Here is a 210,532-nt window from a genome sequence, read left to right on the forward strand (position 1 = left end):
ACCATCGAGCCGGACTGGTCCACCACGACGACGAGCCGTTGCGGTGTCGTCCTGCGGGCGGTGTGCCGGTAGTAGAGGCGGTCGACGTAGAGCCGCTCCTCCTCGGGGCTGTAGTTGGTGAGGTTCTTCCAGATGGTGCGGTCGAGGTCGAGGTTGCGGAACACCCGCTTCGGCGGGACGGACCGGTCGAGGGCGCCGGCCGTGGTCTTCTCGACCTGGGTGCGCAGCACTTCGGCGACCTCGTCGACGAACCGGCGGATCAGCGCCTTGGCGTTGGCGAGGGCGACCCCGGAGAGGTTGTTCTTGTCCCGCAGCAGTTGCTCGATCAGCGACATGCTCGGGGTGAGCCGGGCGGCGAGCGCGGGATCGGCGAGCACCTCGCGCAGGTGCATCCGCTTGACCAGGTCGCCTTCGAGGGCGCCGAGTTCGGGTCCGATCTGCGGGATCAGCCGGCTGAGGTCGGGGGTCCGGCCGTTGCCGCCCGAGCCGGTCGGGCCGACTCCGCGGCCGCCGCCGGCCCGTCCGCCGCGCAGGTCGCCGGGCGAGCAGCCGAGCGCGCGCTCCAGCCAGCCGGCGTCGGACTGCCAGCGCGCGAGCTGACCCGCGCTGACGGCTCCGGTGCCGGTGGCGAAGACGTTGAGCAGCACCTTGGAGACGAGGGCCGCGCGCCGCACCTCGGCCGGACGGTCACGCGTGTCGTCGGCGTCGGGATCGGGATCGGCCGTAGGGTCGGCGGCGGGTTCGGGTTCGGGAACCATCAGGCCGTCGAACTCGGCGGCCAGCTCCGGGTGGCGCTGCACGATGGAGTCGACGGAGGCTCCCGGGTCCAGCAGCGCGGGCGGCAGGCCGATGTCCTCGACGACGGCAAGGCTCGCGGACTCCAGCGCGGCCTGCTCCTCCGGGTCGAAGAGGCGGGCCAGGAGCCGCCAGTAGAGGACCTGCCGACGGTTGTCGTGGTTGTCGTGGGGGGCGGCCTCGGTCTCGGCCGGGTGCTGGACGCCGGTCTCGGGCTCGGTCATTTCCGCAGCAGCCTTCCCGCCCGCTCCCGCAGGACGGTCACGGCGTCCGTGGCGGCCTTCTCGGCCTTGGCGCCGGTCTTGTCGGTGGTACCGCCCGCCCAGGCGCCCGCCTGGAGGGCGGTGGTCTTCCTGCGCACCGTGGTCTCGACGGCGAGCGGCTGGAGGTGGAACGCGCCGTCGTCCCAGCGCAGCAGGGCGATGCAGGCGCTGGAGGCGGCCACCGCCGCGGGGGTGAGGGGGCCGGCGGCGGGGATGCGGTCGGTGTCCACGGCGAGGGAGTGTCCGGCGAAGCCGAAGGCGATCGTGGAGTCGCCGTCCTGCCGGGTTGCGTAGCCCTCCAGGAACACCGGTTCGGCCAGGCGCGCGGGGTGGCGGTCCAGCGGTGCGGTGGGCGGTGCCGTGGCGACCGGGAGGGCGACGCGGGCGGTGGCGAAGGCGTCGGCGGGGTCGCCCGTGCGGGCCCGGTCGTCGTCCCAGACCAGGTCGCCCTCCTCGGTGAGGGGCATGTCGGTGAGCTGCATGGACCGGCCTTCGCCGAGGGCGGTGAGCAGCGCCAGGTGGGGCCGCAGGAGCTGCCAGACGCCGGCCGCGACGACGGTGTCCGGCTTGGGCACGGAGACGCTCGCGCGCACCAGGCGGGCCGGGCCGCCGTCCGCGGGCTCGAACACCGCGTGGACCTGCGCCTGGGCGGCCGTCGCGTGTTCGTGCAGGTCGACGCCGAGAGGAAGCAGCCGGCCGGTGGCGGGGGCGCTCGGTGCCGGCTCTGCGGCGCCGGGCCGGGTCAGCAGCAGGGCGCGCGCCCACAGGTCGCCCCAGCGGCGGGCGGGGAAGCGGTCCAGGGCGGCGCCGGGGCAGGAGGCGGCGAGTTCGGCGGCGAAGCCGTCGAGCAGGGTGGCCAGTCGGCGCAGTGCGGGGTCGGGCAGCATCGCGGAGACGATCTGCGCGGCCGAGCCGACGAGTTCGTGGTCGATGCCCTGCCAGCCTGCGCGGGCGAGGTCGGCGAGCCAGGTCCGTGCGGCCAGCAGCAGGTTGACGGTCTGTGACGGTACCGGCGCGGGTGCCGCGGCCTCGCCGCGGGTGCGGCCGGTGCTCTCGTCGGCGCGGGCCGTCAGGGCGTCGTGGGTGGCGCCCAGGAGGGCGGTGCGGGCGGCGGCGAGGGCGACGAGGTGGTCCTCGCCCGCGGCGCCCGCCGCCGCCTTCTCGACGGCTTCCGCGACCCGGGCGGCCAGCGGCGAGCCGGCCACGGCGTGGGCGAGTTCCGTCAGGTCGGCGACGCGGGCGGGCTGCGGGCGGAGCAGGCCCGCGACGAGGGCCCGGTCGAAGGCGTCGACCGCCGCCAGCGCCTCGTCGAGTCCGTCGACGGGGGCGGTCAGCGGGTGCGCGAGCCCCGCTTCCGTGACGGGCTCGGCCGCGCGCGCGGGCGGTCCGGGGGCGTCCGCCGTCCTGGTCGGCGGGAACCACTGCATCTCGGGCAGCGGGGCCGTGGTGGGGGCGAGTTCGAGGTAGGCGAGGTGCCGCAGGAAGCGGCTGAAGACGGAGGCCGCCGCGGTCTTGCCGTCGGCCGGGGCGGGCCGGGCGGCGGTCATGGCGCCGGTGATGCCGGGCGCCGTCGCCTCCCCGCCGGCCGGCTCGACGCGCAGGTAGCGGGCGACGCGCTCGGCGCCGTACTGCAGGACGGCCTCGGTGATCAGGGCGCGGATGTGGTTGCAGTACGAGCCGCGCGCACCGCCGCAGGGGCGGTTGTTGTTGGTGCTGCACGCGAACGCGTACGTCCCGGCGGCCACCGACGAGACGTACACGCGCTCGATGTCCGAGCCGCTGGAGACGACGCCCTGGAGGCGTCCGTCGGCCAGTTCGACGAAGGGGACCTTGGCGAGTTTGCGGGGCCGCGCGGGCGGTACCACGCGGGCCGTGCTCGACTTCTCCCAGTCCGACAACGCACCATCTCCTTTGCAGCACAAAACCCGGTCGCGCCGAGTCGGCGCAGCACAGGGGGGCTGTCGCACCGGAGTCGGTGCGACAAGAACGAAGCTATCGGTGACCACTGACAACGCCCCTCGGTCACCTGTGCGGAGCGGCTCCGGCGCCCTTCACCCGCCGCCGGACCGGCGGGTGGCCGGGGCCCGGCGCGGCGTCGGGCGCCTCGGCCGAAGCGGAGTCGGGTGCGGGGTCGGGTGCGGGGCCAGTCGCGGTAGGGGATGCGAGCGAGTTCGCCGACCTCGCCGACGGTGCTCCACTCGTCGCCGCCGAGCCGGGCCGGTGGCCGCAGCCTGCGGATGTCGGGCCGGCCGTCGACGACGGCGTCCTCGTGCACGGCGGCGTGCACGACCTGCCCGAGGACCAGGGTGGAGTTGCCGATGCCCAGGGTGGAGTGGAGCCGGCATTCGAGCGCCACCGGAGAGGCGGCCACGCGGGGCGGCGCCACGAGCAGCGAGGGCTCCCGTTCGATGCCGACGGCGTCGAACTCGTCCACCTCTGCGGGGAAGTCGACCGCGCTGGCGTTGATCTGCTCGAGAAGCGGCTCGGGGGCGAGGTTGACGACGAACTCGCCGGTGGCCTCGATGTTGCGCAGCGAGTCCTTGCGGCCCACGGAGGTGAACTGGACGATCGGCGGGTCGGTGCAGGCCACGGTGAAGAAGGAGTGCGGTGCGAGGTTCGCGATGGTGCCGTCGGCCGCCAGGGTCGACACCCAGGCGATGGGCCGGGGTACGACGACGGCGGTGAGGAGCCGGTAGAAGGCTCCGGCGCCCATGCTGTCGGGGGAGTGGTCGATGCGCATGGCGCCCGTTCCACCGGACCGGCCGGGTCCCGGCGCCTGCCGCCCCGGCCTCAGCCGACGTCCCAGAGGAAACGGTGGGTGTGGATGGCGAAATAGGGGAACGACTGGACGGCGGCGACGCCTTCGAGCTGCCGGACGGTGTCGTTGACGAAGTCCAGCAGCTCCTTGGCGGTGGGGCTGACGACCTCGGCGAAGAGGTCGAACCCGCCCGAGGTGAGCACGGAGTAGACGACCTCGGGGTGGCCGGCGAGCGCGTCGGCGACGGGCCGCGGGTCGCCGTCGGCGGTGATGCCGAGGAGGGCCATGGCCTGCCCGCCCATGGCCATCGGATCGGTGACGCCGACGACCTGGACGGCGCGGGAGTCCAGCAGGCGTTGCAGTCGCTGCCGGGCGGCGGACGCGGAGAGTCCGACTCTCGGACCGAGGTCGGCGTACGCGATGCGTCCGTCGGTCTGCAGTTCGCGCAGGATGGCCCGGTCGATCTCGTCCATGGGGTGCGTCCTCTTCCTGTCCTGCCGTCAGCGGCGAGGTTCAGCCGGCCAGTTCGGCCAGGGCCGACGCGAACAGCTCGGTGTGCGTGTCCACGTCCTGTTCCGTCGTGTCGGGGCACATGAGGGCCATGTTGTGGAACGGGGTGAGCAGGATGCCCCGGTTGGCGAGGTAGAGGTGGAGGAAGTCCTCCAGCTCGGTGTCGCCGGCCGCCGCGGCCTCGGTGCCGGTGCGGGGCGCCGGGGCGGTGAAGCGGTACTCGGTGCGGGCGCCGAGGCGGCTGACGGACCAGGGCAGGCCGTGGGCCTCGATGCCGGCCCGGACTCCGGCCTCGAAGCGCTCGGACAGCTTGTGCATGTGGGCGAACGCCTCGTCGGTGAGGACGTGTTCGAGGGTGGCGCGGGTCGCGGCGACCGACAGGGCGTTGCCCGCGAGGGTGCCGCCGACGCCGCCCATGTCGACGAGGTCGAGGTCGTCGCGGCCGAGGAGCCGGTCGGCGAGGTCGGCGGACAATCCGTAGGCGCCCGCCGGGATGCCGCCGCCGATGGCCTTGCCGATGGTCAGGACGTCGGGCTCCAGGTCCCAGGCGGCGGTGCAGCCGCCGGGTCCGGCGGAGAAGGTGTGCGTCTCGTCGTTGACGAGGAGCGCGCCGTGCCGGCGGGTCAGTTCGCGTACGCCCGCGAGATAGCCGGGCTCGGGCAGGACGATGCCGATGTTGGTGAGCGCGGGCTCCATGAGGACGGCGGCCACGTCGCCGTGGGCGAGTTCGCGCTCCAGGTGCTCCAGGTCGTTGAACTCGGCGACCCGGCTGGTGAGGGTGACGTCGCAGGGCGCTCCGACGTTGCCGGGGCGGGCCTGGCCGTTGCCGTCGGGGCCCGTCACGATCAGGGACTCGTCGACGCTGCCGTGGTAGCAGTAGCTGTTCACCAGGATCTTCGGGCGACCGGTGACGGCGCGGGCGAGGCGGACGGCCCAGCGGTTGGCGTCGGTCGCGGTGAGCGAGAAGCTCCAGCGGGTGAGCCCGAAGCGGCGGGACAGCTCCGCGCCCACCCATTCCGCGTCCTCCGTGGGCAGCATCGCGGTCGCGCCGCCGAGCGCGGTGAGGCGCCGGTGCACGGCGTCGCCGACGGCGGCGGGAGAGTGGCCCGCCATGGCTCCGGTGTCCCCGAGGCAGAAGTCGATGTACTCGTGCCCGTCGAGGTCGCGGACGCGGGCGCCGCGCGCGGAGTCCAGATAGCGGGGGAAGGCGCCGGCCGTCTTGTTCATCCAGGTCATCGGCACGCGTCCGAAGAGGTGGTCGGCGCGGTCGTAGGCGGCCCGGGAACGCGGGTTGTGCCGCTCGGCGTCCGCGCTCTCGCGGGCCAGCAGGTGACGCAGTCGGGCACGGTCCATGGCACACCCCGGATCGACGGAACGAGTGAACACCCGGAACCTACGACCGAAAACGAGAGAAAGGCAAGGCTCGACGATCGATTCGACGGTTGTGACACTCGAATCCGTTGCCGACGCGACCGCCCCGCGCGAGCCGGGCTTCGGCGTGATCGCCACGCCCCTCGGACCCGACACCGACGCGACGGTCGTGGCGTTCGGACCCGACGCCCACGCGGCCGCCCCGCCCGGCTCAGCCGTCGACGCGGTCGGCCCCCTCCCCCGCCGGGGACGCGGAGCGGACCCGGGCGACGGCCGCCGCCACCTGTTCGCGGACGGCCTCCGGCGGCGGGTCCCCCTCCACCGCGTCGACGAGGTCGCGGGCGAGGTGGTGCAGCTTGGTGTTGGTGCGCTGGGAGGCGTCGACCAGCACCCGCCAGGCGTCCTGCGCGCTCAGGCCGAACGAGGCCATGAGGATGCCGCGGGCGAGGTCGATCACCGGGCGGGTCCGCATGGCCCGTCGCAGCTGGACGACCTCGGCGCGCAGGTCCTGCTCGCCGTCGGGGCCCTGCGGCGGGCCGGGGTCGGGCGCGGCGTCCGCGGGGTGGGGGTCGGCGTCGGCGAACAGCTGCGCCGTGCCGGTCAGTTCGAGGAGCCGTTCCACCGCGGGGGCGGCCGAGCGGACGACGACCTTCTTGCCCTGCCGCAGGCCCCGCTCGCGCAGTTCGAGCAGCACGTTCAGGGCGGCGCAGTCGCAGAACACGACAGCGCCGAGATCCAGTTCCACGGCGCCGGCCGCGGCGGCCAGCGCCGCCCGCAGGGCGTGCCCGAGCTGCTCGGCGGCGTCCAGGTCCAGCTCGCCGCGGATCTCCACGGCCACCCGGTCACCCCGCGCGTGCAGGGAGACCCAGGGCACCGGCCGGATGTGCGGCGTGCCGCTCGCCCCGGCCCTCGGGCCGCCCTCTCCCGCGCCGCGCTCCGTGTCGTACGCAGGCTCTGCCATGACCGCCTCCCCGGTCACCGTCCTCACCCTCCCAGATTCACTCCGATACCCGTGACAGGTCAACTGATACACGAAATTCAGTTCCGGTTTTTGTGTACGTGAATCCCCGGTCGTACTATTGCGCCATGGAAGGAGTGCCCGCATCGCACCCCGGATGGACGTTCCTGACGAACCACGCCCGCGTGCTGGCGGTCATCGCGGACAACCGGACGGCCCGGATCCGCGACATCGCCGCGCGCTGCCGACTGACCGAACGCGCCGTCCAGAAGATCATCGCCGACCTGGAGCAGGACGGGTACCTGTCCCACACCCGGGAGGGCCGCGGCAACACCTACCGGATCCAACCGGGCAAGGTGCTGCGCCACCCGGCCGAGGCGGGACTGACGGTGGCCGCCCTGCTCTCCCTGCTCGTCCAGGACGAGACGCACCGCACCCGCGATCCCGAACCGGGTACCGGCGGGGCGTGACCGGACCGGATCACCACGGCCGCGCGCACCACCCCCGGACGGTCAACTCGGGAGGAGCCAAACGCCGTTGCGGCGAAGAGAGACCAAGGTCACGAATACGTATCGGACATTTGACCCCTGAATCTTCACACCAGCCACACAAGTTGGCTAGGTTGACGCAAGGCCGCACGACCGACTCCGGCGAACCCCGCCGGCCGCGTGGCCTCCGCCGAGTCCGGGGCACCACGTGCCGCGGCCGGAGCCGGGACCGTTCACCCCCGGGGTGAGACGCTCGACCGCCCGACGGGAGGGCGGGCACGGGAGCACCTTGCCCCAAGGGCCGTTCCCGGACCCACCGCCCACTCGGCCGGCGGAGCACGGAAGGAGTACGTCTTCCATGGCGACGGATCGCACCGCGCTCCCGACGGGCACCGGTTCCGCACGCATCGAGGACGCCGGCGCGCCGAGCCGTGCGGAGGTCCAGCAGCGGGTCAGCGCCCTGTACGACCGGGCCGAGGCCGACACCGGGACCTTCAACGCCACCCGTGCCCGGTCGGGCGGAGGCGGCCGCCGGACCGTCACCTCCGTCGCCAACAGCGGGCGGCCGGCGTCCGACCCCTCGCTGGAGGCCGTGACCCGCCAGTGGTTCGACATGGCGCGCAGCCGGCTCGGACCGACCATCCCCGCCACCCTGCCCACCGACCGCCTGCCGGCGCCCGTCCCGCGCCCGCGGAGCGCACCGGAACTGCCGCCCGGCGGCGGTGCCGCGCGGGAGCTGGAGGCGGGCGGCCGGCTCGAACTGGAGCCGGGCGGCCGACACGCACCGGAGCTGACCGGACGGACCCCGGCCGCACTGCCGGCGGCACCCGCCGCCCCGTCGCGGGCGCCCGGGGCGCTGCCGCCCGTCCCGGCGGCTTCCGCGTCCTCCCCCGCACCGGCCGCTCCGCAGGCGTCCCTGCGCAGCGGCAAGGAGACCATCCGGCGGAAGCTCACCGTCGCCCGCGAGGTGCTGGCCCGCGCCGTCCCGCAGCCGGTGCAGCCGCTCCCCGCGATCGAGTCGCGGCCGGTCGAGCAGCCCTGGGACACCGGGCAGCGGCAGGCCTACCGCCCCGGGACGGACACCTGGGCGGGACAGCGGACCGACACCGGGGACGACGCCCTCACGGCGACCGGCCGCAACGCCGTCGTCCTCCCCGCCGCCGAGACCGGCTCCCCCGTGCTCGCCACGGAGTGGGGGACGCCCGCGTACGACTTCCCCGCGCCCGCCGCGCAGTCGGGGTCACCCGCCTACGACTTCCCCGTCCCCACCTCGGACTTCGCCGTGCCCCAGCCTCCGCTGGCGGCACCCCCGAACGCCTTCCCGGAGCCCGAGACGGGCCTCCTGGCGGCCAGTTACGGCGATCTCCTGGCTCCCGCGCCCGGACCCACCGCACCGGTCGTCCCGCCCCAGCCGGCCCAGGCCACGCTTCCGGCACCGGAACCGGCCTTCGCCGGCGCCGGGTTCCCCCTCCCCGTCCCCGAAATCGGCCTCCCGCTGCCCGAGTTCACCCTTCCGACCGCACCGGCGGCCGCCCCCGCCCCGCCCGCCCTCGGCGTCACCACCCATGCGACCGGGACCGGGTACCTCGGCAAGGCGGACAAGGCCCTCGCCTTCGCCCGCGCCCAGATCGGCAGGCCGTGCGTGACAGGTGCCACGGGGCCGGAGTCGTACGACTGCTCCAGCCTCACCCGGGCCGCCTGGCGGGCCGCGGGGGTGACGCTGCCGCGCACGGCGCTCGACCAGGCGCGGGCCTTCACCCGGGTCGCCCTGGACGACCTGCGCCCCGGCGACCTGGTCTTCTTCCACGACGACCTGAGTCACACCGGTCTGTGCACGGGCGACGGCATGATGATCCACGCCCCGGGCCCCGGCGCGGCCATCCGCGAGGACTCGGTCCACGCTCTCGGTGAAGGCGCCCTGCGCGGAGCGGTGCGACCTGCCTGATTCCGCCCCGCCCGGTCACCCGGTGTGACGAGAATCGCTCACCGCACACCCGAGTTCGCCCGCATCTGCTGCCGGCGAGCGTTGTTGTAGACGCGCAGCAGGTGCTTCGAGACCGCACACGGCACGGCGTCGTAGTGACACTGCCGACAGGTGCGGGCGTGCTCCTCGTAGGTGGCAAGGGCTTGCTGCAGGGCGTCCTCGGGCGAGGTCATCGGGGTCCTCCGAAGGAAATGATGGTCGCGGGGCCCCACCTACCGGCCAGTAAGCCCCTCTCGGAAAGAAGAGTGGATCATGTTACTGACGGTAGTGGAAATTCGGATTCCGCCTGCTCGCGGAAACCGGCCACGGCACATCCGGCCCGCCCCTACACTGAGGCGCCGTCAGGGCCGCGCGGGCGCGGGGCCCGCCCACCACGACGGGAGGCCGGCGTGACCGGCGAGGACGGGAAGCGGCGCGCGGCGGCGGTGTTCGACGCGCTCGGATCCGGGTACGAGAAGGCCTTCGCCCACTCCGAGGGGCATCATCGATCGCTGCGGTGGCTGCTCGGACGGCTCGCGCCGGGCAGCCGGGTGCTGGACGTGGGCAGCGGGACGGGCCGGCCGACGGCCGAGACCCTGGCGGACGCCGGGCACGACGTGCTGGGCGTCGACGTCTCCCCCGTCATGGTCGGCCTCGCCGCCCGGCAGGTCCCCGGAGCGACGTTCCGGTGCGTCGACGCACGGGGACTGCCGCTGGAAGATGGCTCGTTCCACGCGGTCTGCGTCTACTTCTCCCTGCTCCAGATGGACCGCGCCCAGCAGAGCGCTCTGGTCGGCCGGCTGGCACGGGCCCTGGTGCCGGGGGGCAGCCTCGTCCTCGCCACGGTGCCGTTGGACGTGGAGGGCGTGGAGGCGGTGTTCATGGGGCAGCCGGTGCGGGTCACCAGCTTCGCCCGCGACGACCTCGTCGAGATGGTGAGGGGCGCGGGGCTGACGGTGCTGGCCGAGGAGAACATGCTGTTCACCCCCGACCACCCCGAGGCCGTACCCGAGCCGCACGTCTTCCTGCACTGCGGACGGCAGTAGCCGCCTCCCTTTCCTCCCTCAGCCGTCCAGCCGGGCCGCCGCGCCCAGCACCACGGCCGCCGCCCCCGTCCCGAGGAGCGCGCCGGCCACGACGTCGCCCGGGTAGTGCACCCCGGTGTGGACGCGCGAGTAACCCACCGCGCAGGCGAGCAGGCCCAGCGGGACGGCGGCGACCGGGAACGCCTGGCCGACGGCGGCCGCGAAGGCGACGGCCGACGCCGTGTGCCCGGACGGGAACGAGGCGGAGTCCGGCATCGGCACGTGCCGCCCCGGGAACGGCGAGTCGACGGCGCGGTGCGGGCGCGGACGGCGGACGAGTCGCTTGCCGAGCAGGTTGGCGCTCGCCGAGGCGACCCCGATGGCCGCGACGCCCAGGGCGGCGGCGCGCCGGGCCCGGCCGCCGCTCAGGGCGAGCCCGCCGGCGATCACGAAGGACAGTTTCGAGTGGTCCGACGCGGCGGACAGCCTGCGCAACGCCGTGTCCAGGGTGGGCGTCCTGGTCACGGTGACGGTCTCGTAGAGGGCCTGGTCGAGGGTGGCGAGGTCGCGCACCAGGTGCGGTGTGCGGCTGCGCGGCTCGGTTCGGCGGTCAGACATCGTGCGTCTCCTGGATCGTGCGGGTGTCGGTGCGGCCGAGGGCGAGGGCGACGATGCGCCGCCAGTCGACGGCGGGCGGCGCGTAGGGGGCGCCCGGACGGTGGCGGGGCACCCGCACCCGGAGCGCGCCGGGCCGCAGCGTGCACACGACCGGGGCGGGCAGGTCGAGCGCCTCGCCGTCGACGGCCACCGGGATGTGCCCCCCGGGCGCCTCCACGGTGACCCGGCGGGACGTCACGGACGTGATGCCGCTGGCGCGTTCGCCGAGCAGGACCAGTTCGGCGGCCTGCCCCGCTCCCTCCACGCGGATGCCGATGACGCCGAGCTGTCCGGTGTCCAGGCGGGGGCGGCGGCCCCCGCCGAGCGGGTCGGCGCGGGCATAGGGGTTGTTGCTGACCAGGAGTGCCTGCGGGGCGTGCAACCGGATGTGGTCGGTGTGCACGTCGAGGGTGGCGCCGGCCTCACCCGCGAGCAGGTCCGGCAGGTGCTCCAGGAAGGTGGCGGCCTTGGCGTCGCGGTACTCCGGGCTCTGCACCACCTCCGCGTACGCCCCGAACGACACGGTGTTGACGAACGGCCGGCCGTCGATGTCGCCGAGGTCGACGCGGAGTTCCACGCCGTCGGTCAGCGCGTCGAGGCTGCGCACCGGGTCGGTGCGGTCCAGGCCCAGGTCCATGGCGAAGTGGTTGCGGGTGCCGGCGGCGATGACCAGGAAGGGCAGTCCGTGGTCGGCGGCCACGGCCGCCACGAGCGCCTGGGTGCCGTCGCCGCCCGCGACCCCGAGCAGGTCGGCGCCGTCGGCCACGGCCTGCCGGGCCACCTGCACGGGGTCGGGGTAGATGTCCGGGCCGAGCACGATCACCCGGGCGCCCAGTGCCTCGGCCCGCTTGACCAGGTCGAACCGCTCGACCTTGCCGCCGCCCGAGCGCACGTTCATCAACAGCACCGGACGCTTCGGGGGCGGGGTCCTGAGGGTGTGCATGCCGCGCGGGCGGCGCAGGCCGCGCAGCGCGGAGCGGGCCGAGGCGAGGGCCGCCGTCCACAGGGCGAGCGCGCCGACGGCCACGATCCACAGCCCGGACGCGGCGTACAGCACCAGCACGGCCACGGGCGCGGCCACCGCCAGCGATGCGCCCACCAGCCGGGCCCCGCCGCGGTGTGCCAGCATCCACCAGATGCCGGCGCCGGCGAGCGCGAGCCCGGCGAACCCGGTGAGCAGGATCAGCCAGCCGCCGGAGTCGAAGCCCGAGAGGACGACGGCGACGCAGCCGGCGAGCAGGACCAGGGCCAGTCGCGCCCAGCCGCGGGCGCGGCCGATCCCCCCGGAGGGCCGGCCGGTGTCCGTCGTCCTCTTCGCGCTCGTCTCGTTCACCCTGCGCCCGCCATGCTCCGAGGTCCCCCTGTCCCACGTGGCCCGCGCCATCGTGCCGCCGTCCGCTCCGGATGTCCGCACCCGGGTCTCGGACCCGCCTCCTGCGTCCATCGTGGGGACGGCGGGGCGGCTCGGCATCCCGGGCGGGCGCCAGGTCAATTGTCCATGCCGCAGCAGCCGCTCGTGCCGGGGGCCCCGGACGCGGTGTCGAGACGGCAGAAGCAGGACGCCTCGACGGGTACGTCCGTCAGCGCGTCCGCGAACTTCAGCTGCTGGGCCACGATCCGCGCCTCGCCGCCCTTGCCCAGCCGGACGAGGCATTCGTGCAGTCCGTGCAGGGACCAGATGTTGCCCGGGTGCTGGGAGGGCCGGGGCAGCGAGTCGTCGAGGCCCAGGTCGGCCCGGTAGACCGCCTCCGCCTCGGCGACCCGGCCCTGTTCGAGCAGCAGGGCGCCGTACGCGTGCCGGGTGGGCTGCATCCAGCCCCAGGGCTCGTCGTAGGGGAGGCCGTCGTCGAGTTCGATCGAGCGTTCCAGGGCGGCGAAGGCGGCCTCGTACCGGCCCCTGCGGTACTCGAGTTCGCCGTCGAGCATGGCGTCGGCGATGGCGAGGATGTCGGCGCAGGTGTTGTTGAACAGCATGCGCGTCTCCGGGACCCGGGCGGCGGCCTCCCGGAACCGGGTGCGCTCGGCCTCGGCCTCCGGGACCCGGCCGGTCGCGGAGAGGGCGACGCCGCGGGCGTAGTGCCGCATCGCGGTCGTCATGCTGTACAGCCGTGGGTCGGCGGGCTCCGGCAGCGCCAGGACGTCGGCCCAGCGGCCGAAGCGGATCAGCACGTGGACCCGCATCGCGAGGAACGCCTCCAGCCAGTCCGCCATGGGCGGGCTCTCCACCCGCAGCAGTTCCTCCGGCAGGCACTCCTCCAGCCGGGCGGCGGCCTCCAGGGCGGTCCCCGACCGGCCGAGGAACATCGCGCCGTAGATCCGGAAGTGGTGGTTGTGGGCGCGGTAGAGGGTGTAGAAGTTCATCGCCCCGGCCCGGGCCGCGTACTTCTCGTCGGCGGCGATCGCCCGGGTGTTGTCCGCCACCACCGCGCGGTAGTTCCCGCACAGCACCTCCAGGTGCGAGGGCATGTGCTGGAGGTGGCCGGCGTCGGGCACGAGGTCGCGCAGCCGGTCGGCGGCGGGCAGCGCCCGCTCGGGAGCCGGGGACATCTCCATCAGGTGGAGGTAGAAGTGCAGGACGCCGGGATGGCGGGCGCCGGCCTCCGTGGCGAGCGCGGCGTCGAGCACGGCCCGCGCCTCACGGGTGCGCGCGCCCCGTGCGGGTTCGCCCGTGCGCAGGTCCCACAGCTGCCAGGGGGTGAGGTTCATCAGGGCGTCGGCGTACAGCGCGGCCACGTCGAGGTCGTCGGGCGCGAGGGCGTGGACGGCGGCCATGGCGTCGGCGTAGGGCGCGTTCCAGACCGAGCAGTCCGCGGCGGGCCGGTCGCGGGGGTAGCGGACGCGGAGGGCGCCGATCAGGGCGCGTTCGACGGGGGTGGCGCGCCCGGCCTTGTCGTGGGCGAGTTCCACGGCGGCGTGGGTGCGCGCCACGGTCCGAGCCAGGTCCTGGTCGTCGAAGAACTCCCAGGGTTTGTTGTAGTTGGGGCCGAGCGCGTAGGCGATCCCCCAGTGGGCCATCGGGCAGTCGGGGTCGGCGCGGGCCGCGGTCTCGAAGCAGGCGACGGCCTCCTCGTGGTGGAAGGCGTACGACCAGACCAGGCCGCGGTCGAACCAGCGCTGGGCCTCGGCGGAGGAGGTGGTGACCGTGCGGCGGTGGTCGCCGAGGTCGTAGTACTCCGACTCGGTGCCGGTGGTCCTGTTTCCGTCCCGCACGGTGCTCCCCTCGTCGCACGGCCGTCCCGCCGGTCCGGGGCCGGCGCCGCTCGGAGCGACCTGTGCGGTCGACTCCGAGCGACATATACCGTGCGGCCCGGTGGCGGGGCGGTCTCTTGCGTCGGGGAGCACCCGTTCGTGCCCGTGCGCGGCGGTTGTCCGGCGGAACCTCAGTACGGGCGCTTCGCGGAACGGCGCAGGAGCACGAACCCGCCGATCAGCAGCAGCGCGCCCGCGGCGGCCGGCCACAGGCTGGCACCGGTCTCGGCCAGGCCGCCCTGGGCCTGCGGTGCGGGGACGGGGGGCGGGGTGTCGCCCGTGTCCGCCGCGACCGGGCTCTCCTCGGGAGCCGTCGCGGGGGCACCGATCTCGTCCTCGGCGCCGGCCTCCTGGGCGGGGATCTCCGCCTCCGGCTGGGTCGACTTCGCAGTCGGCTTCGTGTCGACGCGGGGCTCCGCGGTGCGGGGGGTGTCGACGGAGCCGGCGCCGCCCGCGGCGGGCTCGGTCCCGGGCTCCTGCGTGTTCTGGGCGGGGGGCTGCTGACCTGCGCCCTGGTCCTGGCCGCCCTGGTCCTGGCCGCCCTGATCGGCGCCACCGGCGTTGTCGCCGCCGCCGTTGCCACCACCGGCGTTGTCGCCGCCGCCGTTGTCGGCTCCGCCGTTGTCACCACCGGCGTTGTCGCCGCCGCCGTTGCCACCGCCGTTGTCGCCGCCCGCGCCGGCGCCGCAGGTGCGGCCCTCGTTGATGCAGGCGACCATCTCGTTCATCAGGTCCTCGTCGAAGACGTTGATGAAGTCACCGTGGTCCGTGACCGGCTTGTGCAGCTGCTCGGGGAAGGAGTCCACCGCGAACAGCGGGGTCGTACGGCCGCCGTCCTGGAGGCTCGGCGCGTCGACGTCGTAGACGATGCGCTGCACCAGCTGCGGGATGGCCTTGAAGCCCGCCGGGCAGCTTCCGTCCGCCGCCGCGAACGCCACGTGGGTGCGGTGGTTGGCGCTGTCGATGTTGTTGCCGTCCCAGCAGCTCTGGAAGCGGAAGGTGCGCACGACGTCGCTGCCGTCCGGGCAGACCGGGTACTTGTCCTTCAGCTGCCGGTCCTCGAAGCCGGTGCAGCTCCACGAGGCGTTGGCGTTGGCCGTGCCGTTGACGAAGGCCTTGGCGTCGCCGGTGATGATGCGCAGCAGCCGGGGCATGGCCGTGACGGTGGAGCGCGGGTTGCCCACGAAGGTCATGGTGGCCTCCTTGGGCGTGACGATCTCGCCCGCGTTGCCCTCCACGCCGCCGCCGGGAGACTGGGCGTCCTTCTCCTGGGCGCCGTTCTGCAGTCGCAGCACGGGCCAGAAGTACGACGACCTGTCGCCCTGGTCGACGCAGCTGGTCTCGCCGTTCGCGAGGTCGTCGTCCGAGGCGAAGGCGTCGTTGGCCTGGTTGCCCACGTAGTCGTGGAAGTGGTGGGCGCCGTTGGTGACTCCGGGCGCGACGATCACGTTGTCGGAGTTGAACAGGCCGTTCGCGTTGACGCCGCAACTGGTGGCGAAGGTGCCCTTGGAGGGGCCGGCGCCGGGGTCGGCGGCCTGCCGGGAGGGCTGTACGGACGTGATGTCCGCGAAGTCGGCGGCCACGGGGCCGTTGCCCGCCTGCCCGCCGTTGCCTCCGCCGCCTTGGCCGCCGTTGTCCTGCTGCCCGTCGCCGCCCTGCTGCCCGTCTCCCTGGTTCTGGCCGTCTCCCTGGTCCTGGCCGTTCCCTTGGTCCTGGCCGTCCCCGCCGTTGCCCCCGGCTTCCTCACCCGCCTTGTCGTCGGCGGTGCGCAGCGTGCAGGCGGCGAGGTCGGCGAGGCCCTCCGGGCGGTCGCCGACGCGGTCGATGGCGATCCCGATGCGGTCGATCGTCGCGGCGCGCTTCTCCTTCAACGGGTTCATCACCGCGTTGTCGGCGAAGCCCGCGTCGTCGCGCACGGCCTGGGCGGAGTCCTGGAGTTGCCGGTAGGCCGCGGCTGTCTGCTGGTCCAGCAGGGCGAGTTCGCGGTCGACCTCCTCGCCCGCGCCGTCCGGCACCGAGGTCAGCCGACTGCCCACGTCCGGACAGTCGATGGTGACGGAACCGGAGGTCCAGGGCCCTTGGCCGCCCTCGGTGGCGGAGGCGTAGACGTTCGCGGCCATCAGCCCTCCGCCGCCGAGCATCAGCGCGACCGCGGCGAACGTCGCCCGTCGTCCGCCCGTCGGGCGCCTGCGCCTGTTGTGTCCCACGAAGTGCTCCAAAAAAACGTCGTCGGCGGCCAGGACATGAAATCCCCGCGGCCCTATACGCGGCCGGGCCCAGGAGTGTTCAACCGCCCCAGAGATTCATGGGAGTTTCTCAGATATCCACACTCATCCGATCGTCAGCCCTGGACGAGGACGTCTTCGCGGCGGTCGGGGCGACGCCCTCCCGGGCGGCCGACTCGCCCGTGGCGGCCGGGCCGGCCGTTCCCCGGGCGGGCAGACCGCCCGTGCCCGTCGGCCGGGCCGGCGTGGTTCCGCCCGGGGGACGCCGCCCTTCGGGGAACCGGGCGGGAAACCAGGCGCGGAACCAGGCGGGGTGCCGTCGGCCGTGGAGCAGACCGAGGACGATCGCGGCGGCCACCGCTATCAGGTGCTCGCGTCCCGCGAGGTTGGGCCTGGCCACCGACTCCCACACCATCGAGCCGCCGGTGAGCGTGAAGACGACGGGGGCCCGCCGCACGACGGAGATGTAGGTGAACAGGCCCACGACCGCGGCCGACGGGCCCGTGTCGAGCACCTGCCCGGCCTCCGGTGGCAGACCGAACCCCCACCGGTCCGGACCCGCCATGATCATCGCCCGTGCGGTGAGGGTGCCGGCCAGCGTGGTCGCGTAGGCGACGGCCAGGGTGCGGGCCCGGCCGATGCTGTTCTCCGCCAGCGCGAAGGCGAGGAACAGCTGGGTGATGCCGGCCCAGACCGGCAGGTCGAGCGCGGGGACGTACAGCGAGACCGGGGTGCGCAGGAGGGTCAGCCACAGCGGGAGGTCGCCCTGCACGCCGCCGACGGCCCGCACGACGGCCGCCCCGGCGGGCCGCTGGGCGAGCGCGTGGAAGAAGATGACGCCCCCGACGGCCACACCGGCGAGCAGCAGCCCGGCAGGTCCGCGTCGGAGCAGTCGCCGTACCGGGTCGACGACGATGCTGTGCGCCTCGGCGCACAGCGTGCGCAGGACGAACGCGCCCGCGCCGGTGACGCGGGCCGCCGCGCCGAGCCGCTCGCCCGTCGCGTCGCCGCGCACGGCACGGCCCTCATCGGCGCCGTGCCGCCGTTCCTGTGCTGGACGCACGATCCCCAAGGTCTCCCCCACCACTCGCCGCGCGCGGGGAGCGCACGGCCGGATCCGGTACCCGCGCGCGGTGCCGGCTCGGGAGCCGGACCCGCGCGCCGGGTCATACGCCCATGTAGACGTCGAGAAGGCCTTCGGGGATCACTCCGGGGCTGTGATCAGGCAGAACGCCGGGCCGGATCCGACCGGGCGCCGTCCGCCGGGGTGGTCGTGCCGCCGGGCGTCGGTCAGCTCCACAGTTCCCCGCTGTCGCACAGTCGTGCCCCCATGTTCCGTTCCATCATCCGCAGCGCCGCGTCCGCGAGGTCGGCGTGGATGTGGGCGACCGCGTCCCGCGGGACGGTCACCCGGAGGTGGCGGATGTGGGCGTCGAGCGCGGAGTAGAGGACGCACTGCTCGGTGACCTGGCCGCACAGGACGAGGTGGTCGATGTCCTGCTGGTCGAGCAGGTAGGCCAGCGGGGTGTCGAAGAAGATCGAGTGCCGGGCCTTGACCACGAAGAGGGAGTCGTCGTCGGGGACCAGCGGCTCGACGAGGTCGGCGTGCGGACCGGAGAGGGCCGTGCCGAGGAGTTCGCCGTGGTGGGACCGCCACTCGCCGAAGTTGTCGTTGACGTAGACGACCGGGACGTCCGCCCCGCGCCCCCGCTCCAGCAGCCCGGCCACCGCCGGGACCACCTCGCGCGCCGACGGCAGCAGCAGGTCGGCGTCGGCGTGGTCGTATGTGTTGATCATGTCGATGACGATCAGCGCGGTGTTGCTCATGCCCGCACGGGTTCCCCTTCGGGAGCGAAGACCACGGACTGTCCTCCGACCGGGCGGCCTGGCTCGGCGTTGCCGGTGGGAAGGGGTTCCCGTGGGAAGGGGTTCCCGGCCGGATCGGACACGGGGGAAGTCGGCGCCGGCCGGGAACGGCCGGGGTTCCCTGGGGAGCCGGCCGCTCCCCCACCGTAGGACGGCCGCGCGGTGTCCGCGCGGCGGGTGGGCGGAGCGGGTGACCGGCGGCGGACAGGCCGGTGGCCCGGATTCCGGTATCGACCGGAACCCGGGCCACCGGGCCGCTGCGGGGCCCTCAGCCCTGGCGGGCCTTGAAGCGGGGCTCCTTCTTGTTGATGACGAAGGTGACCCCCTTCCGGCGCACGACCTGCGCTCCGGGCCTGGACTTCAGGGAGCGCAGGGAATTGCGCACCTTCATGACTGCCTCCTCCTGTGTCGCACCTTCGGGCCGACGCCCTGGAACACCCCGGCCGACGCCTTACGGCAGCGCGCCCCGGTCGGCGGGGCTGCGCCGTGACGGCCCGGTCGACCGGCCTCCGCCGTCGCCGTCCGGCCGGCGGGCCTCCGCCGATGCGGTTCGGCGCGCTTCCCGGCCGGTGCTCCTCAGCCGGCTCTTCCTGGTCGGCGCTCCTCGGTCAGCGCTCCTCGCGGAACGTGACGTGCCGTCCGGCGACGGAGTCGTACTTGCGCAGGACCAGCCGGTCGGCGTCGTTGCGACGGTTCTTGCGGGTGACGTAGGTCGCGCCGGTACCGGCCGTGGACCTCAGGGTGACGACGGGGCGCGCCGTGCTGCGTGCCATGGGGGCCTCCTTTCACCGGCATCGCTCTCATTGAGCGGTGCATGCCAGTCGCGCGGTACAACAGCGGCGGCGGCCGGGTCATTCCCGCGCCGAGCGGGGCGCGGCCCACCGGTCAGCGGCGCGGACGGCGTCCCCCGGTGACACCCGCCGCGACGACCTGGAGCGCCGCCGCCACCAGCAGGGCACCGGGCGGCGACCAGGTACCCAGCGGGCCCGCCGCGGCCGCACCGGCCGCGAAGGCGGTGATCTTCGCGCTGGCGCCGGTGGCGAAGACCTGCCCGCGGAACCGCTCCGGCGCCTCCCGGTGCCGTACGGCGAACAGGGCCGCGAGCTGCGGCCCCTCCCCCGCGCCGGTCACGACGGCCGCGGCGACCAGCGCGGCGGGATTTCCTCCCGCCGCCGCCAGGACCAGCGCGGCTGCCTGGAGCAGGGCCCCGCCGCACATGACCTTCACGGGGTCCGGCGCGGGCGTCCGGCGCGCGAGGACGGCGTTGGCGGCGAGGGCGGCCGCCGCCGAGCAGGAGAGGAGCAGGGTGCCGTGCGCGGCCGCGCCCAGGGCCCGTTCACCGAGAAGCGGCAGGCAGGCGGTCAGGATGCCCTGGCCGGCGCAGGAGACGACCGATCCGAGGGTGACCGCGGCGAGCCGGGGGTTCGCCAGGACCTGGCGCGTCCCGGTCCGCAGCTCGGCGGCGAAGGGGCCGGCGAGCCGCGCCGGGAACCGCGGGGCCCGTACGCGCCGCGGGGCGGTGGTGGCCCGGCGCCGCGGAACAGCGATCGCCCCGCGCCGAGAGACCGCGGCGGCCCCGCGCTCCGGGGCGGGTGCCCGCGCCCCCGGCAGCGGCGGGGTGGCGGTCTCCGCCGTGACCGGGGCCGGCGTCATCGGCGTCGCCGCGCACATCAGGGCCGCCGAGGCCGCCACCGCCACGGGCGCCCCGAGCAGGCGGGCGGTGAGGCTCGCGAGAGCGGGGCCCGTCAGGCTCGCGGCGCTGAAGGTCATCGCGTCGAGGGCCGTGGCCCGTTCCGGTCCGGTCGCGGTGGGCAGCAGGGCCGTCCAGCCGCCGGAGAGGGCGGGACCGGGCAGTCCGGTCAGGACGGCGACGAGGAGGGTGACGGGGAAGGGGGCACGGCCGAGGCACAGCACGACGGCCGTCAGGCCCAGGGCGTGCAGGGCGAGGGCCGCCGCCAGCAGGCGGCCGGGGCGCTCGGCGCGGTCGAGCAGCGCACCCAGCACGGGGCCGCCGGCCGCGGCGGCGACCGTGACCGCGGCGAGCAGCGCCGACGCCTCGGCTGCCGATCCGGTGCGCGCGAACGCCACGAGCAGCAGGGCCGGACCGGACATCTCGTCGCCCGTGCGGGCGAGCAGGGCGCCGGTCAGATGACGACGCAAGGGGTAACGCTTCTTCATCGGCAAGACGTTACGGAGGTAACTCAAACCTGATCAACATGCGTTACATTGGCCATGTGCTCCCACCCACCGGCGACTGGTCGACACGGCATTCGGTCCTGGCCACCGCCCGCCGCACCGCCGCCCTCCTGAACGTGCTCGGGACCGACGGACCACCGCCCCCTCCCGAAGCCGTCGCGGAGGTCCTGCGCGCCCACGGCGAACCGGAACCCGTCACCCTCACGCCCGAGGACGTCGCCGGGATGCGGGCGGCCGGGCACCTCCTGCGGGAGGTCTTCGCCGCCGGGGACGCCGACGCCGCGGCGGCGGCCCTCAACCGGCTGCTGCGTGAGCACACCGGCCCGCTCCGCCTCAGCTCGCACGCCGGCCGGACCCCCTGGCACCCGCACCTCGACCGGGCGGACGACGGCCCGTGGGACGCGTGGCTGCTCGCCTCCTCGGGCATGTCGCTGACGGTCCTCCTCTGGGACCGTCAGCGCCCGCCCGGCCGCGTCTGCGCGTCCCCGTCCTGCGACCACGTCTTCATCGCGCGGGGCAGCGGCCCCGAACGGCGTTACTGCTCGCGCCGCTGCGCCACGCGCGAGCGGGTGGCCGCCCACCGCCGCTCCCGTACCGGCGGGACCACGGACCCGCCGGGCTGACCGCGGCAGGTCCCCGGCGGGCCGTCGCCCGTGACGGTGCCGGCCTGCCCATTCGGCGTCGTCCCCGCCTCGGTTACAGTGCTCCGCCGGTATCGAACAAGGAACCGGTTTCGAGCGGAGGAGAGACAGCGGTGCGCTTCGGGGTGGGGAACGGATGGCGGGGCCTGGCGGCGGCGGCCCTGCTGACGGGGCTGGCGGCGGGATGCGGGGGGTCGGGCGACGACCCGGACGCGTCCGGTACGAAGGAGAAGGCGTCGGCCACCGCCGAGGTCGCGGCGCTCGGGGAGAGCATCGGTGCCGCGGGCTCGGCCTGCGAGCTGCCCGTCACGTTCGACATCGCCGAGTTCTGGGAGGCCGAGGCCATCGACGCGGCTTCCCAGCAGGGCGAGACCGGCAACGAGATCACCGACGATCTCGCCGACGCGTTCCTGCACCAGGGCCGGGTCACCATGGCCTGCGAGGTCGACGCCAAGCCGGCCGGCAAGCTCGGCTTCCTCCGGGTGTGGACGGGCAGGCCCGGCGACGCCGACGCCCGCGCCGTGCTGGAGGGCTTCGTGACCGCCGAGGAGGGGGCGAGCGGGGCGGAGTACCGCTCGTTCAAGACCGGTTCCCTCTCCGGCACGGAGGTGGAGTACACCACGACGAGCGAGCTGCTGGAGGAGACGAAGAAGGAGCGCGCCCTGGCCGTGAGCACGCCCGACGGCCCGGTCGTCGTCCACCTCGGGGGCATGGACACCGAGGAGCACGAGGCGATGCTGCCGGCGTACGAACTGGCCAAGAGGACGCTCGAGGTGACCGCCTGACGGGACCGGCACCGGCCCCGCCCGCCGCGTCCGGCCTCCCGCGTCCCGTCAGCCCTGCCGGTCGGCGACCAGTTCGCTCATCCGGGCGGCGGCCCGCACGGCCGCGTCGGCGCAGCAGTTGTTGAACAGCACGTGCACCCGCTCGGCCCGGTCGGCGAGCGCGCGCACCCTGGGCAGCCATTCGCGCAGTTCGTCGTCGGTGTACTCGTGCCGGAAGCGGTCCTCCTTGCTGCCGGTCCCCCAGGCGCGGCTGCGGCCGTGGAACCGTACGACGGCCAGCCGTTCGCAGGTCACGGGCGTGACCGGCGGGATCGCGGACGGCAGCGACGGTTCCATGTCGACGGCGACGGCGGAGAAGCCGTACGACCGCAGCAGTTCCTCGGTCGTACGCCGCTCTCCCCCGCGCCACCAGTCGGGGTGCCGGAACTCCACGCAGACCGGCCACCCCGCGGTGCGCTCGCGGCAGGCGGCGAGGACGGCACGCGCACGTGGGCCGGGCCGCAGCCACGGCGGGAACTGGAACAGGACGGCACCCAGCCGCCCCGCCTCACGCAGCGGCCGGATGCCGTCCGAGAAGCGCCGCCACACCTCGTCGAGCGCCTTCGGCGAGCGGACGTCGTCGGGCAGCCCCGGCGGCAGCACCGCGGACCGGGTGGGGTGGCCGGTCAGCAGGGAGAAGGCCTTCACGTCGAACACGAACCCGTCCGGCGTGCGTTCCGCCCACAGCAGGCTGGTGCGTTCCGAGGGCAGGGCGTAGTACGTGGAGTCGGCCTCGACCACGGGGAAGTGTTCGGCGTAGTGCCGCAACCGGCCCTCCGCGTCCCGCCGCCCGGACGGGTACCAGCCACTGCCGAGGAGCGCCCGGTCCGTCCACGAACAGGAGCCGATCAGTATCTCGCCCATGACGGCCGGTTACCCCGGACGGACGGGATCAGCCCCGGTCCCTCCGCGGGAGCCGCGTCCCGGCGCCCCGCGCGGATGCACACCCGCCCCCGCAAGGCGCATTCTTGCTGTGTCGCCCTCCGGGCGACGCACGGACGAGGTGGGTCGATGACTGGGAGCGCCGGGGACCGGCGGGAGCCGCCCGCTCCGCCAGCCGCGCTGCTGGCCGAGGCCGTGGCGGACGGACTGCGGACCGGGGGCGGCCGGGCCGGGGGCCTGTACCTGTGCTCCGGCACGCCCGGACTCCTGCGGCTCGCCGTCCTCTCCGGTCTGCCGGGCCCCCTGTTCCGTCCCTGGGACCGGGTGAGCGTGGACCGCCCGTTCCCGGTGGCCGACGCCTACCGGCTGGGCGTCCCGGTGGTCCTCGCCAACGCCACGGAGGCCATGCGCCGCTATCCGCAGTTCGCGGCCGGGCTGCCGTTCCAGTTCGGAACGCTCAACGTGCCCGTCCGCGCGGCGGGCCGGACCTTCGGGGTGATGACCGTGCTGCGGCCGGCCGCCGACGACGCCGCGGCGGTACTGGCCGAGAGCGACCGCCTGCAGCGCGTCGCCGAGTACCTGGGCGTCGCCCTGCTGCAGAGGGAGGCGGCGGGCGACGGCGTCACCTGGGACGCCGAGCCGCTGTGCGTGCGCCCGCCCGCCCTGGACCGGGCCCCCGGCCGCTTCGGCCACCTGACCTGGGACCCGGCGACGGACGCCGTCACCGCCGACGGTCCCGCCCGCACCCTGCTGGGCCTGCCCCCGGACCGGGAACCGGGCACGCTGGCCGCCCTGACCCGGTCCGTCGACCCGGCCGACGCCCACCGGCTGCCCGCCCTGCTGCGGGAGACCGCCCACGGCCGGCCCCAGCACCGGCCCGTCCAGGTCCGCCTCGCCGACGGCGGCCTGCGTCTGCTGGAACTGTGGCCCTCCGGCACGGTGGCAGCCGCCTTCGGCCCGCGTCCCGTCGCCGGGGTCCTCTTCGACCCGGGTCCGGGTGCTCTGGCCGACGGCGCCGCCGACCTGCTGCCCCAGGGCGTCTTCTGCCTCGACCGGCTCGGGCTGGTGGTCTACGCCAACCCCCGCGCGGCGCACCTCCTGGGCGTCCCCCGGGACCGGCTGCTCGGCCGGTCCCTCTGGGACGCCGTGCCGTGGCTGAACCAGCCCGCGTGCGAGGAACACCTGCGCGGCGCCCTGCTGTGCCCGGAGCCGGTGCACTTCCACGTCCGCCGGCCCGACTCCGGGGAGCCCCTGCCGTACGACGCCGGCAGCCGGGACAGCCTGCCGGGGCGCGACCGGCCCACGGCCCCGCGGCCGTACGAGGGCGACTGGCTGAGTCTGGCGGTGTACCCCGGCCTCGACACCCTCACCTGCACCGCCGTCCCGGCGAGCCGGGTGCCCCACGCCCCGGCGGCCGCCGACGTGGAGGTCGACACCCCCGCTCCTGACCTCGCCGCCTCGACCGCCCCGCCGTACCGGCCCGTCGCGCTGGCCATCGCGCTGACGGAGGCGGTGACCGCCCGCCAGGTGTCGGCGGTGGTCATGCAGGAGCTGCTGCCCGCGTTCGGCGGCCGCCGGATCGCCATCTACCTGCTGCACGAGAGGCACCTGTACCTGGCGTGGGAGAGCGGTTTCCCCGAAGGCTTCCTGTCGCCGTTCGAGGGCGTCGGGCTGGACGCCCGGCTGCCGGGCGTGGAGACGCTCACCACCGGCCGCCCCCTCTTCTTCGACTCGATGGAGCAGATCGCCGAGGCCTACCCCGGCATCCCGATGGACGCGGCGGAGGGCGCCCGTGCCTTCCTCCCCCTGATCGCCTCCGGCCGCGCGGTCGGCTCGTGCATCCTCGGCTTCGACCGCCCGCGCAGTTTCAGTTCCGAGGAGCGCACGGTCCTGACCGCACTCGCCGGACTGATCGCCCACGCGATGGAGAAGGCCCAGCGCTACGACACCGAGGCGGCCCTGGCCCGTGGGCTCCAGCAGGCCCTGCTCCCCCGGCGGCTGTCGCAGCACGCGGGCGTGGAGACCGCCGGACGCTATCTGGCGGGCACCGAGGGCATGGAGGTGGGCGGCGACTGGTACGACGTCGTGGAGGCCGGGGACGGTCTGGCCCTGGTCATCGGAGACGTCCAGGGGCACGGGGTGCAGGCTGCCGCGACCATGGGGCAACTGCGCAGCGCGGTGCGGGCCTTCGCGCTGAGCGACCGGCCGCCCGAAGAGGTCATGAGCGGCACGAACCGTCTGCTGATCGACCTCGACCCCGGCCAGTTCGCCAGTTGCTGCTACGTCCGTCTGGACCCGGCCACCGGTCTGGCCCGGGTGGCCAACGCCGGGCACCTTCCGCCGCTGCTGCGTCACCCGGACGGACGGACGCACGTCGCGGACCTGCCGGAGGGGATGGTGCTCGGCGTCGACGCGCGCGCCCACTACGCGGTGGCGGAGCTGCGTCTGGAGCCGGGCGCCGTGCTGGCGCTGTACACGGACGGGCTGGTCGAGCGGCCGGGGCACGACATCGACGACGGCATCGGCGCCCTGCGGGCGGCGCTGGCCGAAGCGGGCGCCCTGCGGGGGCGCTCCCTCGCGGACATGGCCGACCGGCTCACCGCGACCGCCCGCCAGGCGTCCGACCGGCCCGACGACATAGCCCTGCTGCTCGCCACCCGCCGCGCCCCGCCGCCGTAGGGCGGCCCGAGCCGCGGACGCCGCGGCGCCACCGGGATCGACCGGGCCGCCGGCGTCACCGGCGTCACCGGGGGCACCGGGGACCCCGGTGGCGAACCGCCTCGCGGCGGCCGTCAAGGCCGTCGGGACCGGCTCGCGGCACCGGCGCCGCGAGCCGCCGCAAGGGTTGCCGCGATCTGTCACATCGCGTAACGCCCCTCGCCTGACGGAGCCGGGCAGTGTAGACATGGCACATGGTCCGACTCCTGGGGCGATCGGGTGCCCGGCCGGCCCGTCGTCCCCGGGCCCCGCTGGTGCGGCGCACACCCGAGACCTCGCTCGGCGGGCGCAGTCTCGCCGCACAGGTGTTCGTCCTGCAGGTGGTCGTCGTCCTGTTGCTGGTCGTCGCCGCGGTCGTCGCCCTGGTGCTCCAGGCGCGGCGCGACACCACCGAGGAGGCCCGCAACCGCTCGCTCGCCGTCGCCCAGACCTTCGCGAACTCGCCCGGCATCCTGGCGGCGCTGCGGAGCCCCGACCCGACGGCCGTGCTCCAGCCGCGGGCGGAGGCCGCGCGTGAGGCGTCGGAGGTCGACTTCATCGTCGTCATGAACCCGGACGGCATCCGCTACACCCACCCCAAACCGGACCGCATCGGCAAGAGGTTCGTCGGCACGCTGGCCCCGGCGCAGGCCGGCGGGACGGTGGTCGAGGAGGTCGACGGGACGATCGGGCGGCTGGTGCAGGCCGTGGTGCCGGTGAAGGCGGCCGACGGCCGGGTCGCGGGGCTGGTGTCGGCCGGCATCACCACCGCCCGCGTCGGCGGGAACGCGAACCGTCAGCTGCCGCTGGTGCTGTCGACGGCCGCGGTGGCGCTGGCCCTGGCCACCGGAGGCACGGCCCTGGTCAGCCGCCGCCTGCTGCGGCAGACGCACGGTCTGGGCCCGCGCGAGATGACCCGCATGTACGAGCACCACGACGCGGTCCTGCACGCCGTACGCGAAGGGGTGATCATCGTCGACGGTGAGGGCGACCTGCTCCTCGCCAACGACGAGGCGCACCGGTTGCTGGATCTGCCGCCGGACGCCGAACTGCGCAAGGTGTTCGACCTGGGCCTGGACGCCGACACCGCCGAGCTGCTCGCCTCCGGCCGGATGGCGACCGACGAGGTGCACCTGGTCGGGGAGCGGCTGCTGGCGATCAACCAGCGGCCCACCGACCTCGCGGGCGGCCCGGCCGGCAGCGTCGCCACGCTGCGCGACTCGACGGAGCTGCGTGCCCTGTCCGGGCGGGCGGAGGCGGCGCGCGAGCGCCTGGACATGCTGTACGCGGCCGGGGTGGGCATCGGGACGAGCCTGGACGTGACGCGGACCGCGGAGGAGCTGGCGGAGCTGGCCGTGCCCCGGTTCGCGGACTTCGCGTGCGTCGACCTCTTCGACGCCGTGCTGGAGGGCGGGGAGCCGGAGCCGCAGGGCGCCCTGCGGCGCACGGCGCTGAGCGCGACCCGCGCGGGCGCGCCGCTGTACCCGGTGGGCGGGCGGATCCGGTTCGTGGCCTCGTCCCCCCAGGCCCGCAGCCTGGCGGAGGGCCGGCCCGTGCTGGAGGCCCGGCTCGCCGAGTCGCCGGGCTGGCGGGCGCAGGACCTGGAACGGACCGAGCAGGTGGTGGGGTTCGGCATCCACTCGCTGATCACCGTGCCCGTGCGGGCCGGGGCCCTGATGCTGGGCGTGGTCAGCTTCTGGCGTTCGGAGCGGCCGCAGCCCTTCGACCCGGAGGAGGTCGCCCTCGCGGAGGAGCTGGTGGCGCGGGCCGCGGTCTCGATCGACAACGCGCGCCGTTTCACCCGCGAGCACAGCATGGCCGTCACCCTCCAGCGCAGTCTGCTGCCGCGCACGCTGCCCGAGCAGGGCGCCCTGGACATCGCCTACCGCTACCTGCCCGCGCAGGCGGGAGTCGGCGGCGACTGGTTCGACGTGCTGCCGTTGTCGGGGGCCCGCGTCGCGCTGGTCGTCGGGGACGTCGTCGGGCACGGACTGCACGCGGCGGCCACCATGGGGCGGCTGCGCACCGCCGTGCACAACTTCTCCGCCCTGGACCTGGCGCCGGAGGAGCTTCTCGCGCTGCTCGACGAGCTGGTCGCGCGCATCGACCAGGACGAGACCGCCGACGGCACCACCGCGCCCGTGGCCGGGGCGACCTGCCTGTACGCGATCTACGACCCGGTGTCCCGGTGCTGCGCCGTCGCCCGCGCCGGCCATCCGCCGCCCGCGCTGGTCCGCCCCGACGGCCGGGTGGAGTTCCTCGACGTCCCGGCGGGTCCGCCACTGGGACTGGGCGGGCTGCCCTTCGAGACGGCCGAGGTGGAGCTGGCGGAGGGCAGCCGGCTGGTGCTGTACACCGACGGGCTGGTGGAGGACCGCAAGCAGGACATCGACACCGGCCTGGAGCGGCTGCGCGCCGCGCTCGGGGACGGCGACGGCTCGCCCGAGGGCACCTGCCGGGTCGTCCTGGAGTCGCTGCTGCCGGCCCGCCCGAACGACGACATCGCGCTGATCGTGGCCCGTACCCGGGCGCTCGGCGCGGACCGGGTCGCCGAGTGGGCGGTGCCGGTGGATCCGGCGGCCGTCGGCGAGGTGCGGGCGGCGGTGGCCCGGCAGCTGGCGCGCTGGGAGCTGGAGGAGCTGTCGTTCACGACGGAGCTGATCCTCAGCGAGCTGGTCACCAACGCGATCCGGTACGGCAGCCCGCCCGTCCGGGTGCGTCTGCTGCGCGACCGCACGCTGATCTGCGAGGTCTCCGACAGCAGCAACACCTCGCCGCACCTGAGGTACGCGGCCATGACGGACGAGGGCGGGCGCGGGCTGTTCCTGGTCGCCCAGCTCACGGACCGCTGGGGGACCCGCTACACGCCGACGGGGAAGGTGATCTGGGCGGAGCAGCCGCTGCCCTGAGCCGGCCGGCGGGGATCGGTTCGGGGCGTTCGGCGGGGGTTCGGCGAGGTCGTCCGGGGCGCCGTCCGCATCTCATAAATGGCGCTTATGGGTCCATAGACCGGACCCGCGTACCGGGTTAGGTTTGCCTCAGTTTAGGCTTCCCCCGAGTCGATCTGTCACCGCTCGAAGGGAACCTGATCATGCCCCGCCCCCTGCGGGTAGCCATCGTCGGAGCCGGCCCCGCCGGGATCTACGCCGCCGACGCGCTGCTCAAGTCGGATGTGGCCACCGACCCCGGTGTCTCCATCGACCTCTTCGAGCGCATGCCGGCCCCGTTCGGTCTGATCCGGTACGGCGTGGCCCCCGACCACCCCCGGATCAAGGGCATCATCACCGCCCTGCACCAGGTCCTCGACAAGCCGCAGATACGTCTCTTCGGCAACGTCGACTACCCGGCCGACCTGAACCTGGACGACCTGCGCGCCTTCTACGACGCCGTGATCTTCTCGACCGGCGCCATGGCCGACCGCGAGATGTCGATCCCGGGCATCGGTCTCGACGGCTCCTACGGCGCCGCCGACTTCGTGTCCTGGTACGACGGTCACCCGGACGTGCCGCGCACCTGGCCGCTGGAGGCGGAGAAGGTCGCCGTCCTCGGCGTCGGCAACGTCGCCCTGGACGTGGCCCGCATCCTCGCCAAGACGGCGGACGAACTGCTGCCCACCGAGATCCCGCCGAACGTCCACGAGGGCCTGAAGGCCAACAAGGCGCTCGAGGTCCACGTCTTCGGCCGCCGCGGCCCGGCGCAGGCGAAGTTCTCCCCGATGGAGCTGCGGGAGCTGGACCACTCCCCCACCATCGAGGTCGTCGTGGACCCCGAGGACATCGACTACGACGAGGGCTCGATCGCCACCCGGCGCGGCAACAAGCAGGCCGACATGGTCGCCAAGACGCTGGAGAACTGGGCGATCCGCGACGCCGGCGACCGTCCGCACAAGCTGTTCCTGCACTTCTTCGAGTCGCCCGCGGAGATCCTCGGCGAGGACGGCAGGGTCGTGGGTCTGCGCACCGAGCGCACCGCCCTCGACGGCACCGGCAACGTCAAGGGCACCGGCGAGTTCAAGGACTGGGACGTCACGGCGGTCTACCGCGCCGTCGGCTACCTCTCGGAGAAGCTGCCGAAGCTGCCCTGGGACATCGACTCGGGCACGGTCCCGGACGAGGGCGGCCGGGTCATCGAGGAGAGCGGCGCGCACCTGCAGTCGACGTACGTCACCGGCTGGATCAGGCGCGGCCCGGTCGGTCTGATCGGCCACACCAAGGGCGACGCCAACGAGACGGTGTCGAACCTGCTGGACGACTTCGCCCACGGCCGTCTGCACACGCCGTCCTCCCCCGCTCCCGAGGCGGTGGACGCGTTCCTCGCCGAGCGGGGCGTCCGCTACATCACCTGGGAGGGCTGGTACAAGCTGGACGCGGCGGAGAAGGCGCTGGGCGAGCCGGAGGGCCGCGAACGCGTCAAGATCGTCGAGCGTGAGGACATGCTCCGCGAGAGCGGCGCCTGACCGGCCGCGGAAGCGGTGCGCGAGCTCTGGTGAGAAGGGCCCCGGACTGCCGTCCGCGGGCCCTTTCCGCCGTCGGGGCGGGCCGCGGGGGCCAGGAGAGGGCCCGGCCCCCGCGGGCCCGCGCCGTGCGCTCAGTCCTCCCTCGTCCGCCGGGTGGCGGTGGCCCCCGGGATCATCCCGTTGTCCACCGCGTGATCGACCGCTTCGTGCACCTCCCGGTACACGAGGTCGGGGTTCTCCGCGGGCCCCTCCGGCAGGCCCGCCTCCTGTCGGTCCAGGGTGGTGCGCCGCGCGAGTTCCTCCTCGTCGGGCCGCCGGGGCAGCCCTCCGCCGTGGCCGGAGTACGGATCGCCCTCGACGGCGCGGTTGGATTTGTGGTGCGTCATACCGTCTCGCCCTCCTTCTCCTCCGCCGCGTCCGCGCGGCCGCTGCGCACGGTGCGCCGGGGGGAGTCGTCCCGCACATCGGCGACGCGCGGGTCGCCGGACGGACCACCACCCGGCGACGGCGTCGACAGGAGCGGTTCCCGGTGCGGCGACGGCTCCCTTCAACCGAAGCGCGGCGCCGGATGCGCCGCAAGTGGAGGCGGTCGCGGACCGGCGCGCGGACGCCGCCGGGGCTATCCGTCGTCCCGCGGGTGGGTCTCGACGACCCGGCCGCGGAGGTCGGCCTTCAGATAGGCGCTGCCGTACTCGTCGGAGAGGTAGACGCTCAGGCTCGGGTCGCTGTCGAAGACGGTGGAGGCCGGGTTGACGATCAGGTAACGGCTGGTGGGGTCGGACACGCCGAGGGTGCGGTCGGCCCTGGCGAGCAGCGCGGGCACGGCGTCCCAGGAGACGTCGTCGAGATCGACGGGGACCGAGCCGTCGGTGACGGTGCCGCCGGGGCCGAACTTCACCGCCACGTCCGCGCCCCGGTACATGTAGCGGTCGTACAGCTTGGGGCGGCCCGGCACGGGGGCGGTGGCGATGGCGTACTCCTCGTACACGACCAGGCTGGTGACCTTCGAGCCGCCCGTCGCCTCCGTCAGCTTCGCCACGGCCCTGCGCAGGCCGTCGGCGCCGAGGAGGTCGGTGCGGTCACCGGTGCCGTCCACGGGCGCGGCGCTCGGGGACGTGGTCGTGGACCCGGTGGTCCGGGACGCGGTGCCGCGGGGTGCGGCCGGGTCGTCGGTGTCCCCGCCCGCGTGCGGGAGCAGCGCCCACACGAGTACGCCGGTGAGCACCGTGCTCACCGCGGCCGCGGCGATCGCCGCCCCGCGGGCGCGGCGCGGCCGGCGTGGTCCGGTGGCCGCGGTGCCGTGGGGGCCGGCGGTGACCTGGTCCGGGACGGGTCCCGTCGCCGGGTTCGCCGGAGCGGGGGGCGCGAGCGGATAGGAGGTCCGCAAGGGGGCGGGGGCGTCCGCCGGCGGCCGGGGACCCGGTCCGTCGGTGACGGCGGCCAGCATCCGGTCGACCTGCTCCGCGTCGGGACGTCCCTGCGGCTCCCGGACGAGCAGGGCGGTGAGGACGGGGGTCAGCGGCCCGGCCCGCCGGGGTGCGGGCACGTCCTCGCCGAGTACGGCGGCCAGCGTGGCGAGCGTGCTGCCGCGGCGCAGCGGGTGGTGGCCCTCGACGGCGACGTACAGCAGCATCGCCAGGGACCACAGGTCGGCGGCGGGGCCGCCCTCCTTGCCCCTGACGCGTTCGGGGGCCATGAAGTCGGGTGAGCCGATGACGGCCCCGGTGGCGGTGAGGCCGACGGACTCGCGGACGGCGGCGATGCCGAAGTCGGTGAGCACGGGCCGGCCGTCGGGGCGCAGCAGGACGTTGGCCGGCTTCACGTCGCGGTGCTCGATGCCGACGGCGTGCGCGGCGCGCAGCGCGGACAGCACCTCGCGGCCCAGACCCGCGGCCTCGACGGGCGTCAGCGTGCCGCGTTCCAGGCGGTCCTGGAGCGAACCGCCCTCCACCAGCTCCATCACGATCCACGGGTAGGTGTCGTCCCCGCCGTCGACGATGTGGTGGATGGTGACGACGTTGGGGTGGTGGACGCGGGCCAGCGCACGGGCCTCCCGCAGGACGCGCTCGCGCAGCGTGCGGGCGCCCTCCGGGTCGTACTCGGCCAGGTCCGGATCGGGGGGCCGCACCTCCTTCACGGCGACGTCGCGGTGCAGCGCGAGGTCGTGCGCCCGCCACACCCAGCCCATTCCCCCGCCGCCGAGCCGTTCGACCAGTTCGAACCGGCCGTCCACGACCCGTCTGTCGGATCCCCCTGTGCTCATGGAAGGGCAGCTTAGGGCCTGTGCGGCGGGTCACGTCGGACAGGCCCCAAGGCTTCGGCGCGCCCGCCCGTGCCCCGGTGTGAACTCCCCGTGCACCTGCCGTGCGGGCTCGGCGGGAATGGCGTCGTGGGGTCACGGGCATGCTCTGGACGGGGTCACCTCCGGTGGGCCGTGCCGGAACCGGAACGCAGTGCCCTTCCCCTTTCCCCGTCCGCGTCGCACGAAGGACATCCGGTCTTGGCTCAAACGTTCCCTGAGGCGCCGTCAGCCCGCCGTCCCGGCCGCTCCTGGACCATTCGTGTGGTCGGACACCGGGACCGCACCGCGTCGGTCACCTGTTCCTCCGCGTGCGCGATGCCGTCGCGCTCGCGCGATCTCGCGGCCCTGCGCCGCTTCGCCGAAGCCCATGCCGCCGCGCACGCCCGAGCGGCGTCGGTGCGCCACGACGCCGCCTGCGGGTGCCGGCGCGAGCGGTGCGCTCTGCACGAGGGCACGCGGGTAGCCTGCGCGGGCGCGGTCCTGCTGGTGCTGCGGCACGACCCGGCCGTGGGCCAGGTGTGGACGCTCAGCGAAGTCTGCTCCGCCTGCGCCGCCCTGATGCCGCACACCCGGGTCATCGGCCGTGCGACGCCGCCACCGGCCCACGTCGGCGGTGCGGGCCCGCCCGGCACCCGCGCGGCGGAGGTCGGCCCGCCGCCGGCCGCGGCCGTGGCACCGCCGCGGCTGGTGCCGGGCGGCTTCAGCGCGCCCGGCGCGAGCCCGGGCGGCACGGAACGGGTCGTGGGCCGGCGGCGCGGCGCCGACCGCCGCCGGGGACGGGCGGGAGACGGCGCGTAGACCTGCTCCGTGGTGCGGGGGGGGCCGAGGGTGAGGGGCGCAGGCCCGTCTCGTGGTGCGGCAGGCGGCCGGTTCAGCCGCCGTGCTCCGAACCCCGCTGGGGCCTGAACTGCCGGGGGATGCGCATCGGCAGGGCGCCCAGGGCACGGTTCTCGAACGGGGGCGGGACGGTGGGAACGGCCGGGTGTGCCGGTTCCGGTGCGGGCCCGGCCGCCATCAGGCCGGCGATGTGGGCGCCGCTGCGCCGGCCTTCGAGGTGCAGGCGGCCGACGTTGGCGCGGTCGTCGGCGAGCAGGGTGAGGACGGCGGTGGGGCCGGCCGCGTACGTGGCGACGTAACCCCCGGCCCCACGCACGAGGAGTTCGCAGAACTCGCCCCGCGCCGTGAGGTCCACCAGGCGGTGGCTGACGCCGAGGGCGGCCGCGGTGAGGGCCGCGAGGCCCTCCGGCTGCACGCCGGGCATGTCCTGGGCGAGGACGAATCCGTCGACGCTGGCCGCCAGGGCCCCCGTCAGCTGGGGCATGCGGGTGCGCAACCGGTGCAGTTCGTTGAGGACCTCGGCCTCGACGGGCATGACCAGTCTCCTTTCGGCGCGAGTCGACGGCGCGGCGGTCACCGGCCCGGCGGGGCCCGGCAGCGGGCGGCCACCGAGGGCGTGATCCCGAGGTTACGGAAAGTGGCGGTCCCGGGTGGACGCTTTGGCATTTTCCTCTGGAACGTGCGGCCCGGCCCGGGGAGACGGTCCGCGGGCTCCGCGGGAGGGCTGTTCCGGGCACGGGAACAGGGCCCGCCCCGACGCGGATGGTGGGCGAGCCCTGTCCGCCGGGTCGATTGTCGGCGGCCGCCGCGGCGGGGACCACGGGTGCGCGCCCGCGTCCGGTGGTGAACGCCGCACACCCCGTGTGCGGGCCGGGCACGGATCACGGCGGCACCGAGTCGATGTGCCGGCCGTACCGGCCGCGCCGGCCGTCCACGCGCAGCGCGCAGCCCGTCGTAGCGGAGGCGAGCGGCGAACGGCGAGCCGAGGTGGGCGACACGGCCGGCGGTCTCCTCCGGTTCGAGGGACCGGTGCGGCAGCGACCGGGGGCGGCGCTCGCGCACGAAGACGCGCCGGGCCGGCGGTGATCGCCGCGCCGATACCCCGGGAGAGGCCCGGTGTCGGCGCGGTCCGTCCTGTGAGACCGGGTTCCATCGGCGCGTTCCTCCTGCGTACGGTCGGCCGGGGGCCGCTGCCCGCCCCCGCCGGGCCGGCGCGTGCGCGCGGCGCGCGGGTCGCCCGGGTGGCCCGCTCCACGCGTGACGCGGGGCTCAGGCGGGAATGCGCACCACGACCTGTTTTGCACCGACCCCCGCTCGATCACCCGCCCGCCGCGACGGCGATACTGGCACTCCCCCCGTCGCCCCCGCTCCTCACGAAGGGACTCATGCTCACCTCCCCGACCGTCCCGGCCCCGACGCCCTCCACGGTGTGGCTGACCCGCGGCCGCCACACCGGGCCGACCGCGCCGGACGTCCTGCGCAAGAACCTCCGGTCGCTCAAGGAGGCCGGCACCCTCCAGGACTTCCTGGAGGTCCCCGCCGTCGACACCGCCGAAGGCGAACTGGTCTTCGAGGCCCGCTGGCGGGTGCCCGAGGACATCACCGTGCGGGCCCGGCTGACGCTCGGCGAGTGGTCCGGGCGCGGGCAGGAATGGACGCTGGTCGCGGAGGCGGAACGGCCGTGGGACCTGCGCTGGCCGTCGCCGGCCGCCATGTTCTGGCCCTGGGACGAGGATGCCCCGTGGGGTCAGGAGACGGTCACCGGCGGCCGCTACCTCGACGTCAGCGCGCTCCCGGCGGACGACAAGGAACTGCGGCGGGTGCTGCGCGGCGCCCAGCGGGACACCTGGACCATCGACCTGCTGGTGCACGAGGCCATGACCCCCGACGAGCGGGGCCGCCGCTCCCTGATCCCGCTGCTGCCGCCCGGACTGCACCACCGGGTCGTGGAGCACCGTGCGGCACCGCACCAGCTGCGGACCGCGAACTGGGCGCTGCGCGAGTTCGGCGTGGAGCTGCCCCGCGGCGGCGCGCTGGTGCTGCCGGGGTCGCCGGCCCCGGCCGGGTACGAGGCCGCCGACTTCACGGTGCGCAGCGTCTTCCTGGACGGCACGCACCCCACCGAGCTGCTGGACGCGGTGACCCGGTTCGCCGCCCTGCCCGAGCCGCTGCCGGACGGCGGCGAGGCCGCGCTGACCGCGCTGCGGGACGAGTGGCAGCTGCTGACGCTGGAGGAGGAGCTGGCCCGCGAGCGCAGCCTCGTGGCCAGGTACCGGGAGGCGCTGGAGGCCATGACGCAGTCCCGTGACCTGTACCGGGAGGCCGCCGAGCAGGCGCACGAGGCGCTGAAGGCCTACCGGGAGGCGGCCGGGCCGGGCGAGCCCGCACAGCCGGCCGCCAGGCCCGCCGGCTCGCCGTTCCAGCAGCTGGGCCGGACCCTGGAACGCCTCCGCGAGACGGCGAAGGGCCTGCGCCCGGCCACCGCCGAGAGCCCACGGGCGCGGGAGCCGGCCGGCGACGAGGCCGGGTAGCCCGAGCCGGCCGGCCCGTCCCCGTCGGCCCCGCGGCCGTTTCCCGCCCTCCGGGACGTGTCGGGCGCCGTCCGCTGGATACGCGGTCCCCACGGCACGACGGCTCTTTTGAAGGGGTCCACGACATGGGCAGCGAGCAGCAACCCGCGCACGGCGCCGGCGCACCGCCCCCGCACCGCTCCGAGACGACCCTGCGGGTCAACGGCAAGCCGCACACCCTGACGGTGGACCACCGGCGCGTCCTGCTGGACCTCCTGCGGGAGGACCTGGACCTCACCGGCGCCAAGAAGGGCTGCGACCACGGCCAGTGCGGCGCCTGCACGGTCCTGGTCGACGGCCGGCGGGTGAACAGCTGCCTGCTGCTCGCGGTGGCCGCCGACGGCTGCGACGTCACGACCGTCGAGGGACTGTCGGGTGACGGCGAGGAGCCGCACCCGCTCCAGCGGGCCTTCCTGGCACGCGACGCCTTCCAGTGCGGCTACTGCACACCGGGGCAGATCTGCTCCGCGGTCGGCGCCCTCGCCGAGGCGGAGGCCGGCCACCCCTCGCACGTCACCGGCGCGGGAGCGGTCCGCGGTCCGGTGCCGCTCGACCGGGAGGAGATCCGCGAGCGGCTCAGCGGAAACCTGTGCCGGTGCGGCGCGTATCCCCGCATCGTCGACGCGGTCGAGGACGTGATCCGGTGAAGCCCTTCGCCTACGTACGGGCCGGCAGTCTCGCCGAGGCCGCCGACGCCTACGCCTCCCACCCCGGCGCCCGCTATCTGGGCGGCGGCACCAACCTCGTCGACCTGATGAAACTCGGCGTCGAGCGGCCCACCGCCCTCATCGACGTCACCCGTCTGCCCATGGGCGGGGTGACGGAGCTGCCGGACGGTTCGCTGCGGGTCGGCGCGCTGGTGCGCAACAGCGACCTGGCGGCGCATCCGCTGGTCCGCGAGCGCTACCCCGTCCTGTCGCAGGCGCTGCTCGCCGGTGCCTCCGGTCAGCTGCGCAACGCCGCGACGACCGGTGGGAACCTGCTCCAGCGCACCCGCTGCCCGTACTTCCAGGACGTGTCCAAGCCCTGCAACAAGCGGGAGCCGGGCAGTGGCTGCGGCGCCCTGGCCGGCGTGCACCGCGATCACGCGGTGCTCGGCCACTCCGAGCACTGCGTCGCCACCCACCCCTCGGACATGGCGGTCGCCCTGGCCGCGCTGGACGCGCAGGTCGAGCTGTACGGGCTCGCGGGCGTACGGCGGGTGTCCGCGGCGGAGTTCCACCGGCTGCCCGGGGACCACCCGGAGCGGGACTCCGTGGTGGAGCCGGGCGAGCTGGTGACCGCGGTCCTGCTGCCGGCCGCCACGGCCGGGGTGCCGTCCGCGTACCGCAAGGCGCGCGACCGGGCGTCGTACGCCTTCGCGCTGGCGTCCGTCGCGGTGGTCCTCGCGGTGTCGGACGGCGTGGTCGCGCACGCGGGGATCGCGTTCGGGGGGCTGGCGCACCGGCCCTGGCGGGCCCGGCGGGCCGAGGAGGCGCTCGTGGGGGCGGCGCCGACCGGGGCGGCGTGCGAACGTGCCGTCGGCCTCGAACTGGAGCAGGCCCGGCCGCTGCCCGGCAACGCCTACAAGGTGCCCCTCGCCCGCAACCTCGCCGTCGACGTCCTCGAGCGGCTCGCGCACGGCGGCCCGGCGCCGCACGGGGAGGACGCATGAGGTCACCCGCCACGGGCGCTCCGGCCGAGCGCCGGGAAGGCCGCGAGAAGGTCACCGGCACCGCCCGCTACGCCGCCGAGTTCCCCGCCCCGGGGCGGCTGTTCGCCCGTCCGGTGCCCGCCGGGGTGGCCCGCGGCCGGGTGACGGGGGTGGACGCCTCGGCCGCGCTCGGCCTGCCCGGCGTCGTGTCCGTGCTCACCCACGAGAACGCGCCGCGGCTCGCCGAGCCGGACGATCCGATCCTCGCCGTGCTCCAGGACGACCGGGTGCCGCATCGGGGCTGGTTCGTCGCCCTGGTGGTGGCGGACAGCCCGGAGGCCGCGCGGGCCGCCGCCGCCGCCGTGCGCGTCGACTGCTCGGCGGAGCCGCACGACGTCACGCTGTCCGAGACGCACCCGGACGCCTACGAGCCCGAGGAGGCCAACGGCGGCCATCCGGCGGTCCGCGAACGCGGCGACTCCCGGCGGGCGTTCGCGTCCGCGGCCGCCCGGGTCGACGTCGGCTACCGGGTGCCGCCCCTGCACAACCACCCCATGGAGCCGCACGCCAGCACCGCGCACTGGGACGGGGAGCACCTCACGGTGCACACCTCCAGCCAGGGCACCACGACCGTACGGGACGTGCTCGCCGCTCTGTTCGGGCTGGCCGGGGAGCGGATCACCGTCGTCGCCGAGCACGTCGGCGGCGGCTTCGGCTCCAAGGGCACGCCCCGGCCGGACGTGGTGCTCGCCGTGATGGCCGCGCTGCGGCACACCGGGCGGCAGGTCACGATCGTCCTGCCGCGGCGCTTCCTGCCCTCGGTGGTCGGGCACCGGGCGCCGACCCTGCACCGGTTGCGCCTGGGCGCGGACGCCGACGGCCGGCTGACCTGCCTGGACCACGAGGTCACCACGCACACCTCCCGCGTGAAGGAGTTCGTGGAGCAGGCGGCGGTACCGGCCCGCGTCATGTACGCCGCCCCGCACAGCCGTACGGCGCACCGCGTGGTCCCCCTCGACGTGCCGAGCCCCTCGTGGATGCGGGCGCCCGGGGAGGCGCCGGGCATGTACGCGCTGGAGTCGGCCGTGGACGAACTCGCCGTGGAACTGGGCATGGACCCCGTCGAGCTGCGGGTGCGCAACGAGCCGGAGACGGAACCGGACAGTGGCCGGCCGTTCAGCAGCCGTCATCTCGTGGAGTGCCTGCGCGAGGGGGCGCGCAGGTTCGGGTGGGAGCGGCGCGATCCGCGTCCGCGCTCCGGCCGGCAGGGCCCGCTGCTGGTCGGGACGGGCGTGGCCGCCGCCACCTACCCGGTGCTGGTGTCGCCGTCGACCGCGGCGGCCCGTGCCCTGCCGGACGGGAGTTTCCTTGTCGAGGTCAACGCCACGGACATCGGCACCGGGGCCCGTACCGTCCTCGCGCAGATCGCGGCGGACGCCCTCGACGTGCCCCTGGAGCGGGTCCGGGTCCGGCTCGGCAGCAGCGACCTGCCGTCCGCCCCGCTGGCCGGCGGTTCCTCCGGTACGGCGTCCTGGGGCGGACCGGTCCATGAGGCGTGCGTCCGGCTCGCGCACCGGCTGGCCGCCTTCCCGGGGCCCGTGTCCGAGCACGGCCTGGTCGAACACGCCGACACCGCAGGTACCGCCGACGCGGACCCCGGGTACGCCCGGCACGCGTTCGGGGCGCACTTCGCGGAGGTCGCCGTGGACACGGTGACCGGCGAGGTGCGGGCGCGCCGGCTGCTCGGGGTGTACGCGGCGGGGCGCATCCTCAACGCCCGCACCGCCCGCTCCCAGTTCGTCGGCGGCATGACCATGGGTCTGGGCATGGCGCTGACCGAGGGCAGCACGATGGACGCCGCGTTCGGCGACTTCGCGGAGTCCGACCTGGCGTCCTACCACGTGCCCGCGCACGCGGACGTGCCGGACGTCGAGGCGCACTGGGTCGAGGAGGACGACCCGCACCTCAACCCCATGGGCAGCAAGGGCATCGGGGAGATCGGCATCGTCGGCACGGCCGCCGCGGTGGGCAACGCGGTCCACCACGCGACCGGCGTCCGTTTCCGCGAACTCCCCCTCACCCCGGACCGGGTGCTCACCGCGCTGCCGGAGTCCGGCCGCTGAACCGCCCCGCCCCGCCCGCGCGGGCGGGGCGGGCGTGTCGAACGACACCCGGTCGGCGCGATTTCCCTCCCCCGGACGGGGCATTCGGCAGACGAGAACGGGGGATCGACAGTCGGGGAACCACCGGACACCGCGCGACGGACCGCGCACAGGGAGGGCCCGTGGATGCGACCACCACGCTCGTCACCGCCGCCGCGGTAGTGGCGGTGGCGCTGTTCGCCGTGGCCGCCACCGTCATGGTGCGGCTGGTCCGGGCCCGGCGCGGCCTCCGGCAGGCGGGCCTGCCGACCGGACCGCGCTGGGTGTTCTGGGGCGCGGTCGCGTACTTCGTGCTCCCGGCCGACCTGCTGCCCGACCCGGTCTACCTCGACGACATCGGCGTCCTGCTCCTCGCCCTGCGCTCGCTGCGCCGCGCCCCCGGCCACGCGGACACCGCCAACTGACCGCTCGGGAAGACGTTTTCACCCTGCACGAGGCTCATCGCCCCTGCTCAGCTCCCTGTGCCCGGCCCACCCCGGCGGTGATCACGGAGAGTAAGGAAACCAACCACCCGTTCGATTCGTATAAGTGACTGAAGGTCGCACCACAGCAGCGGGCCCGAGTGACGTCGCACGGTGGCACCGCTTGATCGACGCAGTACCGACGAGGGAGAGACGATGCAACCGTTCGCGCTCAACTACGCACGCCCGGCGGCGGAGTTGGAGTTCACCACTCCGTACGCCTATGACGCAGGAATGCAGTTGAACGTGCTCCTCGACGGCCGGATCGCCGCCCGCGACCACGCCCTGCTGAGAGAGCTCGGGACGACGACCTCCACAGCGGGCTCCAAGACGCACTTCGACGACTGAGCGCGGCGGCCGAGATGACCGTGCTCATCCTCACCAGTGAAGAGGACGTCACGGCGGACATGGTGGTCGTGCACCTGAACGCCGCCGGCGTTCCCGTCGTGCGACTCGATCCCGCCGACCTGACCGGTTCCGTCGCGCTCTCCGGGGAGTACGTGCACGGCGCCTTCCGGGGCCATCTGTCGTCCGCGGGGCGGCTGGTGGGCATCGACTCGCTGCGCTCTGTGTGGGTCCGCCGGCCCGGCGCGGCGGCGGCCCGCGCCCCCGACCCGTCCGCGTGGCTCACGGAGGAGGCCTCGCAGGCGCTGTACGGGATGCTGCGCGGCGGTGAGGCGCGCTGGATGAACCATCCGGACGCGTCCCGGCGGGCCCGGCACAAGCCGTGGCAGCTGCGGCTGGCCCAGCGCAGCGGGCTGCCCGTGCCGGCCACGCTCATCACGACGTTCCCACAGGCGGCGCGGGACTTCGCCGAGCGGTACCCCGACCTGGTGGTCAAGCCGGTGTCCGGGGCGCATCCGCAGGACCCGCCCCGGGCGGTGCCCACCACCCGGGTCCCGCCCGGCACCGACTTCGCCGCCGTCGCCTACGGCCCGACCCTGTTGCAACGGCGGGTCGCCAAGCGGGCCGACATCCGGCTGACCGCGGTGGGCGAGCACCTGCTGGCCGCCCGCAAGGAGGCCTGCGGCGACGGCGACCCGGAGGTGGTGGACGTGCGCTTCGCGCCGTCCACCGCGCCGTGGCGCCCGGTCGACGTCCCGCCGCGCCTGGCCGAGGCCGTGCTGACGTATCTGCGCGAGGCGGAACTGGCCTACGGCGCCTTCGACTTCGCGGAGGACGCCGACGGCACGTGGTGGTTCCTGGAGTGCAACCAGTCGGGCCAGTTCGGCTTCGTCGAGGTGGACACCGGCCAGCCGATCGCCCGCACCATCGCGCGGTGGCTGGCCGGAACTCCCCCGCGAGGATCGGCCCGGCACGCGGACCGCTGTGGTACGGCGGTGCCGTGAGCCGGGCCGGGGACGACCTCAGACCGCCAGGAACAGGCCGCTCTCCTCGTCCCGCTCGCCGTCCCTCGTCATGACGTCCTGCGCCGCGTCCGTCTCCTGCTTCGGCAGCCGGGCCGCCGGCGGCCGCACCTCGGCGGCGAGCAGGGCGTCCGCGGCGGCGACCGCCTCACGGACGTCGGACGTGGCCATGAGGACGCACAGCGTGTAGGTGACGTCCTCCAACTCGCGAGCCGTCTGCGGTGTCTCCCGCTCCGCCTGAGCAATCCTCAGCGTCGCGTAGCGGGTGAGCAGCGTCCTGACGGTCTTCGGGTCCGGAACGATCACGAGCGCCCCTTTCTCCAGGTGTGGTGGGCGTCGTGTGCCCGGCCCCGGGTGATTCATGCACGGATGGGGCGCGTGTCACCCTCCGGGGGTATGTTTTTCGCCATTTGGCCCCGTGGTCCCCGAGCCCCGGTCCTGTCGTGCCGATCCCGTGCCGCCCCGGAGGGCGGCCCGTGGCGTCAGGCCGCCTGCCCGCTGTGCAGGGCCGCGTAGGCGCCGTCCCGGCGCAGGAGTTCCTCGTGCGTGCCGGTCTCCAGGATCCGCCCCTCCCCCATGACCACGATCCGGTCGGCGCCGCGCACCGTGGACAGGCGGTGCGCCACCACGAAGGTGGTGCGTCCGTGCAGCAGCCGGGCGAGTGCCTGTTGGACCAGGGCCTCCGAGCGGGTGTCGAGCGCGGACGTGGCCTCGTCCAGGATGAGCACCTTGGGGTCCCGGATCAGCGCGCGGGCGATCGCCAGCCGCTGCTTCTGTCCCCCCGACAGGCGTGCCCCCCGCTCGCCGACCAGGGTGTCGAGTCCCTGGGGCAACCGGTCGACGAACTCGAGGGCGTTGGCGTCGCGCAGGGCCGCGCGGACCGCTTCCTCGTCGGCCTCGTCCTCCATGCCGTAGGCGACGTTCTCGCGGACGGTGCCGTCGAAGAGGATCGACTCCTGCGGGACCACCGAGACGAACCGCCGGTAGGTGCGCAGGTCGAGGGTGTTCATGTCGGTGCCGTCCAGCAGCAGCCGGCCCGAGGTCGGCCGGATGAAGCCGATGACGAGGTTGAGCACGGTCGACTTGCCCGCGCCGGAGGCGCCGACCAGCGCGACGGTCTCGCCCGGCGCCACGGACAGGGTGAAGTCGCGCACCGAGGGCCGGCCGCCCTCGTAGGCGTGTACGACGGCCTCGAAGTCCACCGCCCCGTGCAGCGCCGTCAGTTCGGCCTTGCCCTCGTTGTCCTCCAGTTCGGGCGCCTGGAGGACCTCGCCGACCGAGCGGACCGACTCCAGGCCCTTGGTGATGACCGGCGCCAGGCCGGTCAGCGTGGTCGTGGAGTTGGTCAGGGTGGTGAGGAAGGCGCTGAGCATGACGACGTCACCGGGGGTGACGCCCCAGACCTCGTAGTACGACACGAGGGCCGCGCCCGCCAGGACCAGCACGCCGACCACGTTGAGCACGACCCAGGAGATCGAGCCGAAGCGGCCGTTGACCAGGTCGAGGCGCATCCCTGAGGTCAGCAGGCGGCGCAGGGTGCCGTCCATGCGGGTGATGGCCTTGCCCTCCAGGCCGTGGGCGCGGGTGACGGGGATCAGCCGGGTCATCTCCGTGACGCGCGAGGAGAGGGTCTCCACCTCGTGGCGGAAGTGCTCGTTGTGGGCGCGCAGCCGGGAGCGCAGGCGGGCCACGACGAACGCGGCGACGGGCACCACGATCAGGAAGACGGGCACGAACTCGGGGGTGCGGACGGCGATGATGACGAGTCCGCCGATGAGCACGGTGATCGCGCCGAGCCCGTTCTCCGCGGTCTGCTGCACCATCTGCTCGACGGCCTCGACGTCGCGGACGACCTTGGCCTGGAGCACTCCGGCGCTGACCCGTGAGTGGTAGCCGATGGACAGTTGCTGCATGCGCGTGCACAGGGCGGAGCGCAGAGTGGTGCCCATGCGGCGGACGCTGCCGTACAGCAGGCGGACGTAGAGCAGGTGGAGCGGGTAGTTGACGATCAGGATGAAGAGGATGACGCCGGTGCTGGTCCACAGGCGGCCGATGGGCTGGTGCTCGACGACGGTGTCGATGATGGACGCGGTGATGAGCGGCAGCAGCCAGATGGGGCTGTGCTTGACGGTGAAGACGACGACCGCGCCGGCCAGCCGGTGCCGGTCGGCGCGGAAGAGGTAGGCGAGCGTGCGGATCGGGTGCTCGTCGCGGTAGCGGTGGTCGAGGGGTCTGTCGAGCGACGACGCCATCGGCGGTGGTCCTTCCCCGGGTGCGGGATGCGGGAATCAGGTGGGGTGTGCGGCTCCCGAGCCTAGAGCAAGCGCTTTCTATCCCTGGTCGACGGGCCCGTGCCGCCAGCGGGACCACGCCCCGGCGGCACGGCCCGTTTCCGCGTCCCGTCGGCGCGCCCGGTCAGACCGCGTCCAGCTCCGCCAGTTCCTCCGCCGTGAGGACCAGCTCGGCCGCCGCGGCCGAGTCGCGGATCGTCTCCGGGCGGCTGGCGCCCGGAATGGGCACCACCACCGGCGACTTGGCCAGCATCCAGGCCAGGCACACCCGCTGCGGGCTCACCCCGTGCCGCTCGGCGATCCGGGCGAACGGCGCGTGGACGGAACCGAGTCCACCGGCGCGGGAGATGCCGCCGAGCGGGCTCCAGGGCAGGAAGGCGATGCCCAGCTCGTCGCACAGGCGCAGTTCGGGCTCGCTGGAGCGGAAGGCGGGCGAGAACTGGTTCTGCACGGAGACCAGCCGGCCGCCCAGGATCTCGTTCGCCAGCCTGATCCGGCCGGGGTCGGCGTTGGAGATGCCGGCCGCGAGGATCTTTCCCTCGTCGAGCAGTTCGCGCACCGCGCCGACCGAGTCGGCGTAGGGGACGCGCGGGTCGGGGCGGTGGAACTGGTAGAGGCCGATCGCCTCCACGCCGAGCCGGCGCAGCGAGGCCTCGCAGGCCTCCTTGAGGTGTCGGGGGCTGCCGTCGAGGGTCCAGCTGCCGTCGCCGGGGCGCAGATGGCCGCCCTTGGTGGCGACCAGCACGTCGGCGCCCCGCCCGTGGGAGGCGAGGGCCTTGGCGACGAGGGTCTCGTTGTGGCCGACCTCGTCGGCGTGGAGGTGGTAGGCGTCCGCGGTGTCGATCAGGGTGACGCCGGCGTCCAGCGCGGCGTGCACGGTGGCGAGGGAGCGCGCCTCGTCGGGGCGGCCCTCGATCGACATGGGCATGGCTCCCAGCCCGATCGCGCTGACCTCGACGTCACCGATGCGGCGGGTGTGCATGGCTCGTGACCTCTCTCGGCGGTGGGGCGTGACGAAGTCCGGTGCACCGGAAGGTGATCGCGGTGCACCGGACGCGTTCCAGCCTGGCCCCGGCGGGCCTCGGAGGTCCAATGGAAGAAAGCGAACGCATTCAGCAGCGGGGCCGCTGAATGCGGGCCCGCCTCAGGACTTCGACGTCAGGTACTCCTCCACTCCCGGCGCCTGGTGCGCGTCCTCGACGCCCACCACGCCGCCGGCCGCCTTCGCGTCCGGCTTCAGCACGTACGTCGACAGCGCGGCGGGCCGGCCGGCGTCGGAGAAGTCCTGCGGGCTGCCGAGGCCGGTGTCGACGTTCTTCTGCGAGCGGTGCGCCTTCACCACGTCCTCGCGGGCGAGGCTGCCGCCCTCGCAGGCCTTCTTCAGGTCGGCGCCCAGGAGCTGGGCCGCGTTGTAGCCGGACAGGGCCCCGGAGTCGACCGGGGAGGCCGGGTACTTCTTGGTGTAGGCGGTGGCCATCGTCTTGACTCCGGGGATGTCGGAGCTGACGGCCGGGGCGCCGCTGACGATGCTCAACATGGCCGTCAGGGCCGGCGCGGCGGGGGTCTTCATCAGCTGCGGGGCGAAGCCCGGCGCGCTGCTGACGACGGGGACGCGCAGGCCGCGGGAGGCGGCGACGCCGACCAGGGAGGCCGTCTGGGCGGGCCCGGCGCTGATCAGGATCGCCTTCACACCGTCCTTCTTCAGCGCCGTCACCTGGGCGGAGAGGTCGGTGTCCGTCGCCTTGATCTTCTGGCCCGCGATCTTCAGCCCGGCCTTCTTCGCCGCCCAGGTGGAACCCTGGAGCGCGTTGGCGCCGTAGTCGCCCTCGAAGTAGACGTGCCCGACGGTGTCGCCCTCGGCCAGGCCCTTGGTGCGGGTGAGGAAGTCGACCGCGGCGATCATGTCGAGGTCGTACGTGGTGGCCATGACCTGGACGGGGTCCTTGCCGAGCAGGGAGGCGGCCCAGGCCTGGGGGTAGGTGAGCAGGTGGTCGCGTTCGATGTCGTCGAGCAGGGCCGCGACGACCGGGGAGCCGATGACCTGGGGCAGGGCGACGACGTCCGGGGAGATGTCGGCGTAGGCGGTGACGGCCTTCTGGACGTCGTAGCCGTGGTCCTTGACGACGATCTCGACCTTGCGGCCGCAGATGCCGCCCTTGGCGTTGGTCTCGTCGGCCCACATCTGCTGGGCCTGCACGATGCTCTTGCCGAGCGTGGCGTAGGGGCCGGTCAGGTCGGTGAGGGCGCCCAGCCTGATGGTCTCGTCGGTCACTCCGGGGCCGGACGTGACGCCGTCGGCGCCGTCGGAGGTGGTGCCGCCGTCCGCTTTGGAGCTGCAGCCGGTGGCCGCGATCAGCAGGGCAGCCAGTGCCGCGGTGAGGGCGGTGCCGCGGGTGCGGTGCTTGGGGTTCACGGGGTGTGCTCCTTGGCTCGTGCGGGTGAGTCCGGTGAGGCGGATGAGGCGTCGATGGTGGTCGGTGGGGGCGCGGACGGCGTCCGGTCGGGTGAGCGGGCGGGCCGCAGGCGGGCGCGCACGCGACGGGTCAGGCCGTGCAGTCCGTCGGGGGCGTACAGGAGGATGACGACGATCGCGGCGCCGTAGAGGTAGCGGGCGGCCTCGGTCGGGCCGATGGCGCCCTCGCCACCGGTGCCGGGGGCGGCGACCAGCGGGAGCTGGTCGGCGTACCGGGTCATCAGCAGGGGCAGCGCGGTGACGAAGAAGGCTCCCGCGGTGGCTCCGGCGACGGAACCGAGGCCGCCGATGACGATCATGGCGAGGTAGTCGACGGAGAGGGCCAGGCCGAAGTAGTCGGGCACCACCCGGCGGAAGGAGAGGGCCAGGAGGACCCCGGCCAGGCCGGCGTACATCGACGACACGACGAAGGCGGCCGAGCGGTAGCGGGCGACGTTCACGCCCATGACGGCCGCCGCGGTCTCGCTGTCGCGGACGGCCGCGAGGGCCCGGCCGGGGCGGCCGCGCAGCAGTCCGCGCGCGGTGAACCAGGTGAGGGCGAACAGGGCGAGACCGAGGTACCAGAGACGTTCCTCGGCGCCGAACGGCACGCCCAGCACGGTGAGTTCGGGGTCGTCGGCGGTGAACCCGAAGCCGCCGAGGGTGAGCGGCGGCACCGAGCGGCCGTTGAAGCCTCCGGTGACGGAGTCGGCGGTGAGCAGCAGGTGGTGGCCGAGGAAGACCAGCGCGAGGGTGGCGATGCCCAGGTAGATGCCGCGCACCCGTCCGGCGACGGGGCTGAACAGGCCGCCCGCCGCACCGGCCAGCAGCACGGCGAGGACCGCGGCGAGCGCCGGGGGCAGGGCCGGGCCGGGGTCGCCGGCCAGCCAGGTGTAGCCGTACGCCCCCACGGCGAGGAAGAAGGCGTGGCCGAGGGAGAGTTGGCCGGCGGTGCCGCTGAGCAGGCCGAGGCCGACGGCGCCGATGGCGGCGGCCAGCGAGAACAGGCCGATGCGCAGCCAGAAGGCGTCGAGGTAGAAGGGCAGGGCGCACAGCACGAGGGCGGGCAGCAGCAGCCTGGCCCACTTCGGGACGAGTTCAGACACGGACCGCTCCCTTCGCGCCGAACAGACCGGTGGGCCGCACCAGCAGGACGACCACCATCACGGCGTAGGGCGCGACGTCGCCGAACCCCTCGCCGAGGACGTGCAGTTCGGACTGGTAGCCCGCAACGAGGGCCTCGGTCAGGCCGATCAGCAGACTGCCCGCGAGGGCGCCGGGCGGTGAGGCCATGCCGCCGAGGATGGCCGCGGGGAAGGCCTTGAGGGCGATCTGGCCGGTGGTGCGCTCCAGGCCGGGCGCCGGGAAGGCGGCGAGGAACACGGCGGCGAGCGCGGCGAGCGCACCGGCCAGGCACCAGGCGAGCATGCGGACCCGGCTCAGCCGTACGCCCATCAGGGCGGCGGCCTCCACGTCCTCGGCCGCCGCGCGCAGGGACAGGCCCCAGGGCGTGAACCGGAAGAGGGCGAAGACGGCGGCGATGACGACGGCGGAGACGGCGATCGCGGCGAGCCGGCTGTCGGCGACGGTCACCGGGCCGAGGCCGGTCACCGCGTCGCCCCACGGGTCGCCGAGGGTGAGGAGGTCGCCGCCGATGCGCCGGGACAGGTCGGTCACCAGCACGATGTCCACGCCGATGGTGACGATGGTCTGCACGTGGGCGGCCTTGGGGTCCGGATCACCGCGTTGCAGCAGCAGCCGGTCGAGGGCGCCGGCCACGGCCCCGGTCGCCAGGACGGCCACCGCGAGGGCGCCGGCGAAGCCGAGGTCGTCGTGGAGGACGGCGACGAGGTAGCCGCCGAGCAGGAGCAGCGAGCCGTGGGCGAAATTGAGGACGCCGGAGGCCTTGAAGATGACCACGAAGCCGAGGGCGACGAGGGCGTAGACGGCTCCGAGGGCGAGGCCGTTGAGGAGGGTGTCGAGGAGGGTGGTCACTGAGCGTTCTCCCCGGGGGGTTCGGTCACGTCGGTCTTTTCGTGGGTCTCGGCCGCGTCGGTGGCCCTGGGGGTCGTCCCGTCGGCCTCGTCGGGGGCGCCGGCCTCGTCGGGGGCGCCGGTGCCCAGGTAGGCGCGCAGCACCTCGGGGTGGCGGCGGATCTCCTCGGGTGTGCCGTGGGCGAGCCGGCGGCCGAAGTCGAGGACGGTGACCTCGTCGGCGAGGCGCATGACGAGGCCCATGTCGTGCTCCACGAGGACGACGGACAGGCCGAGTCGTTCCCGGACCGTGCGGACGACGTCGGCGGTGGCGGCGCGTTCGGCGCCGTTCATGCCGGCCACCGGCTCGTCGAGCAGCAGCACGCGCGGTTCCAGGCAGAGCGCGCGGGCGAGTTCGACGCGTTTGCGGTCGCCGTAGGACAGCAGGGCCACCGGGGTGTCGACGTGGGCGGCGAGGCCGGTGAGTTCGGCGATCTCCCGGACCCGGTCCAGGTGGGCGCGCTGTTCGCGTACGGCGCTCGGCAGGCGCAGGGCGCTGGCGGCGAAGCCGGCGCGGGACAGGGCGTGCCGGCCGAGCATGAGGTTGTCGGCGACCGTGCCCTCGGTCGTGACGATGTTCTGGAAAGTGCGGGCCACGCCGAGCGCGGCGATCCGGTGCGGGGCGAGTCCCGTCAGGTCGGTGTCGCCGAGCAGGACCTGGCCGGCGGCCGGGCGGCACAGGCCCGACAGGACGTTGAAGCAGGTGGACTTGCCCGCGCCGTTGGGTCCGATCAGGGCGTGCACCGAGCCCGGGGCCACGGTGAAGGAGACCGTGTCGAGGGCGGTGAGACCGGCGAAGCGGACGGTGACGTCGCGGACGTGGAGCGCGGGGGGTGCGGCCGGGGAACCGGCGGTGGCGCGGGCGGCCGTGCGGCCGGTGGTGCGGATGTTCACGCGGCCCCCCGGTCGCCGGCCGGTTCGTCGGCGCTCTCGCCGAGGTAGAGGCGGCGTACGGCGTCCGTGCGGGCGAGTTCGTCGGCGGGACCGGAGAGCCGGATCTCGCCCACCTCGAGGACGTGTGCGTGGTCGGCGAGGGACAGGGCCATGCCGGCGTTCTGCTCGACCAGCAGCACGGCGGTGCCCTGCTCGTTGATCTCGCGGACGACCTCGGCGATGCGGAACACCATGCGCGGGGCGAGGCCGAGGGACGGCTCGTCGAGCAGGAGCAGGCGGGGGGCGGCCATCAGGGCGCGGCCGATGGCGAGCATCTGCTGCTCGCCCCCGGACAGCAGGCCGGCCGCCTGCCGGCTGCGTTCGGCGAGCACGGGGAACAGGCCGTACACGCGGTCGCGGGACTCCCGCACCAGCGCGGGGGCGCGCCGGCCGAGCCCGAGGCCGCCGGCGCGCAGGTTCTCCTCGACGGTGAGGCCGGCGAAGACCCGTCTGCCCTCGGGGACCTGGACGACTCCGGCCCGCACCGCGGCGACCGGGTCGCGTCCGTCGAGTTCCGTGTCGCCGTAGCGGACGCGGCCCGCGGTGACGGTGCCGCGGTACAGGCGCAGGGTGCCCGAGACGGCCCTCAGCAGCGTGGTCTTGCCGGCGCCGTTCGCGCCGAGCAGTGCGACGACCGCGCCGTGCGGAACGGTCAGGGACACGGAACGCAGGGCTGACAGGGCCCGCCCGTACATGACGTCGAGCCCTTCGACGTGCAGCGCGGGCGGATCCTGCGGTGGTGCTTCGGGCATCGCGGCTCCTCGGGTCCGTGCCGGCCGGTCACGGCACTTCGGGGGGACGGGGGCGCTCACCACAACACGGGGCCGAGGGGCCGGTACAGGCGCGGGGACGGGGTCGCTGCGCGGGCCCAGTGCGGGGGGCGGGGGCTTGTGCGGGTGCCCAGGCGGGGAACACGTGCCGCCGCGGCGGCGGGACGAGGGGGTGCGCGGGTCAGCGGGTCACGGGCACGGGTGAGTGGCGGTACGGCCCGCATCACCGCACCTCACCGCCTCGCCTCGGCGCTTCGCCCCGGTCAAGGGCAGGGCGCGCACGCGGGGACGCGGGTCCATGACGGGGCGCGGGTCCATGACCGGGCGCGGGTCCATGACGGGGCGGTGCCCGCCTCGCCGCCTCGCCGTGGCGCCCGTCAGCGGGCGGGCCGGGCCGCCAGGGCGAGGGTGATCTCGACGACGTCCATCGGGCGGGAGAGGCTGCGGCCGGTGAGCTGTTCGTAGCGGCGGAGGCGGTTGAGGACGGTGTTGCGGTGGCAGTAGAGGCGTTCGCCCGCCCGCTGGGCGGAGCCGTCGCAGGCCAGCCAGGTGGCGAGGGTGTCCAGGAGGACGGCCGCGTCGGCGGGTTCCAGGGTCCTCAAGGGACCGAACACCCGGTCGGCGAGGGCGGTGGCGAGGTCGGGTGCGGAGATCACCAGGGCCGCGGGGAGGTGTTCGGTCAGGCGTATCGTGCCGCCGGTCCCCGGGCACATGCGCAGCGCGGTGTCCGCGAGGCGGCGGGCGTCGCCGACGGCGGCCAGGCCCGACACGGCCGTACCGACGCCGACGCGCGCGCCCGAGGGCGGGCCGCCGTCGATCGCCGTCCCGTCCTGGCCGTCGCCGAGCAGGACGATGCCGTAGTCCACCTCGACCCCGGTGTGCCAGTGCACACGCGCGCCGCGTCCCACCGCGGCACGTGCACCGGCCGCCTCGGACGGGGAGCCGCCGGACACCGCGACGACGACGTAGCGGCCCTGCTCGGGCAGGTCCAGGGCCTGTGCGGCCTCGGGCAGGTCGGCGATGCGGCTGGTGCCCTCCAGGAGGGCGGCGGCGAGCAGCCGCAGCCGGTTCTCGCGCCGCCAGGCGAGCTGTCGTTCGACCTGCCGGTAGGCGTCCGCGACGAGCGTGCAGTGTTCGTCGACGAAGTTCCACACGTCGGCGGCCACGTGCACGAGGAGGCGGACGTCCTCGGGGGCGGAGCGGGAGGTCTCCTCGACCAGGCCCTGCCAGACCAGGGAGCCGCCGAGCCGGAAGGCGTGCAGCAGGGCGTCCAGGGGCAGGCCCTGTTCGGCCCGGGTGGCGCCGATCTTCCAGGAGCAGCGGCGGGCCGCGTCCCGGTTGCCGCGCGGGTCGAGGAGCGAGTTCACGCTGTGCCGCAGTGAGCGGTGGACCTCCTGCCAGGTGGCGGCGGGGTCGCTCTCCACGGCGGTGCGGTAGGCGGGCTCCTGGTCCTGGAGGGCGGCGACGAGCCGGTCGGTGAGGTCGGGCAGGTCGTCGAGCAGCACCCGCGCGGCGCGGTGCAGCACGCGCAGGGCGTCGGCGTCGATCAGCGACCGGACGCGCGGGCGCGGCCGCGGGCCCGGTCCGGTGGGCCCCGCCGGTGCCGGGCGCACCGCAATCCGTGGCCGAAGGGCGTGGTGCATCGCGATCCTCCCCCAGGGGTCGGTGACCCGGCGGCTCCCGCACGATGGCGCTCCGTCCGGCCCGGGTCGGCCGTGGAGGTCCGCGCGGGTCCCGCCGGCTGGCGGGTCCTGCCCCGAAGGATGACATACCGTCCGGTCGGTCCCTAGGGGTGTGCACCGGTCTTTTCCGCCTGCTCGACCAGCCGGGCCAGTTCCAGCCGGGACCGCACACCGAGTGTGGCGAACACCCTCCGCAGGTGGTAGTCGACGGTGCGGGTGCTCACGGACAGCGTCAGCGCGACCTCCCGGTTGGTCGCGCCCTCGGCGACCCGGCGGGCGATGCGCAGCTGTTGCGGGGTCAGTCCCGCCAGGTCGGCGGGCCCGTTCGGGCGCGCTCCGCCGGCCGCGGCGCCGCCCGCGCGCAGCTCGTCACGGGTCTGTTCGGCCCAGGCGCGGGCCCCGCACCGTTCGAAACCGACGAGGGCGGCGCCGAGCCGGTCGCGGGCCTCGCGCAGGCGGCGCCGGCGGCGCAGCCACTTGCCGTGGAGGAGTTCGGTGCGAGCCCGCTCGAAGTCACCGCCGGCCGATTCGTGCAGGTCGAGGGCGCGCCGGTAGAGGGCGTCCGCCCGGTCCGGCGGGGCCAGCAGGGCGCGGCAGCGCAGGAGTTGGGCGGGGGCCTGGGGGTCGGCGCCGAAGTCCGCCCACCCGGCGAAGTCCTCGACGACGGAGCGGACGCCCTCGGGCTGCCCGGCGGAGACGGCGGCCTCCACGTAGCAGGGGACGGCGAGCATCCACAGTGCGAAGTGCCCGCGCCGGGCGCCCGGCCGCACGAGGGGGCCGAGCCGGTCCGCGGCCTCCTGGGGCCGGCCGCGCCCCAGGTCGGCGCGGGCCGCCGCCCACTCCGCCAGCGTCGCCGCCTGCGCGAGGCCGTGCCGGCGGGCGGTGCCGAGCGCGGCCGCCACATGCCCGGCGACCCGTTCGGTCTCCCCCTCGATCGAGGCGGCCAGCGCCAGTACGGCGTGCTGGTGGGCGGCCGTGTTGCGCTGCCCGGCCCGGTGCGCGGCGCGCAGTCCCTCCTCGGCGTGGGTGCGGGCGAGCGCGTGCCGTCCGGCGCGCAGTTCGGCGTAGGCGAGGTACTCCCGCGCCCGGGGCACGGCCGCGACGACGTCCAGGGTGCGGGCGGCGGCCAGGGCCCGCGCGCCCGCCCGGCGGGCGCCGACGAGGTCACCGAGCATGAGTGCCGCCGCGGCGGCCCGCAGGCTGTCCTCCGGGTCGCCGGAGCCGTCCGGGTCCGGCACCACCCGCCGCAGCCGGACCGCGGCCTCCTCGAACCGAGCCTCCAGCAGGGCCCGCACCCCCAGCCGGTAGTCGGCGCGGGGATCGCCCGGGGCGGGGACTCCCGTGACCTGTCCGCAGTGTTCGAGTGCGGCGAGGCATCCCGCCGGGTCGCCCGCCGCCCACGCCGCGTCGCAGGCGGCCAGTGCGGCGGCCGCGGCGTCGGCCGGGGAGTGGGCGGCGAGCAGGGAGGTGGCGAGCAGGAGGGAGGCCTGGGCCTCGTCGACGGATCCGTCACGCAGCGCCGTCGTGCCGCGCAGCAGGGCGGCACGGCCGCGCACGCCGGCGGGCGCGCTGCCGGTCCGGGCCGCGTCGAGGAGCCGCAGCGCCTGGTGGGAACGTCCGTCGAGCAGGGCCTGGCCGGCGGCGGCCGTGTACCGCTCGGCACGCCGCGGCCCGTCGTCGCACAGTTCGGCGGCGCGGGTGTACGCGGCACAGCGCAGCCGCCGGGACGGCAGGTCACCGGCGACCGCCTCCACGTCGTCCCCGCGCACGGCCCCGGCCCAGGCCCGGTGCAGCAGGGCCCGCGGGTCCCCTTTCCCCAGGTCCTCGAGGTCCTCCAGCTCGCGGGCCAGCGCGAGGTGCACGGCCCGCCGCCGTTCGTCCGGCGCCGCCGCGTACACCGTCCTGCGCAGCAGCTCGCTGTGGAAGCGGACCTCGTCGTCGGCGGCCGCGAGCAGATCGGGCAGCGGTACGGCGCCGTCGTGCCCGAGGTGCCGGACCGCCCGCAGGACGAGGCCGAGGCCGACGCCCGTGTCCTCGTCGTCGCGGGCGGCGGCCGCCGCGGTCAGCAGCAGGTCGCGGCGGTCGGAGGTGAGTCCGTCCAGGTACCCGCCGGCCAGGCCCGTCAGCACCTCGGCGCCGGGCAGCGGGTGGGGCGGGGGGCGGTCCCCGCGCAGCTGGGCGGGCGAGAGCCGCCGGACGAGGGCCAGCAGGAGGGCCGGGCTGCCCTGGGCGGCGTCCACGATCGCGTCCCGGACTCCCCCGTCGAGGGCTCCGCCGGTGACCTCGTCGAGGAGCGCCACCGCCTCGGGCGGGGTGAGCGGGTCCATCCTCACCACCGGCAGTCCGGCGAACTCCGGGGCGGGCGGGCGGTGTCCGGGGACCGTGAGCAGCAGGCGCGCCGCCGCCGTCGTACGGCACAGCTGCCGGGCGGCGTCGCCCAGCACGGCGCGGGAGACCGGGTCCCACAGGTGGGCGTCGTCGACGCACACGAGCAGCGGGGCCGGACCGGCGGCCAGCGTGTCGAGCAGGGCCGGTCCGGAGCCGCCGGCCGGCGCGCGGCCGGTGGCGTCGCCGAGCGCGCGCAGCAGGGTGCGCAGGCCGCCGCCGGGAACGGCCGACCGGGCGGGGTCCGCCCGTACCCGCACGACGGGCCCGGTGAAGGCGCGGGCGGCGTGTTCGAGGAACCGGGTGCGGCCGCAGCCCGGTTCGCCCGTGACGACGTGCGCGCCGCCGTCGAGCCGGTCCGCGGGGGCGCTCGCCCGGTACGGCGTCGGGCCGGGGGTCGCGGTCGTCTGTCCGGTCATTCCCGTGACGTTACGCACGCGTAACGTGAGACGGAAGTCACTCGTCCGGGTGGGCGCGGGCCCGATTCCGGCCCGCCACCTGGGCGTTCGCGGGTGGAGCCCGGTGTGCGGGCTTGTGCCGGTGCCCAACCGCCGCCCGTCAGCGCCGTGATCGTGCACAACGACGGCGGCGGTCGCGCCAGGGTGGGCGCGACCGCCGCCGCCGTGCGGCTTCGGGGAGGGTCAGGAGGTGTGCGGGCAGTTGCCCCGGTACTCCTCGATGGTCGAGCTCGGGCTGGGCAGCGGGCACAGGAACTGCTCGTAGCGGGTGTCGTTGTCGATGAACCGCTTCAGCCAGGAGACGCTGTACTTCGCGATCGTGGTGTTCGAGGTGGTCGGGGCGGAGTGGGTGGCGCCGTTGAGCTCCAGGTAGGCGCGGTCCAGGGACGACGGCAGCGAGGTGTAGAAGGGCTCGGCGTGGCTGGCGACGGGGGCGACGGTGTCGCCGTCGGCACCGACGATCAGGGTGGGCGTGCCGACCTCCGGCCACGTCTTGTCGGTGTTCCACGGCGTCAGCGGGATGGCCGCCTGGAGGGAGGGACGGGACTTGGCGGCCTCTAGGCTGCCGCCGCCGCCCATCGAGTGGCCCATCACGCCGAGCCGGGTGCCGTCGACGCGGCCGCGGACCGAGCTGCGCCCGGTGAGGTAGTCCAGGGCCGCGAGCAACTGCTTCCCGCGCGAGGCGGGTTGGTCGAGCGTCGAGGTCGTGTCGATGGTGAAGACGACGAAGCCCTGGGAGGCGAGCCGCGGGCCCAGCCAGGAGACGGAGGACTGGGTGCCGGTGAAGCCGGGCGAGACGGCGACCGCGCCGAAGGTGCCGTCGGCGGTGCTGGTCGGGTAGTAGATCGTGCCCCCGCCGAAGCCGGTGACGGCGGTGGAGGAGACGGTGGTCTGCGAGACGGCGTACGGACCCCGTGCCGCCTCGATGCTCGACGTGGTCGGCGCCGGGCCGCGCTCGTAGGGGTTGTCGGCGGCCTGCGCCGCGGGCTGGCCGAGGGTGGTGAGGCCGACGACCGCGGTGATCGCCGTCACCAGGCCGGCGAACCGGCCTCGTCCGCGGTGGGGGGAACCGGTGGGCACCCGGTGGGCGGCACCGGTACGCGCTTGCTGCTGCACGACGAGTCGTCCTCTCTGCCGTGGCGGTCCGCCCTGCCGGGCCGGACCCTCGTGGGGGATGGCCGTGCCACTCTGGGGCACGGTCGCCGCCGGGGGACCGGCAATGTCGCCGGTCTCGTGCGGCCCGCCCCGCCGCCCACGGCGTCGCCCGCGGTCGCCGTACTCCCCCGCGCGGGACGAAGCTGGAGGTGACCGCCCGTACCCGGCGCCGCACGTACCCGGCGCCGCCCGCCGCCCGGCACCGAAGGAGGCCCTCACGTGGTGCTCCCCGACGACGACACCCGCGCCACCGGCGCCGACCGCTCCGCCCGCGTCCCGGCCGTCCTGCGCCGGGCCGTCGCCGACGGGCTGATCGGCGAGGACCGGCCACTGGCCGCCTTCGTCGACGTGCAGGGGGTGCGCGACGGCGTCGCCGCCCTGCACGGGGCGTTCGCGCACGTCCCCGAGGTGCTGCACACGTTCGCGGCGAAGGCGTGCGCGCTGGTGCCCGTGCTGCGGCTGCTCGCCGACGCGGGGACGGGCTGCGAGGCGGCGAGCCCGGGCGAGCTGCGGCTGGCGCTGGACGCCGGTTTCGCACCGGCCCGCATCGTGCTGGACTCGCCCGCGAAGACCCGCGCGGAGATCCGCGAGGCCCTCGCCCTGGGCGTGGCGCTGAACGCCGACAACCTGGCCGAGCTGGAGCGCGTGGACGCCCTGCGCCCGCCCGGCTGCGCCTCCGTCCTCGGGCTGCGGGTGAACCCGCAGGTCGGCGGCGGCACCATCGGCCCGATGAGCACGGCGACGGCGCACTCCAAGTTCGGTGTCGCCCTGCGGGACCCGGGGGCCCGTGAGCGCGTCGTCGAGGCCTTCGCCCGCCGCCCGTGGCTGACCCGGCTGCACGCGCACGTGGGGTCGCAGGGCTGCCCCCTCCCGCTGATCGCCGAGGGGGTCGCGGCCCTGCACGACCTCGCCGAGGAGATCGACGCCCGGTCCGGCCGCAGGCAGGTCACCAGCCTCGATCTGGGCGGCGGCCTGCCGGTGAACTTCGACGGCGACACCGTCACCCCCACCTACGCCGACTACGTGTCCGCGCTCACCGCCGTCCGGCCGGCCGTGCTGGACGGCCGCTACCGGCTGGTCACCGAGTTCGGCCGTTCCCTGCTCGCCAAGAACGGCTTCCTCGCGGCCCGCGTCGAGTACGTCAAGGACGCCGGCGGCCGCCGGGTCGCGCTCACCCACGCCGGCGCCCAGGTCGCCACGCGCACGGTGTTCATGCCCGGGGCCTGGCCGCTGCGGGTGTCCGCGTACGGCCCGGACGGCACGCCGAAGGACGCGCCGCAGCTGCGCCAGGACGTGACCGGGCCGCTCTGCTTCGCCGGGGACGTCGTGGCGCACGACCGCCCGCTGCCCGAACTCGCCGAGGGCGACCTGGTCGTCCTGCACGACGCGGGCGCCTACTGCTTCTCCGCGCCCTGGGCGTACAACAGCCTGCCCCGGCCGGGGGTGTACGGCTTCGCCTTCCGGGCCGACGGCGTCGGGTTCGTCACGGTGCGGCCGGCCCAGACCCTGCGGGAGGTGTCGCAGGAGAGCGGGCTGGCCCAGGCGGACGCGCTGCTGGACGGTTTCACGGATCCTTCACGTCCCTGACGGCGTTTCCCGGGCGTCCGCACGCATCAACGGCGTGCATCGGTGCACCCGGAGCGGGTCGCCGGACGAGGAGGGACGCCGTGTTCTGGGTCGCCGCACTGCTGCTGCCGACGTTGTCCGTCCTTCTGGTGGTCATGGACCGCGTGGAGGACCGGGTGCTCTCACCCGCCCGGCCCAGGCGGCGGCACGCCGGGCGCAGGAGGCATCTGCACCTGGTCCGGGGCACGTCGCGGAGCACGGGGACGGCCGCCCGCAAGGGCGCCCACAAGGCCGCCGCGGGCACCCGCGCCGCCTGACGGCCGGGTCGCCGCCGCCGTGATCTCCCCGAGGGGTGCGTTCCGGCACCGTTCGTGTGCGAGGCTCGGTGTGGACGGCGTCCGGCGCGGCGTCCGGCGTCACCCCGGCCGGCAGCAGGGAGAGTCAGCGGCATGCGTATCGGTCTGCTCGGCACCGGCCCCTGGGCGCGGATGGTCCACGCGCCCGCTCTGAGCGCGCACGAGGGTCTCGACCTCGTAGGGGTGTGGGGCAGGCGTCCCGCCGCGGCGAAGGAGCTGGCGGACCGTCACGGCACCCGGGCCTTCGACGACGTGGACGAGTTGTTCGCGGAGGTCGACGCGGTGGCGGTGGCGCTGCCGCCGGACGTGCAGGCGGGCCTCGCGGTCCGGGCCGCCGGGGCCGGTCGTCATCTCCTGCTGGACAAGCCCCTCGCCGCGACGGTGGCGGGGGCGCGCGACGTGGTGCGCGCCGTGCGGGAGGCGCGGGTCGCCTCGGTGGTCTTCTTCACCACCCGTTTCCTCCCCGAGCCCGAGGCGTGGATCGCCGAACAGGCGGAGGCGGGCGGCTGGTTCACTGGGCACGCGCAGTGGCTGGGTTCGGTGTTCACCGGCGGGGACCATCCGTTCGCCACCCCGTGGCGGCGGGAGAAGGGCGCCCTGTGGGACGTCGGCCCGCACGCGTTGTCCGTGCTGCTGCCGGTCCTCGGCGACGTCCGCCGGGTGGCTGCCGCGGCTCCGGGGCCCGGTGACACCGTCCACCTGGTCCTGGACCATTCCGGAGGTGCCTCCAGCACGCTGACGCTGAGTCTGACCGCCCCGTCGGCGGCGGCCGGTTCGGGCGTGGAGATCCGCGGGGAGACCGGGGTGGCGCGTCTCCCGGAGAGTGCCGCGGACGCCGCCACAGCACTCCGCCGGGCCGCGGACGCGCTGTGCGCCGCGGCCCGTGACGGGCGTCCGCATCCGTGCGATGCGGGGTTCGGCCTGCGGGTCACCGAGGTCCTCGCCGAGGCCGAGGGCCTGCTGGCCTCCGACTCGGGCTGAGACCACGACCCCGAAGGGCCGGTCAGGCGTGCCGGTGCGTCCGCTTGTTGCCGGTGACGGCCCGGTAGAGGACCAGCAGGATGAGCGAGCCGACGATGGCGGCGATCCAGGTGGACAGGTCGAAGAAACCGTCGATCGAGTCCACGCCGAAGATCACCTTGCCGAGCCAGCCGCCGAGCAGACCGCCGACGACGCCGATCAGCATGGTGACGATGATGCCGCCGGGGTCCTTCCCGGGCAGGAGCATCTTGGCAATGGCACCGGCGAGCAGGCCTATCAGAATCCAGGCGATGATGCCCACGGTTACTCCCATCTCCGTTGGAAAGCGTCTACATCTTCCGAATGCACGGCGAGGGGGATCGCAAACCTGCCAGTGCGCGCCAACCGTTCCGAAGGGCTCCCCGCTCCCCCGGAACCGGGTCCGGTCACCCCGCAGGCGCGGCGGGAACCCGGCCCCGTCGCCCAGGGGTCACGGACGTACGGGGGCGGTGAAGTTCACCCGCTCCCGTACGACCGGGCGGCCGGCCCTCGTGAAGTGCGCGGCCATGGGGAAGTCGTCCCGGTCGGCCGCGACGGCGAGGAACTCCGCGCCGTGGGCGACGAGATGACGGGTGCATTCGGCGAGCAGGTGGTAGGCACAGCGGTGGCCCCGGTGTTCGGGCACGACGCCGATGAAGCCGATGCACGGTCCGGAGGGGTTGCGGGCCGGGACGTGGAGGCCGGCCCGGTCACCGTCCGGGGCTCGGGCGATGCGCCATCACGCGCGCGGGAACGGGCACCGGCGGAAGCCGCCGGGTTCCTCCCGGGCGGCCGGGTCGAGGCCGACCTGCCGGGGCGCGCTGCGCAGGAGTTCGGCGGCGGCCTCCTCCTCGCCGTCGGCGAAGTCGAACCACTCGACGGTGCGGGGTCCGGTGTCCTCGGGGCCGCCCACCGGGCGGCGCGGGCGACGACCCGGCCGTCGCGCAGGGCGACGCGCTTCCGGTCGGGCCGGTGGCGGGCCTTGCCGAGCGCCTCGTGGACGCGGAGCGGGTCGGGCAGGGTGTGGAACGGGTGGGCGTCGCTCGCGTCGAGCGCGCGGATGACCGGACCGGTCGTGGATTCCTCCGGGATGCGTCACGGTGGTGCGCTCCCGGGCGGTCCGACGAGGGTCTGACGCGGCACGCCGGGGCCACGGGGCGGGAGCGCGGGGATCGTGGGGATGCGGACTGCACGGCGCTCGCCTCCTTCCGTGGCCGTCGGGCGTGCGGTCACACCGTAGGGGCTCCCCCGCCGGGCCGTCCCTCGCTTTTCCCGACGGCCGCCGCGGGCCGCTCCGGCGCCGTCCCCTCCGCCGTCCCCTCGCCCTCGGCGTCGATGTGCGGCAGGATCCGGTCCAGCCACCGCGGGGTCCACCAGGCGTGCCGGCCCAGCAGGGTCATCACCGCCGGGACCATGAGCAGCCGGACGACGGTGGCGTCGACGAGCACGCTGACCGCGAGGCCCAGGCCGAGCATCTTCACGACGATGTTGTCGCTGACGATGAACGCGGCGAAGACGCTCACCATGATCAGGGCGGCGCAGGTGATGACCCGGGCGGTGATCTCCAGGGCGTGGGCGACGGAGGCCTTGGCGTCCCCGGTGCGCAGCCAGGCCTCGTGCACGCGGGAGAGCAGGAAGATCTCGTAGTCCATGCTCAGGCCGAAGATGATCGCGAACATCATCATCGGCACGTAGCTCTCGATGGGCACCGTGCCGGAGACGCCCAGGGCGGGCCCGCCCCAGCCCCACTGGAAGACGGCGACGACGACGCCGTAGGAGGCCGTGATCGACAGGACGTTGAGGACGGCGGCCTTGACGGCGACCAGGAGGCCGCGGAAGACGGCGAGGATGATCAGGAAGGCCAGCGCGACGACCACGCCGATGATGAGCGGCAGCCGGCTCGCCACGATGTCGCGGAAGTCGACCTGGGCGGCCGTGGTGCCGGTGACGTAGGTCTCGGCGGCGGTGCCGGAGACGGCGTCGGGGAGGGTGTCGTCGACGAGACGGTTCGTCAGGTCGGTGGTGGCGGCGCTCTGCGGCGAGTTCTCGGAGTAGACGGTGGCGAGCAGGACGTCGCCGTCCTGGGTCGGGGTGAGCGGGGTGACGGTGGCCGCGCCCGGTACGGCGCCGAGGGTCTTCTGCGCCTGTGCGGAGAGGGCGGAGCGCTGGTCGGAGGGGACGGCGCTCTGGTCGATGACGACGGTGAGGGGCCCGTTGGAGCCGGGTCCGAAGGCGTCGGTCATCAGGTCGTAGGCGCGCCGGTCGGTGAAGGAGGTCGGGTCGGCGCCGTCGCCGATGTGGCCGAACTGGAGGGAGAACGCCGGGACGGCCAGGACGGCGATGGTGACGAGGCCCGCGGCGAGGTAGTGCCAGGGCCGGTGTTCCACGCGCAGCGCGTAGCGGTGCCAGGTGCCCTGGGCCGGGGCGCCGGGCGCGTCGACGGCGCCGCCGGTCTCCGTCTCCGCGACGGGGGTGCGCACCCGGTAGCGGTCGATGCGCCGGCCGACGAGGCCGAGCAGGGCGGGCACCAGGGTGAGGGCGCCGACGACGGCGGAGACGACGGTGACGGCGGCGGCGAGGCCCAGTTTGCCGATGAAGCTCACCCCGGACGCGTACAGGCCGGCCAGCGCGATGATCACCGTGCAGCCGGAGACCAGGACGGCCCGTCCGCTGGTGGCGGTCGCCTGTCCGGCGGCCCGCGCCGGGTCCGCGCCGTCCATGAGGTTCTGCCGGTGCCGGGTGACCAGGAAGAGGGCGTAGTCGATGCCGACGCCGAGTCCGATCATGGTGGCGAGGGTGGGCGAGACGGTGGCGAAGGTGAAGGCGGCGGCGAGCAGGCCGAGGCAGGCGAGACCGCCGACGACGCCGATCAGGGCGGTCAGCAGGGGCAGTCCCGCGGCGATGACACTGCCGAAGCCGACGAGCAGCACGACGACGGCGACGGCGAAGCCGATCAGTTCGCTGATCCGGTCGTCGGGGGCGGGGCGGGCCAGTTCGCCGAGGGGGCCGCCGTACTCGACGTCGGCGCCGGCCGCCCGCAGGGGCTGGACGGCCTGGTCGACGCCGTCGAGGTAGTCGTCGCCGAGGGTGGCGGGCTGGACGTCGAAGCGGACGGTGAGGTAAGCGGTCCTCCCGTCGCCCGAGACCGGTCCGACCTTCGAGGAGGTCTGGGTGAGCGGGTTCTGCACCGACAGGACGTGCGGGAGTTTCTGCAGGTCGGCGACGGTGGTGGACATCTGCGAGTCGAGCGCCGTCAGGGGCTGCCCGCTGTCGTGCAGGACGATCTGGCTGCCGTACCCGCCGGCCTGGGGATCGTGCTTCTCCAGCACGTCCAGGCCCTGCTGGGACTGGACGCCCGGCAGGGAGAAGTCGTCGGAGTAGGTTCCGCCGTAGGTGCGGCTGAGTACCTGGAGGGCGACGAGGGCGACCAGCCAGCCGACGATGACGACGAGGAAGTGGCGGGCACACCAGGTGCCGAGCCGCCGGAGTGCGCCGCCTCGCGGCGTCGCGCTGGAGTCCATGGGCCGCGCCTTCGCTGCCGGAGGTGGTTCGCCGTGCCCCGATACGACCCATTAGACGCCGGTCGGTCGGGGTGGGCATCCGGGGTGGGCATTCGGGGTGACCGGGCCCTCGCCCGCTCCCGCCCCCTTCCGGTCCCGACTCGGCGCTCCGCCCCGGACCCCGCTCCCCGAACGCCGCAGGGGCTCGCTTCCGGCCCGTCCGGTGGGGCCCGGGCCCCCGGGATGCACACTTCGCTCTCGCGATGAATGGTGTTAGTGGACCCCATGACCGCACCGGGGCCGCAGCAGCCCTCCGGACCGAGGAGCCGTGACCATGCCGACCACCGAGCCCGATCCCTCCCGGCCGCCCGCCGAGCGCGCCACCCCGGACAACCTGCTCCACACCCGCACCGGCACCGAGGTGTCGCCCGAGGACATGGTCCTGGCCACCGGCCGGGATCTCACCCCGAGCAACCTCGAGTGGGCCCGGCGCAAGCTGGAGGCGGAGGGGCCGGACTGCATCGAGAAGATGCTTCCCTGACCCGACCTCGTGGTGAACCGGTTCCCGCCCGGTGCCGGACGCCGCCGGTTCACCCTCTTTCGACGGGCCCTCCGGACTGCCGGACACCGGAGGCGCCCGTCGTCGGCATGCCCGTTCTCGGCCCCGGCACCGGTCCCGACGACCGGAAGGCCACCGCCCCCGACGCCGCCGACCGGCGGCGGGAGCCGGACCGCGTCGGGGGTCGCACCGCATCGGGGGGCGGACCGCGTCCGGGGGGCGGACCGCATCGGGGACCGGGAGACCCTAGGGGAGGTCGTGGTCGTCCACGATGTGCACGGCGGCCTCCTCCGCGCCCGCGGCGCCGCCGTCGATGCCGACGTCCTCGGCGATCTCCTCCTTGGTGGCGTCCGGATGCGCGCCCTGGTCCGGCGCGACCAGGCGGCCGGCCCGCGCCTCGCCCGCCTCCGGGTCGACCGGTTCGCCCTCGCCCCGCGGCAGGTCGCCGACGCCGTCCCCGGCGGGCTCGGACACGTCCGGAACCTCCTGCGCCAGGCGCTGGTCGAGGCTCTCCCCCTCGTGCTGCTCGGCCGCGGTGGTGCCGTACTTGGTGACGCCGAGCGGCTTCTCCGGCGGGGAGTAGCCCTCGTCCAGCATGTCGTCGTAGGTCCGTTCGTCGAGCGCGTCCTGGAGGTCGAGCGGCGCCGCGTCCTCCTGCTCCTCGTTGGTGCCGGTGGGCTGGTAGGCGTCGTCGGCGGTCGTCTCGGGCTCCGTGCCCATGAATGCCTCCCGGGGCTGTTGCGGCTGCTCTGTCCCCGTCCGCGTATCCCGTCGCACGCGCCCCAACCGTGGCACATGCCCACCGCACGGGCGGACGCGGACGTCATCCGTCCGCCCCTCCTGAAAGACCGGCCGGCGGGGCGGTCACCCCTCGCGGCCCCGGGGTGGCAGTCCCCGGCGCAGGGGCGGGACGGTGTCCCCGCGCCCTCCCCACCCGCGTCGCGAGGACCGTCCCGGCGAGCCGTACGGCCCCGGTGTGCGGCACGAACCGGTGCCGGTGGGCCGGCCGGACGGCGGCGACCCGCTCGGAGGTCATCGCGTCCGGTCGCCGGGCGGCGACGGCGCGAGGTGCAGGTCGAGTCCGGCGGACGGACGGGTCCGCCAGCCGCGGGCGTACGGCGGCGGTGGGCCGCCGGGCGGGGAGAGGGCGGCGGTGGGAACCCGGTCGGCGGTGCGCGCGATGCCCGCCTCGGTGGTGTTGGCGTTGTGGCCGCGCGGGTTGGCCGAGGCGCAGCCGGCGTAGTAGGCGACCGGAATGGCCTCCGTGCCGGTGACCAGACAGGGCGGGCGTACGCCGAACCGGTGCAGGTCGGCGGCGGTGCGGGCCCAGTCGCGGCGGTCGGCGGCGATCCGGTCCACGGCCCGGTCCAGGACGACGTACTGCACCGCCAGATGTCCGGCGAGGCCGAGCGCGAGGAGCCCGGCGGCGACCGGGCGCACTCGGCCGCCCGGCGCGGTGACCAGGTGGGACAGCGCGTCGGCGACCGGGACGGCGAGCAGCGCGTAGACGGGCAGCAGGAAGCGCGGGGCGGCGTAGCCGATCAGGAAGAGGTACGGCACGGCGGCGGTCGCGGCGCAGGCCAGCGGGAGCAGCGTCGGCGTGGTGCGGCGGGCCCTGGCCGCGACGGCGAGACCGGCGGCGGCCGCCAGGGGCAGCAGGCACCACCAGGCGACGATCACCGGGTCGGGCAGGGGGCCGGTGCAGGGGCGGCACAGGGTCCGGCCGACGAGGCTGCGCAACTGGTCGTCGACGGCGAAGTGCCGGCCGAGGCCGCCCTGGATGCGGGAGGCCTCGGAGAGCCGTCGGCCGAGACCGCCGTGGCTGAGGTACGCCTCGGCGATCCACTGGCCGCCGCCGGTGGCGAGGCCCGCGAGCAGGGCGAGGGCCAGGCGGCCGCTCCGGGCCGGGATCAGCAGGACGAGCAGCGGGAGGGTGGTCCAGACGGCGTCGGTGGGACGCATCCAGGCCATGAGGGCGGCGCCCGCCGCGACGCCCCACAGGGCCGTCCGGTCGGCGCGGTCGGCACGGGCCCGCAGGAAGCAGCCGACGCAGGCGAGGGCGCCGATCGCGACCCAGTGGTTGGGCATGGCCGCCGGGCCGTAGAACAGCGTCACCCACAGGGAGGCGAACAGGGCGGCCGCGGCGGCCAGGACGCGGGGCGGGAAGAAGGGGCGCCAGACCCGCAGGGCGAGGTAGAGCCCGAGCCCGGACAGCACGGCGAGGTGGACGCGCAGCAGTTCGGTCGAGGTCGACCAGGACGTCACCGGCGCGACCAGCAGGGAGACGCCACGGGCGCGCGGCGCGCTGAAGAAGGCGGGCGGGGCCTGGGCGGAGATCTGGCTGACGTACACCGTCTCGTCCCACCCGAGGCCCAGGCCCGGCCCGACGAGGACCAGTTGGGCGACGGTGAAGGCCGCGGCGACGGCCGCGAGCGGCCGGGAGCCGTGGGCCCGCCAGGGCGCGCCGGGCACGCTCGTCGGCGCGCCCCGTCGCGCGCCGACGAGCGTGACGTTCCTGCCGTCGGCCATGTGCGCCCCTTGCCCGTCGCTTGCCCGCCGCTTGCCGGTGACCGGAAAAACGTGGCCAAACTAACGCGCGAGGAGCGGGCACGCAGGGTGTTGTACGGCCAGGTGCGCGCACGGCCGCCGGGCCGGGCCCGGTCGTCGCCCTCCCGCCGTCGCCGCGGGGCGGGCGGGAGGGCGACGACCGGAGCTAGCGGACGTGCGGGCGGCGGTGCCGCGGCTGCTCGGGGGCCGGCCGTGCGGGGGCGGGCGGGACGGGCCGCACCGCGGGTCCGTCGCCGTTGAGGTGGACCGGCGTGCCGTGGTGGTCGATCGTCAGCGGCGGCCCGGACAGCAGGGTGTACGTGGCCTTCTCGTGGCCTATCTCGACGTGCAGACGGCGGCCGAGGAACTGGAGGGAGAAGGCCAGGCGGCTGAACGCCTGTGGCAGCCGGGGCGAGAAGTACAGGGTCCGGTCGCCGTCCCGGCGCAGCCCGCCGAACCCGGCGACCAGCGCCATCCAGGTGCCGGCCAGTGAGGCGATGTGCAGCCCGTCGCTCGTGTTCTGCTCCAGGTCGGCCAGGTCCATGAGGGCGGCCTCGGCCGTGTAGGCGTAGGCCAGGTCCAGATGGCCCGCCTGGGCGGCGACGACGGCCTGGCAGCAGGCCGAGAGGGAGGAGTCGCGGACGGTGAGCGGCTCGTAGTAGGCGAAGTTGCGGGCGATCTGCTCCGCGTCGAAGAAGTCGCCGCAGGTGTACATCGCCAGCACCAGGTCGGCCTGCTTGACGACCTGTTTGCGGTAGAGGTCGAAGTAGGGGAAGTGCAGCAGCAGGGGGTACTGGTCGGGGCGCGTGCCGTCGAAGTCCCAGCGCTGGTAGCGGGTGAACCCGGCGTGCTGTTCGTGGACGCCGAGTTCGTCGTTGTAGGGGATGTGCACGGCCGCAGCGGCGTCCCGCCAGGCCGCGGACTCCTCCTCGTCGACGCCGAGCCGGGCCGCCTCCTCCGGGTGGCGCTCGACGGCGTCGGCGGCGGCCAGGAGGTTCGCCCGCGCCATGAGGTTGGTGTAGGTGTTGTCGTCGGCGACCGCGCTGTACTCGTCGGGGCCGGTGACGCCGTCGATGTGGAAGACGCCGTGCGCGTCGTGGTGGCCGAGGGAGCGCCACAGGCGGGCGGTCTCCACCAGCAGCTCGACGCCGGTGTCCCGCTCGAACGCGGTGTCCCCGGTCGCCGCGACGTACCGGACGACGGCGTCGGCGATGTCGGCGTTGACGTGGAAGGCGGCGGTGCCGGCCGGCCAGTACGCCGACCCCTCCGAACCCTCGATGGTGCGCCAGGGGAACGCGGCGCCGCCCAGTCCGAGCTGGGCGGCCCGCTCGCGGGCCGCGTCCAGGGTGCCCTGCCGCCAGCGCAGGGCCTCGGCGACGGCGTCGGGCGCGGTGTAGGTGAGGACGGGCAGGACGAAGGTCTCGGTGTCCCAGAAGGCGTGGCCGTCGTAGCCGGAGCCGGTGAGCCCCTTGGCGGGGATGGCGCGCCGTTCGGCACGGGCGCCGGCCTGCAGGACGTGGAAGAGGGCGAAGCGGACGGCCTGCTGGATCTCCTCGTCGCCGTCGACCTCCACGTCCGCGCGGGCCCAGAAGTCGTCGAGGTAGTCCCGCTGTTCGTCGAGGAGGCCCTGCCAGCCGCTGTGTCCGGCCGCCGCGAGCGCCGCCTCCACCTGGTCGCTCATCGCGGGCCGGGAGCGGGTGCCGGACCAGCCGTGCGCGACCAGTTTCTCCACCCGGAGCGTCTCGCCGGGCTCCAGCACGGAGGTGACGGTGAGGCGGGAGACGTCCACGTTGCTCTCGCTGTCGGTGGTGGTGCTCCCGGGGCCGGTGACGGTGTGGTCGGCGGCGACGGCCACCCGCAGTCCGCTGCGCCGCGTGCGGTGCACCAGCCGCAGCCGACGGCCGACGGCCACGTCCTCCTCCGGTTCCAGCGGCGACTTCAGCGCCCGCGCGGCCCGCGGGTCGGCGGCGGGCTCGGGCAGGCTCTCGTTGGCGACGAGTTCGGACTGGACGACGACGCGGCAACGGCTGCCGACGGCCTCCACCTCGTAGGCGACGGCGGCGATGGCGCGCTGGCTGAGGGAGACCAGCCGGGTGGAGCGCACCCGGACCGTCGAGCCGGCCGGCGAGGTCCATTCGCAGGTGCGTTCCAGGACGCCCCGGCGCAGATCGAGGACGCGTTCGTGCGAGACGAGCCGGCCGTAGCGCAGGTCGAACGGCTCGTCGTCGACCAGCAGCCGCAGGATCTTGCCGTTGGTGACGTTGATGACGGTCTGACCGGACTCCGGATAGCCGTACCCCGCCTCGGCGTAGGGCAGGGGGTGCAGTTCGTGCACGCCGTTGAGGTAGGTGCCGGGCAGACCGTGGGGTTCGCCCTCGTCGAGGTTGCCGCGCCAGCCGACGTGCCCGTTGGACAGGGCGAACACCGACTCGCTCTGGGCGAGGACGTCGAGGTCGAGGTGCGTCTCGCGCACCCGCCAGGGCTCGACGGCGTAGGACCGGTCGGCGATCACTCGTGTTCCCCCAGTTCCCCCGGCCCGGCCAGGTCGGCCAGGTCCTTCACGACGACGTCCGCGCCGTGGGCGTACAGGGCGTCGCTCTGCCCCACCCGGTCAACGCCCACCACGTACCCGAAGTGCCCGGCGCGGCCCGCGTCCATGCCGGCCAGCGCGTCCTCGAAGACGGCGGCCCGGTCCGGTGCGACGCCGAGTTCGCGGGCGGCGGCGAGGAAGGTGTCGGGGTGCGGCTTGCCCGGCAGTCCCCGCTCGGCGGCGACCACGCCGTCGACGCGCACCTCGAAGAGGTCCTCGGCGCCGATCGAGCGCAGCACGTCACGGGTGTTGGCACTGGAGGAGACGACCGCCGTGCGCAGGCCCCGCGCGCGGGCGGCCCGCAGATAGCCGAGGGTGCTCTCGTAGGCCTCGACGCCGTCGGTGCGGATCTTCGCCAGGAGCAGCTCGTTCTTGCGGTTGCCGAGCCCGTGGACCGTCGCCGCGTCCGGCGGGTCGTCCGGGGAGCCCTCGGGCAGGTGGATGCCGCGGGAGGCGAGGAAGGTGCGGACGCCGTCCGCGCGCGGGCGGCCGTCGACGAACTCGTCGTAGTCGTGGGAGGAGTCGAAGGGCCGGTGGTCCGCGCCGTCGCGTTCGCGGAGGAACCCGTCGAACATCTCCTTCCAGGCCGCCGCGTGCACCACGGCCGTCCGTGTGACGACCCCGTCGAGGTCGAAGAGGCAGGCCTGGATCGTGTCCGGAAGACCGAGCGTCGTCGTCATACAGGTCCCGTTCCCCTTCCGCGGGCTCCCCACCGGGTGGCGCGCGCCACATGGTGCCGCGCGGTCAGTCGTGCGGGAACGAGTGGTGCTCGTGGGCGATCACCCAGCGGCCGCGCCGCTTGCGCAGACCGAACGTCAGCCGCAGCCGCAGGGTGGGCCGTTCGGCCAGTTCCTCGGGGGTGCCGCAGCGCAGCAGGGCGTGCGCGAAGGCGACCTCCGGGCCGGCGGTGACGTCGAGGACGTCGATCTCGAACAGCGCGCCCCGGGACTGCCAGGCGAAGAACGGCGGCCACAGCGCCCGGTAGGCGGCGAGGCCGCGGATGCCGTCGTCGGGCGGGGTCACGTGGTACAGCCGGAGGTCCTCGGCGTGGTCGGCGAGCACGCCCTCCAGGTCGCCGTGGTGGACCGCGTCGGCCCAGCGCGTGATCAGCGCGCGGATCCGCCTCTCGTCCTCCGACATGTTCCGTCCCGCTCCTTTCCTCCGGCCCCTCCGGCCCCTCCAGTTCCCCTTCCGGACTGCGAGACTCTGCCGTGTGCTCACCTATGACGACCTGCTGTCCCGCGCACGTTCCCTCACCCGGCCGGGGCGGCGCGCGATCCTCGGCATCGCCGGCGCTCCCGGCTCGGGCAAGACCACGCTCGCGGAGCGCCTGGTGCGGGACCTGAACGGCACCGGGGAGCCCTGGGTGGCGCACGTGCCGATGGACGGCTTCCACCTCGCCGACGCCGAACTGGACCGGCTGGGCCGCCGCGACCGCAAGGGGGCGCCCGACACGTTCGACGCGGCCGGGTACGCGGCCCTGCTGCGCCGGCTGCGGGAGGAGGCGGACGGCGACGACGTCGTGTACGCGCCCGGCTTCGAGCGGGTCCTGGAGCAGCCGGTCGCGGGCGCCGTCCCGGTGCCGCCGGGCGCCCGCCTCGTGGTGACGGAGGGCAACTACCTGCTGCTGGACACGGGCGCGTGGGCGCGCGTGCGCCCCGAGCTGGACGCGGTGTGGTTCTGCGAGACCGACGAGGCGGAACGCGTGCGCCGACTGGTCGCCCGCCACGAGGAGTTCGGCAAGTCCCACGAGGAGGCGGTCGCCTGGGTCGAGGGCCCGGACCGGCGCAACGCCGGCCTGGTGGCGGCCACGCGCGACCGCGCGGATCTGGTCGTGCGGGGGCTGCCGGGCGGCGCTGGGCCGGGCCGGGCCGGAGCGCGATCCGTCGGCTGAGCGCCATGCGCTGCCGCGGCAGGCGGTCTGCCCCACGACACGGCGGGGCGGGGTCGGTCGGGCCCACCCGTCCGTCGGCACCATCGAGTCCGGCGGTCCCGCTGTCGGTGCCTCCGGTGAGGGTCCCCGCCATGAGTGACGGAATCGTGTGGTTGGTCGACCGTGAGGGCTGGATGTCCAGTGTCGTGTTCGCCCGCGGGTTGTCCCCCGAGGAGCTGGCCGTGCGCATGGGTGGCGCCCCGGACGGCGCGACCGGGCCGTTCACGGACCTGGAGGTGGAGCACCTCGGGGTGTGCTGGTACCGGCCCGGTGATCACGGGGACGGGGTGGTGCGGGTCGGTGAGTGCGGCGGCTGGTCCTTCGCCGTGGAGTACGGCGACTCGACCGGTGGTGACCTGCTCGCGGAGATCTCGCGGGACGGCGCCGAGGTCGTGCGGTACGTGCCCGTGCAGGAGCATCCGCCCGCCTCGGTGGACTACGCCCACGACGGCGTCTTCCTGTGCGGCTTCGGACTGCGCGAGGAGGTGTGGCGCTGGGGGCGGGAACCCGATCTGTTCCTGCCCGACCTCGTCGCGGCCGGAGTCCTCTCCTCCGACGGGAAGACGTACCTCCCGTCGGAGGACGAGGACCACCGGACCGGTCACCGTCGCGGTCTGGGCGTCGTGGAGCGGCGGTTCGGGCTGTCGCTCCCCCGGAAGTACCTCGAGGACGCGCGGCTGCCGGCCTACGCGGTGCGCGGCACACCACGGATGACGCTCGACACCTGACCGCACCCGCGGTCAGGCCGCGCGCAGGGTCAGCTCCGGTTCCCCGTGGGCGTCGTCGCCGCCGAGGACGGCCGTGAAGGCGGTGGTGCGGACGAGCAGGTCCGACCCGTCCCGGGTGACGGACACCGTCAGCGGGTCGGACGAGCCGTACCGCACGGCGAAGACGTGCAGGTCCTCGGGGGTGTCCGGGACGGGGCCGGCCTCCAGGGCCGTCGAGTCGACCAGGTGCCGCCACCCCTCGTCCGGGTTGCCGTAGCCACGCGGATCGGCGGCGAGGGCGAACGCGGCCTGTTCCTGGGTGAGTTCGGCCCGGGCGTCGAAGTGCTCCGGGCCCTCGGCCCGCGGGTGCGTCAGCCGCAGGGGGCCGGCCGAGGCGGCCTCGCCGCGTGCCGTGCGCCGCACCCGGTCGCCGTCGTCCTCGGCGTACGGCAGGCCGGCCAACAGGTACGGCGTGCCGCCGAGGCGTTCGACGGCCACCGTCGCCCACAGCAGGGTGCCGTCGGTGACGTACAGGGAGCGGACGTACCGCAGGACGTGGTCGCGGCCGACGACCGGCTTGGTGACCAGCTTGGCCGTCAGGCCGCCGGCGCGGACGTCGCGGACCCGCACCTCGCCCATCGGGCGGCACAGCAGGAAGCCGTCGGTGACCGGGCCGAAGCCGTGCTGCCGGGCGACGGCGGCAGGCAGCCAGTAGGTGCCGCCCGCCTCGATCAGGGAGGGGGTCATCCGGTCGTCGAAGGCCACCGAGACGGTGCCGGCGCGCAGTTGGTGGCGTGCAGTGCCCTCCGCGGGCCGGCGGTGCCAGCGGGTGGTGTCCTGGATCTGCCAGACCAGCATCCACGCGAAGTGACCGTCGACGCCGCCGTCGGCCTTCACGGCGTGCCGGCCCCAGCGGGTGTCGCCCCGGTAGCGGCCGAGGTCGGAGCCGATCCGGTGGCCGAAGTAGCGCAGGCCGAGGACCGATTCGAAACCGGAGTGCTGCTCGCTGTAGCGGGGGCCGCCGTGGTCGAAGCCGCCGTTGGTCAGCCGGGCATCGAGGTAGCGGGCGAGCGCGTCGCCGTCGCGGGCGAACACCTCCTCGCCGCTGACCCGGTGGGCCTGGGCGAGGAAGGACAGGGAGATCGGGCCGTAGTTGTTGTCGTAGGCGCCGCCGTGCTCGGGGGGCAGCAGGGCGCCGCGGTCGCGCACGCGGTGGGCGCGGATCTCCCGCTCGTACAGCTCCATGGCCCGGGCGCGCACCGGCTCGCCGTCGAGGCCGGGGAGCTGCCGGGCCAGCATGAGGCCGCCGACGACGCAGCCGATGGCCTGGTTGGCGGCCTCCTGCGGGTTGAAGAAGGTCGCCTCGGTCAGCCAGCGCCAGTAGCCGTGCGCGACCCGGAGCAGTTCGTGCCGCGGTCCGTCGTCGAGCAGGCCGGCCGCCGCCTCGGTCACGTTCACCGCCTGGAGCAGCGCCCAGACCGTGCTCGGCCAGTCCCCGACGGGGTGCGCGCCCGGCGCGAGGGCGTAACGGGCGTAGGGCAGACCGGAGTCGCGGATCCTCAGGTTCGGGTAGCCGGGGTTGTCCTCGCGGTAGACCCGCTCGCGCAGATGGAAGCCGACGCTGCGGCGCACGGCCTCCGGCAGGCGCGGATCCCCGGAGCGCTGCCAGGCCAGTGCCAGCAGGGAGGTGATGCCGAGGGAGGTGTCGCCGATGTCGTCGGCGCAGTCGGGGTGTTCGAGGCCGCCCTCGGGCGTCAGCCGGGCCAGGGCCTGCTCGGTGACGTCGGCGAGGACGGCGTCGTAGGCCTCGGGGGTGTCCGGGAGGTCGTGCAGCGGGCCGCGCTGGTGCGGGAGGTGCATGTCCGTTCAGCCCTTCATGCCGGAGGTCGCCAGGCCTTCGACCAGCCGCTTCTGGAAGATGAGGAAGCAGATGAGCGTCGGCAGGAGGGCGAGTGTCGACATGGCGAACATGGCGCCGTAGGAGGAGCCGCTGGTCTGGTCCAGGAACAGGGTCAGGCCGAGGGGGACGGTGAACTTGTCGTTCTGCTGGAGGTAGACGAGCTGGTGCAGGAAGTCGTCGTAGGTCCAGATGAAGGTGAAGATGGTGGTGGTGACCAGGGCCGGCTTCATCAGCGGCAGGATGATCTTCCAGTAGATCTGCCAGGGGTTGGCGCCGTCCATCATCGCCGCGTGGTCGAGTTCACGGGGGATGGAGCGGATGAACTGGACCATCAGGAAGATGAAGAAGGCGTCCACCGCGAGGAACTTCGGGACGATCAGCGGCAGGTAGGTGTTGATCCAGGTCAGGTTGTAGAAGATCGTGTACTGCGGGATGAGGACGGCCTGGGTGGGCAGCATCAGCGTGCCGAGCATCAGGCCGAACCAGATCTTCTTGCCGCGGAACTCGAAGCGCGCGAAGGCGTAGGCGGCCAGCGAGCAGGAGATCACGTTGCCGATCACCGCGCCGATCGTGACGATCAGCGAGTTGGTGATGTAGAGGGAGAAGGAGTTGCCGGACCCGCTCCAGCCGTCGGCGTAGTTCTGCGGGTTCAGCTCGTTCGGGATCAGCCCGGGGTGGGTGAAGATCTCGGTGTCGGGCTTGATCGAGCTGCTGAGCATCCACAGCAGCGGGTACAGCATGACGACCGCGACGCCGATGAGCAGGGTGTGGAGGAAGATCCGGCGGGTGCCGGTGGCCGAGCGCAGCTTCTGGAGCGGCGAGGCGGCGGGGGTGGTGACGGACATGGTGGGAAGGACTCCTCGCTCGGACGCCGGGCGTCAGTCGTCGTAGTGGACCCAGTAACGGCCGGCGATGAAGTTGACCGCCGTGAAGCCTGCGATGACCAGGAACAGCACCCAGGCCAGGGCCGAGGCGTATCCCATCTGGAGGTCCGTGAAGCCCTTCTTGTACAGGTAGAGGGAGTACAGCATCGTCGAGTTGAGGGGTCCGCCGCTGCCGTTGCTGATGACGAAGGCGGGGGTGAACGTCTTGAACGCGTCGATGATCTGGAGGACCACGTTGAAGAAGACGATCGGGGTCAGCAACGGCAGGGTGATCCTGAAGAAGCGGGTGGCGGGTCCGACGCCGTCGATCGCGGCCGCCTCGTAGACGTCCTTCGGCAACTGCTTGAGGCCGGCGAGGAAGATGACCATCGGGGTGCCGAACTGCCAGACGGCGAGCAGGATCAGCGTGTAGATGGCGGTGTCGGGGCTGGAGATCCAGTCCTGGCCCTCGATGCCGAACCAGCCGAGGAAGTCGTTGAACAGGCCGTCGCCGCCGAAGACCTGGCGCCACACGATGGCCACGGCCACCGCCCCGCCGAGCAGCGAGGGCAGGTAGAAGGCGGCCCGGTAGAGGCCGATGCCCTTCAGGTCCCGGTTGAGGAGCATCGCCACCCCGAGCGCCAGCGCGAGCTTCAGCGGGACCGACACGACGACGTAGAGGAGGGTGGCGTGCACCGTGTCCCAGAAGACCGGGTCGTCGGTGAACATCCGCTCGTAGTTGCCGGTGCCGGCCCACTGCGGCGGTGTCAGCAGGTCGAAGTCGGTGAAGGACAGGTACAGCGAGTCGAGCATCGGGTAGATCGTCAGGCCGAACAGGCCGACGAACCAGGGGGCCAGGAAGACGTAGGGCCACCAGCCCCCGCCCCGCTTCCTGGCGAGGCGGCGTCGCATCCGTTCGCGCTCCCGCTGGTCGGAAGGGGTCGCCGGGGCCGGCGTCTCCTTCACGACCTCGTCGGACTTCGCGGTGGTCATACTCATCTCCCTGACCCTCTCCCGGTCTTCCTGCGTGCGGTGCGGGTTACGCGGACAGGACGCCCGCCGCCTGGTCGAAGAACTCGCCGGACTGCGCCTTGATCGACTTCTTGCCGAAGGCGACGGCGAGGTTGGACTGGAACAGCAGGTCCCAGACCTGGTCGGCGCCCTGCGGCGGCGGCACCGGGTTGGGCAGCGCGTCGGTGGCCTTGGCCACCCGCTGGGAGATGTAGTCGGCGTTCGCCATGTTCAGCTTGTCCGTCTCGGACAGGCCGGCGGAGATCAGGTTGCGGGCCTTGTCGGTCGGCGGGATGCCGCGCAGCAGCTGGAAGTCCTTGATCGCGGCGTCGTCCTGCGCGATGAACGAGATGATCTTGACGGAGTCGGCCACCCGCTTGCTCTTCTTCGTGGCGCTCAGCAGCACACCGCCGTTGACGAAGTTGCCCTCGCGCGCGCCCGACCAGTCACCCTGCGGAGTGGGCAGGAAGTCCAGCTGCGCGTCGGTGATCGAGCCGCCCGCGCCGTAGACGCCGGAGTCGAAGGTGAACAGGGCCTTGCCGATGACGACCGCGTTCTTGGTGAGGTCGTTGTGCGCGGCGGAGGTGACGGCTGGCGGCGGGCAGGCGTTCAGCTTGCGCATCTCGGCCCAGTACTCCCACCACTCCTGCAGGGTGTCGGCGGTGAAGCCGATCTTCTTGCCGTCCTCGGAGAAGAAGGTCTGGCCCTTCTCCCGGGCGAAGATCTCGAAGCACTGCAGGGTGCCGCCGCCGCCGTCGTCGACGCCGTAGGTCTTGCCGCCGCTCTTCTTGTAGACCTGCCGGGCGACCTCCCTGAGGTCGGCCCAGGTCCACTCGCGGTCGGGCAGTTTCAGGCCGAGCGCCTCCAGGCCGCTGCGGTTGACGGTGAGCTGGTTGACGCCGATGCCGGACGGGACGCCGTAGAGCTTGCCGTCGACGGTGCCGTTGGCCAGGAGCGTCTTGGAGAAGCCGGTGAGGTCCAGCTCCTTGCCGACGTACTCGTCGAGCGGGGCGAGGACCCCCTTGCGGGCGTACTGGGCGACCAGCGCGGTGTCCATCTGCATGAGGTCGGGCGCGCTGCCGCCGGCGACGTTGGTGTTGAACTTGTCGAAGTACCCGTCGTACCCGGAGTAGGTCTCCTGGATCTCGATCTTCGGGTTGTCCTTCTGGAATGCGGCAAGCGCTTTCTTGTAGGCTGCGTGCCGCTCGTCGCTGCCCCACCAGGTCATGGTCAGCCTGCTGCTGGTGCTGCCGGCCCCGGTGCCGCCGGAACAGGCCGCGAGCGAGCTGCCGAGCGCGCCGGCGACGGCGAGACCGCTCGCGGTGCGGAAGAGGGTTCTGCGCGAGATCTGGTGACCCACCGGGTCCTCCCTGAGGTGCGTGATGGACGTCCCGGCCGGTCGATGCGGCACGGGCATACTGCTCGGAATGACGCCTTCCGGAAGTGCGGCCTCGCCCGGCCGCGCCATCCTGACGGGTGGGGATCCCCGGCTGCCATGGCCGTCGTCACACGAGCACGCCCTCGTGCGGCTGCCGTACCTCGGGTACGGGCGGGACGCCTCCCCCAAGTCGGCGTCCCGGCCGACTTAGAAAGCGCTTGTCCGGACATTGGCAGACCGAGTCGGAGGCCGTCAATCCTTCGTCCGCGCCGCCTCGGTCACGGTTTGGACTCCCCGGGCCACCGCGAGCCGGGCCGCGCCGACGACGGTGCCCAGGTCACCGACGGTGCTGCTGACCACCTCGGTGGGCCAGCTCAGCCTCTCCACCTCGGCCCGCACACCGGGCAGCAGCCGCGGGTCGGCGCCGGTGCTGCCGCCGAGCACGACCAGCCCCGGGTCCAGTACGGCGATCACGGCGGCGGCGAGCCGCCCCACGTCCACGGCGTGCCGGTCCAGGACGGCGCGGGCCGGGGCGCTGCCCTTCCCGGCCAGGGCGAGCAGCCGGTCCGTGGTGCGCGGACACGGCCCGTCGTCCTCGCCCCAGACCTCCGCGGCGCGCCGCAGCAGGGCGCGGGCGCCCATGTAATCCTCCAGGGCCTCGTGCCGCGGCTCGCGGCCGTCGGTCCAGGGGTAGGGCAGCCGGGCCAGCTCTCCGGCGGCCCCGTTCGCCCCGCGCAGCACCCGTCCGCCCACCACGATGCCGAGGCCGATGCCGACCCCGATCCGCAGGTAGCCGAAGGTGTGCCGGCCCCGCGCCGCACCCTCGTGCAGCTCCGCCAGCGCGGCGCAGTTCACGTTGTTCTCCAGGTGGACCGGCACCCCCGGCGGCAGCGCCACGGCCACGGCGTCGAAGAGCGGACCGGCCTTGGCGGTCGCCGGGCGCATGCCGCCGCCCCGCTCCCCGGGCGCGGTGACATCGCCCACGGCGACGACGATCGTGCGCAGCGGGGCGTCCGCCGGCAGCGCGTCGAGCGCCTCCCGTACGACGTCGGCGGCGCCCGCCCGCGGGCCGGTGGCCTCGGCGAGCAGCGTGCCGTCCAGGGCGCAGCCGCGCACCCGGGTCAGGGCCGGGCCGAGGTCGACGGCGAGCACGGCCCCGGCGGCGGGACCGAGCCGGTACACGGCCGCGGACCGGCCCGTACCTCCGGAGGAGGTGCCGGAGTGGGCCGCGAGGCGGACGCCCTCCAGCTCCGCGACGGCGGAGGACACCGTCGGCTTGGACAGACCCGCCAGGGTCGCGAGCTGCGGCCGGGTGGCGCTGCCCGCCTCGGCCAGCACGGCGAACACCGCACCCGCGCTCTCGGTCAGGCGGGGGGCTCTTGCCACGACGTGTTCCACGGTTCCCCCAGTCAAGGTCACGGGCCACTCAGGTCACGGGCCGCGCTCACGGAGGCGATCATCCCTGCGATCGGCCCCGCGGAACACGGCCGGGGAAGGGCCGGCGTCCCGCGTTCCCGGCCCGGCCGGAACGCGCCCGGACCCGAGCGCGCGACGACTCTTGACGCACTGTACTTCGTTAGTTAACTTCCTAACGAACATCACGGTACTCGCCTGCCGTGCTCCGCCAGAGGCCCGTCCCGGGGCTTCGCCACCTTCCCCTCTCCTGCTTTTGTCCTGTCCCCAGGACACGGTTCGCCCGCCGTCGCAGCTCAGCGCAACGACGAAAGAGGATCCGTGCAGGAATCCCCTCCCGCGTGCCCCCTGCTGGTCGGCATCGACGTGGGCGGCACCAAGACGCATCTCCGCGCGCTCGCGGGCGGCGACCTCGTCGCCGACCACGTCCGCGCCAGCGGCGGCTGGCGGCCGCACGACCCGGCCGCCGCCGCGGGCTGGCTGGCCGCGCTGGTGCGCGACGCACTGCCCGCCGGCGCCCGCCCGTCCGCCCTCGCCGTCGGCGCCCACGCGTGCGAGACCCCCCGTCAGGGCGCCGCGATCGGTGCCGCCGTCGGCACCCTCCTCGGCGTGCCCGCACGGATCGTCGGCGACGCCGAACTCCTCGTCCCCGCCGCCGGACTCGACAAGGGCGTCGGCCTGGTCGCCGGCACCGGCTCGGTGGCCGTGGGCCGGCTGCCCGACGGCAGCGCCGTCCAGGTGGGCGGCTGGGGCGCGGTCCTCGGCGACGAGGGCGGCGCCGCCGGTCTGGTGCGGGAGGCGGCCCGCGCCGTGTGGGCCGCCCACGACCGCGGGGAGCGCCCCGAACGCCTCACGCGCGGGCTGCTCGACTCGCTCGGGGTGTCCGAGGTGCCGGCGCTCGGCGCGGCGCTGGAGGCCGCCGCCGACCTCTCGGCCGAGTGGGGCGGGCACGCCCCCGCCGTCTTCGCGGCCGCCGCCGACGGCTCCCCGCTCGCCCGCACCGTGATCACCGGGGCCGGCGGGGCGCTCGCCGCACTGGTCGCCCGGCTCGCCGCCCGCGGGGTCGTCGTGGACGACGTCGTGGTCGCGGGCGGGACCGTGCTCGCGCAACCGGCGCTGTTCGAGGCGTTCACCACGGCACTGGCGAAGGCCGTGCCGGGGGCCCGGGCGAGAGCACTGCGGGTACCGCCCGTGCAGGGGGCGATCGCGCTGGCCCGGGGGCTGTCGTGACGGGGCGTCCGCGCTCAGGCGGTGGCCGCCGTCCTCGCCGCGACCCCGTCTCCCCGGTCTCCCGGTGCGCCCCCCGCTCACCCCACCCGCACGCTCGCGGCCCGGGGCACCGGCACCGCGTCGCCCCACAGGCACACGCCCCGGGGCACCGGCGCCGCGTTCACCCGCGGGACATGCCGCGGTCGCCGGAACCTCGCCGACGGGACACGACACGGCCGTAGATCTTCGCACGTACGCACCGATCGGCTCACGGACCGACACGACCGCTCAGAGTCGCACCCGATCGTCCGACCTCCCCGGCCGCACGGCCGAACCATCCGAGAGAGGCACCTCCATGCCGTCAACCGCCGGGCCCCGCACGCCGTCCGCCGTCAACCGACGCGGCTTCCTCAAGGCCTCGCTGGGCGGCTCCGCCGCGCTGCTCGCCGCCCCCACCCTGGTCTCCTGGCTCGCCGCCGCCGACGCCAAGGCCGCCACGGCCGCACCGGCGTTCGTCGACGACTACCGGAGCAACGTCATGGCGAACCTCACGCCCGGGACCAACGCCGTGGTGCGCGCCCTCGGCGGCATGGCGCAGGTCTGGAAGACGGGTGCGGCCTGGGACACCGGCACGGCGCTGCGGCCGGACGTGCTGCGCGCCAACATGCGCTACTGCGCCCGCGTCACCGCCGCCCGCACGGAGGCGCAGGCCAGAGAGGCGTTCGTCCACGACCGCCAGCACCAGAGCTACGCGATGATCGGCGCCCTGGGCCCGCTCGCCGACCTCTACCGCGCGGGCGCCAGGGCGGTCACCTCGATCACCACCGCCCCCGACACCACTCCCCCGACCACGGTCAGCGACGCCGTTCCCGCCGACGCCCCGGCCGGTTCCGCGCTCGGCGCCGGGTCGTACACCTCCGACCTCGGGCAGGTGGCCAAGCTCGTCGACACCGTGCGCGGCCCGTTCGCGTCCGGCAACCCCGGCAAGTACGCCTTCCAGTACCCGCGCCCCTGGCGCATGAACGAGGACAGCGAGGTCGTCGACACCGGCCGCACCGACGCCCTCGGCTACCCGGTCTACGACTCGGAGGTGGTCGTCGTCACCCAGCTGCTGCGACAGCGCAGCACCTCCCCCGTCGACGACGGCGGCTTCCCCAGCGGGCACACCAACGCCTTCCACCTGGCCGCGCTGGCCTTCGCGTACGCGGTGCCCGAGCGGTTCCAGGAGCTGGTCACGCGCGCCTTCGAGCTGAGCCACACCCGGATCGTCTCCGGCATGCACTCCACCGTCGACGTCATGGGCGGGCGCATCATGGCCACCGCCCTCGCCGCCGCCGCGCTGGCCGACCCCGCCAACGCCGAGCTGAAGAAGGCCGCGCGGGCACAGGCCCTGGCCTACTTCACGCAGCGGACCGGCACCACGGCCGACACCCTGTACGCCCACGCGCACTCCGACGCCGGCGACCGCTACGCCGACCGGAGCGCCAACCACCGTGCCGTGCGGGACCGGTTGACGTACGTGCTCACCCGCGAGGGCCGCGACGAGCCGCTCACCGTGCCCAAGGGTGCGGAGGTGCTGCTGGAGACACGGCTGCCGTACCTGACCGCGGCCCAGCGCCGCGAGGTGCTGCGCACCACGGCGCTGCCCGCCGGGTACGTCCTGCTGGACGGCTTCGAACAGTGGGGCCGCCTGGACCTGTTCACCGCCGCGGACGGCTACGGCTCCTTCGACACGGACGTGACGGTCGCGCCGGACGCGTCGGCGGGCGGCTTCCAGGCGGCCGACGCCTGGCGCAACGACATCGGCGGCCGGGGCGGTCTGACCAAGGGGGGCACCGGCACGCTCACCCTGACCGGCCGCAACCGGTACACCGGCGGGACGGTCGTGCGGGACGGCGTGCTGGTGTCGGCGTCGGCGCACGCACTGGGCCACGGTGACGTCCGGGTGCTGGGCGGGACCCTCCGCGTCGACGAACCGGTCCAGGTGCACGGCCTGTTCGCCCAGGAGTCCGGCACGCTGGAGCCGACCCTGCGCGCGGGCCGGCGCAAGGCGGTCCTGACCGTGACGCGCCGGGTCGTGCTGGGCGCGGACAGCGTGCTGTCGCTGCGTCTGGACGCGGAACGCCCGCCGGCCGCGGGCAGCACCGTCCGCGTGATCGACGCCCCGGCGCTGCGCGGCCGCTTCGACCGGGTCGAGCTGAGCGCGGGCTCCGACCGCCTGCGGGCCGTGCCGGTGTACACGGCGGACGGTCTGTCCGTGCGCATCGAGCGGCGCTGACGCCCTGACGGACGGGAGCGGTCCGACGGTCGACCAGCTCTTGCACGCGCACCTGCACCCGCATCTGCACCTGCAGTCCGCTCCCGCCCGTACGCCGTCGCTCCCCTCCCCCGTACCTGCCCGCTCCCCTCCCCCGGCCTCCTCCCGCCCGCGCGCCCCGCCTCGTGTCGCGGCCCGCCTCCCTCCGCTCCGCCACCCTCTCCCCGGGCCCGGTCCCGCTCTCTCGCGCACCCGGCCGGGCAGGGTCCGTGGGCTATGTTGAGCCTCGTGGGAGAACACGGAGGAGGACCGGTGCCATCGCCTCAGCAGGCACGCGCACAGGCGACCACGATCACCTCGGGCAAGACCGATCCGGAGGCGGAGGTGTCCGCGACCTCCCGGCTCAGGACGCTTTTCGACGGACCCCATCTGTCCCCGGGGCAACGGCGCATCGCCCAGTACCTGATCGAGCACCTCACCGAGGCGGCGTTCCTGTCGATCACCGACCTGGCCGAGCGGGTCGGGGTCAGCCAGCCCTCGGTGACCCGGTTCGCGGCGGCGGTCGGCTTCAGCGGTTACCCGGCGCTGCGGGAGAGGCTCCAGGCGATCGCGCTCGGCACGCTCTCGGGCGGTCCGGCGGCGGCCGAGGAGAACCGGAGCAACGAACTCCAGGCGGCGGTCGACGCGGAGTTGGAGAACCTGGAGAACCTGCGCCGTGACTTCGCCGACCCGGACCGGGTCATCGACGTGGGCCGGCAGCTGTCGGCGTCCACCCCGCTGACCGTCCTGGGCCTGCGCATCTCGGCCTCGCTCGCGGAGTACTTCGCCTACGCGGCCCGCCGCATCCACCCGGACGTACGGCTGGTGACCCGGGGCGGCAGCGTGGCGTACGACGCCCTGCTGCAGTCGCGGGAGGCGGGCGGGACGTGGGTGCTGGCGTTCTCGATGCCCCGGCACGCGCAGGAGACGCTGACCGCGGTGCGGGTCGCGCGCAGCGCCGGCCTCAAGGTCGCGCTGGTCACCGACCTGGCGCTGGGTCCGATGGCCGACGAGGCGGACGTCGCGTTCGCCACCGGGACCGGCTCACGGTTGGTGTTCGACTCCTACGCCGCCCCCGGCGTGATGGCCGCGGCGCTGCTCCAGGCCATGACGGACGCCGGTCCGGAACGGACCCAGGCGCGGCTCGAGGAGTACGAGCAGATCGCCGAGCAGCACCAGTTCTTCCTGCGGGAGTGACCCGGCGCCGACCGCCGGCTCCCCCACCCCCGCCCCTCGGAATCGCCGGCGGATCATTGCGAACAAATCGAGCATGAATGTTTTCATACGTCTTGCAAAGCAGACGGCATATATAAATACTGCTCACGGCCGCACCCGCCCGCCAAGGGCACCAGAACGAGCACCCGAAGCCGCCGTCACCCACCCGCGTCGGCGCCGAGGGCGCTCGGGGCCTCGCCGGAACGAGCGCCCGCGGCGGCCCCGGTCATCCCCTGGGCCGGGGCCGCCCAGAACCGTCGGACCACCCGTCACGACGACAGACACCCGGAAGCGATCACCATGCCTCTGACGACGACGCGCATCAGCCCGGACTGGCCGTGCCAGGTCAAGACCCCCGGCAGCTACGACTGGGAGCGCTCCGCTGCCAAGTGGCTGCGCGAGCTGGTACCCGCGCGCTATGCGAGCTACCCCGCGCTGTTGCGCCACCCGGTGCTGCTCGCCCGCCATGCGCAGATCCAGGTCCAGCACGAGATCCGGGTGGCCCGCACCGCGCTCCAGACCGCCCGCGCGGACCTGCCGCGCCTCGGTCTGCCCGAGTCCGTCATCGAGCACACGATCAAGCTGTACGCCGCCGAGGTGATGCAGCTCCAGCACATCGCCCGCAGTGTCCGCGCGGTCTCCGAGGCGCTCGTGGAGAGCGGTCCCGGACGCTGAACGACACCTTCCGTTTCCCCGCTCCGCCCGGCATCACCGCTGGCGGGAGCGATGCCGGAAGACCATGCCCGGAGCCTGGCCGGTATGCGATCCTCAAGACGTGACGAGCGAAGCCGCCCGGCCCTCCGAGGCCGGTGCCGTACCCGATCTGGCCGCCCTGGCCAAGGTCGTCGCGCGCCAGCGCGCCGAGCTCGACCGGCTCCAGGAGACGGCCGCGACCTCGGTGGTGCTGGAACGCGCCAAGGGCGCCCTCATGGCCCGCACCGGCTGCTCCCTGGACGCCGCCCACGAGGAGCTCCAGCAGCGGGCCAAGGACGCCCGGCGGACCCTGCTCGAGGAGTGCTGGATCACGCTCGGGGGCCTGGCCCCGTCCGGCCGCACGGCCGTGTGGCCGCCCCGGGCCGACGACGTCACCGACCGCCCGCCGTCGCCCGCGCCGCCCGGCGCGGAACCCGACGGCGAGGCCCTGGCCCGTTTCGCCCGGGCGCTGGTCCGGGTCGGCGGACCGCAGGACCTCGCCCGCTGTCTGCTCGACCACCTCCCCCCGGACATCGGGGCCGAGGCCGTGATGATCTTCACCCGGCCGCCGGTCGGCGGACTCGAACTCGTCGGGCACGCGGGCGTGGACGACGTGCTCGTCGAGCAGTGGCGCCGGGTGCCGCCGCTGAGCGGGATCGCCGCACTGGACGTCCTCGACTGCGGTGAGGCGCTCTGGCTGGAGAACACACAGGCGGACCGGTGGCGCTACCAGCTGATCGGGGAACCCGCCGAGCGGTGGCCGACCCGCGCCTGGCTGCCCGTGACCACCGGAGGACGGTCCGCCGACGTCGCCATCGGCGTCTTCCGGCGCCGCGCGGAGCCGTTCGCCCCCGACGTCCGCCGGCACCTGCTCGCCGCCGCCCGGCTGTGCGCGGGGCCGCTGCGGATGTTCGGCATCCGGCAGAACCCCGCGATCGGCGCGGACGCGGACGCGGTGCGGACCGTGTTCGACCGGCTCCCGGGCACCTCGGTCCTGCTCGCCCCGCTGCGCTCCCCGTCCGGGGACGTCGAGGACTTCCGCATCGACGCCGCCACCGCGGACACCTCCGACACCGTCGGCCGCCGCGGCCGGGAACTGCTCGGTCTGCGCTTCCGGGAGTGCTGGCCGGGGACGGCCGGGGAACCCCTGTGGCAGGGCTGCCTGGACACCCTGACCTCCGGACAGCCGTACGAGAGCGAGCCGTTCGCCCAGCAGCAGGTCGTGGCCGGGATCGGCGAGCTGGCCACCTACTCGGCGCGGGTGGCGCGGCTGGGCGACGGGCTGGTCCTCAACTGGATCCGGCACGCCCCCTCGGACCGGCAGGAACAGCGCCTCGCGGACGTGCAGCGGCTCGGCAACCTCGGCTGGGCCAACTGGCACCTGGTCACCGACGAGGTGAACTGGTCCTCCCAGGTCTTCGCCATCCTCGACCGCGACCCCGCGCAGGGCGCCGTGCCGCTGGCCCAGCTGCCGACCCTGGCGCTGCCCTCGGACATGCCCGCGGTGGCCCGCGCCGTCACGGACCTGGTGCTGGAGGGCCGGCCCTGCGACGTGCCGTTCCGGATCGCCACCCGCGACGGGGCCCGGCACCTGCGGCTCGTCGCCGAGGCCGTGCCGGACGACCGGGGCACCCCGGTCGAGGTCCACGGCTTCGTCCAGGACGTCACCGCGCAACGCAGCGCCGAACTCGCCCTCGTCGCCAGCGAACGGGCCATCCTCACCCAGCACGGCGTGCTGCAGGCCGAACGCACGATGGCGGCCCGGCTCCAGGACGCGCTGCTGCCGCTGCCGAAGCAGCCCGTACGGCTCTCGGGACTGCGGGTCGACATCGCGTACCTGCCCGCACAGTCGGGCCTCAACGTCGGCGGCGACTGGTTCAGCGCCATCGAACTGCCCGACGGCGACGCCCTGTTCGTGGTGGGCGACGTGGCCGGGCACGGCGTCGACGCGGTCGCCGCGATGGCCCTGCTGCGCTTCACCGCCAAGGGCATGGTCATCACCGGCTCGTCGCTGACCGGCGCGCTCGCCCGGCTCAACGCCCTGCTGCTGCACTCCCGCGATCCGCAGGGCACGGCGACCATGGTCCTGGCCCGCTACAACCCCCGCGAACGGCGGCTGGTCTGGGCACAGGCGGGCCATCCGCCACCCCTGCTGGTGCGGGACGGCAAGGCCCGCTACCTCGACCGGCCCTTCGGGATGCTGCTCGGCGCGGCCGACACCGCGCGCTACGAGGAGTCCGAGTGCCGCCTCGCGCCCGGCGACCGCCTGGTGCTGTACACCGACGGCCTCGTCGAGCGGCCCTCGGAGTGCATCGACCGCGGCCTGGAGCGGCTGGCCCGCGCCGCCGTGCTGCCGGGCAGGGACGGCTCGGCCCCGCTGGACCGGCTGCTCGGGGCGCTGCTGGAGCCGGAACGGCGGGACGACGTGTGCGTGCTGGACATCGGGGTCCCCGGCGAGAACGGACAGCCCGCCTAGCATTCCCCCCGGATCAGGGCCTGCCGGGAATGAACCCGTGAGTTGTGCACCCTGAACTCTCAGGTCGGCGCATCGGCTGTTTCATTTGCCGGAGGGGTCCGGGAAGCGGCGAGGTGTCTGCGACCGGCCGCGGAGGCGGGCCGCCGACGGCACACCTGGGAGTCGGGTCCCGGCGAAGGACCCGGGGTCCGTCCCGTCAGCCGGTGCGTGATTCCAGGTCACGGCGGGTGTCGTCGCCGTAGACGCCGCTCTCGTCGCCGCGGATGCCGTACCAGAGCTGGAAGCGGGCCACGGCCTCGGTGAGGACGGTGTCGTAGCGGCCGTCGGTGGCACCGTCGTCGTAGACGTTCGGGATGCGCCGCAGGCGCTGCTGGAGGTCGGTGACCTCGGGGCCGGTGGCGCCCTCGCGGAGGGTGCCGGGGCCGTCGGGGTCGGCCGGGGGCGCGGTGGTGACGGGCACGGTGGTGACGGGTGTGGTGGCGCCCGGGAGGGTCCGGGCGGCGGTCTCCCGGCCGCCGTCCGGCAGCAGGAGGGCGCAGCCGAACCCGACGAGCGCCGCCGCGAACACGGTGGCCGCGGCGACGGCGACCCGGCGGGGTCCGGGGCCGCGGGCGGCGGCCGGCTTCGCGGCCGGCACCGGCGGGAGTTGCTGGGTCTGTTCCTCTGCCGGCAGGGGGACGCTGTCGTAATCCTCGGTGTCCTCGGTGTCCTCGGTGAGCTCGCGGAACAGGTCCGCGAGGGCGTCGGTGTTGCGCGGTCTGAGGACCCGGACGGGTTCCAGGACCGGGCGTTCGTGCGGCCTTCCGGGCTCGTCCGCTGTCGGCACGCTGCTCTCCCTCCGTACCGGGTTCCGTACCGGTCTCCCCGCGTTCCCGGGGAGAGATACGGGCGCGGGGGCGGCGGGGTTCAGTCGGCGAGGAAGCCGTGCAGGGAACGGGTCACGGCGGCGACGAAGGCGTCCCGCGTCCTGTCGTCCAGGACGTCCAGGGAGAGATACGGGTTGAGGTCCTCCAGCTCGACCAGCAGCAGCTCGCCGTCCAGGGCGCGGCAGGCGTCGACGCGCTGGATGCCGTGCGGAAGTCCGTTCCAGTCGACGAAGCGGCGGGCGAACTCCAGGTCCCGCGCGGTGGCGTCGTACGGCTCCAGCTGCCAGCGCCGGTCGGGCTGCGGGGCGTACAGGGCGTACTGGAAGTCGTCGTCGACGAAGTAGAAGGAGATCTCGTGGGCGAAGTCGACGCACGGCTGGACGAGGGTGGCGCCGTCGGCGAGGGCCGGCAGGGCGTCGGGGGCGACGATCCGCAGGCCCAGGGAGTCGGCGCCCAGCTTGGGCTTGACCACATAGCGGTCGGACGCGGGCAGCCGGTGCAGGTCCTCGGGGCGGTCGACGGTGGGGATCACCGGGAGACCGGCGGCGCTCAGGTCGAGGAGGTACTGCTTGCCCGCCATGTCGGCGCGGCCCGTGAGCGGGTTGTAGACGCGGGTGCCGGCGCTCAGCGCCCGCTCGCGGAAGGCGTCGTACTCCTCGCGGTAGCCGAGGACGGGGCCGCTGTTGCGGACGACGACGGCGTCGAAGGCGTCCATCAGCGCGGCCGCCTCCAGGGGGTGGCACAGGGCGAGGTCGAAGTGGGCGCGCAGCCGGGAGGTGAGGAAGACGTCCTCGTCGCCGTAGCGGCGCCCGCGGGCCTCGTAGGCGAGGTCGGTGACGTAGAGGAGACGGCGACGGACGGCGGACATGCGGGACTCCTCGGCGGTGCGGGCGGTGCGGGCGGTGCGGGCGGTGCGGGCAGCGTACGTCGGGGGCCGGGGGAGGTTCCGCCCGGGGCCCGGCGGGCGTCCTCGCCGGGGCGGTCCCGGGGCGGGCGGGACGTACGATGAAAGGGTCGGGTATCGGATCGTCCGACCGGTCCGGGACAGCGTCGTCTCCCCCGTCGTCTCCGCTGTACGTCTTCGGTACTCCTGAAGGGCTCGCGACTTTCGTGACCACCGCAACACTCCTGGACGGCAAGGCCGCCGCGGCCGACATCAAGAACGAACTCGCCCTGCGCGTGGAGGCGTTGAAGGAGCGCGGCATCACCCCGGGGCTCGGCACGATCCTCGTCGGCGACGATCCGGGCAGCCGCTCCTACGTCGGCGGCAAGCACCGCGACTGCGCCCAGGTCGGCATCGCGTCGATCCGCGTGGAGCTGCCCGCCGGCGCCTCGCAGGCCGACGTGGAGGCGGCGGTGCTGCGGCTGAACGCCGACCCGGCGTGCACCGGGTTCATCGTGCAGCTCCCGCTGCCCGCGCACATCGACACGCACGCCGTACTGGAGCTGATCGACCCGGTGAAGGACGCCGACGGTCTGCACCCGGCCAACCTGGGCCGGCTGGTGCTCGGCATACCGGCGCCGCTGCCCTGCACCCCGCGCGGCATCATCGACCTGCTGCGCCGCAACCACGTGCCCATCACCGGCCAGCAGTTCTGCGTCATCGGCTGCGGGGTGACGGTGGGCCGGCCGCTGGGCCTGATGCTGACCCGCAGTTCCGAGCACGCCACCGTGACCCTGTGCCACGAGGCCACCCAGGACGTCGCCGCGCACGCGCGCGTGGCGGACGTGGTCGTCGCGGCGGCCGGTGTCGCGCACATGGTGACGCCGGACTGGATCAAGCCGGGCGCGACCGTGCTGTCCGTCGGTCTCACCCGCACCGTCGAGGGCATCCTCGGTGATGTCCACCCGGACGTGAGCGGTGTCGCGGGGTCGTTCGCGCCGCCGGTCGGCGGGGTCGGCCCGATGACGCGGGCGATGCTGCTGACCAACGTGGTCGAGGCGGCCGAACGGTTCTGACGGCGTCACCCCGGCGACTGCACTCGGTTCCCCGCAGGAGGGAACTGAGTGCCATCGCCGCCGGTCGGGTGTTACGTTCCCTGCCATGAGCTCCAGTGACAGCGCCGAGGCGGCCGGCGCCAAGCCACCCATGCGGGACGCCCTGGTCGCGGCGGCGTTCCGGCTTTTCCTGGAGCGGGGCTACGAACAGACCACCGTCGACGACATCGTGGCCCTCGCGGGGGTGGGACGGCGGTCGTTCTTCCGCTACTTCCCCTCCAAGGAGGACGTGGTCTTCCCCGACCACGAGCGCTGCCTGGCCGACATGACCGCCTTCCTCGCCGCGAGCGACGAGGGGCACGAGCCGGTGCGCCGGGTGTGCGACGCCGCCCGGCTCGTGCTGCGGATGTACGCCGAGAACCCCTCCTTCTCCGTGCAGCGCTACCGGCTCACCAAACAGGTGCCGGGACTGCGCGCGTACGAGCTGTCGGTGGTGTGGCGCTACGAGCGCGCCCTCGCCGACTACCTCCGGGGCCGCTTCACCGGCCGGCCCGACGGAAACCTGCGGGCCGACGTGATCGCGGCCGCCGTGGTCGCCGCCCACAACAACGCGCTGCGCTCCTGGCTGCGTTCGGACGGCACGGGCGACGCGAGCACGACGGTGGACCACGCCCTCGGCTACGTGCAGTCCGCGTTCGGCACTCCCGACACCCCGGCGCCTGAGCGGCCGGAGCGCCCCGGGGGCGGCGAGGCCCCCGATCGTCCGGAGGACGTGGTCGTCGTCGTGTCGCGGCGCGGAGCGCCCCTGTGGCGGGTGGTGCAGGAGATCGAGACGACCCTCGGGCGCGGGTAGGGCGGCAGCGGGACCCCGCCAGATTGAGGGTACGCAGTGCCTTTACGAGTGGCACTGAGTGCCATACCCTGTGGGCGTGCACGGTGGCACGGCGAACCGCGCACGCCCGTGCCGGGTGAGCCGCGCACGGCGCATTCCGGCCGAAGTGCAGGGAGTTGACCAGCGTGTACCACCACTCAGGAAGCGCCGTTCAGCAGGCGGCGGGCACCTCGGCGAGCCTTCTCGACCGCAAGGCCGCCACGGACACGGACGCGATCCTCTTCCAGCGCTGCACCTGGTGCGGCACCGCCATGTACCACCGGCTGCTGTGCCCGGTGTGCCAGGGCAGCGATCTGCGCACGGAGCGCAGCGAGGGCACGGGTACGGTCCGCCACGCGACGGTGGTGCACCGCAACACCCCGTCCGCGCGCAACGTGTCCCTGGTCGAGATGGCCGAGGGCTTCGTGGTGCGCGGCCGGGTGACGGGCCCGCTCATCGGCATCCACAGCGGCGACCGGGTCCGGCTGTCCACGGCCAAGGACCCGGTGCGGGGCGAGCCGGTCTTCCAACTGCTCGACGAGCCGTACCGGGCCTGGCACTGACCCTTCGCTCCGCCGCTCGCGGACGGCCCGGTCAAGTACGGTCACGACACGGGCGGTTGCGGGTGTCCGGATTCTTGTCCCGCGCGGGCGGAATCCGACACGCAACCGTGGGCACAGGCAACCCACAGGTCCCCTTTCCCTTCCTTCGTGACGTGAGGGGCTCCGGATACGGACGGGGCTCCCGCGCTCCGAACGTTGAGGAGTGGACCCTTGATCCGTGCCCGGCGAATAGGTGTCACCGCCGTGGCCGCGCTCGCGGCCCTGGCGGGAACACCGGGACTGGCACAAGCCCAGCAACCGTCCGAGACAAGAACGTCGACCACGTCCTCCGACAGCGGTCTGCCGCCCGGCTGGCGGATCGGCGGCGAGGGAGCCGCGCGCGAGCTGGTGTGGCGTTCCCCCACCCCCGTGCCCATGGGCGACGCCCGTGTGGAGTTCCGCGCCGACGACCGGGTGCTCGGCGCCCCGGAGCGGGAGGACGACGGCCGCACCTTCCGGCTGCCCCTCGACACCGTCGGCGACGTGTCGCTGAGGGACCTCCAGGTCCTGTCGGGCGGACGCCGGCTGGACGCGCCGGCCGGCCAGGCCGCCAGGAGACACCGTGACGCGCTGTCCGCCGCGAAGCCCCCGGCGGCGCTCCCGGCGAACCCGGTGGACCCCGGCAGGCCGGGCGCGTACCGCACGCTCACCGGCGAGTACGGCCTCGACCCGGTGAAGCTGCCCGGCTTCGCCGCGCCGGTCGAGATGCGGGCCGTGGTCGTCGCACCCCGGGGCGCCACCGGCAAGCGGCCCCTCGCCCTCTTCCTGCACGGCCGTCACGGCACCTGCTACAAGCCGGGCACCGACGACGTGACCGGCGACTGGCCCTGCCCGGCCGGGACGAAGGCGGTCCCGAGCCACCGGGGGTACCTGAAGGACCAGCAGCTCCTCGCCTCCCAGGGCTATGTGACGGTGTCGATCTCCGCCAACGGCATCAACGGCCAGGACTGGGAGGCCGAGGACGGCGGCGCACAGGCCCGGTCCTCGCTGGTGCGGCAGCACCTGGCGACATGGGCCGGCTGGGCCGCCCGCCCCGGCACCGCCCCGGCGGCCGTGCGCGGCGTCCCGACGGCCGACCTCTCGCGCGTCCTGCTCGTCGGGCACTCCCGCGGCGGCGAAGGCGTCAACCGGGCGGCGATGGACAGCCTGTACCCGCCGCCGGCCGCCCAGGACGGCTACCGCGGTCCGGTCCGCTGGAAGATCCGCGGCACCGTCCTCATCGGACCGACGATCTTCGGCCAGAATCCGGTCGCCGACGTGCCCTCCGCGACGATCCTGCCGGGCTGCGACGGTGACGTCTCCGACCTCCAGGGCGAGGTGTACGTCGACGGCACACGCGGCGTCAGCCGTGGCACCGCTCTGCACAGCGCCGTGTACGTGGTCGGCGCGAACCACAACTTCTTCAACACCGAGTGGACGCCCGGCCGGTCCGAGGCGCCCTCCTCCGACGACTTCTGGGACGACCCGGAGCAGCCCGACCCGGTGTGTTCCGCGGGCACCCGCACCCGGCTGACCGCCGACCAGCAGCACCGGGCCGGCGCCACCTACATCGCCGCCGCGGCCCGGCTGTTCGTCGCCGGTGACGACCGGGTGCGCCCGCTGCTCGACGGCTCGGGGCGGCGCGCCCCGTCCGCGGACCCGGCCAGGGTGCTGACCCACGCCGTCGGCGCCCGCCGCACGGCCGGGTTCCTGCCCGACGGCGGGGTGCGGGTGACCGGCGGCAGGCTGTGCGCGGCGGTCGACCCCGACCCCGCCGAGGCCTGTCTGCCCGACGGCACCAAGGGGTCCTCGCCCCACTTCGCGTGGTGGCAGACCGCCGAGGAGGCCGGCCGCGGCGCGGTGGCACTGAACTGGACGGCACCGGGCACGGCGACGCGCGTCCGTCCGGCCGCGCCGCTCTCCCTCGCCGACGCCGGGAGCCTGGCGCTGCGCGTGTTCGTGCCGCCGAACACGACCGGCACCGAGCTGGACGTGTCGGTCACCGACTCCGCGGGCCGTCGGGCCCGGCTCGGCCGGATCACGGTCGACGGGCTGCCCGGCAGCGAGCGCACCGCCTCCTACTGGGCGCGCGAAGTGCGCGTCCCGCTGACCGCGGCGACCCGCGCCGGACTCGACCTCGGGCACGTCAGGTCGCTGGAGCTGACCCCGCGTTCGGCGTCCGGGAAGGCCTGGCTGATGGACGCCTGGGGCTGGGCGCCCGGTAGCCCCGCGGTGCGGGCGGCGGCCCTGCCGCGCGTCGACATCGGGCGCCTCACCGTCAAGGAGGGCGACTCCGGGACCCGGACGTACCACATCCCGGTACGGGTCTCCGGGCACGGCAGCGGCACGGTGCGCTTCTCCGTCCTGGACCCCGGGACCGGCCGGTCCGTGGACCGGCTCGTCACGGTACGGCCCGGCGCCACCCCGCTCGACGTACCGGTCGAGGTGCGGGGCGACACCCGCTTCGGCTACGACGAGCAGCACGACCTCCTCGCGAAGGCCGTGCGCGGCGCCGTCGTCGGCTCCTACCGGGGCGGTGTCACCGCGGAGAACGACGACCCCGCGCCCGAGGCGACCCTGACCCCGGTCACGGACCGGGTGACCGAGGGCGGAACGCTGGCCTGGCGGATCTCCCTGTCCGAACCCGCGGACGTGGAGTTCTGGCAGCCGGTGCGGGTGCTCGCGGTCACCGAGGGCGCCGAGCTGTCCACCAAGGACGTCGACCCACGGTGGCTGACGGACCAGACCGGTGAACTGCCCGACCCGGAACGCCCGTTGTCACAGGCGGGTCTGTGGGTCTGGGTGAACGTCCCGGCCGGGACCACCACCGCCGACTTCACCGTGGCGACGGTGGTGGACCAGGTGGCCGAGCCGGCCGAGTCGGTGCGCCTGGCGCTCACCGACGACGAGGGCGAGCCGCTGCCCGGCCGTCCCGTCCGGACCGGAACGGTGACGGACGCGCCGTAGCCCGCGCGGCCGTGGGCGGGAGGGGGCGGGGGCCGGGCGGTCCCCGCCCCCTCAGCCGTCGAGGGTCACGCGGATCCCGACCGTGCCGTCCGGACCCCGCCGAAGCCTGCTGCCGAGCAGCGTGAGGCGGCCGAGGACGCCGTACTTGCGGGCGAGCAGGGTGCGGTAGCGGGCGGTGGTCCGCGCGTCGCAGATCTCGGCACGGGCCGGGATCTGCTCTCCGGTGGGGTTGCCGCGCACGTCGCAGGGACCGACCATGACGTCGCCGCGGGCCCTGATCCGCTTCACCTTCCAGGAGTCGGCGACCGTCCAGACCCCGAGGGTGTCCCCGTCGCGCACCACCCACACCGGGGTGGCGACCCCGGTCCCGTTCTTGCGGTAGCTGGTGATCAGCAGGTACTTCCCTGCTCCGAGCCGGTCGAGCGCCTTGTCGTCCATGCCCGCAGTCTAGGCACGTGCGCCGGGGGTCAGCGCAGTGCGGCGGCCATCCTCCGCACCCCCTCGGTGAGGATGTCGGGCGGGGTCGCGAGGTTCAGCCGTACGTGCCCGGCGCCGCCGGTGCCGAAATCCGGTCCGGGGCTGAGCGCGACCCGGCCCCGCTCCAGGAAGACCCGCGCCGGGTCGTCGCCGAGGCCGAGCGCCCGGCAGTCCAGCCAGGCCAGATACGTCCCCTCGCCGGGCCGGTACCCGACGCCGGGCAGCCGGTCGGCGAGGAGGGCGGCGAGCAGGCGGCGGTTGTCGTCGAGGCCGGTGAGCAGGGCGTCCAGCCAGGCCGTGCCGTCGCGCAGGGCGGCGGTGTGGGCGAGGACGCCGACGTGGCTCGGACCGTGACCGACCTCCTCCGGCAGCCGCGCCAGGTCGGCTCCGGCCGCGGGGCCCGCGACGGCGAGGGCGGCCTTGAGCCCGGCCAGGTTCCACGCCTTCGACGCCGACATCAGCGACAGGCCGCTGTCCGCGCCGGGCACGCTCAGGTACGGCACGAAGTCGACGCCGGCGGCCGTGAGCGGGGCGTGGATCTCGTCGGCGACCACCCGGACGCCGTACCGGTCGGCGAGGGCGGCCACGGCGGCGAGTTCGCCGGCGGTGTGGACCGTGCCGGTCGGGTTGTGCGGGCTGCACAGCAGGTGCGCGGCGCGCCCGCCGCCCGCGGCGGCCCGCCGGTAGGCCGCTTCCAGGACATCGAGGTCGAGCCGCCCGTCCGCGCCGAGCGGCGCCTCGGCGATCCGGCGGTCCATGTGCTCGACGAACGCGAAGAACGGCGGATACACCGGCGGGTTGACCACGACCGGGTCACCGGGTCCGGTCACGAGCCGGAGCATCTCGACGACGCCCAGCATCACGTCGGGCACGATCGCCGTCCGCTCGACCGCGAGACCGTGCCAGCCCCACCTTTTCGCGGCGAACGCGGCCAGCGCCTCGGCGTAGCCGCTGCCGACCGGATAGCCGGTGTCCCCCAGGGCCATCGCGTCACCGACCGCCCGGACGACCGGCTCGGCGAGCGGGACGTCCATCTCGGCGACCCACAGCGGCAGGACGTCGTCGGGGTAGGTGCGCCACTTCATGCTCGTCCGGCGTCGGAGGCGGTCGAGGGTGAGGGCGCGCAGCGGATTCGGTTCACCGGACGATTCGTGCGGGATCCTGGTCATGGGCTCACGATAGAGGGGCGCCGGCGGTCGGCGGCTGCGCAAAGCGTCGGACCGGGCACGCAGGACAACTCCTCCGTCTAGATTGCTTCTTGACCCACAAGGACCGTAAAGACCAGGCATCCCAGGAGCAGCTCCGTGACCGAGAACCCGCCGGCCGTGGACGAGGCGGCACAGTCGCTGCGCGACCGCATCAACACCGACCAGCCGCACACCGCCCGCATCTGGAACTACTGGCTGGGCGGCAAGGACAACTACGAGGTCGACCGGGCGGCCGGCGACCAGATCCGCCGGCTGCACCCCGGCATCGGCGAGTACGCCCGCGCCGACCGCCTCTTCCTGGGCCGTGCCGTGCGCCATCTGGTCCACGACGTCGGGATCCGCCAGTTCCTCGACATCGGCACCGGCCTGCCCACCGCGGACAACACCCACGAGGTGGCGCAGGCCGCCGCCCCGGACGCGCGGATCGTCTACGTCGACAACGACCCGCTGGTCCTGGCGCACGCCCGCGCCCTGCTCACCAGCACGCCCGAGGGCCGTACCGACTATCTCGACGAGGACCTGCGCAACGTCGACGCGATCCTCGAACACGCCGCGAAGACGCTGGACTTCAGCGAGCCCGTGGCGCTGATGCTGCTGGGCGTCGTCATCTTCGTCGGCGAGGAGGAGGACCCGTACGCCCTGGTGCGCCGGCTGGTGGACAGGCTGCCGGCGGGCAGTCACCTGGTGCTCTCGCACACCGTCACCAGCCCGTCGATGCCGGACGTCGACGAGGCCGTCAGGTTCTGGAACGAGCACGGCACGCCGAAGCTGACCCAGCGCACGCCGAAGGACGTGGCCCGCTTCTTCGACGGTCTGGAGCTGCTGGAGCCGGGCGTGGTGTCCTGCTCGCGCTGGCGGCCGGAGGGGACCGGCGGGGCGGAGCCGGCGGAGGTCGCCATGTTCGGCGGGGTGGCCCGCAAGCCGTGAGGTGATCGTTTCCGGGCTGAACGCGGCCGGGTCCCGGCGCGTAAGGAAGTGAGGGTCCTCGACGACCGGAGGGCCCCGCGGTGTCGGTACCGCGCGTTCGCTGTTCCCGGGAGCCAGGCATGAGGCACGTACGACGACGGATCGTCAGGCGAGCGACACGGCTGGCGGCCGTCGGCGGGCTCCTCCTGGGGGGCGCCATGGTCACGCAGGCCGCCATGGCGAGCGAGACGCCCGCCACCACGACCGTGCCGGGCGGCGCGGCGCGGTCCGTCGCGAGCACCGGCGCGGATCTGGTGAAGCGGCTCGGAACCTCGCGGACGGCGGGCACCTGGGTCGACTCGGCGGGGCGTCCGGTCGTCGCGGTCACCGACGAGGCCACGGCCGCGACGGTCCGCGCGGCGGGCGCCGAGGCGAAGGTGGTCGGGCACAGCATGAACGAGCTGAAGTCGGCTGCGGCGGCGTTGCGTTCGGCGCCCCGGGTGGCCGGCACCGCGTGGGTGATGGACTACAGGTCCAACCAGGTCGTGGTGCGCGGCGACAGCACCGTGTCCGCCTCCGACTGGGGGCGGATGACGGACGTGGCGTCGGGCATCGGCGGTTTCGTCCGCATGGAACGCACCGGGGGCACCTTCACCACCCGGCTCAACGGCGCCCAGCCCATCCTGTCGACCGGCGGGCGTTGTTCGGCGGGCTTCAACGTGACCAACGGGTCGGACGACTTCATCCTGACCGCCGGACACTGCGGCCCCGCCGGTTCCAGCTGGTTCGCGGACAATCAGGGCACCCGGCAGGTGGGCCGGACGGTCAACTCGACGTTCCCCGGCTCCGACTTCTCGCTCGTGCAGTACGCCGGCGGGGAGGCCGGCCCGGGTGCGGACATCGTGGCCATCGGCGACGGCAACGGCGTGCGGATCACGGGCGTCGGCGACGCGGCCGTGGGGCAGCGGGTGTTCCGCAGCGGCAGCACGACGGGCCTGCGCGACGGTGAGGTGACCGGCCTCGACGCGACGGTCAACTATCCGGAGGGCACCGTCTCCGGGCTGATCGAGACGAACGTGTGCGCCGAGTCCGGCGACAGCGGCGGGCCGATGTTCTCCGAGGGCATCGCGCTCGGCGTCACCTCGGGCGGCAGCGGTGACTGCACGACGGGCGGTACGACCTTCTTCCAGCCGGTGACGAAGGCGCTGGCGCAGCTCGGGGTGCAGCTGATCGTGGCGGCACCGTCCGACGCCGCGGGAAACGGCGCCTCGCCCGCGCCGTCCGAGGGCGCTCCCGAGCCGTCGTCGTCACCGACGCAGGCGGCGGTGGCCCCGGGGTCGGTCACGCCGGGCTCGACGACGCCGGTGACGGGCGGCACGGACGCGGTGTCGCCGGTGGCGCGGCTCACCGATCCGCGCAACATCGGGCCCGGCCTGCTGGTGATCGCGGGCAGTCTGGTCGCGCTGGTGGCGACCCGGTACATCCGGGCGGAGCAGGACCGCAAGGCGTACCAGCGGCAGTATTCGGCGAGCTGGGGGTGAGGTGACGCAGGGCACGGCGGCACGGGGCCCGGTGACGTCTCCTCGGCGACGCAGGGCACGGTGGCGGCGAGCACAGTGACGCAGGGCACCTTCGGCGGCGCCGGACAACGAGAAGGGCACCCGCGAGGGATGCCCGGACGGAGTTGCGGGGGCGGAGCTGCGAGGCGGAAGACCCCGCGGGCGGACGGCTGTCAGGCCGCCTCGACCGATTGCGGGGCCACGGCGGCCCACTCCAGGACGAGCCGCCGGTACTCCTCGCGCTGCTCGCCCGTCAGTGTCCCGCCCGACCGGAGCCACAGGGCCCTGATCTCCTCGTTGACCTCCGCGGCCGATCGCGCCGAGCGCTCGGTGAGGTGTTCAACAGTGGTGGACATGGTGTGAATCTTACGGTGCCCGGGGTGAAGGCGATGTGAGTAATACACGAGTTAAACGGACAAAACGGACGTGTCACTGGTCACGTCCGTTCTGCCCCGTCCCCTCGCCCGCCGCCGGCCGAGTACCGGTCAGGTGCCCGGCTTGCGGCCGTACACGAAGACGTCGTCGCCGGTCTTGAGCAGGGACCAGTACTTCTTCGCGGTCGTCTTCGTCATGTTGACGCAGCCGTGCGAACCGGGCGGGTTCCACATGCTGACGCCGACCGAGTGGAAGGCCTGGCCCCCGTCGAAGAACTGGCTGTACGGCATCGGCACGTTGTAGATGCTCGACACGTGGTCGATGTTGCGCCAGTAGACCTTCTTCAGGCCGGTACGGGTCTCGTAGCCGTCGCGTCCGGTGCGGACCGGAACCGGCCCGTAGACGAGGCGACTGCCGTCCTGGATCCAGCTGATCTGGAGGGTGAGGTTCACGCAGGCGATGCGGCCCTTGTTGGTCGGGCACTTGCCCGCCTTGTTGGGCTTGGTGCCCACCGCCTTCTGCTTGTTCATGAGATCCATCACACCCCAGGTGACGGGTCCCGCGTAGCCGATGTTCGGCGTGATGCCGTGCTTGTTCTGGAAGGCCTGGACGGCCTTGCAGTCGGCCGACGACTGCTTCCCGTCGACCGGCCGGCCGAGGAACCTCTCGACCTGCTTCTGGTACGGCCCGGCCTGCGTGGTGCAGCTCGCGGCCTGTGCGGGCGCCGCGCCCAGCGCGAGCGTCAGCGGCGCGATCAGCCCCGTGACCCCGAGCACGACGGCACCTCGTCTGCGTATGTCCCCCATGACTGCCACTGCCTCTCCCTGGCCCGATTCCGGCGACTCCACCCACTAGACCCGTTCGCCGGCGCTTCGGTTGTAGTGCCGCCCGTTCTGTGACGAAACGGTGAACTTACCCGCGGTCCACTTCCTCCCGGGTGGACCGGGTGCGGCGGCCCGCTCCTTGCTCGGGGTCTGTCCGGCGGATCACCGCGAGATCGTCGAGCGGAACGTGGCGCCGGCGGCCCGGCCGGGCGAGGGCGTGGCCGCCCTGGACGGGCTGCGGCTGCTGGCACCGGTCCGGCTGAACGTCGTCTGCCTCATCCTCGCCGACGATCCCACCGAGGCCCGGGTGGCCGCCCTGGCGCGGGCGGTCGCCGAGTCCGGGGAGACCTTCCTGACGCCGACGGTGTACGGCGGGATGCCGGGGCTGCGGGCGGCGTTCAGCAACTGGCGTACGACGGAGGAGGACGGCGAGCGGGTGCTCGCGGCGCTCACCGCCGCACTGGCCGGCTGATCCTCGCGGTGGGCGATGGGCGGTGGGCGATCCCGGGGGGACGGCCCCCGCCTCACCGCCGGCCGGAGCCACGGACGTGGACCGGCTCACCGGTAGCCCGTCGTGTCCGCCGGTCCGCCCGCGTCCTGGACCTCGACGAGGTAGCGCCAGGCGTCGGGGCGGCTGCCGTCGAGGTCGGTGAAGCCGTACTCGGGGGCGAGCGATCCGCTGGACAGCGACTGCCCGTTGCGGCGGGCGACGTCGGGGTCGGCGGCGAGGGCGGCGACGGCGCGGCCGACGTAGCGGGGCGTCTCGGAGATGGCGAAGTGCGGGACCGCCTCGAGGGCGTCGCGCCAGTTGTCCTCGCGCACCCCGAACTGGTCGAGCATGATCTCGGAGCGCATCCAGCCGGGGGTGAGCGCGAGGGCGGTGGCGCCGCGCGGGCCGAGTTCGTGGGCGAGGGCGAAGGCCATCCGCAGGACGGAGGCCTTGGCGAGGTCGTAGAAGAAGTTCACGCGGTAGGTGTCGCGGTTGTACTCGGCGGTGCCGTCGGTGACCTCGACGACCAGGCCGCCGGGCCGGCGCAGCAGGAGCGGCATGGCGTGGTGGCTGGTGATCGCGTGGGTCTCGACGGCGAGCCGCAGCAGCCGCAGGCCGTCGTCGAGGTCGTGCTCCCAGACGGGGGTGTCCCAGGCGAAGAGGTTCTCGCCGCCCCAGATGTCGTTGACGAGGAGGTCGAGGCGGTCCTGCTCGGCGGCGATCCGGTCTACGAGCGCGCGGACCTGGGCGGGTTCGAGGTGGTCGGTGGGTACGGCGATGCCGTGGCCGCCCGCCTCGGTGACCAGGTCGGCGGTGTCCTCGATCGTCTCGGGGCGGTCGTACTCGGAGCGGCGGGCGCGGGTGGAGCGGCCGGTGACGTAGACGGTGGCGCCGGCCGCCCCCAGTTCCACGGCGATGCCCCGCCCCGCTCCCCGGGTCGCCCCGGCGACCAGGGCGACCCTGCCTTCCAGCGGACCGGACATGTGCGACCTCCTGTGGGTGTCCTCGCCGACGCGTCGTCGACGTCATCGAGGATCACGTGGAAGCCGGACATCTCCTGTCGCCTTTTGCGGCGGGTCGCCCGGTCGGCCGAGGACGGGGCCGGACGGGCCGGTCAGTGGCCCCGGGCGATCCACTCCTGGAGGTGGGGGGCCTCCGCGCCGATGGTGGTCGGGTCGCCGTGGCCGGTGAGGACCTTCGTCTCGGGCGGGAGGGTCAGGAGGCGGTCGCGGATGGAGTCGATGATGGTCGGGAAGTGGGAGTAGGAGCGGCCGGTGGCGCCGGGGCCGCCCTGGAACAGGGTGTCGCCGGTGAAGAGGACGCCGAGCCCCGGCTCGTACAGGCAGACCGCGCCGGGCGCGTGGCCGGGCGTGTGCAGCACGGTGAGGTCGGCGCCGGCGACCTCGATGACCTGACCGTCCACCAGGTGGGCGTCGGGCTCGCGGTCGGGGTGGGTCATCCGCCACAGCGGGAGGTCGTCGGGGTGCAGCCAGACGGTGGCGCCGGTCGCGTCGGCGAGGGCGGGCGCGGCGTCGATGTGGTCGTTGTGGGCGTGGGTGCACACGATGGCGGTCAGCCGGCGGTCGCCGAGGGCGGCGAGCACGGCGTCGGCGTCGTGGGCGGCGTCGATGACGACGGCCTCGTGGTCGTCGCCGACGATCCAGACGTTGTTGTCGACGTCCCAGGTGCCGCCGTCGAGGCTGAACCGGCCGGAGGTGACGACGCGTTCGATGCGGGTGGCCATCACAGCACCACCACCGAGCGCAGCACGTCGCCGTGGTGCATCCGCTCGAAGGCCTGCTCCACCTCGTCGAGTGCGATGGTCTCGGTCACGAACGCGCCGAGGTCCAGGCGGCCCTGCTGGTGCAGGTCGATCAGCATGGGGAAGTCACGGGAGGGCAGGCAGTCGCCGTACCAGGACGACTTCAGCGCGCCGCCGCGTCCGAAGACGTCCAGCAGCGGCAGTTCGAGCTTCATCTCCGGGGTGGGTACACCCACCAGCACGACGGTGCCGGCGAGGTCGCGGGCGTAGAAGGCCTGCCGGTACGTCTCCGGGCGGCCGACCGCCTCGATCACCACGTCCGCGCCGAAGCCGCCGGTCAGCTCGCGGATCGCCTCGACCGGGTCCGTCTCCTTGGAGTTGACGGTGTGGGTGGCGCCCATCGTGCGGGCGGTGGCCAGCTTGCGGTCGTCGATGTCGACGGCGATGATCTTCGCCGCGCCCGCCAGGTTCGCCCCGGCGATCGCCGCGTCGCCGACCCCGCCGCAGCCGATGACGGCGACGGTGTCGCCGCGGCCGACGTCGCCGGTGTTGATCGCGGCGCCGATGCCGGCCATCACGCCGCAGCCCAGGAGTCCGGCCACCGCCGGCGACACGGACGGGTCGACCTTGGTGCACTGACCGGCGGCGACCAGCGTCTTCTCCGCGAAGGCGCCGATGCCCAGCGCCGGGGACAGCTCCTGCCCCGTCGAGGCGAGGGTCATCTTCTGGTCCGCGTTGTGGGTGTCGAAGCAGTACCACGGGCGTCCGCGCAGACAGGCCCGGCACTGGCCGCACACGGCCCGCCAGTTCAGGATCACGAAGTCGCCGGGGGCCACGTCGGTGACGCCCTCGCCGACCGCCTCCACGACGCCGGCCGCCTCGTGGCCCAGCAGGAAGGGGAAGTCGTCGTTGATGCCGCCCTGCTTGTAGTGCAGGTCGGTGTGGCACACCCCGCAGGCCTGGATCTGCACCACGGCCTCCCCGGGTCCGGGGTCCGGCACGAGGATCGTCTCCACGCGCACCGCTTCGTTCTTCCCCGGTGCGATCACTGCGCGCACTTCCTGCGCCATGGTGCTGTTCCTTTCGTCGGCGGCCGACCGTCCGCCTCCGACCCTACGCGTGACTGATCGGTAGGCGACGCACATCGAGCCAGGTCACCGGCCGGGAGGACGTCCCCGGGCCCGGTCGCGCGGGGCGCGACGTAGCCTGAACGCCGCAACCCGACCGGCATCGAGGAGCCTCGTGAGCATCGCAGAGACGGCCGCCGTCCAGCCCCCGTGGCGGCTGCTGCTCGACTACGTCAGACCGCACCGCTGGACGCTGCTGGCGGGGGCGCTGCTCTCGCTGGTCACCGGTGCGACCGGACTGCTGCTGCCGCTGGTGGCGAAGGGGTTGATCGACGACCTGTCCCACGACCGGGCGATCACCGGCGCGTTGGTGCTGCTGTCGGTCCTGGTGGTCGCCAACGCGGCGGTGGGCGCGCTGGGTTCGTACGTGCTGCGGCGCACGGCCGAGTCGGTGGTGCTGAACGCGCGGCGGGCGCTGTCGTCGTATCTGCTGCGGCTGCGGATCGCGGCGGTGGACCGCAGCGAGCCCGGTGACCTGATGGCCCGCATCACCTCGGACACGACCCTGCTGCGGGAGGTCACCACCGACTCGCTGGTCGGCCTCGGCACCGGCGGGCTCACGCTCGTCGGGACGGTGGTGCTGATGGGGGTGGTGGACCCGGTGCTGCTCGGGGTCACCCTCGCGGTGATCCTGGTCGCCGGGACGGTCATCGGGGTGATCGTGCCGCGCATCAACCGGGCCAGCCGCCGGGCGCAGGACGCGGTCGGGGTGATGGGTGCCTCGCTGGAGCGGGTGCTGGGCGCGCTGCGCACGGTGAAGGCGGCGGGTGCCGAGGACCGTGAGGAGGAGGCGCTGCACGCGGCGGCGGAGGACTCGTGGCGGCAGAGCGTGTCGGCCGCCAAGTGGTCGGCCGCCGCGGGCAACACGGCCGGTCTGGCGATGCAGAGCGCGTTCATCACGGTGCTGGCGGTCGGCGGGGCGCGGGTCGCCACGGGCGCGATCGACATCGCGACGCTGGTGGCGTTCCTGCTGTACGTCTTCTACCTGATGTCGCCGATCCAGCAGGTCATCGGCGCCGTCGTGCAGTACCAGGCGGGCTCGGCGGCGCTCGGCCGCATCCAGGAGACGCTGCTGCTGCCCGCCGAACCGGCGTCCCGCCCCGCCCCCCTGCCGTCACCGGCGGCCGAACCGGCCTCGCTGGCCTTCACCGACGTCCGCTTCCGGTACGCCGACGATCTGCCGTACGTCCACCACGGGGTGACGTTCGACGTGCCGGCGCGCGGCATGACCGCGTTCGTCGGCCCGTCCGGCGCCGGCAAGACGACGGTGTTCTCGCTGATCGAGCGGTTCTACGACCCCGACTCCGGGACGATCGCCTTCGACGGCCGTCCGCTGCCGGACTGGGAGCTGAGCCGGCTGCGCGCCGCCATCGGCTACGTCGAGCAGGACGCCCCGGTGCTGTCGGGGACGCTGCGCGACAACCTGCTGCTGGGGAACGCGGACGCCGACGACGACACCGTGCGGCAGGTGCTGAAGACGACCCGTCTGGACACGCTGGTCGGCGGTCTGCCGGACGGGCTCGACACGCTGGTCGGGCACCGCGGGACCAAGCTGTCCGGCGGTGAGCGCCAGCGGGTGGCGATCGCCCGTGCGCTGCTGCGCAACCCGCGGCTGCTGCTGCTGGACGAGGCGACCTCCCAGCTGGACGCGGTGAACGAGGCGGCCCTGCGCGACACCGTCGCGGACGTGGCCCGCACGACCACCGTCCTCGTGGTGGCCCACCGGCTGTCGACGGTGACGTCGGCCGACCGGATCGTCGTCATGGAGGCCGGGCAGGTGCGGGCGGTGGGCACCCACGGTGAGCTGGTGGCCGCCGACCCGCTCTACGCCGAGCTGGCGGCGACGCAGTTCCTGGCGACGGCGGGCTGACACGCCGGTGGGGCCGCCCGTGCTCCGGGCGGCCCCACCGGGCCTTGCGGAATCCTGCGGCCGTGAGTCAGGTCCGGACTGCCGGCACCAGGCCGGTGACGGGGGCGACGAGGCCGGTGATCTGCTGGAGTTCGTTGAGCTGCCGGAGCCCCTTCACCTTGTTCAGCTCGCCCAGCTGACCCGAGACCGAGGGCAGTTCGCCCCGCTGCTCGGCGGGGACCTGCGCCTCGGCGAGCGAGTCCAGCGCGCTGAGCGGGTTCAGCTTGCCCACGGCCGGGGCTTCGGCGGCGCTCGCCAGGGGTGCGGCGAGGCCGGTGACCCCGGCGGCGAGAGCGGCGACGGCGACGATGCGACGAGTGGAGATCATGCCTGCAGCAACGCGCGGGGCGGCCCCGCGGACACGGGTGCCGGGAGGCGCTCACCCGGTGGACGCAACGGGGGGCTGCGCTTGCCGAGCGCGGTGCGGCGGAGGAGTCTCGAAGGGTGAGGGCCCGCCGGGCCGTCCCCCGCGGTCCGTGGTCCTCGAAGGAGGTCACCATGGGCACCGCGACGGGTTCCGCCTTCGACTCCGAGACCCTGCGCAGGGGCATAGAAGGCCAGACACCGGCGACGCTGCTGTCGCTCTACGCGGACGACGCGGAGATCCGCGTCGTGGACCGCAACACCCAGCCCAGCCACCCGGCGGTCCTGCACGGCCGCGACGAGATCGCCGAGATGCTCGAGGACGTGTACAGCCGGGACATGTCGCACCGGCTGGAGGACTGCGTGGTGCAGGGCGACCGCGCCGCCTTCAGCGAGTCCTGCGAATACGCGGACGGCGTCCGCGTCCTGTCCGAGTCGATGATCACCCTGCGCGACGGCAAGATCGTCGGGCAGACGATGATCCAGGCCTGGGACGAGTAGCAGAGGACGACCGGCGGCGGACGGGACGAGGGGGCGGGGTGAGGAGGTCGGCACGGCGGCCGGTGCGCCGATGCGGACCGGCCGTCAACGGGTCCCTTGCGGGCCCTCTTGGGAGCTCCATTCCGCGGGGCGCAGGATGCCCAGCAGCTGCCGCACCAGTTCGTCCACCACCTCGTCGAGGGTGGCGTCCACCCAGCCCGCGCTCCAGTCGTGCAGGAGGCCGTTGACGCTGCCGATGAAGGCCGTCGCGGCGAGGCGGTAGTCGCGGGGGGCGGCCTCGCCCCGGCCGGCCGCGGCGTCGGCCTCGGCGCAGATGAGCTCGACCCAGCGGGCGCGCCGCGCGAGGCGCTGCTCCTCCATGCGGGCACTGACGCCGACGATCTCGACGAAGGTGATGCGGATGCGGCACGGGTCGGCGGTGACACTGCCGGCGTAGGCGCGGAAGAACGCGGCGACCCGCTCCGCGAGCGGCAGGTGCCGGGCGGCGGCGAAGGCGGCCACGACCGCTTCCTCGGACTGGTCGTTGACCTGGAGGTGCAGCGCGGCCAGGACGTCCTCGAGGGTGCGGAACTCCTCGTAGAACTGCCGTGTCGACAGGCCGGCCGCCTCGCTGAGCGCCGCGACCGTGGTGCTCCGGTAACCGGGGGTGCCGCCGAACAGCCGCAGCGCCGCGTCCAGGAACCTGCGCCGCCGCTCGGCCTGCCGCTCCGCGGCGGACTTGCCGGCATAGCGGCCGGTCGGCGCCCTCAGCCTGCCCGCCACGGTTCCTCCCTCGTCGTCCTGTCTCCCGATTTTGTCGTGCACGCGCCTTGTGGCGAAGGGCACCCCTTCCTTACTTTCCAGTAAGTCAACTTTGAACGCTCGCGTGTTCAGATTCGGGACCTCCCTGCACAGCTGCCCGCACGTGCCCCCACCCCAGAGGAGAGAGCAGTCATGGCTGCCTTCAGAACCAGGCACCTTTGCTCCGTAGCCGCCGCCCTCGTCCTGACCGCCACCGCCCCCACCGCCGTCGCCAACGCCGCGACCCCCGCCACCGACGCCGCCGCGCTGCGCCAGGTGCTGCTGGTCGCCAACAACTGGGACGGCACCGCGGACGTCATCAAGTCCACCGGGGACTACGCGAGGATCGGCCGGATCAACGTCGTTCCCGACAAGGACCAGCGGATGGCGGAGATCAACGCCGACCCGATCCGGTGGATCGCCTTCATGACGATCCGCAACAGCGTCGGCGAGGGTCACGACCAGTTCGTCGACGACATGTACTCCACGCCGGACGGCGCCTCCGTGGTGGTCTCCCGGCCCAGCTTCGCCGACGTCGTCTCGATCGACGTGGCGACGGGAGCCGTCAACTGGCGCTTCCCGGTGTCGGGTTACCGGGCCGACCACATGGCCGTCTCTCCCGACGGGAAGCGGGTCGCGGTCTCCGCCTCGACGTCGAACACCGTCCACGTGCTCGACATCGAGACCGGCAGGCAGCTCGGCTCGTACGCCACGGGCGACAAGCCGCACGAGAACGTCTTCACCCAGGACGGCAAGTACATCTGGACCATGTCGATCGGCGACGTGACCACCGCCCTCGACGCGCCGTGGCTGGACTGGACCAAGGGCGACCGGCGCATCACCGTCGTCGACGCGACGACGTACCGGCCGGTGAAGACGATCGACATGCGGCAGCGGCTGGACGCGATCGGCCTCTCGGACCACTCGGACGCCGTGCGCCCGGCCGCGTTCTCGCCGGACGAGTCGAAGCTGTACTTCCAGGTCTCGTTCTTCAACGGGTTCTTCGAGTACGACGTCGCCACGGACCGGATCACCCGGACCAAGACACTGCCGGAGAACCCCGCCACGAGCGACGACCGCACCACGTTCGTCAACGACTCCCGGCACCACGGGCTGTCGATGCGGCCGGACGGCAGCAAGCTGTGCGTGGCGGGCACGATGGACGACTACGCGACCGTCGTCGACCGCGCCACCCTCCAGGAGGGCCCGCTGGTCCCCGTCTCCAAGCCGTACTGGGCGACGGTCGGCGGCGACGGCAAGGACTGCGTCGTCTCCGAGAGCGGGGCCGACCAGGTCACGGCGATCGACTTCGCCACCGGCCGCAAGGTCGTCTCGGTGCCGGTGGGCGACCACCCGCAGCGGGTGCGGCTCGGCCGTGTCGCGGCCGACTGGACGTCTCCGGCGGGCTGAGCCGGGACGCCCGCCCGTGCGCCGGGGCCGGACGGGCCCGGGCGCACGGGCGGGCCCGTCACCCGCCGATCCGCTGCGCCGCCCACGCGGCCAGCTCACCGCGGGCCGCGGCCAGCAGGGCCGGGGCCGGGGCGGTGGCGCCGTTGGTCACCAGGGCGTAGTGCACGGTGCCCGAGTCGGTGTCGGTGAGCAGCAGTCGCCGGCTTCCGGTGCCGCCCGGCTCGGCGGCGACACCGACCGGGCCGGTGGCGGTGTACGCCGACGGGGCGTGGACGGTGCCGAGGTCGGAGACCACGGTCGTCGAGGCGGTCGGGAACGAGGCGGGCAGGTGCAGCTCGGTCGGCGCCGAGCCGCTGCCGGAGCGCCACACGAGCAGTCCGTACTGCCCGGAGCCCACGAGCTGCGCCACGCCGGGCAGCGAACTCGGCACCGGGTTCCAGGTGAGGGTGGTCGAGCCGTCGCGGGAGCGGTCCTCGTAGCTGAAGGCCAGGGTGGTGCCGGAGGTGGCGCTCGGGTAGATCCGGTCGAGCAGCCGCGCGTCCTGACGGAGAGTCACCTTTCCGCCGTCGTCGAGGCGTACGGCGGAGAGATCCTCGTCGTTCCAGGCGTCGCCGGTGGTGAGCACCTTGTCGGGGTTGCCGTTCATCAGCTCGTGGTGGCGGCCGTGATAAACGTCCCACTGCCACTGGCTGCCGGAGAGGACCGGTCCGGAGCCGGCCGGGTTCGTCCACCAGGCCGCGCCCTTCACCCGCGAGTCGAGGGCCTGGTACATGGCCTTGAGGACGGTGGGCGCCTTGTCGGAGACCGTGCCGGCGAGGGGGTGGCCGAACTCGCTGACCACGGCGGTCGTCCCGGCCGCCGCCGCCCGCTCGCGGACGGCGGCGAAGTCGGTGACGTACTGGCCGTCGGCCGCCTTGCCCCACATCAGGATCGCGGAGATGGCCTTCTGGTCGTAGAAGTGGGTGTTGAGGACGTAGCGGGGGCCGAGGGTGCCCGCGTCGAGGAGGCCGCCCTCCTGTTTCTGGGAGGCGATGTTGGCGTTCCAGAACATGTTCGGCTCGACGAGGGCGGGCTTGTCCTGCCAGCCGGCCGCGTCCATCCGGGCCCGGAACCTCACGTAGAAGGGCCACAGCAGATCGCGTTCCCAGGTGCGGCTGCTCTGGCCGGAGTCGTAGGTGCCGGCGTAGGGCTCGTTGTAGGGGTCGAAGCCGATGACACCGGCGAACTCCTCGGCGCTCAGGTGCTGCCGGACGTACGTCATGGTCTGCTGGGCGGTGGCGAGGAAGGCGTCCTGAAGGCCGTGGGCGTTGTGCCAGAAGTCGTGCTGGGCGGCCTTCACCGCGCCGTTCTGGGTGATGTTCTGGCCCCAGAACAGGCAGATCCCGCAGGACTCGTCGGGGTAGTCGCCGAGTTCCACCGCCCACCGGGGGGCGCCGTCGCCCGTGTACCAGCTGTCGGGGTCGAAGAGGTGGCGGGAGTGGAGGTCCTGGTGGAAGTCGGGGTAGACGCGGACGCCGGCGTCGAGGAAGGCGCGCAGCTGGTCGGTGGCGGCGGCCAGGTAGGCGGTGTCGACCTGGCCGCGCACCGGTTCGGCGTAGGCCCAGGAGAGCAGGAAGCGCACGGAGTTGCCGCCGCCGAGGGCGCGCAGGGCCGTCGCCGACTTCTTCGCGTCGGCGACGGAGGCGAAGGGCAGGCCCCCGTTCTCGGCGAGCTTGGTCTCGCCGGAGACGTTGTAGCCGCGCAGCACGACCTCGCGGCCGGTGCCGTCCACGAAGCGGCCGCCGGACACGGTGAGCGCGGTGCCGTCGAACGGGAGGGAGTCGGGGAGGGGGGCGGCGGTGGCGGCCGGGGTGCCCGCCACCGTCAGGAATCCGCAGAGTCCGCAGAGGACGACCAGAACAGCGAGCAGACGTGCCCGAATATTCGGCATGTCCACTACAGTCCGATCTTTCCCGGACAGCGTCAATAGCTTCTGACCCAGGAGTAAGTTGCCTGCGCGTCACCGTTGCTCGCGCCTCGACGGTGATGCCGCGCCGGCGTTCCGGTGCGAGGGTGTCGGTGTGGGCCGGCGGCGACGCCGCCGGGTTCGTCGGCGGTCCCGACGGCGTGCGGCAGCCGCTCGCCGGGGCGGGGCCGCGACCCCGCCCCGGCGGTGGCGTCGTCAGGTGAGGAGCGGAGCGTGCGTGAGATCCTCCCGGTGCTCGAGGACTGGTACGCGGCCGGTGAGCCGTTCGGGCTCGCCACCGTGGTCGCGGTCAGCCGCAGCGCGCCGCGCGACCCGGGCGCCGCCATGGCGGTCGGACCGGGCGACGAGGCCGTGGGCAGCGTGTCCGGCGGGTGTGTGGAGGGCGCGGTCTTCGAGCTGGCACGGGAGGTGGCGGCGAGCGGCGGGGCCAGGCTGGAGACCTTCGGCTACAGCGACGAGGACGCCTTCGCGGTCGGTCTGACCTGCGGCGGCGAGATCACCGTGCTGGTGCGGCCCGTCACGCGCGACCTCGACCCGTCGTTCGGGGCGGTCGCCGCGTCGGTCGCGGCGGGCGAGCCGGTGGCCGTCGCCACGGTGACGGACGGGCCCGCCCGGCGCGGGGCCACGCTCGCGGTGTGGCCGGACCGGACCTCCGGCACGCTGGGCACGAGCGGCCTGGACGCGGCGGTCGCCGCCGACGCGCGCGGTGAACTCGCCCTGGGCGCCACCGGCGTACGGCACTACGGGCCGCGCGGTCAGCGGCGCGAGGACGCCGTACCGGTGTTCCTGCACTCGTTCGCGCCGCCGCCGCGCATGCTGGTGTTCGGGGCGATCGACTACGCGGCGGCCGTCGCCCGGATCGGGGACTTCCTCGGCTACCGGGTCACGGTGTGCGACGCCCGGCCCGTCTTCGCCACCCCGCGCCGCTTCCCGGCGGGCGTCGAGGTCGTCGTGGCGTGGCCGCACCGCTATCTGCGCGGGACGGACACCGACGGGCGCACGGTGATCTGCGTGCTGACCCACGATCCCAAGTTCGACGTCCCGCTGCTGGAGGTCGCGCTGCGGCGGCCCGCCGCCTACGTCGGGGCGATGGGCAGCCGCCGTACCCACGACGAGCGCAGGGGCCGGCTCGTGGAGGCGGGGCTGACCGAGCGGGAGCTGTCCCGGCTGCGCTCGCCGGTGGGGCTCGACCTGGGGGCGCGTACGCCCGAGGAGGTGGCCGTGTCCGTGGCCGCCGAGATCGTCGCGCTGCGGTGGGGCGGCAGCGGGGTCCCGCTGACGGCGACGACGGGGGCGGTCCACCCGCCGCGCGCCGCGCGGTAGCCGCCCGCGTCAGCGGGGCGGCAGCCGGTGCAGGACGACGTCCGTCAGCCGCCCCGCGTCCACGGCGGCCGTCAGGTAGGTGCGGTGCGGCTGGCGCCGGCGGTCGGTCGGGGAACCCGGGTTGAGCAGCCGCAGCCCGCCGGGGGCGGTCGTGTCCCACGGGATGTGGCTGTGGCCGAAGACCAGGACGTCGGCGTCGGGGAAGCGGGCGGCGCAGCGGACCTCCCGGCCCTGCGCGGGGCCGGTCTCGTGGACCACCGCCAGGCGCAGCCCGCCGAGGTCGGCGTACGCGGTCTCGGGGAGGCGGGCACGCAGTTCGGGGCCGTCGTTGTTGCCGTACACGCCGATCAGCCGACGGGTGCGGCGCTCCAGCAGGTCCAGGGTGGCCGTGTCGACCCAGTCCCCGGCGTGTACGACGACGTCCGCCTCCCCGAGCGCGTCCAGCAGCGGCGCGGGAAGCACCTTGGCGCGCCGGGGGAGGTGGGTGTCGGACATCAGCAGCAGGCGCACGGCCGCAGCGTGGGGCGGCGGGTTCCCGCGGGGGCCTCTCAGTCCTCACCCCTGACGATGTTGCCCTCCGGGCCGCCGCGCGTCGCGGGCACGGCGCCGAGGGGTTCCACGGCCGGTATCCAGGTGCGGAGCCCGGCCTTGGCGCCGCGCAGCCGGCGGGCCGTGGCCCAGCCCGTCTCGGGCCCGTGGGCGGTGGGCCGGTCGGCCAGGGGTGAGGTCGTCACGGTCGTTCATCGCCTTTCTGCGTCACGGTCAGCGGGCACCGGGGCCGCCGCTGCCGAAGGAGCCGCCGGACCCCGAGTCCCAGCGGGGGCGGCTCTGGTCGTCGCTCTCGCGGCTGCCGGTGGGCCGCAGCTCGTGCGGGGTGAGGCGCTCGCCGTTCTGCGACCGCGGCATCTCGTTGGGCTCGCGCGCCCCGTGGCTCTCCCGCACCGGGCCCGACGCGGGCATCCGGGGCTGTTCCTCGGGACGCGGCGGGGCGGGCTCGCGGCTGCGGATCCTGGCGCCGAGCCGGAAGGCCCAGATCAGACCGCCGACGAGCGCGACGCCCACGACGACGAAGGCGACGGTGGCCAGAGCCGACTTTCCGGAGGCCGCCAGCACGGCGGTGGCAAGGGTGTTCATGGACGCCGGGTACCCTGCGCGCGCTCGGGAACACCCGGAGCACCGCCGGGACTCCCCGGCTCGTCCCTCCCGCTCATCCCTCCACCAGCAGCTCGCTCCACACCTGCTTGCCGCCGCTGACCGGCAGCGCTCCCCAGGTGTCGGACACGGCTTCCACGAGGAGGATGCCGCGGCCTCCGGTGGCCTCCCAGCCCAGGCTGGTCGGTTTGACGGGCGTGCGGGGCGAGGTGTCGGTGACGGAGATGCGCAGCCGGTGGCCGACGAGCACGAGGTCGAGGCGGACCGGGCCGTCGGTGTGCACGAGGGCGTTGGTGACGAGTTCGGAGACGACCAGCAGGGCCGCGTCCGTGGCGTCCGCCGGCACGCCCCAGGCGCGCAGGCTGCGCCGGGTGAAGCGACGGGCGTGCCGGGCGGCCTCGGGAACCCGCCACACCGTCCAGCCCTCGCGCAGGGGGCGTACGGCCATGCCGTCGTAGCGCATCAGGAGCAGGGCGACGTCGTCGTCGCGGTGGGCGTTGCCGAGCAGGGCGTCGGCGACGAGGCCCAGGTGGGCGGGGTCGGACACGGACAGTTCGTGCGCGAGGCGGTCCATGCCGGTGTCGATGTCCATGGCGGCGGACTCCACGAGCCCGTCCGTGGTCAGGGCGATCACGGTGCCGGGCACCAGCCGCAGCGGGGTCATCGGGAAGTCGGCCTGGGTGACGACGCCGAGCGGGGGGCCGCCGTCGGACTCGGCGATCTCCGTTGCGCCGTCCGGGTGGCGCAGCACGGGCGGCGGGTGCCCGGCGCGGACGCACCAGGCGGTGCCGGCCTCCAGGTCGACCTCGACGTAGCAGCAGGTGGCGAAGAGGTCCGTCTCCAGCTCCATCAGGAGCCGGTTGGCGTGCGAGACCACCACGTCCGGCGGGTGCCCCTCGGCCGCGTAGGCGCGCAGGGCGGTGCGCATCTGGCCCATGAGCGTGGCGGCACCGGTGCTGTGCCCCTGGACGTCGCCGATCACGAGGGCGACGTGATTGTCGGGCAGCGGGATCACGTCGTACCAGTCGCCGCCGACCTCCAGGCCGGCGGTGGCCGGCAGATAGCGGGCGACGGCGACCGCGCCGGGAAGTTTCGGCAGCCGGCGGGGCAGCAGCTGGCGCTGGAGCATACCGACGAGTTCGTGCTCGGCGTCGAAGGCGTGGGCGCGCATCAGGGCTTGGCCGACGAGTCCGGCGGAGGCGGTGAGCAGGGCGCGTTCGTCGGGCCCGAAGTCGTGCGGGGTGTCCCAGCCGATCAGGCAGGCACCGGCCATGCGGCCCCCGGCGGACAGCGGCAGGACGGCGAGGCCGCCGGGGCCGACGTCGGCGAGGGCCGGCTCCAGGGTGGTGCCGGCTGGCCAGATCCGGGCCCGCCCCTCGCGGAGGGCGGCGGCGAGGGTGGGCATGGTGCGCACGGGCGCGTCCGGCCACTCGGTGCGCCACTCCAGCCGCCACAGTTCGGGCCAGGACTCGGGTTCGGGAGGGTCGAGGACGGTCACCACGAGGCGGTCGTTCTCGAGTTCGGCCAGCGCGATCCGGTCGGCCCGCAGCGGGAGCCGCAGCGCGGACACGACGGCCTGGCTGACGTCACGGACCGTGCCCGCGGTGGCGAGGGCGGCGGCCAGGCGTTGCACGCGGGCCACGTCGGTGACGCCGGAGCGCACGGTGGAGACGTCGGCGACGGTCCCGGCGAGCCGGGCCGGGTGCCCCTCGCCGCCGGGCAGGAGACGGCCGCGCAGCCGCAGCCAGCGGGGCGGGCCGCCGTCGGCCCGCAGCACCCGGAACTCCAGCTCGCGTTCGCCGATGGACATGTGGTCGGCCTCGACCACGGACATCAGCGCGGGCAGGTCGTCCGGGACGGTGTGGCCGAGCAGGGTCTCGACCCGGCCGTCGAAGTCGTGCCGGTGCAGGCCGAACAGGTCCAGGATCTCGTCGCCGACCTCGACCCGGCCGGTGTCCATGGCGAGGCTGAAGGAGTTGGCGCGCAGCTCCTCGACCTCGTCGGGCTCGCCGGGCACGGGCAGGGAGACGGCCTCGGCGACGAGTTCCAGACAGGCGCGGTCGCCGGTGTCGAAGCCGCGGGGATGCTCGCTGACGGCGATCAGGCAGCCGCCGTCGCCGCCGCGCACGGGCAGGGCGGCGAGGTGGACGTCCCCGGCGGGCATCCGGCGCGAGTCCGGGCCGTCGGCGAGCTGCTCGGGGCCCAGCCACAGGGGAACCCCGGTGCGGTGGGCGTCGGCAGCCGGGGACCGTCCGTCGAGGGGGTAGCTCTCCCGCAGCCCGTACAGGGTCCTGGGGGCGCCGGCCGACTCGATCAGACAGAGCAGGTCGCCGTTCTCGCCGGGCGTGTAGACGGCGGCCAGGCTCGCGCTCGAGAAGACCAGGGCCTGTTCGAGGACGCGCCGCATCCGCTCCGGCGAGGCGGGGCCGCCCGTGACCGTCTTCAGGGCAACTTCGACACGCAGGGCTCTCGCCTTGCGCTCCGCAGCACCCTGACTGACCACGACCGTAATTACAGCGCTTATGGGACGTTCCCGCAGCCCTTGTGACAGCGCGGTGAGGTCGCCGGGGCGGAGTGACGGGGACCCGGGCGGGCGTGCGGGCGTACGGGCGGCCCGGCCGCTCGCCCGTCACCGCCCCTCCGCGCGCGGCCCCGCGGCCCGGAGCGGGCCGGGTCCGTCGGACGTCGTGCCGGTCCACGGCGCACGGCCGCCGGTCCGTCCACGCCGCTCTCGCCGTGCGCCCGCGGTCGGCAGGGGGCAGATTGGGTTGCCCGGGATCGTACGGCCGGGCGAGGAGGTGGGCGCCGTGTCCGAGGGACAGCGGTCCGGCCGGGCGCCCGGGGATCCGGTCGGACGGGCGGTCCTGTCGCCGGCACTGACGGCGATGATGGACGCCGTCGGGGCCCACTCCGGTGCGGTCTACCTGCTGCCGGACGACGAGCCGGTGCTGGAGATGGCGGTGATGGCGGGGCTGCCCCGGTCGTTCGCGGCGCCCTGGGAGCGGATGGGACTCGGTGCGCGGATCCCGGTGGCCCGCGCGGTGCGGGAGCGGCGGCTGGTGTGGGTGGGCGGCGAGGAGGAGATGGCCCGCTCCTATCCGCGGGTCGCCATGGTCCTGCCGTACCCGTTCGCGATGGCCGCGCTGCCGCTGGCCACCGGTTCGAAGGTGTACGGCGGGATCTTCGTGACCTGGCCCGCCTCGCACCCCCCGGAGCTGTCCGACCGGGAGCGGCGCGAGCTGCGGACGGGCTGCGAACGGCTGGCGCTGCGGCTGGAGCGGGCCGCCGCCGAGAACCGTCCGGTACGCGCCGAGGCCGTTCCGTCGGCCGCGGGGCACGCGGGGGTCTCGGACGCGCCGGGCATGATGGAGGCGGCGCTGCTGGTGGCCCGGCTGCCGTACGGGCTCTGCTCGCTGGATCCGACCGGGCGGGTGAGGTTCGCCAACCCGGCCGCGGCCGATCTGCTCGGCGTCCCGGTGGACGAACTGCTGGGCGCCCCGCTGTGGGCGTCGGTGCCGTGGCTGGCCGATCCGATGTACGAGGAGCGCTACCGGGCCGCGTCGATCAGCGGGCACGTCACCTCCTTCGTGGCACTGCGCCCGCCCTCGGACTGGCTGTCCTTCCGGCTGTACCCCGACACCACGGGGATCACCGTGCGGGTGGTCCGGGCACGGACGGTGTCGATGAAGCCCCCGCCCGGGACCGGGTACGGCGACGACGCCCCGCCCCCGCTGGTGTCGATGTCGCAGGCCCTGAGCCTGGCCGGGGCGCTGACCGAGACGGTGAGCGTGCAGGACGTGGTGCGGCTGGTGGCCGAGGAGATCGCGCCGGCCGTGGGCAGCGGGGCCCTGGCGCTGCTCGGCGCGCGGGCGGGCCGGCTGCACGTCCTCGGGCACCACGGCTACCGGGACCCGCACGTGGTGGAGCGGTTCGACGGGATGCCGCTGGCCTCCCCCACCCCCGGCACGCACGCGGTCACCCACGGAGCGCCCGCGTTCTACGGCTCCCCCGACCAGCTGGAGCACCTCTATCCCGCGCGGCACTTCACCTCCGACGGCTTCGCCGCGTGGGCCTATCTGCCGCTGATCGCCTCGGGCCGCCCGGTGGGGGTGTGCGTACTGGCCTACGCCGAACCGCACGACTTCTCCACGCACGAACGCGCGGTCCTGACCAGCCTGGCCGGGCTGGTCGCGCAGGCCCTGGACCGGGCCCTGCTGTACGACGCCAAGCACCGGCTCGCGCACGGCCTCCAGGCGGCCCTGCTCCCGCACTCGCTGCCGTCCCTGCCCGGCATCGAGGCGAGCGCCCGCTACCTGCCGGCCTCCCACGGGATGGAGATCGGCGGCGACTTCTACGACCTGGTGCCCTCGCGGCCGCTGCCGGCGGCCGTGATCGGGGACGTGCAGGGGCACAACGTGACGGCGGCGGGTCTGATGGGGCAGCTCCGCACGGCCGTACGGGCGTACACGACCGTGGGCCAGGAGCCGGCCGAGGTGATGCGCAGCACCAACCGGCTGATGATCGACCTGGGCACGGACCTGTTCGCGAGCTGTCTGTACCTGCGGCTCGACCCGACGCACGGCCGGGCGGTGATGGCGCGGGCCGGGCATCCGCCGCCCCTGCTGCGGCGGCCGGACGGGCGGGTGCGGGTTCTCGACCTGGCGGGCGGGCCGCTGCTGGGCATCGACCCGGAGGCGACGTACCCGACCACGGAGATCGAGCTGACGCCCGGCTGCGTGCTCGCCCTCTACACCGACGGGCTGATCGAGTCGCCGGGAGCGGACATCGAGGACGCGGTGGCCGACCTGGGGCGGCGGCTGGGCGAGGCCGGCGATCTGCCGCTGGAGGAGCTGGCCGACGAGCTGGTGGGACACGACACGGCGGAGGAGCGGATCGACGACGTGGCGCTGCTGTTGCTGCGCGTGACGGTCCGGGACGATGGTTGACGGGCCGTCAGGATGGTTTTCGCGGCGGCCGGGCCGTGATCGACGGACCGTCAGGGGGTTTTCGCGACGGGAGACGCCACGGTCCGACCCTCGGGAGGGAGGGTCGGACCGTGGCACCGGCCGGACCGGTGGGAGCGTCCGGCGGGTGGTGCCGGGCGAGCGGTGCAGCGGTGCGTCAGTGGGTCAGTGGGTCTCGGTCAGCCCGGAGTCGTCCTGGGCGCCACTGTCGTGGCCCTCGGCACCGGCCCCGGCATCGGCACCGGCGTCACCGCCGGCCTCCTGGCCGCCCGCTTCCTGGCCGCCCGCTTCCTGACCGGCCTCCTCGCCGGCACCGGCACCCACGCCCGCGTCGGCCCCGTCACCGGCGCCCGCGCCGGCCTCCTCGCCGCCGACGCCGTCATCGGCACCGACCCCCGCGTCGGCCCCGCCGTCGCCGAGGGTCGCGCCGACCGCTTCCAGGGCGGTGGTCACCGGCTGGAAGAAGGTCTCGCCGCCGGCCGTGCAGTCGCCGCTGCCGCCGGAGGTCAGGCCGATCGCGAGGCCGTCCTGGGTGAACAGCGAGCCGCCGCTGTCGCCGGGCTCGGCGCACACGTCGGTCTGGATGAGGCCCGTGACGGTGCCCTCGGGGTAGTTGACGGTGGCGTCGAGGCCGAGGACCTGTCCGTCGGCGAGACCGGTGGTGCTGCCCATCCGGAAGACCTGGGTGCCGACGGTCGCGTCGGCGGCCCCCGAGATCTGGACGGTCCGGTCGCCGAGGTTGACCTCGCTCGGGGCTACCGTGGCCGGGTCGTCGTACTTCACGAGTGCGAAGTCGCCGTCGCCGGGGAAGACGGCCTGGTCGACGGTGGCGATGGGCTCACCGGCCGCGGAGTCGGACCAGGCCTCGGCCGCGACCCCGCAGTGACCGGCCGTCAGGAAGGCCGGGGAGCCGTCTCCCGCGGTGACGTTGAAGCCGAGCGAGCAGCGCGCGCCGCCGGCGAAGATGGCGTCGCCGCCCGAGGCGAAGGTCTTGAAGGTGCCGGCCGACTTCTTGATGGTGGCCGTTCCGTCGCCGAGGCCGCGGACGGTCGACTCCAGCCGGTCCCACTTGCCGCCGGTGACCGTGGAGTCGGCGGTGACGAGGATCTTGTTGGTGCGCGGGTCGACCGCCCAGGCGGTGCCCGGGATGGTCGCGTCGGCCTTGAGGGTCTTGGCGGCGGCCTCGAGTTCGGCGGTGCTGTTCTCGACCTCGCGTATCTCCGCGCCGGCCTTCTCGGCCTGGACGATGACGTCGTTCCGGTCGCCGGAGACGTCGACGACGTTCACGACGAGCTGCTTGCGGCCGGTGTCGTAGTACGAGCCCGCGAAGGCTTCGCCGAGCAGGTTCCGCAGCTGGGAGGCGAGGTCCGAGGCGTCCGCCGCCTTCAGGGTCTTCGGCGCCGCGGCGGCCGTGTCGCCGCCGTCCTGGGAGGCGTTGGCGTGCGGAAGCAGGAGTGCCGCCGCTCCGAGCGCCGCGACACCGCCCAGCGCTATCGCGGCCTTGCGCTTCGGAATTCGCTTGTGACTCAAGAAACTCGACCTCCTGGGGGGACGGGGTCCGGCTGCCGGGGGCGGCAGCTCCGTACAGCGGCGCCTGGTTGCCGATGGGTACGCAGGGGGCGCGCGGTGTGTTCAACGCCGTTTGCCAACTTCCTTTGCGAACCCGTGAATCGGCCATGACCGGAGTCCGGGACCGCCGGCCGGGGAACAATCGCCCATATGGCGATGACGGCCGTCGAAGCCGACAGGATCCTTTCCGACCGCTTCGCGCCCCGGGTGCGCGCGCCGGGGCCGTCCGTGACGGCGCTGGGGGACGGCCGGGCGACCCTGCGTCCGCCCTGGTCGGCGGAGTCGGCCCGGGAGGGCGGCGGGCTGTCGGGGCAGGCGCCGATGGCGGCCGCGGACACCGCGACGGTGATCGCCGTCTCGGCCGCCCGGGGGCCTTCGTGCCGATGACGACGGTGCGGCGGTCGACGTCCTTCCAGCGCGCGGTGGCCGGTTCGGACGTCCTGATCCATGCGGTCCTCACGAAGCCGGGTCACCGGACGGCGTTCGCGGACGTCGCCATGACGGCCGAGCGGTCCGGTGAGCCGGCCGCGCGGGCGAGCACCGTCCACGCCCTCCCCGGAGTGACACCGACGGTGACCGGACACCGACGGATCGTGCCGATCCGGAAGCGGAATCCCCGCTTCGGAGAATCTGCACACCGCTTGCCCAAGCGGGTCACGGGACGCGGAGCTTCTGCACAATCGCACGGGCCCCGCCGTGCCATTGGGACGGGTGTGCCGGATTCGCCGCGAAAGCGTGCGCCACGCGTCGGAGCGATCCCGGCCGGGGCTGTGAAGAAGTCGCCGACAAGGCGTGGCCACACCTGCACGCTGTGACGCCGCTGTGCCGCAAGTGCCCTGGTGAGGGCACTGGTTGATTGGATGCGCCGACGGCGGACCTGCTTTGATCCATCGCACCGCCGGGTCCGCCGGGGTCTGTGCGAACGGGCCTCCGGCGCCCGCGGTCGCGGCCGTCGTCTGTCCCCCAGAGAGGGCCGCTCCCCCCTTGTGAGACATCCATATGAAGGGAAGTTCCCCCATGAACTCCACCCCCCAGGTCCAGACCGCCGAGATCACCGACGCCGACCTCGACAACGTCTCCGGCGGCCTGTCCGTGAACGCCATCGGCACCGTCACCGGCCTGGTGGACGGCGTCGCCCCCGTCTCGGGCCTGGTCGACACCGTCGTCGGCACCGTGGAGGGCACGACCGGCCTGAGCACCGCCCCGGTCACCAACCTGGTCGCCGGTCTCTGATCGCAGCCTCGTGCCCCCTTGAGTCCCGGAGCCGTCACCCGGTTCCGGGACTCTTCGGTGCCGTACCACCCCGAGTCGGTGCCGTGCCCGCCGAGTCGGTGCCGTGAAACCCCGAGGGAAGACCCGTGCAGTTCCGCCAACAGGCCCTCACCAAGCTCCAGTCGCCGGAGGAACTCGACCTGCCGGTGCGCTTCGCCCGCCCCCAGGGGTGGCTGGTGCTGTCCGTGACCGTGGCCGTCATGGCCGCCGCGTCCGTGTGGGCGGTGACCGGTTCGGTCGCCTCCACCGTGAGCGCGCCCGCCGTCCTCACCCACGGCGAGGGCAGCTACGTCCTCCAGAGCCCCGCCGCCGGCCAGGTCACCGCGGTCCTCGCGAAGGAGGGAGAGCGGCTTCCCGCCGGCTCCCCCGTGCTGAAGGTGCGGACGGCCGACGGCGAGACCGTGGTGCGCACGGTCGCCGCGGGGCGGATCACCGCCCTCGCCGCCGCCCTCGGGCAGATCGTCGCGACCGGCGCGGACGTCGCCGCCGTGGAGAAGGTCGCGGACGCCGACGCCCCGCTGTACGCCACGGTGTACGTCCCGGCGGAGAACGCGGGCTCCGTCCCCGCGGACGCGGCCGTCGACCTGACCGTGCAGACCGTGCCGTCCCAGCGGTACGGCGTGCTGCGCGGCCATGTGAAGTCGGTGGACCGGGCGGCACAGTCGGCGCGGCGGATCGCCTCCTTCCTCGGCGACGGCCAACTGGGCGAGCAGTTCACGAAGGAGGGCCGCCCGGTGGCGGTCCTGGTCCGTCTCGACGCGTCCTCCGCGACGACGAGCGGCTACCGGTGGTCGTCCGCGGACGGGCCGCCGTACGCGCTCACCTCCATGACCCTGGCCACGGCGTCGATCCGGCTGGCCGACCAGCGCCCCCTCGATTGGCTGCTCCCATGACCGCGACCGGCACCCGCGGCAGACGGCGGGCCGCGTCGCCCCGGCGTTCGCTCCCCACGAGCCGGACGAGGACCGTCCGCACGCCCACCGTGCTCCAGATGGAGGCCGTGGAGTGCGGTGCCGCCTCCCTCGCCATGGTCCTCGGCCACTACGGCCGGCACGTCCCGCTGGAGGAGCTGCGCATCACGTGCGGGGTGTCGCGGGACGGCTCACGCGCGAGCAACCTGCTGAAGGCGGCCCGGAGTTACGGCCTCACCGCCAAGGGCATGCAGATGGACCTGGCGGCTCTCGCCGAGGTACGGGCGCCCGCGATCCTCTTCTGGGAGTTCAACCACTACGTCGTCTTCGAGGGCCTGGGCCGCCGCTTCGGCCGCCGGGGGGCCTTCGTCAACGACCCCGGCAAAGGCCGCCGGTTCGTGCCGATGGAGGACTTCGACGGCAGCTTCACCGGTGTGGTCCTGGTGCTGGAGCCCGGCGGGGGCTTCGAGCGCGGCGGGCGCAGACCGGGAGTGCTGGGCGCGATGCCGGCCCGGCTGCGCGGCACCGCGGGCACCCTGCCGGCCGCCGTGCTGGCGAGCCTGCTGCTGGTCGTCGTGGGCGCGGCCGTCCCGGCGTTGAGCCGGACCTGGATCGACATGTTCCTGATCGGTGGTCAGACCTCGCTGCTGGAGGTGCTGTTCGCGTCCATGGGCGTGTGCGTGCTGCTCACCCTCGCGCTGACCTGGCTCCAGCAGGCCAACCTGCACCACGGCCGGATCGTCTCCTCGACCCTGTCCAGTGCCCGTTTCCTGCGCCATCTGCTGAGGCTGCCGGTCACCTTCTTCTCCCAGCGCAGCCCGGCCGACCTGGTGCAGCGCCTCCAGTCGAACGACGCGGTGGCCGAGACCCTGGCCCGCGACCTCGCGTCGGCGGGCGTGGACGCGGTGGTCGTCGTCCTGTACGCGGTCCTCCTCTACACCTACGACCCGCAACTGACGTTCGTCGGCGTCGGCGTGGCCCTGCTGAACCTGGTCGCCATGCGGGTGGTGATCCGGCTCCGCGCGACCCGTACGGCGAAGCTGCGCGCGGACAACGCGCGACTGACCAACACGGCTTACACCGGGCTCCAGTTGATCGAGACCATGAAGGCGACCGGCGGTGAGGACGGCTACTTCCGCAAGTGGGCCGGGCAGCACGCCACCACGCTGGAGGAGCAGCAGCGGCTCGGCGTGCCGAGCGCCTGGCTGGGCATGGTCGCGCCGACCCTCGCGACCGTCAACAGCGCGCTGATCCTGTGGATCGGCGGGATGCGGGCCATCGAGGGCGCCGTCTCGGTGGGCCTGCTGGTCGCCTTCCAGTCTCTGGTCGCCCGCTTCACCGCTCCCCTGACCCGGCTCAACGGCGTCGCGGGACGCATCCAGGACTTCGCGGCGGACGTGGCCCGGCTGAAGGACGTGGAGGACTTCCGGGCCGACCCGCTCTACGACCGCCGCTCCGGCGGCGACTCCACCCGCCGGCTGCACGGCCACGTCGAGCTGGAGAACGTCGGCTTCGGCTACAGCCCGCTGGACGAGCCGCTGCTGACCGGCTTCGACCTGAGTGTCGGGCCGGGGCAGCAGGTGGCGCTCGTGGGCGGCTCGGGCAGCGGCAAGTCGACGGTGTCCCGGCTGATCTCGGGGCTGTACGCGCCCTGGGAGGGCGTGATCCGCATCGACGGACAGCGCCTGGAGGACATCCCGCGCGGGGCGCTCGCCGCCTCGGTCTCCTTCGTCGACCAGGAGGTGTTCCTCTTCGAGGGCACGGTCCGCGACAACGTGGCGCTGTGGGACCCCTCGATCCCCGACGACGCGGTGGTGGAGGCGCTGCGGGACGCCGCCCTGTACGACGTCGTCGTGCGGCGGCCCGGCGGCATCCACGGCCGGGTCGAGCAGGACGGCCGCAACTTCTCCGGCGGGCAGCGCCAACGCCTGGAGATCGCACGGGCGTTGGTGCGCCGGCCCAGCATCCTGGTGCTGGACGAGGTGACCAGCGCGCTGGACGCGGAGACCGAGCAGATCGTCATGGACAACCTGCGCCGGCGCGGCTGCGCCTGCGTGGTGATCGCCCACCGGCTCAGCACGGTCCGCGACAGCGACGAGATCGTCGTCCTCGCACACGGCACGGTCGTGGAGCGCGGACGGCACGAGGACCTCCTCGCGCGCGGCGGGGCGTACGCGGCACTGGTCAGGGAGCGATGAGATGACGGCCGTACCCGAAGGCGATGTCGTCCTGTCGGCGTTGGGGCGGACGGGCACGCGGGTGGACTGCGCCGGGACCGGCCGGCTCGACCTGGAGGGTCCGCAGGTGCTGTGGCTGGTCGCCGGCGGCGCGCTGGACCTGTTCGCGGTGGACGCCGGCCAGCAGGGCCACTGGCACCACCTGGGCCGCCTGGAGGCGGGCGCACTGCTGCTCGGCCCGGTCGCCGGCCCCCGGCACACCCTGGTGGCCCGCCCGCTGCGCGACTGCGTGGTCCACCGGATCGCCCTGCGCGAGCTGTACCAGCCCGCGAGCACCCGGACCTGGTCCTGTGACGACTACGGCAACCCCTCGCACGTACCACCCGCGTCGAGCCCGCTGGAGTACGCCCTCGCCCTCGGCGTCGGCCGCGGACTGGCCGTCCTCTTCCAGGCGCCCATGGCCGCCGAGCGGCCCGCGGAGGACGGGGGAACCGCGGCGCGGGCGCGTGCGGGCGCGCGGGACGACGACGACGTGTTCTGGATGCAGGTGCCGCCCGGCAGCGTCCGGTACGGCTCGCTGTACGGGGCGGAGGCCTCCGCCGACCTGCTGATGGACCCGGCCCTGTGGCGGTCCGCGGTCGACCAGCAGTACCGCCTGTTGACCGCCCTGGACCGCTGGATCGAGCAACTGGAGCACACCCACGAGACCCGCACGGCCGCCGGCATCAAGGCCGGTGAGGCGGTGCGCGCGCAGGCCGACCGGACCCTGCTGGCGTCGATCGGCGGGAAGGCGGGGCCGCGCGTGACGGCCGCCGACGCGGACGCCACGTTCGCCGCCTGCGAGCTGGTCGCGCGGGCGGCCGGCATCGCCCTGGTGGAGCCCGCCCGGACGGGCGCCGGCGACGACCGTCTCGACCCGGTCGAGCGGATCGCGCTGGCCTCCCGCGTACGCACCCGCGCCGTACGGCTGGACCGCCGCTGGTGGCGCGACGACGTCGGCCCGCTGGTCGGCCACCGGGCGCTGTCGGGGGCGCCGGTCGCCCTGCTGTGGCGGCGCGGCGGCTACGTCGCCGTCCACCCCGCGACCGGCCGCGAGACACCGGTGGAGAAGGCCAACGCGGCCGAGTTCGCACCGCGGGCCGTCATGTTCTACCGCCCGCTGCCCGAGCGGCGGCTCGGTCCGCTGGGACTGCTGCGGTTCAGCATCCGGGGCACCGGCCGCGACCTGACGAACCTGCTGCTCAGCGGACTCGTCACGGTGGCGGTCGGCGCGCTGGTGCCCATCGCCACCGGCAAGGTGCTCGGCGAGTACGTGCCGAGGGCCCAGCAGGGGCCGATCCACCAGGCGTGCCTCGCCGTACTGGTCGGCGGCGTGGTCGCGGCGGTGTTCATGCTGCTGCAGAACATGACGATCCTGCGGCTGGAGGGCCGCATCGAGGCCACGCTCCAGCCGGCCGTGTGGGACCGGCTGCTGCGGCTGCCGACGAGGTTCTTCGCCGAACGCTCCACGGGTGAGCTGGCCAGCGCGGCCATGGGCGTCAGCGCGATCCGCCGGCTGCTGGCGGGCCTCGGCCCGTCGGTCGTCCAGTCCGTCACCGTCGGCGCCGTGAACCTGGGCCTGCTGCTCTGGTACAGCGTCCCGCTGGCACTGGCCGCGATCGGCATGCTCAGCGTCGTCGCCGCCGTGTTCCTGGGACTCGGACTGTGGCAGGTGCGCTGGCAGCGCAGGCTGGTCACGCTCTCCAACAAGCTGAACAACCAGGCGTTCCAGACCCTGCGGGGCCTGCCGAAGCTGCGGATCGCGGCCGCCGAGAACTACGCCTACGCCGCCTGGGCCGGCCGGTTCGCCCGCAGCCGCGAACTCCAGCAGCGGCTCGGCCGGATCAAGAACCTCAGCACGGTGCTCGGCGCGGTCCACCTGCCGCTGTGCTCGCTGCTGATGTTCATGCTGCTGGCCGGTCCGGCGCGCGGCGCGCTGTCGGCGGCGGACTTCCTCACCTTCAACACGTCGATGACGATGCTCCTCACCTCGGTGACCTCGCTGACCGGCGCGTTCGTGTCGGCGGTGGCCGCGCTGCCGCTGTTCGAGGAGATCCGGCCGGTGCTGGAGGCCACCCCTGAGGTGCGGGCTACCGGCGCCCGGCCGGGTCCGCTGTCCGGCGCGGTGGAGGCCCGCCGGTTGTCGTTCCGCTACTCCGACGACGGCCCCCTGGTCCTGGACGACGTGTCCTTCGAGGTGCGGCCGGGCGAGTTCGTGGCGATCGTCGGCCCCAGCGGCTGCGGCAAATCCACCCTGCTGCGCCTGCTCATCGGCTTCGACCGCCCGGTCTCGGGCAGCGTGCTGTACGACGGGCAGGACCTGGCGGCCCTCGACCAGTCGGCCGTGCGCCGGCAGTGCGGGGTGGTGCTCCAGCACGCCCAGCCGTTCACCGGCTCGATCCTGGACGTCATCTGCGGCACCGGGTCGTACACGCCCGAGGAGGCGATGGCGGCGGCCGGGATGGCGGGGCTCGCGGAGGACATCGAGCGGATGCCGATGGGGCTGCACACGATCGTCTCGGGCAGCGGCTCGGTCTCGGGCGGTCAGCGCCAGCGGCTGATGATCGCCCAGGCGCTGATCCGGCGGCCGCGGATCCTCTTCCTCGACGAGGCGACCAGCGCCCTGGACAACGAGACCCAGCGCACGGTCATCGACAGCACCCGCAAGCTCGACGCCACCCGCGTCGTCATCGCCCACCGTCTGTCGACGGTGCTGGACGCCGACCGGATCGTGGTCATGGAGGACGGCAAGGTCGTCGAGGAGGGGCCGCCGTCCCGGCTGCTCGCGGACACCGGCGGCCGACTGCGCGAACTGGTGCGGCGGCAGCTGGCCTGAGGCGGCGGCACCCGCCGCCGGGCCGCCCCGTCCCCGGCGCCCGCGGCGTCCGTGTGAGGAAGTCGGCAGCCGCGGCGCGACGTAGGGGGCGGCCCCGCCGGGTACTCGCCCGGCCATGAGAATCAGCGTGCTGGACGTGGGATCCACCACCGTGCGGCTGGTGGTGGCGGACGCGCAGGACGGCGTACCGCTGCCGGTGCACACGGCGAAGTGGCGGCTGCGGCTGTCCGAAAGGGTCAAGCCGGGCGAACCCATACCCGACGAGGCGATCGAGTACCTGGTCGACGCGGTCGCCGCCGCGAACCGTACGGCGGCCCACTGGGGCGCGACGAGCCCCCTGGCCTTCGCGACGGCCATGGTGCGCAACGCCCCGAACCGGCGGGAGGTGCTGCGCGCGGTCACCGCGCGCAGCGGTGTCCCGCTGTGCACCCTGCCGGGCGAGGTGGAGGCCGAGCTGACGTTCCTCGGGGCGCGGCGCTGGATGGGCTGGCGGGCGGGGCCGCTCGCGCTGATGGACATCGGCGGCGGCTCCTTCGAGGTGGCGTTCGGGCGGGGCCGGCTGCCGGACTTCGTGGCGTCGCTGCCGCTGGGGGCCGGACGGCTGACCCACGAGTTCTTCGCGGACGAGGACCCGCCGCCCCCGCACCGGGTGCGCGAGCTGCGCCGCAAGGTCCGCCACCAGCTGCGGGACGTGGCCGCCCGGATCCGCTGGGAGGGACCGCGCACCGCGGTGGTCACCTCCCGTACGTTCCAGCAGCTGGCCCGGTTGTGCGGGGCGCCGCCCGGCCGCCACGGCCCGTTCGTCGCCCGCACGCTGAACTCCGCCGATCTGGGCGAGGCGGTGACCCGGCTGGCGCGGCTGCCGGTCGCGGCCCGTGCCGAGCTGCCCGGCATCTCCGCGCCGCGCGCCGCGCAGAGCCTGGCCGGGGCGGTCGTCGGGCACACGGCGATGAAGCTGATCGGCCTCAGGACGGTCACCGTCTGCCCGTGGGCGATCCGCGAGGGCGTCCTGCTGCGGCACATCGAGGACGGCCCGACCTGGTGGACGGAGGTGATCCGGCTCTCGGAGGAGTCGGCGCCCGCGGAGCCGGTGCCCGCGGAGCCGGTGCCCTTGCGGGTCGCGTCCGCCGCCGCGAACTGAACGAAACCGGCCGGGCACCGTGCGGAAGCACGCAACCCGGCATCGAGAGGAAGGGAGCCGTCCATGTCGAAGGACGCCGAGCACCCCGGGGACCGACCCGAGCACGAGGAGCGGGTCACCGGCAAGGACCGGCGGGACCCGCCCCGGACCGCGCTCGAAGAGGTGCTGCGGGAGATAGAGGAGGCCGAGCGCCGCACCGACGAGGAGCGGGAGACCCGCCGCGGCCGGGGTGAGGCCGGCGAGGCCATCACCCCGAACACCCGAGCCCAGGAGGATTCCCGCGGGGACTGACGACACCGTGGGGCCGAAGCCGCCGGACGACGCCCCGGGGCGGGTCCGGGACCCGGCCCCGGCGGGCCGGATGGCCGGCCTGGCGGCTCGACCAGCGGCTTCGGCCGACGGGGTCGACCAGGGGCGACCCGACGGGGCCGGCACGGCACCTCGACCGGACGGACGCCACCCGGCGGGAGCCCACCCGACCGACTCGACCGGCGGGCCCGGTCGGCGGGCCCGGTGGCGGCTCAGCCGGGCGGTGCCGCAGAGGCCGCCCGGCGAGCGCCCGCGTGACCCCGGCCAGGTGGGCGCCCGTCGCCCGCCCCGTACGGTGCGACCGGTCCCGGCCCCGTTGGTCGTCGAGGTGGTCGGGGCCGGCTCCGGGCCCCGGGCGCCTGCGGTGCCGAACACGCCTCCAGGCTCGCTCGACTCCGGCGGGTGATCGGCGGCCAGGGGGGTACCCGGCGCCCATGGCACACGAAGGACCACGGCTGCCCGCCGCCCGCGGCCCCGTCTCCGCGGCTGTACGGGAGCATCTGCTGGGTGCGGGCCCCCTGCCGCCCGCCGAGACGGTGGCGGGCGCGCCCGCGTACGGTGACGATCTCCAGCTGGCCCTCTACCTCTGCTACGAGCTGCACTACCGCGGCTTCGCCGGGGTGAGCGCCGACCTGGAGTGGGACCCCGACCTGCTGCGGCTGCGCGCCGCGCTCGAGCACCGCTTCCTCACCGCCCTGCGCGCCGACACGCCGGTTCACGACAGCGTCGAGGACGCGCTCGCGGAACTGCTGGTCGAGCCGCTGGACGGCAGCGGTGTCTCCCACTTCCTGCGCGACGAGGGCGAGTTGTGGCAGCTGCGCGAGTACGCGGCCCAGCGTTCCCTCTACCACCTCAAGGAGGCCGATCCGCACGCCTGGGTGCTGCCGAGGCTGTGGGGGCGCGCCAAGGCGGGGATGGCGGCGGTGGAGTTCGACGAGTACGGCGGCGGCCGCCCCGACCGGGTGCACGCCCGGTTGTTCGCGGACCTGATGACGGACCTCGGCCTGGACACCACGTACGGCCGCTACCTGGACGCGGCGTGCGCCGAGACGCTGGCCACGGTCAACGTCATGTCGCTGCTCGGCCTGCACCGTAGTCTGCGCGGTGCGCTGGTCGGTCACTTCGCGACGGTGGAGATCACCTCCTCGCCGGGTTCCCGGCGGCTCGCGGAGGCGATGCGCCGCGCGGACGCCGGCCCGGCGGCCGTGCACTTCTACGACGAGCACGTCGAGGCCGACGCGGTGCACGAGCAGGTCGTGCGGCACGACGTGATCGGCGGACTGCTCGACGAGGAGCCGTATCTCGCCGCCGACGTGGCGTTCGGCGTCGGCGTCACCACCTTGCTGGAGGACCGGCTGGCCGCACGGCTGCTCGCCTCCTGGCGCGCCGGCCGTTCCTCGTTGCGCACGCCCCTGCATTCCGAGATGGCTCATATTTCTTGATTGCCGGGGTACTCGGCGGCCGTGAATCCGCTGGTACTTCCGGGCGTGTACGCCCCTCAGGAGGACACCGACCTGCTTGTCGGGGCGCTGTCCGAAGAACCTCTGTCGCCGGGTGCCGACGTCCTCGACGTCGGCACCGGCTCCGGCGCACTGGCCCTGGAGGCCGCGCGGCTCGGAACCCGCGTGACCGCCGTCGACGTGTCCCGACGAGCGGTGTACGCCGCCCGCTGGAACGCGCGGCGGGCCGGGCTGCCGGTGCGCGTGCTGCGCGGGAACCTCTTCGAACCGGTGCGCGGCCGGACCTTCGACCTGGTCCTGGCCAACCCGCCGTACGTACCCGCTCCGGCCGGCGGCCGCGCGCCGCGCGGACCGGCCCGCGCCTGGGACGCGGGCGGCGACGGCCGGCTGGTGCTGGACCGGATCTGCCGCGAGGCGCCGGGGCTGCTGCGGCCGGGCGGGGTGCTGCTGCTGGTGCACTCCGCGCTGAGCGATCCGGACCGGACCGTCCGGCATCTGCGCGCGGCGGACCTGAAGGCGTCCGTGACGCGGAGGCGCCGCATTCCGTTCGGGCCGGTCCTGCGCTCCCGGGAGGAGTGGCTGCGGCGGCGGGGCCTGCTGTCCGGTGACGAGAACAACGAGGAGCTGGTGGTCGTCCGTGCCGAACTCCCCCGCTGACCGGCCGCGCCGGCTCAGTGTGCAGCGCAAGGGGCCCCTGCTCGTCGAGGGGCCCGTCGAGGTGGAACTGGAGGACGGTTCCACGGTCGTCTCCGACCGTTTCCGGGTCGCCCTGTGCACCTGCCGGCGCAGCCGCCGTTATCCGTGGTGCGACACGAGTCACCGCGACCGGGCCTGACCCGGTCCGCTCCGCGGCACTTCGCGCGCCCATGTGCCAGGGGCCGGCGGGCGGCCCCACTCCGCCCGGCCGGCCCCTGGTCGCGGGATCGCCGTGGTTGTCCGTGTCAGTGGCTCGCACTCCCCACGTCACGAGCCGTTCGCATTGCCCACGGGGCCACGCGACCCCGGTCTCAGAACGCGAAGAGGACACTCCCGGAGGAGTTCTTCACGCACTCGTTGGAGAAGGTGCGCTCGTAGGAGACGCGCTTGCCCTGCCACACGCCGTCGACGGTGATGACCACCGGGTCGTACTCCCTGGTGCACCAGGCGTCGCCCGGGTCGGCCAGCACCTCGAGGTCGCCGGCCGTCGCCCGTAGTTCGGCGCAGGCCAGGGCGGGGGCGGGGTGGCTGCCGGAGGGTCCCGGCGCACAGGTGAGGGTGACGGCACGGGCCGGGTTGACGGCGGCGGCGCTCTCTCCGTGCCCGAGGGTCAGCACCAGGGCCGACGGGGCGTAGAGCGAGGCCGGGGCGGCCGGGGCGGCGAGCGCGGACCCCGTGAGGGGTCCGCAGACTGCGGTGGCCGTGAGGCCGAGGGTCGCTGCCCAGCGCGCGGTGTTCCGCATTGTGTGCATCCTTCCGCTCGTTTCGAGGGTGTGCCGGTCCGGCTCGGTCGGTGCCGAACGCGGCGAGCGCGAGTCTGCCGACTCCGCAGCCGGAACTCACATCGACCCCACGGGTTTCAGTAACCTTGCGTATTGAATCAGTGGCGCGAAGTAACGGAGTTCGAACGTTCCAACCGCCGGGGCAAGCGCTTCATGATCCCTCCACCGGCCGGAGTGTCCGGTTTCCGTAGGCTCGTCAATCGTCCGGAAACATTCCCCGCGAACCGGCGCGCCTCCTCCACGAGGCGGCGGCCACCGGCCCCCGGGGCCCTGTCCGGTGGCCTCCGAGCCGTCGTCCGCCCCTCTCCTACCGGCCGGTATGGTCGCCGTGGAGCGCGGCTCGACGACGAGAGGCGGGGCGTACGGATGGCCAGGCACTGGGCGGACTTCCAGTACGAGATCTATCTGAACGGCATGACGGGCGCGGTGCCCCGGCTGCCCACCGACCTGGGCCGGCTGGAGGAGCTGACCGAACGGCGGCTCGGTCCCGGACCGGTGGGCTACGTGGCGGGCAGCGCGGGTGACGGCAGCACCGTCCGTGCCAACCGGGCGGCCCTGGAGCGCCGTCGGATCGTGCCGCGGATGCTGCGGGACGTGGCCGAGCGCGATCTGTCGGTGGAGGTGTTCGGCCGCTCGCTGCCCGCGCCGGTGGCCCTGGCGCCGGTGGGCGTGCTGTCGATCGTGCATCCGGAGGCCGAGCCGGCGGCGGCGCGGGCCGCCGCCGCGCAGGGCGTGCCGTTCGTCCTGTCGTCGGCGTCGAGCACGCCGATGGAGGAGGTCGCGGCCGCGATGGGGGACGCCGAGCGCTGGTTCCAGCTGTACTGGTCCAAGGACCGTGAGGTGGCGCGGAGTTTCCTGGGCCGGGCGCGGGCGGCGGGTTTCTCGGTGCTGGTCGTCACCCTGGACACTCCGCTGCTCGCCTGGCGGCCGCGGGACCTCGACCGGGCGTACCTGCCGTTCCTGCACGGGGTGGGCACCGCCAACTACTTCACCGATCCGGCGTTCCGGGCGGGTCTGGCCAAGCCGGTGCGGGAGGACCCGAACGCGGCGGTGATGCACTTCGTGAACCTGTTCGCGGACCCCGGCAAGACCTGGCCGGACCTGGCGTTCCTGCGGGAGCACTGGGACGGGCCCATCGTGCTGAAGGGCGTGCTGCATCCGGACGACGCCCGGCTGGCCGCCGACGCCGGCATGGACGGCGTGGTGGTCTCCAACCACGGCGGGCGGCAGGTGGCGGGTTCGGTCGCCGCCGCCGACGCGCTGCCGCGGGTCGCGGCGGCGGTCGGCGACCGGTTGAGCGTGCTGTTCGACAGCGGGGTGCGCGGCGGCGCCGACGTGTTCAAGGCGCTCGCGCTCGGCGCCCGAGCGGTGCTCCTGGGCCGGCCGTACGTCTACGGCCTCGGCCTGGACGGGCAGTCCGGCGTGGAGCACGTGATCCGCTGTCTGCTCGCCGAACTGGACCTCACGCTGGCCCTGTCCGGTCACGCCGGTCCGGCGACCGTCGGTCCGGCGGACCTGGAGGAGAGCGCCGGGTGACGGCCGGGGGCCCGGCGGGCACGTCGCTCAGGCGGTGCCGTCCGGCAGTTCGACGGGTCGTGCCGCGGGCGGCTCGGTGCCGGTGATCGACAGCGAGCCGGTGGCGGCGGGGACCGCGTCGGTCTGCCAGCTCTGCCCGTCGGAGCGGTCGCGGACCTTGACGACGACGTCCGCACCGGGGTCCGTGCCGGCCGGGGCGAGGGCGAGGGAGTCGCTCCAGCGGGGCAGCAACTCCCCCCGCGGCGTGAGGTCGTAGCGGACGTCGTCGGCGCGCGGGGCGTCGGCGCCCGTGCACGCCTCCAGGATGACGACGCCGGCGTCCGCGTGGGAGTCCACGCACAGCTGCGGCTCGGCCAGGCTGCGCAGTTGTCCGTCCTCCTCGTACGACCACTGCTGGGACCGGTCGTCGGAGCAGTCCGCCAGTTCCAGGGCGGCGCCCGCCCTCGCCTCGCCCCGGACGTCCAGGCACAGGTCGGCGGCGAGGTTGCGCAGCCGGGTCTGCCGCGGGGCGTCGGGGAGTTCGGCGGTGTCGGGGCCCGAGGGAACCGTGGGGGCGGCCTGGGACCCGGCGTCGGAGGAGGCGGTGCCGCCGACCGGGGAGGCGGCAGGGTCGGCGGTGCCGTCGTCGCTCCACAGGCCGGCGGCGAGCAGGGTGGTGAGCAGACCGGCCCCGGCGAGGCCGACGCCCGTGAACAGGGCTCGTGGGGAGCGCGGGCCGGCGCCGGGTTCGCGGCGGCCGGACGAGGGGGTGCGGGTGAACAGTGCGGCGGCGCGGCGCGTGCCGCGGGGGCGGCCGCCGCGGTGCCGGGCGGAGCCGCGCAGGCGCACGGGCTGCCGGTCGGCGCGGCCGGGCCGGGACTCGACGTAGCGGCGGGCCCCCCAGCCCAGGACCGCCTCGGCGAGCAGGATCCCCAGGTCGCCCTCGAAGTGGCCGAGTTGTTCCGCCGCGGCACGGCAGTAGCGGCAGGCGTCCAGGTGCCGGCTGACGTCCGGCAGGAGGTCGCCGCCGCGGCCTATGGGGACGTCGAGGAGACGGTTGTAGAACCGGCATTCCTTGCCGGGCGCGAGGTCCCGGTGGGCGCGGACGCATCCCTCGCGCAGCTTCTCCCGGGCCTGTTCGTGGACGGCGGTCACGGTGTCGGTGTCCATGCCGAGCAGGCCGGCGGCGACGGTGACGCGTTCGGCCTCGACCTCGGTGTGCCAGAGCACGCAGCGGGCGACCGGGGGCAGGCCCCCGAAGGCGCGTTCCGTGAGCAGCCGGTTCTCGGGGGTCAGGGACGTGGCGGCCTTCATCCCCCGGGCGCCGGCCGGCTTCCCGAGGTCGGGCAGGGCTCCGGAGAGTGCCTCGTCGGCGGCCCACCGGCGGACGGTGTCGCGCACGGTGAGCAGGAGGCGGGGGCGCAGCGCGGTGCCGGGCTCGCCCAGCTTCAGCCGGTCGAGGACCTGGTGGAAGGCGGCGGTGGTGACCATGGAGGCGACGCCGGTGGACGAGGCGAGGCAGATCACCGCGTAGTCGTGCACCGGCTGCCAGTGCCGCGCGATGAGCATCGCGGTGGACTGGGCCACTTCGCTGTCCGTCCCCCCGCGGGTCCCCGCGGCGAGGGACTCGTCGGATTCCCCGGGTCCCGAGCCGGGCGGGGGGTAGGGCGGGCGAGGGGGCTGGGGGGTGAGCACGGTGCGGCTTCCTTCGGTACGTACCTGTCCGGCGCGGCGGGAGCACGTGTTCGCCTCCGCCGGCGAACACGGGACACCCGGTCCCGGCCCCCGCACGAGTGGCTCACCTTCGCACAACCGAGTCGCGCGCAACAAGCCGCCGGAGGTTCCCGGCCACTGTTGAAAAGATGTCGACAGGAGGCGCCCGTTGTACCCCGCTTTCACCGGTTCCGGTCGGCCCGGCGCGCCGCCGCGCTTTCGCCGGCTTCGGCTCTTCCCCACCCCCCGGCGCGCCTTCCGGGCTCCCGTGCGACCGCGCCCCGTGTGAGGCGCGCGCACGCGGCGGTGCGGCGCACACGTTTCCGGCGTGCGCGGCGCGTGGTGGACCGGGAGCGGCCCTTCCTCGGAGGCCACGCGCGGGACGGCGGCTCTCCTCGCGCGAAACGGCCGCCGGCCCTGTTCCTGTTCCTGTTCCTCCCGCCCTCGGCCGACGGTCCGGGGAAGGCCCCTTCCTCAGATCTGCCAGGAGCGCAGCCGGTCGGCCGCGCCGTAGACGTCGGTCTTGCCGTCGATCAGGTCGCGGGTCAGGTCGACGAGGGCGCCGTAGGGCGGGTCGATGCCGACGCCGCTGACGAACATGTAGGCCACCGCCGTCGCGCTGGCGAAGCGCGCGTTGGCCGAGGGCAGGGGCTTGAGCAGCGCGAGGGTGTGCAGCAGCGCGGCGGCCCGCCAGGCCGGGTCGGAGTCCACGCCGAGCCGCGGCGGGTCGACCCGGTGGCGGGCGACGGCGGCGACGAGCGCGGAGAAGTCGTTGATGGTCGGCTGGTCCGGGAGGACCTCTTCGTGGCGCTGGAGCAGCCAGGGCACGTCGATGTGGATGACTGGGGTCATCGGTCAGGCGACCCGCCCCTCGCCCCTGACGGGCGCCTCGTCCTCGGGGAACGCCGCGGCGAACTCGTCGGCGTGGGTGGCGAAGAACCTGCGGAAGGCCTCCGCCCCCTCCTGGAGCGCCCGGTGCCTGGCTATGTCGGCGGCGGCGGCCTCCCGGACGAGCGCCTTCATCGACGTACCGCGTTCCTTGGCGATCTGCCGCAGGTCCTCCAGCTCGCGATCGCTGAATTCCACGTTGAGGGCTGGCATGTCCTTCACGGTACCGCTCGGGTACTCACGCGTAAATATCCCCTGGTCAAACCAGCGGGAAGGCGGTACCGAACGGTGCCCGAGCGATCCTGCCGCCGGTCATTTCCGGGCAGGCTCGGACACCGTTCGGCCGCAAGCGGTCGGTCCGCGGCCCCTCTCGCCGACCGCTATCCCTGGTCGGCCACGAAGGAGGCCATCCGGGCCAGGGCCGCGTTCCAGTTGATCGCCGTCTCGTTCGTCGACCAGGACTGGATGTCGTCGATGTAGCAGAACTGCCCGACGCAGCCCTGCAGTTTCGCCTGGGCGAGGGGGTCCTGGATGCTGGAGTTCGGACCGCCCGCGAGCGTGCCGTCCGGGGGGCTCGGCAGCTTGGGGTCGAGTTGGTGGGCGTACCAGCGGCTGTGCTGCTGATGGGCGGCGACGTCGCCGTAGCCGGTGACGTAGGAGATGTTCAGCGCGTTGCGGCCGAGGATGTTGTCCATCGCCTGGACGGCTCCGTCGCGGTACTTCGAGGCGCCGGTGATGTCGTAGGCGGTGGCGACGACCACGGCGTTGTTGAGGACCTGGTGGGCGGAGCCCCAGTCGTAGCGGTTGTCCTCCGGCGCGTACGGCATCCCGTACGCCTGGCCGCGCAGCGTCGCGAGGTAGGCGTCCGCGCCCTTGACGACCGAGCGGCGCACCGTGTCGCGGCCGGGCAGCCGACTGGGGACGGTCGCGAGGTCGAGGCGGGCCGCGGCGGCGGTCCTCGACCAGTCGAAGCCCCTGGGGACGAAGATGTCGGCCGTGTGCACCGGGGAGTTCAGGACGTGGTCGGCGAACTGCCGCTCACCGGTGGTGAGGTACAGCTCGGCGGCCGCCCAGTAGAACTCGTCGGTGACGTCGTCGTCGTTGTAGGCGCCGCCGCCGGTGCCGTCGGCCGGGTCGGCGTGCACGGCGGGGTGGGTGAGGGCGGCCGCGTAGGCCTTGCGGGCGGCGGTCAGCGCGCGGGCGGCGAAGGCCTTGTCGTAGGGCTTGTACAGGCGGGCCGCCTGGGCGGCGGTCGCGGCCAGGTTCAGGGTCGCGGCGGTGGTGGGCGGGTGCAGTTCGCGCTTCTGCGGGTCGTCGGCCGGCAGCAGCGGCAGGCCGGTCCACTGCTCGTCGTGGACCTTGTGGTGTGCCATGCCGGCCAGCGGCCGGCCGTCCGGCACCTGCATCTTCAGCAGGAACTCCAGTTCCCAGCGGGCCTCGTCGAGGACGTCCGGCACCTTGTTGCCGCTCTCGGGGAGCGCGAGGGTGCCGTCGCCGAGCTTCGCCGGGTCGCCGGTGCGGGCCGTCAGGGCGCGTTCGTGGGTGCTGAGCAGCTCCCAGGTGGCGATGCCGCCGTTCACGACGTACTTGCCGTGGTCGCCGGCGTCGTACCAGCCGCCGGAGACGTCGAGGGCGTAGTCGCACACGCCCGGTTGGCAGGGCACGGAGGTGTCGCCCTGGTTGGGGGCGGCGCCGAGGTGCCCTGCGGCCCTGCCGTAGCCGGGCCGCAGGTCGTCGCGGATCGCGATGCCGCTGCGCTGCGGGTAGTAGTACTTGACGGCGTCCAGGCGCAGCCGTTCGTAGGCGGCCGTGCCGATGTCGAAGGGGTGGCTGGTCTCGCCGTCGACGACCAGCGTGAAGCCGGTGCCGCGGGCGCGGTAGGCGCCGAAGTCGACGGAGTGGACGTTCTGCCCGGAGGAGGCGTCGAGGCCGCGCGGCACGGTCCAGCCGCGTGCGACGGTCGCCCCGGCGGCGCTCCTCAGCTGCCAGGGCAGTTTCCCGGTGGCCTCGGTGACGAGGGTGGCGTTCTTCGGGCCGGCGGGCAGATAGGCGACCTGGTTGACGCGCACCCGCGGCCCGGTGTCCGGCTCGTACACCTCCGGCGGCACTCCGCCCAGCAGGGACACGTCGTCGAGGCAGAACCGCCACGGATCGGCGCTGCCGCCGACCTGGAAGGCCACCTGGCCCTCGGTGGAGTCGACCTGCGAGGTGAAGGTGTAGGAGTACGACCCGGCCGGCTCGCCCAGCACCGGGCTCGCCTCCTGCCAGGTGTCGTACGGCGCGACGGCCTGGCCGACGATCGCCCGCACCACATGCCCCTCGGGCACGCCGGACGCCTTGAAGGAGAACCGGTAGGTCTCCCCCGCGACCAGGGTGATGCCGCTCTGTCCGACGGCGGAGTCCCAGCGGTTGACGGTGCCGCCCGGCACGTCCGCGCACAGCCGGCCCTCCGACGGGGCGGCGGTGACGTTGCTGGACCACCACGCGTCGGCGCCGGCGTCGAAGGCGCCGTTCTTGATCTGCTCGACCTCCTCGGCCCCGGCCTGCGGCACGGGCAGCGCGGTGAGGGCCGCGCCCAGCAGGGCCGCCAGGGACAGCAGGGTGGTTCTGCGTCGTTTCACGTCCGGGCTCCTCCGGGAAGGGCGGGAACGCTCGGCAGCGGTACGGTGGGAGCGCTCCCAATGACGGTCGGGGGATATGTTTGTTGCAGTCATGACACCCCGTCAACGGTCCGGACGGGACGGCTTGCCCGGCACGGCCGCCCGCGCCGCCCGGATCCGGCCGGTTCCTTTCGGCGTGCCGGTGGTGACGGCCCCCCGGACCACTCCGGGGCGACTGCTCGTCGGGGTGGGCCGCGACCGGGAGCCGCGGACGGCTCCGGAGGCGATCACCGGCGTCCGGTCCGGGGCGTCCCCGCCCACCCGACGGCCTCCCCCGGTCGAAGGGCCGCGCCCGAGCGGGACGGTCTAGGCTGGAGCGGACGTGGCGCGCCCGTTCACTGTGAGTTCCCGCGATGGAGTGGCGACGATGAGCCCGGAGTACCCGTTCGACGAGGCCGCGACGGCCCGGGTGGTCATCGACGACACCAGCACGGTCGTCGGATGGAACGAGGGTGCGCGGGCCCTGCTGGGCTGGGCCCCGGTCGAGGTCGTGGGACGGCCCGCCGGTGAGCTGCTGGCCGAGGGGGCCCTCCCCGCGGCCGCCGCCCCCCGCTGGGACGGCACGCTCGCCCTGCGCCACCGGGACGGCCGGTCCGTACGGGTCTGGCTGCTCGCCCACCACCGCCCGCCCCGCGACGGCGCCCCGGCCACCTGGCTCGTCGTGACCCCGCTCCCCCGTGGCGGCGCGCGCTCCCCCGACGACACCCTGGCCACGGCGGCGCTGACCCAGTCGCCGTGCGCGGTCGCCGTCTACGACGAGCGGCTGCGGCTGGTCCGGCTCAACGACGCCATGGCCGACATCATCGGACTGCCCGAGGAGCGCGTCAGGGGTCTGAGGGTCTCCGAGATCGGCGGCCGGCCGCAGAGCGCGGAACTGGAGGAGCACATGCTCCGGGTGCTCGCCGACGGGCGGGCCCGGGACGTCGAGATCCACACGCGCACCGGCGGCGAGGAGCGCGCACACGCCTGGCTGGCCAGGTTCGCGCCGGTCAGCGACACCGCCGGCCGCGTGCGCGGGGTGTGCCTGGCCGCGCACGACTTCACCGAGAACCACCTCGCCCGCGAACGGCTGCAACTGGTCAACGAGGCGAGTGTGCGGATCGGCAGCACCCTCGACGTCACCCGGACGGCTCAGGAGCTGACCCAGGTCTGTGTGCCCGCGCTCGCCGACTTCGTCAGCGTCGACCTGCTGGACCCGTGGGAGGAAGCGGATCCGCCGGCCCGGCTCGCCGCTCCGCTGGGCCTGCGCCGTGCCGCTCACCACTCGGTCGATCCCGGCAGCTCGGTGGCCGTGGCCGAGCCCGGCGAGGTCCAGGAGTACCCGGCGGGATCACCGCAGGCCGACTCCCTGACGGCAGGGCGCACCGTCGTCCTCTGTGGGGAAGGGCTCGACGCCTGGCTGACCCGGGACGCCCCGCGCGGTGAGCGGGTCCGCGAGTTCGGCGTCCACGCCACGATGTCCGTACCGGTGAAGGCCCGCGGCGTGACGCTCGGGGTGGCGGTCTTCACCCGGTACCGGCGGCCGGACCCCTTCACCCCGGACGACGTGCTGCTCGCCGAGGAGATCACCGCCCGAGCCGCCGTCTGCATCGACAACGCCCGCCGGTACTCCCGCGAACGGGACACGGCCCTCGCCCTGCAGCGCAGCCTGCTCCCGCGCAGCTTGCCGGACACCCTCGCCGTCGACGCCGCGTCCCGGTATCTGCCGGCCGCCCGCACCGGGGTGGGCGGCGACTGGTTCGACGTGATCCCGCTGTCCGGGATGCGGGTCGCCATGGTCGTCGGGGACGTGGTCGGACAGGGCATCCAGGCCTCCGCCACGATGGGCCGGCTGCGCACCGCCGTGCGCACACTCGCCGACATCGACCTGGCCCCCGACGAGCTGCTCACCCACCTCGACGACCTCGTCGTACGGCTGTCGGAGGAGGCCGGCGGCGAGGGCAACCCCGGCGAAGTGGGCGCGAGCTGCCTCTACGCGGTGTACGACCCCGTGTCCCGGCGCTGCACGCTCGCCCGGGCCGGGCACCCCCCGCCGGTGCTGCTGCGGCCGGACGGAGAGCCGCGCCGGGTCGAACTGCCCGCCGGTCCCGTCCTGGGGGTCGGCGGACTGCCCTTCGAGTCGGCCGAGCTGGAGCTGGCCGAGGGCAGTGTGCTGGCCTTCTACACGGACGGCCTGATCGAGTCCGGCGAGCGGGACGCGGACACCGGTCTGCGGATGTTGAACAAGGCCCTCGCCGCGTACTCGGACTCCCTCGACGAGACCTGCGACCGGGTGCTGCACGCCCTGCTGCCGCAGGGCGGGGCCTCCGACGACGTGGCCCTGCTGCTCGCCCGCACCCGCGGGCTGCCCTCCTCGCAGGTCGCCACCTGGGACATCCCCGCGGACCCCGCGCTCGTCGCGCCGATCCGCAGGCAGGTGGTCGAGCAGCTCGGGCGCTGGGAACTGAGCGAGCACTCGTTCACGACGGAGCTGGTGGTCAGCGAGCTGGTCACCAACGCCATCCGGTACGGCGCCAAGCCCATCCGGTTGCGGCTGATCCACGATGCGACCACCCTGATCTGCGAGGTCTCCGACACCAGCCACACCGCGCCGCACCTGCGCCGGGCGAAGACGTTCGACGAGGGCGGCCGGGGGCTGCTGCTGGTGGCCCAGCTCACCCAGCGGTGGGGCAGCCGGCACAACGCGGAGGGCAAGACGATCTGGGCGGAGCTGGGACTGCTCGAGGACGACTGAGAGCGTCACGGGCCGGCGGACGAGCGGCGTGTCGGCCGTGCTCCGGCGGGCACCCGCTCCGGGTACCCGCAGCGGGGTGACGCGGCATCGAAGGGTGGAGCGATGGCAGATTCGGCTCTGGCGCACGCGGACCGGTCGTCCACGGACCCGGCACGCCCGTCCCCGGCGGGCCCGTCCCCGGCCCGGTCGTCACGGGCTCGCTCGTCCCCGGCGCGCCGGTCGCGGCGGGGACGGCGTCCGGCCGTTCTGGCGGCGGGTGCCCTGGCGGTGCTGGGGTCGCTGAGCGCCTGCGGCGGAGGCGGTGCGGACGGTACGGGCTCCGCGTCCGCACCCGCTTCCTCGTCGTCGGTGGCGTCGGTGGCGTCCCCGTCGACGGCGACGTCCGCGCAGATGTCCACGGCGCCGGCCGCCGCCTCCACCGCGCCCTCCCCCGCCCGGCCCCCCGCGGGCGGTCGCTGCCACACCTCGGAGCTGCGCGCTTCCGTCGGACGCGACGACCCCGGGGCCGGGCAGGAGAACTTCCCCGTCGTCCTCACCAACGTCTCCGAGCGGACGTGCACCGTGCGCGGCTACCCCGGCATCGCCTTCCTGGACGCCTCCGGCAGGCAACTGGGACCCGATCCCCGGCGGGAACCGGCGTCCGGGCCGGTCACCGTGACGCTGGCGCCGGGCCGCAGCGCGTGGGCGGGGCTGACGTTCTCCCGCCCGGAGGTCAGCGGGGCGAAGGCGGCGACTCCCACGACGCTCGTGGTGACCCCGCCCGACGAGCGGGACCCGCTGCGGGTGCCGTGGACGGGCGGGAAGGTCCCCGTGGCGGGCAACGCGTCCTCGGTGCGGCTCACCGTGCTCGCACCCGGCACCGGCCCCTGACCCGGCGTCCGGCCCGGCCCGCGACCGGGCCGCTTGGAAGTGCTCCGGCCGACCGTGCCGTCAGCGGCGGCCGTCCGAGCCGGAGCCCCCGTAGTCGTGACCGCCATAGTCGCCGTAGCCGTAGCCGTAGCCGTAGCCGTAGCCGGGGTACGGGGTGCCGCCGCCCGAGCAGTAGGCCCCGTAGGGGTATGCGCAGGCGGGGGTGGTGCTCGGGGTCGGGGTGGGCGTCGGGGTCGGCTTCGGGGTGGGTGTGGGGGCCGGGGGTTCCGACGTCTCGGGGGCGGGCGGCGGGGTCGAGGTCCGGGTGTCGGCGAGGGCGCTGTCGGCGCCCCAGTTGACGACCTGCATCTGGGGGTCCGGCTGCGAGGTGTCGATCACCCAGCGCTGGGCGCCGCTGTCCGTGCGGTTCTTCAGGACGAGGGCGCCGGAGCCGTCGGTGGCGGCGGGCGCCAGGGCGAGGTTCTGGTTGGAGCGCGGGACGAGCGTGCCCTGGAGGGTGAAGTCGTAGCGGACGCTTCTGGCGCCGGGCTGCGAGGCGCCCGCGCAGGGGGACAGCCGCACCGAGTATCCGAGGCGGGAGTCGAGGCAGAGATCCGGGTCGCCGGTGTTGCGCAGCTGCCCGTCGCCCTCGTACGACCACTGCTGGCCCGCGTCCGAGGAGCAGGTGGCCAGCTCGGTCTCGGCGTCCTTCACGGCCTTCGTGCCGACGATGCCGATGCACAGCCCCGAGGCGACGTTGTGCAGGCGGCCGCGCAGGGTGCCCTGGGTCTCCTCGCCCGCGCCCGCCCAGGACGGATCGGGGGTGGAGGCGTCCGTGCCGGGTGCCGGGGTGGCCTCCGTGCCGTCGCCGGAGGAGGCGGAGTCGCCGGACAGCGCCGACCACAGGACGAGCGGGAGGACGACCAGCCCGCTGACGGTGAGCACGGCGACGGCGAGATTGCGGCGCCGGGCCCGGCGGGCCGCCTTGTGGGCCGAACGGCGGGAGACGGGGCGGGAGTTCCCGCCGGAGCCGGAAGGGGAGGCGGTGCGCGGTTCCGGGCCCGGCGCCGGGGTCCCGGTCCGCTCGCCGGTGCCGGTCGTCCCGCCGGGGGGCGCGGCGGCGGGCGTGTCGTCGGTGAACGCCTCGCCGACGGAGGCCGACCGCCGCAGGGGCGGTGCCGCCGCGGGCGCGTCGGCGGAGGGTTCCGTCCGGGCTCGCAGGTAGGCGGCGGCGCCCCAGCCGAGGACGCCCTCGGCGAGGGCGATGCCGAGGCCCGCGTCGAACTGGCCCAGCTGGTCGGCGGTGTGCGCGCAGTGCCGGCAGTGGCCGAGGTGGGCGCGCAGGTCGGGGTCGACGTCGATGCCGCCGCGGCGGCAGGTGACGTCGAGAAGCCGGTGGTAGCGGTGGCAGTCCTCGTCGACGGCGAGTTCGCGGTGGCCCTGGAGGCACTCCTCGCGGAGGCGCTCGCGGGCCCGGCGCAGTTCGACGCGGGCGCCCTCCTCCTCCAGGCCGAGCAGTCCGGCCGGGACGGCGAGGGGTTCGGCCTCGATCTCGGTGTGCCACAGCAGGCAGCGCGCGGACTGGGGCAGCCGCCGGAACGCCCGGGACAGCAGACGGCGGTGCACGGGCGGCAGCAGCCGGGCGGCCGGGCGTTCGCCGTCGTCCTCGGCGGCGCGCAGGTCGGGGTGGAGCAGGTCCCGGCGGCCGTCGGAGTCCCACTCCGCGGCGATGCGGCGCACGGTGACCAGGAGGTGGGGGCGCCAGGCGGAGGTCGGCCCGTCCTGCCGCAGGGTCTCACCGAAGAGCCGGGTGAAGGCCGCCGTGGTGAGCATGCCAGCCGCACGCTCGCCGTCGGCGCACAGCCGCGCGTAGGCGAAGGCCGCCTCCCAGTGCCGGTCCAGCAGTTCACCGACGGGGTGCAACGCGGGTGAGGTGCCCGTCCAGTCCTTGAGGTCGGCGCTCAGTTGTTCGTCCGTCACCTCGAATCGGCGCGCCGAAGAGAATTTCGACAGGCCTGCGTCTTTCACGGCTGCATTCCTCCCGGGGACATGCGGCATAAAGTCCGTACCAAAGGGGTGCGCGAACCCGTCCTCGCAGTGGCGGGGTTCTTTGCGCACAGTGTTCGACATCCCGAACGTCCGCTGGGTACGGCTCTTTTGGAGTGTGGGGGTGAGGACGGGGGATGCCTCGTACGCACAGTCGAGGAAAAGGCTCTCCGTGCGCCGACAAGGCCCCACCTTGACACAGGCGGACCAGACAGAACAAGGGATCTCGCGGTTTCGCACATTGCTCACCGCGGCAATGGTTTTGACAAATCGTCAATTGCGATCGCCATTCGGGGCGGTCGCGGTAATGGTGTCCCTTTCGGGAGGTAATTGCGGGGCGCATTCCGTCCCGGACGCGGCGGGCGCCGGACGGCCCGGGGCCGCGGCACCCGGCGCACCGCCGCTCGCGGCGACCTCAGTGCCCCGAGACCTCGTGCGCGGTGTACGGCTGCTCCAGCTCCCGCGTCTCCTTGTCGGTGAGCGTCAGCTCCACGGCCGCCACCGCGTCCTCGAGGTGGCCCGGTTTCGACGCGCCGACGACCGGGGCCGTCACCGTGCTCCGCCCGAGCAGCCAGGACAGGGCCACCTGGGCACGGGGCACGCCGCGCGCCCCGGCGATGCGGGTGACCGCCTCGACGACGGCGCGGTCGCTCTCGGGGTAGAGGCGGCTGCCGAACTCGTCCCGCGTGCTGCGCCCGGTGACGGCGCCCCAGTCACGGGTGAGGCGGCCCCGGGCCAGCGGGCTCCACGGCAGCACGCCGACGCCCTGGTCGGCGCAGAGCGGCAGCATCTCGCGCTCCTCCTCGCGGTAGAGGAGGTTGTAGTGGTTCTGCATGGAGACGAACTTCGTCCAGCCGTGCCGCTCCGCGGTGTACTGCATCTTGGAGAACTGCCAGGCGTACATCGAACTCGCCCCGAGATAGCGCACCTTGCCCGCCTTGACCAGGTCGTGCAGGGCCTCCATCGTCTCCTCGACCGGGGTGTACGGGTCGAAGCGGTGGATCTGGTAGAGGTCGACGTGGTCGGTGCCGAGGCGGCTCAGGCTGTGGTCGATCTCGGCCAGGATCGCCTTGCGGGAGAGACCGCCGCCGTTGGGCCCCTGCCGCATCCGGCCGTGCACCTTGGTCGCGAGGACGATCTCGTCCCGGCGGGCGAAGTCGCGCAGCGCCGCACCGACGATCTCCTCGCTGGTGCCGTCGGAGTAGACGTTGGCGGTGTCGAAGAAGTTGATGCCGGCGTCGAGCGCCTGCCGGATGAGCGGACGGGACGCGTCCGCATCGAGGGTCCACTCGTGCGTGCCCCGGTCGGGGAGACCGAAGGTCATACAGCCCAGACAGATCCGCGACACGTCCAGACCCGTCGAACCGAGCTTCACGTACTGCATCGTCGTCACTCCTGACGTCGGTCGGGGTACGGAACCGGTTCGACAGTAACGGCCGGGCCCCCTCACCGGCCGGGGCGCGCATCGGCCGGAGCCGGTCGGCCCGGCCGCAGACCGCCTCAGGCGATCAGGTCGAGTGCCCGCTCCCAGTCGAACTCCGCGCCCCCGGTGCCGTCGTGGGGGTGTCCGAAGCGGACGCCCATCCCGCGCAGCCGGATCAGGCTCTCCCGGTAGGCGGGGTGGCCCGCCAGCGCGTCGTTCACACAGGGCAGGACGCCGACGGGAACGCCGAGGCCGGCCGCCTCGGACAGGGTGGCCAGGGCGAGGGTGTCGGCGATGCCGGCCGCCCACTTGTTGACCGTGTTGAAGGTGGCCGGGGCGACGACGACCGCGTCCGGTGCGGGGAACGGCCGCGGTTCGCCGGGCCGCCGCCAGGCCGAGCGCACGGGCCGGCCGGTGCGCGCCTCGGCGGCGGCCGTGTCGAAGAAGCCGTTCGCGGCGACGGGCGTCGCGATCACGCCCACCTGCCACCCCCTCTCCTGCGCGGCGGCGATCAGCCTGCCGACGTCCGCGGCGATGCCGGCGGCGCAGACGACGACGTAGAGGAAGGGCGGTTTCTCGTCCTGTGCGGTCACGCGCGCACCCTACTGAAGGGGAAGGGACGCCCCGCGTTCGGCCTCGGGGCGCGGGCCGTGGATGCGGCGCTCGTGCTCCTCGATGGGGACGTCGTCGATGCTCGCCTCCCGACGGGTCATCAGCCCCCGCTCGTCGAACTCCCACAGTTCGTTGCCGTAGCTGCGCGTCCAGCGGCCGTCGGCGTCCTGCGACTCGTACTGGAAGCGGACCGCGATGCGGTGGCCGTCGTGCGCCCACAGGTCCTTGCGCAGGGCGTACTCGCGCTCCCGGGCCCACTTGGCGGTGAGGAACTCGACGATGGCGGCACGGCCGGTGAGGAAGGTGTCGCGGTTGCGCCAGACCGAGTCCTCGGAGTAGGCGAGCGCGACCCGGTGCGGGTCGCGGGTGTTCCAGGCGTCCTCGGCGGCCTGGACCTTGAGGGCGGCGCTCTCGCGGGTGAACGGCGGCACGGGCGGGCGGACGTCGGACGGCATGCGGGCTCCTCGCGTGACGAGAGCGGGAGAACGAGCGTTCTCCATCAGGCTGCTACGGTAGGAGAACGCTCGTTCTCGCGTCAAGGCGGGGCGGACCCGGCACGGAGGGGAAGACAGGCCATGGACCCGGCGACGGCCCGTGAACAGGCACTCGACGCCGCGGAGGAGCTGTTCTACGGGCGGGGCGTGCACTCCGTCGGCATGGACGACATCCGGAGCGCGTCGGGCGTGTCGCTCAAGCGGCTGTACCAGCTCTTCCCGGCGAAGGAGCAGTTGGTGGAGGCCTGTCTGGAGCGCCGCGACGTGCGCTGGCGGGGGCGCCTGGCCGAGTTCGTCGCCCGTCGCGAGGACCCCTCGGACCGGGTCCTCGCCGTGTTCGACTGGCTGGAGGGGTGGTTCGGTGAGCCCGGCTTCCGCGGCTGCGCCTGGATCAACGCGTACGGCGAACTCGGGGCCGGTTCGGAACGGGTGGCGCGTCAGGTGCGGGCGCACAAGGAGGCGTTCCGCGACCACCTCGCCGCTCTCGTGGCCGGGGCGGGGCTGCCCGCCGGCCTGACCGGGCCGCTGTTCCTGCTGGCCGAGGGGGCGATGGTGACCGCCGGGATCACCGGCTCCACCGGTCCGGCCGCCGAGGCGCGGGAGGCCGCCCGGCAGCTGCTGAGCACCGTACGGCCGGACAGCCGGCCGCCCTCGGCCGCCGGGCCGGACCGGGCGGGACCGGACACACCGAGCCGGACGCCGTGAGCCGGACGCGGTGAGGCGGGGGCGGTGGGACGGGGGCGGCCGCCCACCCGTTCGACCCTGCGCGCCGGCGGCCCGGAAAACGCGTTGCCGTGCCGCGGCCGCCACCCGCAAGCTCTGCCCATGCCCACGCTCGTCGCACCGCTGCCGTCGCTGTCCACCGCCGTCCCCGTGACGCCGGGCCGACAGCAGACCGGCAGCCACCGGAGGCCCGAGCCCACGCGCCCGTGACGGCCGCGCTGGTCGCCGGCCTGGTCGCGGGATACGGCATCGCCGTCCCCGTCGGCGCGGTCGGGACCCACCTCGTCTCCCTCACCGCCCGTACCTCCCTGCGCACCGGTGTGAGCGCCGCGCTCGGCGTCGCCACCGCCGACGGGCTCTACGCCCTGCTCGCCACCCTCGGCGGCTCGGCCCTGGCCGCCGCGCTGCGCCCCGCGCTCGGTCCGCTGCGCTGGGCCTCGGCCCTGGTGCTGCTGGCCCTGGCGGCCCGGAGCGCGACGACGGCCGTACGCCGCTACCGCGCCCGCCGGCTCACCACCCGGACCGCTCTTGCCCCGCCGACAGGGCCGAGTGCGGCGCGGGCCTGGCTGAGCCTGCTCGGCCTCACCCTCCTGAACCCGACCACCGTGGTCTACTTCGCGGCGCTCGTCCTCGGCACCGGCACCGCGGACGCCGTACGCCCCTCGGAGCAGGGGGTGTTCGTGCTGGCGGCCTTCGCCGCGTCCGCGAGCTGGCAGCTGCTGCTCGCCGGGAGCGGCGCCCTGCTGGGCCGGGCCCTGACCGGCCACCGGGGGCGGCTGCTGACCGCGCTCGGGTCGAGCGCGGTCATGACCGTGCTGGCTCTGCGCATGGTGGCCTGATCGTGCCGGCCCGGCGCGTGGCGGGGCGACGGTGCGTCACGCGGCGGATGAAACGCGCCGGTGCCAGTGTTGAGGGTGGTTGCCGATCGACGACATGACGAAGGGACGGATGCCATGCCTCTCGAGGGCGAGTACGAACCGAGTCCGACCCAGTGGGTGCGCGAGCAGGTGGAGTTGTACGAGAGCTCCGGCGGCACCCGGGGGACCACGCTCCTGGACACCGGAAAGCCCGTGATCGTCCTGACGACCGTGGGCTCGAGGAGCGGGAAGATCCGCAAGACGCCCCTGATGCGGGTGGAGCACGAGGGACACTACGCCGCGGTCGCCTCGCTGGGCGGGGCCCCCAAGCATCCGGTCTGGTACTTCAACGTGAAGGCCGATCCGCGCGTGGAGCTCCAGGACGGGCCGGTGAAGCAGGACATGAGGGCCCGTGAGGTGACCGGCGAGGAGAAAGCGCGATGGTGGGAGCGCGCGGTCGCCGCGTTCCCGCAGTACGCCGAATACCAGGAGAAGACGGACCGGGAGATCCCCGTGTTCGTCCTGGAGCCGGCGGACCGGCCGCACTGACCCGGCGCCCCGCGCGGGAGCGCCGGCCGGTGGAACGGCCGGCGCCCGCCGGAGGGATCCCGTGGAAAAGCCGGAGGGATCCCGTGGAAAATCCGCCCGGCACAGGCATGGGCGTGCCCGCGCCGGGCAGTCGACTGTCAGGCCCCGCCGCGCTCCCCCGTCGCGGCGGGGCTTTCGTCGTGTTCCCGGCAGGCGCGGTCGGTCACGTCGAGGAAGATCTGGTCGGCCTCGGGGACGACACCGGCGAGGGAGCGTTTGATGCGCACCGCGACCTCCTCGACGCGCTCGCTGTCCATCCCCGGCACCAGGTCGACGCGGGCGGCCACCAGCGCCGAGCCCACGCCCGTGCGCATCGTGAACAGTCCCTCCACGCTGTCGATCTCCGGCTGCGCGTCCAGCAGGGCTCGGATCCGGCCGGCGGTCTCGGGGTCGGCGGCCTCACCGATCAGCTGGTCGCGGGCCTCGCGGCCGAGGCCGTAGGCGACGCAGACCAGGAGCGCGCCGATGGCGAGCGAGGCGGACGCCTCCCACACCACCTGGCCGGTCACCATGTGCAGGGCCATGCCGGCCGCGGCCAGGGCGACGCCGAGCACCGCGGTGCCGTCCTCGGCGAGGACCGTGCGCAGGGCCGGGTCGCGCAGGCCCGCGGTGCCGCCCTGGCGGCGCGCCTGGTGCAGGGCCCGCAGCAGTGAGGCCCCCTCCGCGAGGAAGGCCACGCCGAGCACCACCAGGCCGGCCACATAGCCGCTGAACTTCTCCTCGGTGTCCGTGTGCAGGGCCTCGACGCCCTGGAAGAAGGAGAAGCAGCCGCCCATGACGAAGATGCCCACGGCCGCGAGGAGCGACCAGAAGAAGCGTTCCTTGCCGTAGCCGAAGGGGTGCCGACGGTCGGCGGGGCGGCGGCTGCGGCGCAGCGCGGCGAGCAGGAAGACCTCGTTGAGGCTGTCGGCGACGGAGTGCGCCGCCTCGGACAGCAGCGCGGGCGAGCCCGCGAGCAGGCCCCCGACCAGTTTGGTGACCGCGATGACCAGGTTGGCCACGAGCGCCACCAGCACGGTGACGCGGGTACTGCGGTCGGCAGCGGGCCCGGCGGTGCTCTTCGCGCTCGTCCCTCGGGCCGTCACACCGTCGGGGGCCGTGCCCTGCGCGGTCGTGGCGTCCGGGCCCGCCGTCTGCGAGGTGGCGCCTTCCGCGGTCGTGGTTTTCGATGAAGTACCCGTCACTTCCGCCGGTTGCCCCGGCCGATCGGACTCATACCGTGCCGTCGGCGGAAAACGGGGAAGGCGGTGAACGACGCACGTACGCACCACGACCGGGAGGAACCATGGCGGGCCGGGCCGACGGCAACAGTGCCTACGGGCACAAGGCGTTCGAGCGGGCCGAGAGCCACTTCGCCGACCGGATCACCGCGGACGGCCGCGACGGGTGGCCGGTGGCGGCCGGCCGGTACCGCCTGGTCGTCAGCAGGGCCTGCCCGTGGGCGAGCCGCGCCGTGATCTCCCGGCGGCTGCTCGGGCTGGAGGACGCCCTGTCGATGGCGATCGCCGACCCGGTCCAGGACGACCGCAGCTGGCGTTTCGCCCTGGACCCCGACGGCCGGGACCCGGTGCTCGGCATCCGCTTCCTCGCCGAGGCCTACGAGCGGCGCGCGAAGGACCACCCCGGCGGGGTGAGCGTGCCGGCGATCGTGGACGTCACCGACGGGAAGCTGGTCACCAACGACTACCAGCGGATCACCCTCGACCTCGCCACGGAGTGGAGTGCCCTGCACCGGGAGGGGGCGCCCGACCTCTACCCGGAGCCGCTGCGCGACGAGATCGACGCGGTCATGGCCGAGGTGTACGAGGACGTCAACAACGGTGTGTACCGGGCGGGTTTCGCCGACGGGCAGGGCGCGTACGAGGAGGCCTGCGCGGCGGTCTTCCGGCGGCTGGAGCTGCTGGCGTCCCGGCTGGCCGGGCAGCGGTATCTCGTCGGCGACACGATCACCGAGGCGGACATCCGGCTGTTCACCACACTGGTGCGGTTCGACGCCGTGTATCACGGTCACTTCAAGTGCAACCGGTGGAAGCTGGCGGAGAACGAGGTGCTGTGGGCGTACGCCCGTGACCTCTTCCAGACGCCCGGGTTCGGTGACACCGTCGACTTCGATCACGTCAAGCGCCACTACTACCAGGTCCACACCGGCATCAACCCGACCCGGATCGTCCCCCTCGGACCCGACCTGTCCGGCTGGCTGAGCCCGCACCACCGGGAGCGGCTGGGCGGGCGGCCGTTCGGCGACGGGACGCCGCCGGGTCCGGTGCGACCGGGCGAGGAGGTCCCGGCGCAGGGCCGGCCCTGACCCCCCGCACACCCGTTCCGTCCCTACTTTCCGTTCCCGAACATCAGGAGGCACACGTGGGAAAGAAGCAGAAGCTCCCGCTCGTCTACCAGCCCGTCGGATTCGCCTTCGGCTGGGCCGGCGGTGCGCTGGCGGGGATGGCCTTCCGCAAGATCTGGAAGGTCGTCCGTCACGAGGACGACGCGCCGGACGCCCTGGACCGGGACCGCGGCTGGGGGGAGGTCCTCCTCGCCGCGGCGATCCAGGGGGCGATCTTCGCCGCGGTCCGCAGCGCGGCGGACCGTACGGGCGCGAAGGCCATCGAACGGTCCACCGGCGTGTGGCCGGCGAAGGACAAGAGCGGCCGGGACTGACGGACACGGACGGCGCCGCCCCTTCGCGGGGCGGCGCCGTCCTCAGTTCTGCTTGGGTGCCGTGGACGGCCGCAGGCGCAGGGTGAAGGAGTGCCCGGCCGGATCGGCGTACTGGCGTTCCTCGTGCGCGCCGGCGGCGCCCTTCGTCTCCAGGGGGCGCCCGGCCAGGCCCACGATCCGGCGTTCCGCCTCGTCCAGGTCCTCCACCAGGAACTCGAGATGGGCCTGGAGCGAGGCCTCGGGGCGGGGCCAGCTGGGCGGGGTCGCGTTGACGTCGCGCCGGAAGCCCAGCCGGGTGCCGGCGGCGCCCGTGATCTCCACGAGGTTGGCGGACGCGTGGGTCACCTCGGCGTCCAGCAGGCCCGCGTAGAACTCGGCGAGCTTCTCGGGCTCGGCGCAGTCGAGCACCACGATGCCCGCTTTCACCAGTGACATGTCTCCTCCGCGAGGTTCAGGTGGCGGGGCGGACCCGCGCCGCCCCCGAACCCTGCGGTTACCCCGGATTCAGTCGGCCATCAGCCACTCGCCGTCCCGCATCAGCTCCCGTCCCGCGAGGTCGTCCGTCTCGCGCCAGGCCTGGATCCGGCGCGGCCGGACGTAGAAGTACAGGTAGGGCTCGGCCAGTTCGCGTGGGTCGAAGCCGGTCTTGGCCGCGAAGATCTCGGCGTCCTCCTCCGGCAGGTCGGCGGGCTCCACCGCCAGGACGGAACCCTCGACGAGCACGACGTCCCGGGTGGGGCCGATGCCGAGGCGGGCGACGCCGGTGGCGCGCAGGTTCCGTCCGGTGCGGCTCGCGGCCGGGGTGGCGATCAGCAGGGTTGCGCCGTCCCAGACGTAGGAGAGCGGGATCAGGTAGGGGGCCGCGCCGTCCTCGGCGGCGGTGGCGACCCAGGCGTCGACGTCGTGTTCCAGCCGGTGCAGGGTGTCGTGCTTGCGCTGCCTCGGGGAGCGTGCGGGTGCTGAGGTCATGATCCCAGTGTGGTCGCGGACGGCTGTCCGCGCAGGGCGCCCCGGCCGCTGGACTTCCGGGACACCCGTCCAGCTATAGTGGACACCTGTCCAAGAAATGAGGAAGACGATGGAAGCCGTCGCCGACGTTCTCGTGGGGCTGGTCGCCGCACTGCATGTCTACATCCTGGTGCTGGAGATGTTCCTGTGGCAGGGGAAGCGGGGGCGCGCCTTCCACGGCTTCGACGCGGAGATGGCCCGGGCGACCGCACCGCTGGCCGCCAACCAGGGCCTGTACAACGGGTTCCTGGCGGCAGGCCTGGTCTGGGGGCTGGTCGCCGGTGACCCGACCGGCTTCCGGGCTCAGGTGTTCTTCCTGTGCTGCGTGATCGTCGCGGGCGTCTACGGCGCGGTCACGGCGAACCGCCGGATCCTGTTCGCGCAGGCGCTGCCCGGCGCCCTCGCCCTGACCGCCGTGCTGATCGCGCGGTGACCCGCGGTGACCCGCGGCGAGCCCGAGGACCCGCGGACGGCCCGCACCCGGGCGAGGCTGCGCACCGCGCTCCTCGACGAGTGCGCGGAGCGGCCGCTGGCGGAGGTCGGCGTCGCCGCGCTGGTCCGCCGCGCCGGCGTCGGCCGGGCCACCTTCTACGTCCACTACGACGACCTGGAGGCCCTCGCCGTCGACGCCTGCGCGGACGTCGTGGGTGAGGCGGTGGAGGCGCTGCACGCCTGGCGGGGGCGGCCCGACCCGGTGCACGCCCCCGCGGCGCTCGCGGAGTTCTTCACGTCGCTGACCCCGCACGCGGCGCTGTACCGCGCCCTGTTGACGCCGGGTGGCGGGGGCCCGCTGGGCCGGGTGCTGCACCGGGACCTGCGGGCGTACAGCCTGCGGGAGCGCGAGCGGGCGGGGGCGGCCGACGCGCCGCTCGTCGCCTCGGCCGTCGCCGCGACCTTCGCCGGGGTGCTCGCGGACTGGCTGCACGGCCTGCTGGACGCGGGGCCCGCCGAGATCGCCGACCAGGTGTGGCAGTTGCTGGTCGCCCTGCACGCGAGCCGCTGAACCCTCACATGCAGGCCGGCCCGCCCGTCGCCGCGGGCCAGGCCTCGACGCCGTCGGGGGTGCGGACGTACGCCGTCCTGCGGTCGTGCGTCAGCCACAACTGCCCTTCCCCGTACCGGTACCCGGTGTCGTGCGCGTCGGCGGGAAGCGGCACGTCGGGGTCGTACGGGGCGGTCAGCAGGTCGGTTCCGAGGGCGCCGTCGGGGTCGCGGACGTAGGTGGTGGCCGTCTCGCCGCGGCCGAGGGTGAGGAAGCGCGCGGACTGCCAGCCGCAGTGCTCCGGGCCGGTGGAGCTGTGGATGCGGGCGACGGGCTGCCGCTCGCCCCGGGCGTCCGTCCAGAACTCGTACCGCTGCGAGCCGGTGAAGCCGGCGGGAAGTTCGGCCGGGTCGCAGGAGGCGTTGGTCTCGGGGCCCCAGCCGGGCCGGTCCCGCTGGTCGTGGGCGACGACGACGGCCACCTTGGTGCGGCCGCCGACGTCGAAGGAGTACAGCACCCGTTCGCCCTCGCGGCGTTCCACGCGGTAGCCGGAGCGGGGCACTTCGGGGGCGAGGAGCGTGAAGTAGAGCCGCAGTCCCTCCTCCGGGGTGTCGCCTCCGTCGCCGCGGCTCCAGCCGTCGGGTCCGTTGCCCTCGAAGATCTCGCCCTCGCACTCCAGGGCCCGGCCCGCGGCGCCGGTGACGGCGAGCAGGGCCTGCGCGGTGCTCCCGTCCTCCTCCCCGGCGGGGACGTCGAGCGGGCCGCTGTACGGGGTGGCCGGCGCGGTCCCCTCGACGACCAGGTCCTCGCCCCCGGCGCCGCATCCCACGGCCACGGCCGCCAGCACCGCCACCGCCACAAGTCCTCCGCGCATTCCCGCTCCCGTCCCTCCGACCGTCCTCGCGCTCCTGCGACGCGGCGGGGGCCCGGAACGTTCAGCGGGCCGCCTGGAACGTCTTCCGGTACGCCTGGGGCGAGACACCGATCGACGCGTGCAGGTGCTGGCGCAACGAGGCGCCGGTGGCGAAGCCGACCCGGCCGGCGATCTGGTCCACCGTGAGGTCGCTGGCCTCCAGCAGGTGCCGGGCGTGCGCCACGCGCTGCTGGATCAGCCAGCGGCCGGGGCTGAGGCCCACCTCGTCGTGGAAGCGGCGGGCGAAGGTGCGCAGGCTCATCCGGGCGTGCGCCGCGAGGTCGGCGAGGGTGAGGGGTTCGCCGAGGCGCCGCAGGGCCCAGGCGCGGGTGGCCGCCGTGCTCGCGGCGCCGGTCTCGGGCACCGGGCGCTCGATGTACTGGGCCTGCCCGCCCTCCCGGAAGGGCGGGACCACACAGCGGCGGGCCACGGTGTTGGCGAGGTCGCTGCCGTGGTCCTTGCGGACGAGGTGGAGGCAGATGTCGACGCCCGAGGCGGCGCCGGCGGAGGTGAGCACCGGGTCGTCGTCGACGAACAGGACGTCCGGGTCGAGGTCGACGCGCGGGAACAGCCGGCGGAACTCGTCGGCGAGCTGCCAGTGGGTGGTGGCCCGGCGGCCGTCGAGGACCCCGGCGGCGGCGAGTACGAAGGCGCCGGTGCAGATGGACACGGTGCGCGTGCCGGGACGGATGCGGGCGAGGGCCGCGGCGACCTCGTCGGGGAGGTCGGGGCCGACGCGCGCGGGCGACACCGGGGGGATGACGACGGTGTCGGCGGTCTCGAGCGCCTCGGGGCCGTGCTCGACGCCGATCGTGAAGTCCGATTCGGTGCGCACGGGACGGCCGTCGACCGTACAGGTCAGCACCTCGTAGCGGCCGTCCGCCGCGCCGAGGATGCGGCTCGGCATACCGAGTTCGAAGGGATAGACGCCGTCCAGGGCGAGGACGACCACGCGTTCCGGAGTCCGCTGCCTGTCATGCATGGCACGATCTTATCGAAGAGTGGCAATCATGCCATTTACCGGGTGCGCGGACCCTGGCAGGCTGTGGCCCCATGAGTACTGAGCGCACGATGCGCGTCATCGGACAGGACGTCCTCGGGGGACCCGAGGTTCTGAAGGTGGAGACGGTGGAGCGGCCCGAGCCGCGCCCCAACGAGGTGCTGGTGCGGGTGCGCGCGGCCGGGGTGAACCCCACGGACTGGAAGCACCGCGCCTCGGGCGGTTTCCTCGGCAAGCCGCCGTTCACGCTCGGCTGGGACCTCTCCGGCACGGTGGAGAAGGTGGGCATCGGCGTCGCCGCCTTCGCGCCCGGCGACGACGTCTTCGGCATGCTGCCCTATCCGCACGGCCACGGCTCGCACGCCGAGTACGTCGTCGCCCCGGTGCGCGCCCTCTGGCACAAGCCCGCCTCGATCGACCACGTGCAGGCGGCCGCGCTGCCGCTGGTGTCACTGACCGCCCTCCAGGCGCTCGGCGAGGTCGCCGACCTCCGGGCGGGCCAGCGGGTGCTGATCCACGCGGCGGCCGGCGGCGTCGGACACGTGGCCGTGCAGATCGCCAAGGAGCGTGGCGCCCACGTGATCGGCACGGCGAGCGCGGCCAAGCACGACTTCCTGCGGGACCTGGGCGCCGAGGAGGTGATCGACTACCGGGAGACGGACTTCACCGAGGCCGTGAAGGACGTCGACGTGGTGCTGGACACCATCGGCGGGAGCACCTCGACGGGGTCGCTGCGGGTGCTGCGCCCGGGCGGCGTCGTGGTGTCGATCCTGCCGGTCGGGTCGCGGAAGTTCTTCGAGGAGGCCGAGGCGCTCGGCGTGCGCGCCACGATCGCCGGGACGTTCCCGCTGGCCGACGCCGCCGAGGCACACCGGCTCGGCGACACCGGCCGGACCACCGGCAAGCTGGTCCTGACCGTCGACTGACGGCCCGTCATTCCCCCTGCGGTGGGCGCGTGTACGCTCGCCGTAGGGGTATTCTTCACCACTTCGTTCACGACACGAAAAAACTCGGTCGAGACACGCCCTTATTTCGAAGACATATGTCAATCGAACATGCTGGAATTCACTCGATCGGGGGTAACTTGCTGGGTGGGGAACTGCCGTGCGCACCCCCGCCGTTGAAGGCTCCCGACCGGTGGAGCTGTGTGGGAGGCGATGTCGTCGTGCAGCAGAAACCCGCCGCGGACACCCCGCATCTGCGCGTCCGCGAGGACCGGGGGTACACGGTGCTGGAGTTCCGCGGCGAGATCGACATCGTTGCCGCTGCGGAGATCGGCTCCCTCCTGGACAGCGCGACGGCCGGCCCCGCACCGCGCGTCGTGCTCGACCTGAGCGGGATCGAGTTCTTCGACTGCTCGGGGCTGCGCCTGCTCTACCGCGCCCGCGCCCGGGTCCGCGACCACGGCGGTGACCTGCGCCTCGTCTGCACCCACGCGCTGACGCTGCGCATCCTGCGGGCCACCGGCCTGTCCCGGCTGCTGCCGCCCGCGGCCAGCCTGGAGGCGGCCCTGGAACGGCCGGGGGCCACGTCCGGCTCGTTATGACCCCGCCCGGGGTCTATCCGGTACGGTCCGCGTCGAAGAGGGCGCTGACCGACTCACCGTTGTGAATGCGCCGTACGGCCTCGGCGAGGGCCGGGGCGATGGACAGCACGCGCAGCTTGTCCGTGTGTTCCTCCGCCGCCACGGGCACGGTGTTGGTGCACACGATCTCCAGCACGTCCGGCTGCTCGCTGAGCCGTTTGAGGGCACCGCCCGCGAAGAGTCCGTGCGTGCAGGCCACCCGGATCGACCGGGGCCCCGACTCCCTGAGCCGGTCCAGGAGTTCGAGGACGGTGCTGCCCTTGGCGATCTCGTCGTCCAGCACGATCACGTCCCGTCCGGCGACCTCGCCGATCACCGTGTTGATGCTGACCCGGTCGTCGGCGTACCGCTGTTTGGCGCCGGCCGCCACCTGCGCGCCGAGCATCCGGGCGAACGCGGCCGCCTCCTTGGCGTTGCCGAGGTCGGGCGAGACGACGGTCGTCCGGGTGAGGTCGTAGCGGCGGAAGTGGGCGGCGAGTTCCCGGCGGGCGTGCAGGTGGTCGACGGGGACCGAGAAGAAGCCGTGCACCTGGGGAGAGTGCAGCGTCATGGTGAGGACGCGGTGCACTCCCGCCGCCGTCATCAGGTCGGCGACCAGCCGTCCGCCCAGGGAGATGCGGGGCGCGTCCTTCTTGTCGGAGCGGGCGTAGGAGTAGTGCGGCATGACGACGGTGATCCGGCCCGCGGACGCCCCGCGGGCCGCGTCGCACATCAGCAGCAGTTCCACCAGGTGCTCCTGCACGGGCCGGACCAGGGGTTGCACGAGGAAGACGTCGCGTTCCCGGCAGTTCGCCCGGAGCTGGACCTCCAGGCAGTCGTTGGCGAACCTGCTGAGCCGCGACGGGCTGAGGGGCACGCCGAGGTGGGCGCAGACCTCGGCGGCCAGCTCGGGGTGGGCACTGCCGCTGAACACGGAGATGTCACGCACTGAGGCTCCTCGGATGAACCGGGTCCGGCGGGATCTCCCATGCTGGCCGATGCCGCCCTCCCCGTCACCCTCACCGGTCCGCCGTCCGGGCCGCCCCCGCCCGGAACCGTCCCGGACGCCCGTGTCACGGCTACTCAACAGGGCGGCCTGTCAAGGCGTTTGACGGGCATCAGGTGAGCAGGAAGGAGGGAGCGCCGACATGACGACTTCCATCAAGCGCCTCCCCAGGCGCATGCCCGGCTGGGCCAAGGTGCTCACCGCCGTCGTGGTCGTGCTCGTCGTGATGTTCGCGGGGATCCGGCTGAGCCTGCTGCCGGGACTGCGCGACGTCTTCGGCACCGAGACCCACGACCGTTCGGGGCCCGCGCTGCTCAGGTCCATCCAGGACATGAGCCGCTACGAGGCCGCCTCCGGCAACTTCCAGGTCGTCGTCGACCTGGAGAAGGACGCCAAGTACCTCCCCGACGCGCTCCGCGGCACCAGGACCCTGTACGTCGGGGCGGGCACCGTGGACGCCTACGTCGACCTCGGCAAGGTGGGCGACAAGGACGTGACGGTCGACGGCGACCGTACGTCGGCCACCCTCCGGCTGCCGCACGCACAGCTCGGCACACCGGCCCTCGACCCCGAGCGCTCCTACGCCGTCTCCAAGCAGCGCGGCCTCCTGGACCGGCTCGGCGACCTCTTCTCGGACAACCCCAACGGCGAGCAGGCCGTGCAGAAGCTCGCGGTCCGTCACATCGGCGACGCCGCGAAGGACAGCGAGCTGACCGCGCGCGCCGAGACCAACACCACCGCCATGCTCCAGGGCCTGCTGCGGTCCCTCGGCTTCAAGGAGGTGCGCGTGACCTACGGCGCGTGACCCGATCCGCCGCCCGGCCCCTGGGGCGACCCGGCCCGGCCGGCTGCGGCGGACGGTCGCGCGGGGGTGGAAGCCGGTGCCGCGAGGAGCAGGCAGGGCGAGCGCGGCGCGGAACGCGCGAGCGGAAGCTGCGGGGTGGCGGGGGGTGGGGATCCCGGCCGAGAGCCCTCGCATCCTCCGGACGTTCGGGGGTAACAGCCCTACCACGCAGGGGAGTTGAAGACTGGAGGACCGCATGGACCGTGCAGCCCTACGTCCGCGTGCCGCCGCGTTGCGCGCGCGTACCGCGTTTCGCCTGCGCACCGCGAAACCCGAACCGCCGGCGAGGCCCGAGCCGCCCGCGGAGACCGGGCCGGCCAAGCGCGGCAAGAAGGCGAGGCCCGCCGAGCGGGCGAAGTCCGGCAGTGCCGAGCAGGGCGGACGCCGGCCGCTGCCGCTGCCCCTGCGGCTGCTGGCGATGCTGATCGCCTTCGTGTTCATGGTGGCGTTCGCCGTCGTGCTGGCCCGGCTCACCCTGGAGCCGTCGCCCGCCTCCGAGGCGCTCGTGCACTCGAATCTGCGGCCCGGCCAGTCACTGAGGGCGTACCTGGACCAGCCGGAGCTGCGCGACGCGGTGAAGCAGATCGGCGGGAACCTGCTGCTCGGCGTGCCGTTCGGCGTGCTGGTGCCGGTCGTCGCGCCCCGGGCGCGCGGACTGGTGCGGGTCCTGCTGCTGACCGCGAGCGTGATGCTGCTGGTGGAGTTCGCCCAGGGCGCGCTGGTGACCGGGCGCGCCTTCGACGTCGACGACGTCATCCTCAACACGACGGGCGCGCTCATCGGGTACCTGCTGGTGGGCCGGCGGATGAGCCGGGCCGTGCACGCGCGGGAGCGCCGGGTGACGAGGCGGGCGTGACGGAGGGGGCGGCCGACGGGGGCGGCCGGAGCGTTCTCAACGGTGCCGGGGCCTCCAGGTGTACCGGTCACCGCCCACCCAGCGCACCACGTCCGGGTCGTCGAGGTCGTGGACGGTGATGCCGTACGCGGCGGCTGTCTCGAGGAGGTCGGTGACGTCCCTGGCCTCACCGACCACCTCTCCGTCGATTTCCACGATGCGGAACGGCGACTTGCACGGCTGCACCCCGAGCACCGTGATCCGCGGTCGGGAGATGTAAGGGCTCGCGCTTTCGGTCATGTCATAGAGCGTAAATCGCAACCAGCCGGTACGAATCACCTGATTTTTCCGCCGACTCCGCCGCCCCCGCCGTGGCGCGGGTGCGGCACCGCCGCCTCGGCGGCACCCTGGGTGGCGGGCCGCCCGGAGGCCCCGTGTTCGCCCAGCCGGGTGACCCCCCGGTCCCCGGACGACCTGCCGGCCCGGACCCGGGAGGGCCGGGTGGGGGTGGGCGTGGCGGGCGGCCGACGTGGTACCCGGTGCGGGCCGCTCGAGCGGACGGAGCCGTCCCGCGCGAGTGAAGCCCCGTACGACGAAAGGAACCCCGGATGGAACGCGCCGCCGTCTTCGACGTCGACGGCACCCTCGTCGACACCAACCACCTCCACGTCGTGACCTGGTGGGAGGCCTTCCGCCAGGCGGGCCACCGGGTGCCCATGCACGCCCTGCACCGGGCGATCGGGCTCGGGTCCACCGACCTGATCGCCCACGTGCTGGGCGAGGACCGCGACGAGGACCGGGACGCCGGGCTGAGCGCCGCCCACACGGCCCTGTACGGCCAGTACTTCGACCGGCTGCCCGCGCTGCGGGACGCCGGGGCGCTGCTGAGGCGGCTGCACGGGAACGGCTGGAAGGTGGTGCTCGCCACCTCGGCGAGCGGTACGGAGCTGGCGGCGCTGCGGCGGGCCCTCGACGCCGACGAGGCGATCACCGCCACGGCGAGCGCGGACGACGTCGAGGAGGGCAAACCCGCGCCCGAACCCGTCGAGCACGCCCTGGAGCTGGCCGGGGTGCCGGCCGAGCGGGCCGTGTTCGTCGGCGACACCGTGTGGGACATGCGGGCGGGCCGCCGGGCCGGGGTCCGCTGCGTCGGCGTGCTGTGCGGCGGCATCCCGCGCTCCGACCTGGAGGAGGCGGGCGCCCAGGCGGTCTACGACGGTCCGGCCCAGCTGCTGGCAGCCCTGGAGGACAGCCCGCTGGCATGAGCATCCGCGGCGGAACAGGGATGGCGGAGGTGCCCTGGGGGCGGCGCCTGACGGAGACGGTACGACGGGAGGCGGGCGGCGTCGGCCGGGCCGCGCGGGCGGCCTGCGGCGGGCCCGGCCGGGAACGGGACCTGGTCGTCCAGTCGCTGAAGGCGGCGGGGGCGGCCCTGCTGGCCTGGCTGGTGGCGAGCGGCTGGCTGGGCGACCCGATGGCCCTGATGGCGCCCTGGGCGGCGCTGGTCCTGGTGCAGGCCACGGTGTACGGCTCGCTGCGGCAGGCCGCCCAGCAGTGGACGGCGATCTGCGCGGGCACGCTGTTCGCCTCGGCGGCGCAGGCCGTCACCGCGGACACCCTGGGCGCGCTCACCCTGTCGCTGCCGGTGCTGATGCTGCTGGCCAACTGGCCCAGGTTCGGCGACCAGGGCATCTACGCGGCCACCACGGCGGTGTTCACGCTCGCCTCCGGCGCGGTGTCGGCGTCGGCGGTCGGGCACCGGGTGGGGCAGGCGGCGCTCGGCGCGGTGATCGGGGTCGCCGTCAACGCGCTGGTGCTGCCGCCGGTGCACCTGCGGGACGTGCGGGAGAACCTGGTCGCGCTGGCCCGGGAGGCCGGCGGGGTGCTGGACGCGGTCGCGGCCGGGCTGCGGGAGGGCGAGTGGGACACGGGGACGGCCGCCGAATGGTCACGGGCGTCCGCCCGTCTGGAACGGCGGCGCGAGGGGCTGCGCTCGGCGCGCGGCTGGAGCCGGGAGAGCCTGCGGCTGACCTCGGGGCCGCTGCGCGCGCTGCACCGGCTCCCCCTGGACGTGCCGCCGGAGACCGAGGACGCCCGCTGGGACCGGGTCACCGACCATGTCGTGGCCCTCACCCGCACGCTGGCGGTGGCGGCCGACGGCGAACGCGCCCCCGCCCCGCCCGGGACGGCGGCCCTGCGGACGTACGCCCGGCTGCTGGAACTGCTCGGCGGAGCCTGCCGGGCCGCGTCGGAGCGGGCCGTGACCGCCGGGGCGGACAGCGCGGAGGGGCCGGCCGGAACGGCGGAACCGGATGAGCTGGACGAGCTGGACGGGCTGCGGCTCCGCCTGCAGGACAGTCTGCGCGACCACGCCACGCGGGGCGCGGCACACACGGCGGTCCTGGGGGCACTGCTGCTCCAGGCGGAGAACCTCCGGGCCGAGATCCTCCCGACCGCCCGGGAGGCGGACCGGAGCCGGTGACCGACGTCACCGGAGGCGGCGGCGGGGCCGGGAACACCCGTCGGCGGTTCGCCGTTGAACAGACCGTGGGTGCGGACGGAACAGTGTCCCCGGGCCTCACCTTTCGCCCGCAGGGAAGATCGTTCGGCTGAAGCCCTGCGGAGCCTTTCGCCGAGAGGCGACCGCCGTCCGTGCCCACACCCAGACCGCCCCGGCCGTGATTCCCCCGTCACGGTCGGGGCTCTTCGCTGCCCGCCCCCTCTCCCCGGTATCGGCCCCGTACCGGCCGGCCGCGGCGAGGGGGGAGGGCGCTGTCCATCCGCTTCGGTCGTTCGCGTGCCTCGCGCGGAACCGGGGTACTCGTCGCGCTCAGCCGACGGCGGCGAGAGGAGTCGAAGGTGAGCAGCGGGTCGGGCAAGAGAGTCGTGGTCACCGGGGCGACCGGCAATGTCGGCACGAGTGTGGTGCGGCTGCTGGCGGAGGATCCCGAGGTGGAGTCGGTGGTGGGGCTGGCCCGGCGGTTGCCGGACCGGAGGCCACCCGGCACGCAGTGGTCGACGTTCGACCTGGGTGCCGAGGGGGCCGGTCTCGCCGAGGTGTTCGAGGGTGCGGACGCGGTGGTGCATCTGGCGTGGGCGTTCCAGCCGACGCACGATCCCGCGGTGACGTGGCGGACCAATGTGCTGGGCAGTCTGCGGGTGTTCGAGGCGGTGGCGGCGGCGGACGTGCCGGTGCTGGTGCACGCCTCGTCGGTGGGCGCGTACTCGCCGGGACCGAAGGAGCGCACGGTGGGCGAGTCGTGGCCCACGCACGGCTGGCCGGACGCCGCGTACTGCCGGGAGAAGGCGTATCTGGAGCGGGCTCTGGACACCTTCGAACGCGATCATCCGGGCATCCGGGTGGTGCGGATGCGGCCGGCGTTCCTGTTCAAGCGGGAGGCCGCGAGCGAGCAGCGCCGGATCTTCGGCGGCCGCCTCCTGCCGGGGCCGGTCTTCCGGCCCGAGCTGCTGCCCTTCCTGCCGGACGTGCCGGGGCTGCGGATGCAGGCCCTGCACACCGATGACGCCGCGGAGGCGTACCGGCTCGCCGTGCGCACGGACGTGGGCGGACCGTTCAACCTCGCGGCCGATCCGCCCCTGGACGCGGCGCTGCTCGCCGAGATGTTCGACGCCCGCCTCGTACGGCTGCCCCGGCCGGCGGCGCGCGCGGCGATCGCCGCCGCATGGGGCCTGCGGCTGCTGCCCGCCTCCCCGCACCTGTTCGACGCGGTCCTGCGGCTGCCGCTGATGGACTGCACCCGCGCGCGTGTCGAACTGGGCTGGCGCCCGCAGCGTACGGCGACGGAGGTCCTGGCGGAGTTCCTGCACGGAGTCCGCGCCGGCGCGGGCGCGCCGACGGAACCGCTGCGGGGGCGCAAGGTGGGCTGACCACCGGCCCGGACGGCGGTCGGCGCCAGGACCGGATACGGCGCACCACCGCGTCCCCCTCCCGCTCGGGTACGCGGCCGCCTGCGTCCAGCCGGGCCGGGAGCCGTCGCCCGGCCGCCGCGCCCCGGGCCGGGCGGCCCGCTCCCGCGGCTCGGGCGACGCCCTGCCCGCGTGCACTTCCAGCGGCCCTGACGGGCCGGGGGGGCGGCGCGGGCGGGCCCGTCCCGGCGGTCCGCCCGGAAGCCGACCGTCCACCCGGGCCACCGAACTGCCGTCTCCCCCGCCTGCGGGACCACGCCGGGGCCTGTCGGCAGGTCGGGGTCCGGCCCCACCGCGCCGAGGTACGCCTCGTACCCCTCGCGCGTGCCCGGTGTGCCGTCCTGCGGCACCACGACGAAAACCGCCCGGTCGGCCATGCGGAAGATCACCGCAAGGGACCGGACGGCAGGTCGTCGGGTTTCCCGCCGGGGCGCCCGTCTCAGCCGGACGACTCGTCGGGGGTGGGGTGGTCGGGGTTGACCGTGGCCGGGCGGGGGGCGCCCTGAGGGCCGGTGCCCGCCTCGTCCGTGTCGGGGACGTCGGCGTCGGGGGCGGCATCGTGGGGGTCGTCGCTCTTCCCGGGGTTCTCGTCCGACCGGACGGGGGCGATGTCCCAGCGGTCCTCGCCTCCGTCGGCCTGCTGGTCGGGCAGGTCGCGCGGGACGGGGGTGCCGTTCTCTCCGGGTCCTTCGAGGCGATGATCGGCCACGACGTCCTCCCTTCGGGATCGTGTCGTACGGAGCGGAACGCGAGTACCTCCCGGACGACCGGCGAAACCTCAGTGCGGGGCGCGTTCCTCCAGCGCGGTGCGCCAGGCGGGCGCCGGACCGCTCGGCAGGGGCTCGGGGCGCCGGCCGCCGCGGGAGAAGAAGTCGGCGAGCGGCAGGATCGCGGCGCCCACGGTCACCGCGTCGGGCCCGAGCCGGCCCAGTTCGACGGTGACCTTCTCCGCCGGGTGGCGCAGCGCGTACGCCGTGGCGTGGCGGCGTACGGCGGGCAGGAAGCGGGTGCCGAGCTGGAGGCCGGCCCAGCCGCCGATGAGGATGCGCTCGGGCTGGAAGAGGTTGATCAGGTCGGAGAGCCCGGCGCCCAGGTACTCGGCGGTCTCCTCCAGCACGGCGAGCGCGACCGGGTCGGGTTCGGCGCCGTCGGCCGGGTAGGCGGCGGCGAGCATCGCGGTGAGCGCGGTCTCCTCGTCGGCGCCCCGAGGGGGCCGGCCGCCCTCCTCGCGCCAGCGGTCGAGGAGCGCCTCGGCACCCGCGTACGCCTCCAGGCAGCCGAGCGCCCCGCAACGGCAGCGGCGGCCGCGCACCCGCACGGTCAGGTGCCCCCACTCGACGGCCCGGCCGTTCTCCACGTCGGGGGTGACCAGGCAGGCGCCGACGCCGGAGCCGAACAGGACGACGCAGGCGTTGTGGGCCCCGCGGCCGCCGCCGAACCACATCTCGGCCTGGCCGAGGGTCTTGGCGCCGTTGTCGATGAAGTACGGGACGCTCTCGGGGAGCGAGGAGCCCGCCCGCAGCAGTTCCTCCAGCGGGACGGCGTCCCAGCCGATCGTCTGACCGTGCACGACGGCGCCGTGCTCGGGGCCGCGCTCGACGATGCCGGGAACACCGATGCCGACGCCGAGCAGCCGTTCGGGGGCGAGGTCCGCGGCGGCGAGCACCTCGGCGACGCCGTCGCGGACATGGCCGACGATGCCCTCGACCTCGTACCGCCGCTGTTCCAACGGCCTTTCCGCGCGAGCGAGTTCGGTGAGGGTGAGGTCGAACAGCTCGACGCGCACGCGGGTCTCGCCGACGTCCACGCCGATCATGTGACCGCTGGCGGGCGCCACGCGCAGCAGGGTGCGGGGCCGGCCGCCGTCGGAGTCGACGCTGCCGGCCTCCTCCACGAGCCCGTCGGCGACCAGGTCGGCGACGACGTTGCTGACGGAACCGGAGCTGAGGCCGGTGGCCGGGCCCAGCTCGAAGCGGCTGAGGGGGCCGTCGAAATAGAGCCGTTGCAGGACCGCCGTGCGGTTGGCCCGCCTGAGATCGCGTACCGTACGCCCGTTGCGCCCCGCCATGTCGGCCCCCTTCGAACCCTGCCCGACCTGCAACATACCTGTGCGGGTGGGGTCTGCGCGACATTCGTCCAACCCTTAGTTCACGATGTGAGCTAAGAGACGGCCGTCTTCTCGATCTCCTCCAGGGCCTCGAGCAGTTCGGGGGCCACCACCTCCTGGACCCGTCGGACACGGTCTTCGCCGACCGCCCGCGGCACGGTTTCGGTGAGCATGATCAGGTAGAGGTAGGTGCGGTAGAGGGCCAGGCGCAGGCGGGCCGGAGTGTCGAACTCCGCGTGCCCGCCCGCCTCGCGGTAGCCGGCGAGGAAGGCCTCGTCCTCGCGGATGTCGCCGAGCAGCGCCAGGGAGACGAAGTCGGCGAGGGGGTCGCCCCAGAACATCCGCTCCCCGTCGATGAGCCCGCCGATCCGCGCCCGGCCGGTCGAGCGGTCGATCAGGACGTTGCCCTGCCACAGGTCGAAGTGGACCAGGCGCGGGACGGTCACCTCGTCGAGGGCGTCGAAGGCCCTCCGGGTCACGGCGGCCACCTCGTCGGCGGGGCGGGGCAGCCGGACGCGGTAACGGCGCGCGTCGTCGAGGACGGCGTCCAGCATCTCGGCGAACGCCGAGCGCCAGTCGGGGGCGAGCGGGCCGAGGGCGCCGGACGGGTAGCCGTAGCCGGGTCCGGCCACCGTGTGGAGTCGGGCCACGTGACGGCCCAACTCCGCGCGCAGGTCGCCGCGTTCGGCCGACGTGACCGTGTCGTCCCAGGGGATTCCCGGGGACAGGGTCATCAGCAGCCACGCCCCCTCGACGGCCATGACCCGCGGCGCCGGTACGCCGGCCAGGGCCGCGCCGCGACAGAACTCCGCCTCGGAGACGAGCAGCGCGTTCTCGTGCCGCAGGCCGGGCCCGGCGGGCGCCGTCTTCAGCACACAGCGGCTGCCGTCGGCGAGGCGGAGCTCCTCGACGGTGTTGTAGGTGCCCCCGGTGAAGGGCGCGACGTGGACGGGGTGCCGCGGCGACAGCCCGGCCGCCGCGAGGGCGCGCAAGGCCGCCCGCGTCCGCGCCGAAACGCCCTGATGGAAATTCACTGGCTCCCCTTCGACAATCCTCTATACACTTAGGCCAAAACCTAGAGCACCAAGGAACGGCAGCCCGATCGCCGGTCGCCGCGGGCCGCACGACTCAGGAGACTCCCCGATGAGGACACTCACCGAGCACGACATCCGCAACTCCTTTGTGAACTGCTCCAAGGGGGAGGCCAAGCGGCTGGCGGTGCCGCGGGATCTCGACTCGCGGCCCTGGGCCGATCTGGACTTCCTGGGATGGCGCGATCCCGGCGCTCCCGACCGCAGCTACCTGGTGACCGAACGGGACGGACGTCCGGTGGGTGTGACCCTGCGGTTCCCGGCCTCGCAGCGCGGCTTCCTGCACCGCAGCATGTGCTCGCTGTGCCTGACCACCCACCCCGGCGGCGGGGTGTCGCTGATGACCGCGCGCAAGGCGGGCGCCGCGGGGCGCGAGGGCAACTCCGTGGGCCTCTACATGTGCACCGACCTGGCCTGTTCGCTCTACGTGCGCGGGAAGAAGGTCCCGGAGTCGGGGGGCCGGTTCGAGGAGAGCCTCACCCTGGAGGAGCAGATCGCGCGGACGACCGGCAACCTGACCGCCTTCCTCGACAAACTGTTCGACTGACCTCCCGGGCCGGTCTCCGGGCCGCGCCCTCGGACCGCCGACCCCGTTCCGCGCCGCCGTTCGAGGTGGGTGACGGAAGAAACGTTCGAGGCAGGTGAGGAACGGGAACTGGCCAAGGGATGCTTGATGTACGTGAGCGTGCCGCACCGCTCGTACGGTTCGTGCGGCGCCGCCGGGAACCCGCGGTCGTCCAGGCTCTGCGATCCTCCGCAGCCGCGACGATCGCCTACGTCATCGCGCTGCACCTGAGCCCCGAGGCCGCCCCCCTCACCGCGCCGCTGACCGCGCTGCTGGTCGTCCAGGTCACCCTGTACGCCACGCTCACCAACGGTGTGCGGCGCGTCAACGCGGTGGTGGCGGGCGTGCTCGTCGCCATCGCGTTCAGCCTGCTCGTGGGGCTGACCTGGTGGAGCCTCGGGCTGCTGATCGTGGCCGCGCTGGCCGTCGGCCATCTGGTGCGGGTCGACGAGTACGTGCCCGAGGTGGCGATCAGCGCCATGCTGGTGCTGGGCGTGACCACGGTCGGAAACACGGCCTGGGCGCGGGTGCTGGAGACCCTGATCGGGGCCGTGGTCGGGCTGAGCATCAACCTGCTGCTGCCGCCCCCGGTGTGGGTGGAGGAGGCGGGCGAGTCCATCGAGGACCTGGCCCGCCGGGTGCGGCAGCTGATGCTGCGGATCGGCGACGAGGCCACCGGCCGCATGCCGTCCGAGCAGGCCGCCGCCCGGCTGCACGAGGCGCGCCGCCTGGACCACGACATCGTCGAGGTGGACGCCGCCCTGCGGCAGGCGGAGGACAGCCTGCGGCTCAATCCCCGGGTCCGGGAGGGCGTGCTGCACCGGGTGGTGCTGCGCACCGGCCTGGACACGCTGGAGATCTGCACGGTCGTCCTGAGGGTGCTCGCCCGCACGCTCACGGACCTCACGAAGGAGCGCGAGCCCCGGACCCTGTTCCCGGCGGAGACCGGCGCCACCCTGGAACGGCTGCTGTCGGAGATCGCGGACGCGGTGGTCAGCTTCGCGGTACTGGTCACCACGCACGTCAGCGAGAACGCGGAGTCCGCCGAGGAGCGCCTCACCTCTCAGCTGCGGCAGGCCGCGGCCACCCGCGACAAACTCGCCCAGCTGCTGCTGGAACAGCTCCAGCACGACGCCCGGCAGTGGCAGTTGCACGGCGCGGTGCTGACCGAGGTCAACCGCATGATCGACGAACTCGACACCGAGCACCGCTCGCACCGTCTCCTGGAGGAGCTGGACCGCGCCACGCGGGAACAGGGCCGGCGGCTGCCCTGGCTGTCCCGGCTGCGCGAGCACATCCACCGGCGGCTGCGGGTTCCCGACCGGCTGCGGCGGAACCGGCGGGGTGACTCGCGTCGTTCCAGGTGACGACGCGATCGCGCGCTACGCCGTCGAGGCGGACGGGGCGCGGCTGCGGCTGCTCGGCACGGTGACGTCCGGCGGGGAGTTCCCCCGGCAGCTCACCCTCTCCCCCGACGGTGGCCTGCTGTTCGCCGCGAACCGGCGCTCGGGCACGGTCGCCGTGTTCCACGTGGACGGCCGCGAGGGCGTCCTGCGGCGCGCGGGCGAGCCGTTCGCCTCACCCGTCGCGGTCCGTGCGCTGCCGCTGCAGGGCGCGCGGGCAGGACGCGGCGGCGGCCTGCGTGAGGAGGACGTGGATGCGCTCGGTGAGCTGCCCGACGTCGTCGGCCGGCGCGTGGAAGGGCAGGCGCACGTCGCCGTGGGCGCGGGCGCGTTCGATGCGCAGCGTGAGTCCGTGGCGGTCGACGGCGAGCGGCTGGACCCGGACGGCTCCGTGCAGGCTCTCCTTGCGGACGAGCCGGGTGAGGCGTTCCACGGCGTCGGGGTGGGCGTCGGCGAGGTGGGTGAGCAGCTGGGCCTCGGCCGCGGCCAGCGGGTCGGGCGCGGCGGCGGCGAATTCGTCGAGGGCGACGACGACCGCCCCGGAGGGCTCCTTCAGCACGACGCGGGTGGCGTGGAGGGCGAGCCGGCCGTCCTCGGGGACGAACCGGCCGGCCAGCCAGAGCCGGGCGCGGACGCGGTCGCGGAGGGGGACGGGTGCGACGTCCGCGAACTCCAGCACGGCGGACGGTTCCCCGCGCGGCGCGCAGATCGCCGCCGTCGGCAGCGCGCTGTCCTCCGGCACGCGGAGGAACACCCGTCCGTCGTCGGCGACGGTGTGCGCGCCGACGAACTCCTCCCGGCCGCCCTGCGCGGTCACCGCGCAGGACCACGCCGCGGCGAGCACGGACCGGGCCCGTTCCGCCACGCCGGGTACGGCCGTCCAGTTGCCGCTGTCACCCATCTCAGGACCTCCTTAGGTAAGGCTTGCCTAACTTATCGGAGATCGGGGTGTACGCCAACCGGGTCTCGTGACCCGTGCGGCGCCCGTCAGCGGTCGATGACGCCGAGCAGCGCCCGCGCGCACAACTCACGGACCTGCTCACGGGACAGAGCGTCGTCCGCCCCGCGCAGCCACTCCAGGCACACCGCCGTGGTGAACGCCAGCCAGCCGCGCACCGCGAGGCGCACGTCGGCGCGCTCCCCGGACAGCGGCCCGAACTCGGGGTCGGCGGCGAGGGCCGCGAGGATCTGCCGCTCCTGGGCGGCCAGCGCCCGCCGGTAGACGCGGCGCACGGCCCGGTCGCCGGCCGCGTCCGCCCGGTGGAAGGCGCGGTAGCCGTGGGCGTGGGCGCGGACGTACTCCAGGTAGGTGTCCAGGCCGGCGGCGAGCTGTTCGCGGACGGGGACGCCGGGGACCGCCGCCGTCATGCGCAGCATCCGTTCGCTCTCCCGCTCGACGACCGCCGCGAAGAAGTCCCGCTTGGTCGGGAAGTAGTGGTAGAGCAGCCCCCGCGAGACCCCCGCGATCTCGGCGACCTGCTCGATCCACACCTCGTCGTACGGGCTCTCCGAGAACAGCCGCGCGCCCACCGACAGAAGCTGCTCGCGGCGCTCCGCGGTGCTGAGGCGGCGCCGTGCGCGCTCCCCCTGGTTGGCGGCCATGCCGGCACCTTACTTGACGCCGGTTCGGCGGCGGGACGACACTGGGCGCGCTATTGAACCCACGTACAACACGCTCGACCTGCCGCTGCGTCAAGGGAGATCGCGTCATGGCGGAGACGACGTCCGGGACGGGACCGGGCCCGCGGACCGGGACCGCGCTGCCGAGGGGGTTCCGCGGTGCCGAGCTGGGGTGGCCGGAGCTGTGGCGCATCCCGCGCCCGCCCTACCGGCTGCCGCTCCTCGGGGACGTGCTCGGTGCGAGCCGGCGGACACCGGTGCAGGACTCCCTGGGGTACGCGCGCCGGCTCGGGCCGATCTTCCGGCGGCGGGCCTTCGGCCGGGAGTTCGTCTTCGTCTGGGGCGCTCGGCTCGCGGCCGACATGGCGGACGAGGCCCGGTTCGCCAAGCACGTGGGACTCGGGGTCGCCAACCTGCGGCCAGTGGTCGGCGACGCCCTGTTCACGGCGTACAACCACGAGCCCAACTGGCAGCTGGCGCACGACGTGCTGGCGCCGGGGTTCAGCCGGGAGGCCATGGCCGCCTACCACCCGATGATGCTGGACACGGCGGACCGGCTGACCGGCCAGTGGGACCGCGCGGCGGCCTCGGGGGACGCCGTGGACGTGCCCGCGGACATGACGAAGCTGACGCTGGAGACGATCGCGCGCACCGGGTTCGGGCACGACTTCGGCTCGTTCGAACGGTCCCGGCCGCACCCCTTCGTGACGGCGATGGTCGGCACCCTGAGCCACGCGCAGCGGCTCAACAGCGTGCCGACGCCCCGGCTGCTGCGGCGGGCCGCCCGCCGCAACGAGGCCGACATCGCCTTCCTCGACCGCACGGTCGACGCGTTGGTGCGGGCCCGCCGGGCGGGACCCGCCGGCGACGGCGACCTCCTCGACCGGATGCTGGAGACGACCCACCCGGAGACCGGGCGACGGCTGTCGGCGCAGAACGTGCGGCGGCAGGTCATCACCTTTCTGGTCGCCGGTCACGAGACCACCTCGGGCGCGCTCTCCTTCGCCCTGCACTACCTCTCCCGGCACCCGGCGGTCGCCGCCCGCGCCCGCGCCGAGGTGGACCGGGTGTGGGGTGACGCGCCGGTGCCGGGGTACGACCAGGTGGCCAGGCTGCGCCTGGTGCGCCGGGTCCTCGACGAGTCCCTGCGGCTGTGGCCCACGGCGCCCGCGTTCGCCCGGGAGGCCCGCGCGGACACCGTCCTGGCCGGGGAGCATCCGATGCGGCGGGGCGCGTGGGCGCTGGTGCTGACGGCGATGCTGCACCGCGACCCCGAGGTGTGGGGCGCCGACGCCGAGGAGTTCGACCCGGACCGCTTCGAGGCGGCGGCGGTACGCGCGCGTGCCCCGCACACCTTCAAGCCGTTCGGCACCGGGGCGCGGGCCTGCATCGGCCGGCAGTTCGCGCTGCACGAGGCCACGCTGGTGCTCGGTCTGCTGCTGCGCCGCTACGAGCTGGTGCCCGACCCCGGCTACCGGCTGCGGGTGGCCGAGCGGCTGACCCTGATGCCGGAGGGACTGCGGCTACGGCTGGAGCGGCGCACGCCGGCGGCCGCGGCGACGGGCGTGCGGGGAGCGGACGCGCAGGGGCCCGTCTCAGCGCCCAGCTGTCCAGTGCGCGGGCCGGTCGACTGACCCCGGCAGCCTGGTCCCGGCGCTCCCCCGGGCCGCCGTGAGCTGCGGCTGGGTCAGGAAGATCGCGCCGGTCAGGTCGGCGTCGGTGAGGTCGGCGTCGCGCAGGTCGGCACCGATGACGTCGGCACCGCGCAGGTCGGCGCCGCGCAGGTCGGCGGCGACGAGCAGGGCACCGCGCAGGTTGGCGCCGCGCAGGTCGGCGCCCCTGAGGCGGGCCCCCATCAGGTCGGCTCCCCGGTGTTCCCTCCTGCGGCCGGGCCGGCCCGCGCGGGCCAGTTCGCTGGTGCGCAGGAGCAGGGCGTTGACGCTCTCGCGGTGGGCGGGCACGTCCAGCGCGGCGAGTTCCTCCGGGGTGCCCAGGGTCAGTTCCTCCGTGCGTTCCAGGGCCCGGCGCAGCTCGGGGTGGAGCGGGGCGGCCGCGGGGAGGGCGAGTGCCTCGGTGAGGTACCGGAGCAGCTCGTGCAGGTGCCGGACCACGGGGAAGACCTCGGCCATGCGGCGGGCGTGGCCGCGGGGCCCCGTACGCCAGTCCCGGCCGCCGAAGGTGACCTGCGAGACCTTCTGGCCGGCGCCGAAGCAGTCGTAGACCGTGCAGCCGTTGAAGCCCTGCTGCCGCAGCCGGGCGTGGATGCCGCAGCGGTGGTCCTCGCCCAGGTTGGGGCAGGGGGTGCCGGCGGGCTTGTCGATCGCGAAGTCCGCGGAGCGGGCGAAGGGCAGGGCCACGCAGCACAGCCCGAAGCAGTTGGCGCAGTCGCCGCGCAGGTCTTCCCGGTCCACCGTCTGGTCTCGCATTCCGTCCACCCTACTGTCCCGCCCTCCGGGTGCGCCGACCTGCCCTCCCGGGGCCACGGCCCGGTCCCGCCGGTGTGCCCTACCGGCCGAGGAGTTCGAAGGCCACCGCCGGTGTGCCGCCGAAGCGTGCCCCCACCGATCGGGTCACCTCGGTCAGGAAGTCCCGTACGTAGGTCTCGGGCTCCTCGTCGGTCAACGCCTCGATGTAGGAACGGTGTTCGAGCAGCGAGGCGACGGCCCGCTCCAGTCCCGTCGTCGCGTCCACGGCGTGCGTGGGGGTCGCGGACCCGGCGACGGCGACCCAGCGGACGCCGTTCCACGGTTCGAGGCCCTGCTCGGCCAGTTCGGGGAAGATCCAGCGGTTGCCCGCGTCCGCGGCCGCGTCGAGGACGGCGCGGCCCACGGCGACGTGGTCGGGGGTGTTCCAGGCCACCCCGCCCCAGGTGTCGCGGTGGTTCAGGGTGATCAGCAGTTCGGGGCGGTGCCGGCGGACGGCGGCGGCGATGTCCCTGCGCAGGGCGGGGCCGTACTCGATCACCCCGTCCCGGTGGTCGAGGAACTCCACCGTGGAGACGCCGACGACGGCCGCGCTCGCCCGCTGCTCGCGTTCCCGCAGCGGGGCGCACTCGGCGGGCGGGATCGTGTCGATGCCGGCCTCGCCGCGGGTCGCCAGCACGTAGGCGACCTCCCGGCCCGCGTCCGTCCAGGCGGCGATCGCCGCCGAGCAGCCGTACTCCAGGTCGTCCGGGTGCGCGACGACGGCCAGCGCGCGCCGCCAGTCCTCGGGCACGGGGGTGAGCTGAGGGGTCGTCGGCTCGGTCATGGTCCGCACCCTAACCGGACCGGGGCCGGCCCCCCGGAACACGTGGCTCCGCCGGGCGGGTCAGATCTCGTCGCGGGTCAGTGCCAGCAGTCGGTCCAGGACGCGGGGTCCGCCCGCGCGGACGCCGTCGTGCTCGAACTCGTCGGTGACCCAGGTGCGCAGACCGCGGACGGCGTGGGCGGTCCGCAGCGAGTGCGCGGTGTCGACGTAGAGGTCGTCGTGGTAGACCGCCGCCGCGACCGGGACCTCGTTGACGGCGAGGCGGGCCGGGTCGTACAGGGGTGTCCAGTCGGTGCGGGCGGCGAGGAGTTCGGCGGTCTCGCGCAGCGGGCGCAGCGCCGGGTCACGGTCGAACGTCCAGGGGTGGACGGTCTCGCCGGTCAGCGGCAGGGGTCCGTCGCCCGCCAGGGCCTTCGCCGCGTCGAACTGCGGGAACTCGGCGCGCACCCGCTCGGCCGACCAGGCGGTGGGCCGCTCGTCCTGGCCGTAGATCGACTCGTGGACGAGGGCGTAGAGGGGGTGGGAGGCGTACGACAGGAGCCCTTGGACCTCCTCCTGGAAGGCGTCGGACAGGGCGGGGCCGCCCGGTGTGGGCACGAAGGCGTCCTCGAGGAGGAAGTGCAGCCGGTGGCTGCCCTCGCTGCCGCCGAGGAGGATGCCGAGGCTCTGGAAGGCCTCGACGCCCAGGCGGTAGCCGTTCGGGAGGGTCACCTCGTGCGCGAGCAGGTGCTCGGCGATCCGGCGGGCGCGGCCGACGTCCTGCGGGTAGCGGGCGTAGTGCGCGGCCGTCTTGCGTTCCATGCGCGGGTAGGCGGCCCGGTAGACGTCGTCGGCGTGGGCGTCCAGGGACGGCAGCCCGCCGGTGATCAGGGCCGCGGCGAGCCCTTCGGGGGCGAGGGAGAGGTAGGTGACCGTGCAGAAGCCGCCGAAGCTCTGGCCGAGGACGGTCCAGGGGGCGCCGCCGGTGACCTCGCGGCGCACCAGTTCGCAGTCGCGGACGATGGAGTCGGCGCGGAAGCGGGTCAGGTACGCGGCCTGCTCGACGGGGCCGCCGCGCAGCGGGAGCGTCTGCCGGTTGGCGGGCGTGGAGCGGCCGGTGCCGCGCTGGTCGAGGAGGAGGACGCGGAACTCCTTGAGGGCGCGGTCGAGCCAGGCCTGCCGGCCGACGAAGCGGTGGGCGCCGAAGCCGGGTCCGCCCTGGAGGTAGACCAGCCAGGGGAGGTCCTGCCGCGCCTTGTCGCTCGCGACGACCTCGCGGGCGTACAGCTCGATCGTCTCCCCGGCGGGGTCGGCGTGGTCGAGGGGCACGGTGAAGCGGCGGTCGGTGAGGACGACGCCGGGCTGACGGTAGCTGTCGGACAACGTGAGGCTCCCGTGACGATCGAGGTGCGGGCCGCGTCCCAGTTCAGCACACGTCCCGGCGTCGGCGGAGGCCGGGGGACCACGAGCCGCTACTGAACGACGGGTCAAGCCGCCGCCGGAAGGCGAATCGTCACTGCTGAACGGCCGGTCAGCGCGACGACAGGCTGGACCGGCGCACCACCAGCTCCGGCTGGAGCACGACCCGCCGGTGCTCGTGCGGCCGTGCCCCGCCGCCGGGCCCCTCCTCGGTCTCCTCCAGGAGCATGTCGGCGGCCAGGGCGCCCATGGTGACGGCCGGCTGGCGGACGGAGGTCAGGGGTACGGCCGCGGCGGCGGCGAACTCGATGTCGTCGTAGCCGACGATCGCGAGGTCGTCGGGGACGTTGACGCCGGCCGCGTACATGGCCTGGAGGACGCCGAGGGCGAGCAGGTCGTTGGCGCAGAAGACGGCGGTCGGACGGTCGGTCAGGCCGAGGAGGCGGGCGCCCGCGTCCCGGCCCGCGGCCACGTCGAGCCGCTCGGTGGGCAGCTCGCGCAGGCACTCGGGGCCCAGGCCCGCCTCGGCGAGGGCGCTCAGGGCGCCGGTGCGGCGGTCGCGGATCTGGGTGAGGCCGGGCGGGCCGCTGACGTACGCGACGGAGCGGTGCCCGGCGTCGACCAGGTGGCGTACGGCGAGCGCGCCGCCGGCCACGTCGTCGACGGAGACCGAGCACTCGGTGGTGCCCTCGGAGACCCGGTCGACCAGCACGAACGGGATGCCGTGCCGGCGGAACGCGGCGATGTTGCGGCCGGTGGCGTCGGCCGGGGTGAGCAGGACGCCCCGCACGCGCTGCTCGGCGAAGAGGGACAGGTACTCGGCCTCCTCGCCGGCGCTCTCGGCGCTGTTGCAGACCATCACGCCGAGGCCCGCCTGCCGGGCGGCCCGTTCGGCGCCGCGGGCGACGTCCACGAAGAAGGGGTTGCCCATGTCGAGGACGAGCAGCCCCATGATCCGGCTGCGGCCCGCGCGCAGTTGGCGGGCGGACTCGCTGCGGACGTAGCCGAGCCGGTCGATCGCGGAGAGCACGCGGGCGCGGGTCTCCGTGGCCACGGTGTCCGGGCGGTTGATGACGTTGGACACCGTGCCGACCGAGACGCCGGCGGCGCGGGCGACATCCTTGATTCCCACCGACTGGGCCATCAGGCAGAAACCTCCAGAGAGTCAGGGACGAGGGGCGGTGGGGGCGGCGGGGGCCTTCACATTACCGCCCTCCCGCCGCGCACCGGACCGGTCAGGCGGGGAGCCGGAAGTCGACGACGTGGAGCGCCGAGGGGGTCGTCCCGCTCGACTTCTCCTGGTAGAGGACGGACAGGACGCCGTCCTGCCCGATCCGGGTCTCGTCGACGACGACCTCGCCGAAGGCGTTGAGTCCGGCGCCGTCGAACAGCAGTTTCCAGTCGGTGTGTCCGGACGCCTTCGAAGCACCGGCGATCCGGCCGAAGGGGAGGATCGCGTAGGCGTTGTCGTACGTGTCGAGGATCAGTCCGGTGCGCTGGCTGGAGTTGAGCGGGATCGGGATCTCGGTCTTCTGCCAGGTGCCGGAGGCGTTCTTGCGGAGGTGGAAGGCGCGGCCGTTGGCGGTGCGGTCGGCGACGTAGTCGGTGGTGCACCGGCCGAAGCGGCCGGGGACGTAGCTGATGATCGCGTGCGGGCGGCCCGCCGAGTCGGTGGCCTGGCTCTCCTGGTTCATCAGGGAGTGGTCGGGGCCCAGCGGGTCGACGACGAGTCCGGCGTCGGTGACGGCGACCCTGTCGGAGCCGCCGGTGGTGCCGACCACGGTGCCGGCGTCGTTGCGCCAGGTGCGGCCGCGGTCGTCGGAGTGGACGTAGCCGGTGTCGTGGTTGGTGATGCCGCCGCCGCTGCACATCACGGCGCCGTTCTGCTCGCGCCAGGTGAAGAAGGCGTGCAGTCTGCCGTTGCGGTCGTAGTCGATGCCGTGCAGGTACATGTTGCGGGCCGTGCTGGAGCCGTGCTCGCTGGTGTAGGTGCCGGTGGAGGCGGACCACTCGCCGAGGGCGGTCCACCGGGTGCCGTCGTACTCGGCGAGGGCGTTGCGGCCGTTGCCGGAGACGCCGGCGCGGTAGCTGAGCTGGAGCCTGCCGTCGGGGGTGGAGACGAACTGGGGGTAGGTGAACCGGGAGGCGAGGGCGAGTCCGTCGAGGGTCGACTGCGGCGCGCCGAAGCGGCTCGCGGTCCAGCTCAGTCCCGACGGGTCGTCCATGAGGCCGGCCACCGACTTGACGTAGGTGAAGCCGTCGCTGTGCGAGTCCATGTTCAGGTGGAGCCGGCCGTCGGCCCTGGAGACGCCCATGGAGATGACGTTGTGGGAGTCGTCGTAGCGGAGCGTGTGGCCGACCTTCACGGTGGACCAGGTGCCGCCGCCCAGGGCGCGGCGGCCGACGACGGCGTTCCGGTCGGCGGTGTACCAGACGGCGTACTGGTACCCCTTGTAGGTCAGCAGGCCGTTCTTCTGGAACGAGTTGTTGTTGACCAGGCCGTCGTAGGAGACGAAGAAGATCGCCCGGCTGTCGAGCGTGGTGGTGCCGGTCCTCGTCACCGAGGGGCCGGGGTCGGCGGCCCGTGCGGTGCCGGCGGCGAGGGCGGGCGTCGTCACGGCACCGGCCAGGGCCGCGCCGAGCAGCGTGCGTCGTCTCATCTCAGGACTCCGTTCATCTCGGGGACTTCCGTCGTCTCGTACGAGGGGAACGCGGGGAGGAGGTCAGGCGAGGTGGAAGACCTCGGTGAGCGGTTTCATGGCCTCGTCGGGCCGGGCGCCGTCCAACGACTCGAAGAACGGCGCCATCTCCGCCTGCCAGCGGGCGTTGACCCCGGTGGCCTCCATGCCGGCCTGGGCCGCGGCGAAGTCCTCGGTCTCCAGGTAGCCGACGAGCAGTCCGTCCTCGCGCAGGAAGAGCGAGTAGTTGTGCCAGCCGGTGGCAGAGAGAGCGTCGAGCATCTCCGGCCAGACGGCGGCGTGCCGCTCGCGGTACTCGTCGAGGCGGTCCGCCCGGACCTTCAGCAGGAAGCACACGCGTTGCATCAACACCCCTTGATTGCTCAGAAGTTGAACTGGTCGATGTTCTTGGCGTCGAAGACGGTCGGCTTGCCGAGGCTGATCACGCCGTCCTTGCCGATGGTGTAGCTGGTGCCGCCGGCGGTGAAGGTCTCGCCCTCCTTGCCGGTGATCTGACCGGACACCAGGGCCACCGCCGTCTGCGCGGCGAGCGCGCCGAGCTTCGCCGGGTCCCACAGCTCGAAGGCCTCGACGGTGCCGTTCTTGACGTACTTGCGCATGTCGTTGGGGGTGCCGAGGCCGGTCAGCTTGACCTTGCCCTTGTACTTGGAGCCGGACAGGTACTGGGCGGCGGCCTTGATGCCGACGGTGGTCGGGGAGATGATCCCCTTCAGGTTCGGGTACTCCTGGAGCAGTCCCTGGGTCTGCTGGAAGGACTTCTGGGCGTCGTCGTCGCCGTAGGCGACCTTGACCAGCTTGATGTCCTTGTACTTGGTGTCCTTGAGTTCGTCCTTCATGAACTCGATCCAGGCGTTCTGGTTGGTCGCGGTCTGGGCGGCGGACAGGATCGCGATCTCGCCCTTGTAGCCGATCTGCTCGGCGAGCAGCTGGACCTCGGTGCGGCCCAGGTCCTCACCGCCGGCCTGCGAGACGAAGGCGTTGCGGCACTCGGGGTTGGTGTCGGAGTCGTAGGTGACGACCTTGATGTCGTTGCTCATGGCCTGCTTGAGCGCGGTGCACAGCGCCCCCGGGTCCTGCGCGGACACGGCGATCGCGTCGACCTGCTGCTGGGTGAGCGTGTTGACGTAGGACACCTGGCCGGAGGTGTCGGTGCCGCTGCTGGTGCCGACCTCCTTGTAGCTGGAGCCCAGTTCCTTCAGGGCCGCCTCGCCGCCCTTGTCGGAGGTGGTGAAGTACGGGTTGTTGACCTGCTTGGGCAGGAAGCCGACCGTCAGGCCCTTCTTGGTGGCCGCGTTCGGGTCGGCCTTGCCGCCGGAGGCCGCGGCGCCGGTGCTCTCGTTCTTCACGTCCTCCTTGGTGGTGCCGCCGCAGGCGGTGGCGGCGAGCGCGAGGGAGGTGACGGCGGCGAGGGCCGCGCAGGTACGGCGGAGGGATGACTTGCGCATGACGAAGGGTCCTTTGTGAGTACGGGGGGATGCGGGGGGCGGCTGGGGGGTCACGGGGCCGGGGCGGGTGTGCCGGCCGGCGGTGGTGCCGAGGCGGCTCGCCGGCCGGCCCGCGCGACGGCGATCTGGCGGGCGACGCGGGGGCCGAGCACCGAGAGGACGAGCAGGACGCCGGTGACGACGATCTGCGACTGGGCGGAGACGTCCTGGAGGCTCATCACGTTCTGCAGGGCGCCGAGCAGGAAGACACCGGCGACGGCTCCGCCCAGCGTTCCCTTGCCGCCGTCGAAGTCGATGCCGCCGAGCAGCACCGCGGCGACGACGGACAGTTCGAGGCCGGTGGCGTTGTCGTAGCGGGCGCTGGCGTAGTGCAGGGCCCAGAAGATGCCGGTGAGGGAGGCCATCAGGCCGGTCAGGGTGAACAGGATCAGCTTCTGGCGCTTGACCCGGATGCCGGCGAACCGGGCGGCCTCCTCGCTGGCGCCGATCGCGAACAGCGACCGGCCGAACGGGGTGGCGTGCAGGGCGACCACGGCGATCGCGAGGAGGACCACGAAGGGCAGGAGGGCCTGGGGGACGAAGGTGTCCCCGATGCGTCCGGCCGCGAAGTCCAGGTACTGGGTGGGGAAGTCGGTGACCGCGTCGGAGCCGAGCACGATCTGCGCGATGCCCCGGTAGGCGGCCATGGTGCCGATGGTGACGGCGAGCGAGGGCAGTCCGAGGCGGGTCACCAGCAGCCCGTTGACCAGGCCGCAGACCACACCGAGCAGCAGGCAGACCGGGATGATCGCCTCGATGGTCATGCCCTGGTTCCACAGGGCGCCCATCACGGCGCCGGACAGGCCGGCCGTGGAGGCGACGGACAGGTCGATCTCGCCGGAGACGACCAGCAGGGTCATCGGCAGGGCGATCAGCGCGATGGGGAGCGTGTTGCCGATCAGGAAGGACAGGTTGAGGGCGTTGCCGAAGCCGTCCACGAACGAGAAGGACAGCAGGAGCAGGACGACCAGGAGGGCGCCGACGACCGTGTCCCACCGGATGGCGCGGGCCAGCGACTCAGGCATGGCGGGCGTTCCTCTTCTTCAGGGCCGACGCCACCCGCAGTGCGACCACGCGGTCGACGGCGATGGCGAGGAGGAGCAGGATGCCGTTGATGGCGAGCACCCAGACGGAGCTGACGCCGAGGGCGGGCAGCACGCTGTTGACGGAGGTCAGCAGCAGGGCGCCGAGAGCGGCGCCGTAGACGCTGCCGGAGCCGCCGGTGAAGACCACGCCGCCGACGACGACCGCGCTGACGACGGTGAGTTCGTAGCCGTTGCCGGTGCCGGAGTCGACGTTGCCGAACCGGGCGAGGTACAGGGCTCCGGCGAGGCCGGCGAGGGCGCCGCAGAAGGTGTAGGCGACGAGGATCCGCTTGCGGACGGGGATGCCGGCGAGGCGGGCGGCCTCCGGGTTGGAGCCGAGCGCGTAGAGCTCGCGGCCGCTGCCGAAGTGCTTCAGGTAGTAGGCGGTGGCGACCAGGACGACGAGCGCGATCACCGCGAGCCAGGGCACGGCGGAGATGCCGCCGGCGCCGAAGTCGACGAAACCGCCGGGCAGGTCGGCCGCGGTGATCTGCCGGGAACCGACCCAGATGGAGTCGATGCCGCGGATGATGTACAGGGTGCCGAGGGTGACGACCAGGGCCGGCACCTGGCCGAGGCTGACCAGGAGGCCGTTCAGCAGGCCGAAGCCGATGCCGAGCAGGACCGCCAGCGCGACCGCGACGAGCGGGTTGCCGCCGTCCTGGAGGTAGACGCCGGCGGCGAAGGCGCTGATGCCTAGCGTGGAGCCGACGGACAGGTCGACGTTGCGGGTGATGACGACCAGGGACTGGCCGGTGGCGACCAGGATCAGGATGGTCGCGTTGAGCAGGAGGTCCTTGATGCCCTGTTCCGACAGGAACTCGCTGTTGCCGGCCTGCGTGACGGCGATCATCACCAGGAAGACCAGCAGGATGGCCAGTTCGCGCATCTTGAAGACGCGGTCCACCAGGCGGGTGCTGCTGGACTTGGCCACCTCGGCGGCGGGGGCTTCGGGAGTGGTCACCGTCATGCGGCTGCCCTCCCCGTGGCTGCGGCCATCACGGTTTCCTCGGTGGCGTCGGAGCGGGGGATCTCGGCGGTGAGCCGGCCCTCGTGCATCACCAGCACGCGGTCGGCCATGCCGAGGATCTCGGGCAGGTCGGAGGAGATCATCAGGACGGCGACCCCGTCGGCGGCCAGCTCGGACAGCAGCCGGTGCACCTCGGCCTTGGTGCCGACGTCGATGCCTCGGGTGGGCTCGTCGACGATGAGCACCTTCGGCCCGGTGGCCAGCCACTTCGCCAGGACGACCTTCTGCTGGTTGCCGCCGGAGAGCGTGTTGACGGTGTCGGCGATCCGGGCGTACTTCACCTGGAGCCTGACCGCCCAGTCGAGCGAGCGGCTGCGCTCGGCGCCGCGGTCCATCAGACCGGCCCTCACGGTGGTGCGGAGTCCGGTCAGGCCGATGTTGCGCTCGATGGACATGTCCATCACCAGGCCCTGGGCGCGCCGGTCCTCGGGGACCAGGGCGAGGCCCGCGGCCATGGCGGTGGACGGGGCACCGTTGATGAGGGTGCGGCCGGAGACCTCCACCTCCCCGGCGTCCCAGCGGTCGATGCCGAAGACCGCGCGGGCGACCTCGGTGCGCCCGGCGCCGACCAGGCCGGCGAGGCCGACGATCTCACCGCGCCGGACCTCGAAGGAGACGTCGGTGAAGACGCCCTCGCGGGTCAGCCGGCGCACGCTGAGGGCCACCTCGCCCGGATCGACGTGCTGCTTCGGGTACAGCTCGTCGAGGTCGCGGCCGACCATCCGGCGCACCAGGTCGTCCTCGGTCATGCCGTCGAGGGGCTCGCTGGCGATCCAGGCGCCGTCCCGCAGGGTCGTCACCCGTTGGCAGATCGCGAAGATCTCCTCCAACCGGTGCGAGATGAACAGCACGGCGGCGCCCTCGTCGCGCAGGGTGCGCACGACGTTGAAGAGGCGGGCGACCTCGCTGCCGGTGAGGGCGGCGGTCGGCTCGTCCATGATCAGGACGCGGGCGTCGAAGGAGAGCGCCTTGGCGATCTCGACGATCTGCTGGTCCGCGATGGACAGACCGCGCGCCGGGCGGTCCGGGTCCAGGTCGACGCCCAGGCGCCGCATCAGGGCCGCGGTGGCCTCGTGGGTGGCTTTGTGGTCGATGCGGCCGAGGGCGCGCCGGGGCTGGCGCCCCATGAAGATGTTCTCGGCGATCGAGAGGTCGGGGAAGAGCGTGGGCTCCTGGTAGATCACGGCGATGCCGGCGTCGCGGGCGTCGCCGGGGCCGTGGAAGACGACGGGCTCGCCGTCGAGCCGCACCTGGCCGGCGTCCGGTCGGTGCACTCCGGCGAGCGTCTTGATGAGGGTCGACTTGCCCGCGCCGTTCTCCCCGGCGAGGGCGTGCACCTCGCCGGGGAACAGCTCCAGGGAGACGCCCCGCAGAGCGCGTACGGCGCCGAAGGACTTGGAAACGTCCCTGAGCGCCAGCACCGGGGCCGGTCCCGTGTCGGACGGGTGGGTCATGGATGGCTCCTCGACGACGTCCGCCGACAGTCCCTGAGGGCCGCCACGACGTCGTGAAAGGTTTCAACTGGATTGCCGGGACGTTAGGCACGACGGACATGTCACGTCAATGGGTCCGCCTCGAAAAGTTTTCGATAGTCGAAGGTCACGCAACGGTCACGGAGGCCGAGCCTGGGCAGAGGGGTTGACACACCCCCGGCGGCCTCATAGCTTCCCGTTCTGAATCGTTTCATCCGGAAGCCTTTCCGGAAGCCGTTCAGGATGTCTTTCCGGACCGATGTCACAGGAGCACTGAGTGACCGACCTCGCCGCGGTGAAGGCCGCGCTGAAGACCCAGGCCGTAGAGACGCCGTCGTGGGCGTACGGGAACTCGGGGACCCGCTTCAAGGTGTTCGCCCAGGAGGGCGTGCCCCGCGACCCGCGGGAGAAGCTCGACGACGCGGCGAAGGTGCACGAGTTCACCGGCGTCGCCCCGACCGTGGCCCTGCACATCCCCTGGGACAAGGTGGAGGACTACTCCGCACTTGCGAAACATGCCGAGGACCGGGGGGTGAAGCTGGGGACGATCAACTCCAACACCTTCCAGGACGACGCCTACAAGCTGGGCAGCGTCTGCCATCCGGAGGCCCCGGTCCGGCGCAAGGCCGTCGACCACCTCCTCGAGTGCGTCGACATCATGGACGCGACCGGCTCCGCCGATCTCAAGCTGTGGTTCGCCGACGGCACGAACTACCCCGGCCAGGACGACCTCCGGGCCCGGCAGGACCGGCTGTCCGAGGCGCTGGCCGAGGTCTACGAACGGCTCGGGGACGGGCAGCGGATGCTGCTGGAGTACAAGTTCTTCGAGCCGGCGTTCTACTCGACCGACGTGCCGGACTGGGGCACCGCGTACGCCCACTGCCTCAAGCTCGGCCCGAAGGCCCAGGTCGTGGTCGACACCGGGCACCACGCGCCGGGCACCAACATCGAGTTCATCGTGGCCACGCTGCTGCGCGAGGGCAAGCTCGGCGGGTTCGACTTCAACTCGCGGTTCTACGCCGACGACGACCTGATGGTGGGGTCGGCCGACCCGTTCCAGCTGTTCCGGATCATGTACGAGGTCGTCCGCGGCGGGGGCTTCGGCTCCGAGGTGGCGTTCATGCTCGACCAGTGCCACAACATCGAGGCGAAGATCCCGGCGATCATCCGGTCCGTGATGAACGTCCAGGAGGCCACGGCGAAGGCCCTGCTGGTCGACCGGTCGGCGCTGGCCGCCGCGCAGGCCTCCGGGGACGTCCTGGAGGCGAACGCGGTGCTGATGGACGCGTACAACACCGATGTGCGGCCGCTGCTGCGCGAGGTGCGGGAGGAGATGGGGCTGGACCCCGACCCCGTCGCCGCGTACCGCGCGAGCGGGTGGGCCGAGAAGATCGTCGCCGAGCGGGTCGGTGGGGAGCAGGCCGGCTGGGGCGCGTGAGCGCCGGCCGCGTCCCGCTGTCCGCGGGCCGCGGGCGCCGCGGCCGACCGCGTATCCGCCGCGCGCGGGCCGGGGATCGTCGTTCCCGCCGCGCGGGCCGCGGGGCGTCGTGACCGGTCGCGCCCCCGTGGGCGGGCCGCACCGCGGCACGGCCCCGTGCCCCTGGAAGAACCGCACCCACCTCTCACTCACGTAAGGACTGGAAGTTCATGGCACCGCATCCCGAAGCCGCCGCACTCCTCGCCCGGTCGCACCGGCTCGGCGCTGACCCCCGCAACACCAACTACGCCGGCGGGAACACCTCCGCCAAGGGCACCGGCACCGACCCCGTCACCGGTGGGGACGTCGAGCTGATGTGGGTGAAGGGGTCCGGTGGGGACCTCGGGACCCTCACCGAGGCGGGACTGGCCGTGCTGCGGCTGGACCGGTTGCGGGGGCTCGTCGACGTCTACCCGGGCGTCGAGCGCGAGGACGAGATGGTCGCCGCGTTCGACTACTGCCTGCACGGCAGGGGCGGCGCGGCCCCGTCCATCGACACCGCCATGCACGGTCTCGTGGACGCCGCCCACGTCGACCACCTGCACCCCGACTCGGGCATCGCGCTCGCCTGCGCCGCCGACGGGGAGAAGCTGACCGCCGAGTGTTTCGGGGACAGCGTGGTGTGGGTGCCGTGGCGGCGGCCCGGTTTCCAGCTGGGGCTGGACATCGCCGCCGTGAAGGCCGCCCACCCGCAGGCCGTCGGCTGCATCCTCGGCGGGCACGGGATCACCGCCTGGGGCGACACCGCCGAGGAGTGCGAGCGCAACTCGCTCCACATCATCCGGACCGCCGAGGCGTTCCTGGCGGAGCGGGGCAAGGCCGAACCGTTCGGGCCCGCCCTCGAGGGCTACGGGGCGCTGCCCGAGGACGAGCGCCGGGAGCGGGCCGCCGCCCTCGCACCGTACGTGCGGGCGATCGCCTCGCAGGACCGGCCGCAGGTCGGGCACTTCACCGACGCGGACGTCGTGCTGGACTTCCTGGCCGCCGCCGAGCACCCGCGGCTCGCCGCGCTCGGCACCTCCTGCCCCGACCACTTCCTGCGGACCAAGGTGCGGCCCCTCGTCCTGGACCTGCCGCCCACCGCCCCGGTGGCGGAGGCGGTGGCGCGGCTGAAGGAGCTGCACGCCGCCTACCGTGAGGAGTACGCCGCCTACTACCGGCGGCACGCCGCGCCCGACTCCCCCGCGATGCGCGGCGCCGACCCGGCGATCGTGCTCGTGCCCGGGGTGGGCATGTTCTCCTTCGGCAAGGACAAGCAGACCGCCCGGGTGGCCGGCGAGTTCTACGTCAACGCGATCAACGTGATGCGCGGCGCCGAGTCGGTGTCGACGTACGCGCCGATCGAGGAGTCGGAGAAGTTCCGCATCGAGTACTGGGCGCTGGAGGAGGCCAAGCTCCAGCGGATGCCGAAGCCGAAGGCACTGGCCACGCGGGTGGCGCTGGTGACGGGCGCGGGCAGCGGGATCGGCAGGGCGATCGCGCACCGACTGGTCGCCGAGGGCGCGTGTGTCGTCGTCGCCGACCTGAACGGGGACAACGCGGCCACCGTCGCCGAGGAGCTGGGCGGGCCGGACAAGGCCGTCGCCGTGACCGTCGACGTCACCTCCGAGGAGCAGATCGCCGACGCCTTCCGGGCCGCGGCGCTCGCCTTCGGCGGGGTCGACCTGGTGGTCAACAACGCCGGCATCTCCATCTCCAAGCCACTGCTGGAGACCTCCGCCAAGGACTGGGACCTCCAGCACGACATCATGGCCCGCGGCTCCTTCCTCGTCTCGCGCGAGGCGGCCCGCGTGATGATCGCGCAGGAACTGGGCGGCGACATCGTCTACATCGCGTCGAAGAACGCCGTCTTCGCCGGCCCGAACAACATCGCCTACTCCGCGACCAAGGCCGACCAGGCCCACCAGGTGCGGCTGCTGGCCGCCGAACTGGGCGAGCACGGGATCCGCGTCAACGGCATCAACCCCGACGGCGTGGTGCGCGGCTCGGGCATCTTCGCGGGCGGCTGGGGCGCCCAGCGCGCGGCGACCTACGGGATCGAGGAGGAGAAGCTGGGCGAGTTCTACGCGCAGCGCACCATCCTCAAGCGGGAGGTGCTGCCCGAGCACGTGGCGAACGCCGTCTTCGCGCTCACCGGCGGCGAACTCACCCACACCACCGGTCTGCACATCCCCGTCGACGCGGGTGTGGCGGCCGCCTTCCTCCGGTGACGGCCGTGCAGTCGTACGCCGCGGTCGACCTCGGCGCGTCCAGCGGGCGCGTGATGGTCGGCCGCGTCGGCCCGGACACGCTGGAGCTGACCGAGGCGCACCGTTTCCCCAACCGCCCCGTGCGCGTGCCGGAAGGCCTGCGCTGGGACGTGCTCGGGCTGTACGCCGGGGTGCTGGAGGGGTTGCGGGCCGCCGGCCAGGTGGACTCCGTCGGCATCGACAGCTGGGCCGTGGACTACGGCCTGCTCGACGCCGACGGGGCCCTGCTGGGCAACCCGGTGCACTACCGCGACACCCGCACCGAGGGCGTCCCGGAGAAGGTGTGGGCGAGCGTCCCGGCCGGCGAGCTGTACGCGGCGACCGGATTGCAGTACGCGCCGTTCAACACGCTGTACCAGCTCACGGCGGCCCGCGACAGCCAACAACTGGCCTGTGCGCGAAGGCTGTTGCTCATCCCCGATCTGCTGTCGTACTGGCTGACCGGCGAGCAGGGCACCGAGCTGACCAACGCCTCCACCACCCAGCTCGTCGATCCCCGGACCCGCGACTGGGCGTACGACCTCGCCGCGCGGCTGGGCATCGACCTCGGTCTGTTCGCTCCCCTGCGGCGGCCCGGGGACGCGGCGGGAGTGCTGCGGGCGGAGGTGCTGGAGGAGACCGGCCTGGCCGGGCCCGTGCCGGTGACGGCCGTCGGATCGCACGACACGGCGTCCGCGGTGGCCGCCGTGCCGGCCACGGGCGAGCGCTTCGCCTACATCTGCACGGGCACCTGGTCCCTGGCCGGCCTGGAACTCGACGCACCCGTGCTCACCGAGGACAGCCGCGCCGCCAACTTCACCAACGAGCTGGGACTGGACGGCACGGTCCGCTACCTCCGCAACATCATGGGGCTGTGGCTGCTCCAGGAGTGCGTACGGGCCTGGGGCGACCCGAACCTGAGCGGGCTGCTGCGCGACGCCGCCGAGGTGCCGGCGCTGCGGTCGGTGGTGGACGCGGGGGACGCCGCGTTCCTCGCGCCGGGCCGGATGCCGGAGCGGATCGCCGAGGCGTGCCGTGCCTCCGGGCAGCCGGTGCCGGTCACCCCCGCCGAGGTCACCCGCTGCATCCTGGACTCCCTCGCGCTCGCCCACCGGCGGGCGGTCGAGGACGCCCAGCGGCTGGCCGGCCACCCCGTCGACGTCGTGCACATCGTCGGCGGCGGCACCCGCAACGCGCTGCTGTGCCAGCTCACCGCCGACGCCTGCGGGCTGCCGGTGGTGGCCGGTCCGACGGAGGCCGCCGCGCTCGGCAACGTCCTCGTCCAGGCCAGGGCGCACGGGCTGGTCGGCGACCGGCAGGACATGCGCGGGCTGCTCGTCAGGACCCAGCACCTGACGCGCTACGAACCGCAGGGCGGCACCGGCCGCTGGCGGGACGCGCAGGCCCGGCTCGCCCCGCGGTGAGCCGGGGCCCGTCCCCCGTCCGGCCGCCGGACTACCCTGCACCCATCCGATGACCGACCCCGAGGAGCCGCGATGCGTGTCGCACTGTTCCTGACCTGTGTCAACGACACGCTGTATCCCGACACCGGCCGCGCCGTGGTGAAACTGCTGACCAGACTGGGCGTCGAGGTCGACTTCCCGATGGCCCAGACCTGCTGCGGCCAGGCCCACTACAACACCGGCTACCGCCACGAGGCCGAACCCCTCGCCCGCCACTTCTCCGATGTCTTCGGGGAGTACGAGGCGATCGTGACGCCGTCGGGGTCGTGCGGGGCGATGGTGCGCGAGCTGTATCCGCGGATGGGTGAGCGGGCGCGGGCCGAGGGCCGCGGCGACACCCTCGCCGCGACCCTGGCGCCGGTGGTTCCGAAGACGTACGAGCTGACCGAGTTCCTGGTCGACGTGCTCGGCGTGACGGACGTCGGGGCGTACTACCCGCACACCGTGACCTACCACCCGACCTGTCACGGACTGCGCGGCCTCGGCCTCGGGGAGCGGCCCCGGCGGCTGCTCCGGGCGGTGAGGGGGCTGGAGCTGGTCGAGCTGCCCGGAGCCGAGGAGTGCTGCGGCTTCGGCGGGACCTTCGCGCTGAAGAACGCCGACGTCTCCGCGGCGATGGGCACGGACAAGGTGCGCAACGCCGAGTCGACGGGCGCCGAGGTGCTGTGCGCGGCCGACAACTCGTGTCTGATGCACATCGGCGGCACGATGAGCCGGCTCCGCTCCGGTCTGCGGCCGGTGCACATCGCGGAGATCCTGGCGAGCACGGAGGAGGAACCGGCCGTATGAGCGGGACGTATCTCGGGATGCCGGCGTTCCCGAAGGCCGCCCGCGAGGCGGTCGGCAACACGACGCTGCGCGGCAATCTGCGGCACGCCACGCACACCATCCGCGCCAAGCGCGCGGCGGCGGTCGCCGAGGTGTCCGACTGGGCCGCGCTGCGGGAGGCCGGCAAGCGGATCAAGGACCACACGCTCCGTCATCTCGACCGCTACCTGGAGCAGTTGGAGGAGTCCGTCACGGCGGCGGGCGGCACCGTGCACTGGGCGGCCGACGCCGACGAGGCCAACCGGATCGTCACCCGGCTGGTCAAGGAGACCGGTGAGTCGGAGGTCGTGAAGGTCAAGTCCATGGCCACGCAGGAGATCGGGCTCAACGAGGCCCTGGAGGCCGAGGGCATCCGCGCCTACGAGACCGATCTCGCCGAGCTGATCGTGCAGTTGGGCGAGGACCGGCCCTCGCACATCCTCGTCCCCGCGATCCACCGCAACCGCGGGGAGATCCGCGACATCTTCGCCCGCGAGATGAGCGAGTGGGGGCGTCCGGCGCCCGAGGGACTGACGGACACGCCGGCCGAACTCGCCGAGGCGGCCCGGCTGCACCTGCGCGAGAAGTTCCTGCGGGCCAAGGTGGGCGTCTCCGGCGCCAACTTCATGGTCGCCGAGACCGGCACCCTGGTGGTCGTCGAGTCCGAGGGCAACGGGCGGATGTGCCTCACCCTCCCCGAGACGCTGATCTCGGTGGTCGGCATCGAGAAGATCGTGCCGTCGTGGCGTGACCTGGAGGTCTTCCTCCAGACCCTCCCCCGCTCCTCCACCGCCGAGCGCATGAACCCCTACACCTCGACGTGGACGGGCACCACCGACGGTGACGGCCCGCGGACCTTCCACCTGGTCCTCCTCGACAACGGCCGCACCGACACCCTCGCCGACGAGGTCGGCCGCCAGGCCCTGCGCTGCATCCGCTGCTCGGCCTGTCTCAACGTCTGCCCCGTCTACGAGCGGGCGGGCGGGCACGCCTACGGCTCGGTCTACCCGGGGCCGATCGGCGCCATCCTCAGCCCCCAGCTCCGGGGCACCGGGAGCGAGATCGACGCCTCGCTGCCCTACGCCTCCTCGCTGTGCGGCGCCTGCTACGAGGTCTGCCCGGTCGCCATCGACATCCCCGAGGTGCTGGTGCACCTGCGGGAACGGGTCGTCCAGGGCGGGCCGGTGACGCGGGAGGGCAACAAGGCGGTGCTGAAGCCGGCCAAGGGGCACGCCGCCGAGCGGGCGGCGATGCGGGCGGCCCGCTGGGCGTTCAGCCGCCCCGGCGCCCTGCGCACCGGACAGCGGCTCGCCTCCCGCACCCGCCGGCTGCATCCGCGCTCGCTGCCGGGCCCCGGCAAGGCGTGGAGCGGCACCCGGGACCTCCCGGCCGTGCCGGCGGAGCCCTTCCGCGACTGGTGGCAGCGCACGCACGGCGGGAACGACGGCAAGGGGGCCGCGAAGTGAGCAGCAGGGAACGGATCCTGGGCCGGGTGCGGCGCGCGCTGGCCGACGTCCCGCGGGACGTCCCCCCGTACGAGGACGCCGTCGGGCGGGACTACCTGCGCGAGCACGGCGACCGGAGCGTGACGGAGACGGTGGAGCTGCTCGCGGAGAACCTGGCGGACTACCGGGCGGTCGTGCACCGCTGCACCGAGGAGGACCTGCCGGCGACGATCGCGGGAACGCTGGCGGCGCGGGGCGCGAGGACGGTGCTCGTGCCGCCGGGTCTGGACACCGGCTGGCTCGCGGCCACCGGTGCCGAGCGCCTCCCGGACACCGCCGCGAGCACGCCGCACGAACTCGACCGGATCGACAGCGTGGTCACGGCGTGCGCGGTGGCGGTGGCCGAGACCGGCACGATCGTCCTGGACGGCTCCCCCGACCAGGGCCGCCGCCGCATCACCCTCGTCCCCGACCACCACGTCTGCGTCGTGCGCGTCCCGGACCAGGTGGTCGCCTCCGTCCCGCAGGCACTCGAACGGCTCGACCCGGCGCGCCCGTTGACGTGGATCTCCGGCCCCTCGGCGACCAGCGACATCGAACTCGACCGGGTGGAGGGCGTGCACGGCCCGCGCACCCTGGAGGTGATCCTGGTCGGCTGAGCGGCCGCCTTACAACTCCTTGCGCTCCAGTGGCTGTTGGGCCGGGCCCTGGATGACCTTGCCCTCCACGTCGAAGCGGGAGCCGTGGCAGGGGCACTCCCAGGCCCGCTCCGCGCGGTTGAACGCCACCAGGCAGCCCAGGTGGGTGCAGCGCGCGGAGACGGCGTGGAGCTGTCCGGCCTCGTCGCGGTGGACGGCGCGGCGTTCCCCGGCGACGCGCACGACCGCGCCGTCGCCGGGGGCGATCCCGTCCACCGTCGAGCCGGTCCCCGTCGGCAGCCGGTCCCCCACGAAGTGGCGGGCCACGTCGGCCTGCTGCTTGAGGAAGGTGGCGCCCTCACGGACGACGGAGGCGATACGGCGCGGGTCGTAGAGGTCGCTCCAGGGGCAGTCGTGCCCGGTGATCCGGTCGCCGAGCAGCCGGCCCGCCATGATGCCGCCGCTCATGCCCCAGCCGCCGAAGCCGGTGGCCACGTACACGTTCCGGCTGCCGGGGTGCAGGGGGCCGACCAGCGGGACGGAGTCGGTGGAGTCGTTGTCCTGGGTGGCCCAGCGGTGGGTGAAGGTCAGGTCGCCGAAGTGCTCGGTGGCCCAGCCGGCGAGCTTGTCGAACCGCTCCTCGACGTCGCCGCCCGCGCCGGGCGTGAAGTGCTCGCCGGTCACGAGGAGGAGCCGCCGGCCGTCGGACAGGGGCGCGGTGCGCACGGAGCGCGTGCCCAGCTCGGGGGTGATGTACATGCCGCGCGGCGCGCGGGCGGCGTCGATCGGCGCGGCCAGCACCAGTTCGCGGCGCGGGGAGAGCCGGGTGAACAGGAGCGCGCGGTCGAAGACCGGGTAGTGGGTGGCGACGACGACGGCGCGGGCGGTCACCTTCGTCACGGACTGCGGGGACTCCACGGTCAGCTCGCAGGGGTCGCCCTCGTCCAGGCCGGTGACGCGGCTGTGCTCGTGGAGGGTGCCGCCGAGGCGCCGGATGGCGTCGGCGACGGCCAGGAGGTACTTGCGGGGGTGGAACTGGGCCTGGCCGGCGACCCGGACGGCGCCCGCGACCGGGAACGGCAGTTCGGTCTCGGTCACGTACTCGGCGGGCAGCCCCGCCTGGCGCGCGGCCTCCGCCTCGGCCTTCAGCAGGTCCGTGCGGGCGGGGTCCTGCGCGTAGGTGTAGGAGGCCGCGTCCTCCCATTCGCAGTCGATGCCCAGTTCCTCGGCGACCGCCGCGGCGTGCCGGACGGCGTCCGACTGGGAGCGGGCGTACAGCCGGGCTCCCTCGGGGCCGCGGGTGCGCCGCAGGTGGTCGTAGACGAGGGTGTGCTGGGCGCTCAGCTTGGCCGTGGTGTGGCCGGTGACTCCGGCCGCGATCCGGTCGGCCTCCAGGACGGCGACCGAGCGGCCGCGCCGGGCCAGTTCCAGGGCCGTGCTGAGCCCCGCGATGCCCGCGCCGACCACGGCCACGTCGACGGTGAGCGGCCCCTCGGGCGGGGGCGCCGGATCACCGGGCGGCGCGGTGTGCAGCCAGTACGACCCGTGCATGTCAGCCTGCTGTTCCATGGGCCCCGAGTGCCCGCGACGGGGCCGGTCACACGGCGGGCGGGCACGGCGGCGCGCGGCCGCGTTCCGGGGGTGGCCGGCGCGGGTCAGCTGTAGGTGATCGGGCAGCCGTGCCGCAGGGCGTACTGGGCGGCGCGCAGGTACACCGCCGCGTAGAAGGCGGTGTCGAGGTCGTCGGCCCACGGGCCCGGTCTCGCGGCGGCGGTCGCGCGCACCCCGTCCTCCGCGAACCACCGGCTCAGTTCGAGGTTGGCGCCCGTCGCCGGTATCGCGTCGAGGGGCAGGCCGAGGATCCGGGCCAGCCGCTCGCCGACGGCGAGGGCCTGCGGGGCGCCGGCGATCACCGTCTCGTCGGTGTAGGCGGAGCCGAACGGCAGCGTGATCGGCTCCGCCAGGGACAGGGGCACCAGGACGGTCCAGCCGTAGAGGGCGTCGCGCTCGGCCTCCGTCAGCCGGTCCCGGCAGAACGCGTCGAACCCCGTCATGGGCGGGGCGGCCTTCTCCTCGAACCAGCCGCCCGCGCGTCCGCGCCCGGACGCCGGCCAGGACCCCGGCGCGTAGGGCGGCAGCCCGCGTCGCCGCAGCTCGTCGTCGAGCGCCGAGGCGACGGCACCGCGTCCGCCCGACTCGTCCTCCTCATCGTCGTGCTCGGCGTGCTCTGCGTGCTCGCTGAACCATTCCCGCTCGTCGATGCTCACCAGGTAGACGCCCATGAGCGCAAACTACCGGGGGCCACTGACAACGCGGTCCGGACGACGAGCGGCGCGGACCGGGTGACAAGCGCGCTGAACAAGCGCTTAGATAGTGCCCGGATCCTGCTCCGTCCGCACCCGACCGCCGGAGGCCCCGTTGTTCACGTCCGTCGACGATGTCTCCGCCCGCCTCGCCGGGACCGGCTATCTGGCCTCGCCGTCCGTCGCCACCGCCGTCTTCCTCGCCGACCGGCTCGGCAAGCCGCTCCTCGTGGAGGGGCCGGCCGGTGTCGGCAAGACGGAACTCGCCAAGGCCGTCGCCCAGGTGGCCGGGGCCCGGCTGGTGCGCCTGCAGTGCTACGAGGGGGTCGACGAGTCGCGGGCGCTGTACGAGTGGAACCACGCCAAGCAGTTGCTGCGCATCAGCGCGGGGCGCGGCGAGACGTGGGACGAGGCCCGCACGGACATCTTCAGCGAGGAGTTCCTCCTCCCCCGCCCGCTGCTCACCGCGATCCGCGGCGACGAGCCGACGGTGCTGCTGATCGACGAGACCGACAAGGCCGACGTCGAGGTGGAGGGCCTGCTCCTGGAGGTGCTCAGCGACTTCCAGGTCACCGTCCCCGAGCTGGGCACGATCACGGCGACCCGCCGCCCCTTCGTGGTGCTCACCTCGAACGCGAGCCGTGAGCTGTCGGAGGCGCTGCGCCGCCGCTGTCTGTTCCTGCACATCGGTTTCCCCGAGGAGGAGCTGGAGCGGCGGATCGTCCGGTCGAAGGTGCCGGGCATCGACGCGGCGCTGACGGAGTCGGTCGTCCGGGTGGTGGGTGCGCTGCGCGCGATGGACCTGCGGAAGGTGCCCTCCGTCGCGGAGACGATCGACTGGGCGCGCACCCTGCTCGCGCTGGGCGCCGGCGCGCTCGACGCGGACCTCGTGCGCGACACGCTCGGCGTGATCCTCAAGCACCAGGACGACGTCCTCAAGGCGGCCGCGAAGCTCGACCTGGACGCCGTGTGACCGGCGGCACGGAGGTGGCGGAGCGGCTGACGGGCCTGGTCGCCGCTCTGCGCGCGCACGGGGTGCGGGTCGGCACCGGCGAGACGGTGGACGCGGCACGGGCGGCGGCCGTCCTGGGCTTCACCGACCGCGCGCTGCTGCGCGAGGGGCTGGCCGCGACGCTGCTGCACTCCGCGGACCAACGGCGGGTGTTCGACGCGGTCTTCGACCTGTACTTCCCGTACGGCGTCGGCGTCGGCGTCGGCGGGTCCCGGCCCGTACCGCCCGCCGACCGGGACGACCTGCGGGACCGGCTCGCGGCCGCCCTCGCCGACGACGACGCGGCCCTGACCGCCCGGTTGGCGATCGAGGCCGTCGACGGCTTCGGCGGGTACGGCGGTTCACCGGGGTCGGACGGCTGGTCGGCGTACCAGACCCTGGAACGGCTGCGCCCGCAGACCCTGTCGGCCCGGGTCAGGGACGAGGTGCGGCGGCGGGGCGGGGGCGCCGAATTCACCGACCGGCTGCTGGAGGACGAGGTGCGGCGGCGGATCGAGGCCTTCCGGGCGCTGGTCGCCGCGGAGGCGCGGCGGCGGGTGGCCGAGCGGCGGGGCCGGGACGAGATCGCCCGGCGGGCGGTGGCCCCGACCGCGGACCGGGTCGACTTCCTGTACGCGAGCCGTGACCGGCTGGCGGAACTGCGGCGCACCGTGCACCCGTTGGCGCGCAAGCTGGCCACCCGGCTGGCGGCGCGCCGGCGCCGGGCCGCGCGCGGTTCGATCGATCTGCGGCGCACGCTGCGCGGTTCGCTGTCGACGGGCGGGGTGCCGATGCGTCCGGTGCTGCGGCGCCGGCGCCCGGCCCGGCCCGAACTGGTGCTGCTGTGCGACGTGTCGGGCTCGGTGGCGGGGTTCTCCGACTTCACGATGCTGCTGGTGCAGGCGCTGCACGACCAGTTCGGCAAGGTACGCGTGTTCGCCTTCGTCAACCGCGTCGACGAGGTCACCGCCCTGCTCCGGCACGGCGCGGCCGACCCGGAGGGCCTCGGTGCCCGCATCCGCGCGGAGGCGACGCTGACCGGCTGGCACGGCAGCAGCGACTACGGCGTCGCCCTGGGCGAGTTCGCCGAACGGTACGGAGCGGCGGTCGGGCCCCGCACGACGGTCTTCGTGCTCGGCGACGCCCGCACGAACATGAGCGACCCGAATCTGCCCGCCGTACGGCGGATCGCGGCGCGGGCGCGCCGGGTGCACTGGCTGAATCCGGAGCCGCGCGCGCAGTGGGGCACGGGGGACTCGGCCGCCCCGGACTACGCCGAGCTGGTCGCGATGCACGAGTGCCGCACCGCCCGCCAGCTCGGCGCGCTGGTCAGCCGTATCCTCCCGGTCTGACTCCCGGTCCGGCTGCCGGGCCGGCCGGGCCGGTCTCAGTCGGCCTTCGCGTACTCCTGGGCCATCTGCCCGGCGAAGTCGTACGCCACCACCTGCTCGTCGCCGACCACCCAGGCGTCGTGGCCGGGCGAGCAGACGAACACGTCACCGGGGCCCACCTCGCTCTCGGCTCCGTCGTCCATACGGAGGCGCATGCGGCCCTGGACGACGTAGCCGTTGTGGTGCACCTGGCAGCTCTCGGTTCCGGCGATCGGTGCCACCGACTCGGACCAGCGCCAGCCGGGCTCGAAGGTCGCCACGGCGAAGTCCAGGCCTGTCATGTGGACGGCTTCGAGGTGCCCCTGCGGGAAATCGCGTCGCTCGTCCGGCTTGTCGAGCGTCTTCACTTCCAGCATGACGCTCCTCCCTTCCGGCCGCGCTCGGCCGCGGCCGGGGAACGGTCTCCCCGGCGGCACTGGAGGTCACCGGTAGGGGGCCGGTCCCCACACGTTCATCCTCCGCCCGCGACCCGGGGGCCGCCATTCGGGTGGTTCCGGCGTCCCCGGGCGTCTGCGGACGTCCTCGTGGATCTTCCTCAGGCGCCGTCCCGCGCGTCTTCGCCGCAGAGCCGCGCGAAGCGTCCGGCGTCGATGTTGCCGCCCGAGACGATCACCCCGACCCGGTCCGGCAGGGGTCCGGTCCGGCCGGAGAGCAGGGCGGCCAGCGGGGTGGCGCCGCTCGGCTCGACCACGATCTTCAGGCGTTCGAAGGCGAACCGCATGGCCGCGCGGATCTCGTCGTCGGAGACCAGCGCGATCTCGTCGACGAGCCGCCGGTTCACCGAGAAGGTGAGCTCACCGGGGGTGTGCAGGGCCTGGCCGTCGGCGATGGTGCGCGGCACCGGGATCTCGACGCGCCGCCCCGCCGCCAGCGACCGCCTGGTGTCGTCGCCGGCCTCCGGCTCGACGCCGACGATCCGGATCCCCTCGTACAGCGCCTTGGCCGCCGTGGCGCTGCCCGCGACGAGTCCGCCGCCGCCGACCGGCGCCAGCAGCGCCCCCAGTTCGCCCACCTCCTCGAAGAGTTCGAGGGCCGCGGTGCCCTGTCCCGCCATGACGTACGGGTGCTCGTAGGGCGGGATGACGGTCAGGCCCCGCTCGGCGGCCAGGGCCTCGGCGATGGCCACCCGGTCGCCGCCGTAGCGGTCGTAGGTCACGATCTCGGCGCCGTACCCCTCGGTGGCCTCCCGCTTGGAGCGCGGGGCGTCGTCGGGCATGACGATCACCGCGGTGGTGCCCAGTTCCCGGGCGGCGAGGGCGACGGCCTGGGCGTGGTTGCCGGAGGAGTAGGCGGCGATGCCGCGTGCGAGCTGCGCGGGGGTGAGCCGGGAGGCGGCGTTGTAGGCGCCGCGGAACTTGAAGGCGCCGACCCGCTGGAAGTTCTCGCACTTCAGGAGGACTTCGGAGCCGACGAGCGCGTCGAGGGTGCGGGAGCGCAGGACGGGGGTGCGGTGGGCGACGCCCTTCAGCCGGGCGGCCGCGTCGCGGACGTCGTCCAGGGTGATCGGCGGGGGTGCGGTGGTCACGGGCGGGCTCCCTCGGAGGTGGGGCGGTGTCCGGGCCCGACGGCCGTCCGGGCCTGGGACAGGTAGCTGTAGGCGGAGGCGCGGGAGATGCCGAGGCGGGCGGCGACCTGCTCGATCGCCCTGCGCACGGCGAACACGCCACGCTCGTCCAGGGCGCGGAAGAGCGCCAGGCGCCGGGACCGCTCCAGGCCGGCCCAGGTCCGGTCGCGCGGCAGGTGGGCGTCGAGGAGGGTGTCGACGACGGAGTCGATGTCGTCGCCGAAGGTGGTCACGGGTGCGTCCGCGGACGGACCGGCGGCCCCGGCCAGCGCGGCGAGGAGGGTCTGCACGCGGCCGACCTCCGTGACGTCCACGTTGACGCACAGGGCGCCGAACACCGCGCCGGAGGAGTCGCGCAGCACCATCGTCGAGGACTTCACCGTCCGGCCGCCGGCAGTACGGGTGACGTAGTTCAGTTCGTCGTCGGCGTCGTCACCGCGGGCGAGGACGCGCAGGCCGATCTCGCTCATCGCACCGCCGACGGCCCGTCCGGTCACTTCCCCGGCGACGGCGACCACGGAGTTCTCCGGACGCCGGTAGTCGTGCAGCACCACCTCGCACACCGGCCCGAAGGTGGCGGCGACGCCGTCCACGACGGGCACCAGGGCGCGCAGGACGGCGTCCCGCTCGGCATCGCGGGCATGTCCGGTCCGGGAGTCCTCGTCCACCGTGCGGTTTCCCCTCCGTGTTCCGTTCCCTCATTAGACCACAGATCCAAGTCTTGGACTGAAAATCCAGAAGCCGCTCGGACCCGCCGTCCTTCGAGGGAAGCGGGGGATCAAGGGGTGGCATCGTCAATTGCCCTGTCCCTAGGATGGGTTGCCGACCGCGCCAGCCCTCGGCGCGGGCCCGCACTGGGGGATGAGATGCAGTCTGGCAAGCAGCTGTCCACGTCGATCGATGCCACGGTTCCGACAGCCGCGCGCATGTACGACCACTATCTGGGCGGCAAGGACAACTACGCGGCGGACCGCGCGGCGTGCGAGGAACTCGACAAGGTCGTCCCCAGCACGCGCGCCCTCGCCCTGAACAACCGGCGTTTCCTGCAGCGGGTCGTACGGACCCTGACGCAGGAGTACGGAATACGGCAGTACCTCGACCACGGGTCAGGTCTGCCCACGCAGAACAACGTGCACCAGGTCGCGCAGGGCATCGACCCGACCGCACACGTCGTCTACGTCGACAACGATCCGATGGTGCTCGTCCACGGCCGGGCCCTGCTGGAGCAGGACCGGCGCACCACGGTGATACACGCCGACCTGCGCGAGACCGAGGCGATCTTCACCCACCCCGACACCGAGCGTCTGATCGACTTCTCGGAGCCGGTGGCCGTGCTGTTCAACTCGGTCTTCCACTGCATCCCGGACAGTGAGACCGACGGGCCGCCGGCCGTGGTCCGACGGGTGGCCGAACACCTCGCGCCGGGCAGCTTCCTGGTGATGTGCCAACTGGTCAGCGAGGACCCGGAGGTACGCGAGTTCGTCACGAACTTCATGGACCAGGCCACGCAGGGCCACTGGGGCCGGGTGCGCACGGAGAAGGACATGGAAGCACTGTTCGAGGGCCTGGAGATCCTCGACCCCGGTCTGGTGGAGGTGTCCACCTGGCGACCGGACACCGAGGTGGCGCCTCGTCAGCTCACCCAGGAGTGGATCGAGTTCGGCGGCGTGGCCAGGCTCCCCTGACCGACACCGCCGCCCCCCTGACCGCGGCGTCCGGGGTCAGGGGGTCCGGTAACGGGTCTGCGCCGTCTCGCGCAGGAGCGCGAGGGACTCGCGCGGATTGAGCGCCTCGTCGGCCAGCCGGTCCAGCGTGACCCGGTACTCCTCCGTCTCGTCCTGGTCCTCCAGGAAGGTGGCGCTCCTGATCTGCTCGAGGTAGACGACATCGGGCAGGTCGGAGCCGCCGAACCGCAGATAGGTCACCGGGATCGCCGGCGCGGACGCGTGGGTGACGTCCAACGGCACGACCTGCACGGTCACGTGGGGCAGCGAGGCCATCCGCACCAGGTGGTCGAGCTGCTCCCGCATCACCTCGCGGCCGCCGAGCACCCGCAGGAGCACCGACTCGTCGACGACGGCCCACAGTTGCGGGGCGTCCGGCCGCTCCAGGAGCTGGGTGCGGCGCATGCGCAGCTCCACCCGGCGCTCCACCTCACGGACGGGCGCCGTCGGCAGGCCGCGCTCGACGACGGCCCGGGTGTACGCCGGGGTCTGCAGCAGCCCCGGTACGTACTGGATCTCGAAGGTACGGATGGCGGTGGCCGCCTCCTGGAGTCCCACCAGACGGTCGAACCACTCGGGCATCAGCCGCTTGTCGTACCGCTGCCACCAGCCCGGCTCCCCCGCCCGCCGCAGCAACTGGAGCAGGACGGAGGCCTCGTAGGCATCCGTCCCGTACAGGTCCAGGAGCGCGCGGACGTCGGTCTCCGTGGGAGGACGGCGTCCCTTGCCCGCCTCTATCCGCGAGAGCTTCGCCGGGCTGAACCCGAGCGCCCGCGCGGCCTGGTCCTGGGACATCCCGGCACTCTCACGGATACCCGCCAGCTGTACGCCGACCAGCATTTTCAGCAAGGTCGGGGCGGGCTCGGACCGGTTCAGATACGGTTCGAGGCGGGAGACGCGAGGCGACTCGGCAGACATCCTGACTCCCCGTTCCGGCTTGCGTTGACGTGCGGACGACAGACTCCATTGTCGCACCCGGAGGCCACCGACCGCACGCCGCAGGGGAATTGGGTCCGTCCGCGCCGCTGCGGCACCGGTGGCCGGAGACCGTCACAGCAGGTGGTCGAACTCCCCGCCCTTCGCTCCGGCCACGAACGCCGCCACCTCGGCCGGCGTGTAGACCAGCGCCGGCCCCTCCGGGTCACGGGAGTTGCGCATCGCGACCCCTCCCCCGTCCAGAACGGCCACCTCGACACAGTTGCCCTCGGCATTGCTGTGACTGCTCTTGATCCAGCGGGCGCCGAGCGCGCTCGCCCGGACTCCGTTCGGCACTGACGACACAGCACTCTCCTCGCTAGTACGCGCAATTTCCCGTGAAATTGCACGAGGACATCGTCAGCGTGGATAATAGCCCTGTCGTCAACCGCACTTCCCCCGACCCGTATTGACGTTGCCTCAGGGAGATGCCGTGCCATCACCTGCGCAGTTCCGGATTCACGAGCCCGTCGTCCGCGACTCGCCCAGAACGGCCGTGCTGCACCTCTCGGGCTGCCGGGAGGGTTTCGCCGCAGCACGGGACTTCACCCACCGCACCCTGGACGGCTGGTCCCTGGAGCACTGTGCCGACGACGCCCTCACCGTCGTCACCGAACTCGCGGCCAACGCCGTCCTGCACGCCCTGCCGGACCCTTCCGAGGACTCCGCGGACGTGCGGCTCAGGCTCTCGCTGCGCCGTTCCCACCTGGTGTGCGCCGTCACCGACCCGAGCGACGACCTGCCGGTCTACCCGCGCGCCGGAGACCCCCTGCTGGAGCACGGCCGGGGACTGCACATCATCGAGGCCCTCTCGGAGCACTGGGGCTGGACCCGCCGCTGCCCCGTGGGCAAGACCGTCTGGGCCATGCTCCCGACCCGCACCCACACCTGACATGACCGCCATCAAGGGATCCGCGCCGCTCGAGGACCTGGGAGACGTCCCCTGGCCCGAGATGGCCGACTCGACCGGGTCCGCCGAAGCCATTCCGGTCCTGCTGACCACCGTCGCCCGCGGCGACGCCGACACCGCCGGGCCCGCGCTCGGCCAACTGCGCCGGCGCATCTGCCAGTACGGCTTCGTGGTGGGCCAGGCGACGGCCGCCACGGTGCCCTTCCTCTGGGAACTCGTCCGGCTCCCGCAGGTCAGCTGCCGCGTCGAGATACTGCGCCTGCTCAGGAGCATCGCGAACGCCCGGCAGTGGGAGACCACCGCCGCCGCCTACCCCAAGCTGCTGCGCCACCGCGAGAGGTACGTGGAATGGGAACGCGACGCGCGCCACGCCGTCCGCGCCCAGCGCGGCGTCCTGCGCCACCTGCTCGACGAACCGGACCACGAGATCGTCCGCGCCAGCAGGGAACTCGCCGCCGCCCTGACCGACCGGTGACGCGTTAGGTTGTGGGTCATGAGCAACCTTGACCGTGCGCCCGTGCCCAGCCTGTGCGGCGGACGCGGATTCGTCGTCGCCGAGCCCGTGCGGGAACTGCTGAGTCCTCGGCACGTCCGACTCGGGGAGTCGACCGAGGTGCGCCGACTGCTGCCGAACCTCGGCCGGCGCATGATCGGCGCCTGGGCGTTCGTCGACCACTACGGCCCCGACGACATCGCCGACGAGCCGGGCATGCAGGTCCCGCCGCACCCGCACATCGGTCTCCAGACCGTCAGCTGGCTGCACGAGGGCGAGGTGCTGCACCGCGACTCCACCGGCAGCCTCCAGACGATCCGGCCCCGCGAACTGGGCCTGATGACCTCGGGACGGGCGATCAGCCATTCCGAGGAGAGCCCCAGGTCGCACGCCCCCATGCTGCACGGCGCCCAGCTCTGGGTCGCGCTGCCCGACGCCCACCGGCACACCGACCCGCACTTCGAGCACCACGCCACGCTGCCCGCGGTCACGGCCCCCGGCCTCACCGCGACCGTGATCCTGGGCGACCTCGACGGCGCGACCTCGCCCGGCACGGCGTACACCCCGATCGTGGGCGCCGACCTGGCGCTCGCCCGCGGCGCCGACGTCCGGCTGCCGCTCGTCCCCGACTTCGAGTACGGCGTCCTGGCGATGTCCGGCGAGGTGCACGTGGACGGTGTCCCCGTGCTGCCGGGCTCCATGCTCTACCTCGGCTGCGGCCGCCGCGAACTGCCCCTGCGCGCCGAGTCCGACGCCGCGGTGATGCTGCTCGGCGGCGAGCCCTTCGACGAAGAGCTGATCATGTGGTGGAACTTCGTCGGCCGCACCCAGGCCGAGATCGAACAGGCCCGTCAGGACTGGATGGCCGGCACCCGCTTCGGCGAGGTGAAGGGCTACGACGGGGGCCCGCTGCCCGCCCCCGAGCTACCGCCGGTGCCCTTGAAACCCCGCGGAAGGGTGCGCTGACCTGGGGAAACTCCGGAGCCTGTTGTCCATGACGCCTGACGCCTCTCCACCCGGCCGACAGTTGCGGCCGACGGCGGAAGGCCACTCTCCGTGTTGCCGCGAGGCGTCGTGCGCGGCCTCCCGCGATTCCAGGGTGTGAGTGCCTGGGGACAGCTCTGGCCGAACGAGCGCTGACCCGATGCCGACTTCACTGACGAGTCATCAGCAGTCTCGAGGTCACTCCCGCACCACTACGAATCAGGTAGGGGCCCTCATCGCTTGCCCGAGATGCCTCCGCCCCTCGGCCTGTTCGGGGTCACCGACCCGGCGGACGTCGCATGGCTGCGTGCGATGCCTTCCGATCAGCCGGTGCGCTGTCTGCTGGAACCGGTCCGGCTGGACAACCCTGCCGTGGACTCGGTTCCGCGCACGCACCTCCACTGCGTCGGCGCGGAGCCGGAAGGCATCGTGCGGCGGCCCGTCCCGGCGACACAGCCCGACGGCTCCCCGGCACGGATACGGGAACTGCCGACCGGGCACGACTGCATGATCACCATGCCGGCGGACCTGAGCGAACTGCTGCTTGAATCCACCCTTCGGTAGCGTCCGGACCGGAAGGCCACGTGCCCGCCCAGGTCCCATGTGAAGCCGGCCGGACCGACCACGGACACGGCACGAGCCCGCCGCGCACGGGGGCGGCCTCCAGCAGCGTCCAGGCGCGGTGGCCAAGCCGCTTCAGCTCGGCGTGCAGATCGGACCGGACGGCCCGGCTCCGAGAATGACGATCCGGTCGGACGGCAACGAGTACGGGGCACGGGCCCTCCTCCGATCGGTGGACGCGCAGACACGGCCCGCGCCGGGGCGGCGGTGGGAGCACAAGGGGCAGAGCGGCTCCGCCGCCGGAGGACCAGTGCTGCGACGGTGTTCGCCGTGACTGCCGGCCGGCCCGGTCGTCGGTGCGGGTCACGGGTGGGCACCTTGCCGGTGTCAGCTTGTGGGCGCGTGGACTGCACGTGGTGCATGAGCGGTTCGTACACCGGTTCAACAGGTGGGAGCCGAGGGAGCCGGCGCCGGCGTGTGTGCGGGAGTCGATCGTTCCGCTGCAGCGCAAGAACGGCTGGATCCTGGCGGAGGAGGCTGGTCGCGCGAGCCCGGACCGTGTTCGCCGGATACCGAACCGGATCGACCGGGACGCCGACGAGGTCCTCGATGATGTGCGCCAGTACGTGGTCGACGACCTGGGCCACCGACGTATGCCGTCCCTCAGCTGCCGCCGTGTTCACACCGACGTCAGGCCTGCCCGGCGGACGGCCCGGCCTGACGTCCTGCGGCAGCCACGGCTCAACCCGGGCCCACCGGTGGTTCGTCGGGTCCCCACGCCCCACAGGGCTTGATGATCCACGATCAAGGTCTGCTTTCGCGGCAGCCCGGCGCGTCGACCGGTTCGGCGGAGCCCGGCGGGCAAGCCCGCCGGGCTCCGCCTCCGGCGTGCTGCGTCGTCAGCCCTGTCCCGGCGGCTCGGACATGGTCATCGGCGGCCGCGAACGACGTCCGGGGCGATCTCCTCGCGGAACCCGCCGTCCGCCGCTGCCGCGGTCCTGAGGGAGGCCGCCGTCGGGGCGGTGCCGCAGAACGTCGCTTCCACCGTCCCGCCCAACGTGGTGTTCACAGTCCCGTTGTTCGAGGTGTTGGCCATGGAGGTCATGGTGCGGCTGCCGTCAGGGGTACCGAAGGCCCAGGTGTAGTAACCCTGCACGGTGCCGGTGTGTCCGTAGACCGTCACACCGCAGGACAGCTTCCTGGCGCGCAGACCCAGACCGTAGGCCTGGCTGCCGTCCGCGTTGACGGGGAGCGTGGTCGTCATCTGCCGCAGAGCGCTCTCCGGAAGCAGCGCGCCGGAGAGCAGAGCGCTGAAGAACGTGTTGAGATCCTCGGCATTGGAGACGATTGCGCCGGCGGACTGCGCCCAGGAGACCGTCTGTTCCGTGGAGTCCACCAGGGGAAGCGTGGTGTCGTCCGGTCGCAGGTAGCCGCGTGCGGAGGACCCGGTGATGCCGACCAGGGGGTGCACGTAGGAGGTGTTGTCGAGCTTGAGCGGTTCGAAGATGCGCTGCTGGTACTGCTCGGCGAGCGGCTTCCCCGTGAGGTGCTCGATGATCTGGCCGATCACCACGAAATTGGTGTTGGAGTAGCTGTAACCGGATCCGGGCGTGATGGTCAGCGGGCGCGCCGTGGACTTGTTGATCAGTTCCTGGAGGCTGAATGTTTTGTTCCGCACCGCTTCGAAGCCCGGGACGGTGGAGTAGAACATGTCATTGGTGTAGTCGTAGAGCCCGCTGCGGTGGCTGAGCAGGTGCCGGACGGTGATGGAGCTGCTCGGCAGGGGAGTGGGCAGGTACGCGTTGGCGGGCGCGTCCAGGTCGACGAGGCCCTCGGAGACCAACTGCATGAGAACGACCGTGCTGAAGGTCTTGGTGACGCTTCCGATTCGGAACCGTCGGCCGGTGTCCATTCTGGCACCCGTGGCCGTGTTCGCCTTGCCGCTCGCGACGCCGTAGTAGGTGGCCTGGTCGTCGATGAGGGTCAGTGCGCCCGGTGCGCCCTGCGCCATGGCTTGTCGCTGCACGGTGCGGACGGCCTCGATGTTCGGTGCCGGCAAGGGCGCGGCGTGTGAAGGTGTCGCGAGGGTGGCGAGGGTGACACCCGCGAGGACGGTGCCCATTACTCGAATACGCATGTGAAACCTTCTCCGGGAAAGGGTCGGCGAGTGCCGAGCCGAGTTGGAAGGAGTTTTCGGTGCTGTTCGTCGTTCTGGTGGTAGTGGCGACAGCGGTGCGGTGGCAGGGCCGAACCGGTGATTCGCGTGCGGTCCGTCGAACCCTGATCGGCGTGATGGATCATTGACACCATAACGACCCTATTCACCTGGTGAGTTGTTCCGCGTCAATTTCGATGGGCGTTGTTCGGCCGATCGGAAATAGGGTGCCTTTAGGTCCTTCGCCAAGTCTGGGCCCGTCATGTGACGGCTCGTTCGGGGAGACCGGTTTTCACGGGAGGCTCCGTTACGGAGCATCGCGAATCCCCGGAGGATGAGGGGGCTTCGATCCGCACTTGCCCCGGTCGACGGGGGGGCGGACCCGTCGGGTCCCCTCTTCAGAGCCCGCATGTTCACGGAGTCGATCGCGCAGCGGGAGGCCGTCCCCTCCTGCCCCGGCACAGGCCCGTGTCCCACCGTGTGCGACGACCCGACCGCACCGCCCGCGAAGCAGCCCCCTGGGGAACCGTCAGCGGGTCGGGCAGGCCGCCTGGGTGACCTTGCCGGCCTTGGCGCCGGTCGTCGCGGGGTCCAGGGTCAGGCATTTCCCGGTCCACTGGTTGACGAAGTAGTAGGCGCGCACCCCGCCCAACTGGTCCACCGGGATGACGTTCCACAGCTGGCTTCCGGAGGACCACCGGGTTTCGCACGGCCACCAGAACATCTGCGTGCCGACGCCGGGCGGCGTGCCGTTGTTGTAAGGAACGGTGAGGCAGGAGCCGTTCCCCGCCTTGATCCAGTAGAAGCCCTTGCCGTCGTACGAGGGCTTGGTGGCGGTCCACTGGTGGCTGCTGGGTGCCGGGTTCGCGCAGACGCGCTGCGTGACCAGACCGCCCTGGCCGTCCGAGAACTCCTCGCCGCGCACCATGCACCGGTTCGAAGCGTAGGTCTCATGGGTCTGCCCGACGTACTGCTTGGCGGAGTTGACGGTCCACAGAGCCGGGTGCGGCGGGTAGATGTAGGCGTTGCGGTTCAGTTCCGCGACCACCGACAGCGGGGTGACGCCGGCGGTGTCGCTGTGCTGGTAGAAATTCACGGCCACGAAGTTCGGGTTCCGGCCCGCGGCGGGCCGGCAGTCGTTGTCGATCCGCTTCTTGAGGCTCGCTCCGTTGTCGCCCGGAGCCTTGGCTTCCGGATTCAGCACGCTCGAGTCGAACTGGTTCATGGTGAACAGGGGAGTCAGGGACGTGCCGGGCATGGGGTTCTGCCCCACCGGGTTGCCGTTGCGTGACGCGCAGCCGTTCGGCCGGCCGTCGTAGTCGTAGAGCGTCTCCACCGTGTGCGACCAGGTGTACATGAGACGCCCGTCCGAAGAGGACCGAACAGGCACGTCGTCGGCCCACTTGTCCTGGAAGACCACCAGACGCCGGTTGTCGGCGACCATGGTGCGCAGGAGCGGCCAGTTGCGCTTGTCGATGTCGTACTTGGTGGGCGAGAACAGCAGGTTCTGCGCGTGCTTGGCCGTCAGCACGTCGGTGAACGCCTGGGTGAGCGTCTCGCGGCTGGCGTAGTTCTCGAGGAAGATCGTGACGACTTCGTCCTCGTTGGCCTGCAGGAAGTCCACCACTCTGCCGAGCCCGCCCCGAAAGCTCTCGAAGCAGGCGGCCGTCGAGTGACACATCATGAGGTCGACGTACGGGTCGTCGGGGTTGACGGACACGTCGTAGGTGTCGAGCATCAGTCCGCGCACACCGTCGTCGAGCTGCTGGGAGATGTTGCGCGACTGGTTGCGGGGCGGCAACGCCCCCTCGTCGGCGTAGGAGTTGTGGGTGGTCAGCCACGACCACTGGTCGAGGCGGGCGTTTCCGTACGTGCTTCCGGACGCCGCCACCGCGGTCGTCGGGGTCGGCAGCGTCGCGGCCAGGAAGAGCAGCGTAAGAACCGGAAGAACCAGCCTTCGTAGCACACGGTGCCGACGGAAGAGCTCCGAGCGGGGCACGGCCCCCGGGGGCCTGGCCGTCACGGCGCGAGAGCCTCTTGCAAACATGTCGTTCCCCAGGGTGAAGAAGGTCATCGGACCCGGAGCGTGCGCAGGGGCGTACCTGCATGAGATACCGCTGCCGGACGGACGGTACGGGCGGTCCGGGAGCAGAGCGAGGCGCTCCGGTCCGGCCCCCGCCGCCCGATCCGCGTCAAGCCAACACGGTCGAAACGGACCGGGCCATGTGGTTTCACCAGCAGAAGTAACGTCTTGCATACTTCTGCCGGATGGTCCGTCGATCCGGTCGGACCCCACTGACCAGGGGAGATACGCAGGCATGAGCACCGGCACACCGGCCTCGGGCGGATTCGGCGAGCGCCTGCACGGTCTGCGTACGGCCGCCGGACTCAGCCAGGAAACCCTGGCGCACGCGTCAGGAGTGAGCGTCCGGGCGTTGTCGGACCTCGAGCGGGGCAGGTCCCGAGGACCTCAGCGCCGCACCGTACAGGCCCTGGCCGGCGCCTTGGGGCTGGATGCAGCCGGTGCCCGGGAGTTGGAGCGGGCAGCCGGCCTCGGCCGCCCGTGATCTCGCTCGACCCCCGCCACTCCTCAGAGCACCGCACAGCCCACCGACCCGGCCGCCGGCACGGCGGTGCTCCACAGGCTCGCGCTCCCCCGTGACCTCCACGACTTCACCGCCCGCGCCCCTGCCCTGGCCCGGCTGCGGGAACTGGCCGAGCGCCTCGATCCGGCCCACCCCCCGGTCGCCGTCGTCTCCGGGCAGCCCGGCCTGGGCAAGACCGCCTTCGCCGTGCACGCCGCCGAACAGCTGGCCGAGGAGGACGAGCCCGCGGAAACCGCCGCCGCGCAGGACCGGACCGCCAGATGGGTACTGCGCCGGACCACCGCCGCCGCGCTGCACTTCGACGCGGACCACCAGGGCGCGCCCGGCGACGATCCCGACCCGGCCACCGCGCCCGCGGACAACGAGCAGGCCCGCAGCTGGCTGGAGGCCGAGCGGGACCAGTGGCTCGCCGCTCTGGGACGGTCCCGGACAGCCGGCCGTCACCAGGAGGTCATCGACGCGGCCGAGGCGATGCACTGGTTCTCTGACCGCACCCTGCACTGGGAGCTGTGGGCGGAGGTCTTCCAACAGGCCGTCGATTCCGCTCGCGCACTGGGTAGCCGGCGGGACGAGGCCGTCCAGCTCAACTACCTGGCGTGGGCCTACAACCAGTGTCTCTTCGACCCCGACGCCGCCCTGTCGGCCGCGGAAGCCGCCCTGGAAGCGGCGCGCGAGGTCGCAGACCAGCTCCAGGTCGGCTGGGCGCTGATCTATGCGGCAGGAGCACTGAACCGCCTCGGGCGGACCGACGAAGCCACCGCCCGGTTCCAGGAATCCGCAGACCACCTCTCGAACCAGTCCGGCGCGCAGAGCCGCCTCGCCGAACTCACCGCCCTCAACTCACTGGGCCGGCAGCTTCGTCAGAGTGGCCGTGCGACCGAAGCACTGGCCATCCACCGGCGCAGCGAGGCCATCTGTCGTGCCGGCATCCCGGGGAAGCCGGCAGAGCTGATCGGCCTCTACCTGGCTTCGGTCCACCAGCACATCGGCAACGACCTGGCGGCCCTGCACCGGTGGGCCGAGGCGGAGGCGCCTCTCCGCTACGCGCTGTCACGGTTCGAGTCGGCACGGAAACCGGATGCCCGCGCTGCGGCGGGAGCGGGACCGGCTGGCCGCCGGGGAGCTGCTGCCGTCCCAGCGGGTACGGCTGCTGGAGTACGACCCTGCCGACCGGGACGCCTGCATCCGCGCCGACGAGCGCGTGCTGCGGGCCTGCGCGAGGTGGTGGCGATCTGGGACGGCACGGCCTCCGACGGCCGTGACACCACCGCCCACCTGGTGGCCTGCACACGCAGCCACGGCGTCGACGTCGAGGTGCTGTGGCCGGACGGCGCCGGGCGCGTGCCCGGGTACGAGGCGCAGTGGTCGTGACGCCGGTCGGCGGCCGCCGGGTCCGTCGGCGGTTCTGAGGCCACCGTCAGGACGGGGGTCCCCCCTGGGTGCGGGCGGCCTGCAGATCGGCGAGCAGTTCGGCCTGCCCGGCCAGCACCCCGGACAGGATGGTCCGCGCGACCCGGAGCAGCTCGGTGATGTACGGGCTGGTCAGCGAGTAGTACACGGTCGAGCCCTCTTTCCGGGTCACCACCAGGTTCGCCCGGCGCAGCACGGCGAGCTGCTGCGACAGATGGGCCGGCTCGATGCCCACCTCGGGCAGCATCTCCGCCACCGCGTGCTCGCGTTCGCTCAGCAGCTCCAGGACGCGGATGCGCGCCGGGTGGCCCAGCGTCTTGAAGAACTCGGCCTTCAGTTGGTACAGCGGCGTACTCATCGTGCCGTCCCCTTCCCGACTTCCCGGCTTCCCGGCGTTCCCGGCAAAGCAGCACGGCCGTACCGGCCGGTCCGCGGCGCGTCGCATCCACCCGCTCACAGCACCGCGCAGAGCGGTGACCACCTCGACAGTTGCCAAGATTAGCAACTCTGCACGGGACGTCATGGGGCCGTGGACCGGTCTTCGCCGTCCGGTCAGAGGGGAAGGGTGATCCAGATGCTCTTGCCCCGGCCGTCGGCGTCGGTGCGCACGACCGCGGTGCCGCCGAGACCGAGGGTCAGCTCCATGACGGTGGCCAGCCCGCCCGTCCCACTGGCGACCGCGCCGTACAGGAGGGGCTGGTGAGGATGGCGGTCGTGCACGGCGAGGGCCAGGGCGTCCTCGCCGGCCGCGTAGACGACCGTCAGCTGCGGGGAGAGCGCCGCGGCGTGCCGGACGCTGTTGGTGACCAGCTCGCCGAGGATCAGCAGGGCCGGGTCGACGGTGGGGTGGCGCAGGCTTATGCCCCACTCGGTCAGGGCCTGCTGGGCCGTCTGCCTGGCGGTGCGGACCGCGGACGGCACGGCGGGCAGCGTGAGCACGTGCCGGTGGGGCAGGGCTGCGAGGCGGGTGAACGTCACGACCGCTCCGCAGGGGCTGTGCGGAACACGGGCACCGTCGTGGGGCGCAGGCGCGACAGGGCGTCGTACGGGCCGCGGGTCCTGCCGGCGAGGGCGCGCCGCCCCGGTGTGCCGCCTTCCGAGGGCCGGGGGAACGTGGCACCGCGGACCTCGGCCGTTCGCGGTGGTGCGGGCGGGGCGCTCATCCGGCGGCCCTCTCCGATTCCCCGCCGAGCGGCCGGGCCCGCCTGCCGTGCGGGGACGGTATGAGGCCGACGCGCTGCAGGTAGGCGTGGGCGGCCCGGATCGCCTCCGGCGTGTCGGCGTACTCGCGGCCCTCCAGGCGCAGCAGTTCCAGCGCGCCGACCGAGTCCAGGACCTGCCGCTGGTCGGCGCGGATCCCGGACGTCATGACGACGATGCCGCGCCGGTGGAGCTTTTCCACCGCGTCCTTGAGGACGAGGGCGCCGGTGGCGTCGACGGTGGTCACGCGGGACATGCGCAGGATGACGACGCGCACGTCGGCGACCTCCGCCAGTTCCAGCAGGAAGCGGTGGGCGGCGGCGAAGAACAGCGGTCCGTCGATGCGGTACGCCACGATGTGCTCCGCGAGCAGCCGGTGTTCCTCGGCGCTGTGGTCGCCCCGGTCGAGCGGGACCTCTTCGAGGCGGGCCTGGTTGGCCACCGCGCGCAGGGCGAGGACGCCCGCGACGGCCAGGCCGATGATCACGGCGTACACGAGGTCGAGCGCGAGGGTCGCGACGGCGGTGAGCACCAGGATCAGCGCGTCGGAGCGGGTGGCCCGCGCCATCGCCCGCAGCGAGCCGACCTCGACCATGCGGACGGCGGTGGCCAGGAGCACGCCCGCGAGCGCGGCGAGCGGGATCGCGGAGACGAGGGGCGCGGCGGCGAACACGATGACGGCGAGGATCACCGCGTGGGTGAGGGCGGCGAGCCGGGACCCGGCGCCGCCGCGGACGTTGACCGCGGTGCGGGCGATGGCCCCGGTGGCGGGCACACCGCCGAACAGCGGGGCGGCCATGTTGGCCAGGCCCTGGCCGAACAGCTCGCGGTCGGGATCGTGGCGCTGCCCGACCGTCATGCCGTCGGCGACCGAGGCCGACAGCAGCGACTCCAGGGCGGCCAGGGCCGCGACCGCGACGGCCGGGGCGAGCAGGGAACCGAGGGCGCCCGGGTCGAGGAAGGAGAGGGAGGGCGCGGGCAGGCCGGACGGCAGGTCGCCGATCGGCTCCGCCGCGTCCAGGCCGGCCACCCGGGCCACGACGGTGGCCGCGATCACGGCGAGGATGGAGAAGGGGATCGTGGGCCGCAGGCGGGCGCCGGCCAGCATGGCGGCGGCGACGGCCAGGGCGAGGGCGGCTGCGGTCCAGTTCGGTGTCCTGGCGAACTCCGCCACGGCACGCCAGGCGACCACGAGGACGCGGTCGCCCTCCGGCTCGGGCACGCCGAGCGCGTTCGGTATCTGTTGCAGGCCGATCACGCAGGCGATGCCGAGGGTGAAGCCCTCGACGACGGGCGCGGGCACGTACTGCATGTACTTGCCGGCCTTGAGCAGGGCGAGGGCGACCAGCATCACGCCGGCCATGAGCCCGACGGCCAGTACCCCGGTGGGGCCGTGAGCGGCGACGATCGGCACGAGCACCACGGTCATCGCGCCCGTCGGACCGGACACCTGCAGGTTCGAGCCGCCGAACACGGCGGCGAGCGCGCCGGCGACGACCGCGGTCGCCAGGCCCGCCTCGGCGCCGAGTCCGGAGGAGACGCCGAATCCGAGGGCGAGGGGCAGCGCGACGATCGCCACGGTCAGGCCCGCGAGCAGGTCCCGGCGCGGATCGCGGCGCAGTTCCGCCAGGTCGGCGCGGCCGGGGAGCAGGTCGGTGATCCGGTGCCGGATCCGGGTGGGGACGACCGTCATCGTGCGGTGACCTCGCCTTCCCGCAGTTCGGCGAGCAGCTCGTGCTGTCCGGTCAGCACGTCGGTGAGGATCCGGCGTGCGGCCCTCATCAGGTCGGCGACGTCGCCGCCGGCCAGTTCGTAGACGACCGTCGAGCCCTCCCGCGTCGCGGTGACGATGCCCGACCTGCGCAGGGTCGCCAGTTGCTGGGACAGGCTGGGGGGTTCCACCTCGATGGCGGCCAGCAGGTCGCGCACCGGTGTGGGTCCGTCCTGGAGCAGCTCCAGGACCCGGATCCGTACCGGATGCCCCAGCATGCGGAAGAACTCGGCCTTGGCCTGGTACAGCGGAACGGACACGGGACCCTCGGCTCTCCTCGACGGCGCCCCACCGGGGCGGGCGCGGGCTGCGCCCGCCACTACCTGCGAGCGCAGTAAATCCAGCATCTAACCAATTGCGAAATTTTGCAATTCTGCATCCGGTGAGGCCGTCGCGGATTCCCCCGGGGAGGGGGTCAGCCCTTCTTGACCACGCTCGACTTCAGCTGCATCGCGCCGAACCCGTCGATCCTGCAGTCGATGTCGTGGCCGTCGACCCCGTCGACCAGCCGGATGTTGCGCACCTTGGCGCCGGCCTTGATGCCCGACGGACTGCCCTTGACCTTGAGGGCCTTGACGACCACCACCGTGTCGCCGTCCGTCAGCACATTGCCGACGGAGTCCCTGACGACCCGCTCCGCGGGGCCGCCGGCATCCGCGCCGCTCTCGGCGGGCACCCATTCGTGGCCGCACTCCGGGCACACCACCAGGGCGTTCATCTCGTAGGTGTACTCGCAGGAGCACTTCGGACAGGGCGGAAGGTTCTCGTTCACCGCGCCAGCGTATCCGGCGTCCGGCACGGCGCCGGGCGGGCCGACGGAACAGTAGCCATGTACATAATAGCCATGTACCGTATGGCACATGAGCACGGGTTCCGAAGGGGCCACGCCCGGCTACCTGGTGTGGCGGCTGTCCACGAAGTGGCGCGTGGCGGTGGACCGGGCGGTGGCACCGCTGGGCCTCACCCACGCGCAGTACACGGTCGTCGCGTCGCTGCACGGCATGCGGCGCGCCGGCGAGCGCCCCAGCCAGCGGCGTCTCGCCGACCACACCGGACTGGAACCGCTGTACGTGTCGAAGCTGGCCCGCGCCCTGGAGTCCGCCGGACTGATCGAGCGCACCCGTGATCCGCGGGATCCGCGCGCGGTCCGGCTGGCGCTGACCGAACAGGGCGAGGACGTCACCCGACGGGCCGTCGAGGTGGTGCACGCGCTGCTGGAACAACTGACGGAACCGCTCGGCGGCCTGGACAGTCCCCGCACCCGCACGTTCACCGGCGAACTGGCGCTCCTGCTCGCCGCGCCTCTGGAACCTCCGTACGACGGCGCCGCGGACACCACCGCGCAGGAGAACGACGACAGCGACCACCGGAACCAGAGCGACAAGGGGACGTCATGACCAGCACCGCACCTCCCGTCGACAGCCGCGTCATCGGCCTGGCCCACTACGCCGCCCGCGCGGTCCTCGAACGCGTCCTGAGCCGCCACGACGCCACGTTCCCGCAGCAGATCACCCTCCGGTCGGTCATCGTGGCCGACCGGCCCCTCGCACGGGAGGCGCTCGTCGCCCTGGTCGTGGCCTCCCTCAAGGCCGACCGGGCCGAGGTGCACGCCACCGTCGACCAACTCCTGGCCAAGGGACTGGTGTCGGCCGACGGCGGGACCGTCCGCGCCACGGACGCCGGGCGCGCACTGTACGAGACGGTGAGCGCCGAGTCGGGGGCGGTATCGGCCCGGATCTACGCCGGCATCCCCGCCGGGGACCGGGCCGTCGCCGGACGGGTGCTCGCCCTGATCACCGAGCGGGCCGACGCGGAACTGGCCGCCATGTGAACCCGCGGAGCACCCCGGCCGTACTGGTGGAATTTTCAACCATCGGTCGCGGTTGTGCGACGCGAAGGAGGCCACGAGTGGACACGACCTACGACACCGAGTACTACGCCCACGGAACGCCGGCCGAGCGCTGGGAGCGTGCGCGGTTGTTCTTCGACGCCAAGGAGTACACCGCCGCCGCGCGGGTCCTGGCCGGGCTGGTCGAGGAGGTGCCGGAGCAGACCGGACCGCGGCTGCTGCTGGCCCGCGCCTATTACCACTCGGCTCAACTCGGCCGCGCCGAGACCGAGTTGCGTGCCATTGTGGAGCGCGACCCGGTGGAGCAGTACGCCCGGCTGATGCTGGGCCGCACCCTGGAGCGGCAGGGCCGGCACGCGGAGGCGGGCCCGCACCTGCGGATCGCCTCGGCGCTGACGGGCGACTTCGAGGAGGCCTGACACACGGGCTCGCGGGTCATCGCCCGAAATCCTCACTTTGCCCAAGCAAGCGCATCCGTGAGGTCGGAGCCCCTGTTGTTCCTCTCCAA

General features: G+C 73.9%; 188 protein-coding genes and 8 pseudogenes (1 of these 196 cut by a window edge). 89 read left to right on the forward strand and 107 right to left on the reverse strand.

The window, feature by feature from the left end; genetic code table 11:
• The 7 genes and pseudogenes from AB0N31_RS02160 to AB0N31_RS02190 all read right to left on the reverse strand — a co-directional run.
• Positions 1–1,019: the 5' portion of a VWA domain-containing protein gene (locus AB0N31_RS02160; protein WP_366056407.1), read on the reverse strand. Its footprint begins 448 nt before the window's first position; only the first 1,019 of its 1,467 coding nucleotides appear in the window; it begins with the start codon at positions 1,017–1,019; its stop codon lies off the left edge, out of view.
• Complete coding sequence (locus AB0N31_RS02165) at positions 1,016–2,392, reverse strand: hypothetical protein (protein ID WP_366056598.1); 1,377 nt, start codon at positions 2,390–2,392, stop codon at positions 1,016–1,018. The genes AB0N31_RS02160 and AB0N31_RS02165 overlap by 4 nt, the downstream gene beginning before the upstream one ends.
• A gap of 69 nt (positions 2,393–2,461) precedes the next feature.
• A pseudogene (locus AB0N31_RS02170) lies at positions 2,462–2,956 on the reverse strand (hypothetical protein); the annotation flags it as partial.
• A 242-nt stretch (positions 2,957–3,198) separates the two neighbouring features.
• Positions 3,199–3,798: pseudogene (locus AB0N31_RS02175) on the reverse strand (flavin reductase family protein); the annotation flags it as partial.
• Positions 3,799–3,848: 50 nt separating this feature from the next.
• Positions 3,849–4,289: an Lrp/AsnC family transcriptional regulator gene (locus tag AB0N31_RS02180; protein WP_366056408.1), complete on the reverse strand. Its 441-nt coding sequence runs from the start codon at positions 4,287–4,289 to the stop codon at positions 3,849–3,851.
• Between the two features lie 40 nt (positions 4,290–4,329).
• Entirely contained in the window at positions 4,330–5,679 is a 1,350-nt protein-coding gene (locus tag AB0N31_RS02185) for a transaminase (protein ID WP_366056409.1), read from the reverse strand.
• A 229-nt stretch (positions 5,680–5,908) separates the two neighbouring features.
• A complete protein-coding gene (locus AB0N31_RS02190) occupies positions 5,909–6,658 on the reverse strand; it encodes an anti-sigma factor antagonist (RefSeq protein ID WP_366056410.1) in 750 nt (249 codons plus the stop codon).
• A gap of 125 nt (positions 6,659–6,783) precedes the next feature.
• On the opposite strand from AB0N31_RS02190, the gene AB0N31_RS02195 reads away from it, so the two are divergent.
• Both AB0N31_RS02195 and AB0N31_RS02200 read left to right on the forward strand, forming a co-directional pair.
• Positions 6,784–7,125, forward strand: coding sequence for a helix-turn-helix domain-containing protein (locus tag AB0N31_RS02195; protein WP_366056411.1), 342 nt, complete (start codon positions 6,784–6,786; stop codon positions 7,123–7,125).
• 376 nt (positions 7,126–7,501) lie between these two features.
• Complete coding sequence (locus tag AB0N31_RS02200) at positions 7,502–9,088, forward strand: NlpC/P60 family protein (RefSeq protein ID WP_366056412.1); 1,587 nt, start codon at positions 7,502–7,504, stop codon at positions 9,086–9,088.
• 38 nt (positions 9,089–9,126) lie between these two features.
• Here the strand turns inward: AB0N31_RS02200 and AB0N31_RS02205 are convergent, their stop codons facing one another.
• The gene (locus tag AB0N31_RS02205) at positions 9,127–9,300 is read right to left on the reverse strand and encodes a hypothetical protein (RefSeq protein ID WP_366056413.1); all 174 of its coding nucleotides are present in this window, start codon (positions 9,298–9,300) and stop codon (positions 9,127–9,129) included.
• A 216-nt stretch (positions 9,301–9,516) separates the two neighbouring features.
• On the opposite strand from AB0N31_RS02205, the gene AB0N31_RS02210 reads away from it, so the two are divergent.
• Positions 9,517–10,152: a class I SAM-dependent methyltransferase gene (locus AB0N31_RS02210; protein ID WP_366056414.1), complete on the forward strand. Its 636-nt coding sequence runs from the start codon at positions 9,517–9,519 to the stop codon at positions 10,150–10,152.
• Positions 10,153–10,170: 18 nt separating this feature from the next.
• Here AB0N31_RS02210 and AB0N31_RS02215 read toward each other — a convergent pair whose 3' ends face one another.
• The 9 genes from AB0N31_RS02215 to AB0N31_RS02255 all read right to left on the reverse strand — a co-directional run bounded on the left by AB0N31_RS02215 (position 10,171) and on the right by AB0N31_RS02255 (position 20,306).
• Positions 10,171–10,749 carry a phosphatase PAP2 family protein gene (locus AB0N31_RS02215; RefSeq protein WP_366056415.1) on the reverse strand — a complete coding sequence of 193 codons (579 nt, stop codon included), beginning with the start codon at positions 10,747–10,749 and terminating at the stop codon, positions 10,171–10,173.
• Entirely contained in the window at positions 10,742–12,121 is a 1,380-nt protein-coding gene (locus AB0N31_RS02220; RefSeq protein WP_366056416.1) for a diacylglycerol kinase family protein, read from the reverse strand. Before AB0N31_RS02220 ends, AB0N31_RS02215 begins: the two co-directional genes overlap by 8 nt.
• Positions 12,122–12,276: 155 nt before the next feature.
• Positions 12,277–13,998, reverse strand: coding sequence for a hypothetical protein (locus AB0N31_RS02225; protein ID WP_366056417.1), 1,722 nt, complete (start codon positions 13,996–13,998; stop codon positions 12,277–12,279).
• Between the two features lie 170 nt (positions 13,999–14,168).
• A complete protein-coding gene (locus AB0N31_RS02230; RefSeq protein WP_366056599.1) occupies positions 14,169–16,157 on the reverse strand; it encodes a DUF1996 domain-containing protein in 1,989 nt (662 codons plus the stop codon).
• Positions 16,158–16,353: 196 nt separating this feature from the next.
• Positions 16,354–17,325, reverse strand: coding sequence for a hypothetical protein (locus AB0N31_RS02235; protein ID WP_366056418.1), 972 nt, complete (start codon positions 17,323–17,325; stop codon positions 16,354–16,356).
• Between the two features lie 227 nt (positions 17,326–17,552).
• Positions 17,553–18,089: an isochorismatase family cysteine hydrolase gene (locus AB0N31_RS02240; protein WP_366056419.1), complete on the reverse strand. Its 537-nt coding sequence runs from the start codon at positions 18,087–18,089 to the stop codon at positions 17,553–17,555.
• Between the two features lie 307 nt (positions 18,090–18,396).
• Positions 18,397–18,519, reverse strand: a complete 123-nt coding sequence (gene ykgO, locus AB0N31_RS02245; RefSeq protein ID WP_073498960.1) for a type B 50S ribosomal protein L36 — start codon at positions 18,517–18,519, stop codon at positions 18,397–18,399.
• Positions 18,520–18,736: 217 nt separating this feature from the next.
• Positions 18,737–18,901: a 50S ribosomal protein L33 gene (gene rpmG, locus AB0N31_RS02250; protein WP_073498959.1), complete on the reverse strand. Its 165-nt coding sequence runs from the start codon at positions 18,899–18,901 to the stop codon at positions 18,737–18,739.
• Positions 18,902–19,013: 112 nt separating this feature from the next.
• On the reverse strand, positions 19,014–20,306 hold the full coding sequence (locus AB0N31_RS02255; protein ID WP_366056420.1) for an MFS transporter: 1,293 nt from the start codon (positions 20,304–20,306) through the stop codon (positions 19,014–19,016).
• A 38-nt stretch (positions 20,307–20,344) separates the two neighbouring features.
• Here AB0N31_RS02255 and AB0N31_RS02260 point away from each other — a divergent pair, with 38 nt between their 5' ends.
• Together AB0N31_RS02260 and AB0N31_RS02265 are read left to right on the forward strand one after the other, a co-directional pair.
• Entirely contained in the window at positions 20,345–20,947 is a 603-nt protein-coding gene (locus tag AB0N31_RS02260; RefSeq protein WP_366056421.1) for a CGNR zinc finger domain-containing protein, read from the forward strand.
• Between the two features lie 131 nt (positions 20,948–21,078).
• Positions 21,079–21,750 (forward strand): lipoprotein, encoded by a 672-nt coding sequence (locus AB0N31_RS02265; RefSeq protein ID WP_366056422.1) that lies wholly within the window; start codon positions 21,079–21,081, stop codon positions 21,748–21,750.
• 48 nt (positions 21,751–21,798) lie between these two features.
• Here the strand turns inward: AB0N31_RS02265 and AB0N31_RS02270 are convergent, their stop codons facing one another.
• The gene (locus tag AB0N31_RS02270) at positions 21,799–22,653 is read right to left on the reverse strand and encodes a DUF72 domain-containing protein (RefSeq protein WP_366056423.1); all 855 of its coding nucleotides are present in this window, start codon (positions 22,651–22,653) and stop codon (positions 21,799–21,801) included.
• Positions 22,654–22,800: 147 nt separating this feature from the next.
• Between AB0N31_RS02270 and AB0N31_RS02275 the strand changes: the two genes are divergently transcribed.
• The 3 genes from AB0N31_RS02275 to AB0N31_RS02285 all read left to right on the forward strand — a co-directional run bounded on the left by AB0N31_RS02275 (position 22,801) and on the right by AB0N31_RS02285 (position 29,824).
• Positions 22,801–25,350: a SpoIIE family protein phosphatase gene (locus AB0N31_RS02275; protein WP_366056424.1), complete on the forward strand. Its 2,550-nt coding sequence runs from the start codon at positions 22,801–22,803 to the stop codon at positions 25,348–25,350.
• Between the two features lie 233 nt (positions 25,351–25,583).
• Positions 25,584–28,277: a SpoIIE family protein phosphatase gene (locus AB0N31_RS02280; RefSeq protein WP_366056425.1), complete on the forward strand. Its 2,694-nt coding sequence runs from the start codon at positions 25,584–25,586 to the stop codon at positions 28,275–28,277.
• A 182-nt stretch (positions 28,278–28,459) separates the two neighbouring features.
• Entirely contained in the window at positions 28,460–29,824 is a 1,365-nt protein-coding gene (locus AB0N31_RS02285) for an FAD-dependent oxidoreductase (protein ID WP_366056426.1), read from the forward strand.
• Positions 29,825–29,955: 131 nt separating this feature from the next.
• Here the strand turns inward: AB0N31_RS02285 and AB0N31_RS02290 are convergent, their stop codons facing one another.
• Both AB0N31_RS02290 and AB0N31_RS02295 read right to left on the reverse strand, forming a co-directional pair.
• Complete coding sequence (locus tag AB0N31_RS02290; RefSeq protein WP_366056427.1) at positions 29,956–30,210, reverse strand: hypothetical protein; 255 nt, start codon at positions 30,208–30,210, stop codon at positions 29,956–29,958.
• 233 nt (positions 30,211–30,443) lie between these two features.
• Complete coding sequence (locus AB0N31_RS02295) at positions 30,444–32,087, reverse strand: serine/threonine-protein kinase (RefSeq protein WP_366056428.1); 1,644 nt, start codon at positions 32,085–32,087, stop codon at positions 30,444–30,446.
• Between the two features lie 300 nt (positions 32,088–32,387).
• On the opposite strand from AB0N31_RS02295, the gene AB0N31_RS02300 reads away from it, so the two are divergent.
• Positions 32,388–32,924 (forward strand): hypothetical protein, encoded by a 537-nt coding sequence (locus tag AB0N31_RS02300; protein ID WP_366056429.1) that lies wholly within the window; start codon positions 32,388–32,390, stop codon positions 32,922–32,924.
• Between the two features lie 73 nt (positions 32,925–32,997).
• Here the strand turns inward: AB0N31_RS02300 and AB0N31_RS02305 are convergent, their stop codons facing one another.
• Positions 32,998–33,498 (reverse strand): roadblock/LC7 domain-containing protein, encoded by a 501-nt coding sequence (locus tag AB0N31_RS02305; protein WP_366056430.1) that lies wholly within the window; start codon positions 33,496–33,498, stop codon positions 32,998–33,000.
• An 850-nt stretch (positions 33,499–34,348) separates the two neighbouring features.
• Between AB0N31_RS02305 and AB0N31_RS02310 the strand changes: the two genes are divergently transcribed.
• The 7 genes from AB0N31_RS02310 to tgmB all read left to right on the forward strand — a co-directional run bounded on the left by AB0N31_RS02310 (position 34,349) and on the right by tgmB (position 41,138).
• Positions 34,349–35,494 carry a hypothetical protein gene (locus AB0N31_RS02310; protein WP_366056431.1) on the forward strand — a complete coding sequence of 382 codons (1,146 nt, stop codon included), beginning with the start codon at positions 34,349–34,351 and terminating at the stop codon, positions 35,492–35,494.
• A 125-nt stretch (positions 35,495–35,619) separates the two neighbouring features.
• On the forward strand, positions 35,620–36,180 hold the full coding sequence (locus AB0N31_RS02315; RefSeq protein ID WP_366056432.1) for a 2Fe-2S iron-sulfur cluster-binding protein: 561 nt from the start codon (positions 35,620–35,622) through the stop codon (positions 36,178–36,180).
• Positions 36,177–37,187 (forward strand): xanthine dehydrogenase family protein subunit M, encoded by a 1,011-nt coding sequence (locus tag AB0N31_RS02320; RefSeq protein WP_366056433.1) that lies wholly within the window; start codon positions 36,177–36,179, stop codon positions 37,185–37,187. The genes AB0N31_RS02315 and AB0N31_RS02320 overlap by 4 nt, the downstream gene beginning before the upstream one ends.
• A complete protein-coding gene (locus tag AB0N31_RS02325; RefSeq protein WP_366056434.1) occupies positions 37,184–39,289 on the forward strand; it encodes a xanthine dehydrogenase family protein molybdopterin-binding subunit in 2,106 nt (701 codons plus the stop codon). The genes AB0N31_RS02320 and AB0N31_RS02325 overlap by 4 nt, the downstream gene beginning before the upstream one ends.
• Positions 39,290–39,450: 161 nt before the next feature.
• Positions 39,451–39,732, forward strand: a complete 282-nt coding sequence (locus AB0N31_RS02330; protein WP_366056435.1) for a YkvA family protein — start codon at positions 39,451–39,453, stop codon at positions 39,730–39,732.
• 213 nt (positions 39,733–39,945) lie between these two features.
• Entirely contained in the window at positions 39,946–40,137 is a 192-nt protein-coding gene (tgmA, locus tag AB0N31_RS02335; protein WP_366056436.1) for a putative ATP-grasp-modified RiPP, read from the forward strand.
• 14 nt (positions 40,138–40,151) lie between these two features.
• Positions 40,152–41,138 carry an ATP-grasp ribosomal peptide maturase gene (gene tgmB / locus AB0N31_RS02340; RefSeq protein WP_366056437.1) on the forward strand — a complete coding sequence of 329 codons (987 nt, stop codon included), beginning with the start codon at positions 40,152–40,154 and terminating at the stop codon, positions 41,136–41,138.
• A gap of 18 nt (positions 41,139–41,156) precedes the next feature.
• Here tgmB and AB0N31_RS02345 read toward each other — a convergent pair whose 3' ends face one another.
• From AB0N31_RS02345 to AB0N31_RS02395, 11 genes are all read right to left on the reverse strand, one after another.
• A complete protein-coding gene (locus tag AB0N31_RS02345) occupies positions 41,157–41,462 on the reverse strand; it encodes a DUF5133 domain-containing protein (protein WP_366056438.1) in 306 nt (101 codons plus the stop codon).
• Between the two features lie 176 nt (positions 41,463–41,638).
• Positions 41,639–43,408, reverse strand: a complete 1,770-nt coding sequence (locus AB0N31_RS02350; RefSeq protein ID WP_366056439.1) for an ABC transporter ATP-binding protein — start codon at positions 43,406–43,408, stop codon at positions 41,639–41,641.
• Positions 43,409–43,571: 163 nt separating this feature from the next.
• Positions 43,572–44,429 carry an aldo/keto reductase gene (locus tag AB0N31_RS02355; protein ID WP_366056440.1) on the reverse strand — a complete coding sequence of 286 codons (858 nt, stop codon included), beginning with the start codon at positions 44,427–44,429 and terminating at the stop codon, positions 43,572–43,574.
• A 162-nt stretch (positions 44,430–44,591) separates the two neighbouring features.
• Positions 44,592–45,860 carry an ABC transporter substrate-binding protein gene (locus AB0N31_RS02360; RefSeq protein WP_366056441.1) on the reverse strand — a complete coding sequence of 423 codons (1,269 nt, stop codon included), beginning with the start codon at positions 45,858–45,860 and terminating at the stop codon, positions 44,592–44,594.
• Positions 45,857–47,005 carry a branched-chain amino acid ABC transporter permease gene (locus AB0N31_RS02365; protein ID WP_366056442.1) on the reverse strand — a complete coding sequence of 383 codons (1,149 nt, stop codon included), beginning with the start codon at positions 47,003–47,005 and terminating at the stop codon, positions 45,857–45,859. The genes AB0N31_RS02360 and AB0N31_RS02365 overlap by 4 nt, the downstream gene beginning before the upstream one ends.
• Positions 46,998–47,894, reverse strand: a complete 897-nt coding sequence (locus tag AB0N31_RS02370; RefSeq protein ID WP_366056443.1) for a branched-chain amino acid ABC transporter permease — start codon at positions 47,892–47,894, stop codon at positions 46,998–47,000. The genes AB0N31_RS02365 and AB0N31_RS02370 overlap by 8 nt, the downstream gene beginning before the upstream one ends.
• A complete protein-coding gene (locus tag AB0N31_RS02375; RefSeq protein WP_366056444.1) occupies positions 47,891–48,826 on the reverse strand; it encodes an ABC transporter ATP-binding protein in 936 nt (311 codons plus the stop codon). Before AB0N31_RS02375 ends, AB0N31_RS02370 begins: the two co-directional genes overlap by 4 nt.
• The gene (locus tag AB0N31_RS02380) at positions 48,823–49,617 is read right to left on the reverse strand and encodes an ABC transporter ATP-binding protein (RefSeq protein ID WP_366056445.1); all 795 of its coding nucleotides are present in this window, start codon (positions 49,615–49,617) and stop codon (positions 48,823–48,825) included. The genes AB0N31_RS02375 and AB0N31_RS02380 overlap by 4 nt, the downstream gene beginning before the upstream one ends.
• Before the next feature lie 395 nt (positions 49,618–50,012).
• Complete coding sequence (locus tag AB0N31_RS02385) at positions 50,013–51,278, reverse strand: helix-turn-helix domain-containing protein (protein WP_366056446.1); 1,266 nt, start codon at positions 51,276–51,278, stop codon at positions 50,013–50,015.
• A 143-nt stretch (positions 51,279–51,421) separates the two neighbouring features.
• Positions 51,422–54,121: a LuxR C-terminal-related transcriptional regulator gene (locus AB0N31_RS02390; protein WP_366056447.1), complete on the reverse strand. Its 2,700-nt coding sequence runs from the start codon at positions 54,119–54,121 to the stop codon at positions 51,422–51,424.
• A 222-nt stretch (positions 54,122–54,343) separates the two neighbouring features.
• On the reverse strand, positions 54,344–55,240 hold the full coding sequence (locus tag AB0N31_RS02395; protein WP_366056600.1) for an alpha/beta hydrolase: 897 nt from the start codon (positions 55,238–55,240) through the stop codon (positions 54,344–54,346).
• A gap of 297 nt (positions 55,241–55,537) precedes the next feature.
• Here AB0N31_RS02395 and AB0N31_RS02400 point away from each other — a divergent pair, with 297 nt between their 5' ends.
• The 3 genes from AB0N31_RS02400 to AB0N31_RS02410 all read left to right on the forward strand — a co-directional run bounded on the left by AB0N31_RS02400 (position 55,538) and on the right by AB0N31_RS02410 (position 58,218).
• Positions 55,538–56,902: a diaminopimelate decarboxylase gene (locus AB0N31_RS02400; RefSeq protein ID WP_366056601.1), complete on the forward strand. Its 1,365-nt coding sequence runs from the start codon at positions 55,538–55,540 to the stop codon at positions 56,900–56,902.
• A gap of 80 nt (positions 56,903–56,982) precedes the next feature.
• Positions 56,983–57,198, forward strand: a complete 216-nt coding sequence (locus AB0N31_RS02405) for a hypothetical protein (protein WP_366056448.1) — start codon at positions 56,983–56,985, stop codon at positions 57,196–57,198.
• Positions 57,199–57,330: 132 nt separating this feature from the next.
• Positions 57,331–58,218, forward strand: coding sequence for a Gfo/Idh/MocA family oxidoreductase (locus AB0N31_RS02410; protein ID WP_366056449.1), 888 nt, complete (start codon positions 57,331–57,333; stop codon positions 58,216–58,218).
• Positions 58,219–58,240: 22 nt separating this feature from the next.
• Here AB0N31_RS02410 and AB0N31_RS02415 read toward each other — a convergent pair whose 3' ends face one another.
• The 3 genes and pseudogenes from AB0N31_RS02415 to AB0N31_RS02425 form a co-directional block, all read right to left on the reverse strand.
• Positions 58,241–58,519, reverse strand: a complete 279-nt coding sequence (locus tag AB0N31_RS02415) for a GlsB/YeaQ/YmgE family stress response membrane protein (protein WP_363090077.1) — start codon at positions 58,517–58,519, stop codon at positions 58,241–58,243.
• Between the two features lie 168 nt (positions 58,520–58,687).
• Positions 58,688–59,328, reverse strand: a pseudogene (locus AB0N31_RS02420) (hypothetical protein).
• A 137-nt stretch (positions 59,329–59,465) separates the two neighbouring features.
• Entirely contained in the window at positions 59,466–61,757 is a 2,292-nt protein-coding gene (locus AB0N31_RS02425) for an MMPL family transporter (protein ID WP_366056450.1), read from the reverse strand.
• 313 nt (positions 61,758–62,070) lie between these two features.
• On the opposite strand from AB0N31_RS02425, the gene AB0N31_RS02430 reads away from it, so the two are divergent.
• Positions 62,071–62,277, forward strand: coding sequence for a hypothetical protein (locus AB0N31_RS02430; RefSeq protein ID WP_366056451.1), 207 nt, complete (start codon positions 62,071–62,073; stop codon positions 62,275–62,277).
• Between the two features lie 264 nt (positions 62,278–62,541).
• Here the strand turns inward: AB0N31_RS02430 and AB0N31_RS02435 are convergent, their stop codons facing one another.
• From AB0N31_RS02435 to AB0N31_RS02455, 5 genes are all read right to left on the reverse strand, one after another.
• A complete protein-coding gene (locus tag AB0N31_RS02435; RefSeq protein WP_366056452.1) occupies positions 62,542–63,015 on the reverse strand; it encodes a DUF5709 domain-containing protein in 474 nt (157 codons plus the stop codon).
• A 312-nt stretch (positions 63,016–63,327) separates the two neighbouring features.
• Positions 63,328–64,824, reverse strand: a complete 1,497-nt coding sequence (locus tag AB0N31_RS02440) for a hypothetical protein (protein ID WP_366056453.1) — start codon at positions 64,822–64,824, stop codon at positions 63,328–63,330.
• A gap of 184 nt (positions 64,825–65,008) precedes the next feature.
• Positions 65,009–67,354, reverse strand: a complete 2,346-nt coding sequence (locus tag AB0N31_RS02445; protein ID WP_366056454.1) for a glycosyl hydrolase family 65 protein — start codon at positions 67,352–67,354, stop codon at positions 65,009–65,011.
• Positions 67,351–68,112: a beta-phosphoglucomutase family hydrolase gene (locus AB0N31_RS02450; RefSeq protein ID WP_366056455.1), complete on the reverse strand. Its 762-nt coding sequence runs from the start codon at positions 68,110–68,112 to the stop codon at positions 67,351–67,353. The genes AB0N31_RS02445 and AB0N31_RS02450 overlap by 4 nt, the downstream gene beginning before the upstream one ends.
• A gap of 64 nt (positions 68,113–68,176) precedes the next feature.
• The gene (locus AB0N31_RS02455; protein WP_366056456.1) at positions 68,177–68,572 is read right to left on the reverse strand and encodes an SgcJ/EcaC family oxidoreductase; all 396 of its coding nucleotides are present in this window, start codon (positions 68,570–68,572) and stop codon (positions 68,177–68,179) included.
• 73 nt (positions 68,573–68,645) lie between these two features.
• Here AB0N31_RS02455 and AB0N31_RS02460 point away from each other — a divergent pair, with 73 nt between their 5' ends.
• Entirely contained in the window at positions 68,646–69,326 is a 681-nt protein-coding gene (locus tag AB0N31_RS02460; RefSeq protein WP_366056457.1) for a nucleoside/nucleotide kinase family protein, read from the forward strand.
• A gap of 131 nt (positions 69,327–69,457) precedes the next feature.
• Positions 69,458–70,093 carry a DUF6461 domain-containing protein gene (locus AB0N31_RS02465; protein ID WP_366056458.1) on the forward strand — a complete coding sequence of 212 codons (636 nt, stop codon included), beginning with the start codon at positions 69,458–69,460 and terminating at the stop codon, positions 70,091–70,093.
• A 12-nt stretch (positions 70,094–70,105) separates the two neighbouring features.
• Here AB0N31_RS02465 and AB0N31_RS02470 read toward each other — a convergent pair whose 3' ends face one another.
• The 5 genes from AB0N31_RS02470 to AB0N31_RS02490 all read right to left on the reverse strand — a co-directional run bounded on the left by AB0N31_RS02470 (position 70,106) and on the right by AB0N31_RS02490 (position 76,610).
• Positions 70,106–71,932 (reverse strand): hypothetical protein, encoded by a 1,827-nt coding sequence (locus AB0N31_RS02470; protein WP_366056459.1) that lies wholly within the window; start codon positions 71,930–71,932, stop codon positions 70,106–70,108.
• 6 nt (positions 71,933–71,938) lie between these two features.
• Positions 71,939–72,817, reverse strand: coding sequence for a carbohydrate ABC transporter permease (locus AB0N31_RS02475; protein WP_366056460.1), 879 nt, complete (start codon positions 72,815–72,817; stop codon positions 71,939–71,941).
• Between the two features lie 33 nt (positions 72,818–72,850).
• On the reverse strand, positions 72,851–73,828 hold the full coding sequence (locus AB0N31_RS02480; protein ID WP_366056461.1) for a sugar ABC transporter permease: 978 nt from the start codon (positions 73,826–73,828) through the stop codon (positions 72,851–72,853).
• Positions 73,829–73,874: 46 nt separating this feature from the next.
• Positions 73,875–75,206, reverse strand: coding sequence for an extracellular solute-binding protein (locus AB0N31_RS02485; protein ID WP_366056463.1), 1,332 nt, complete (start codon positions 75,204–75,206; stop codon positions 73,875–73,877).
• Positions 75,207–75,476: 270 nt separating this feature from the next.
• Complete coding sequence (locus tag AB0N31_RS02490; RefSeq protein WP_366056465.1) at positions 75,477–76,610, reverse strand: ROK family protein; 1,134 nt, start codon at positions 76,608–76,610, stop codon at positions 75,477–75,479.
• A 348-nt stretch (positions 76,611–76,958) separates the two neighbouring features.
• On the opposite strand from AB0N31_RS02490, the gene AB0N31_RS02495 reads away from it, so the two are divergent.
• The 5 genes from AB0N31_RS02495 (at position 76,959) to AB0N31_RS02515 (ending at position 84,526) form a co-directional block, all read left to right on the forward strand.
• On the forward strand, positions 76,959–77,867 hold the full coding sequence (locus AB0N31_RS02495) for a BadF/BadG/BcrA/BcrD ATPase family protein (RefSeq protein ID WP_366056466.1): 909 nt from the start codon (positions 76,959–76,961) through the stop codon (positions 77,865–77,867).
• Between the two features lie 334 nt (positions 77,868–78,201).
• The gene (locus tag AB0N31_RS02500) at positions 78,202–80,124 is read left to right on the forward strand and encodes a phosphatase PAP2 family protein (RefSeq protein ID WP_366056468.1); all 1,923 of its coding nucleotides are present in this window, start codon (positions 78,202–78,204) and stop codon (positions 80,122–80,124) included.
• Between the two features lie 291 nt (positions 80,125–80,415).
• A complete protein-coding gene (locus AB0N31_RS02505; protein WP_366056469.1) occupies positions 80,416–81,339 on the forward strand; it encodes a MurR/RpiR family transcriptional regulator in 924 nt (307 codons plus the stop codon).
• 318 nt (positions 81,340–81,657) lie between these two features.
• On the forward strand, positions 81,658–82,032 hold the full coding sequence (locus tag AB0N31_RS02510; protein WP_366056470.1) for a hypothetical protein: 375 nt from the start codon (positions 81,658–81,660) through the stop codon (positions 82,030–82,032).
• Between the two features lie 100 nt (positions 82,033–82,132).
• Positions 82,133–84,526, forward strand: coding sequence for a SpoIIE family protein phosphatase (locus tag AB0N31_RS02515; protein ID WP_366056471.1), 2,394 nt, complete (start codon positions 82,133–82,135; stop codon positions 84,524–84,526).
• Between the two features lie 196 nt (positions 84,527–84,722).
• Here AB0N31_RS02515 and AB0N31_RS02520 read toward each other — a convergent pair whose 3' ends face one another.
• Together AB0N31_RS02520 and AB0N31_RS02525 are read right to left on the reverse strand one after the other, a co-directional pair.
• Positions 84,723–85,352 carry a peptidoglycan-binding domain-containing protein gene (locus AB0N31_RS02520; protein ID WP_366056472.1) on the reverse strand — a complete coding sequence of 210 codons (630 nt, stop codon included), beginning with the start codon at positions 85,350–85,352 and terminating at the stop codon, positions 84,723–84,725.
• An 80-nt stretch (positions 85,353–85,432) separates the two neighbouring features.
• Positions 85,433–86,260 carry a hypothetical protein gene (locus tag AB0N31_RS02525; RefSeq protein ID WP_366056473.1) on the reverse strand — a complete coding sequence of 276 codons (828 nt, stop codon included), beginning with the start codon at positions 86,258–86,260 and terminating at the stop codon, positions 85,433–85,435.
• Positions 86,261–86,502: 242 nt separating this feature from the next.
• Between AB0N31_RS02525 and AB0N31_RS02530 the strand changes: the two genes are divergently transcribed.
• The 4 genes from AB0N31_RS02530 to AB0N31_RS02545 all read left to right on the forward strand — a co-directional run bounded on the left by AB0N31_RS02530 (position 86,503) and on the right by AB0N31_RS02545 (position 91,749).
• Positions 86,503–87,351, forward strand: a complete 849-nt coding sequence (locus AB0N31_RS02530; protein WP_366056474.1) for a bifunctional methylenetetrahydrofolate dehydrogenase/methenyltetrahydrofolate cyclohydrolase — start codon at positions 86,503–86,505, stop codon at positions 87,349–87,351.
• 130 nt (positions 87,352–87,481) lie between these two features.
• Complete coding sequence (locus tag AB0N31_RS02535) at positions 87,482–88,183, forward strand: TetR family transcriptional regulator (protein WP_366056603.1); 702 nt, start codon at positions 87,482–87,484, stop codon at positions 88,181–88,183.
• 164 nt (positions 88,184–88,347) lie between these two features.
• Complete coding sequence (locus AB0N31_RS02540) at positions 88,348–88,764, forward strand: OB-fold domain-containing protein (protein WP_366056475.1); 417 nt, start codon at positions 88,348–88,350, stop codon at positions 88,762–88,764.
• A gap of 210 nt (positions 88,765–88,974) precedes the next feature.
• Positions 88,975–91,749, forward strand: coding sequence for a hypothetical protein (locus AB0N31_RS02545; RefSeq protein WP_366056476.1), 2,775 nt, complete (start codon positions 88,975–88,977; stop codon positions 91,747–91,749).
• Positions 91,750–91,800: 51 nt separating this feature from the next.
• On the opposite strand, the gene AB0N31_RS02550 is transcribed toward AB0N31_RS02545, so the two are convergent.
• Complete coding sequence (locus tag AB0N31_RS02550) at positions 91,801–92,187, reverse strand: PPOX class F420-dependent oxidoreductase (RefSeq protein ID WP_366056477.1); 387 nt, start codon at positions 92,185–92,187, stop codon at positions 91,801–91,803.
• 29 nt (positions 92,188–92,216) lie between these two features.
• Positions 92,217–93,395, reverse strand: a complete 1,179-nt coding sequence (locus AB0N31_RS02555; RefSeq protein ID WP_366056479.1) for an aminotransferase class I/II-fold pyridoxal phosphate-dependent enzyme — start codon at positions 93,393–93,395, stop codon at positions 92,217–92,219.
• Positions 93,396–93,530: 135 nt separating this feature from the next.
• Here AB0N31_RS02555 and AB0N31_RS02560 point away from each other — a divergent pair, with 135 nt between their 5' ends.
• On the forward strand, positions 93,531–94,361 hold the full coding sequence (locus AB0N31_RS02560; protein ID WP_366056480.1) for an SAM-dependent methyltransferase: 831 nt from the start codon (positions 93,531–93,533) through the stop codon (positions 94,359–94,361).
• A gap of 119 nt (positions 94,362–94,480) precedes the next feature.
• A complete protein-coding gene (locus AB0N31_RS02565; protein ID WP_366056481.1) occupies positions 94,481–95,881 on the forward strand; it encodes a S1 family peptidase in 1,401 nt (466 codons plus the stop codon).
• Between the two features lie 191 nt (positions 95,882–96,072).
• Here AB0N31_RS02565 and AB0N31_RS02570 read toward each other — a convergent pair whose 3' ends face one another.
• Complete coding sequence (locus AB0N31_RS02570) at positions 96,073–96,255, reverse strand: hypothetical protein (RefSeq protein ID WP_366056482.1); 183 nt, start codon at positions 96,253–96,255, stop codon at positions 96,073–96,075.
• A gap of 129 nt (positions 96,256–96,384) precedes the next feature.
• The gene (locus AB0N31_RS02575) at positions 96,385–97,080 is read right to left on the reverse strand and encodes a L,D-transpeptidase family protein (RefSeq protein ID WP_366056604.1); all 696 of its coding nucleotides are present in this window, start codon (positions 97,078–97,080) and stop codon (positions 96,385–96,387) included.
• A gap of 181 nt (positions 97,081–97,261) precedes the next feature.
• Here AB0N31_RS02575 and AB0N31_RS02580 point away from each other — a divergent pair.
• A pseudogene (locus tag AB0N31_RS02580) lies at positions 97,262–97,570 on the forward strand (aspartate aminotransferase family protein); the annotation flags it as partial.
• A gap of 86 nt (positions 97,571–97,656) precedes the next feature.
• Here AB0N31_RS02580 and AB0N31_RS02585 read toward each other — a convergent pair.
• The 3 genes from AB0N31_RS02585 to AB0N31_RS02595 all read right to left on the reverse strand — a co-directional run bounded on the left by AB0N31_RS02585 (position 97,657) and on the right by AB0N31_RS02595 (position 100,420).
• Positions 97,657–98,571 carry an SDR family oxidoreductase gene (locus tag AB0N31_RS02585; RefSeq protein ID WP_366056483.1) on the reverse strand — a complete coding sequence of 305 codons (915 nt, stop codon included), beginning with the start codon at positions 98,569–98,571 and terminating at the stop codon, positions 97,657–97,659.
• 131 nt (positions 98,572–98,702) lie between these two features.
• Positions 98,703–99,332 carry an MBL fold metallo-hydrolase gene (locus AB0N31_RS02590; protein ID WP_366056484.1) on the reverse strand — a complete coding sequence of 210 codons (630 nt, stop codon included), beginning with the start codon at positions 99,330–99,332 and terminating at the stop codon, positions 98,703–98,705.
• Positions 99,332–100,420: an S-(hydroxymethyl)mycothiol dehydrogenase gene (locus tag AB0N31_RS02595; protein ID WP_366056485.1), complete on the reverse strand. Its 1,089-nt coding sequence runs from the start codon at positions 100,418–100,420 to the stop codon at positions 99,332–99,334. Before AB0N31_RS02595 ends, AB0N31_RS02590 begins: the two co-directional genes overlap by 1 nt.
• A gap of 172 nt (positions 100,421–100,592) precedes the next feature.
• On the opposite strand from AB0N31_RS02595, the gene AB0N31_RS02600 reads away from it, so the two are divergent.
• On the forward strand, positions 100,593–102,347 hold the full coding sequence (locus tag AB0N31_RS02600; protein WP_366056486.1) for an ABC transporter ATP-binding protein: 1,755 nt from the start codon (positions 100,593–100,595) through the stop codon (positions 102,345–102,347).
• A gap of 67 nt (positions 102,348–102,414) precedes the next feature.
• Here the strand turns inward: AB0N31_RS02600 and AB0N31_RS02605 are convergent, their stop codons facing one another.
• The gene (locus AB0N31_RS02605; RefSeq protein ID WP_366056488.1) at positions 102,415–102,714 is read right to left on the reverse strand and encodes a hypothetical protein; all 300 of its coding nucleotides are present in this window, start codon (positions 102,712–102,714) and stop codon (positions 102,415–102,417) included.
• A 170-nt stretch (positions 102,715–102,884) separates the two neighbouring features.
• On the opposite strand from AB0N31_RS02605, the gene AB0N31_RS02610 reads away from it, so the two are divergent.
• Positions 102,885–103,250, forward strand: coding sequence for a nuclear transport factor 2 family protein (locus tag AB0N31_RS02610; RefSeq protein WP_366056489.1), 366 nt, complete (start codon positions 102,885–102,887; stop codon positions 103,248–103,250).
• A gap of 84 nt (positions 103,251–103,334) precedes the next feature.
• On the opposite strand, the gene AB0N31_RS02615 is transcribed toward AB0N31_RS02610, so the two are convergent.
• Positions 103,335–104,012, reverse strand: coding sequence for a TetR/AcrR family transcriptional regulator (locus AB0N31_RS02615; RefSeq protein WP_366056490.1), 678 nt, complete (start codon positions 104,010–104,012; stop codon positions 103,335–103,337).
• 171 nt (positions 104,013–104,183) lie between these two features.
• Between AB0N31_RS02615 and AB0N31_RS02620 the strand changes: the two genes are divergently transcribed.
• Entirely contained in the window at positions 104,184–105,440 is a 1,257-nt protein-coding gene (locus AB0N31_RS02620) for a YncE family protein (RefSeq protein WP_366056491.1), read from the forward strand.
• Between the two features lie 58 nt (positions 105,441–105,498).
• On the opposite strand, the gene AB0N31_RS02625 is transcribed toward AB0N31_RS02620, so the two are convergent.
• Positions 105,499–107,370 (reverse strand): cellulase family glycosylhydrolase, encoded by a 1,872-nt coding sequence (locus AB0N31_RS02625; protein WP_366056492.1) that lies wholly within the window; start codon positions 107,368–107,370, stop codon positions 105,499–105,501.
• A 249-nt stretch (positions 107,371–107,619) separates the two neighbouring features.
• Here AB0N31_RS02625 and AB0N31_RS02630 point away from each other — a divergent pair, with 249 nt between their 5' ends.
• Positions 107,620–108,729, forward strand: coding sequence for an XdhC/CoxI family protein (locus AB0N31_RS02630; RefSeq protein WP_366056493.1), 1,110 nt, complete (start codon positions 107,620–107,622; stop codon positions 108,727–108,729).
• A gap of 9 nt (positions 108,730–108,738) precedes the next feature.
• On the opposite strand, the gene AB0N31_RS02635 is transcribed toward AB0N31_RS02630, so the two are convergent.
• The 4 genes from AB0N31_RS02635 to AB0N31_RS02650 all read right to left on the reverse strand — a co-directional run bounded on the left by AB0N31_RS02635 (position 108,739) and on the right by AB0N31_RS02650 (position 112,384).
• Entirely contained in the window at positions 108,739–109,239 is a 501-nt protein-coding gene (locus tag AB0N31_RS02635; RefSeq protein ID WP_366056494.1) for a metallophosphoesterase, read from the reverse strand.
• 38 nt (positions 109,240–109,277) lie between these two features.
• A complete protein-coding gene (locus AB0N31_RS02640; protein WP_366056495.1) occupies positions 109,278–109,463 on the reverse strand; it encodes a hypothetical protein in 186 nt (61 codons plus the stop codon).
• A gap of 28 nt (positions 109,464–109,491) precedes the next feature.
• The gene (locus AB0N31_RS02645) at positions 109,492–109,863 is read right to left on the reverse strand and encodes a DUF6479 family protein (protein ID WP_366056496.1); all 372 of its coding nucleotides are present in this window, start codon (positions 109,861–109,863) and stop codon (positions 109,492–109,494) included.
• Between the two features lie 73 nt (positions 109,864–109,936).
• On the reverse strand, positions 109,937–112,384 hold the full coding sequence (locus tag AB0N31_RS02650) for a SpoIIE family protein phosphatase (protein ID WP_366056497.1): 2,448 nt from the start codon (positions 112,382–112,384) through the stop codon (positions 109,937–109,939).
• A gap of 295 nt (positions 112,385–112,679) precedes the next feature.
• Here AB0N31_RS02650 and AB0N31_RS02655 point away from each other — a divergent pair, with 295 nt between their 5' ends.
• On the forward strand, positions 112,680–114,827 hold the full coding sequence (locus AB0N31_RS02655) for a SpoIIE family protein phosphatase (RefSeq protein WP_366056605.1): 2,148 nt from the start codon (positions 112,680–112,682) through the stop codon (positions 114,825–114,827).
• A gap of 183 nt (positions 114,828–115,010) precedes the next feature.
• Here the strand turns inward: AB0N31_RS02655 and AB0N31_RS02660 are convergent, their stop codons facing one another.
• Positions 115,011–116,375: a S1 family peptidase gene (locus AB0N31_RS02660; RefSeq protein WP_366056498.1), complete on the reverse strand. Its 1,365-nt coding sequence runs from the start codon at positions 116,373–116,375 to the stop codon at positions 115,011–115,013.
• Between the two features lie 189 nt (positions 116,376–116,564).
• On the opposite strand from AB0N31_RS02660, the pseudogene AB0N31_RS02665 reads away from it, so the two are divergent.
• The 10 genes and pseudogenes from AB0N31_RS02665 to AB0N31_RS02710 form a co-directional block, all read left to right on the forward strand.
• Positions 116,565–116,974 (forward strand): annotated as a pseudogene (locus AB0N31_RS02665) (PaaI family thioesterase); the annotation flags it as partial.
• A gap of 457 nt (positions 116,975–117,431) precedes the next feature.
• Positions 117,432–117,647: a type A2 lantipeptide gene (locus AB0N31_RS02670; protein ID WP_366056499.1), complete on the forward strand. Its 216-nt coding sequence runs from the start codon at positions 117,432–117,434 to the stop codon at positions 117,645–117,647.
• Between the two features lie 125 nt (positions 117,648–117,772).
• Positions 117,773–118,579 (forward strand): HlyD family efflux transporter periplasmic adaptor subunit, encoded by an 807-nt coding sequence (locus AB0N31_RS02675; protein ID WP_366056500.1) that lies wholly within the window; start codon positions 117,773–117,775, stop codon positions 118,577–118,579.
• Positions 118,576–120,795, forward strand: a complete 2,220-nt coding sequence (locus tag AB0N31_RS02680) for an NHLP family bacteriocin export ABC transporter peptidase/permease/ATPase subunit (RefSeq protein ID WP_366056501.1) — start codon at positions 118,576–118,578, stop codon at positions 120,793–120,795. Before AB0N31_RS02675 ends, AB0N31_RS02680 begins: the two co-directional genes overlap by 4 nt.
• Position 120,796: 1 nt before the next feature.
• Complete coding sequence (locus AB0N31_RS02685) at positions 120,797–123,649, forward strand: NHLP bacteriocin export ABC transporter permease/ATPase subunit (RefSeq protein ID WP_366056502.1); 2,853 nt, start codon at positions 120,797–120,799, stop codon at positions 123,647–123,649.
• A gap of 115 nt (positions 123,650–123,764) precedes the next feature.
• The gene (locus tag AB0N31_RS02690) at positions 123,765–124,790 is read left to right on the forward strand and encodes a Ppx/GppA family phosphatase (RefSeq protein WP_366056504.1); all 1,026 of its coding nucleotides are present in this window, start codon (positions 123,765–123,767) and stop codon (positions 124,788–124,790) included.
• A 63-nt stretch (positions 124,791–124,853) separates the two neighbouring features.
• A complete protein-coding gene (locus AB0N31_RS02695; protein WP_366056505.1) occupies positions 124,854–125,081 on the forward strand; it encodes a hypothetical protein in 228 nt (75 codons plus the stop codon).
• A 452-nt stretch (positions 125,082–125,533) separates the two neighbouring features.
• A complete protein-coding gene (locus AB0N31_RS02700; RefSeq protein ID WP_366056506.1) occupies positions 125,534–126,541 on the forward strand; it encodes an iron-containing redox enzyme family protein in 1,008 nt (335 codons plus the stop codon).
• 21 nt (positions 126,542–126,562) lie between these two features.
• Positions 126,563–127,216: a HemK2/MTQ2 family protein methyltransferase gene (locus AB0N31_RS02705; RefSeq protein WP_366056507.1), complete on the forward strand. Its 654-nt coding sequence runs from the start codon at positions 126,563–126,565 to the stop codon at positions 127,214–127,216.
• The gene (locus tag AB0N31_RS02710) at positions 127,197–127,394 is read left to right on the forward strand and encodes a CDGSH iron-sulfur domain-containing protein (RefSeq protein WP_366056508.1); all 198 of its coding nucleotides are present in this window, start codon (positions 127,197–127,199) and stop codon (positions 127,392–127,394) included. Before AB0N31_RS02705 ends, AB0N31_RS02710 begins: the two co-directional genes overlap by 20 nt.
• Before the next feature lie 172 nt (positions 127,395–127,566).
• On the opposite strand, the gene AB0N31_RS02715 is transcribed toward AB0N31_RS02710, so the two are convergent.
• Positions 127,567–127,998, reverse strand: coding sequence for a protease inhibitor (locus AB0N31_RS02715; RefSeq protein ID WP_366056509.1), 432 nt, complete (start codon positions 127,996–127,998; stop codon positions 127,567–127,569).
• A gap of 405 nt (positions 127,999–128,403) precedes the next feature.
• Between AB0N31_RS02715 and AB0N31_RS02720 the strand changes: the two genes are divergently transcribed.
• Complete coding sequence (locus AB0N31_RS02720; RefSeq protein WP_366056510.1) at positions 128,404–129,573, forward strand: lactate 2-monooxygenase; 1,170 nt, start codon at positions 128,404–128,406, stop codon at positions 129,571–129,573.
• A 27-nt stretch (positions 129,574–129,600) separates the two neighbouring features.
• Here the strand turns inward: AB0N31_RS02720 and AB0N31_RS02725 are convergent, their stop codons facing one another.
• From AB0N31_RS02725 to AB0N31_RS02740, 4 genes are all read right to left on the reverse strand, one after another.
• The gene (locus tag AB0N31_RS02725) at positions 129,601–131,247 is read right to left on the reverse strand and encodes an RICIN domain-containing protein (RefSeq protein ID WP_366056511.1); all 1,647 of its coding nucleotides are present in this window, start codon (positions 131,245–131,247) and stop codon (positions 129,601–129,603) included.
• A gap of 492 nt (positions 131,248–131,739) precedes the next feature.
• Positions 131,740–132,117 (reverse strand): toxin Doc, encoded by a 378-nt coding sequence (locus AB0N31_RS02730; protein ID WP_356565833.1) that lies wholly within the window; start codon positions 132,115–132,117, stop codon positions 131,740–131,742.
• 3 nt (positions 132,118–132,120) lie between these two features.
• A complete protein-coding gene (locus tag AB0N31_RS02735) occupies positions 132,121–132,366 on the reverse strand; it encodes a hypothetical protein (RefSeq protein ID WP_366056512.1) in 246 nt (81 codons plus the stop codon).
• A 167-nt stretch (positions 132,367–132,533) separates the two neighbouring features.
• Positions 132,534–134,774, reverse strand: a complete 2,241-nt coding sequence (locus AB0N31_RS02740; protein WP_366056513.1) for a glycoside hydrolase family 9 protein — start codon at positions 134,772–134,774, stop codon at positions 132,534–132,536.
• A gap of 406 nt (positions 134,775–135,180) precedes the next feature.
• On the opposite strand from AB0N31_RS02740, the gene AB0N31_RS02745 reads away from it, so the two are divergent.
• On the forward strand, positions 135,181–137,547 hold the full coding sequence (locus tag AB0N31_RS02745; protein ID WP_366056514.1) for a SpoIIE family protein phosphatase: 2,367 nt from the start codon (positions 135,181–135,183) through the stop codon (positions 137,545–137,547).
• Between the two features lie 246 nt (positions 137,548–137,793).
• Entirely contained in the window at positions 137,794–138,417 is a 624-nt protein-coding gene (locus tag AB0N31_RS02750; protein ID WP_366056606.1) for a DUF4232 domain-containing protein, read from the forward strand.
• Between the two features lie 60 nt (positions 138,418–138,477).
• Here AB0N31_RS02750 and AB0N31_RS02755 read toward each other — a convergent pair whose 3' ends face one another.
• From AB0N31_RS02755 to AB0N31_RS02770, 4 genes are all read right to left on the reverse strand, one after another.
• Positions 138,478–140,454, reverse strand: a complete 1,977-nt coding sequence (locus AB0N31_RS02755; RefSeq protein WP_366056515.1) for an RICIN domain-containing protein — start codon at positions 140,452–140,454, stop codon at positions 138,478–138,480.
• Between the two features lie 403 nt (positions 140,455–140,857).
• A complete protein-coding gene (locus tag AB0N31_RS02760; protein WP_366056516.1) occupies positions 140,858–141,826 on the reverse strand; it encodes an aldo/keto reductase in 969 nt (322 codons plus the stop codon).
• Positions 141,827–141,942: 116 nt separating this feature from the next.
• Positions 141,943–142,458 carry a flavoprotein gene (locus AB0N31_RS02765; protein ID WP_366056517.1) on the reverse strand — a complete coding sequence of 172 codons (516 nt, stop codon included), beginning with the start codon at positions 142,456–142,458 and terminating at the stop codon, positions 141,943–141,945.
• Between the two features lie 9 nt (positions 142,459–142,467).
• Positions 142,468–142,932: a nuclear transport factor 2 family protein gene (locus AB0N31_RS02770; RefSeq protein WP_366056518.1), complete on the reverse strand. Its 465-nt coding sequence runs from the start codon at positions 142,930–142,932 to the stop codon at positions 142,468–142,470.
• Positions 142,933–143,052: 120 nt separating this feature from the next.
• On the opposite strand from AB0N31_RS02770, the gene AB0N31_RS02775 reads away from it, so the two are divergent.
• From AB0N31_RS02775 to AB0N31_RS02785, 3 genes are all read left to right on the forward strand, one after another.
• Complete coding sequence (locus AB0N31_RS02775) at positions 143,053–143,676, forward strand: TetR/AcrR family transcriptional regulator (RefSeq protein WP_366056519.1); 624 nt, start codon at positions 143,053–143,055, stop codon at positions 143,674–143,676.
• Positions 143,677–143,900: 224 nt separating this feature from the next.
• Entirely contained in the window at positions 143,901–144,533 is a 633-nt protein-coding gene (locus AB0N31_RS02780; protein ID WP_366056520.1) for a LysE family transporter, read from the forward strand.
• 114 nt (positions 144,534–144,647) lie between these two features.
• Positions 144,648–145,100: a nitroreductase family deazaflavin-dependent oxidoreductase gene (locus AB0N31_RS02785; protein WP_366056521.1), complete on the forward strand. Its 453-nt coding sequence runs from the start codon at positions 144,648–144,650 to the stop codon at positions 145,098–145,100.
• Positions 145,101–145,237: 137 nt separating this feature from the next.
• Here the strand turns inward: AB0N31_RS02785 and AB0N31_RS02790 are convergent, their stop codons facing one another.
• Positions 145,238–146,224, reverse strand: a complete 987-nt coding sequence (locus AB0N31_RS02790) for a cation diffusion facilitator family transporter (RefSeq protein ID WP_366056607.1) — start codon at positions 146,222–146,224, stop codon at positions 145,238–145,240.
• Positions 146,225–146,424: 200 nt separating this feature from the next.
• On the opposite strand from AB0N31_RS02790, the gene AB0N31_RS02795 reads away from it, so the two are divergent.
• Together AB0N31_RS02795 and AB0N31_RS02800 are read left to right on the forward strand one after the other, a co-directional pair.
• Positions 146,425–147,444 carry a glutathione S-transferase C-terminal domain-containing protein gene (locus tag AB0N31_RS02795; RefSeq protein ID WP_366056522.1) on the forward strand — a complete coding sequence of 340 codons (1,020 nt, stop codon included), beginning with the start codon at positions 146,425–146,427 and terminating at the stop codon, positions 147,442–147,444.
• A 56-nt stretch (positions 147,445–147,500) separates the two neighbouring features.
• Positions 147,501–147,797 carry a DUF4235 domain-containing protein gene (locus AB0N31_RS02800; RefSeq protein WP_366056523.1) on the forward strand — a complete coding sequence of 99 codons (297 nt, stop codon included), beginning with the start codon at positions 147,501–147,503 and terminating at the stop codon, positions 147,795–147,797.
• Positions 147,798–147,839: 42 nt separating this feature from the next.
• On the opposite strand, the gene AB0N31_RS02805 is transcribed toward AB0N31_RS02800, so the two are convergent.
• The gene (locus AB0N31_RS02805) at positions 147,840–148,232 is read right to left on the reverse strand and encodes a VOC family protein (RefSeq protein ID WP_366056524.1); all 393 of its coding nucleotides are present in this window, start codon (positions 148,230–148,232) and stop codon (positions 147,840–147,842) included.
• Positions 148,233–148,301: 69 nt separating this feature from the next.
• On the reverse strand, positions 148,302–148,766 hold the full coding sequence (locus tag AB0N31_RS02810; protein WP_366056525.1) for a pyridoxamine 5'-phosphate oxidase family protein: 465 nt from the start codon (positions 148,764–148,766) through the stop codon (positions 148,302–148,304).
• A gap of 109 nt (positions 148,767–148,875) precedes the next feature.
• Between AB0N31_RS02810 and AB0N31_RS02815 the strand changes: the two genes are divergently transcribed.
• Entirely contained in the window at positions 148,876–149,238 is a 363-nt protein-coding gene (locus tag AB0N31_RS02815) for a DUF1304 domain-containing protein (RefSeq protein WP_366056526.1), read from the forward strand.
• Positions 149,239–149,244: 6 nt separating this feature from the next.
• Entirely contained in the window at positions 149,245–149,808 is a 564-nt protein-coding gene (locus AB0N31_RS02820) for a TetR/AcrR family transcriptional regulator (RefSeq protein ID WP_366056527.1), read from the forward strand.
• Between the two features lie 4 nt (positions 149,809–149,812).
• On the opposite strand, the gene AB0N31_RS02825 is transcribed toward AB0N31_RS02820, so the two are convergent.
• Positions 149,813–150,661, reverse strand: coding sequence for a hypothetical protein (locus AB0N31_RS02825; RefSeq protein WP_366056528.1), 849 nt, complete (start codon positions 150,659–150,661; stop codon positions 149,813–149,815).
• Positions 150,662–150,722: 61 nt separating this feature from the next.
• The gene (locus AB0N31_RS02830; protein ID WP_366056529.1) at positions 150,723–151,682 is read right to left on the reverse strand and encodes a helix-turn-helix domain-containing protein; all 960 of its coding nucleotides are present in this window, start codon (positions 151,680–151,682) and stop codon (positions 150,723–150,725) included.
• Positions 151,683–151,753: 71 nt separating this feature from the next.
• Between AB0N31_RS02830 and AB0N31_RS02835 the strand changes: the two genes are divergently transcribed.
• Both AB0N31_RS02835 and AB0N31_RS02840 read left to right on the forward strand, forming a co-directional pair.
• Entirely contained in the window at positions 151,754–152,626 is an 873-nt protein-coding gene (locus AB0N31_RS02835) for an NADP-dependent oxidoreductase (RefSeq protein WP_366056530.1), read from the forward strand.
• Positions 152,627–152,865: 239 nt separating this feature from the next.
• The gene (locus AB0N31_RS02840; protein WP_366056531.1) at positions 152,866–153,246 is read left to right on the forward strand and encodes an anti-sigma factor antagonist; all 381 of its coding nucleotides are present in this window, start codon (positions 152,866–152,868) and stop codon (positions 153,244–153,246) included.
• Between the two features lie 13 nt (positions 153,247–153,259).
• Here AB0N31_RS02840 and AB0N31_RS02845 read toward each other — a convergent pair whose 3' ends face one another.
• The gene (locus AB0N31_RS02845) at positions 153,260–154,213 is read right to left on the reverse strand and encodes a ribose-phosphate pyrophosphokinase (RefSeq protein WP_366056532.1); all 954 of its coding nucleotides are present in this window, start codon (positions 154,211–154,213) and stop codon (positions 153,260–153,262) included.
• A gap of 199 nt (positions 154,214–154,412) precedes the next feature.
• On the opposite strand from AB0N31_RS02845, the gene AB0N31_RS02850 reads away from it, so the two are divergent.
• A complete protein-coding gene (locus AB0N31_RS02850) occupies positions 154,413–155,075 on the forward strand; it encodes a DUF4230 domain-containing protein (protein WP_366056533.1) in 663 nt (220 codons plus the stop codon).
• A gap of 235 nt (positions 155,076–155,310) precedes the next feature.
• Positions 155,311–155,970 (forward strand): VanZ family protein, encoded by a 660-nt coding sequence (locus AB0N31_RS02855; RefSeq protein WP_366056534.1) that lies wholly within the window; start codon positions 155,311–155,313, stop codon positions 155,968–155,970.
• Between the two features lie 36 nt (positions 155,971–156,006).
• Here the strand turns inward: AB0N31_RS02855 and AB0N31_RS02860 are convergent, their stop codons facing one another.
• Positions 156,007–156,249: a hypothetical protein gene (locus tag AB0N31_RS02860; protein ID WP_366056535.1), complete on the reverse strand. Its 243-nt coding sequence runs from the start codon at positions 156,247–156,249 to the stop codon at positions 156,007–156,009.
• 308 nt (positions 156,250–156,557) lie between these two features.
• On the opposite strand from AB0N31_RS02860, the gene AB0N31_RS02865 reads away from it, so the two are divergent.
• The 3 genes from AB0N31_RS02865 to AB0N31_RS02875 all read left to right on the forward strand — a co-directional run bounded on the left by AB0N31_RS02865 (position 156,558) and on the right by AB0N31_RS02875 (position 159,837).
• Positions 156,558–157,214, forward strand: a complete 657-nt coding sequence (locus tag AB0N31_RS02865; protein WP_366056536.1) for an HAD family hydrolase — start codon at positions 156,558–156,560, stop codon at positions 157,212–157,214.
• A 20-nt stretch (positions 157,215–157,234) separates the two neighbouring features.
• Entirely contained in the window at positions 157,235–158,431 is a 1,197-nt protein-coding gene (locus AB0N31_RS02870; protein ID WP_366056609.1) for an aromatic acid exporter family protein, read from the forward strand.
• Positions 158,432–158,808: 377 nt separating this feature from the next.
• Positions 158,809–159,837, forward strand: a complete 1,029-nt coding sequence (locus AB0N31_RS02875) for an NAD-dependent epimerase/dehydratase family protein (RefSeq protein WP_366056537.1) — start codon at positions 158,809–158,811, stop codon at positions 159,835–159,837.
• A 478-nt stretch (positions 159,838–160,315) separates the two neighbouring features.
• On the opposite strand, the gene AB0N31_RS02880 is transcribed toward AB0N31_RS02875, so the two are convergent.
• From AB0N31_RS02880 to AB0N31_RS02890, 3 genes are all read right to left on the reverse strand, one after another.
• Complete coding sequence (locus AB0N31_RS02880; RefSeq protein WP_366056538.1) at positions 160,316–160,585, reverse strand: hypothetical protein; 270 nt, start codon at positions 160,583–160,585, stop codon at positions 160,316–160,318.
• Positions 160,586–160,654: 69 nt separating this feature from the next.
• A complete protein-coding gene (locus AB0N31_RS02885; protein WP_366056539.1) occupies positions 160,655–161,944 on the reverse strand; it encodes an ROK family transcriptional regulator in 1,290 nt (429 codons plus the stop codon).
• A 92-nt stretch (positions 161,945–162,036) separates the two neighbouring features.
• Entirely contained in the window at positions 162,037–163,017 is a 981-nt protein-coding gene (locus AB0N31_RS02890) for an aminoglycoside phosphotransferase family protein (RefSeq protein ID WP_366056540.1), read from the reverse strand.
• A 109-nt stretch (positions 163,018–163,126) separates the two neighbouring features.
• Between AB0N31_RS02890 and AB0N31_RS02895 the strand changes: the two genes are divergently transcribed.
• The 3 genes and pseudogenes from AB0N31_RS02895 to AB0N31_RS02905 all read left to right on the forward strand — a co-directional run.
• On the forward strand, positions 163,127–163,621 hold the full coding sequence (locus tag AB0N31_RS02895) for an FBP domain-containing protein (protein ID WP_366056541.1): 495 nt from the start codon (positions 163,127–163,129) through the stop codon (positions 163,619–163,621).
• 119 nt (positions 163,622–163,740) lie between these two features.
• Positions 163,741–165,006, forward strand: a complete 1,266-nt coding sequence (locus AB0N31_RS02900) for an aromatic acid exporter family protein (RefSeq protein WP_366056542.1) — start codon at positions 163,741–163,743, stop codon at positions 165,004–165,006.
• A pseudogene (locus tag AB0N31_RS02905) lies at positions 165,002–165,247 on the forward strand (beta-propeller fold lactonase family protein); the annotation flags it as partial. The gene AB0N31_RS02900 and the pseudogene AB0N31_RS02905, both read left to right, overlap by 5 nt.
• Here AB0N31_RS02905 and AB0N31_RS02910 read toward each other — a convergent pair.
• On the reverse strand, positions 165,218–165,943 hold the full coding sequence (locus AB0N31_RS02910) for a DUF2470 domain-containing protein (protein ID WP_366056544.1): 726 nt from the start codon (positions 165,941–165,943) through the stop codon (positions 165,218–165,220). The pseudogene AB0N31_RS02905 and the gene AB0N31_RS02910 overlap by 30 nt on opposite strands.
• 86 nt (positions 165,944–166,029) lie before the next feature.
• Positions 166,030–166,644: a TetR/AcrR family transcriptional regulator gene (locus AB0N31_RS02915; RefSeq protein ID WP_366056545.1), complete on the reverse strand. Its 615-nt coding sequence runs from the start codon at positions 166,642–166,644 to the stop codon at positions 166,030–166,032.
• Positions 166,645–166,751: 107 nt separating this feature from the next.
• On the opposite strand from AB0N31_RS02915, the gene AB0N31_RS02920 reads away from it, so the two are divergent.
• Positions 166,752–168,296: a cytochrome P450 gene (locus AB0N31_RS02920; RefSeq protein ID WP_366056546.1), complete on the forward strand. Its 1,545-nt coding sequence runs from the start codon at positions 166,752–166,754 to the stop codon at positions 168,294–168,296.
• Here the strand turns inward: AB0N31_RS02920 and AB0N31_RS02925 are convergent.
• The 10 genes from AB0N31_RS02925 to AB0N31_RS02970 form a co-directional block, all read right to left on the reverse strand.
• On the reverse strand, positions 168,258–169,088 hold the full coding sequence (locus AB0N31_RS02925) for a pentapeptide repeat-containing protein (RefSeq protein WP_366056547.1): 831 nt from the start codon (positions 169,086–169,088) through the stop codon (positions 168,258–168,260). The genes AB0N31_RS02920 and AB0N31_RS02925 overlap by 39 nt on opposite strands.
• Before the next feature lie 79 nt (positions 169,089–169,167).
• Entirely contained in the window at positions 169,168–169,911 is a 744-nt protein-coding gene (locus tag AB0N31_RS02930) for a PIG-L deacetylase family protein (protein WP_366056548.1), read from the reverse strand.
• Positions 169,912–169,971: 60 nt separating this feature from the next.
• Positions 169,972–171,273 carry an alpha/beta fold hydrolase gene (locus AB0N31_RS02935; RefSeq protein WP_366056549.1) on the reverse strand — a complete coding sequence of 434 codons (1,302 nt, stop codon included), beginning with the start codon at positions 171,271–171,273 and terminating at the stop codon, positions 169,972–169,974.
• A gap of 148 nt (positions 171,274–171,421) precedes the next feature.
• Positions 171,422–172,453, reverse strand: a complete 1,032-nt coding sequence (locus AB0N31_RS02940; RefSeq protein ID WP_366056550.1) for a LacI family DNA-binding transcriptional regulator — start codon at positions 172,451–172,453, stop codon at positions 171,422–171,424.
• 91 nt (positions 172,454–172,544) lie between these two features.
• Positions 172,545–173,969, reverse strand: coding sequence for a BNR repeat-containing protein (locus AB0N31_RS02945; RefSeq protein ID WP_366056551.1), 1,425 nt, complete (start codon positions 173,967–173,969; stop codon positions 172,545–172,547).
• Between the two features lie 63 nt (positions 173,970–174,032).
• Entirely contained in the window at positions 174,033–174,353 is a 321-nt protein-coding gene (locus AB0N31_RS02950; RefSeq protein WP_366056552.1) for an L-rhamnose mutarotase, read from the reverse strand.
• 17 nt (positions 174,354–174,370) lie between these two features.
• Positions 174,371–175,453, reverse strand: a complete 1,083-nt coding sequence (rhaS, locus tag AB0N31_RS02955) for a rhamnose ABC transporter substrate-binding protein (protein WP_366056553.1) — start codon at positions 175,451–175,453, stop codon at positions 174,371–174,373.
• 50 nt (positions 175,454–175,503) lie between these two features.
• Positions 175,504–176,517 (reverse strand): ABC transporter permease, encoded by a 1,014-nt coding sequence (locus AB0N31_RS02960; RefSeq protein ID WP_366056554.1) that lies wholly within the window; start codon positions 176,515–176,517, stop codon positions 175,504–175,506.
• Positions 176,510–177,547, reverse strand: a complete 1,038-nt coding sequence (locus AB0N31_RS02965) for an ABC transporter permease (RefSeq protein ID WP_366056555.1) — start codon at positions 177,545–177,547, stop codon at positions 176,510–176,512. Before AB0N31_RS02965 ends, AB0N31_RS02960 begins: the two co-directional genes overlap by 8 nt.
• Positions 177,544–179,061 (reverse strand): sugar ABC transporter ATP-binding protein, encoded by a 1,518-nt coding sequence (locus AB0N31_RS02970; protein ID WP_366056556.1) that lies wholly within the window; start codon positions 179,059–179,061, stop codon positions 177,544–177,546. The genes AB0N31_RS02965 and AB0N31_RS02970 overlap by 4 nt, the downstream gene beginning before the upstream one ends.
• Positions 179,062–179,356: 295 nt before the next feature.
• Here AB0N31_RS02970 and rhaI point away from each other — a divergent pair, with 295 nt between their 5' ends.
• The 6 genes from rhaI to AB0N31_RS03000 all read left to right on the forward strand — a co-directional run bounded on the left by rhaI (position 179,357) and on the right by AB0N31_RS03000 (position 187,158).
• Positions 179,357–180,517: an L-rhamnose isomerase gene (gene rhaI / locus AB0N31_RS02975; protein WP_366056557.1), complete on the forward strand. Its 1,161-nt coding sequence runs from the start codon at positions 179,357–179,359 to the stop codon at positions 180,515–180,517.
• A gap of 209 nt (positions 180,518–180,726) precedes the next feature.
• The gene (locus AB0N31_RS02980; RefSeq protein ID WP_366056558.1) at positions 180,727–182,766 is read left to right on the forward strand and encodes a bifunctional aldolase/short-chain dehydrogenase; all 2,040 of its coding nucleotides are present in this window, start codon (positions 180,727–180,729) and stop codon (positions 182,764–182,766) included.
• 53 nt (positions 182,767–182,819) lie between these two features.
• A complete protein-coding gene (locus tag AB0N31_RS02985) occupies positions 182,820–184,208 on the forward strand; it encodes a rhamnulokinase family protein (protein ID WP_366056610.1) in 1,389 nt (462 codons plus the stop codon).
• Between the two features lie 72 nt (positions 184,209–184,280).
• The gene (locus AB0N31_RS02990) at positions 184,281–185,036 is read left to right on the forward strand and encodes a (Fe-S)-binding protein (protein ID WP_366056559.1); all 756 of its coding nucleotides are present in this window, start codon (positions 184,281–184,283) and stop codon (positions 185,034–185,036) included.
• Positions 185,033–186,520, forward strand: coding sequence for a LutB/LldF family L-lactate oxidation iron-sulfur protein (locus AB0N31_RS02995; protein WP_366056560.1), 1,488 nt, complete (start codon positions 185,033–185,035; stop codon positions 186,518–186,520). Before AB0N31_RS02990 ends, AB0N31_RS02995 begins: the two co-directional genes overlap by 4 nt.
• Entirely contained in the window at positions 186,517–187,158 is a 642-nt protein-coding gene (locus AB0N31_RS03000) for an LUD domain-containing protein (RefSeq protein WP_366056561.1), read from the forward strand. The genes AB0N31_RS02995 and AB0N31_RS03000 overlap by 4 nt, the downstream gene beginning before the upstream one ends.
• A gap of 9 nt (positions 187,159–187,167) precedes the next feature.
• Here AB0N31_RS03000 and AB0N31_RS03005 read toward each other — a convergent pair whose 3' ends face one another.
• Positions 187,168–188,706: an FAD-dependent oxidoreductase gene (locus AB0N31_RS03005; protein ID WP_366056562.1), complete on the reverse strand. Its 1,539-nt coding sequence runs from the start codon at positions 188,704–188,706 to the stop codon at positions 187,168–187,170.
• Between the two features lie 86 nt (positions 188,707–188,792).
• Complete coding sequence (locus tag AB0N31_RS03010) at positions 188,793–189,419, reverse strand: hypothetical protein (RefSeq protein ID WP_366056563.1); 627 nt, start codon at positions 189,417–189,419, stop codon at positions 188,793–188,795.
• Between the two features lie 136 nt (positions 189,420–189,555).
• Here AB0N31_RS03010 and AB0N31_RS03015 point away from each other — a divergent pair, with 136 nt between their 5' ends.
• Together AB0N31_RS03015 and AB0N31_RS03020 are read left to right on the forward strand one after the other, a co-directional pair.
• The gene (locus AB0N31_RS03015) at positions 189,556–190,413 is read left to right on the forward strand and encodes a MoxR family ATPase (RefSeq protein WP_366056564.1); all 858 of its coding nucleotides are present in this window, start codon (positions 189,556–189,558) and stop codon (positions 190,411–190,413) included.
• The gene (locus tag AB0N31_RS03020) at positions 190,410–191,783 is read left to right on the forward strand and encodes a VWA domain-containing protein (RefSeq protein ID WP_366056565.1); all 1,374 of its coding nucleotides are present in this window, start codon (positions 190,410–190,412) and stop codon (positions 191,781–191,783) included. Before AB0N31_RS03015 ends, AB0N31_RS03020 begins: the two co-directional genes overlap by 4 nt.
• A gap of 35 nt (positions 191,784–191,818) precedes the next feature.
• Here the strand turns inward: AB0N31_RS03020 and AB0N31_RS03025 are convergent, their stop codons facing one another.
• From AB0N31_RS03025 to AB0N31_RS03035, 3 genes are all read right to left on the reverse strand, one after another.
• Positions 191,819–192,178, reverse strand: coding sequence for a cupin domain-containing protein (locus tag AB0N31_RS03025; RefSeq protein WP_366056566.1), 360 nt, complete (start codon positions 192,176–192,178; stop codon positions 191,819–191,821).
• Between the two features lie 179 nt (positions 192,179–192,357).
• The gene (locus AB0N31_RS03030; RefSeq protein ID WP_366056567.1) at positions 192,358–193,347 is read right to left on the reverse strand and encodes a pyridoxal-phosphate dependent enzyme; all 990 of its coding nucleotides are present in this window, start codon (positions 193,345–193,347) and stop codon (positions 192,358–192,360) included.
• The gene (locus tag AB0N31_RS03035) at positions 193,344–194,054 is read right to left on the reverse strand and encodes a helix-turn-helix transcriptional regulator (RefSeq protein ID WP_366056568.1); all 711 of its coding nucleotides are present in this window, start codon (positions 194,052–194,054) and stop codon (positions 193,344–193,346) included. The genes AB0N31_RS03030 and AB0N31_RS03035 overlap by 4 nt, the downstream gene beginning before the upstream one ends.
• 198 nt (positions 194,055–194,252) lie before the next feature.
• Between AB0N31_RS03035 and AB0N31_RS03040 the strand changes: the two genes are divergently transcribed.
• Positions 194,253–195,071: an SAM-dependent methyltransferase gene (locus tag AB0N31_RS03040; protein ID WP_366056569.1), complete on the forward strand. Its 819-nt coding sequence runs from the start codon at positions 194,253–194,255 to the stop codon at positions 195,069–195,071.
• A 36-nt stretch (positions 195,072–195,107) separates the two neighbouring features.
• Here the strand turns inward: AB0N31_RS03040 and AB0N31_RS03045 are convergent, their stop codons facing one another.
• Both AB0N31_RS03045 and AB0N31_RS03050 read right to left on the reverse strand, forming a co-directional pair.
• Complete coding sequence (locus tag AB0N31_RS03045) at positions 195,108–196,028, reverse strand: helix-turn-helix transcriptional regulator (RefSeq protein WP_366056570.1); 921 nt, start codon at positions 196,026–196,028, stop codon at positions 195,108–195,110.
• Between the two features lie 132 nt (positions 196,029–196,160).
• Positions 196,161–196,391 (reverse strand): DUF397 domain-containing protein, encoded by a 231-nt coding sequence (locus tag AB0N31_RS03050; RefSeq protein WP_366056571.1) that lies wholly within the window; start codon positions 196,389–196,391, stop codon positions 196,161–196,163.
• Between the two features lie 127 nt (positions 196,392–196,518).
• On the opposite strand from AB0N31_RS03050, the gene AB0N31_RS03055 reads away from it, so the two are divergent.
• The 5 genes and pseudogenes from AB0N31_RS03055 to AB0N31_RS03075 form a co-directional block, all read left to right on the forward strand.
• A complete protein-coding gene (locus AB0N31_RS03055; RefSeq protein WP_366056572.1) occupies positions 196,519–196,977 on the forward strand; it encodes an ATP-binding protein in 459 nt (152 codons plus the stop codon).
• Between the two features lies 1 nt (position 196,978).
• Positions 196,979–197,470 carry a hypothetical protein gene (locus AB0N31_RS03060; protein ID WP_366056574.1) on the forward strand — a complete coding sequence of 164 codons (492 nt, stop codon included), beginning with the start codon at positions 196,979–196,981 and terminating at the stop codon, positions 197,468–197,470.
• Between the two features lie 18 nt (positions 197,471–197,488).
• Entirely contained in the window at positions 197,489–198,454 is a 966-nt protein-coding gene (locus AB0N31_RS03065; RefSeq protein ID WP_366056575.1) for a pirin family protein, read from the forward strand.
• A 258-nt stretch (positions 198,455–198,712) separates the two neighbouring features.
• Positions 198,713–199,036 (forward strand): annotated as a pseudogene (locus AB0N31_RS03070) (alpha/beta hydrolase); the annotation flags it as partial.
• Between the two features lie 353 nt (positions 199,037–199,389).
• Positions 199,390–199,683 (forward strand): annotated as a pseudogene (locus tag AB0N31_RS03075) (IS701 family transposase); the annotation flags it as partial.
• A gap of 278 nt (positions 199,684–199,961) precedes the next feature.
• On the opposite strand, the gene AB0N31_RS03080 reads toward AB0N31_RS03075, so the two are convergent.
• A complete protein-coding gene (locus AB0N31_RS03080; RefSeq protein WP_366056576.1) occupies positions 199,962–201,170 on the reverse strand; it encodes a serine hydrolase domain-containing protein in 1,209 nt (402 codons plus the stop codon).
• Between the two features lie 547 nt (positions 201,171–201,717).
• The gene (locus AB0N31_RS03085) at positions 201,718–203,154 is read right to left on the reverse strand and encodes an RICIN domain-containing protein (protein WP_366056577.1); all 1,437 of its coding nucleotides are present in this window, start codon (positions 203,152–203,154) and stop codon (positions 201,718–201,720) included.
• 352 nt (positions 203,155–203,506) lie between these two features.
• Between AB0N31_RS03085 and AB0N31_RS03090 the strand changes: the two genes are divergently transcribed.
• Positions 203,507–203,755, forward strand: a complete 249-nt coding sequence (locus AB0N31_RS03090) for a helix-turn-helix domain-containing protein (protein ID WP_366056578.1) — start codon at positions 203,507–203,509, stop codon at positions 203,753–203,755.
• Positions 203,756–203,821: 66 nt separating this feature from the next.
• Entirely contained in the window at positions 203,822–205,165 is a 1,344-nt protein-coding gene (locus AB0N31_RS03095; protein ID WP_366056579.1) for a tetratricopeptide repeat protein, read from the forward strand.
• Positions 205,166–205,211: 46 nt separating this feature from the next.
• On the opposite strand, the gene AB0N31_RS03100 is transcribed toward AB0N31_RS03095, so the two are convergent.
• From AB0N31_RS03100 to AB0N31_RS03120, 5 genes are all read right to left on the reverse strand, one after another.
• On the reverse strand, positions 205,212–205,562 hold the full coding sequence (locus tag AB0N31_RS03100) for a metalloregulator ArsR/SmtB family transcription factor (RefSeq protein WP_366056580.1): 351 nt from the start codon (positions 205,560–205,562) through the stop codon (positions 205,212–205,214).
• Between the two features lie 194 nt (positions 205,563–205,756).
• The gene (locus AB0N31_RS03105; protein WP_366056581.1) at positions 205,757–206,182 is read right to left on the reverse strand and encodes an ATP-binding protein; all 426 of its coding nucleotides are present in this window, start codon (positions 206,180–206,182) and stop codon (positions 205,757–205,759) included.
• Between the two features lie 181 nt (positions 206,183–206,363).
• Positions 206,364–208,097, reverse strand: a complete 1,734-nt coding sequence (locus AB0N31_RS03110; protein WP_366056582.1) for a SulP family inorganic anion transporter — start codon at positions 208,095–208,097, stop codon at positions 206,364–206,366.
• Entirely contained in the window at positions 208,094–208,435 is a 342-nt protein-coding gene (locus AB0N31_RS03115; RefSeq protein ID WP_363087966.1) for a metalloregulator ArsR/SmtB family transcription factor, read from the reverse strand. Before AB0N31_RS03115 ends, AB0N31_RS03110 begins: the two co-directional genes overlap by 4 nt.
• Positions 208,436–208,590: 155 nt before the next feature.
• Entirely contained in the window at positions 208,591–208,947 is a 357-nt protein-coding gene (locus AB0N31_RS03120) for a zinc ribbon domain-containing protein YjdM (RefSeq protein WP_366056584.1), read from the reverse strand.
• An 88-nt stretch (positions 208,948–209,035) separates the two neighbouring features.
• Between AB0N31_RS03120 and AB0N31_RS03125 the strand changes: the two genes are divergently transcribed.
• The 3 genes from AB0N31_RS03125 to AB0N31_RS03135 all read left to right on the forward strand — a co-directional run bounded on the left by AB0N31_RS03125 (position 209,036) and on the right by AB0N31_RS03135 (position 210,443).
• Positions 209,036–209,572, forward strand: a complete 537-nt coding sequence (locus AB0N31_RS03125; RefSeq protein WP_366056585.1) for a MarR family transcriptional regulator — start codon at positions 209,036–209,038, stop codon at positions 209,570–209,572.
• Entirely contained in the window at positions 209,569–210,006 is a 438-nt protein-coding gene (locus AB0N31_RS03130; protein ID WP_366056586.1) for a MarR family transcriptional regulator, read from the forward strand. The genes AB0N31_RS03125 and AB0N31_RS03130 overlap by 4 nt, the downstream gene beginning before the upstream one ends.
• A 77-nt stretch (positions 210,007–210,083) precedes the next feature.
• Positions 210,084–210,443, forward strand: a complete 360-nt coding sequence (locus tag AB0N31_RS03135) for a tetratricopeptide repeat protein (RefSeq protein WP_366056587.1) — start codon at positions 210,084–210,086, stop codon at positions 210,441–210,443.
• The last annotated feature ends 89 nt before the right edge of the window (positions 210,444–210,532 follow it).

This window comes from Streptomyces sp. NPDC051051 (assembly GCF_040682975.1).
Lineage (GTDB): Bacteria > Actinomycetota > Actinomycetes > Streptomycetales > Streptomycetaceae > Streptomyces.

What these genes read in the sequence shown, in the direction of transcription:
- AB0N31_RS02180 (WP_366056408.1), bottom strand. Translation starts at nt 4,289, where the DNA reads ATGGACGAGATCGACCGGGCCATCCTGCGCGAACTGCAGACCGACGGA.
- AB0N31_RS02185 (WP_366056409.1), bottom strand. Translation starts at nt 5,679, where the DNA reads ATGGACCGTGCCCGACTGCGTCACCTGCTGGCCCGCGAGAGCGCGGAC.
- AB0N31_RS02190 (WP_366056410.1), bottom strand. Translation starts at nt 6,658, where the DNA reads ATGGCAGAGCCTGCGTACGACACGGAGCGCGGCGCGGGAGAGGGCGGC.
- AB0N31_RS02195 (WP_366056411.1), top strand. Translation starts at nt 6,784, where the DNA reads ATGGAAGGAGTGCCCGCATCGCACCCCGGATGGACGTTCCTGACGAAC.
- AB0N31_RS02200 (WP_366056412.1), top strand. Translation starts at nt 7,502, where the DNA reads ATGGCGACGGATCGCACCGCGCTCCCGACGGGCACCGGTTCCGCACGC.
- AB0N31_RS02205 (WP_366056413.1), bottom strand. Translation starts at nt 9,300, where the DNA reads ATGACCTCGCCCGAGGACGCCCTGCAGCAAGCCCTTGCCACCTACGAG.
- AB0N31_RS02215 (WP_366056415.1), bottom strand. Translation starts at nt 10,749, where the DNA reads ATGTCTGACCGCCGAACCGAGCCGCGCAGCCGCACACCGCACCTGGTG.
- AB0N31_RS02230 (WP_366056599.1), bottom strand. Translation starts at nt 16,157, where the DNA reads ATGGCCGCGAACGTCTACGCCTCCGCCACCGAGGGCGGCCAAGGGCCC.
- AB0N31_RS02240 (WP_366056419.1), bottom strand. Translation starts at nt 18,089, where the DNA reads ATGAGCAACACCGCGCTGATCGTCATCGACATGATCAACACATACGAC.
- ykgO (WP_073498960.1), bottom strand. Translation starts at nt 18,519, where the DNA reads ATGAAGGTGCGCAATTCCCTGCGCTCCCTGAAGTCCAGGCCCGGAGCG.
- rpmG (WP_073498959.1), bottom strand. Translation starts at nt 18,901, where the DNA reads ATGGCACGCAGCACGGCGCGCCCCGTCGTCACCCTGAGGTCCACGGCC.
- AB0N31_RS02255 (WP_366056420.1), bottom strand. Translation starts at nt 20,306, where the DNA reads ATGAAGAAGCGTTACCCCTTGCGTCGTCATCTGACCGGCGCCCTGCTC.
- AB0N31_RS02260 (WP_366056421.1), top strand. Translation starts at nt 20,345, where the DNA reads ATGCGTTACATTGGCCATGTGCTCCCACCCACCGGCGACTGGTCGACA.
- AB0N31_RS02270 (WP_366056423.1), bottom strand. Translation starts at nt 22,653, where the DNA reads ATGGGCGAGATACTGATCGGCTCCTGTTCGTGGACGGACCGGGCGCTC.
- AB0N31_RS02275 (WP_366056424.1), top strand. Translation starts at nt 22,801, where the DNA reads ATGACTGGGAGCGCCGGGGACCGGCGGGAGCCGCCCGCTCCGCCAGCC.
- AB0N31_RS02280 (WP_366056425.1), top strand. Translation starts at nt 25,584, where the DNA reads ATGGTCCGACTCCTGGGGCGATCGGGTGCCCGGCCGGCCCGTCGTCCC.
- AB0N31_RS02285 (WP_366056426.1), top strand. Translation starts at nt 28,460, where the DNA reads ATGCCCCGCCCCCTGCGGGTAGCCATCGTCGGAGCCGGCCCCGCCGGG.
- AB0N31_RS02290 (WP_366056427.1), bottom strand. Translation starts at nt 30,210, where the DNA reads ATGACGCACCACAAATCCAACCGCGCCGTCGAGGGCGATCCGTACTCC.
- AB0N31_RS02295 (WP_366056428.1), bottom strand. Translation starts at nt 32,087, where the DNA reads ATGAGCACAGGGGGATCCGACAGACGGGTCGTGGACGGCCGGTTCGAA.
- AB0N31_RS02305 (WP_366056430.1), bottom strand. Translation starts at nt 33,498, where the DNA reads ATGCCCGTCGAGGCCGAGGTCCTCAACGAACTGCACCGGTTGCGCACC.
- AB0N31_RS02310 (WP_366056431.1), top strand. Translation starts at nt 34,349, where the DNA reads ATGCTCACCTCCCCGACCGTCCCGGCCCCGACGCCCTCCACGGTGTGG.
- AB0N31_RS02315 (WP_366056432.1), top strand. Translation starts at nt 35,620, where the DNA reads ATGGGCAGCGAGCAGCAACCCGCGCACGGCGCCGGCGCACCGCCCCCG.
- AB0N31_RS02325 (WP_366056434.1), top strand. Translation starts at nt 37,184, where the DNA reads ATGAGGTCACCCGCCACGGGCGCTCCGGCCGAGCGCCGGGAAGGCCGC.
- tgmA (WP_366056436.1), top strand. Translation starts at nt 39,946, where the DNA reads ATGCAACCGTTCGCGCTCAACTACGCACGCCCGGCGGCGGAGTTGGAG.
- tgmB (WP_366056437.1), top strand. Translation starts at nt 40,152, where the DNA reads ATGACCGTGCTCATCCTCACCAGTGAAGAGGACGTCACGGCGGACATG.
- AB0N31_RS02350 (WP_366056439.1), bottom strand. Translation starts at nt 43,408, where the DNA reads ATGGCGTCGTCGCTCGACAGACCCCTCGACCACCGCTACCGCGACGAG.
- AB0N31_RS02355 (WP_366056440.1), bottom strand. Translation starts at nt 44,429, where the DNA reads ATGCACACCCGCCGCATCGGTGACGTCGAGGTCAGCGCGATCGGGCTG.
- AB0N31_RS02380 (WP_366056445.1), bottom strand. Translation starts at nt 49,617, where the DNA reads ATGCCCGAAGCACCACCGCAGGATCCGCCCGCGCTGCACGTCGAAGGG.
- AB0N31_RS02385 (WP_366056446.1), bottom strand. Translation starts at nt 51,278, where the DNA reads ATGCACCACGCCCTTCGGCCACGGATTGCGGTGCGCCCGGCACCGGCG.
- AB0N31_RS02390 (WP_366056447.1), bottom strand. Translation starts at nt 54,121, where the DNA reads ATGACCGGACAGACGACCGCGACCCCCGGCCCGACGCCGTACCGGGCG.
- AB0N31_RS02410 (WP_366056449.1), top strand. Translation starts at nt 57,331, where the DNA reads ATGCGTATCGGTCTGCTCGGCACCGGCCCCTGGGCGCGGATGGTCCAC.
- AB0N31_RS02425 (WP_366056450.1), bottom strand. Translation starts at nt 61,757, where the DNA reads ATGGACTCCAGCGCGACGCCGCGAGGCGGCGCACTCCGGCGGCTCGGC.
- AB0N31_RS02430 (WP_366056451.1), top strand. Translation starts at nt 62,071, where the DNA reads ATGCCGACCACCGAGCCCGATCCCTCCCGGCCGCCCGCCGAGCGCGCC.
- AB0N31_RS02435 (WP_366056452.1), bottom strand. Translation starts at nt 63,015, where the DNA reads ATGGGCACGGAGCCCGAGACGACCGCCGACGACGCCTACCAGCCCACC.
- AB0N31_RS02440 (WP_366056453.1), bottom strand. Translation starts at nt 64,824, where the DNA reads ATGGCCGACGGCAGGAACGTCACGCTCGTCGGCGCGCGACGGGGCGCG.
- AB0N31_RS02450 (WP_366056455.1), bottom strand. Translation starts at nt 68,112, where the DNA reads ATGACGACGACGCTCGGTCTTCCGGACACGATCCAGGCCTGCCTCTTC.
- AB0N31_RS02455 (WP_366056456.1), bottom strand. Translation starts at nt 68,572, where the DNA reads ATGTCGGAGGACGAGAGGCGGATCCGCGCGCTGATCACGCGCTGGGCC.
- AB0N31_RS02465 (WP_366056458.1), top strand. Translation starts at nt 69,458, where the DNA reads ATGAGTGACGGAATCGTGTGGTTGGTCGACCGTGAGGGCTGGATGTCC.
- AB0N31_RS02470 (WP_366056459.1), bottom strand. Translation starts at nt 71,932, where the DNA reads ATGCACCTCCCGCACCAGCGCGGCCCGCTGCACGACCTCCCGGACACC.
- AB0N31_RS02475 (WP_366056460.1), bottom strand. Translation starts at nt 72,817, where the DNA reads ATGTCCGTCACCACCCCCGCCGCCTCGCCGCTCCAGAAGCTGCGCTCG.
- AB0N31_RS02480 (WP_366056461.1), bottom strand. Translation starts at nt 73,828, where the DNA reads ATGACCACCGCGAAGTCCGACGAGGTCGTGAAGGAGACGCCGGCCCCG.
- AB0N31_RS02500 (WP_366056468.1), top strand. Translation starts at nt 78,202, where the DNA reads ATGCCGTCAACCGCCGGGCCCCGCACGCCGTCCGCCGTCAACCGACGC.
- AB0N31_RS02510 (WP_366056470.1), top strand. Translation starts at nt 81,658, where the DNA reads ATGCCTCTGACGACGACGCGCATCAGCCCGGACTGGCCGTGCCAGGTC.
- AB0N31_RS02525 (WP_366056473.1), bottom strand. Translation starts at nt 86,260, where the DNA reads ATGTCCGCCGTCCGTCGCCGTCTCCTCTACGTCACCGACCTCGCCTAC.
- AB0N31_RS02535 (WP_366056603.1), top strand. Translation starts at nt 87,482, where the DNA reads ATGCGGGACGCCCTGGTCGCGGCGGCGTTCCGGCTTTTCCTGGAGCGG.
- AB0N31_RS02550 (WP_366056477.1), bottom strand. Translation starts at nt 92,187, where the DNA reads ATGGACGACAAGGCGCTCGACCGGCTCGGAGCAGGGAAGTACCTGCTG.
- AB0N31_RS02555 (WP_366056479.1), bottom strand. Translation starts at nt 93,395, where the DNA reads ATGACCAGGATCCCGCACGAATCGTCCGGTGAACCGAATCCGCTGCGC.
- AB0N31_RS02565 (WP_366056481.1), top strand. Translation starts at nt 94,481, where the DNA reads ATGAGGCACGTACGACGACGGATCGTCAGGCGAGCGACACGGCTGGCG.
- AB0N31_RS02570 (WP_366056482.1), bottom strand. Translation starts at nt 96,255, where the DNA reads ATGTCCACCACTGTTGAACACCTCACCGAGCGCTCGGCGCGATCGGCC.
- AB0N31_RS02575 (WP_366056604.1), bottom strand. Translation starts at nt 97,080, where the DNA reads ATGGGGGACATACGCAGACGAGGTGCCGTCGTGCTCGGGGTCACGGGG.
- AB0N31_RS02585 (WP_366056483.1), bottom strand. Translation starts at nt 98,571, where the DNA reads ATGTCCGGTCCGCTGGAAGGCAGGGTCGCCCTGGTCGCCGGGGCGACC.
- AB0N31_RS02590 (WP_366056484.1), bottom strand. Translation starts at nt 99,332, where the DNA reads ATGGCCACCCGCATCGAACGCGTCGTCACCTCCGGCCGGTTCAGCCTC.
- AB0N31_RS02595 (WP_366056485.1), bottom strand. Translation starts at nt 100,420, where the DNA reads ATGGCGCAGGAAGTGCGCGCAGTGATCGCACCGGGGAAGAACGAAGCG.
- AB0N31_RS02605 (WP_366056488.1), bottom strand. Translation starts at nt 102,714, where the DNA reads ATGATCTCCACTCGTCGCATCGTCGCCGTCGCCGCTCTCGCCGCCGGG.
- AB0N31_RS02610 (WP_366056489.1), top strand. Translation starts at nt 102,885, where the DNA reads ATGGGCACCGCGACGGGTTCCGCCTTCGACTCCGAGACCCTGCGCAGG.
- AB0N31_RS02620 (WP_366056491.1), top strand. Translation starts at nt 104,184, where the DNA reads ATGGCTGCCTTCAGAACCAGGCACCTTTGCTCCGTAGCCGCCGCCCTC.
- AB0N31_RS02625 (WP_366056492.1), bottom strand. Translation starts at nt 107,370, where the DNA reads ATGCCGAATATTCGGGCACGTCTGCTCGCTGTTCTGGTCGTCCTCTGC.
- AB0N31_RS02645 (WP_366056496.1), bottom strand. Translation starts at nt 109,863, where the DNA reads ATGAACACCCTTGCCACCGCCGTGCTGGCGGCCTCCGGAAAGTCGGCT.
- AB0N31_RS02670 (WP_366056499.1), top strand. Translation starts at nt 117,432, where the DNA reads ATGAACTCCACCCCCCAGGTCCAGACCGCCGAGATCACCGACGCCGAC.
- AB0N31_RS02680 (WP_366056501.1), top strand. Translation starts at nt 118,576, where the DNA reads ATGACCGCGACCGGCACCCGCGGCAGACGGCGGGCCGCGTCGCCCCGG.
- AB0N31_RS02685 (WP_366056502.1), top strand. Translation starts at nt 120,797, where the DNA reads ATGACGGCCGTACCCGAAGGCGATGTCGTCCTGTCGGCGTTGGGGCGG.
- AB0N31_RS02690 (WP_366056504.1), top strand. Translation starts at nt 123,765, where the DNA reads ATGAGAATCAGCGTGCTGGACGTGGGATCCACCACCGTGCGGCTGGTG.
- AB0N31_RS02695 (WP_366056505.1), top strand. Translation starts at nt 124,854, where the DNA reads ATGTCGAAGGACGCCGAGCACCCCGGGGACCGACCCGAGCACGAGGAG.
- AB0N31_RS02700 (WP_366056506.1), top strand. Translation starts at nt 125,534, where the DNA reads ATGGCACACGAAGGACCACGGCTGCCCGCCGCCCGCGGCCCCGTCTCC.
- AB0N31_RS02715 (WP_366056509.1), bottom strand. Translation starts at nt 127,998, where the DNA reads ATGCGGAACACCGCGCGCTGGGCAGCGACCCTCGGCCTCACGGCCACC.
- AB0N31_RS02720 (WP_366056510.1), top strand. Translation starts at nt 128,404, where the DNA reads ATGGCCAGGCACTGGGCGGACTTCCAGTACGAGATCTATCTGAACGGC.
- AB0N31_RS02730 (WP_356565833.1), bottom strand. Translation starts at nt 132,117, where the DNA reads ATGACCCCAGTCATCCACATCGACGTGCCCTGGCTGCTCCAGCGCCAC.
- AB0N31_RS02735 (WP_366056512.1), bottom strand. Translation starts at nt 132,366, where the DNA reads ATGCCAGCCCTCAACGTGGAATTCAGCGATCGCGAGCTGGAGGACCTG.
- AB0N31_RS02745 (WP_366056514.1), top strand. Translation starts at nt 135,181, where the DNA reads ATGAGCCCGGAGTACCCGTTCGACGAGGCCGCGACGGCCCGGGTGGTC.
- AB0N31_RS02755 (WP_366056515.1), bottom strand. Translation starts at nt 140,454, where the DNA reads ATGCCGCATGTCCCCGGGAGGAATGCAGCCGTGAAAGACGCAGGCCTG.
- AB0N31_RS02760 (WP_366056516.1), bottom strand. Translation starts at nt 141,826, where the DNA reads ATGCAGTACGTGAAGCTCGGTTCGACGGGTCTGGACGTGTCGCGGATC.
- AB0N31_RS02770 (WP_366056518.1), bottom strand. Translation starts at nt 142,932, where the DNA reads ATGCCGTCCGACGTCCGCCCGCCCGTGCCGCCGTTCACCCGCGAGAGC.
- AB0N31_RS02775 (WP_366056519.1), top strand. Translation starts at nt 143,053, where the DNA reads ATGGACCCGGCGACGGCCCGTGAACAGGCACTCGACGCCGCGGAGGAG.
- AB0N31_RS02785 (WP_366056521.1), top strand. Translation starts at nt 144,648, where the DNA reads ATGCCTCTCGAGGGCGAGTACGAACCGAGTCCGACCCAGTGGGTGCGC.
- AB0N31_RS02795 (WP_366056522.1), top strand. Translation starts at nt 146,425, where the DNA reads ATGGCGGGCCGGGCCGACGGCAACAGTGCCTACGGGCACAAGGCGTTC.
- AB0N31_RS02805 (WP_366056524.1), bottom strand. Translation starts at nt 148,232, where the DNA reads ATGTCACTGGTGAAAGCGGGCATCGTGGTGCTCGACTGCGCCGAGCCC.
- AB0N31_RS02810 (WP_366056525.1), bottom strand. Translation starts at nt 148,766, where the DNA reads ATGACCTCAGCACCCGCACGCTCCCCGAGGCAGCGCAAGCACGACACC.
- AB0N31_RS02815 (WP_366056526.1), top strand. Translation starts at nt 148,876, where the DNA reads ATGGAAGCCGTCGCCGACGTTCTCGTGGGGCTGGTCGCCGCACTGCAT.
- AB0N31_RS02825 (WP_366056528.1), bottom strand. Translation starts at nt 150,661, where the DNA reads ATGCGCGGAGGACTTGTGGCGGTGGCGGTGCTGGCGGCCGTGGCCGTG.
- AB0N31_RS02830 (WP_366056529.1), bottom strand. Translation starts at nt 151,682, where the DNA reads ATGCATGACAGGCAGCGGACTCCGGAACGCGTGGTCGTCCTCGCCCTG.
- AB0N31_RS02835 (WP_366056530.1), top strand. Translation starts at nt 151,754, where the DNA reads ATGAGTACTGAGCGCACGATGCGCGTCATCGGACAGGACGTCCTCGGG.
- AB0N31_RS02850 (WP_366056533.1), top strand. Translation starts at nt 154,413, where the DNA reads ATGACGACTTCCATCAAGCGCCTCCCCAGGCGCATGCCCGGCTGGGCC.
- AB0N31_RS02855 (WP_366056534.1), top strand. Translation starts at nt 155,311, where the DNA reads ATGGACCGTGCAGCCCTACGTCCGCGTGCCGCCGCGTTGCGCGCGCGT.
- AB0N31_RS02860 (WP_366056535.1), bottom strand. Translation starts at nt 156,249, where the DNA reads ATGACCGAAAGCGCGAGCCCTTACATCTCCCGACCGCGGATCACGGTG.
- AB0N31_RS02865 (WP_366056536.1), top strand. Translation starts at nt 156,558, where the DNA reads ATGGAACGCGCCGCCGTCTTCGACGTCGACGGCACCCTCGTCGACACC.
- AB0N31_RS02870 (WP_366056609.1), top strand. Translation starts at nt 157,235, where the DNA reads ATGGCGGAGGTGCCCTGGGGGCGGCGCCTGACGGAGACGGTACGACGG.
- AB0N31_RS02885 (WP_366056539.1), bottom strand. Translation starts at nt 161,944, where the DNA reads ATGGCGGGGCGCAACGGGCGTACGGTACGCGATCTCAGGCGGGCCAAC.
- AB0N31_RS02895 (WP_366056541.1), top strand. Translation starts at nt 163,127, where the DNA reads ATGAGGACACTCACCGAGCACGACATCCGCAACTCCTTTGTGAACTGC.
- AB0N31_RS02900 (WP_366056542.1), top strand. Translation starts at nt 163,741, where the DNA reads ATGCTTGATGTACGTGAGCGTGCCGCACCGCTCGTACGGTTCGTGCGG.
- AB0N31_RS02910 (WP_366056544.1), bottom strand. Translation starts at nt 165,943, where the DNA reads ATGGGTGACAGCGGCAACTGGACGGCCGTACCCGGCGTGGCGGAACGG.
- AB0N31_RS02915 (WP_366056545.1), bottom strand. Translation starts at nt 166,644, where the DNA reads ATGGCCGCCAACCAGGGGGAGCGCGCACGGCGCCGCCTCAGCACCGCG.
- AB0N31_RS02920 (WP_366056546.1), top strand. Translation starts at nt 166,752, where the DNA reads ATGGCGGAGACGACGTCCGGGACGGGACCGGGCCCGCGGACCGGGACC.
- AB0N31_RS02925 (WP_366056547.1), bottom strand. Translation starts at nt 169,088, where the DNA reads ATGCGAGACCAGACGGTGGACCGGGAAGACCTGCGCGGCGACTGCGCC.
- AB0N31_RS02930 (WP_366056548.1), bottom strand. Translation starts at nt 169,911, where the DNA reads ATGACCGAGCCGACGACCCCTCAGCTCACCCCCGTGCCCGAGGACTGG.
- AB0N31_RS02940 (WP_366056550.1), bottom strand. Translation starts at nt 172,453, where the DNA reads ATGGCCCAGTCGGTGGGAATCAAGGATGTCGCCCGCGCCGCCGGCGTC.
- AB0N31_RS02945 (WP_366056551.1), bottom strand. Translation starts at nt 173,969, where the DNA reads ATGAGACGACGCACGCTGCTCGGCGCGGCCCTGGCCGGTGCCGTGACG.
- AB0N31_RS02950 (WP_366056552.1), bottom strand. Translation starts at nt 174,353, where the DNA reads ATGCAACGCGTGTGCTTCCTGCTGAAGGTCCGGGCGGACCGCCTCGAC.
- rhaS (WP_366056553.1), bottom strand. Translation starts at nt 175,453, where the DNA reads ATGCGCAAGTCATCCCTCCGCCGTACCTGCGCGGCCCTCGCCGCCGTC.
- AB0N31_RS02960 (WP_366056554.1), bottom strand. Translation starts at nt 176,517, where the DNA reads ATGCCTGAGTCGCTGGCCCGCGCCATCCGGTGGGACACGGTCGTCGGC.
- AB0N31_RS02965 (WP_366056555.1), bottom strand. Translation starts at nt 177,547, where the DNA reads ATGACGGTGACCACTCCCGAAGCCCCCGCCGCCGAGGTGGCCAAGTCC.
- AB0N31_RS02970 (WP_366056556.1), bottom strand. Translation starts at nt 179,061, where the DNA reads ATGACCCACCCGTCCGACACGGGACCGGCCCCGGTGCTGGCGCTCAGG.
- AB0N31_RS02980 (WP_366056558.1), top strand. Translation starts at nt 180,727, where the DNA reads ATGGCACCGCATCCCGAAGCCGCCGCACTCCTCGCCCGGTCGCACCGG.
- AB0N31_RS02985 (WP_366056610.1), top strand. Translation starts at nt 182,820, where the DNA reads ATGGTCGGCCGCGTCGGCCCGGACACGCTGGAGCTGACCGAGGCGCAC.
- AB0N31_RS02990 (WP_366056559.1), top strand. Translation starts at nt 184,281, where the DNA reads ATGCGTGTCGCACTGTTCCTGACCTGTGTCAACGACACGCTGTATCCC.
- AB0N31_RS02995 (WP_366056560.1), top strand. Translation starts at nt 185,033, where the DNA reads ATGAGCGGGACGTATCTCGGGATGCCGGCGTTCCCGAAGGCCGCCCGC.
- AB0N31_RS03005 (WP_366056562.1), bottom strand. Translation starts at nt 188,706, where the DNA reads ATGGAACAGCAGGCTGACATGCACGGGTCGTACTGGCTGCACACCGCG.
- AB0N31_RS03010 (WP_366056563.1), bottom strand. Translation starts at nt 189,419, where the DNA reads ATGGGCGTCTACCTGGTGAGCATCGACGAGCGGGAATGGTTCAGCGAG.
- AB0N31_RS03025 (WP_366056566.1), bottom strand. Translation starts at nt 192,178, where the DNA reads ATGCTGGAAGTGAAGACGCTCGACAAGCCGGACGAGCGACGCGATTTC.
- AB0N31_RS03040 (WP_366056569.1), top strand. Translation starts at nt 194,253, where the DNA reads ATGCAGTCTGGCAAGCAGCTGTCCACGTCGATCGATGCCACGGTTCCG.
- AB0N31_RS03045 (WP_366056570.1), bottom strand. Translation starts at nt 196,028, where the DNA reads ATGTCTGCCGAGTCGCCTCGCGTCTCCCGCCTCGAACCGTATCTGAAC.
- AB0N31_RS03060 (WP_366056574.1), top strand. Translation starts at nt 196,979, where the DNA reads ATGACCGCCATCAAGGGATCCGCGCCGCTCGAGGACCTGGGAGACGTC.
- AB0N31_RS03065 (WP_366056575.1), top strand. Translation starts at nt 197,489, where the DNA reads ATGAGCAACCTTGACCGTGCGCCCGTGCCCAGCCTGTGCGGCGGACGC.
- AB0N31_RS03080 (WP_366056576.1), bottom strand. Translation starts at nt 201,170, where the DNA reads ATGCGTATTCGAGTAATGGGCACCGTCCTCGCGGGTGTCACCCTCGCC.
- AB0N31_RS03090 (WP_366056578.1), top strand. Translation starts at nt 203,507, where the DNA reads ATGAGCACCGGCACACCGGCCTCGGGCGGATTCGGCGAGCGCCTGCAC.
- AB0N31_RS03100 (WP_366056580.1), bottom strand. Translation starts at nt 205,562, where the DNA reads ATGAGTACGCCGCTGTACCAACTGAAGGCCGAGTTCTTCAAGACGCTG.
- AB0N31_RS03110 (WP_366056582.1), bottom strand. Translation starts at nt 208,097, where the DNA reads ATGACGGTCGTCCCCACCCGGATCCGGCACCGGATCACCGACCTGCTC.
- AB0N31_RS03125 (WP_366056585.1), top strand. Translation starts at nt 209,036, where the DNA reads ATGAGCACGGGTTCCGAAGGGGCCACGCCCGGCTACCTGGTGTGGCGG.
- AB0N31_RS03130 (WP_366056586.1), top strand. Translation starts at nt 209,569, where the DNA reads ATGACCAGCACCGCACCTCCCGTCGACAGCCGCGTCATCGGCCTGGCC.